The following is a 224,816-nucleotide window of genomic DNA, read 5'->3' as shown; positions in this document are numbered from 1 at the left end:
TGTCCGTGCCCTGGCCCGCCGCCTGCCGGACCATGAAGGTGGTCAGCAGGTCGGTGAACTCGACGGCCTTCGTCCGCACCTTGACCCGGTCGTGCAGGGCGTTCCACTCGTCCACCGGACCCTGGAGAGCCTTCTTGAGCTCGCCGCTCGCGTAGTGGGAGAGCAGGGTGAGCACGATCGGGTCGCCGGGCCGTCCGGTGCCTCGATGCGGGGCGGCGCAGCCGGCGGCGAGCAACGCCGAGGGAAGCCCGAGGGCGAAGTGACGCCGGCTCAGTGACGGTGTCACCGGGCGGCCTCCCGGCGCAGCACCCGGAACACCCGGGTCGTGGTGAATCCGCTCTTGCGGTAGAGGTGGCCCGCCGGGGACTGCGCGCCGGTCCACAGGAACCACGCGGAGTGCGCCCGCAGCGCCCGCATCCGCTCCAGGACGAGGTGCAGGAGGACCTCGCCGAGTCCGGTGCCGCGCATCTCCTCCAGCACGCCGATCGGGCCGAACCGCTCGTCCACCGAGTCGAAAGCGCCGTGCATCGCCCAGCCGACCATGCGGCCGCCGGGGTCGCGGGCCACGACGATCCGGTCGAGCGGTGTGCCCGCGGTCAGACACGCCCGGATCGTGCACGCCCAGTCCGGCCCGAAACGGCTTCCGGCGAGGGCGAGGAGGTCCACCAGGTCGTCGTCGGCCGGGGTGGCGAACCGGTAGCCCCGTGCGGTCAGTTGGTCCACCCGGAGCACGATGTCGTCCGGGAGGCGGTAGCCGGCCAGGACGCGGTCCATCGCCGCCGCCTCGTACAGGGTGCGAAAGCCGAGGGAGTCGAGAAGACCGGCCGCCTCCGGGTAGGCCTCGGCGTCCAGGCCGGGAAAGACGTAGTTCGGGGTGTAGGAGGAGAAGTCCACCCGGGTGCGGCCGTGACCGTGCAGCCAGTCGAGGGCCTCGGTCAGCAGCCGGCGGCCGAGGCCGCGCCCGCGGGCTTCCGGGGTGACGAAGAAGAACGGGATCCAGCCCTGCTCCGGCTCCAGGTCGGTGCCGGCCATCGGGGTCAGCCGGCGCACCGCGTAGGCGGCGCCGACGACCCGGTCGCCTACGACGGCGACCCGCAGCCCCTCCGGGTCGAAGTTGGGGTCGAGCAGCACCAGGGAGCGGAAGCGGTCGGTGGTGACGGGGTCGGCCGGCGCGCTCCGCCGCCACGCCGCCACGATCTGCGGTCCGTCGCCCGCGCGAAAGCCGCGGACACCGGCCCGGGTCGTCGCCGTGAGAGTCGTCGGATCGGTCATCGACGGGGGTCCTTCCGAGCGGTGCGGCGGAGATCGGGGAGCGAGCGGTCGGTCCGAAGGGGGCGGTGCGGAGGGTCTCAGGGGTAGAGCAGCGCGTCGTCGCCGGCCCAGCGGCAGGGCGGGGACGGTGGGCCGCACAGGGGCAGCGGGTCGTCGCCCGCGTCGACGGTGCGGCGCAGCCGGTCGGACCCCCACAGCAGGTCGACGAAGTGCCGGTGGCCGGTGCCCTCGGCGCCGCCGTCCGTGGTGTGCCAGGCGAAGTCGTCCGGGTAGAGCCGCCGTAGCGTGGCGAGCATCGCGACGGCGGTGCGTACGGGTGCGAACACCGCACGGTCGGTGATGTGGAGCTGGACCCCGCGCAGCTGCCGGCCGGCGTGTTTGTGGAAGGCCGGTACGAACCGCAGGTCACGGAAGTGCACGCCGGGCAGGGCGAGTTCGGCGAGCGCGGGGGCGAACCGGGCGTCGAGGTACGGGGCGCCGACGATCTCGAAGGGCTGGGTGGTGCCCCGCCCCTCCGAGAGGTTCGTGCCCTCGAAGAGGCAGGTGCCGGGGTACACGGCCGCGGTGGTGGGCGTCGGGATGTTGGGCGAGGGCGCGATCCAGGGCAGCCCGGTGGCGGCGGTGTCCATGGCGCGCCGCCAGCCGAGGGCCTCGATCACCGTCAAGTCGGCCGCGCGGCCCGCGGCTAGGGGCACGGCCGAGGCGTTCAGCCACCGGGCGAGTTCGCCGCAGGTGAGGCCGTGCCGTAGGGGGATGGCGGCGCGCCCGACGAAGCTGGCCCACGCGGGTTCGAGCGGCGGCCCCTCGCTGACGAGTCCACCGAGCGGATTGGGCCGGTCCGCGACCACGAACCGGATGCCGGTACGGGCCGCCGAGACCATCAGGTCGAACATGGTCCACACGTAGGTGTAGCAGCGGGCCCCGATGTCCTGCAGGTCGTGGACGAGGGCGTCGACACCGCTGTCGATCAGCAGCTTGTCCAGTCGCTCGCCGTCACGGCGGTAGGTGTCGTGGACCGGGAGGCCGGTGTCGGGGTCCGTCCGGGCGGGCTCGCTCTCGCCGGCCTGGCCGGTCCCGTGCAGTCCGTGTTCCGGACCGAACAGGGCGACCAGGGGCGCGCCGGCCGCGAGCAGCGCGGGTGCGGCCGGGCGCAGGCCGGGCAGGACGCCGGTGTGGTTGGTCACCAGCCCGAAGCGGCCGGGCCCGGCGAGTCCGGGTGCCGCGTGCAGTCGTGCGATCCCGGTCGTCACCGTCACGCGGTCGTCCGTGCTCATCCCTTGCCCGTCTGCCGGTGACACCTCTCGCAAGCAATGGTCAGGAATTTACTCTTATGCCGGGTAATTCCGGCCATGAATCGCCGACGGCTCACGCACCCCGGCGTCACCCGTTCCCGAGCGCCCACCATGTGATCAACCGCCTTCGCTGTTGTCGGAGAAGAGATAGTCCAGGGCTCACCGTCGGCCGTCGCCGGCCGACGGGTCGAGTGCTCCGGCGGCCTCGGCCAGGCCCAGCAGGGTGCCGCAGGAGCCCAGGCTGATCAGCAGGATCTTGGTCTTGGCGGTGAGGGTCCAGGTCCGCTCGTCGGCCGGTGCCCGGGCGTACCGGCGCCGGACCCGGCCCGCCATCCGGCTGCGGTTCCAAGGGTTCCAACCGCGTTATCCCCGCCCCCCAAGGTGCATCGCTGCGGGAGCGGCCGTTCGGGGAACCGATTGCCCCGATGGTGTGACGACACCGGTTCCACCGACTCCCGTGCACGTCAGGGACGTTGGAACAGGCATGGGCCTCAGCGACACCCCTTCCTTCGCCCAACTGTCCGACGCTTACTGGCTGGACAGCCCCCACCTGGGTGAACACGACTCCGATCCGGCACCGCCGGGCCCGCCGCCGTCCGCCGTATGGCGGACCGCGATGGTCGGGCTGTCGGCGCTCACCGTCGCGGTCGCGCTGGTGGTGGCGCTCGTGTGAGCCCTTGGCCGCCGGCCGGGCCGGACGCCACGACACGCCGACGGGTGTCGCCCGGACGTGGGATGTTTCCGTGTCGCCGCGGCATCCGGGTGCGGTGACGGTGTGTGATGGCGCCGGGCTCCGGTCCTTCCGCCGCCCTTGTCACTGTTGTCACCGTTCACGAAGGAACTCATGATGCGCCTGCTCCGTCCGCTCGCCGTCGCTCTCGGCGGGCTCGCCCTCACCGTCCTCACCATGGGTCCGGCGGCCGCCGCCCAAGGGACGTTCGTCTGGGTGGGGCCGAAGGGCAAGGCGTACGCCATCCAGAACCCGCCGGACCGCAAGTGCCTCGACATGGCGCAGGAGGCGCGCGGGCCGCAGAACGCCACGAAGAAGGCGCTCGTCGTCTACAGCAAGCCGAAGTGCAGGGGCACCACGCACCGGGTCGCCCCCGGCCACTCGGCGTCCGGCGGCGTCCACTTCGCCAGCGTGGTCTTCAACCCACGCTGAACCGTCGCCTCGCTCCCCTTCGGGCCGAGCGTGCGGGCCGCTGCCCGCACGCGGACCGGTGGCGCCGATCACCACCTCGTGATCGGCGCCACCGGTCCGCGTGCGGGCAGCGGCGCGGCCGTCAGCCGGACGGCATCCCGGCCCGCTCCGGCGGGGGTCCAGCCGCCGGTGGCGAGGCGGCCGGTGACACCGTGCCGAACACCGCGCAGACGGCGGCGGCCAGCAGGGCCGGCACGGTCACGGCGGCGCGGCCGGCGGCCGGGCACGCCGTCGACCGTCAACCGGAGCGAAGGTCCGAGCGGAACGGGTCATCGAACGCCACCACCCGATCGAGTGACGTCCGGTGCGCCGAACACCGGTACCGGACGTCACAGCGGTGCGCGGGCGACCGCCATGACGTAGGCGCCGAACAGCAGCGAGACCGCGGCGAGGGCACCGACGACGAGCACGGCCTGGGCGGGATGCTCCCGCCGGCTGCTGACCAGGCCACGGGCGAGCGGGATCAGCAGCGGGAAGGCGGGGAGCAGGAAGCGGGGCTTGGAGGAGAACGAACCCGAGCCGCCCACGACCACCAGGACCAGGACGCCCGCGAAGACCACCAGGGCCAGCGGGGCCCGGTCCAGGCACAGGAGGCAGAAGAGCAGGACCCCCGCGGCGACGATCACCAGGTCCGCCGCGTAGACGAAGCCGCCGCCGTGCAGGAGCAGGCCCTTGAGGAAGCGCAGCGAGCCCGCGCCGAAGTCGAAGCGGGAGCTCCAGGCGCGCTGCACCTCGAAGTAGCCGTTCAGCAGGCTGCCGGTGCGCTGCCCGACCCACAGCACGTAGCCGAGCCAGCCGAGCGGGGCGAGCAGGCATCCGGCCCACAGGGCGAGCGGGGCGCGGCCATGTCGTCGTACCGCCTCATGCGCCCCCGCGGCCAGGACGGCGGCCGCGACCGAGAAGCCGCTCGGACGGGACAGCCCGGCCAGCGCGGCCAGGCTGCCGGCCCACAGCCAGCGGCCCTTGAGGACGCAGTACAGGGACCAGGCCGCGAGGGCGGTGAAGAGGGACTCGGTGTAGGCGATGGTGAGTTCGACCGACTGGGGCAGCACGGCCCACAGGGTGACGAGCGCGATGGCCACGGCTCGGCCGTACAGGTGGTCGCCGATCCGGTGGATGCCCCACGCGGCCACGACGGCGGCGGTCCCGGCGACGGCCAGTGCGGCCTTGCCGGGGGTGAGGGGCAGGACCGTGGTCAGGGCGCGGACGAGGCCGGGGTACAGCGGGAAGAACGCCCAGTCGGTCTGCACGGCTCCCTTGCGGGTGATCTCGATGAGGTCGCCGTAGCCGTGGGTGGCGATGTGCAGGTACCAGCGGGCGTCCCAGGCGTGGGCGAGGTTCCTGACCAGCGGGCGTCCCATGGCGTGGTTCGCCGCCGCTACGGCGGCGACTCCGGCGAGGCGGACAGCCGTGAACAGGGCGAGGGCGGGCACCAGGCCGGACGGGGTGCGGCGGACGGGAGTGGAGTGGGCGGGACCGAGCTGTGCGGCGGGCTCGGGCCGAGGGACGGAGGACGTGCTCACGCTCCGACCTTGGGCAGCGGCCCGCGACGGCGCAACGCGACACGGAGGTTTCTTACGGTCTTCGGCACGGGTTCAGGACTTCGCGACCCGCATCACAGCCGGACCCCCTTGATCGATCATTCACCGGCCGGTTTACCATATGAGCGCCACCCAGCTCGATCGAGAGATTCAGGTCTGTGACTGTCAACGACGACTCGTTCACCAACTGGAAGAACCGCGAGGAGATCGCGGAGTCGATGATCCCGCTCATCGGGAAGCTGCACCGGGAGCGGGACGTGACGGTCCTCCTCCACAGCCGCTCCCTGGTGAACAAGTCGGTGGTCAGCATCCTCAAGACCCACCGCTTCGCCCGCCAGATCGACGGGGCCGAGCTCTCGGTCACCGAGACGATGCCGTTCCTGCGGGCGCTCACCACACTCGACCTCGGCCCGTCCCAGATCGACATCGGCATGCTCGCGGCCACCTACAAGGGTGACGACCGCGGCCTGACGGTCGAGGCGTTCACCGCGGAGGCGGTCGCCGGGGCCACCGGCGCCAACAAGATCGACCGCCGGGAGCCCCGGGACGTCGTCCTGTACGGCTTCGGCCGCATCGGCCGGCTGGTCGCCCGGCTGCTCATCGAGAAGGCCGGCTCGGGCAACGGCCTCCGGCTGCGGGCCATCGTGGTGCGGGGGGCGGGCGGCGAGGACATCGTCAAGCGTGCCTCGCTGCTGCGCCGCGACTCCATCCACGGCCAGTTCCACGGCACGATCACCGTGGACGAGGAGACCAGCACCATCCTCGCCAACGGCAACGAGATCAAGGTGATCTACGCCGACGACCCGAGCGCCGTGGACTACACGGAGTACGGCATCCGGGACGCGATCCTCATCGACAACACGGGCAAGTGGCGGGACCGCGAGGGCCTGTCGAAGCACCTGCGCCCCGGTATCGAGAAGGTCGTGCTGACCGCGCCGGGCAAGGGCGACGTCCCGAACATCGTGCACGGCGTCAACCACGACACCATCAAGCCGGACGAGCAGATCCTGTCCTGCGCGTCCTGCACCACCAACGCGATCGTGCCGCCACTGAAGGCCATGGCCGACGAGTACGGGGTGCTGCGCGGGCACGTGGAGACCGTGCACTCGTTCACCAACGACCAGAACCTGCTGGACAACTACCACAAGTCCGAGCGCAGGGGCCGGTCCGCGCCGCTCAACATGGTCATCACCGAGACGGGTGCCGCCTCCGCCGTGGCGAAGGCACTGCCGGACCTCAAGGCCCGGATCACCGGCAGCTCGATCCGGGTCCCGGTGCCGGACGTGTCGATCGCCATCCTCAACCTCCAGCTGGCCCGCGAGGCGTCCCGCGAGGAGGTCCTCGACTACCTCCGCGAGGTGTCGCTGACCTCACCGCTCAAGCGCCAGATCGACTTCATCACCGCCCCGGACGCGGTCTCCAGCGACTTCATCGGCTCGCGCCACGCGTCGATCGTCGACGCCGGAGCGCTGAAGGTGGAGGGCGACAACGCGATCCTCTACCTCTGGTACGACAACGAGTTCGGCTACTCCTGCCAGGTGGTCCGGGTCGTCCAGTACGTCTCCGGCGTCGAGTACCCGACCTTCCCGGCGACGGCGGCCTGACGCCCCTCCCCGCCTCCGGCCCGGCCCCTCCACGAGAGGGGGCCGGGCCGTCCGCACTCTTGACGCACAAGCGGTCCGACGGCAGTTTTTATCGATACAAACGTTCCAGCGGACATCGTTCTGTATATCGAACGTGCCAGTCGATCAGGAGTGCCCACGTGTCCACAGCCACCGCGATCATCAACCTCGACATCGAGGGCCCGACGATCAGCCGTCATCTCTACGGCCACTTCGCCGAACACCTCGGCCGCTGCGTCTACGGCGGCTTCTGGGTCGGTGAGGACTCCCCGGTCCCCAACGAGGGCGGCATCCGCCTCGACGTGGTGGCAGCCCTGCGTGCGCTCGACATCCCCAACCTGCGCTGGCCGGGCGGCTGCTTCGCCGACGAGTACCACTGGCAGGACGGCATCGGCCCGCGCGAGCAGCGCCCCCGGATGGTCAACACGCACTGGGGCAACGTCGAGGAGAACAACCACTTCGGCACCCACGAGTTCATGGCCCTGTGCGAACTCCTCGGCGCGGAGCCCTACATCAGCGGCAACGTTGGCTCGGGCACCGTCCGCGAGATGAGCGAGTGGGTCGAGTACCTCACCCGGGACGGCGACAGCCCGATGGTGCGGTTGCGCAAGGAGAACGGCCGGGAGGAGCCCTGGCGGGTGAAGTACTGGGGCATCGGCAACGAGACCTGGGGCTGCGGCGGCAACATGCGTGCCGAGTACTCCGCCGACCTGGCCCGCCAGTACGCCACGTACTGCCGCGACCACGGCGACAACAAGCTCTACCGGATCGCCTCGGGCGCCTCCGACGCCGACTACAAGTGGACCGAGACCCTGATGCAGCAGATCAGCTGCTTCGGCTGCGAGGCCACCCCGAAGACGTTCTTCCAGGGCGTCTCCGTCCACTACTACACGCTCTCCGGTCCCTGGGAGGCCAAGGGCAGCGCCACCGGCTTCGGCACGGACGACTACTACCGCACGATGGTGTCGGCCCACCGCATCGACCGCATCCTCACCGGCCACTCCACGGTCATGGACGTCTACGACCCGGGCCGCACCGTCGGCCTGGTCCTGGACGAGTGGGGCACCTGGTGGGACGTGGAGCCCGGCACCAACCCCGGGTTCCTGTTCCAGCAGAACACCCTGCGCGACGCGCTGGTGGCGAGCACCCACTTCGACATCTTCCACAAGCACGCGGCCCGCCTGCACATGGCCAACATCGCCCAGACCGTCAACGTGCTCCAGGCCATGCTTCTCACCGACGGCGACGCCCTCGTCCTGACCCCGACCTACCACGTCTTCGAGATGAACAAGGGCCACCAGGACGCCACCTCGCTGCCGGTGCACCTGCGCGCCGAGGGCGCCCGGCGCCGGGTCGGGGACGCGGAGCTGGAGACGGTGTCCGCCTCGGCCAGTGTCAAGGACGGCACGGTCCTGATCTCGCTGAGCAACCTGGACGCCGAGGAACCGGCCGAGGTCACTCTCGACCTGCGCGGCGGCACCCTCGGCGAGCCGGCCGCCCGGATCCTCACCGCCGACAAGCCCCAGGCCCACAACACCCCCGAGGCGTCTGCCGCCGTCTCCCCCCGGGCGTTCGACGGTGTGTCCGTGACCGCCGGCGGACTGCGGCTCACCCTCCCGCCCCACTCGTTCGTCACCGTCCAGGCTCCCCTGAACCAGCGCTGACCCGCAGGAGTGCGCACATGACCCGAACCGCACGTCCGCTGCCCGCCCGCCGGCTGCGCCCGCCCATGGGCTGGAACAGCTGGGACTGCTACGGCACCACCGTCACCGAGGAAGAGGTCCTGGCCAACGCCGTGTTCATGCGCGAGCACCTGCTCCCGCACGGCTGGGACACCGTCGTCGTCGACATCCAGTGGTACGAGCCCACCGCCCGCGCCCACGGCTACAACCCGGACGCCCCCCTCGTTCTCGACGGCCACGGCCGTCAGCTCCCCGCCCCCAACAGGTTCCCCTCCGCCGCGGGCGGGGCGGGGTTCGGGCCGCTGGCCGCCCGGGTGCACGCCATGGGCCTGCGGTTCGGACTGCACATCATGCGGGGCGTCCCGCGGCGCGCGGTCGAGGCCGCACTGCCCGTGCTCGGGACGGAGTTCACGGCCGCCGACGTGGCCGACACCGGCTCCGTGTGCCCCTGGAACTCCGACAACTACGGCCTGAACCACGACCATCCCGGCGCCCAGGCCTACTACGACTCCCAGGTCGCCCAGTTCGCCGCGTGGGGCGTGGACTTCGTCAAGGCCGACGACATGCTCTTCCCGTACCACGAGCGGGAGATCGCCGCCTATGCGCGGGCCGTCGAACGCAGTGGGCGGGCCATCGAGCTGAGCCTCTCCCCCGGCACCGACATGTCCCTCGCCCGCCTGGACCATCTGCGGGAGCACGCCACCATGTGGCGGGTCTGCGACGACCTGTGGGACCGCTGGGAGGACGTCGAGGCGCAGTTCGCCCGGATGGCCCGCTGGGCGCCCTGGCAGGGCCGGGCGGGCTGGGCGGACGCCGACATGCTGCCGCTCGGGCACATCGGGATCCGCGCCGAGCGCGGCGCGGACCGCCAGTCCGCCCTGACCCACCCCGAACAGGTCAGCCTCCTCACCCTCTGGCTGATCTCCCGCTCCCCGCTGATGATGGGCGGCGACCTGCCGACCTCGCCGCAGGACACCATCGCGCTGCTCACCAACGACGAGGCACTCGACGTGCTGTGGCACAGCACCGGCAACCAGGAGGTGCTGCGGGAGCGGGACCTGGTGCTGTGGACCGCCCGGGACACCGACGGGCACGCCCGGTACGCGGCGGTGTTCTCGCTGGCCGACGAGGAGCGGCGCTTCGAGGTGCCGCTGGGGTCGGTCGGAGCCACCCCCCGCGACCGGGTCCGGGAGCTGTGGACGCATACCGACACCGCCCACGACGGCCGGCAGCTGGCCGCCGTGCTGCCCGCCCACGGCGCCGCCCTCTATCGTCTTGCCGAGGACAGCCGGCGGGAGTGAGCGTGGCGACGATCCAGGACGTGGCGAGGGCCGCCGGGGTGTCGGCGATGACCGTCTCCAACGTGATCAACAAGCACCCCAACGTCCGCCCGGCCACCCGGGAACGCGTTCTGGAGGCGATGGACCGGCTCGGCTACCGGGTCAACGTGGCCGCCCGCAATCTGCGCAAGGGCCGGACCGGGACCATCGGACTGGCCGTCCCCGAGATCAACCGCCCCTACTACGGCCGGCTGGCCGCCTCGATCATCGCGGCGGCCGCCCGGCACGGCCTGCGGGTGAGCATCGAGCAGACGGGCGCCCGCCGGGAGAACGAGCTGGCGGCGCTCTCCCTGTCCCGCAACCGGCTCTACGACGGCCTCATCCTCAGCACGGCCGGCATGGGCCCGGCCGATGTCGGCGCGCTCGACGTCGATCATCCGGTGGTGATCCTCGGCGAGCGCATCTTCGGCGGGCCGGTCGACCATGTCGCCATGCCGAACGAGGCCGCCTCCGAGGCCGCGACACGCCATCTCGTGGAGCGGGGCTGCCGGCGGATCGCTCTGGTGTGCGGAGCGCTGGGCGGTGAGGTCGACGTGTCGAGCCTGCGGCACGCCGGGTACCTGCGGGCGCTCGCGGCAGCGGGGCTGCCGGCGGACCCGGAGCTGGTGGTGACCGCCGGGTCCCTCACCATGCGGGGGGCCGCCCGCGGCATCCGGGAGCGGATGGCGGACGGCCTCGGCTTCGACGGGGTGTTCTGTGTGACGGACACGGTGGCCATGGGCGTGCTGCGCGCCCTCGCCGACGCCGGGGTCCGGGTGCCGGACCAGGTCAAGGTGATCGGCTTCGACAACGTCGACGAGAGCGCCTTCCTCGTCCCCTCCCTGTCCACCGTCGACCCGGACCACGATCTGATGGCCGACCGCGCGGTCGCCCTGCTGGCGGCCCGCATCGACCGGGGTGGGCCGGGACCGGAGCGGGAGGAGTTCACCGGTCCGTTCCGGCTGGTGGTACGGGAGTCCACCGGTGGCTGATCCGGCGGTGCCGGTGCGCTGTCAGACCAGATGGGCGAAGACGACGAGGTTCTCGGTGTAGTCCTTGGCGTCGTGGTCGTAGTCGCCGGCGCAGGTGATCAGGCGTACCTCGGGGCGGCGGGTGTCCGCGTAGACGCGGTCGCTGGGGAAGTCGTCCTTGGCGAAGGTGTCGGCGTCGTCGACCACGAAGTCCGCGTCCGAGCCGTCGGCCCGGCTCACCGTGAACCGGTCGCCGCGTTCCAGTTCGTCCAGCCTGACGAAGACCGCCGGCCCCGTCATGGTGTCGACGTGGCCCGCGATGATCGCGGTGCCCGCCTCGCCGGGCGCCGCGCCCCTGGAGTACCAGCCGACGAGGTTGGTGTTGTCGGCCGGAGGGGGGGCCAGCTGGCCCGTGGAGCCCATGGTGAGGACGGTGAAGGGGGCGTCGACGGCGATCTTCGGGATGAGCAGGCGGGTCGGCGCGGACCGGGGAAGCACCTCGCCCGACCGGCGCGGATCGGCCGAGGGGGCGGCGTCGGTGCCCTCGGGCCGGCCGGTGCCGGTGGTGTCGGAGCCGCCCGGGTGTCCGCCGATCAGCGCCACGGCCAGGAGCATGACGGCGATGCCCCACACGGGCAGCCGTCCGCCGCGCGCGGGGCTGTCGGGGCCGTTCAGGTCGTCAGGGCCGCGGGGGTCGTCGGGGTTCGGGGTGGGGCCAGCTGCCATCGGAGGTCACCTTTCTGGGGCACGGCAGCGGGAGGGCGGGACACAGGGGTCGCGGTGCCGTCGGCGTGTGGAGCGCCGACGGCACCGCGGCCTCCGTATGCGTAGGCCCATCAGGACACGGGCCCGGTGACTCTCCTGCGCCGCAGCGCGTAGGCACCGGTGGCCGCTACGCCGAGCACGGCCAGTCCGCCGGCGGTGACGCCGGGCGTGGCGAGGCCCCCGCCACCGGTGTGCATGCCGCCGTGCGGCCGGTCGCTCTCCTCGTCGTCGCCCCACGACGAGCCGCCCTCGTCCTTCCCCTTGCCCCCCTGGTCCTGCTTGCCTCCCTGGTCCTGCTTGCCTCCCTGGTCTTCCTTGCCTCCCTGGTCCCCCTTGCCTCCCTGGCCGTCCTGACCCTTGTAGGTCTCGGGGTCGAACTTGCTGTCGTTGTTGCTGTAGGAAGAGTCGTCACGGCCTCCGTTGTCCCAGTCCCCCGCGACCGCGGCCTGGGCCGCGGGGGCGGAGAACGCGAGGGCCGCGGTGGCGGCCGTGGTCGCGAGGATCATGCGGGCAGAACGCATCTCGATGTCCTTCCGCCGCGGCCGGGCGCCGATACTCCATCAGCTGTAACGACCCGGCCCCGACATGAACCACCGTCAGCCAGCCCCGCGGCGCGCACCATCCAGGCCGCCCATCCGTGGTGACGACACGCCCAACACCGCCCGGCTGGGTCAATCCGGAACAAGGACACGCCGCCATTCGGGCGGTGATGGGCCCGCCGTCGGCGTGTCGCCGCGTGACGGGCCCGCCCCGGTGTCAGTAGCCGACGCGGAAGGTGGCGTCGGCCTGGTCCGTGCTCGTGGAGATGGGGTCGATGCGCAGCACGTAGTCGGAATGGCGGATGTAGCGCGTCGGGTAGTTGTACGAGCGGAACGAGGACCAGGAGGAGTCGGCGAGGCCGGCCGTCCGGTAGAACGTGGCGTCCTGGGCGAACGCCGTGGTGCTGTCGTTCTCGTCGAGCCGCAGCTGGTAGTCGTAGTGGCGCAGATAGCGGGTCGGGTAGTTCACCGACTGGAAGGACACGCCCGCGCTGTCGGCGAGACCGGGGACCAGTTTCCACATGCCGTCGGTGTACGGGTCGAAGGCGTACTCGTCGATCCGGCCGACGAAGTTGCTGTGCCGGACGTATCTGGCCGGGTAGTTGTAGGACTTCAGCCGGTTCCAGGCGGGGGTGCCCCACTTGGCGACGAGGTTGTTGTACTCGGTCGAGGTGATGGGCTGGATGCCGCAGTGCTTGGAGTTGAGCGGCTGGGTGTAGGTCTTCTGGTCGAGGGCGGTCCAGGTGCCGGCGGACAGGTCGCTGCTCTGCCAGGCGTAGAAGACGCCGTTGGGGCTCCAGGTGTCGCCCCAGAGGTACCAGGTCGAGCTGGAGGTGAGGGACTTGACCAATTCCGGGGCCTCGGTGCCGTTGTGCGAGACGGCCGTGCTGAACTCCGTGAAGCTGCCCGGGTCCAGTGAGGTGGAGCGGGCGCCGACGAGCGTCGAGTTCTTCTTGAAGTAGAGGTAGTTGACGCCGTTGACGCCGACGGCCAGGTCGCCGTCGATGACGTCGTAGCCGGGGTCGAAGAAGACCTGGGGGTCGCCGGCTGTGATGAAGTCGCCCGTGTAGTTGATCATGATGACGTTGTGGCCGCTGCTGTTGACGGCGGAGTAGATGACGCCGTACGTGCCGCGTCCGGCGTCCCAGAAGGCCTCGGGCGCCCAGGCGTGGGTGTCCATGTCGTGCAGCTTCATCCGCCGGTAGCCGGTGAAGGTACGCAGGTCGGTGGAGTCCCAGACGTGGATGTACTGGCTGACGTAGCTCCAGTCGGTGCCGTAGAGGTCGGTGGCGAGCACCACGAAGGTGCCGTCCTGCTTGCGCAGGATGAAGGGGTCGCGCAGGCCGAGGGAGCCCGCGGTGGGGGTGGCGACGGGGTCGTTCTGGTTGAGCGGGGTCCACTGCAGGCCGTCGGTGCTGACGGCCAGGTGCAGGCCGTAGTTGGCGGCGAGCATGTCCGGGGACTCGGTGAAGTAGCACATCACGTAGGCCGAGTTGGTGGCGGCGTGCGCGGACCCGGTACCCAGGGCGAGGGCGCCGGTGGCGGCGAGGGGGACGGTCGCGGCCGCACCGAGGAAGTGACGGCGGGACAGGGGGGTGCCGTTCATGTGCGCTCCAGACGAGGGGGGATGTCCGGGATTTCGGACACGGTTCGGAAAACCGATCAGAAACTAGAGGGACGCGTGGGGCGCGTCAATGCTTACGTAACAAGGGAGTTACTGGGAATTCGCTGTGCGCACGGGGAGCGTCAGGCGCGCGGGACGCAGTCCGGGAGCCGTGGCGGTGAGCGTGAGGCGGCCCGGTCGCCCGGCGGAGCGGAGAACGGCCAGGGCCCGTCCGTGCCAGGTGTGGCGGCGGGGCTGCTTGAAGCTGTCCACGTTGTGCGGGGTGCCGTCGGCCACGCCGTCGAAGCGCAGCTCGGCATGGCCGGTCGGCGGTGTGAAGTGCTTGCGGTACCAGCCGATGCCGCCCACGGTGTAGCCGGTCGAGCCGCCGTGCTGGCTGCGCGCGGTGTCGAACGGCCCGATCACCTGCGGGGCCGGGGGCTGGTCCGGGGCCGGGTCCTGGAGGACGAGCAGGGACGGGTCGCTGGTGGCGGCCCCGTCCGTGGAGGTGGCGCAGGGCAGGTCCTCGATGCTCCAGTCGTGCGGGAGGTCCTGCGGGCGCCAGGTGCTGTCGTCGTACGACGGTGCCCGCGCGCCGTCGGCGTCGCCGCGCAGGAAGAGCCAGCCCTCGTCGAAGGACCGCTCACGCGGGGCACCGCCCGCGCACGCGCTCGCGGCCGCCGGTGTCGAGAGCAGCCCGCTCTCCAGTGCCGTCGCCGCTGCCGCGGCCAGCCCGAGGGCCTGACGCCGGGTCACCCCGCCGTGCTGCTGCTCGCTCATCGTCGGTTTCCTCCGCATGTCGAGCGCGGGGCCGGGAATTCCCGTTCCTCGCCCCACGGACTCTCGTCCGGGATATCGAAAGCGGTGCGACCTGCTGTGCGGAGCTCAACGGCAGGGGACGGCCGGGCGCTGTCAACGACGCCTCCTCAGCCACTTCGCTCCCCACCGGAACACCACCGCACAGCCGCTCCGGCCCGCCCCCTGCCCCTTCCGCCTCCGCCGGCCGCCCCCAGGGGCCGGTGGCGCCCGGACCCGGTCCGGCAGTCCGCCGGAACGCGTCGGAATCCGTCGGAGCGGACCGCACATGCCCGCGCCGTCCGCTCGCACTCCTGGTCGGCGTCATGACCGGTGCGGTCGTCCACGCCACCCCTGCCGTGCCGGAGGGGGCGAGGTGACGGGGTGTCCACGCGATCGGCCGGCTTCGGGCGTCTCGCGCCGACGGGCGCCGACGGGTTCCGCGCGGCCGTTCCGGGACGCGGTGCGCGCCTCGCCGCGGACGGTGTGCCCGGGGCTCGTGATCGCGGCCGCCCGTACCCTGGTGGGCGTGGCCGGCGGCGGCGAGGGTCCGGGTGCGGTGGCCGCCCGGCTCACCGGGCGGCCGGTTTCCGGTGAGCGCGTGCGGTCGGGCGGGTTGGCCGAGGTGACGCTCGCGGGCGGTCCCGTGGTCATGGTCAAGCGCGGGGACGGCCTCGAAGCGGTGCGGGCCGAGGTGGCCGGGCTGCGCTGGCTGGCCGCCGCCCGAGCGGTACCGGTGCCGGAGGTGCTCGGGCACGACGAGCGGTGGATGGTGACCGAGCTGGTCCCCACCGGACGGCCGGACGCCGAGGCGGCGACGCGTTTCGGGCGGGCGCTGGCGGCTCTGCACGCGGCCGGCGCGCCGGCTTTCGGTGCCGCTCCGCCGGACGGTCCACGCGACGCCTGGATCGGTCTCGCCCCGATGCGCAACGAGTCCGGCACGGACTGGCCGCACTGGTACGCCGAGCACCGGGTGCTGCCGTATCTGCGCGAAGCCGTCGACCTGGGGGCGCTGCGGCCGGGCGAGGCCGTCGTGATCGAGCGGGTCTGTGAGCGGCTGCCGGAGCTCGCGGGGCCGCCCGAGCCGCCCGCCCGGCTGCACGGCGACCTGTGGAGCGGCAATGTCCTGTGGGGCGCCGACGGCAGGGTCCGGCTGATCGACCCGGCCGCGCACGGCGGGCACCGCGAGACCGACCTCGCGATGCTCCGCCTCTTCGGCTGCCCGCATCTGGACCGGATCGTGGAGAGCTATCAGGAGGCGGCTCCGCTGTCCGACGGCTGGGCCGGGCGAATCGGCCTGCACCAGCTGTTCCCGCTGCTGGTACATGCCGTGCTCTTCGGACGGAGCTATGCCGAACAGGCTTTGACGACATCCCGGAATTTCGCGGACATGTGACACCGTCATGCGCCGTACGGGAATGTGAAATCGGCCACGTACAAGAGCGATTCGCCGGTTCTCCCTTAACAAGCTCTTAATTCGGGCTGAGATTACGCAGAGTAAGGAAACCAACCACGCGTTCGAATCGTATAAGTGCATGGAAGAACGAAACAGGGAGAGACCATGCAACCGTTCGCGCTCAACTACGCACGCCCCGCAGTGCAGTTGGACGTCACCACTCCGTACGCGTATGACTCCGGACTGCAGTTGAACGTTCTCCACGATGGCCGGATCGCAGCCACCGATCACGCAACGCTCAGAGCCCTGGGGACCACGACCTCCACGGCGGGCTCCAAGACGCACTTCGACGACTGATCGCGGATCTTCACGATGACCGTGCTCATCCTGACCAGTGACGAGGACGTGACGGCGGACATGGTGGTCCTCCGGCTGCACGAGGCCCACGTGCCCGTCGTCCGCCTGGATCCTGCCGATCTGACCAGTGGTGTGGCCCTGTCGGGCGAGTATGTGCAGGGCGTCAGCCGCGGACATCTGTCCGTGAACGGGCGCCTGGTGAGCATGGACGGCCTGCGCTCCATATGGCTGCGCAGGCCGGGGGCCGCGGCCGCCCGGGCGGCACAGCCGTCCAGCTGGCTCACCGAGGAGTCCGAGCAGGCGCTGTACGGCATGCTGCGCGGGACCGAGGCGCGCTGGATGAACCATCCGGACGCGGCCCGCCGGGCCCGCCACAAGCCGTGGCAACTGCGGCTGGCGCAGCGCAGCGGGCTCGCCGTGCCCGCCACGCTGATCACCACGTTTCCGCAGGCGGCCCGGGAGTTCGCCGAGCGGTTCCCGGACCTCGTGGTCAAGCCGGTGTCGGGCGCGCATCCGCAGGAGCCCCCGCGGGCGGTGCCGACCAGCCGGGTGGCGCCGGACACCGACTTCGCGGCGGTGGCGTTCGGCCCGACGCTGTTGCAGCGGCGGGTCGCCAAGCGGGCCGACATCCGGCTGACGGTGGTCGGCGAGCGGCTGCTGGGCGCTCGTAAGCCGGTGAGCCCGGACGCCCACCCCGACGACGTGGACGTCCGGTTCGCGCCGTCGGACTCTCCCTGGCGGGAGACCGAGGTGCCGCCACGAGTCGCCGAGGCCGTCCGCACGTACATGAAGGACGCCGAGCTGGCTTACGGGGCCTTCGACTTCGCGGAGGACGCGGACGGCATCTGGTGGTTCCTGGAGTGCAACCAGTCGGGCCAGTTCGGGTTCGTGGAGATGGACACCGGCCAGCCGATCGCCGAGGCCATCGCCGGATGGCTGGCGCACGGCACCGACCGGTGCCGGTCGTACGCCGGCGGGGGGCGGAGTGCGACGCCTTGACGGGTTGGGCGACGATGTGGAGCCGGGTACGGAGAAAGGAACGGGAGATGCGCATCGCACTGCTGGGGACGGGGCCCTGGGCGCGGGCGGCGTACGCCCCCGCGCTGGCGGGGCACGGTTCGCTGGACTTCGTCGGGGTGTGGGGCCGCCGCCCCGAGGCCGCCGCGGAACTGGCCGGGGAGTACGGCGTCCGGGCCTACGACGACGTGGACGCGCTGTTCGGTGACGTGGAAGCGGTGGCCGTGGCGCTGCCGCCGGTCGTCCAGGCGGAACTGGCGGTGCGGGCCGCGGCGGCCGGCCGGCATCTGCTGCTGGACAAGCCGCTCGCGCTCGGCGTCGCCGAGGGGCGGGCGGTGGCGGAGGCGGCCGAGCGGGCCGGGATCGCCTCCGTGGTGTTCTTCACCACCCGGTTCCAGCAGGAGCCGGAGGCGTGGATCGGCGAACAGGCCGCCACGCAGGGATGGTTCACGGGCCGGGCGCACTGGCTGGGTTCCGTGTTCACCGGGGAGAGCCCGTTCGCCGACTCGCCATGGCGGCGGGAGAAGGGCGCGCTGTGGGACGTGGGTCCGCACGCCCTGTCCGTGCTGCTGCCGGTCCTGGGCGACGTCCGGCGGGTGGCGGCTGCGGTGCACGGCCCCGCGGACACCGTCCATCTCGTCCTCGACCACGCCGGCGGGGCGTCCAGCACGGTGACGCTCAGCCTCACCGCGCCCCCGGCGGCGGCCGGGGCCGATGTGGAGCTGCGGGGCGAGGCCGGGGTCACGCTCCTTCCGAGGAGTACGGAAGGAGCGGTCCCGGCGCTGACCCGGGCCGCCGACGCCCTGCTCACGGCCGCGCGCACGGGCCGGGCGCACGCGTGCGACGCGGCCTTCGGGCTACGGGTCACCGAGATCCTCGCGGAGGCGGAGACCTTGCTCGGCAAGGACGTCGCCCGGTCGGCCGCCCGACTGCTCGGCTAGTCCCCGTCGAACGGCTCGTCACTCCATCTGAACCAGGCCCGGTCCCCCTCGATGTGCAGCAGGAACTCGGGGACCGGGCCGTCCGGCGAGATCAGGGACACCTGGCGGCTGATCCGGTCCTGCACCTCTTCCCAGGCCTCCCAGTCCTCCTCCTGCGCCAGGACCAGCTCCCTGGCGAACAGGTCCCGGACGCCCGCGAAGCCGGGACCGGGGGCGAAGGTGCCGTGCAGCCAGGGGAAGTCGGCCTCGTCGACGACGATCTCGCCGATGGGCTCCAGCCCGCCGCGCACCTGCCACACGTCACCCTCGAACCCCATACCGGCTCCTCCCGTCAGCTGTCGATCACCGCGCTGTCAGCATGTCACCCGGCACTGACAGCGCCCGCCCAGAAGTTCACCCGCTCCCGGACGACCGGGTATCCGGCCCTGGCGAAGTGCGCGGCCATGGGCACGTTGCCCTGGTCGGTGGCGGCGGCGATGAACTCGGCGCCCTGTTCGACGAGGAAGTGCGTGCACTCCACGAGCAGGTCGTAGGCGTACCCGTGCCCGCGCTGCTCGGGCAGGACGCCGATGAACCCGACACAGGGCCCCGCCGGATTGTGCCCTGGGATGTGGATGCCGACCGGCTCGCCGTCGCGGGTACGGCCGATCTGCCACCACTCGCGGGGCGAGGGCATCCAGTGGAAGAAGTCCATCTCCTCCTGGGCCGCCTGGTCCACTCCGCCCTTCTCGATGGCGCGGCGGGCACGGGCGTCCAGGGTGTCGGAGTGGATGCGGCGCAGGGCGTCGAAGAACACCCGGTCGTCGGGTTCGGCGGTGAAGACGAGGCGGCCGGGCCGTTCGGGCAGGCCGCACCCGGGGGTCCAGCGGTAGTTGTAACGCTCCACCAGCAGTTCGAAGCCCGCTTTCCGGGCGGCTGTGAAGCGGGTCTCGGCGGCGGCGCGCAGGGCGGGGACGTCGCGCCAGCCGGTCGGCAGGTCGAGTTCGAGTTCCTCCACCTGCCAGGGCGCGCCGCGCAGCAGCTCGGCGCCGGCCTCTTCCTCGCCCTCGGCCACGTCGAGCCAGTTGATCACCAGGGGTTCGGTGGCATCGGGCGCACCCCACCAGGCGGCCCGGGCGACCACACGTCCGTCGCGCAGGGCGACCCGCTGCCACTCGGGACGGAACCGGGTGCGCTGGTGCTTCTCCCGCAGGCGCAGCGGGTCGGGCAGGGTGTCGAAGAGGTGGGCGGAGCTGTCGTCGAGCGTACGGATGACCGGATCGGTCACGGATTCCTCCGGGATGCGTGCTACGGGGAGCGCTCCCGGGTCAGCTCTGACCTGTCACGCCCGGGAAACGGGGAGGGAGCGCGGGATGGGTGTGATGTGCATCGCACTCGCCTCCTTCCGTCCGGTCTCGGGCGTGCACGCACACGCTAGGGGCCCCGGCACCGAGGCGTCCACCGCTTTTCCCGCGCGGCTTTCCAAGATCGAGACGTGTCGGCTGACCGAACACGGGCGTAGCTTGGGGGTGTGACTTCGGTGCGCGGCTGGTCGTCGCGTGGCTACCGGGACGGTCGTGGCTGGTTGCAGGGTGCGCCGCCGCCACGCTGGGTCCGGGTGCTGCCCGTCGCACTGCTCGCGGTCGTGACGGCGGCGACGCTGATCAGCCCCGACGGCCACGACTTCGGCTTCCTGCTCGGGGCGATCCCGCCGCTGGCCGTCCTCTCCTACGGCCCGCTGGCGACGGCCGTGCTCAGCTGCCTGGTGGTGCTCCTGCTCAACGTGCCCGCCACCCACCTGAACCATCCCGGCGACACCGACCTCCTCACGGTCACGTTCGTGGCGCTGCTGAGTGTCTTCGTGTCCTACGTGCGCAGTCACCGGGACGCCCAGCTGCTCACCGAGCGGGCGGTGGGCGAGGCGGTGCAGCGAGCGGTGCTGCCGCCGCTGCCGGAGCGGGTCGGCGCGGTGGGGTGCGCGGGGCTGTACCGGGCCGCGCAGCACGGCACGCTGGTCGGCGGGGACTTCTTCGACGTGCGCGACGGCCCGTACGGGGTCCGGGCGGTGATGGGGGACGTCCGGGGACACGGGCTGGCCGCCGTCGCCACGGTGGTGTCGCTGCTGGGGGCTTTCCGGGAGGCGGTCCTCGATCTGGAGGACCTGGAGTCGGTGGCGGCGCGGATGGACCGCAGGCTGACGGTGGACTCGGCCGACATCCCGAACACCGAGCTGTTCGCCACGGCCCTGCTGATGGAGTTCTCCGCCGATCTGCGGTCGGTGCGGATCGTGGCCTGCGGTCATCCGGCGCCCGTGCTGCTGCGGGACGGCCGGGCCCAGGAGCTGGCCGTCGCGTCCGGGGCCCCGCTGGGTCTCGGGCTGGTGGGGGCGGATCCGGCGAAGGAGGTCACAGTGGAGCTGGGGTCGCGTGACCGGCTGTTCCTCGCCTCGGACGGGGTCTGGGAGGCGCGCGACGGGGCCGGGGACTTCTATCCGCTCCCCGAGCGGCTCGCCGGGTTCGCCGGGGTGGACGCGGCGGCGCTCACCGAACTGGTGTGGGCGGACCTGGCCCGGCACTACGAGGTGCGTGACGACGCCACCATGCTCGTCCTGGCACCGGCCATCGGCTGAGCTACCGGCACCGCCGCCGGCCGACCGATCAGCCCACCTCCCACAGGAAGCGGTGGGTGTGGATGCCGAAGTACGGGAAGGGCCGTACCTCGCGTACCCCCTCGATCGGCCGGACCACGTCGTTGACGAAGTCGAGGAGGTCCTTCGGACCGGGCGTGACCACCTCGGCGAACAGGTCGAAGCCGCCCGAGGTGAACACCGAGTACACCACCTCGGGGTGCCCGGCGAGCGCGTCGGCGACCGCCCTGGGATCGCCGTCCACGCCGATGCCGAGCAGGGCCATCGCCTGGCCGCCCATGGCCATCGGGTCGGTGACGCCGACGACCTGCACGGTCCGGGAGTCCAGCAGGCGCTGCAGCCGCTGCCGGGCCGCCGAGGCGGAGAGGCCGACCTTCGGGCCCAGGTCGGCGTAGGCGATACGGCCGTCGGCCTGGAGCTCGCGCAGGATGGCCCGGTCGATGTCGTCCATGTGCACGCGTTCCCTCCCGTTCCTCGGATCCTCAGCCGGCCAGTTCGAGCAGGGCGGCGCCGAACACCGCGGTGTGGGTGTCGACGTCCTGCTCGGTGGTGTCGGGGCACATCAGAGCCATGTTGTGGAACGGAGTGAGGAGAATGCCCCGGTTGGCGAGGTAGAGGTGCAGGAAGTCCTCCAGCTCGGGGTCGGCGGCGGCCTCGGACTCGGTGCCCGTGCGCGGGGCCGGGGAGCTGAAGCGGTACTCGGTGCGGGCACCGAGGCGGCTGACCGACCAGGGCAGGCCGTACGCCTCGACGGCGTCCCGGACGCCGGTCTCGAACCGTGCCGAGAGCCGTGCCATGCGGTCGAAGGCCGCGTCGGTGAGCACGTGCTCCAAAGTGGCCCGGGTCGCCGCCACCGAGAGCGCGTTGCCGGCGAGGGTGCCGCCGACCCCGCCCATGTCCACCAGGTCCAGGTCGTCGCGGGCGAGGAGCCGCTCGGCGAGGTCGGCGGAGAGGCCGTAGGCGCCGGCCGGGATGCCGCCGCCGATGGCCTTGCCGATGGTCAGCAGGTCCGGCTCCAGATTCCAGGCGGCGGTGCAGCCGCCGGGGCCCGCCGAGAAGGTGTGCGTCTCGTCGTTGATCAGCAGCGTGCCGTACTGCCGGGTGAGGGCGCGCACGCCGTCCAGGTAGCCGGGTTCGGGCAGCACGATGCCGATGTTGGTGAGGGCTGGTTCCATGAGGACGGCCGCGACGTCGCCATGGGCGAGTTCGCGCTCCAGCTGGTCCAGGTCGTTGAACTCGGCCACCCGGCTGGTCAGGGTGACGTCGCAGGGCGCGCCCACGTTCCCGGGGCGGGGTGCTCCCTTGCCGTCGGGGCCGACGACGATGAGGGACTCGTCGACGCTGCCGTGGTAGCTGTAGCTGTTCACCAGGATCTTCGGGCGCCCGGTGACGGCGCGGGCGAGCCGGATCGCCCACCGGTTGGCGTCCGTCGCGGTGAGCGAGAAGCTCCAGCGGGCGAGTCCGAAGCGGCGGGTCAGCTCGGCGCCGACCCACTCCGCGTCCTCCGTCGGCAGCATCGCGGTGGCCCCGCCCAGCTCGGCGAACCGGCGCTGCACCGCCTCGGTCACGGCGGCCGGCGAGTGACCTGCCATGGCGCCGGTGTCGCCGAGGCAGAAGTCGATGTACGTGTGCCCGTCGACGTCGGTGACCCGGGCGCCGCGCGCGGTCGCCAGGTACCGGGGGAAGGCTCCGGCGGTCTTGTTCATCCAGGTCATCGGGACCCGGCCGAAGAGGTGTCCGGCGCCGGCATATGCGGCTCGGGAGCGGGGGTTGCCCCGCTCGGCCTCGGCGCTCTCGCGGGCCAGGAGGGCGTGCAGTCGGGTGCGGTCCATGGAGTACCCCTGGTCGGGAGCGGAGGTGGCGGAATGACGGGAGCGTACGACCGATACCGCCCTCGCAGCAAGGGCTGACAAGTGAATCGATTGCCGTGACGACTGATTCGAGCGTCGATCGTGGTGCGGACACGTTACCGAAAGGCCGGCAGGAAGGTCGCGGGAAGTCCGCCGCTCCGCACAACACCCGTACCGGCGCACAGTGTTCGAACATCCGCCCTGAAACGCCAGGGTCCGCCACCCCTTCCGCCAGTTAGAAATATCTACCAGCATGCATATGCCGGGTTGTCGCGCGGACGCGCCGAATGCCTGGTGTCGGTCGTTCCCTGCGTCCGATACAGGTGAGCGGAGATATCCCGGAGCGGTGCATGACGAACACGATGTGGATGCAGGGCGTGGAATGGCTCGCGGCGGCCTCGGCGGACCCCCGGACGTGCAAGTGGGAGTGGGACCACGGGGAGGGCGTCTCCCTGCTGGAGGCGGGCCGCTTCTGGGATGTGCTGAGCGTGCCGGACCGGCTCGGTCTGCTCACGCTGGACCTGCTGTGGCGGCCGTCCCTGCCGGTGCCCGGACCGACCCTGGTGGACACCGCGGCGCGCCGGGTCGGGTTCTTCCTGCCGCCCGATCCGGCCGGCGGCTGGATCGGGGCCGGGCTGCGGTACACGGGCAAGGGGGCGTGGGTCGCCGTACCACCGCCGTACCGGCCCGCGCGGTTCCTGGAGTGGCTGGTGCCGCCCGACGGCAGTGGCGCGTTGCACGCACCGGCCACGCTGGAGCTGGCGCTGCGGGAGGCCAACGGCACACTGGCGGTGCTGCGGCCGGCGTGCGAGGAGCAGTGAGGTCGTCCCCGGACGTGCGCCGGGGCGTGCGAGTGGTTCCGTCCATGCCGGGGCAACGCCCGGGACGCGCCGGTGGTACGCGCGGCCCGGCGCGCTCACCGGGTCGGGTGAATCCTCCCCCGATCGGGCCCGCCCGTCCTACCGGGACCGCAGCGGCGTTCCGGCGGCCCGCGGCCGACAGGCGGCGTCGGGGGCGCGCTCGTATCCTGTGAACTCAGGGTTCCGACGTCCGACCCCACCGCACGTTCGCTCCCACGTGCTTGGAGTCAGCCCATGCCGTACAGGTCCGCCATGCCGCGCCGGGGGGCCGCGATCGCCGTCGTGCTGGGGACACTCACCGTGCCCCTCGGCACGGCGCCCGCCTCCGCACCGGCCGCGTTCGCCGCGCCCTCGCCCACCCCGTCCCCCTCCGGCAGCCCGGACGTCCGCGCCATGACCCCGGCGGTGGCCCGCCGACTCGACGCGGTCGTGCAGCACGTCATGCGTGAGGCGGACGTGCCCGGCGTGACCGTCGGTGTGTGGACGCCCGGGCAGAGCGACTACGTTCGCTCGTTCGGGGTCGCGAACAAGGCGACCGGGCAGCAGATGTCTCCCGACCTGTACATGCGGATCGGCAGCGAGACCAAGACGTTCACCGTGACGGCGGTGCTGCAACTCGTCGACCAGGGCAGGGTCAGCCTGGACGACCCCGTGGGCAAGTACTTCGACGGCGTACCCAACGGCGACCGGATCACCTTGCGGGACTTGGCCGGGATGCGCAGCGGACTGTTCAACTACTCCGAGGACGACGGCTTCTTCAAGGCGCTGACCTCGGATCCGCAGCGCGCCTTCGCCCCGCGGCAGTTGCTCGCCTACGCCTTCAGGCACCCGGTGATGTTCCAGCCCGGGGAGAAGTTCTACTACTCCAACACCAACCTGATCCTGCTCGGCCTGCTCGTCGAGAAGGAGAGCGGGCAGCGGCTCGGCGACTACATCGAACAGCACGTCACGAGGCCGGCAGGCATGAGCCACACCCTGTTCCCGACCGGGAACGAGTTCCCCGCCCCGCGCGCGCAGGGCTACACGGACCAGACGGCGACCGGGAAGGTCGAGGAGACCGCCGGCTGGAACCCGTCCTGGGGCTGGGCGGCCGGCGCGATGATCTCGAACCTGGACGACCTGCACACGTGGGCCCGCACCGTGGCCACGGGCGTCTTCCCCGACGGCACGACCATGGTCGGCCCCGCCGTCCAGAAGCAACGGCTGACCACGCCTTCGACCGGCGCCAAGGGCGCCGGGTACGGTCTCGGCATCTTCGACGTCCAGGGCTGGATCGGGCACAACGGCTCACTGCCGGGCTACGAGTCCCTGACCGTCTACCTGCCGTCGACGCGGACGACCGTCGTGGTGCTGCTCAACACCGACATCAGCTACCACGGCGACATCGAGCCCAGCACCCTGTTCGGTCAGGCGATCACCCGGATCATCTCCCCGGACCACGTCTTCGACCTGCCGGTGCCGGCCTCCGCCACACGGTGACGACACGGCCGCGCGGCCTCAACTCGCCATCGCCCCATGGCATTTCCGACACTTGACACAGAAGCGAACAGTCGCCGGGCGGATTCGAAGTGATGTAACGATTCACCGTGCGGGGCCGGTCAATGACGGTGTGTACTGTGCTGCGAGCGCCACATGGGAGGGCCCCGGGCTCCCCCCTGCCCACTGCTGCCCTACTCCCCCCTGGAAACCGATTCCATGATCGAATTACCGGAACTGGTGGCCGGTGGTCTCGCCGCCGGAACGCTCTCCGCGCTCGCCCTCGGCGGCGGCCTGCTCAGGTCCCGGCGCCGGCAGGCGGCTCTGACGGCCGAGGTGACGGAGTTGCGCGCCCAGCTGGAGGGCGCCGAGGGCGCGTTCATCACCGAGGTCGAGCATCTCGCGGCCCGCCGGATACCCGCGGCCGCGGCCCAGCTCGCCCACCCGCACCTGCGGGTGCCCGGACCCGCCAGGCAGCACACACCCGGGACTCCCACCGGGATCGCGCTGGAGTACGTGCTCACGGCGCTGCGCGAGGAGCTGACGGCACAGCGCACCCGGATCGACGCGGCCGCGCAGGCCGGTCTCCGGGGTGCCACCCGGGAGATCCAGGCCGCCCTTTACCGGCTGCAGGACGCCCTGCGGGGGCTTCAACAGCGTTACGACGAACCGGAGTTGGCCCAGACGCTGTTCGCGCTGGACCACGAGAACGAGCAGTCGCTGCGGCGGGCGCAGGTCGCGGCCGTGGTGTGCGGGGCCTGGGTGGGACTGGCCCGCGAGGAGTCCCACGTGGTGGACGCCGTCACCGGCGGCCAGGCCCGGCTCTCGGGCTACCACCGGGTCCAGGTTCACAACCACCTGGAGCCGGGCACCGCCCTGGTGTCCCACGCCGTCGAGCCGGTCGCCATCATCGTCGCCGAACTCCTCGACAACGCGCTGCGCCACTCGGCACCGGACACCGACGTCGTGGTCAATCTGGAGCACGTCCACCACGGGGTGTGCGTGACCGTCGACGACGCGGGCCTCGGCATGACACAGGACGAACGGGCGCGTGGCCAGCGGCTGGTGGCGGGCAGCGACCCGATCCTGCTGACCGACCTCGGCGACCCGCCGCGCATGGGTCTGGCCGCGATCGGCCAGCTCACCCGCCAGTTCGACCTGAGCGTCGACGTCTCCTCCCCCTCGCCCTACGGCGGGGTGCGCGCGGTGCTGCGGGTGGACACCCATCTGCTCTGCCGCATCGACCCGGGCGAACGGCCCCCGTCGGCCAGCGCCCCGCGCTCGACCCGGGAACGCGCCGCGCGCAGGGAGCCGGTGCGCGAGAGGGGCGGGCGGGGGACGGCAGTCCACGAGACGGCGATCCGCGAGACCCTCGCGCGTGAGAGGCCCACGCGTGAGACAGCCGTGCCCGAGGCACCCGTGCCAAAGATCGCGTCGGCCGGGTCCGCGGTGCCTGCCTCGTCGGTGCCCGAGGCGCCCTACCCGTCCGGGCCTGAGGCCGAGCACGAGCACGAGCGCGTCCCCGCCCCCGCCCCCGCCCCCGGCCGCGAGGAGCAGGGCGACCTGGGCGGTCTGCCGCAGCGGCGGCGTCGTACCTCCGCCGCCGCCCCCGGCGTGCCACGGCCGCAGCCGGCCGCGCGCGGCCCCGAGGAGGCGGCCGCCGCGCTCGCGGCCCTGCAGTACGGCACCGCGGCGGCGCGGGCCCCCAAGCGGGCGAGCACGCCCGAACCCCACCGGACCGACGACGAAGGAGGAGCGGCCAGATGACCAGCCGCGATGCGGGCGAGACGGCATGGGTGCTGGACCCCGTCCTGCAGGTGCCGCATGTACTGGCCGCCGTCCTGCTCACCCGGGACGGCCTCGCGACCGGCTACACCGACGGTCTGTCCCAGGCGAGTGCCGAGCGGGTGGCCGCGATCACCAGTACCGTGCAGGGCGCCTGCCGGGCCGCGGCGGCCGCGTTCGCGGACCGGGACCGGGCCGAGGTACGGCAGGTGGTCATCGAGTCGGACCACGGGTACGTGCTGATCGTGCCGACCGACCACGGCACCTGTGTGGCGGCCTACGGCGACCCGGAGGTGCGCCTGGACCTGCTGGCGCACCGGGTGCACTCACAGGTGGCCCGGCTGGGTGAGAAGGCGATGGCGGCCGCGCCCAGAGGCTCCGACGGCGGCGCGCCGGCATGACCGGCCGCGGTGGCGGCCGTCCCCTGGTCCCCGCGTATCTGTCGACCGGCGGGGTGGCCCGCCCCAGCCGTCCCCACCTGGAACGGCTGACGGTGCTCACCCGTGACGGGACACCCCTGCCCGCCGGTCTCCCGGCCGCCGAACTGGCCCTCCTGGAGCTGCTGTCCGGCGGAGCGCTGACGGTGGTGGAGGCGGCGGCACTGCTGCGGCTTCCGTTCTCCGCCGCGCGGGTGCTGGCCGCCGACCTGGCCGACCGGGACCTGGTCCAGGCCCGCCCGCCGATCCCGCCCGCCGAACGGTTCGACCCCGACCTGCTGAAGAGAGTGGCCGATGGCCTCCGCGCCCTCAAGCACCAGTGACCTGCCCCGCGCGGGCGGCACCCATCTCCCCGACGGCGCCCGCGATCTGGTGAAGATCCTGGTCGCCGGGCCGTTCGGGGTGGGCAAGACGACCCTGATCGACTCGGTGTCGGAGATCCGCCCGCTGCACACCGAGGAACATCTCACCGAGGCCTCCGTCCCTGTGGACGATCTCGACGGGGTGCGGGAGAAGGAGACGACCACCGTCGCCATCGACTTCGGGCGGATCAGTCTGGCCGGCGGGATCGTGCTGTACCTGTTCGGGACACCGGGGCAGGACCGGTTCCGGACCCTGTGGGACGACATCTCCTACGGGGCGCTGGGTGCCCTGGTCCTCGTGGACAGCCGCCGCATCGACGCCTCCTTCGACGTGCTCGGCCTGGTCGAGGAGGCGGGGCTGCCGTACGCGGTCGCCTTCAACACGTTTCCCGACGCGCCGAGCCACCACACGGGCGAACAGTTGCGCGCCGCCCTGGATCTGGAGCCGGGCACCCCGATGGTGACCTGTGACGCCCGGGACGGGCACTCCTCGGTCGACGCACTGCTCGCCCTTGTCCAGCACCTGATCGACGACCGGCCGGCGGAGGCCCGATGAGCGCGCAGCAGTCCTTCACCGTCTCGGGTCCGGTGCGGCTGTGGGAGGACGGCTTCGCCCGCAACCCGCACGGCTACTACGCGGCCCTGCGCGCCCAGGGCCCGGTGGGCTGGGCGGAGCTCGCGCCGGGCACCCCCGCGTACGTCGTCACCGAGCGGCGCGCCGCCCTCGACGTGCTGCGGGACGTCGAGACCTTCTCGCACGACCCGCGGGGCTGGGAGGCGACCGTCCCCGAGGACTCCCCGCTGCTCGGCATGATGCGCTGGCGGCCCAACGCCCTGTTCTCGGACGCCGACGCGCACATCCGCTACCGGACCACCCTCATCGACGTGTTCGACCTGATCGAGCCGCACGATCTGCGCCAGTTGGTGCACCGGGCGGTCCGGCTGCTGGTCGACCGGTTCGGGCCCAAGGGCGAGGCGGACCTCGTCACCGACTTCACGCGGCCGCTGATGGCCCTGGTGTTCAACAACCTCTTCGGGCTGCCGGACAGTCAGGGCGACCGGCTCAACGAGGGCCTCCTGAAGATGATGGAGGGCGGCGCGCAGGCCGCCGAGGGCGAGGCGGACTTCGTCGGGTACGTGCTGCGGCTGATCGCCGCCAAGGTCGAGGAGCGCGGCGAGGACCTGCCGAGCATGCTTCTGGACCATCCCGCCGGGCTGACCCCGGAGGAGGTCACCTGGCAGGTGTTCCTCACCCTGGGCGCCGGGTACGAGCCGACCACCAACCTCGTCTCCAACGCGCTCTCCCGGATCCTCGGCAACCCGCTCTACTACTCCACGCTCACCAGCGGCGCCCGCCCGGTCATGGACGCGGTGGTCGAGGTGCTGCACCACGAGACCCCGCTGGCCAACTACGGCATCTACTACGCCCGTCGGCCCCTCTCCTTCCACGGGGCGTGGGTCAGGCCGGCGATCCCGGTGGTGGTCTCCTTCGGTGCCATGGGGCTGTTCGCCGAGCGGGAGGTCACCAGCGGCCGGCGCGCCGGGGACGCCTCGCACCTGTCGTGGGGCGCGGGACCGCACGCCTGCCCGGTCCGCCACCACGCGCTGCTCATCGCGACCGAGGCGATCGAACAGCTCACCCTGTGGCTGCCCGACCTCGACCCGGTCCTGCCCCGCGAGAAGCTCAGCTGGCGGCCCGGCCCGTTCCACCGCTCGCTGACGTCGCTGCCCGTCCGGTTCAGCCCCCGCTCCCCCGACCAGCCTGGAGAGTCGTCGTGACCGTCACCGACCGCATCGCTCTCGACCCGTTCGGCTCCGACATCCCGGCGGAGAGCGCGCGGTTGCGCGCCCTCGGTCCCGTCGTGCCCGTCGAACTGCCCGGCGGCATACCCGCCTGGGCGCCCACCGGCTACGACGTCCTCAAGGAACTCATCCTCGATCCCCAGGTCAGCAAGGACCCGCGCAAGCACTGGCGGCTCTGGCCGGAGATCGGCGAACACCCCTCGTGGGGCTGGGTGCTGGGCTGGATCGGCGTGGTCAACATGCTCTCCGCGTACGGCTCCGACCACACCCGGCTGCGCAAGCTGGTGGCGCCGAGCTTCACGCACCGGAGGACCGAGGCGATGCGGCCGCGCGTCACGGCGATCGCCGCGGAGCTGCTCGACCAGGTGGCGGTCGCGGGTGCCGACGGCACGGTGGTGGATCTGCGGGCCTCACTGGCGCAGCCGCTGCCCATGCGGATGATCTGCGAACTGTTCGGCGTGCCCGACGAGATGCGCGACGACACCGGTGCGCTGATCGCGGCCATCATGGACACCTCCGACCCGACCCCCGAGCACGCGGCGTTCGTACAGGAGCGGATCGGCACGGTTCTCGGCGGTCTCATCGCGTACAAGGTGGAGCATCCGGGCGACGACATGACGACGGAGCTGATCCGGGTCCGCGACGAGGACGGTGACCGGCTCAGCGACGAGGAGCTGCTGTACACGCTGCTGCTGGTGATCGGCGCCGGTTTCGAGACCACGGTCAACCTGATCGGCAACGCGGTCGTGGCACTGCTGACGGATCCGGCCCAGCTGGCGGCGGTGCGCGCCGGGACGGTCGGCTGGGACGCGGTGATCGACGAGACGCTGCGGGCGCATCCGTCGATCGCCTCGCTGCCGCTGCGGTTCGCGGTGAGCGACCTGAAGGTCGGGGACGTCACCGTGCCGGCCGGGGACGCGATCATCACGACGTACGCGGCGGCGGGCCTGGACCCGGCACGCTACGGGCCGGACGCGGCCTCGTTCGACGCCGCACGGGGGGCCGACGACCATCTGGCGTTCGGGATCGGGGTGCACCGCTGCATCGGCGCGCCGCTCGCCCGGGCGGAGGCGCTGGCCGCGCTGCCCGCGCTGTTCGACCGGTTCCCGGGGCTGCGGCTCGCGGTCGGGGAGGACGAGCTGCGGCAGGTCCCGTCGTTCATCGCGTTCGGCTGGCAGGAGATCCCGGTGCGCCTGGAGGCGTGACGGCGGTCGCGGGGGCGGCGACCGGTCCCCCGTTCCGGTCGTGCCCCCGCGCAACGTGAAGATACGTCCGGATCAGGTCGTTGGGTATCGCGCCGATGCCCGTTCGCGCAAGCCGAGGACTCACCCGTGCACAGGTGAGTCCGGTTGGCCCTGGTTCGCCCGGAGCAGGACGGGGGCGGTGAGGTCCCCGAGGGCCAGGTGGGCGAGGACGACCTCGTACAGGTCGGTGCCGGCGGCCAGCAACTGGCGTTCCAGGACGGGTTCGGCACCCCGCACGTGTTCACGCACGGTCTGGGCGTGCACCCCCAGATCGTGGGCGGCGCGTTCGGCGTTGCCGCCGGCGGCGATCCAGGCGCGCAGGGTGCCGCGCAGGTCGCGGCCGTCCCGGACCAGACGGTCCAGCAGGCCGTGCGCCCAGGCCCGCAGCGCCGGACTCGCCAGCAGGTCGCCCAGGCGGACACCGGACGGCCGCGGCACCGTTCCGGGGAGGTCCTCCGCGAGGGCGGCCTGGGTGTTGAGGGCCAGGTGGGCGGTGGCGCGCACGGTGAGGTCGGAGAAGTCGGCGCCCAGCAGTGTCTCGACCCGGTCCATGCGGGCGCGCACGGTGTTGCGGCTGACGCCGAGCACCTTGGCCGCGCTGACGGCGGTGAACTCCAGGCCGAGGCGGGTGGTGGCGAGGAGTTCCGCGCGGGTGTGGTGGGGCAGGGTGTCGAGCGGCCGCAGCACGGCGGTGGACCAGGCATGCAGCGCGGCGGGGTCCATCAGCCGTTCCGGGTGGGTGCGTTCGGCGTAGACGGCGGCCTGGTCGGGGCGGAAGCGGGCGACGGCGAGGGCGCTGACGGCCTGGCCGTAGGCGGTGGCCGTCTGGGCCAGGTTCTGCCGGACGCTGCCGCCGAGGAAGGTGCCGGGGCGGCCGTCGACGAGGGAGCGCAGCCGCTGTGCCGTCACGGGTGCGGGGCTGAGCACGATGACGTGGCCGTCCACGGCGGGGCAGCGCACGACGAGCGCCTGGCCACGGGTCATGTCCAGGCAGTCCTCGGCCAGTTCGTCGCGTTCCGCCGGGTTTCCCTCGACGATGTACACGCAGGCGCTGTCGGTGTCGAGCAGGCCGGGCCACAGGCCGGCGGCGACGCGGCGGGCGGAGACCGTGTCCTCGACCATGAGGAGTTGCAGGATGGCGAGGCGCAGGTCGGCGGTGGCCCGCCGGAGCCGGTGCCCGGCGGCCGTCAGTTCCCGCTCGCGCAGCAGGAGTTCGATGACGCCGGCGGTGTGCGTGACGATCTCGGCCGCGCGCCGGTCGAAGGGGGTCGCGCGGGCCACGGCGAGCAGTCCGGCGGCGGCCGGACGGGGGTCGGGGGCGCGGACCGCGACCAGCCTCAGGTGCCGGTCACCGTCCTGGACGGCGGCTGCGGAGATCCGTCCGGCGACCACGTCGGTCACGAGGCCGTCGTCGAGGGGTATCCCGGTCCCGGCGAGCAGGGTGCCGTCGGAGGCCTGGAGGCAGACGGTCGCCTGCACCGTGTCGGCGAGCCAGCCGACGACCCGGCGCGGGTCGCGGGCACCGGGACGCAGGTGGTCGAGGAGCCGCGCGGCCCAGCCGTCGCCCTGGGGTGCCGGGTCCTGCGGGCCCTGGTCCGCTCGGCCTGCCATCTCGCTCTGCCCCTCGTCCCTCGCGTCAGCCTCGGTCCACGGACGTTACCCGATGGAACGAGGCCAGGTCCCGGGCGCCGGCCCGGCTCCGCCGGCGGCCCTCGGGGGAAGGGCCGCCGGCGGAAAAGCCTCACCCGGGGCCGGGGGGAGGGCCTCGGGGTGGCTGATCCTTCGGGTGCCCAGGAATCCACCGGGTATGCGCACCGAATTCCGGCCCGCGCGCATCCCGGTACCGACCGGGTAGGACCCAAGCAGGCCCGGCGAGATCCGCTGCGGTCCGGCAGCGCCCCGAAGGGGCGCGGGGAACTGCGCGACCAGCCACGACGGCGCCGCAGACGGCAGACGGCAGACGGCATATCGTGACACTTCCAGCGAAGCGCCTGGTGACCGTCGGCCAGGTGCCCGGCTCGCTCGGCCGGAAGTCGCCGTACGGCATAAGCTCGGTGGATGGCGAAGTACTTCGACGTGCACCCCGACAACCCGCAGCCGCGCAGCATCTCGCAGATCGCCGACGCGATCCGCTCGGGGTCGCTCATCGCATACCCGACCGACTCCTGCTATGCGCTGGGCTGCCAACTCGGCAGCCGGGACGGCATCGACCGGATCCGCACGATCCGGCGTCTGGACGACCGGCACCACTTCACGCTGATGTGCCGTGACTTCGCACAGCTCGGCCAGTTCGTGCGCGTGGACAACGACGTGTTCCGGGCCGTGAAGGCGTCGACGCCCGGCAGCTACACCTTCATTCTGCCCGCGACCCGCGAGGTGCCGCGCAAGCTGCTGCACCCGAAGAAGAAGACCGTCGGCGTCCGCATCCCCGACCACGTGGTCACCCAGGCACTGCTCGAAGAACTGGGTGAGCCGCTGCTGTCCAGCACCCTGCTGCTGCCGGACGAGGAGGAGCCGCTGACCCAGGGCTGGGAGATCAAGGACCGGCTGGACCACCAGGTGGACGCGGTCGTGGACTCCGGGGAGTGCGGCACCGAGCCGACCACGGTCATCGACTTCTCCGGCGGCGAGGCGGAGATCGTCCGCCGGGGCGCCGGCGACGCCTCGCGCTTCGAATGAACTCGGGCTCCCCCGTCCACGGCCCCGCGAACTCCGCGTGCCACGATGATCGGGACATGCCGCGCCGGGTGTCCCCACCCCGACGCCGACTCCACAGAGAGGCACTTGCGCCATGACCGCCGTACAGGGAACCGACGTCGACATCACCACCGAGGACGGTGTCGCCGACGCCTACCTGGCCCACCCCGCCGACGGACTCCCGCACCCGGGCGTGCTCCTGTACCAGGACGCCTTCGGGATCCGCCCGCACCTGAAGTCGATGGCGGACCGGCTCGCCGGCGCGGGCTACACGGTCCTGCTCCCCAACGTCTTCTACCGCAGCGGCCGCACGCCGGTCATCGACCTTCCCGACTTCATCGACCCGTCGGTGGACCCGACGATCTGGCAGCGGATCATGCCGATCATGATGTCGCTGACGCCCGAGCTCAGTGACCGGGACTCGGCCGCCTACCTGAACTGGCTGGCCGACAGTCCGCTGGTGGCCGACGAGCCGGTCGGGATCACCGGGTACTGCATGGGCGCCCGGCTGGCCATGCGGACCGCAGCCGCGTTCCCTGACCGGGTCGCGGCCGTGGGTGGTTTCCACGGCGGCCGGATGGTCACCGACGACGCGGACAGCCTGCACCTGCTCGCCGACCGGGTCACCGCGGAGCTGTACTTCGGCTTCGCGGACCAGGACCAGTCGATGACCGAGGACCAGATCCACACCTTCCAGGAGGCGCTCGACGCCGCCGGGGTCCGCAACACGTGCGAGATCTACCGGGGCGCCGCGCACGGTTACACGCAGGCCGACACACCGTCCTACTCCGCCGAGGCCGACGAGCGCCACTGGGCGGCGCTGCTCGACCTGCTGAAGCGCACGTACGGCTGAGGCGACCGCCTCCCCGGCCGGTGCCGGCACGCACTTCGCCGGCGCCGGGGGAGGCCCAGGCACGCGTGCTTCGTCGCGGCGGCCGACGTCCGGGCCGGCTCGTCGGGCTGGGTGACCACGTCGCCCCGGGTACCGAGCACCGCGATGCCGGAACGAGATGGGCCGGCGGTCGACACGCTCGCGCGGGGCGTCGGCGGAATCAGGTCCTCGTGAGGGGGGAGGGTGGCTCCAGCAGGTTCTGGACCTGTGTGCCGAGGCAGCGCCCGAGGGTCTGGTAGGCGTTGAACTGCTCGTGGTCGAACCACTGGTCGCTGGTGCTGTCGTGGGGGAAGACCGGGTGGGCCGCCGCGTAGGAGAGCAGGTCGTAGGGCAGATCCCCGGTCAGTGTGGCGCGGGCGACGATGAGCGTTCCTTGCCTCCCGCTCCATGTGGTCCCACCGCTGTCGTCCTTGATCCGCAGGTTTCTGGGGTAGGTGATCGTGCCGGTGACGACGGCTGTCCTGGACAGCCGGGCGTTGACGGCCGACAGGACGCTGGGGGGCGCGAGTGGTTCGCCGCTGCCGGGGACGAGTGCTCCAGGGTTGTCCAGCGTGATGGTGACGCCGAGTTCCTCCCATGCCAGGGCGATCGCTTCGGCGAGGGTCGTGGCGAACGGCGGCGTGTCCCCGCTGGCGTCGATGCAGATCGCCGTGCGGACACCCTGGCGCAGGAGTTCGACCAGACCGAGGTTCTCGTAGTGGCCGCCGTCGGTGACGAGCAGCAGCCGGTCGTCCATCGGGTAGCGGCCGAAGACCTCCCGCAGCAGATAGGGCAGTCGGCGGATCGCAGGCGGGCGGGGCAGCTGCCAGGGGGCGTCCGGCTCCCACTGCCGGGCCAGCACGGACGGGTTGGGCAGCCAGCTGCCGAGGCGGGCGTTGGAGAGGGCCAGGAAGGTCTGGAAGGCACGCGCCTGGGCTCCCATCGCGGAGGCGAAGGCGGCACCGGAGATGGCGACGGCGGACTGGACGGTCAGGTCCCGGGCGATGTGCCGCTTGGTCCGCTCCTCCAGACAGGCCGTGCAGGCGTAGCCGACGTCGGGGCTGCCGACGTAGTCGCGGGAGAAGGTGAAGGACACGGCCCGCCGGCCGGGCGGTGTGCGGCTCGCACCCGAGAGGTTGGCCGCGGCGGCGAAGATGACCTGGGGAAAGCCGTCACGTTCACCGCCGTAGGTGCTGAGCCTGGTGGCCTCGGTGTCGAAGTCGTACGGCACGGCGACCTGGACGCCCTTTCGTCCCGGCGCGTCGGCACGGCGGACGGCGAAGCAGGAGGCGAGCCGCCGGCGGTAGAAGGGGTGCAGGCTCATCCAGGTCTGGTCGAGGCTGGAGCCGAGGACGAGCAGGATCGCGGGGGCGGCCGCCTGGGCCCAGTTCGGCCAGGTCCATCCGGTGGCCGTCGACCAGCCCAGCAGCAGCAGGAAGCCGGCCGCCAGCAGGGCGAGGACCGCCCAGACCAGCAGGTACTGGGTGAAGCCGTTGGGGACGGCGCGGGACAGACCCGGTCTGCCGCGCAGCAGGTCCGTGATCTTGGACAGGCCGCTGCGCAGGGTCTGGCGCCGCCGCCAGAGCGTGGTGACCACTGCGGCGACGTAGGCGATGAGGACCGTCGCGCCGACTCCGGCCCCGATGCGTGGGCGGCTGGCCCTGAGCTGAAGCTGGAGCTGGACGGCGCCCCAGGCCAGCAGGGGCACGAGGAGGACGGTGGTGGCCAGCGCCAGGGCGAGCACGACCAGCAGGCGGAAGGCTCGGGCGGCGATACGGCCGGGCCCTCCGTCGCGCGACCAGGTCGTGGCGAACAGCCAGATCAGCCAGGCGAGAGCGGCGGCGGCGAACAGCGCCAGGACGGTCCACACGGCCGGTGGCCGGAAGGGCGGACGGGGTGGCGGCGTGCAATGGGGCGGGCAGAGGTGGGTACCGGGGGCCGCCAGGTGGTGCAGGTCGGTGACCGGGACGAGGTGGTAGCCCCAGCTCAGTGCCAGGCCCAGGATGGCCGTGGTGGCACCCAGCAGGAAGAGGGAGGCGAGCAGACCGCGCAGCAGCACGCCGAGCGCGACCAGCCACTCCCTCGTGCCGTCGGCCACGTATTTGGAGTGGCGGCGCAGATGGTCCTCCTCGACCGAGCCTGGCTCGAAGACGGTCGTCGCGGACGGACCGGCGGGCCTGCCCTGGTCGTCGCAGAGCGCCAGCTGCATGGCGCCGACCGTGTAGCCACCGCCGGACACGGACACCAGGTAGCCGGCCTTGTTCAGGGTGGTGCGCAGGGACTGGAGGGCGCCCAGTGTCACGCACGCGGAGCGGATGCCGCCGCCGGAGACGCAGATCCCGATGTCCGCGTTCTCCCGTCCGGGGGCCGTCGTTCTCTCGTAGCGCCAGTGCGAGGGGGTCTCCTGCGCCGCCGCGTACAGGTCCTTCTCGGGGGCGATGCCCGGCCACGTCGGGCCGTCCGGTCCGACGACGACCGGCCACGCCGGCACAGCCGCCGGAGCGCCGTCCGAGTGGTGCCTGTCGCAGCGGTGGCTGTCGCAGTGGCGCCCGTTGCGGGTGCTCCCGGGAGCCGGATCCGCCCGCGGTCGGCGCCGTGCCCATCGCCACATGCCCGGCAGGGCTTGGCGTCCGGCTCGGGACAGAGCGGTCAGCCACAGGTAGCAGGCCAGGATCGTCAGGAGGGCGATCAGCCACTTGAGCGCCGCCAGGCCGGCTGCCACGGCGAACCAGCCGTCCCCGGCCTGTGCCCGGGCGGCCCCCAAACCGTGCTTGATCAGCCAGTTCTCCGCGACACCGCACAGTCCGCCGACGCCCGTCACGATCATCGCCAGCACGGCGACGCGCCGTCCGCGCTTGCTGGGGAAGGCGAAGTAGCTCAGCCAGAAGACCGCCAGGAGGCTGATCGTGCAGCACACGACGAGGGCGTAGTACGTCGTCAGCGCATGCTGGCACGCCGGAAGACGCCCCGCACAGATGGCGAAGGCCCGATCGGCGGAGCCCGCCAGTTGCAGCCGGGCCAGCCCCCGGGGCGCACCGGCCAGGAAGTACCACAGGCCAAGGGCCGCCGGCAGGGGAGCACCAAGTGCCCAGAGGAACGCCTCGGTTGCGGTGAGCTGACGGCCTGTCTCCTGCGTCGAGCGCATACGCGCCGCTCCTTGAGGGTGGGTCGTGCCGTGCGATCACGGTGGCAGGGGCTCGGCGCCCCGTACGGCCGTGGTCTCGTGGTCAGGAAGACCCGTCCGGCCCAGGGTCGTCGCTCGCTTCCCCGTCGGCCTGGGACGCGTCGTCGAACTCGCGCATGCGACGGTGAACCGCCTCGCGCAGGCTCTCACCGAGGGTCCCGGTCGGCGCGCCGGTGCCGGGCCCGGCATCGGAGGTGAGCTGGTCGATCAGGTCCTGCAGTTCGTCCGCACGGTCCTTGCCGGACTTCTTGTCGCTGGCCATGACGCACCCTCCGTCTCAGACGGCCTGCTGGTGGCGGGGCTGCTGTTCATTGTCCTACTCGCTGTCTTCCCAGGTGCCCTCGACGACGGGCTGGGTCTGCAGTTCCTCGATGCGGCTGCTCCACCGGTCGGCCCGGGCGGCGGTGCTCTGCTTCACCGCCGCGGTCAGCGCGCGGGCGGCGGCGAAGCGGTCCGACTGCGGGCCACTGGCAGCGATACGCGCGATGGTCTGGGTGCGGGAGTCGATGGCCGAGCGCAGGCTGCCGGCCCGGGCGGTCAGGCGGCCCAGGTCACGCAGCTCGGGCTGGGGGGTGTCGAACCAGACCTGCTGGAACCAGTGGTCGCTGACCGGGTCGTGCCAGCTGAGGTAGCCGCCGGGCAGGATCTTGCGGGGGCCGTCCAGCTTGCCGGTGAAGCTGTAGCGCACCCCTGGGGCGGCGACGGGATCGTAGAAGTGCGGGGTGAAGAAGTCCGACATCAGCAGGCCGTTGATGGTGTACCCGTTCTCCGGGGCCTCCGAGGGGTCGGCGACCTCGACCAGGAACTCCACCACGCCCTGCTCCGGTTCGGGGGACTGCCCCGCGACGAGTCGGTTGCCGCTCGGGTCGCCGAGCATCTCAAGCATTTCGTGGCTGGCGGTCAGTGACCAGCTGTCGCTGTACTCGATCAGGGAGAGCGGCTGCCCGTTGTGATCGAGGTGGACGCCGGCGGCGCCGGGCTGCTGGATATCGTCCTTGACGATCATGGGCCAGTAGCCGGGTGGCACGTCATGGAGGGTGTCGAAGGCGTCGACGGTGGCGTGGATCTTCCAGAGGGGCGCGAAGTCCCGCAGCGCCTGTTTCTGCAGGGCGGCGGCCACCCGGGTGAGCTGCGAGGCAGTGATGTGCTGGGTCTGCGACACCAGGGCGAGGTTGTGGATGAGCATGCCGGACTCCTGTTCTTGCCGGGTCAACAGCCGGACAGGCGTTCGCCGGGTCGGCGGGCGGGGTTGTCTCGCTGGTCGAGGACGGACCGGCGTGTGCCGTCACCGGTCGACGCCAGCTAACAGGCAGCATGCCGCCATGACACCGCACAACTACTGTGAGTCATCAACGATCGCCCGTATGGAGCAGGAGCCCGGCGGACATCCCTTCGACCGCGACCCACGTGGGGTCCGAACCCTGCCGGCCCGACAGGCGGCCGGGGAGCCGGGACACGCCCCGCCATTGACATGAACCCGCCGCACCGACACGCTGAGAGCGCTCTCAGACTGGTACGGACCAATGTTCGTACGACGACCCCGACCCCACACGGAGGTGGAGAGTGCGCACAGGACTCGCACGCCGGGCGCTGCCCCTGACGGCCGCGGCGGCTCTGATCGGCGGGGTGCTCACCCTGGGCACCCCGAACCCGGCCGACGCGGCGGTACCGGACACGATCCCGCTGAAGATAAGCAACAACTCCGGCCGCGGCGACCAGGTGTACGTCTACGACCTCGGCACCCAGCTCAGCACGGGACTGCAGGGCTACGCCGACGCCGACGGCACCTTCCACACCTGGCCGGCCGGCGGCACCCCGCCCACCCCGGCGCCGGACGCCTCGATCACCGGCCCCGCGGCAGGTCAGTCGAAGACGATCCGGATCCCGAAGTTCTCCGGCCGGATCTACTTCTCCTACGGTCGGAAGCTCGACTTCAGACTGACCACCGGCGGTCTGGTGCAGCCCGCGGTGCAGAACCCGAGCGACCCCAACCGCGACATCCTCTTCAACTGGTCCGAGTACACGCTCAACGACTCGGGGCTGTGGATCAACAGCACCCAGGTGGACATGTTCTCGGTGCCGTACGCGGTCGGGGTGCAGCGCTCCGACGGCAGCACGGCGAGCACCGGGCACCTCAAGTCGGGTGGCTACAACGGGTTCTTCAGCGCCCTGCGCGGGCAGCCCGGAGGCTGGGCGAACCTGGTCCAGACCCGCTCCGACGGCACCGTGCTCCGCGCGCTCTCTCCGCTGTACGGGGTGGAGACGGGGGCGTTGCCGTCGACCGTCATGGACGACTACGTCAACCGGGTCTGGGCGAAGTACGCGACGTCGACCCTGACCGTCACGCCGTTCGCCGACCAGCCGAACACCAAGTACTACGGCCGGGTCTCGGGGAACGTCCTGAACTTCACCAACTCCTCGGGCACGGTGGTGACGAGTTTCCAGAAGCCGGACGCGGGCAGCATCTTCGGCTGCCACAACCTGCTGGACGCGCCCAACGACAACGTGCGCGGGCCGATCTCACGCACCCTGTGCGCGGGTTTCAACCGGTCGACGCTGCTGACCGGTTCGGACCAGCCGGACACCAACCCCGCTGACTTCTACCAGGACACGGTCACCAACCACTACGCCCGCAAGATCCACGCGCAGATGGCTGACGGCAAGGCGTACGCCTTCGCCTTCGACGACGTCGGCAACCAGGAGTCGCTGGTCAATGACGGCAGTCCGCAGCAGGCGTACCTGACGCTGGACCCGCTGAGCTGACACACGCGAGCGTCCCGCACCCGGTTCTCGGGTGCGGGACGCTCAACTGCCCTGCGTCAGCCGGTCGTGACGGCGGTGTCGTCGACGACGAAGCTGGTCTGGAGCGAGGAGTCCTCGACACCGCTGAACTTCAGGGTGACGGTCGAGCCCGCGAACGAGCCGAGGCTGAAGGACTTCTGCACGTACCCGGTGGCCGCGTTGAGGTTGGAGTAGGTGGCCAGGGTGGTCGAACCGGCGGTGACCGTCAGCTTGTCGTACTGGGTGCTGGTGGTGGTCTCGGCCGTGTCGATGTGCAGGTAGAAGGTGAAGGTGGTGCTGGTGCAGGCGGCCGGGATCGTCACCGACTGGGAGAGCGTGTCGGTGTGGGTCGATCCGTAGCCGTCCAGCCAGGCCTTGTACGAGCCCGCGTGGGCGGCCTCGCTGCTGGAGTTGGTGATGACGCCGCTGCTCGCGGTCCAGGTGGTGTTGCCCGACTCGAAGCCGGCGTTGCCGAGCAGCTGCGAGGAGGTGCAACTGCCGCCGCCTCCGCTGGAGCTGACCGTCCAGGTGAAGGACGCGGTGCCGGTGGCGCCGGTCGAGTCGGTCACCGTGACGGTCGTGCTGTAGGTCCCCGCCGTGGTCGGCGTACCCGTTATCGCGCCGGTCGAGCTGTTGATCGACAGGCCGGTGGGCAGTCCGGTCGCCGCGTAGGTCAGCGAGCCGCTGTTGGTACTGCTCGCCGAGATCTGCAGGCTCACCGCGGTGCCGACGGTCGAGGACTGGCTGCCCGGACTGGTGACCGTGACGCCCGATGTGGGCACGGTGATGTGGCTGCCGACGTTGATGCCGGCGAAAGCGTTGCCGACCCCCGCGTACTGGGTGGAGCTCGTGCCGTAGAGCGCCGCGGCCGCGTTCAGGGCGGCGGTGCGGGCGGCGGAGTAGTTGGTGCTGGACGTCATGTACGTCGTCAGCGCCTTGTACCAGATCTGCAGGGCCGCGGCCCGGCCGATGCCGGCGACGGCGACGCCGTCGGAGGTGGTGCTGTTGTACGTGACGCCGTTGATGGTCTTGCTGCCGCTGCCCTCGGACAGCAGGTAGAACATGTGGTTCGCCGGGCCCGAGGAGTAGTGCACGTCGAGGTTGCCGACCCCGGAGTACCAGCTGTCCGCCGACGAGCCGTCCTTGCTCGGCTTGTCCATGTAACGCAGCGGCGTGCCGTCGCCGTTGATGTCGATCTTCTCGCCGATGAGGTAGTCACCGACGTCGGAGGAGTTGTTGGCGTAGAACTCCACGCCGGTGCCGAAGATGTCGGAGGTCGCCTCGTTCAACCCGCCAGACTCGCCGGTGTAGTCGAGGCCGGCGGTGTTCGACGTGACGCCGTGGCTCATCTCGTGGCCCGCCACGTCGAGCGAGGTCAGGGCGTGGGTGCCGCCCGAGCCGTCGCCGTAGGTCATGCAGAAGCAGTCGTCGTCCCAGAAGGCGTTGACGTAGCTGCTGCTGTAGTGGACCCGGGAGTAGGCGGCGACACCGTCGTTCTTGATGCCGCTGCGCCCGAAGGTGTTCTTGTAGAAGTCCCAGGTCATCTGGGCGCCGTAGGCCGCGTCGGCGCCGGCGGTCTGGGTGTTGGAGCCGGATCCGGTGCCCCAGACGTCGTCGGTGTCGGTCATCAGGGTGCCGGTGCCCGACGTGGCGTTGTTGAGGTTGTACGTCTTGTGGCCGCCGCGCGTGGTGTCGTACAGCTGGTACGTCGAACCCGACAGCGTGGTGTTCAGCGTGACCGTGCCGCTGTACTGGGTGTTGCCGGTGCCCGTCTGGACGGCCTGGTAGCGGTAGAGCTCCTTGCCGGTGGTGGCGTCCGTGACGACGTGCAGCTTGCTGGGCGTGCCGTCGTCCTGGAAGCCGCCGATCACGGTCTCCCAGGCGAGCTTCGGGGTGCCGCCGCCGGCCCAGATCACCTTGCGGGCGCTGTCGGCGGTGGGCTTCTGCGCGTCGAGGGCCTTGGCGGCCTTGAGCGCCTTGGTCCGGGCGGCGGACTTGCTGTAGGCCGCGCTGACCGTGGGGACCATGATGGTGTGCTTGTTGTTGAAGGTCGTGCTCACGGTTCCGGCCGCGAGGGAGGCGGGCGGGGTGTGCACGATCAGGTCGCCGCCGAGGACCGGCAGACCGGCATAGGTACGCTCGTAACGGGTGTGCACGGTGCCGTCGTTGTCCTTGACGACGTCCTTGACGACCAGTTTCTCCTTGGCGCCGAGGCCGATGGTGCGAGCGGTGGCGGCGGTCTTCTGCTGGGCGCTCTTGAGCAGTGCGGAATGCTGGGCGGGGGTGAGCTTGGCCTCCAGGCCGCCGGTGCGCACGGGACTGGGGTGGGGGGTGGCGGGCTTGGCGTTCGCCGGGACCGACTGGATGCCGACGGCGAGGAAGGCCGCGGTGGAGACCAGGGCGGCCCCTACCGTGGCCCGTCTGTGGGGAAGACGTCTCACTCGTACTCCTCCTGCTGCGGCCGCCGGGTCGCGGCCGGTGACAGACCGGGCAGACGGGTGTGCTGTCCGGGACGAGCTGAGCTGTGCGGGAACCGGGATCCCGGGGCCGGGGTGAGTGGCCCGTGATCCGGGGACACGCCAGGGAGAAAGCGTGTGCTGAGCGAGGATTCCAGATTTGACCCGCACATGTCAGCGAGGTCGAGGTCAGTCAAGGGTTTTCCCTATGGGCGGGGGCCGGGGCGCACCGGCGCTCAGCGGACCGGCCGGCGCACCATGAACACGTCCACCGGATCCTCGCTCTCGGCCAGGAAGCCGTGCCGCTCGTACAGCCGCCGGGCCGCGCTGCCTCGCAGGACGTTCAGCCGGACGGCCACGCCGTCGCGGTCGCAGCGCTCCAGCAACTCGCGCAGCACGGCCGAGCCGATGCCGATGCCCTGCGCGTGCGGGGCCAGATAGAAGTGCTCCAGCCACCGGATGTCCCCGGCCGGCCGCAGCGCCACACAGCCGGCGAAGTCACCACCCACCTCGATCACCCAGGTGTGGGCCGCGCCGAACCCGTCCCGCAGCAGCTGCCGGACCCGTCGCCCGTCGTACCGCCCGAGCCGCTCCAGGTCGTCCCGCATCACCACGGCACGCAGTTCGGCCACCGCCTCCACGTCCGCGTCCGACGCCGGCCGCATCTTCCAGTCCGCCATGATCGCCACGCTATCCGCCGCGGCCGGCCGCCAAGGCACCGGGGCGGGGCGACCGGTCCGGCCGATGAACCGCCGACGGTCACCCGCCGGGAGGCCGGGCCGGTCGCGGCCGTGCGCCGCACCGGTCACCGTGGGTCATCAGCCCGAGCCGTATCATGCTGACCGATTTATCCTGGTTCAGCCGGAGTGCGGCGACCTCGCACCCGCGGACCGGCCGTCGGCAGCTCCCACCCCACGGAAGGGGCTCACCCATGCGGGTCTTCATCGTCGGCACAGGGAACATGGCGGGAGGTATCGCCACCCGGGCCCTGGCGGGTGGCCACACGGTCCGGCTGATCGGCACGGATCCCGCCAAGGCCACCACGCTCGCCGACGCGCTGAGCGAGCGGACGCCGGGGGCGGACGTGGCGCCGGCCGTGCCGGACGCGGTCGGATCGGCGGACGTCGTGGTGCTGGCCGTACCGTTCGACGCGGCCAAGCAGGTCGTGACCGAGTACGGGGACCAGCTCGCCGGGAAGACCGTCGTCGACATCTCCAACCCGGTGGACTTCTCGACCTTCGACTCGCTCACGGTGCCCGCGGACAGTTCCGCCGCCCAGCAGCTCGCCGAGGCGGCCGCGCCGGGCACACACATGGTGAAGGCCTTCAACACCACGTTCGCGGGTTCGCTGGTCGCGGGCGAGGTGGGCGGGCTGCCGCTGGACGTGTTCATCGCCGGCGACAACGCGGCGGCCCGCGACCAGGTGGCCGAACTGGCCGCATCCGGCGGCCTCAACCCGGTGGTCGTCGGCGGACTGCGCCACGCCCGGGAGCTGGAGGGCATCCAGCTGCTGCACATGGCCCTGCAGACGCGGCCCGAGGGGCACGGCTGGATGAGCGCCATCAAGATCGTCGCCCCCTGAGCCCCGCCCGCGGTGCCCGCGCGGCAGCTGAAGTCCCGGTGACCCTCCGGCGCACGCTCCCGGCGCGTGGTGTCTTCTCCTCCACAACCGGTTCGGTATCCCCACCCAGCCGGCCCCGGTCGCCACCGGCAGGCGGGGCACCCCCATCGCCCCGCGCCCGGTCCGCAGGACCCGTACGGCACCGCCGCGAATCCCCACGAGGGGTGACCGCTCCCGACCGAACCCCCATGCCGCAGCGATCCGTTGATCGTTGTACGGTTCCCGCGTGGCTCACTCCTCACGCGAATCCGCAGAAGGCGCCGGCTGGGGCAACGCCGAGCGGGGCGCCTACCGCCGGCTGATGCCGGACCACGTCCAAAAAGTGTTCTGGTTCAACCCGAGGACCATGTGGGCCGCCCGCAACGGGGTGCTGGCGTCCTGGTTCGGCGACCCGACGGGCCGTACCCGCAGCCGCTGGGTGGCACAGCAGGCAGCCGTCGGAGCCCCCGCCGACAAGGTGATCCGGCGGCCTGAGGCGGACCGGTTCTCCTTCATGGTGATCGGCGACACCGGCGAGGGCGACGACTCGCAGTACGCCGTCGTGCCCGGGTTCCTGAAGGCCGGTCAGGACACCGCCTTCGCGGTGATCACGAGCGACGTGATCTATCCGGTCGGGGCCACCGACGACTACGGCACCAAGTTCTTCCGTCCGTACCAGGACTATCCGGCGCCGATCTACGCGATACCCGGCAACCACGACTGGTACGAGGACCTCGGCGCCTTCATGCGGGTCTTCTGCGACGACGCCCCACTGCTTCCGGCCGAGCCGAGGCCGCGCCCGCTCACCCGCGCCTGGTGGCGCACCCTGCTCTGGCACCGCCCGCGTCCGGCCGACGAGCAACTTCTGGCCGAGGCGCGGAAGTTGCGGTCCGCCCAGGAGCAGACGGCCGTACAGCCGGGACCGTACTGGGCCATCGACGCCGGGCCGGTCCGGATCGTCGGCATCGACACCGGTCTGCTCGGCACCATCGACGCCGAACAGGGCGCCTGGCTGCGGGAGGTGTCCCGGGGACCGCGTCCGAAGATCCTCGTCACCGGCTCCCCGCTGTACGTGGACGGCGAGCACCACCCGTGTCCGATCGAGGGCGGCGGCACGGTCGACGACATCGTCCGCGACCCGGCCCACCACTACGTGGCGGCGATCGGCGGCGACATCCACAACTACCAGCGCTACCCCGTCGAGGTCGCCGGCCGCACCATCCAGTACGTGGTCGCGGGCGGCGGCGGTGCCTTCATGCACGCCACCCACACAATCCCCCCGGTGTCGATCGCGAACGTCACCGAGGACGACTTCCGCTGCTATCCGCTGCGCGGCGACTCCCTCGCCTTCTACAGCCGGCTGTACGGCCGACGGCTGCGGCTCCCCCGCCTGTTCACCCTCACCGAGGCGGAGGCGACGGCCGTGATCGCCGAGCGCCTCGGCATCAGGCCCGGCCGTACGCCCGCCCCGGACGTCCGGGTCTCTCGCCGCGCCCGCCTGGTCGCGACGCTGCTGGGCGCCGGCAGCCGCCCGGACCGCGGCCCGCGTTTCCGGCTGCCCGTGAAGAAGATCTACACCCAGCTGTTCTCCCCGGGCTCGGTCACCTACAGCCCGCCCTTCTTCAAGTGCTTCCTGCGCCTCGACGTCAGCCCGGAGGCGGTACGGCTGCGCTGCTTCGCCGCCACCGGGAACCGCCCGCAGGAACTCGATCCGCCGATCGAGGACGAGATCACCATCCCCCTCGTCTGATCACACTCCCGCAATGTTCGGGTGCCACAATCGGGGCAGAACTGACGTACGACCGCTGGAGGACCCGTGCCGTCCGCCCCCCGCCCGCTGCGCAGACTGGGCTTCCTCACCATCGGCCTGTTCGACGGCGCGGATCCGGGCCGGGGGCACGAGTCCACGCTGGAGATCATCGAGCTGGGCGAGCGGCTGGGCTTCGACAGCGCCTGGGTGCGCCACCGGCACCTGCAGTACGGCATCTCGTCGCCGGTCGCCGTCCTCGCGGCGGCCTCGCAGCGCACCAGCCGTATCGAACTCGGCACCGCGGTGATCCCGCTGGGCTGGGAGAACCCGCTGCGGCTCGCCGAGGACCTGGCCACCGTCGACCTCCTGTCCGGCGGCCGGCTCAACCCCGGTGTGAGCGTGGGCCCGCCGATGCACTACGAGCAGGTCAGGGAGGCCCTCTACCCGGACACGGCCGACGCCGAGGACTTCAGCTATGAGCGGGTGCGCCGGCTCCTGGACTTCGTCCGGGGCAACCCGGCCACCGACTTCAGCGGGGTGGAGGGCTTCGAGGTGTTCTCGGACGTCGTCCAGCCGCACTCCCCCGGTCTCGGCCGGCGGCTCTGGTACGGCGGCGGCAGCCTCGGCTCGGCCCGCTGGGCGGGCGAGCACGGCATGAACTTCCTGACCAGCAGCGTCGTACGGGCCGGTGACCCGGCTGACGGCCACGACTTCGCCGAGATCCAGCTCTCGCACATCCGCGAGTTCCGGGCCCATCACCCGGACGGCGAGGCGGCCCGGGTCTCCCAGGGCCTGGTCGTCATCCCCACCGACTCCGCCACACCCGAGCAGCGCGCCAAGTACGAGGCGTACGCGGCCAAGCGGCTGCCCCGCACCACGAGCCCGCAGGGCCCGGCGCGGTTGCTGTTCGCACCGGACCTCGTCGGCACCTCGGCGGAGATCGTCGAGCAACTGCACGCGCACGCCGGGTTCCGCGAGGTCGACGAGGTGGCGTTCGCGCTGCCGTTCACGTTCGAGCACGAGGACTACGTCCAGATCCTCACGGACATGGCGGCGCAGCTGGGCCCGGCGCTCGGCTGGCGGCCGGGGTCCGCCGCCTGAGTCACCAGCGGCGCACCTCCGTGCCGGTCACCGGCTGTGACGGCTTGCCGTCCACGCCGACCGGCACCTCGCCGTGCAGCATCACCCGGTGCATGACACGCGGGAAGCCGAGGTGGGCGTTGTCGCCGGGCGCGAGGTGGATGGTGGCCCGGTTGTCCCAGAAGGCGACGCTGCCGGGCTGCCAGCGGAAGCGGACCGTGTACTCGGGCCGTACCGCCTGTTCGAGCAGCATCTCAAGGAGCGCGGCGCTCTCCGGGCGGGAGACGCCGGCGATCTGCTCGACGTAGTAGCCGTTGACGTACAGCACCCGCTCCCCGCTCTCCGGGTGGACGCGCACCAGCGGGTGCACCGAGGCCACCTGGTGGTCCAGCAGGTGCCGCAGGTAGGAGTCGTCGCCGGGACGGGACTGGTAGCCGACGCCGAGGCGGTGCTCGGCGCGCAGTCCGTCGACGAAGGCGCGCACGGGCGCGGAGAGCCCGGCGTAGGCGGCGGCCAGGTTGGCCCAGGTGGTGTCGCCGCCGTACGGCGGTACGGTCTCGGCGCGCAGGACGGTCGCGGCGGGCGGATCGATCCGGGCCCCGTGGTCGCAGTGCCAGCCGCGCAGCAGGGTGTGCCGGCGCCGCTGGAGCCACTCCTCGTGCTCCATCCCGAAGCGGCCGCCCAGCTCCAGCCGGTCGGCGGTGGTCTCCACCTCGGGGAAGCCGGCCGGCGAGGCACTGCCGCGCCGGCCGAGCACGACCGGTTCGCCGAAACGGCGGGCGAAGGCGACGTGCCCGGCGTGGTCGAGCCGCTGGTCCCGGAAGAAGACGACCTTCCAGCGCAGCACGGCCTCCCGGATCAGGGCGACCACGGCGTCGTCGAGCTCCCCGGTGAGGTCGACCCCGGTGATCTCGGCACCGATGTGCCCGGCGACGGGGTTCACCTCGACCGCCCGGGTTCCCGTCCTGTTTTCCGTCGTCATGTGTACTCCGCTGGTCGTCGGTACCGGCCAGTGGAGAGGTACCCCGGCGGGGGGCGCGGGGATGCACCGGGCGCTCCGGCATCCGGAGGCACGCGGCTGGCGATCGGGCGGATGGTCACGGACGATGATCACGAACTCTCTGGTGGAAGCGCTTCTGGTCCGCTGAGGCCCGCGAAGGAGAGACCCGTGCAAACCGTTGACACAGGCCGGCAGGTGGCCGCATGAGCCTTCGCAAGAACGCGCGGGACGCCTCGCGTCAGCGAGCCCAGAGGGCCCTGGCGCATGACGGATGGTCGCGCGCGAGCCTGGTGTCGGTCCTGCTGGTCCTCCTGCCGACGACCGCGGCGCTGGGCCATTTCGGTGTCGGTGACCTGACCAGCGCCTTCACCTTTCCCGGTCGCCTCACCGGTGCGGTGCTCCTCGTGGTCGCCTTCGTCTCGCTCCTGGGCGCCGCCGCGCTGGTGGACCACTCGCAGTTCCGGTCTTTCACCAACTCCGGCACGCTGGCCCTGATCGGTGCGTTCGCCGCCCTCGTGGCCAACGTGACACTCTTCTTCGAACTGCTGTACAACGCCGACTCGGTCCTCTGGAAGGTGTTCTTCGGCGCACTCGCGTCGGGCTCGGTATGGGCCGTCTTCGCCGTATGGCGGACATTGGCCGTGATTCCCGCTCCGAAGCGAGTGGCAACGGCAGTGCTCGTCACCACCGTCATCGCGGTGGGAAATTTCGGCTATCAGAATCTCTACCTGCCGTCCCAGCACGAGGTCAGGCCCGTCATCAGGCTGACCACGGGGACTCCGGTGCCGAGTCCAGATCGAAAAGCGTTCTCCGTGCCGGTCGACATCACCCTCGAAAACCACAGTGACCTGAGTTTCGACGTGCTCGGCACCGAATTCCATGCCATGGCGCAACGGGTGCCGCTGGCCGGGCAGGGCCGGCTCCGTGATCAATGGCGGACCACTGCCAAGCAGTGGACGAATTTCGAGGAGACGAATCCGCTGTCGCGCAGCGAGGTCTACCAACCAGGCGACCTGGTGGAGGCCCAGCCGTGGATGCGCTACGGAGGTTCGATCGACGCGAACGACACCGTCAACGCCCGAGTGGTCGTACAACTGCCCATGGATACGGCGTACGACCAGGTGGCTTTCTACGCCAGCGCACACCTCACGCGCAAGGACCGCGTGTCCCTCGACCACCTCAGGCCCGCCCCGGCTTTCATGAGCTGGGCCGGTGGACCTGTACCCGATTGGCTGAAGAGGAAGACGGGTTTTGATTCCCTCATCTATGAGTGCCCGCTTCGCGAGAACAACGCGATCGACGCGGAAACGAGAGATACCCGGCACATCACCGTCTACTGGAACTTCGGTGCCCACGGCGTCAATATCCTGGAATCCATCAGCAAGGAACACGGCAAGGACGAGTCCGACAGCGTGACAACGAGCCGGTACGGCATCCGCCTCGCCGAGACAGGGCCGGTGGAACTCAGCCTGTGGGACATCAAGAGCAAGCTGTGACCGGCACGACCGTGCCAGGTACTGGCGAACGGCGGTCGCCCAGCCTCTCCAGCCACACCACCAGCGCGAGCGAGCAGTTCACGCGGTCCCAGGAGTACGAGTCGCCCATCCCCCACTGCGCCTCCCGCACCGCCCGGCACAGCGTGTCGACGTCGAACATCTCCCCGACGAGTGGATGCCGCGCGGAGCGGCAGAGGTCGACGAGTTCGTCGCCGTGGCCCCGTAGGCCACGCACGTAGAGGTCGTTGAAGGGGATCTTGGCCGTTCGGCCGTGTATCCGGGGCGGGAGCAGGTCCGCCATGGCCTCACGCAGCACCGTCTTCGGGCGGCCCGCCCGGAACGCGGCTTCCGCGGACACGCGCCGCATCGTCGCGACCACCTCCGGGTCGAGGAAGGGGTGCGAGAGGAAGAACCCGTTCTGCTGTGCGTGGCGCCAGGACAACGGGTCCGGCGCGGCAAGGTAGTTGGCCGCGTCGTAGAGCGACTGCTCCGGCCGGCTCCCGAACACGAAGCGGCTCTCGGCGATGCTGGCCGCCCGGTAGCCGTGAGCCCGCGCGAATCCGGGGCGCAGCCAGGGCGGGCGGGTGAAGGGGCCGAGCCCCCCGAGTACGGTTCCGCGATGAACGAGCCTCGCGAACCGTTCGGCCGCGAGCGGAAGCGCCGGCCGCACCACGTGGGTGCCGACGATGTCACGGACACCCCGTTCGTTGGCTGCGGCCACGGCTCGTGCCTGCCGGGTCAGCTCCCGGAGTCTGCCGGAGCGGGCGAGCCGGTGCAGGTGCAGCGGGTTGGTGTCGACGACCGGATCGGCTCCGCAACCGGTCAGAAGGATGTCGCAGCCCAGGTCCCCCGCAACGGCATGCAGCCGTGTCCAGAACGGGGCGCGGAAGGCGTGCGCGTGCGGTTCGTCCGAGTCGCCCGCGTGGTGCTCGAAGTCATCGAAGTCGGCCACGTCGTCGGCCTCGACGATCACCGGGCGGGCCGCTGGTGCGAGCCGGCGGACCGCGTCGACGGCCTCTGTGAGATACGGCCGCTCCCCGGCCAGCTCTCCCCTGTCGAAGCGCCCGGCGAGCAGGATCAGGTCCGCGTCGGGGTCCGCGCCCTCGTCGAGCAGGCGCGCCGCGAGCAACGCGACGCTGGTGGAGTCGGTGCCGCCGGAGACGTGGCAGGCGGTCGTCCTGCCGAGGCGGCGCCCGACAGCCTGCTCCAGGGCTCGGCGCAGATCCTGCCCGGCCTCACCGGGACGGAGTACGTCGGGCGGCGCCGGGTCGCCGGCCCGACGGCCGCGGAGTACCGACCGCCCGCGCAGCCGCCCGCCGGCCGAAAGCTCCACCACCTCGCCGCCGAGGACACGGTGCACCCCGGCGAACGGGGTCAGCCGCGCATGCGGTTGGGCCATGTTCCCGGTCAGGTAGCGGCAGAAGTAACGGGGTTCCAGCTCCGTCGGGCGGCCCAGGCCGCGCGCCGCGGTGCTCACGGCGGTCACGCGGCCACCGGTCTCTCTGAAGAACAGCGGGATGCGTGCCTGTGCGTCCCGCATCAGCAGCACGCGGTCCCGGTAGATGAGGACAGCCGCGAAGTCGCCGGGCGGGAGCGGCGGTTCGGCTCCGGGACGGTCGAAGGCGCCGAGGAGAGCGCGAGCGCCTGCCAGGCGGTCCTGGACCGAGCCGACCCAGCCGACGACCGCCGCGGTGCCGGCCGGTGCGCAGACCGTCGTCACGAGTCCCTGTCGCACCATGGCGTCGGCGGTCCAGAGCCTCACCGCATCCCGGGGCCATTCGAGTCGGAGCGCTTCCATCTCACTGGTTTCCGCAGCCGATCGAGAGGACCGGCGTGAAGACGTGCCCCCGCGGGTCGGCGGCGGGAACGCACAGCCCGGCCGCTGACGTCCAGGCGTGCAGGGCGAACGGGTGCTCACGCACGCCGACATGGAGGGTGGCCTCGAAACCGCGCCGTCGCAGCAGGACGAACGCCGTCACGGCCTCCGCCTTGCAGTCGTCGTTGACGAACCAGCTTCCACGGCTGTGCGACTGGACCGCTTGTTTCAGCGTTGCCACGTCCTGTGCGGAAGGGACGTCCGCGCGAGCGTAGCCTGGGGCGGCCAGCGGCAGCAGCCGCAGGACGCGTCCGAAGCCCAGCGTGCGGATCAGCAGGTGGACGCCGCGCAGCCAGATCCCGATCTCACCGTCGCTGTACCCCTTTCGGCGCGCCGGCGCGCATCCGGCTCGGACGAGACCGGTGACGAGTTCCGCGCGTTCGTCGGCGTTGCCGTCGGCGAGCGTCTGCACGTCGGCCGTCGTCATGCCGAGAAAGCGCGTCCGTCTCCAGTCGGCGATGAGGGCCCCGCCGGACAGCCTGGTGACGCGGCAGTGCGGTGAAAGGATTCGCGTCATGGCCACGAGGGCATCGGTGTCCTCTTCCACCGCGTCTCCTCCCGTGTCACAGGTGCGGGTGCGTCAGGACTGGTATCCGTGACCGTCGTAGTCGCCCCCGCTGAAACCCCCGATCAGCCGGCCGTTCCCCAGCAGGACAAGGCCGTGCGGCATACGCCGCCGCAGGAATCGGATCAACATCGTCTACCTCCGGAGCCGGGTGGCAACGATCATGTCAAGGCTACTCCGCCCCCGACGCCTCGCAACCGTGGAGCCTGCCGACGCCCCAGCCGTGCTCGTGGCAGCGCGGGGCCACGAAAAAGGAGCGGTGCGGAACGGGTCGGTCAGGCCATGATCGGAGTACACCGTGCTGAAGGAGCCGCTCGTGCATGACACCGCCGACCTCGTCGCCGAGGCCTACGCACTGGGCCCCGGCCCGTGGACTCTGACGCCCGTCACGCGTGGCGCGCTGGGCCGCATCTGGAGGCTTTCGGGCGCGGACGGCTCCTCCTGGGCGGTGAAGGAACTCCTGTTCGGCGGCGACGAGGAGGACGTCGAGCGGGAGGCCTCGTTACGGCTCGCCGCGGAGCGCCTTGGCATCGCCTCCCCGCGTCTCCTCGCCGGCCGCGACGGCACGCACCTCACCCGCGTCGCCACCACCGCCGGCAGCTCCCCGGTGAAGGTGTACGACTGGATCGAGGGCACCACGGCGGACATCGCCGACCCCGGGATCCTGGACTGGTTCGGCCGGACCATGGCTCTGCTCCACCGAGCGGGCGAGGGCGCGACCGAGACACCGGACGGCTGGTACGAGCGGTGCCCCGAGGACGGGGACTGGAAGGCGCTGCACGAGAAGGTGGCCGCGGCCGGCCTGCCGTGGGCCGACGAACTGGGCAGGTTCATCGGCACCTCGGCGGTGGAACTGGCCCGCTGGGTCACCCCGTCCGACGCCGGGGACCGTGTGCTGTCACACCTCGATCTGCAGCCCCAGAACGTCCTGGTCGCTCCGACCGGGCCGGTCCTGCTCGACTGGGACAACGCCGGCCCCGCCTCCGCGGAACGGGAGTTCGCCCAGGCCCTGTACGTGTGGTCGGGCGGCAACCGGGTGGCCGAGGCCCTGGCCCGGCGCCTGGCCAGGGCCTACCGCCAGGCGGGCGGCCCTGCCAGGATCCACGGCCCGGAGTCCTTCTCCATGCTCTTCGCGACGTCGCTGAACTACATCCGTGTCCAGGCCGAGGCCGCCGTCGACCTGGGACTGCCGCCGGCACAGCGCGAGTTCTCGGCGGGCCAGGTCGTCGCCCGGCTGGCCGAGGTGCCGGACCTCGCGGCGGTGTCCCGGCTGGTCGCGGCCGTCAAGGACGAGTAGCCCGGTCTGCGAGGCTGGGGGTACGGCACAGTCGAGGGAAGGTCGCACCGTGATCAGCATTCCGGCGTACACGCTCAACGACGGGACGACGGTCCCCGCCACCGGCCTGGGCACCTGGCCGATGGACGACACGCAGGCCGAGCAGGCCGTTCGCCACGGGCTGGAGCTGGGGTACCGGCTGGTGGACACGGCGGTGAACTACCACAACGAGTCCGGGGTCGGCCGGGGTGTCGCGAGCAGCGGGGTGCCCCGCGAGGAGGTGGTGGTGACGACGAAGCTGCCGGGCCGCCACCACGGCTACGAGGAGACCCTCGCCTCCTTCGAGGAGTCCCGGCAGCGGCTGGGCGTGGAGTACGTGGACCTGTATCTGATCCACTGGCCCAATCCCCGGGTCGGCAGGTACGTCGACTCGTGGCAGGCGATGATCAAGCTGCGCGAGGACGGTCTGGTGCGCTCGATCGGCGTCTCCAACTTCACCGCGGAGCACCTCACCCGGCTGGAGAAGGAGACCGGCGTGCTGCCCGCCGTGAACCAGGTGGAACTGCATCCGCTGTTCCCGCAGGAGGAGCTGCGGGCCTTCCACGCGGAGAAGGGCATCGTCACCGAGAGCTGGAGCCCGCTCGGCCGGGACGTCCGGCTCCTCGACGACCCGGCGGTCGTGGCGGTCGCCGAGGCGCACGGCGTCACGTCCGCCCAGGCGGTGCTGCGCTGGCACGTGCAGCTCGGAGCGCTGCCCATTCCGAAGTCGGCGGACGCCGGACGGCAGCGCGCCAACCTGGACCTGTTCGGTTTCGAACTGGACGCCGCCCAGATGGCGGCGGTCTCCGGGCGGTCCCACCGGCGGCTGGGCGGCGACCCGGACCGCCACGAGGAGTTCTGAGCCGCGGCAGGCCGCAGGCCGGTCGGGAGGAGCTCCGCCGGGTACTCGGGGCGCACGGCCGAGGGAAGGAGCCATGGTGAGCAGCGACGACCGTTTGCGTACATACCGCGGCAAACGTGACTTCGAGCGGACCAGGGAGCCGTCGGGGCAGGCGCAGGCGGCCGGTGACCGGCTCCGGTTCGTGGTGCAGATCCATGACGCGCGCCGGATGCACTTCGACTTCCGGCTGCAGGTCGACGACGTCCTGAAGTCCTGGTCGATCCCGAAAGGCCCGTCCACCGACCCCGGGGACAAGCGGCTGGCCGTGCCGACCGAGGACCATCCGCTGGAGTACGAGAACTTCGAGGGCGTGATCCCGAAGGGCGAGTACGGCGGCGGCACCGTGATCGTCTGGGACCACGGCTGGTACGAGCCCCTCAGCCACGACCGCCGGGGGCGCCCGGTCGGCTTCGGGGAGTCGCTGGAGGGCGGGCATGCCACCTTCCGGCTGCACGGCTCCAAGCTGCACGGCGAGTACGCCCTGACCCGGTTCCGGGGCGGGGACGGCGACGACGCCTGGCTGCTGGTGAAGAAGGGGGCCGCGCGCTCGGACGGGCACGGCACGCCCGACCCCCGGCGGGCTCGTTCGGTGCGCTCCGGCCGGACCCTCGCCCAGGTCGCGGCGGACGCGAGCAAGGGGTGAGGGACGGCGCCCGGCCCTGACGACCGGCTGCCTCCCGCCCCCTCGGGCGGTTGCAGCAGCGGCTGGAGCCGACCCGGCGGGACGTCGAGCGCACCGGGGTCGCGGTGACCCACCACGTCTTCGACGTGCTCCGCCTGGAGGGCCGCGACACCCGTCAACTGCCGCTGCAGGTACGGGAGCCGCTGCCGCGGCGCACGCTCGCCCACCGGACGCCGGTGCGCCTCACCCCGCATCGCAACGCGGGCGGCGCGGAGTTGCTCGCCGACGCGTGCGCCCGCGGCTGGCAGGGGCTGATCGCCGGCGGGGCCGACGGGCCGTATGCGGCCTGCCGGTCCACGGACCGGCCGGAGCCGAAGTGCTCGCGCGGGCAGGAGTGGACAGTGGTCCGGGAGCGGGCCGACGAATGAGCCCCAGGGCCGCCTGCGCGCACGCGGATTGAGCCGTTCCTGCCCCGGTCCGCCCGGCGGGGGCCTATGTTCGCGAAGGTACTCGATCTTCGGTTCAGGAGGCCCCACCCATGCGCACCGCGCTCCGTACCGTCATGGCCGGGGCGGTGGCCGCCGGCACTCTGCTGACCTGCGGCACCGCCCACGCCACCCCCGCCGGACCCGGCGTGACCGGCAGGGTGATCAGCCAGACCACCATCGGCGACACGGACTACGTCCTGCGGGAGATCACCGTCCCGCCCGGCCAGACCACTGGCTGGCACTACCACGACGGCCCGGTCTACGGATACGTCCAGAAGGGCACCCTCAGCCACTTCCACTCCGACTGCGAGGAGGACGGCGTCTACCACCGGGGCGGCACGGTGTACGAGTCGGGCGGCCCCGGCGATGTGCACCTGGGCGCCAACCTCGGTGACACCGACCTGGTCCTGGACGTGCTGTACATCCTGCCGCACGGCTCCCCGTACTCCGAGTCGGTGCCGAACCCGGGCTGCGACTTCGAGTAGACCGGTGGTCGCCCCCTCACTCGTCGGCGACCGGCAACGGGCCTTCGGGCAGCGGCTGTTCGGCCCAGATGGTCTTGCCGCTGCCCGTCTGCCGGCTGCCCCAGCGCTGGGTGAGCTGGGCGACGAGCAGCAGGCCGCGGCCGCCCTCGTCGTAGGCGTGCGCCCGGCGCAGGTGCGGTGAGGTCGAACTGCCGTCGGCGACCTCGCAGATGAGTGCGCGGTCACGGATCAGCCGTAGCTGGATGGGCGGTTCGCCGTAGCGGATCGCGTTGGTGACGAGTTCGCTGACGACGAGTTCGGTGACGAATGCGGCCTCGTCCAGGCCCCAGGCGGTGAGCTGTTCGGTGGCCGCCTGCCGGAAGTGCGCCACCTCGGCCGGGTCGGGCGGCACGTCCCAGGTGGCGACCCGGTCGGCGCCGAGAGCGCGGGTGCGCACCAGCAGCAGGGCGACGTCGTCGGAGGGCTGGTCCGGCATGACGGCCTTGAGCACGTTGTCGCTGAGGGTCTCCAGGGAGTCGGCGGGCACGCTCAGGGCACGGCACATCTCCTCGGTGGCGCGGTCCACGTCCCGCTCCCGGTCCTCGACCAGGCCGTCCGTGTAGAAGGCGACGACAGCTCCCTCGGGCAGTTCGAGCTCCGCCGCCTCGAAGGGCAGCCCCCCGACGCCGAGCGGCGGACCCGCGGTCATCGGGATCAGCTCGGCCGCGCCGCCCGGCAGCACGACCGCCGGCGCCAGGTGGCCGGCGGCGGCCAGGCTGAGGCGCCGGGAGACCGGGTCGTAGACGGCGTACAGGCAGGTGGCGCCCAGCTCGGCGACCTCCTCGCCGGGAACGTCCGCGGCCAGGTGGGTGACCAGGTCGTCGAGGTGGGTGAGGAGCTCGTCGGGGGGCAGGTCCACGTCCGCGAGGGTGCGTACCGCCGTTCGCAGACGTCCCATGGTGGCGGAGGAACGGATGCCGTGGCCGACCACGTCGCCGACGACCAGGCCGACCCGGCTGCCGGAGAGCGGGATCACGTCGAACCAGTCGCCTCCGATGCCGGCCAGCGATCCGCTGGGCAGGTAGCGGTGGGCCACCTCGACGGCGGCCTGCCCGGGCAGGCCGCTGGGCAGCAGGCTGTGCTGGAGGGCGAGGGCGGTGGAGCGCTCGCGGGCGAAGCGGCGGGCGTTGTCGATGCAGACGGCGGCGCGGCTGGCGATTTCCTCGGCGAAGACGGTGTCGTCGAGGACGTAGTCGTCGGGGTGGCGCATGCGCACGCCCACGACGACGCCGAGCAGGACGCCCCGGGCCTGCAGGGGGACGGCGATCATGGAGTGGACGCCCTGGCGGTGGACGCGGCCCTCGGGCGAGAGGGTGTTGCGCTCCTCGACCCAGCGGCGGAACTCGGGCTCGCCGGCCTGGCCGACCACCGCCCGCAGCTCCCGCAGCGCCCGTGCCGGCGGTGACATCGCCGGGTGCACCTCGGCCTCGCCCAGGCGTATGGCTGCCTCGGGGGTGCCCTCGGTCGCGGAGCCGTGGGCGACCCGGCGCAGCGCGATGTCGCCCACCGGTACGGAGAGGGGCTCCTCGGCTCCCAGGACCCAGTCGAGGAGGTCGACGCTGGCGAAGTCGGCGTAGCGCGGGACGAGGAGTTCGACGAGTTCCTCGGCGGTGCGTACCACGTCCAGGGTGGTGCCGATGGAGGTGGCCGCCTCGTTGAGGAGGGTGAGCCGGAGGCGGGCCAGGTACTGCTCGGTGCTGTCGAAGGCGGCCAGGGCGACGGCGGTCAGCTCGCCGGCGGGGTCGCGCAGCGGCCACATCTCGATGCTCCAGGCGTGTTCGCGGTTCAGGGCCGGGGCGCCGGTGAAGCTCTCGTAGCGGACGGGCCGGCCGGTCTCGACGACCTGGCGCAGATGGCTCAGGAAGCCCTCGCTGTGCGGGGCATCGTCGACGGTGTCCAGGAAGAAACGGCCGAGCAGGGCCTCCTCGGGGACGCCCATGACGTGGCAGGCGGCGGCGTTGGAGCGGAGGTAGCGCTGGCGGATGTCGAAGACCGACATGGACATGGAGGCCTGCTGGAAGGCCTGGCCGGCCAGGGTGGGGTCGGCCTGCCAGGGCGGGTCGGCGGTGAGCACGTAGCCGGTGGACCCGCCGTCGGGGCCGAGGACCGGGCAGGCGGTCAGGGCGATCTCCGTGCGGCGTCCGTCGGAGCGGCGCAGCGTGACGGTCCCGGCGCGGGCGGCCAGCACCCGGGCGGGGACCGCCTCGGCGAGGAGGTCGGCGGCGGGCTTGCCCACGACCTCCTCCGCCCGGTGTCCGGTGAGCACCCGCGCGCCTTCGCTCCACCCCGTCACCCGGCCCAGGGCATCAATGATCGCCGTGGCAGCGACACGCTCCATACGCCCCAGGATGGGACCTATGTCCCAGCGCATCAAGCGCGGACCGGACCGTCCGCTCAGTCCTGGTGGGCCCGCAGAGCGGCCAGCGCCCGGTCGGCGTGGGTGTTCATGCGCAGCTCGCTGCGGACGACCTCCAGTACGGTGCGGTCCTGGGCGATCACGAAGGTGGCCCGCTTGGTCGGGGCGAGCGAGAAGCCCCGCTTCACGCCGAACAGCTCACGGACGGCGCCGTCCGCGTCGGAGAGGAGCGGCATGCCGAGCGTGTGCTTCCCGGAGAACTCCTGCTGGCGCTCCACGCTGTCCCCGCTGATCCCGACGGGCCGGGCGCCGGCGGCCGCGAACTCGGCGGCCAGGTCCCGGAAGTGGCAGGCCTCGGCGGTGCAGCCGGCCGACAGGGCGGCGGGGTAGAAGAACAGCACGACCGGCCCGTCGGCCAGCAGCTCCGTGAGGCTCCGCGTCGTACCGGTCTCGTCCTGGAGCGCGAAGTCCTCGACCTTGCTTCCGACCTCTACGGTTGCCGCCATCTATCGGCCCTCCTCGCCACGTGCGACTCCGCGCGCCCACAGCACCAGGGGTATCTGGAGCGGCAGGCGGGCGAGAGCCGCGGTCCTGAGCGGCTCGGGCCGCTTCTGCCAGTCGACGGCCATCTGCACGTTGGCCGGGAACACGCCCACGAAGAAGGCGGCGGCCGCCCCGGCCGTCACCGCGCGGGTGCGCGGCAGGGCGATCCCGGCCGCCAGCGCCAGCTCCACGGCCCCGCTGGCGTACGTCCATGCTCTCGGTGATCCCGGCAGCGCCCGGGGGATCGTGGCGTCGAACGACTTCGGCGCCGCGAAGTGCGAGACGCCGGCCGCGGCCAGCAGTCCGGCGAGCAGCAGGGGTGAACGTTCGGACCGGCTCACAAAGCCTCCTCTGACGACCTGCAGCCGGATATTACCGGGCGGTACCGCCCTTTCCCCCGCGGGGTCCTCCTCCAGGAGGCGCAGGCCACGGACCAGGGCCCGGCGGGCGGATCACGCCGCGGGGAAGTCGGCGGTGACTGTCGACACCAGCGAGTCCCTCGTCTGCGGCATGAGGCGTGCGAGCCGTGGATCAGGGGCGTCCAGGACGACGCCCCCACCAGTCGTGCCGGGACCTACGGGGAACACCCGGCCGGCAGTCGGCTCGCCCGCGCCGCCGGTGCCTCAGCCGGCCCGGTCGACCGAGGGCACCGTCCCGGCGGCCTCCTGGCCGGGTTCGTCCTCGACCGCGTGCGCCAGGAAGTCGTCGACCATGCGATGGAAGAGCGTGGCCAGCTCCCGCAGTTCCTCGGGCTTCCAGTCGTCCAGGGCCAGCTGCATGCCCCGCGCCCCGGCGTCCCGGACCCGCTCGACGGCCGCCCGGCCCGCGTCGGTGAGCTCGATCCGCTGGGCGCGCCGGTCGTCGGGGTCGGGGACGCGGGTGACGTAGCCCGACCTCTGGAGCTGCTGCACGGTACGGGTCACATGGGACGCCTCGACTCCGAGCCGCTGGGCCAGCTCCCCCGGGCGCAGCGGCTCGGAGTCGGCGACCTGGCGCAGCAGGGCCACCGCGGCGCGGTCCAGGGGCACGCCGGCGAGCGCCATCAGCCGCTCGTGCTGGCGGGCCCGGGTGCTCAGGTAGGTGATGCGCGTCAGGGCACGCTCGATCTCCACGACCTCCGGAGTGGCGGCGGGGACGGCTGGCAGCGGTTCTGTGGACATACCGGCCAGTTTACCATATCGTTGCGTAACTCAAGTAAGTTACTGCGTGGGTTTACCCACAGTACTGCGCGGGGCGTACGTGCCGGGGCCGGACTCCGTGTTCCCGCAGCGGCCCGCCGGCAAGGCCGCGCTGGTCACCGGCGCCCCCAGGAGGCGCGGCAGCCCCCAGGGCCGAGCCCCACGCGGGGCCGCGAGGGACGTCACTCCGTACGGCGGGCGGAACAGCGGCGGAAGCTGTCCGGTGAGCGCGCCGACGGTCGGCCCGGCCCCGGCCGGCGAGCCGGGGCATGTCGCGCTCGCGCAGCGGGCCACTGATCGCCCCGGGGCTTGACATCACGCTCGGAAAGCGGGTTATCGTCACCCGACGATCAGCAGGATTCCTGATGATCGATCCATCGCTCGGCGGGTTTCGCCGCACAGCGCATGCCCCTCCCGATCGGAGCCGTATGTCCCTCCTGGCCCGCCCTTCGGTCGCCGCGCTCGTCGCGAAGTCCATGCAACGGCTGACCCTGTTCGCGAGCAGGCGCCCGAGCGGCCCGGGCTCCGACGCCGCCTCGCACGCCCGGTTCCCGGAATTCCCCCGCGCCGTGCGGACGTTGACCATCCCGACGTCCGTCGCCCCGGCCCGCGCCACGGTGTACCTGCCGACGGCCGCGGACCCCGCTCCCCCGGTGCACGTCAACTTCCACGGCGGCGGCTACGTCATGTCGCTCACCGAACTCGACGATCCGCTCTGCCGGTTCCTGGCCGCCGAGGCAGGGGTGGTCGTGGTCAACGTGGACTATGTCGTCGCCCCGCAGCATCCCTTCCCTGCTCCGCCGCGCCAGGCCTACGAGGTGGTCCGCTGGATCGCCGACCACGCGGCCGAGCAGGGCTGGGACGGCACCCGGCTGACCGTCGGCGGGCAGAGCGCCGGCGGCGGCCTGGCGGCGGCGGTGGCCCGGCAGGCGCTCGCCGAGGACGGCCCCCCGATCGCTCTGCAGGTCCTCCACTATCCGCCGCTGGACCTGGCGACGAGCGCCTCAGGCAAGCGGGCCGCCGTCGCCAGGCCGGTGCTGCGGCCCTGGATGGCCGAGGTGTTCGACACGGCGTACGTCCCGGAGCCGGGGAACCGCGCCGACCCGCTGGTCTCCCCCGCCCACTCGTCCGACACGGCCGACCTGAGCGGCATCGCCCCGGCGCTGGTGATCACCGCCGAGTACGACCTGCTCAGGGCGGAGGGCGAACGGTATGCCGCACGGCTGGGGACCGTCGGGGCACTGGTCGAGCACCACGAGGTGGCGGGGGTGGATCACGGGTACGACGGCAAGGACGATGTGAGGGCGCGGGAGGTCTATGCGCTCATCGCACGCCATGTGCGGGAGGTTCGGGGGCGGGGCGCCTGAGAGCGCGGGGTGCAGTGCTGCCGCGGCGACCGGCCGTTGTCGGCGGCCGGTCGCGCCCATGCGACGGTAGCCGCACATTCGGCACAGCCCCGCGCCCCCTGGAGGGCGCGGGTGAACCGTCGCTCGCCCGGCTACCCTTCGAGTGACGGCGCGGTGACTCCCAACTGGTCGGCCCGCTCGGTGAGTTCGCGCCACACCTTCGCGGCGACCGGGATGCCCTTCGCCCCCCGTTCGTCGGCCACCGCCGCACTGCGCTCGCCCGGATAGAACACCCCGTCCGCGCCGTCCGCGACCGGCAGGCTCTTCAGTGTGCCCAGCGTGTCGTCGACCGCGCCGACGAAGGCCTCCGGGTCGCCGAAGGCGGCCGGGTCGATGGCGATGAGCAAGGCGTTCTGCCGGTGCTTGCGGTCGCCCGCGTGGAAGGACGCGAAGATCGGGGCGCCGACCAGGACACTGGTCAGGAGTTCGAAGGCGAGGGACATGCCGGAACCCTTCGCACCGCCCAGCGGCAGGGGCATGACGGCCAGTTCCGGGTCGGTCGTCGGCGTGCCGTCCTCCGTGGCGGCCGCGCCCTCGGGCAGCGGTGTGCCGCTCGCCCTGGCCTGGCGGATCTTGCCGAGGGCGATGGTGGCGGTGGCCATGTCCAGCAGCAGCGGGGCGTGTTCACGGGCGGGCACGGCGATGGCGAGCGGGCTGGTGGCGACGGCCGCGCCCTTGACGCCGGTGTAGCCCATGTTGGGCATGCCGGCCACGAACCCGAGCCCGACCAGGCCCTGTTCGGCGATCCGGGACACGTAATAGCCGATGGCGCCGGTGTGCACCGTGCGGCGGACGCCGACCGAGGCGATGCCGGTCTCGCGGGCCCGCCGTACCGCCTCGTCGGCGGCGGCGGTCAGGGCCACCGGGCCGGGGGCCCGGTCCGCGTCGAGGACGGCGGCGGCCGGAGCGGTCGACTCGGTCCTCATCTGGGGCTGCGCGTTGGCGACGCCCTTGGCGAGCAGGTCCAGGTAGGCGGGGACGCGGGCGGTGCCGTGCGAGTCGACGCCGCGCTGCGCGGCCCAGACGAACACGTCGGCGGTGGTGCGGGCGTGCGCGGCGCTCAGGCCGCCCTTTTCGAGAAGGGCGGCCGAGAACGCGCGCAGGTCGTCGGCGGGCACCAGGATCTTGGTGGGGGTGTTGGACATGGTGACGGTGTGTCTCCTGGCTAGCGGGTGACTAGGACGTCCACGACGGCGGTCGTGCCCTCGGCCACGGCCTTCAGGGCGCGTTCGAGGGCCGGTGCGAGCGCCTCCGACGTGTCGACGGTCTCGGTGTGCATGCCGAACGGCTCGGCGAAGGAGGCGAGCCGGGGCAGCCGGTGCAGATCGGTGCCGAGCCATTCGCCGGTCTCGGCGGCCGCGCCGTCGGGGTAGAACCGGCGGTGGTTGAGGTTCATCGACTTGTAGACACGGTTGTTGAACACCACGATCAGCAACGGCAGTTCGTACGCGTTCGAGGCGTCGTACGAGGGGATCACCGGGTTGTAGGTGAAGGCGCCGTCGCCGATGGTGAGGACCACCGGCCGTTCCTTCGCGGCGAGTTTGACGCCGAGGGCGACCGCGATGCCCTGGCCCAGTCCGCCCTGGACGTAGAAGTAGGAGTCCGGGTCGGCGGTCTGGACGTGACGCTTGACGACCCGGCTGTGGGTGATGGTCTCGTCGACGACGATCGCGTCCTGCCCGTGCAGCAGGGTGCGCAGGGTCGCGGCCACCAGCACCGGGTCGATGCCCTTGGCCTCGGCCGCCTTCGCCTCCGCCGCCGCGATCGCGGACCGCTCGGCGGCATGCCGCTCCTCCTGCGCCGCCCGGCGCACCTCGACCGCCCGCTCGTCGAGGTCCTTCGCCCGCTTGGTCAGCTGCCGCAGCGTGTTGGCGACGTTGCCCTCCAGGTACCGGTCGGCGAACAGCACCTGGTACACCACGTGCGGGCGCTGCGGGACCTCGTCGATCACCACGATCTTCGCCTTGGACGGGCGGCGCGAGGGCGGGTAGAAGGGGGCGCGGCAGTTGACGAGGAGGATCAGGTCGGCCGAGTCCATCCAGGGGCCGATGTCACTGCCCGCGTGCAGCGGGTGGGTGCGCGGGAAGTTGCCGCACACCGCCGAGTCCGGCTCCACGACCGGGATGTTCCAGGCCTCGGCGAAGGCGACGAGGGCCTCGAAGCCGCCCGCCTCGCGTCCCGCCGTCTCGGTGACGATCACCGGGTTGGCGGCCTCGCGGATCAGCTGCGCGACCGGGTCGACCTCCTCCGGCGAACTGTGCGTGGAGCCCGGCGGGACGACGGGCTTGGCCTCGCGGCCGTCCCACTCCTCCAGGAGGATCTCGAGGGGGATGTTCAGGTACGCCGGACCTGCCGGGGCCCGCCAGGCCAGTTCCGCCGCCCGGGTGATCATGGTGGGCAGCGTGTGCACGTCGGCGGCCTCGGTCGACCACTTGGTGAAGGGCTGGGCGATGCCGTGCGGGCCGCCCACGATCGACAGGTTGCGGTACCACTGGCCGCCCGGGTCGTGCCCGGGGGCGTCGCCGTACGTGGTCGACTCGGACGAGGCGACCACCATCGGCACGCCGGCCAGCAGCGCGCCGTGCACGGCCATCGAACCCTGGAGCAGGCCCGGTGCCGCGTGCAGCAGGACGCCCTGCGGGCGGCGCTCCACGAGCCCGTAGCCGGTGGCCATGCCCACCGCCACCGTCTCGTGGGTCAGGTCGAGGTACCGCGGGGCGGGCTCGCCGTCGCGGTGGCGGCGGGCCAGCGCCTCCCACACCGGGGCCCATTCGGACCCCGAGGAGCAGAAGACGTATTCGACGCCCGCCGCGTTGAAGGCGGAGACGACGGCGTCCCCGCCGTCGGTCCGTGGGTTGTTCGTCATCGCCGGTGTTTCCTCAGCCCTCGATCGGCCAGTTCAGGACCTCGGAGATACCGCGGCCCATGATCCATTCAAGCTCCTCGGGCGTGAAGTCCCAGTGCTTGGTGAACTGCTCGATCGTGTCGGTGTAGGTGATGCCGTGGCCGAGCAGCCGGGTGATGTCGGTGCCGTAGAAGCAGCGCTGCGGGCCCATCTTGTCGACCATCTCGCGCACGTACTTCTGGATGTTGTTGTTCGGGAAGGGCTGCGTGGAGTAGCCCGGCAGCGCCGAGACCTTGACGTAGATGTTCGGGTGGACGTGCAGGTCGGCGGTCTCCGAGACCCAGTAGCCGATCGCGTCGTCGACGCAGCGGGCCATGATGCCCATGTGGTCGATGATGATCTTCAGCTCGGGGTGCTTGGCGGCGATCTCGCCCAGCTCGCGCTTCCAGATCGGCGCGTGGACCATGGTCGGGATGCGCAGCTCCTCGGCGATCGGCCAGTACCAGTCGTTGGTGCCGTCGATCATCCAGTTGCGGTCCTGCGGCCGGTGGAAGGTGAGCCGGGTGCCCTTGACGTGCGGGTTCTGGGCGAAGTCCTTGAGCATGGCCTTGCCCTCTTCGGGCTTGTTCTGCGGGATGCGGGCCATGATGCCGAACCGGTCCGGGTGGGCCTCGCAGGCCTCCAGGGCGTAGTCGATGCGGTCGCCCTCCCAGGACGGCGGCAGGATGAGCGCCCGGTTCACGCCGGCCTCGTCCATCAGCTCCAGGGCCTCCTCGTAGGAGAAGGGGTCCTCGCGGTGGCCGTTGAGCCGGATCCGCTCACGGGCGCCGGGCACCCAGGGGCGCTCCGGGGTCTCTTCCTTCCAGATGTGGATCTGCGTGTCGACGACGAACATGGCGCGAACTCTTTCTCTCGAACGGAGCTTGGGGTGGTACGGAAGGAACGCTAGGCAAACCGCGAGCTCTTGCGGAGATCCCGGAGCGCAAGCTGTTGTTGCGCGAAACCGCGCTGTTCGCGGGGCAGATGGCCGCTGTTTCAGGCGTCGCCGAAGACGGCCGCGGTGATGTGTTCGGCGATCGCCATGGAGGCCGTGGCGGCCGGCGAGGGCGCGTTGCGTACGGCCGTGATCCGGCCGACCTGGTGGATGCGGAAGTCGTCGACGAGTGTGCCGTCGCGGTCCAGTGCCTGGGCGCGTACGCCCGCGCCGCCGCGCACCACGTCACGGACGCCGACTTCCGGGACGTACTGCCCTGCGTCCTTCATGAAGGCGGCGGTGGAGAAGGAGCCGCGGTACTCCTTGATGCCGGTACGCCAGTGCTGGGCGGCCATCTTCCAGGCGCCCGGATAGGCCGCGAGGGCCAGCAGGTCCCGGGGTGAGACCCTGGTGCGCCGGTACCCCTCCTTGGCGAGGGCCAGGACGGCGTTGGGGCCGACCTCCACCGAGCCGTCGACGCGCGGGGTGAAGTGCACGCCCAGGAAGGGGTAGCGGGGATCGGGCACGGGGTAGATCAGTCCGCGCACGAGATGCGCCCGGTCCGGCCTGAGCAGCATGTACTCGCCGCGGAAGGGGACGATCCGGGGTTCCTGCTTGTCCTGGGCGAGCCGGGCTACGGAGTCGGACTGCAGGCCGGCGCAGAGGATCAGCCGGTCCACGCGGACCCGGTCCTGTCCGGAGGCGACTTCGATGCCCGCGGGCACCGTGGTGATCGAGGTGACCGGGAAGCCGAGACGCACCTCCCCGCCCGAGTCCACCACGTCCTTCGCGAAGGCGCGGGCGACCGCCGGGTAGTCGGTGATCGCGGTGCGCGGGGAGTGCAGGGCCGCGATGCCTCCGGCGTGCGGCTCCAGCTCCCTGATCTCCTCCCGGGAGACCTTCCGCAGCTCGGGCACATGGTTGTTCTTCGCCCGCTCGTACAGGTTCTCCATCCGGCCGAGTTCGTCCTCGCGCACCGCCACGACCAGCTTGCCGATCTCGTCGTACGGCAGCCGCCGGTCCTGGCAGTACTCGCGCAGCAGGGACACGCCCCGCACGCACAGGTCGGCCTTGAGGCTGCCGGGCGTGTAGTAGATGCCCGCGTGCACCACGCCGGAGTTGTGGCCGGTCTGGTGCCGGGAGACCTCGGGCTCCTTCTCGAAGACCACGACCCGGGTGCCGGGGCGGCGCAGGACGATCTCGCGGGCCGTGGCCAGGCCCACGATGCCGGCGCCGACGACGCCGATCGTCTCGTCAGCCATGGGACCGCTCCGGGACACCGATGTTGACGGCCACCGTCTTGACACGCGTGGAGAACCTCAGGACTTCCTCGCCCTGCTCCTTGTAGCCCGTGCCGGAGTCGTGGAAGCCGCCGAACGGCAGATGGACGTCCCAGCCGGTGGTCGTCGTGTTGACCGCGACCTGCCCGCACTCGGCCTGGTCGGCGAAGTGGTACGCCGAGCTGAGGTCGCGGGTGAACACGGCGGCGGCGAGACCGAATGCGGAGTCGTTGACCGCCTCCACGGCCGCGGCGAAGCCGTCGACCGCGCGGACGGCGAGGACGGGGCCGAAGACCTCCTCCCGCCAGACGGCCATCTGCGGGGTGACGCCCGCGAGGACCGTGGGTTCCACGTAGCAGCCGTGGGGCCGTTCGCTGTCCGCCCGGCCTCCGGTGAGCACCGTCGCGCCCTGTTCCACCGCCCTGCCCAGGTCGGTGAGGACGCTGTCGCGCTGCTTCGGGCTCGACAGCGGGCACAGGGTGGTCGCCGGGTCGGTGCCGGGTCCGACGGTCAGCGCCCGGACCTCCGCGACCAGCAGCGCGACGAACTCGTCGTGCACCGGCTGCTCGACGATCACCCGGCTGGTGGCCGTGCAGCGCTGCCCGGCCTGGCCGAAGGAGGCGGCCACCACGGCCTTCGCGGCGGACGGCAGGTCGGCGTCGCGCAGCACCACGGAGGCGTTCTTGCCGCCGAGCTCGCCCTGGAAGCGGACGTTGCGGTCGGCGAGGCGGCGCCGGATGCGGTTGCCCACGGCGTTGGAGCCGGTGAAGGTGATGCCGACGATCCGGGGGTCGTCGAGGAGGGCCTCCTCGATCTCGGCGGTCCGGCCGGTGACGACGTTCAGGACGCCGGCGGGCAGGCCCGCGTCGTGCAGGGCGCGGGCGAAGTGGAGCCCCGACAACGGTGTCTCGGTGGCCGGCTTGAACACGGCCGCGTTGCCGGTGGCGAGCAGCGGGGCGAGCTTGCGGGCCGGGGTGATCAGCGGGTCGTTCCAGGGGCTGATCACCAGGATCACACCGATCGGCTCGCGCTGGGTGTGCGTGCGGTGGTTCGGGCGCACGTCGTGCAGGAGGGTGCCGTAGCCCTGGCGGGACAGGCCCGCGTAGTACTCCAGGAAGTCGGCGGCCTTCAGGGTCTCGCCGGTGGCCTCCGCAAGGGTCTTGCCGTTCTCGGCGGTGACGTCGGCGGCGATCTCCCCGGCCCGCTCCCGGATCAGCCGGGCCGCCTCGGTGAGGACACGGGCCCGCTCGAAGGGGCTGGTGCGCTTCCAGACGGCGAAGCCGCGCTCGGCGTGGTCATAGGCCCGGGTGACGTCCTTGGTGGACAGGGCCGGGACTCGGGCGAGGGGGGTGCGGACGTCGGCGGGGTCGTGGACGTCGATCCATTCGCCGGTCCTCACCCACTCCCCACCGGAGAGGGTTTCCAGAGTGCGCATGGAGATCACTTCCTTCGTCGTCCGCGATGCCGCCCGTGAGGGCCGTCTGCGACAACACACCATGTGAGAGGGGGTCCACCAGCCCCGCGGGGGCAGGCATTGGTTGCGCTGTGCGCGGGTCGTCGAGCGCATGATCCATGCTGGAATCGGGCGGGTCGGACACGTTCTGAGGAGAAAACGGATGGCATACACGGTCGTCGCCCACTATCGCTGCGCGCCCGCCGACGAGGGCGTGGTGCGGGCCGCGCTGCTGAAGGCGCGCCAGGCCACGCGGACGGAGCCCGCGAACCTGATGTACGAGGTGCATGTGGTGGAGGGCGAGCCGGGTGGGTTCCTGTTGTACGAGCGGTACGTCGACCGGGAGGGGTTCGAGGCGCACAAGGCGGCCGCGCACTTCCAGGAGGTCGTCGTGGGGGTGGTGTGGCCGTTGCTCGTGGAGCGCACGGTGACGTTCGCCGAGGTGATCTAGCGTCTGCCGGGTTTGTGCAGGTGAAGAGGGCTCGGGTGGACTGCGGTTGCTCGCGCAGTTCCCCGCGCCCCTCTCCGGGGCGCGGGGAACTGCGCGACCAGCCACGACGGTGCCGCGGTCGGCGGACGGCAGACCGCGGCACATGCGGCGGAACGCTCAGAACTCGTTGCCCCAGCAGTAGCGGGCGACGGTCTCGACCAGTACGAGCTTGCGGCGCTGTACATCCGCGGTCAGCAGTGGCCTCGACGCCACATCCGCGAAGCCCCGTGACGGGGACACCGCGCCGTCCTCCAGGTCCTTGAACTCGCCCACCGCGTCGATGCGGCCCATGACGATGTCGATGTCCTCCGACTCGGACGCGGTCGCGTCGACCACGCCCAGGCAGAAGTCCCTGTCGTCCGGCAGGGCCTTGACGAGGTCGAGTTCGGCCGGCGTGCCCTGGTCGAACGGGAGGATCCAGCGGTCGGCGCCGATGCCGGCGTACAGCTGCTCGGCGCGGGTCCGGTCCACCTGGGACGGGGCCGACCAGCCGGGTGCCAAGGCGATCCGGACACCCTCCGGACGCTCGTCCAGGCGCACCGCCAGGGCGTCGACGTCGAGCGCGTCCGCGAAGGACAGGGCGCCGGGGTCGGCCGGCTCGGTGCCCACCTGGGCGAGCAGGAGCGGGTTGTCGAGCTGGATCAGGCGGACACCCTTCGAGACCAGCAGCTCGATCTCGGCCCGGACGATCTCCGCGAGGGCCTCGCCCAGCTCCCGGGCCGAGGAGACGCCGAGACCCGGCTGGAAGGTGGTGGCGGCCAGGTAGGCCGGGGAGGGCAGGGTGGCCTTCGGGGCGATCACCGTCAGGCCGGCGAGCTTGGCGGCCCAGTCGGCGACCAGGGGGCCGTTGGCCTTGGGCAGCGCCTCGGCGACCCAGCGGACCAGGCCGTCCGGGCCCTCCTCGTCGGTACGGCGGAAGCCCGACACGCCGTCGAGGACGGCGCTGCGGAAGTCCTCACGCGGGAAGTCGCCGTCGGTGACGACGGTGGAGCGCAGCGCGCGCTGGTAGGCGACCGCCTCCCGGACCGCCGTGTCGACGGACTCCGGGTCGGCGGTGGACAGGCCCACCGGGCGGACCAGGCTGCCGTGGTGGTCGATGCGGTAGTTGAACGTGTCCGCCATGGTGTCAGTCCTTTCCGCCGGTGACGCCCCACGCGGCGAACTCCAGCTCGTAGCCGAGTTCCTTCAGGACCTCCTCGGCGATCCGCTGGTCCTCGTCCGCGGTGCCGCCCGCGATGCCGAGCCCGCCGATGATCTCGCCGTCCTTCTTGATGGTGACGCTGCCCTCGGCGGCCATGATCGGCAGAGCCGCGCCGGGGAGCTGGGAGAGCTGGGCGAAGAAGACGGGCTGGCTCTCCTGCCACTTCTTCAGCATGGGGCCGGGGCGCTGCATGACGGCGGCGGTGTAGGCCTTGGCGCGGGCGATGTCGGGGGTGAGCGGGCGGGCGCCGTCGGGGCGGCGGATGGCGATCGGGAAGCCGCCGGCGTCCACGACGGCGACGCTCACCGCCTTGCCGATCTCCCGGGCTCGTTGGTGGGCGGCGCCGATGATCTCCTCGGCGGCGGCCAGGGTGAGGCTGGTCATGCTGCTTCCTTCGGTGCGGTGAGGGTGCGGCGGAGCCGGGCGACGGCGGCGTTGTACTGCTCGGGCGCCTCCCAGTACATGGAGTGCGGGGCGTCCGGGACGATCTCCAGGTGCGAGCCGGTCAGCAGCTCGTGGGCGCGGGTGACGGTCTTGACGCTGAGGACGGCGTCCTTCTCTCCCGCGAGGAAGGCGACCCTGACGCCGGAGGCCCGGATCTCCTCCAGGGAGGGGCCGTCGGTGTCGAGGTTGCGCAGGTCCTGCATCTTGGCGACGTTGAACGTGCCCATCTGCTGGAAGAGGAAGGTCAGGTCGGCCCGTGTCTGCTGGAACGATTTAGTCAGCAGCCGGTCGATGACGGGCAGCTTCACGGCCTCCGCCCGGTCGGCGGCGGCCAGCTCCTTCAGCTCGGGGTGGCTGATGCCGCCGAGGGAGTGGCCGAGGACGACCGAGGAGACGCGTTCGGGGCGGAGCAGACCGGCGCGCAGGGCGGCGACGGAGCCGATGGACTGGCCGACCAGCATGGCGTCGGTGATGTCCTCGTGGTCGAGGACGGCGACCACGTCACCGGGGAAGTCCTGGCCGTCGAACTCGTCCATCGAGGAGTCGGACTTGCCGAACCCGCGCAGGTCCACGGTGATCACCGTGAACTCCTCGCGCAGTGCGGCCACTTGCTGCCACCAAGCGGCGTGGTGTCCGCCGCTGCCGTGCACGAACAGAATGGCCGGGCCGCTGCCGTGGCGCTCGTAATAGATGGATGTGCCGTCGGAGTCGGCGATGGACATGGGGTGAACTCCCGTAGTGGTGCGCTTAGTTGGGGCGGCGGCTGTGGTAGACGAGCTCGATCATGGTGTGGTCGGGATCGTGGATGTAGCAGAACTTGGACTGGTTCTCCGGGCGCTCGATCGGCCGGGTGTACCGGATGCCCAGCTCCTTGAGGTGGGCGAGGAACTCGTCCCAGTCGTCGACCTCGACGGCGAAGTGGTAGGGCGCCATGCGCTCCATCTCCTCCACCGGAGTGAAGTGCAGGTCGAAGTTGCCCCGGGTCATCAGCACCACGCGGGTGTTGGACTTGGGCTGGATCCGCTTCATCCCGAAGACCTTCGTGTACCAGGCGGCGGTCCGGTCCGGGTCGGTGGTGGGGAAGTTGACGTGGTGGATGTAACGCGGTTCCGCGCTCATGGGTGGTTCCCTTCCAGATGTACGGGGTTGGACAGCACGCCGATGCCGCTGATCTCGATGTCCACGGTGTCGCCGGGCTCCAGTTGGCAGGTGGACTCCGCGCCCATCCACAGCACGTCACCGGGGTGCAGGGTGATGTGCCGGGTGATCTCGACGATGTGGTCGAAGGGGTCGAAGACCATGTCCCCGGTGGGGAACTCGGCCCGGACCTCGCCGTTGACACGCAGTGTGGTCGTCTGGGCCAGCGCGTCGGCCTCGGTCTCGATCCACGGCCCCATCGGCTTGAACGTGTCGCTGTTCTTGCTCCGCCAGAACGTGCGGTCCTGGTGCTGCCAGGTGCGGGCGCTGACGTCGTTGCCGATGGTCCAGCCGAAGACCGACTTCCGGGCGTCCTCGTACGTCGCGTGCCGGACCGTGCGCCCGATGACGGCGACGAGCTCGGGCTCGGCCTCGAACCGTCCGGTCACCTCGGCCGGTCTGACGATCGGCGTACGGTGGCCGGTGAGCGCGTTGTTGGCCCGGTAGCCGACCTCGGGACGCTCGGGTGTCGCGGCGCCGGCGTGTTCGATGTGCCGGGGGTAGTTGTAGCCGACGGCGTAGAACACCCCCGGCACGACGGGCGGCAGCCAGACGGCCTCGGCCACGGGGACCGTGCCGAGAACGTCGGGTTCGCCGTCGATCGGGGAGCCGGAGAGGAGTTCGACGTCCGTCTCCCCGACCCGGCCCCAGACCGCCCGGCCGTCCACCGAGATGCGTGCGTACCTCATGGCGTCAGCAGGTGGGAGACGCGCTTGGTGACCAGGTAGGCGTCGAGGGCCTCGGGCCCGCCCTCGCGGCCGTAGCCGCTGTCCTTGACCCCGCCGGAGGGCGCTTCGTGGACCGAGCCGCCGCAGTGGTTGAGGGAGAGGATGCCTGCCTCCAGCCCGTCCGACAGCTTCTCGGCGGTCGCGGACGACCGGGTGAAGCCGTAGGCGGCCAGGCCGTACGGCAGCGAGTTGGCGACGGCCAGGGCGTCGTCGAGGCCGGCGAAGGGCACGATCGGCGCCAGCGGCCCGAACGGCTCCTCGGACAGCAGGTCCGCGTCCGCCGGTACGTCGGTGAGGACGGTCGGCGCGAAGAAGTACCCGGGGCGGTCGAGCCGTTCCCCACCCGTGAGCACCTTCGCGCCCTTGTCCACCGCATCCTTGACGAGCCGCTCGACCGACCGCAGCCGGCGCTCGTTGGCGAGGGGGCCCATGGTGGTGCCCTGGGCGAGACCGTCGCCGACGACGACCGAGTCGGCGGCCTTCACGAACTCGGCGGTGAACTCCTCGACGAGGGACTCGTGGACGAGGAAGCGGCTGGGCGAGGTGCACACCTGACCGGCGTTGAAGAACTTCGCCTGGGCGGCGCGACGGGCGGCCTGACCGGCATCGGCGTCGGCGCACACGATCACCGGGGCGTGGCCGCCCAGCTCCATCAGGGAGGGCTTCATGACCCTGCCGGCCTCGGCGGCGAGCAGCTTGCCGACCGGGACCGAGCCGGTGAAGGCGATCAGCCGGGTCACCGGGGAGGCGATGAGGTGCGCGGAGACCTCGGCCGGCTCCCCGAAGACCAGGTTGAGCACTCCGGCGGGCAGTCCCGCGTCCGCGTAGCACTCCACCAGGGCGGCGGCCGTCGCCGGGGTCTCCTCCGAGGCCTTGATGATCAGCGAGCAGCCGGCCGCGAGGGCGGAGGAGATCTTGCGGTTGGGGCCGCCGACCGGGAAGTTCCAGGGCACGAAGGCGGCGACGGGCCCGATGGGCTCGCGGCGGACCGTGAGGATCGTGCCGGGCACGGACGGGATGATGCGGCCGTAGGCGCGGCGGGCGTCCTCGGCGTGCCAGCGCAGGGTCTCGGCGGTGCGCCTGGCCTCGTTGGTGGACTCGGTGAGGGTCTTGCCCTGCTCCAGGGTCATCACCCGGCCGATCTGGGCGGCGCGCTCGGCTATCAGGTCGGCGGCGCGGTCCAGGATCGCGGAGCGCTTGGCGATCGAGGCCGTGCGCCACACCTTGAAGCCGTGCTCGGCGGCTTCGAGCGCGCGGTCGAGGTCGGCCGCGGTGGTGAGCGGGACCTCGCCGATCGGTTCCTCGGTGGCGGGGTTGACGACGGGGGCGGTCTGTCCGGAGCCGCCCTGGCACCATTCGCCCGCGATGTACATGCGGACGGCGGGGTAGCCGTTGTCGGTGGTCATGAAGGGGGTGTCCTCTCGGATTCAGGACGAGGCGGCGGGGGCTTCCTGGTCGCGGTTGGTGCGCAGGGCCCAGATGTGATGCGGCGGGGTCGTCTCGTGGACCCGGGTGCCGTACTTCTCGTCGGCCCGGTCCATGTCGGCCGCGTACTCGACGCGGCCGCCGCACGGGGCGTGCAGGAAGCGGAAGACGTTGGAACCGATGGTGTGCCGGCCGAGCCTGCGGGCCTCCCGCCAGCCCCGCTCGATCATGTGGTTGCCGCCCTCGATCACGTCGTCGAAGCCGGGCACCTCGTAGGCGATGTGGTTGACGCCCGCCTTGTCGGGGCGGTGGCACAGCAGCATGGTGTGCTGGTCGTCGTCGCCGGGGGCCTGCATGAACACGCCCATCGGCTCGACCACGTCGGTCGGGCGGAACCCGAGCCGGTCGGCATAGAAGCCGACGGCCTCCTCCCGGCCCTCCTTGGGGATGTTCAGGGCGACATGGCACATGCGCAGCGGGCGGACCCGGGTGATCGGTTCCAGGGCGGTGTTCCAGCGGGTGACGGTGCCGAGCGTGTTGGCCGGCCGGGGCGTGACGGGGGCCGGGGCGGGGCGGGCCAGGGTCAGGCCGACGCCGAAGCCGGTCTCGTCGACGGTGTGGTGGACACCGTCGGCGCTCTCGCGGACCTCGCGGTCCCGGCCCGCCTCCGCCACCAGCCGCTCCAGCTCCTGCGGTGTGTCGACGCCCCAGACGACCTCGCGCAGCGTCGGCCCGTTTTCGACGGGGGCCGGCAGCAGCGGCGACGGCAGGGTGTCGAGGTGGAGGGACTGGCCGGTGCGGGTCTCGAACACCGCGTGTTCGTCGGTCAGTTCCACCATGAACAGCCCGAAGTCGTCGAAGAACCGGACACATACGCCGAGGTCGTCGATGCCGTACGTGACCGATTCGATTCTCTGGATTCCCATGGATTCCTCGTTTCCGGGTCGCCTCGCGAGCGTAGGTTTCGGCTCGTGAGGGGCTCAATGGCCTGAGCTCTACGGAATGCGCAAGCGTTTCTTGCGGCTTGGGCCACACCGGCCGCGGGCCACTCGGGCACCGGGCCGCCCGGCCTACGACCGGATCGCGGGAATCGGGTTCTGCGCGAACCACTCGGCGAGGAAGTCCAGGAAGACGCTGATCTTGCGCGGGGTGTCCTGCCCCGGTCCGTAGATCGCGTAGAGCGGGCGGTCGGGTACGGCGAGATCGGGCAGCAGCACCTGGAGGGCGCCGGAGACGAGGTCGTCGTAGGCCGGGCGCTGGGGCAGCAGGGCGATGCCGCGGCCGTGCACCGCCGCCTTCTGCAGGGCGATGTAGGAGTTGGACGAGAACGCGATGTTGCGGATCTTGTGCAGGGTGCTCGCGTGCCCGTGGCCGATCCGCCAGACCGGGTCGTTGAGGTGGACCAGGCAGTCGTGGGCGGCCAGGTCGTTCGGGTGGTCGAGCGCGCCGCACCGCTCGATGTACTCCGCCGAGGCGCACAGCACGAACGGCAGTGAGGCGATCTTCTTCAGCCGGACGCTGGAGTCCCTGAGGTCCCGGGTGTGGAAGGCGACGTCGAATCCGCTGTCCAGGAAGTCGTAGGTGCGGTCCGACATCCCGCCGAGTTCGAACCGGACCTGGATCTTCGGATGCGCCGCCGAGAACGCGGCGATGGCGTCGCCGAGGTCGAGGCTGCCTATCCACTTGGGGCAGATGACGCTGAGGGTCCCCTCGGGCCGGTCGTGGCGCTGGGCGATGCCGGCGTCCTCCGCCTCTATCTCGTCCAGGATCCGGGCAGCGAACTCGGCGTAGCGCTGGCCGGGCTCGGTGAGGCTCACGGAGCGGGCGGTGCGGTTGACCAGACGTACGCCGATCTGCCGCTCCAGCTCCGCCACGTGCCGGGACACCAGGGAACCGGACGAGCCGAGTTTCTTGGCGGCTCCGCTGAAACTGCCGACCTGGGCGACGGTCACGAAGCTGTGCATGAGGAGCAAGCGGTCCATTTTCCCTCCGAACGCGCGTGCGGCTCGCTCGCGCTGGTCACCCACACAAATCGAATGTCGGCAATCCTGTCAACGGCTCTCGTCTTAAAAGACCGGCCGCGTTTCTCATGGTCAGACCCTGGATGGGGCTCCGTCCTGGGCGATCCGGCCGTAGCCGCGGATGTCCGGGAACGGGGGTTCCCGGTCGGCCTGGAGGTCGACCTGGAAGGTGTTCAGGCACATGCCGAGCATGGTGAAGTTGCCGAGGGCGCCGATCGTGTCGACCAGACCCTTGGGACCGAAGTGCGCCAGGGCGCGGGCGAAGGTCTCGTCGGTGACGAAATGCTCCTCCAGGATCTCCCGGCAGAACTGGTAGAACGCCTGGTCCGCCTCGTCCTCGAAGACCGCCTCGCGCTTCTCGGCGATGGCCTCGACGGCCGCCTCCGGGATACCGGCCTCGATCGCCTGGTGGACGTGGGCGTTCCAGGAGTACTGCGCGTCCCAGTTGCGGGCGGCCATCAGCAGGGTCAGTTCGCGCAGGTGCTTGGGGAGGCTGCAGTCGAAACGGGCGAAGGCGCCGAGCGACTCGGCGCGTTCGCACATCTCCGGGCTGTGCAGCCAGACCCGGAACGGGCCGCGGACGGCGCCGCGGCGGCCCGCGATCCGGGCGGCCAGCTCCTGCTGGCGGGGGTCCATGTCGTCTTCGCTGAGAACGGGGAGCCTCATGGGGCCGGTACCTGCCTTCTCTCTCCGGCTGCCGTGGATTGCCAGGTGACGCTACAGCCGCTTCGCAGCCGCTCACACCTCCCGGAGCGCAAGGTAAAACTGCACGCCAGGGGGCACCCCTTCGCGCGCATGCGGCCTAGCGTCGGTCGGCGTAGCGCGTACGTCGTAGTGGAGAGGAACCCCCCGATGACCACGATCATCAAGGCCGCGTCCGTACCCCTGCTGGACCGGGGCGGTGCGGTCGTGACGACACCGCTGATCACCACGCCGTCGGCGGGCGGGGAGAACCTCATCACCAGCGGGATGAGCGTCTACCCGGTCGGCTCCGGGGCGCCGTTGCACTCGCACAACTGCGACGAGCACGTGACCGTCCTTGAGGGCGAGGCGGAGGTGTGGGTGGACGGCGAGGTGACCCGGCTGGAGCGGTTCGACACCACCTATGTCCCGTCCCCCGTCCCTCACCTGTTCCGCAACGTCGGCGACACACCGCTGCGGATCCTGTGGGTGTACTCGTCGGGTTACGTCACGCGGACCTTCACGGCCACCGGGAAGACGGTCGAGCACCTGTCGGCGGAGGACCAGATGGGCTGAGCCGCGGTGTGCCCTGGGACGGCTGGGACGTCCCAGCCGTCCCAGGGCACGCGGGGACGACATGGTGACGGTCCGGCACGGAAACGCTCCGAGTCGTGATCACGCTTCGTGGTCACGAGCACGACAGCACGGAGGTTTCCATGTCCCGTCGGATCCTGAAGAACGGCCTGCTGGCCACGGTCGCGGTCTTCGCGTTCCTGCCCACGGCCGGGGCCGCCACCGCGAGCGCCGCCACCCCGGTCCCCGCGCCCCAGGGAATCGTGCAGTTCTACAACTACACCACCCTGCCCGCGCCGGCGGCCCACCGTCTCCACCACCGGCACTACGCCTACCGCACGGTGGGCCGGGTGGCCACGCACCGTGTCCGGCTCAACGTCCGCTCCGGCCCGAGCACCCGCTACCGGGTGGTGAGCCACCGCCGCCACAACCGGCTCGTCCCGCTGGCCTGCAAGACCTACGGCGGCTCGGTGCGCGGCAACCACACCTGGTACCGGCTCCCGCACCACAAGGGGTACGTCTCCGCCCACTACGTCCGGGTCGGCCGCGCCGTCCCGTGGTGCTGACGGGTTCGCACCGCCGTACTCCCTGACCGCCGAGGCCTGTTCGGGAACCCCGTGTTCTCGAACAGGCCTTCGGCATGCACCCCTCGATTCACCGTCTTCACACCTGTTCGCCGATTGCGGGCCCGGTCCCGGTGGGAAGCCATCCCGACAACAGGGGCGAAACGCCCATAGCGTAATGAAGTCGAGGCACGCAACATGCCGCACTCCGAGGGAGCGAGAACCACCCCACCGGACGAGTCGCCGGCGGCGAGGCTGCGCGAACTGAAGGAGCGTACGGGACTGAGCCTCGCGGCACTGGCCGCCCGCACCCCGTACAGCAAGTCCGCCTGGCACCGCTATCTCTCCGGCGACAAACGACCGCCGCGCCCGGCCGTGGAGGCCCTGGCCCGGCTCGCGGGCGCCGACCCGGCGGCCGTGCTGGCGCTGTGCGAGGCCGCCGAGGAGCCGCCGGCCGCCGAACCGGTCCCGGCCAGGCCACCGGTGGGACGGCGGTGGCGGCTGCCGTTGACCGCGCTCGCGCTGCTCGCCGTGGCCGGGGTGACGGCGGCGGCCGTGACCGTCTCGGACCGGCGCGGGACCCCCGGTGCGCAGCCGGTGTCGGCGGCACCGCGCTGTCACGGCCGGTCCTGCCAGGGCGAGTTGCCGGACGCGTCGGCGTGCGACCGGGACGCGCGGACCAAGAGCCGTGTCACCGGTGTCGCCTACGACGTCCGGCTGCGCTGGTCCCCCGCCTGCGGGACCGTCTGGTCCGAGGTGCGGCTGCACACACCGCACGCCCGGGAGGTCTCCGTCCGGGCCGGGCAGGACGTGCTGTCGGCGAGCTATCCCGCCGAGGACTCGGTCGGCTACACCAGCCCGATGCTCGCGGTGCGGGCGCCCCGGGGAGTGGAGGCGTGTGCGGAGGTAGGGGGGCAGCTGGCCTGCACCGGGCTGGAGGCGGAACCGGCCGGCGAGCAGTAGGAAGGCGCCGCGCCCGTGGAAGGAGCGCGGCGCCGGACCGGTCCGGAGCGACGACCGGTCAGTGGGCGGCGACCAGCTTCTCCTGGTCGCTGCTGGCCTGCGGCTGCCGGGCCGAGCGCAGGGCGGCGATGCCGATGAACACCATCGAGGAGACACCGGCCAGCGCGAAGGCGGTGAAGCCCCAGTCGCCGTTGCCCGCGGCGAGCAGCTGGCCGCCGAGCCAGGGGCCGAAGACGGCGCCGAAGCGGCCCATGCCGGAGGTCCAGCCGACGGCGGTGGCGCGGTTGCCGGGGGTGGAGCGGATGGAGACGGTCGCGTAGATCATCGTCTGGGCACTGTTCAGGAAGACGCCGGTGAGGAAGACGACCAGGGTGGTCACACCCATCGGCATGTGCACGCTGAGCAGGTAGACGCCGGCGGCGGTGAAGGCGAACCAGATCGCCGAGATGCGCGGCGCGCCGAACCGGTCGGCGGCCCGCCCCGCGACCAGCATGCCCACGATGCCGCCGAGGTTGAAGACGACGACGAAGGTGAGGGCGTTGGCGAGCTCGTAGCCCTCGGTGCGCATCAGGGTCGGCAGCCAGGTGGCGACGCCGTAGACCAGCAGCAGACCACCGAAGGAGGCCAGCCAGTAGAGCAGGGTCTGCAGCCACTCGCCGCCGCGGAACAGGTCGAGCAGGGCGTCCCAGCGGTCCGCGGCGGTCTTCCTGGCGGCGACGGCGGGCAGCTCGACCTCGTAGCGGCCGGCGAGGGCCCGGGCCTCCTCGGCGCGGCCCTTGGCGACCAGGAAGCTCAGCGACTCGGGCAGGAGCTTCAGCAGGACGGGGACGAAGAGCAGCGGGAGCACGCAGACCCAGAAGGCGGAGCGCCAGCCGAAGGGGTCCACCAGCCACTTGGCGACGTAGGCGGAGAGGATGCCGCCCGCGTGGTGGGCGGTCATCAGCACGCCGATGGTGATCGCGACCCGGCCGCCCTTGGCGTAGTCGGAGACCATGCTGATCGCGGTCGGCAGCAGCCCGCCGAGGCCGACGCCGGCCAGGGTCCGGCCGAGACCGAAGACCGCGAGGCTCCCGGAGACCGCGCAGATGCCCGAGGCGAGCGAGAACAGCGTGACGCAGGCGATCATCAGCTGCTTGCGGCCGATCCGGTCCGCGATCGTGCCCGCGGTCAGGGCGCCCACCAGCATGCCGAAGGTGGCGTAGGAGCCGAGGTCGCCGGCCTCGTCCGGGGTGATGCCGAAGGTCTTGGTCTCCAGCAGGTGGGGCAGCACCGATCCGTAGATGAACATGTCGAGGCCGTCGAAGAGCACGGCCAGCCAGCACAGACCGACGACCAGCAGGGCCAGTTTGCTGCCGCGAGCGGACAGGGCGGTTGAGGAGGACATCTTTGTTTTCCTCTCGTCCAGGATGCGTTCCCTGGAGGGGAAGCGGTAGAGGGGGTCGACGCGGCTCGTGCGGCTGACCCTTGGTGCGTAGACGCTAAGGATTGGCGGCAAAAACGTCAACACTTTTGTCAACAATCACAGCACCGATCCGGCCACCGATCCGGCCACCGATCCGGCCACCGATCCGGCCACCAGGGCGGCAGAGGGGGGTGGCCGACGCGCCGTGACGCGTCGGCCACCCCCCAGAGGCCACGAGAACCGGTTCAGCCGACCGGCGGCGTCCCGTGCGTGTGGAAGGACTCGATCGTCTTGAGCCCCCACGCCTGGCCCTTGGCCCGCTCGGCCTCGGTCCACGTCACGAGCGGCCAGTCGGGGGCCAGCACCAGCCGGGTGAGCGGGTTGCACAGCTCGATGCGGTTGCCGCCCGGCTCGTAGACGTACAGGAAGAACGTCTGCTGGATGGCGTGCTTGTGCGGGCCGGTCTCGATGAACACACCGGTGTCGATGGCGAGGTCGGCCGCGCGCAGGATGTCCTCGCGGGTGTCGGTCGCGAAGGCGATGTGGTGCAGCCGCCCGGTCGAACCCGTCCAGTCGGACGTGTACACGACGTCGTACGACTTGTGGGTGAAGGTCAGCCAGCGGGCCGCGATGGACCCGTTGTCGAGGCGGACCTGCTCGGTCGGCCGGGCCCCGAGGACCTGTTCCTGGAACTCGGCGTTGGCGAGCACGTCGGCGGCCAGGAAGTTGACGTGGTCCAGGCGGCGCACGCCGACGCCCCGGTTCGGCTTGGCCTGCGGCTGGTTCTTCAGCGCGGGCTTCAGTTCGTCCGGCGCCCGGTAGTGCTCGCTCTCCCAGTAGAGGGCGTGCTCGTGGCCGTCCGGGTCGGTGGTGACGTAGAGCTTGCCGAGGCCGGGCTCGTCCTCCACCCACTGGCCGGTGCCACCGGCGTCCTCGACCGCCTTGATACGGCGGTTCAGAGCCTCCTCGCTGGAGGTGCGCAGGGCCAGCCGGCCGAGGCCGGGCCGGTCGCGGGCGGTGAGGACCAGGCTGTGGTGCTCGTAGTCGTCGTACGTGCGCAGGTGGACCGTGTCGCCGTCCTGGCCGTTGACGGTCAGTCCGAGGTAGTCGGTGAAGAAGGCGACGCTGGCGTCCAGGTCCGGGGTGAACAGCTGGGCATGGCCGATATGGGCGATGTCACCGAGGGGCGGAGCCATGGCTGCCTCCTTGAGGGGGTGCGGGTGCGGTACCGGCGGACCGGGGGAAGACGGTGCCGTCGAAGATCTTGCGGGCGGTGCGGACGACCGCGGTGCGGCGGGCGGCCGGCGGGGAACCGTCGGATCCCGGGTCGACACTGGTGTCGATCTCCAGGAATCCGGTGGGGTGTTCGATGCGGATACGGTCGCCGCGCTCCGGGAGCCGGGCGATCCCCTCCCCCACGCTGCCGGGCAGCCTGAGCCCCGCGGCCACGCCGGCGGCGCCGAGGACGCCGATCGAGGTGTGGCAGCGGACGGGGATGAAGGTCCGGGTGGCGACCGCGCCGCCGTCGCGCGGTGGGGCGAGCAGGCTGAGCTTGGGCACGGTGGCCGTCTCGACGTCCCCGAGACCCATGAGTTTCCCCGCCGCCAGCCGGATCTCGTGGAGGCGGTCGGCGAGGGCCAGGTTCTCTTCCAGGTCCTTGGGCGACTCGTATCCGCTGACGCCGAGGTCGGCCGCCGCGACGAGGACGGTCGGCATCCCGTTGTCGACGCAGGTCACCGCCGTTGCGGCGACGGTGTCGCGGACGCTTCCGGTGGGCAGCAGCGGGCTCTGCCCGGCCGGGAACTCGATCACCACCGGCGCGGCCGTGCCGGGCACGCCGGAGATCTCGGCGTCCCCGGTGCAGTCGACACGCCCGCCCGGGGTGGGGAAGGTGGCGATGGCCCGTTCCCCCGTGTTGAGCATCCGGATACGTACCGCGGTCTCGCCGTCGCCGGGGGCCACGAGCCCTCGCTCCACGGCGAACGGGCCGACCCCGGCGAGGATGTTGCCGCAGTTCTGACGGTCGCTCACTTCCGGTCGGTCGACGGCGACCTGGAGGAAGAGGTAGTCGACGTCCGCCTCCGGGTCGTCCGACACCGAGACGACCGCCACCTTGCTGGTGAGGGGATGCGCCCCGCCCAGGCCGTCGATCTGGCGCGGGTCGGGGCTGCCCATCACCCGCAGCAGCAGGTCGTCGCGGGCGGCGGGGTCGGCGGGCAGGTCCTCGGCCAGGAAGTACGCACCCTTGGAGGTGCCGCCGCGCATCAGCATGCAGCGCACCTCCGTGGGCCCGGTCACGGGGTGTGCTCCTGGTACTCCTCGTACGTCCGGTACTCGACGCCGAGTCGCTGAAGGGTCTCCCGGAGCCCGTAGCGGTCGAGGCCCAGCTGGCCGTCGATGAACGCGGCGCGGGTCGCGGCCTCCTTGGCCTCGCGGGCCTCGGACTTCTCGGCCGTCTCGCGGACGCGCTCGCGCGGTACGACCACGACCCCGTCGTCGTCCGCGAGGATCACGTCACCCGGGTTGATCACCTGACCGTCGACGGCGATCGGCACGTTGACCGAGCCGCCGGTGGCCTTGACCGTGCCCTGTGAGGAGACCGCACGCGACCAGGCGGCGAAGCCCATGTCGCGCAGCTCCTGGGTGTCGCGGATGCCGGTGTTCAGGACGACACCGCGCACCCCGCGCTGCCGCAGCGCGGTCGCGAACAGCTCGCCGAAGAGCCCGTCGGTGCAGGGCGAGGTGGTGGTGACGACCAGGATGTCGCCCTCCCCGCACTGCTCGACGGCCGCGTGGATCATGAGGTTGTCGCCGGGCCAGCTGAGCACGGTGACGGCCGTCCCGGCGACCCGCACACCCTGCTGGATGGGCCGGATCTGCGGACCCAGCAGGCCGGTGCGGCCCATCGCCTCGCTCACGGTGGCCACCCCGAAGGCGGCCAGGGCGTCGACGTCCTTCAACTCGGCCTTCGGCGGCCCGGTGACGATCACGCCGCTCATGCCAGCTCCTTCGCGATCTGCGGGAACGGCCGCATGAACGCCTCGGCCATGGTGTTGTGCGCCAGGCCAAGGTTGGGGCCGGCGTTCCGCTTGAGCTGGACGCCCCGGCGGACGGCGAGATCGCTGTAGTAGGCCCACAGGTGCTGCTGGGCGCCGAGGCACTCCATCGCCTTGCGCTTGGTGTCCCAGACCTCGGTGATGTCGAGCAGGACCTCGGGCCGGAAGCCGCTCATCTCGGGCTGGTGCGGCTCGAAGTAGAAGACCGGCGGGGCGCCGATGATGTCGCCCTCGCCCGGGTACCCGATGGCCTGGGCGAGGATCCGGGCCTCCAGAGCCATCCGGTTGGCGGCCGGATGGTCGCCGTTGTACGGGTCCTCGACGGGGTGGGTGAGGACGACGTCGGGCTGCGTCTCGCGGTAGACGGCCACCAGCTGGTCGGTCAGCCCGGCGGTGGCGACCAGCGGGTAGTCGCCGGCGTCGAAGAAGCGGACCTCGGCGCCGAGTGCGGCGGCGGCCTTCTCCGCCTCCTCCCGGCGTATCGCCTTGATCTCCTCCAGGTTCCTGCCCTCGCGCCATGCCTTGGCGGACTCGCCGCGCTCACCGAAGGTCAGACACGCGATGGTGACCTTCTCGCCGCGGGACGCGGCCAGGGCGATGGCTCCGCCCGCCCGCCACACGAAGTCCCCGGCGTGCGCGGTGACGACCAGAGTGGATCGCGGTGGGGTGGCAGGCGCGTTGGCATGCGTCATTGAAAACTCTCCTTGGTGGACAGGTGTGCGCCCACCCACCCCGGGCGTCTCAGCCGCTCAGTGCGTCGATCACGCTCGTGAGGTGGGCGCGGACGGCCGCCTCGGCCGCCTGCGGATCCCTGGCCCTGATCGCCTCGATCATCGCCAGATGCTCATTCAGGGATTGCTGCGGACGCCCCGGGCGCAGCGCCAACTGGAAGCGGTGACGAACCAGTTGGGCGTTGAGCCGCTCCAGCAGTTCCACGGCGGTCTGCTGACCGGAGATCTCGCGGATCTTGTCGTGGAGTGTGTGGTTGAGCTCGGAGTAGGTCACCGGTTCGCCGGCGGCGACGGCCTTGGTCATGGCCGCTCCGAGGTCCGCGAGGCCGGTGAGCTGCTCGTCGCTGGCCGCGACGGCCGCCTTGGCCGCGCACAGTCCCTCCAGGACCATGCGGCACTCCGTGATCGCCACCGCTTCCTCCACGGTCACCACCCGCACCCGCGAGCCGCGGTTGCGGATCCGCTCGACCAGTCCCTGGGCCTCCAGATCGATCAGAGCCGCACGGATGCTGGCCCGCGTCACACCGAACTCCTCGGCGAGCTCGTTCTCCACCAGCCGCTGGGCCGGGGCCATCTCGCCGTGCAGGATCGCCTGCCGCAGCAGCGTGAACGCATGCTGCTTGGCCTGCTCTCCGGTGCTCGGACGGGCTTCTTTCGGCATCGTGCCCTCCCTGAGTGAGTGCCTGTCGAACGTAAATCTAGCCAAACAAGATTGTCAACAATTTTGTCTGCCGTATTGCCGGAGCAATCCGGCGGACCGTGGTGCTCAGCCCGCGCGGTACAGCTCACTGAGCAGTTCCAGAACGGCCTGCTGGGCGGGGTGCGGGTCGTCCCGCCACCAGGCCAGCCGGACGGTGACCGGCTCCGCGTCCCGGACCGGCCGGTAGACGATGCCGGGCCGCGGGTACTGGTTGGCGGTCGACTCGGCGGTCACGCCGACCACTCGGCCGGCCCCGATGGCGGTGAGCCAGTCGTCGGCGTCCTGCGTCTCCTGGACCACCGGCCGCGACTCCGCCGGCCACAGCTGGGGGGTGGTGGTGCCGGTGCGCCGGTCCACCAGGAGGATCCTGCCGGTGAGGTCGGCCAGGCGTACGGTCCGGCGCCGGGCCAGCGGATCGTCGGCGGCCAGCGCACACAGCCGCCGCTCCAGCCCGACGACGGCCGAGGCGAACCGCCGGTCCTCCAACGGCCTCCGCACGACCGCGAGGTCACAGGCCCCTTCACCGAGACCGGCGGAGGCCGTGTTCACCCGCACCAGGTGCAGCTCGGTCCCGGGGTGGGCGGCGGCCCAGCCGCGCTGGAAGGCCACGGTGTGCCGCCCCACGCCGACCAGGCGTACCCGATCCGCAACCGGGACGGCCCCGAGGCGGCCTCCTGGACCAGTCCGGCGACCTCGGCCAGCACGCGCCGGGCCCGCTCCACCACCCGCACCCCGGGCGCCGTCGGCGTGACCTCGCGCGAGATCCGCCGCAACAGCCGCACGCCCAGGGCCCGTTCGAGCCCGGCCAGGGTGCGGGAGACGACTGCCTGGGACACCCCCAGGGCGATCGCGGCGTCGGTGAAGGTGCCCTCGTCGACGATGGCGACGAGACAGCGCAGCTGCCGCAGCTCGACCTCGTTCATACGCACAGCGTATAGATCCCGGGCCGCATGCATTGTGCGCAACAGCCGGCGCGGCCGCCCGGGGCATCTGCTCGTGGGTTCCGTCGCGAAGCAGTCATCCGGGCGCCGCGGGCTCCCCCAGCCAGTAACCGAAACCCCGCCTGGTATGGATCAGGGCGGGGCCGCCCCGGTCGACCTTGCGCCTGAGCCGGGAGACGAGTTGCTCGATGGCGTTGTCGCCCCGGAACTCCCCCCAGACACAGCGGCTGATCTGCTCCTTGGACAGCACCTTCTCGGCGTTGGCAAGGAGGTGGCGCAGCAGTCGGTACTCGGCGGGCGTGAGGTCGAGGACCCGGTCGCCGCGGCGGGCCCGGCAGGTGCCGTCGTCCAGGGACAGGTCGGCATGGTCCAGCGTGCGGCCCCGGCGGCCACCGGGGCCCGCATCCCGGAGCAGGACCTCGACCCGGGCGAGGACCTCGGCGATCCGGAAGGGCTTGGTGACGCAGTCCCGCTCGCCGGCGCCGAGCTCGGGTACCAGCCGGGCCAGGGACGCGCAGTCGGCCAGCAGCAGGACCGGCGGCCGGTAGGCCGGTCGGAGGGGGCCCTGGGCGAGGCCGTCGAGGCCGGGCAGTTCGGTGTCGACCACGATCATGTCGAACCGGTGCTCGCCGAGCCGCCGCGCCACCTCGGCGCCACTGGCCGCCGCACCGGTCCGGTAGCCCGCCGACTCCAGTGTGGAGGTGAGGAGTTCGGCCGTGTCCCGGTCACCGACGGCGACCAGGAGGCGCTGCCCACTGCCACGAGCGAGCGCCGGGGGCGCGGAAGAGCTGCCGTCCATGGGGTGACCGTTCGTTCGGGGCTCGGGCAATTCGCTTGCTTGACTCAAGTAAGCCACATGTGCTTGCCTAACTCAAGTAATCGGGGTCGTCCTGAGCGGAGGCCGCCCCGAGGGTCTGCCCCCGGGCAGGCCTGCGCGCCGGGCCCCGTGGGGACGGGAACCGGCGCGGCCCTCGGACCGGACGCCGGCCCACTCCCCCCGGCCCGGCGGCCGGCCCGAGGGCGTTTCCCGGGCCGGACGGCCCGACGAACTCCACGGCACCACCAGAAAGCGAGAGCCACCCCATGGCCACGATGAAGTCCGTACAGACCGGTGGCGGCGGCAGGATCGAGGTCGTGGACGTCGAGCGTCCGGTGCCCGGTCCGAAGGACGTGCTCCTGAAGATCCGCGCGGGCGGCATCTGCGGCACGGACGTCACGTTCCTGCACATGGGCGGCATGCCCGCCCGAGCCCACCTGGGCGGCGAGCTGGTCCCGATCGCCCTGGGCCACGAGCCGGCCGGCGAGGTCGTCGAGGCCGGCGCCGAGGTCACGGGTCTGAAGGTGGGCGACCGCGTGGTGGTGAACCCGCAGGACGCGCCCACCGGGATCATCGGCTGCGGCGGCCGGTACGGCGCCCTCAGCGAGTACCTGCTGATCGAGAACGCCGAGGTCGGCCGGAGCGTCGCGGTGTTCCCGGACACCGTGCCGTTCGAGGTCGCCTCCCTCAACGAACCGATGGCGGTGTCCCGGCACGCGGTCAACCGCTCCGAGGCCGCGCCGGACGACAAGGTGGTCGTCTTCGGCGCCGGGCCGATCGGGCTGGGCGCGGCGATCTGGCTGAAGCTGCGGGGCGTACGGCACGTGGTCGTCGCCGACGTCATCCCGGCCCGGCTGGAGAAGGCACTGGCCGTGGGCGCGGACGCCGTGATCAACTCCGCGGAGGAGGACGTCACCGCGCGGCTGACCGAGCTGCACGGGCAGAGCGCCAACGCACTGGGCCAGCCCCGCCCCGGCACCGACGTCTTCATCGACGCGGCCGGCGCCCCTGCCGTCTTCAACACGGTGGTCGCCAACGCCCAGTGGCACGCCAGGCTGGTCATGGTCGCCGTCCAGAAGAAGGGCGAGATCGACCTCGGCGGCATGCTCCGCAGCGAGCTGACCCTGGTCGCCTCGCAGGGCTACCCGACGGAGATCTTCGAGGTCACCCCCGAACTGGTCGAGCACCACGAGCGGTTCGCGAAGCTGATCAGCCACCGTGTCCCGTTCGCCGACGTCCATCGCGCCTTCGAGCTGGCGCTGACTCCGGGCGCGGCCGAAAAGGTGGTCGTCACCTTTGACGCGTAGCCGAGACGGGCGCCAGCCACAGCCCGAGGAGCGCGTCGGTGAGCCCGGTGGCCGCGTCGCTCCAGGTGGCACGCGGGGTGGCGGTGCCCTCGGCGAGGGCGCGCTCCCGCTCGGCACAGGTGTGCAGGATCAGCGTCCGTGCCATCAGGCCGCGTTCGGCGCGGACCTCGGCGGGCAGTTCCGGCAGCCGCCGGTTCAGCGCGTCGACGGCCTGGCGCAGCGACGGCGAGGTCAGGGACTCCTCGACCATGATGTCGTAGAGGGCGGGGTCGGTCATGACCTGGGCGCAGAAGCGGGCGTACCAGGTCGGGCTGCCCAGGCTCGCGAGGTGTTCGGTGATCGGGCGGACCAGGCAGTCCACCCGGTCCCGGATGTCGTCGGAGTCGCCGGCCTCGGCCAGCAGGCGGACCCGGATCTCCTCGATCCGGTCGAAGTGCCGGGCGGCGACGGCGCGGACCAGGTCGGCCTTGGTGCCGAAGTGATAGCCGACGGCCGCGTTGTTGCCCTGGCCTGCGGCCTCGCTGACCTGGCGGTTGGAGACGGCGTACACGCCCTGTTCGGCGAAGAGCCGCTCCGCCGCGCCCAGGATGGCCTCCCGCGTCGCGCTGACCTGGTCCGCCCGCGCCGACCTGCCCGCCATGCCCACCACCGCTCCGGGACCTGCCGCCACCCGGACCGGCCGGTCCCGCGAGCCGTACCGGGGCCCCGCCCGAAGCGGCGAGGTCCAGCCGAAGAAGCCTACGCGGCAGGGCCGCTCAGTGCGGTAACACCTCACCAGTAAAGTAAATCAAGCGACTGACTTAAACAATCGCCAGTCGCTCCATGTCCTTCCTACGGAGGCCCAGTTCCATGTCCGAAGCCCCTGCCCAGTCCGCCGGGTCCACGAGAACGGCACAACCGAACCCGAACGCGGTGGTGGCGGTCCTGGCCCTGTCCGGTATCACCGTCTCGCTGATGCAGACCCTGGTGATCCCGATCGTCCCGGAGCTGCCGAAGTACCTCAACGCCTCCGCGTCCAACGCGGCCTGGGCGGTGACGGCGACGCTGCTGGCCGCCGCCGTGGCCACCCCGGTGGCCGGCCGTCTCGGTGACATGTTCGGCAAGCGGCTGATGCTGCTGGTCAGCCTGGTGCTGCTGGTGTCCGGCTCGGTGGTGGCCGCGCTGAGCGACTCGCTGGTCCCGATGATCGTCGGCCGGGCCCTGCAGGGTCTCGCGGCCGCCGTGGTCCCGCTGGGCATCAGCATCATGCGCGACGAGCTGCCGCCGGAGCGCCTCGCGGGCTCGACGGCCCTGATGAGTGCCTCGCTGGGCGTCGGTGGCGCGCTCGGCCTGCCGGCCGCGGCGTTCATCGCGGACCACTACGACTGGCATGTGCTGTTCTGGACCTCGGCCGCCCTCGGCGTCGTCGCGTTCGCGCTGGTCATGCTGCTGGTCCCGGAGTCCAAGGTGCGCTCGGGCGGCCGCTTCGACGCGGTCGGCGCGGTGGGCCTCGCGGTCGGCCTGATCTCGCTGCTGCTCGCCGTCTCCAAGGGCGCCGACTGGGGCTGGGCGAGCGGCACCACGCTCGGCCTGTTCGCGCTCTCGGTCGTCGTGCTGCTCGCCTGGGGCTTCTTCGAACTGCGCACCGTCCAGCCGCTGGTCGACCTGCGCACCACGGTCCGCCGTCAGGTGCTGTTCACCAACCTCGCCTCGATCGCGTTCGGCTTCTCGATGTTCGCGATGTCCCTGGTGCTCCCCCAGCTGCTCCAGCTGCCGACCCAGACGGGCTACGGCCTCGGCAAGTCGATGCTGACGGTCGGTCTGGTGATGGCCCCGCAGGGTCTGGTCATGATGGGCTTCGCGCCGCTCTCGGCCGCCATCACCAAGGCCAAGGGGCCGAAGATCACCCTGATGATCGGCGCGGTGATCGTCGCCGCGGGCTACGGCCTCAACATCGTGCTGATGTCCCAGGTCTGGCACCTGATCCTGGTCTCCTGCATCATCGGCGCCGGCGTCGGCTGCGCGTACGGCGCGATGCCCGCGCTGATCATGGGCGCGGTCCCGGCGTCGGAGACGGCCGCCGCGAACAGCCTCAACACGCTGATGCGGTCCATCGGCACGTCGGTGGCCAGCGCCGTCGCCGGTGTCATCCTGGCCCAGCTGACCATCAGCCTCGGCGGCACCACCCTGCCCTCCGAGAACGGTTTCAAGGTGGTCATGGCGATCGGTGCGGGCGCGGCCGTCCTGGCCTTCGTCCTCGCCTCCTTCCTGCCCGGCCGTCGCCCGGCGGACCCGGAACCCGCTTCGGCCCCGGCCGAGCCCGCGGCGCAGGCCGTGCGCTGAGCCGCGGACACGGACGATGAGCGGCGGTGGGCGGGCCGTGCCTTCGGTGGGCGGCCCGCCCGCCGTGTCACGGACCATGGTCACAGGGACCGACCGGAGCGACCGATGAGCACCCCCTGGCACCGCTACGCCGAGGAACACACCCGCACCGTCGACACCATGGCGGCGGTGCTGCTGTTCGCCGCGTTCCTGTTCGGCAGCGAGATCACCATGAGCGCCGAGGACCAGCCGCACGCCGTCGGGCTCACCATCGCCCTCGCCGCCGTCGGCTGCGGTTCCCTGCTCTGGCAGCGCGCCCGGCCGCGCACGGTCGTCGCGGTCAGCGCGGCGGCCACGGCGGCCGCCGCCGGGCTCGGGCATCTGCCCACCCCGCTGCTGCTGGGCGGGCTGATGCTGGCGCTGTACCGGCTGGCGGTCGACACCGACCGGACCACCGCCCGCCGCTTTTACTTCGGCGGGCTCGCCCTGGTGGTGGCCGTCGGGACGGCCTTCGACCCGGTGGGCATTCCCTGGCCGCTCAAGACGATCAGCCCGGCCGCCTGGCTGCTGCTTCCGGTCGTCGCCGGCAACGCGGTCCGGCTGCAGGGCGCGTATCTGGACGCCGTGCAGGCGCGGGCCGAGTACGCGGAGCGGAGCCGGGAGGAGGAAGCCCGGCACCGGGTCGCGGAGGAGCGGATGCGGATCGCGCGCGAGCTGCACGACGTGGTCGCCCACCATCTGGCGCTGGCCAACGCCCAGGCCGGGACGGCGGCCCACCTCTCGCGCACCCATCCCGACCAGGCGCACCGGATCCTCGGCGATCTCGCCGGTACGACCGCCGCCGCGCTGCGCGAGCTGAAGGCCACCGTGGGCCTGCTGCGGCAGACCTGCGACCCCGACCTGCCGCTGGCACCGAGCCCCGGTCTGGCCCGGCTGCCGGAGCTCACCGAGGCCTGCGAGTCCGCCGGGCTCACGGTGCACGTCAGCGTCGAGGGCACCCCGCGGCCGCTGACGGGGGGCGTCGACCTGACGGCGTACCGGATCGTGCAGGAGGCGCTGACCAACGTCACCAAACACGCCTCGGCCGAGGTCGCGTACGTCCGGATCGGCTGGGCCCGGGACCGGCTGACCCTCACCGTCACCGACGACGGCACCGCCGCCGCGCCGGCCGCGTCCGCCCCCGGACACGGATTCGGGCTGATCGGGATGCGCGAGCGGGCCCAGTCGGTCGGGGGCACCTTCGCCGCCGGGCACCGGGACGGGGGCGGCTACGAGGTCACCACCCGGCTGCCGCTCTACCCCAGCGCCACCGAACCGGAAGAACGAGGGACGCCATGACCATCCGCGTGCTGCTCGCCGACGACCAGGCCCTGCTGCGGGCCACCTTCCGGATCCTGATCGACTCCTGCGCCGACATGGAGGTGGTCGCCGAGGCCACCGACGGCGCCGAGGCGGTCGAGTGCGCCCGCGAGCACCGGCCCGACATCGTGCTGATGGACATCCGGATGCCCGGCACCGACGGGCTCGCCGCCACGGCCGCCGTCTGCGCGGACCCGGAGCTGTCCGGCGTGCGGGTGCTGATCCTGACCACCTTCGAGGTCGACGAGTACGTGGCACAGGCCCTGCGGGCGGGGGCCGTCGGCTTCCTCGGCAAGGACGTGACCGCCGAGGCGCTGCTGGCCGGGATCCGCACGGTGGCCGCCGGCGAGGCGCTGCTCTCCCCCACCGCGACCCGCACCCTGATCACCAGGTTCCTGGCCGCGCCCGCGCCGGGTGCCCGGCTCGCCGCCCCCGAGCAGCTGCGGGTGCTCACCGCGCGCGAACGCGAGGTCATGGCGCTGGCGGCCGAGGGCAGCTCCAACGAGGAGATCGCCGGGAAGCTGTTCGTCTCCCCGCTGACCGTACGCACTCACATCCACCGGGCGATGACCAAGCTGGACGCCCGGGACCGGGCCCAACTGGTGGTGATGGCCTACCAGTCGGGGCTGGTGCAGCCCCCGCCGCCGACGCCGGACGCCTGAGGCCTGTTCGGGGGAACCGGTGCCGCAAAGGGCGTGCGGCGGCCGTGACCGGTCCACATCTCCAGGGTGACCGCCCTGCCGCTGATCCCGCCCATGCTCGCCACCTCCGGCCGGCTGCCGCCCGCCGCGCAGGACACCCGCTGGGCCTATGAGACCAAGCAGGACGGCCAGCGGGTGGTCGTCTATCTGCCGGGCGACGGCAGCCTGCTCCTGCGCGCCCGTTCCGGCGAGGAGATCACCGCCGCCTATCCCGAACTGCGCCCGCTGGCGCAGGCGCTGGGCCGGACGCCCGCGGTCCTGGACGGCGAGGTGCTGGCCGTCGACGAACACGGCCGCGCCGACTTCCAGTTGCTGCAGAGCCGGATGGGCCTGGCCCACGCCCCGGCCCGGGCGGCCCGGATGGCGGCCCGGGTTCCGGTCCATCTCGTCCTGTTCGACGTGCTGCTCCTGACGGACCCGCTGCTCACCACGGCGTACGCGGACCGTCGGACCTGTCTGGAGTCGCTGTCCCTGGAAGGCGCGTACTGGTCGACGCCGCGGGCGGTCGTCGGGCACGGCGCCGAGGCGCTGCGGGCGACCCGGGAGCACGGCCTGGAGGGACTGGTCTGCAAACGCCTGGACTCGGTCTACGAGCCAGGGGTGCGGTCCCGCGCCTGGATCAAGATCCGGAACATGCGTGCCGAGGACGTGATCATCGGCGGCTGGCTGCCGGGAAAGGGGCGGCTGACCGGGCTCCCGGGTGCGGTGCTGGTCGGCCAGCGGTCCGCCGACGGGCGGCTGCGGTACGTCGGCGGGGTGGGCACCGGCTGGAGCGCGGCGGAGCGGACCGAACTGGCCGCGCTGCTGCGGGCCGCCGCGACCGGCTCGTGCCCCTTCGACCCGGTGCCGCCGGTCCCCGGCGCCCGCTGGGTGCTGCCCCGGCTGGTCGGCGAGGTCAGCTACAGCACCCGGACCCGGGCCGGGCTGCTGCGCCAGCCCTCCTGGCTCCGGCTGCGCCCGGACCTCGCGCCCGACGAGTCGGCCGCGGACCTGCCTCCGGGCCTGGGCTGACGGCCCGGGACGCCGTGCCGACAAGGTCGGCTCGACGGCCGTACGGACCGCGGTTCCGGCATACGGACACCCGAGCCGGCCCGAGGACACCGCCTGCCACGCCTGTCCCGGCCGGGCAAGGCCGTTCCGTATCGTGTTCGACCCCGGCGGCCCGTCCCGGCATGATGACGTGATGGATCTTGAGACGGAACGGCCGCCGGGCGCACGGCAGTTGTTCGAGGCGCTGTGCGCGCACGAGGGCCCCGGCGTGCGCGGTGCCGTCGTCGAGCCCTGGCTGGAGCGGTGCGGGAGCGCCTGCCGGGCCGAGATCACCGCGGCCCGGCATGCGGCCGTCCTCGCCGAGCCCGGCCGGGAGGCGCTCTGGGAGCTGTACGCGCTCAGCCGGGTCAGCGACATCCTGTTGCTCGCGTTCCAGCCGCCCGGACACCACCCCTGGACCGGGGCGGGCCTCACGATGGACGCGTACCTGGAGCTCCTCACGCGCCTCGGCATGGCGCCGTTCGAGGAGCCTTCGCTCTTCGACCCCCTTCTGCACGAGATCATGCAGGTCGAGCAGGCGGTCGATCCGGACGAGCCGATCACGGTCACCGGGTGGTGTGGCCCGGGCTGTGGCCGGGCCCGGTGGTCTTCGCGCGGGCCGGGGTCCGGGTGCGGGCGGGGGTACGGCACGCCGAGCGCGGGGTGGCCGACCGCGCCCCGCTGTACTGGGCCCACCGCAGACGCCACCGCCGTACCGTGGACCTGTCCCAGGGCTGGGGGTCCAACTCCCAGTGGCGTACGTCCTTCCGGGTCGATGTCCGGCTCGCGGGCGCGGACCGTCTCAACATCGCCGACGGTGACCAGCACGTCGACTCGGTGGCGGCCGACGAGGCCGGCGGGCTGCTCACCCCGGCCGAACGCCGCGAACTGCTGTGCCATCGCTGCCTGCTGCGGGCCCCGCTGAACCCGTCCGTGCCGAGCGCCGACGCCGGTCTGTTCCCCTTCGACTGGCGGCTGGAAGGGGCCGGTACCGGCTCGCCACCGTGAGCGGCGGCCGACAGGCTGTCGGAATCCACGGGCGGCGGGAAGGTCTATCGTGTCCCCATGTCCGTCCCCGAGTTGATCCGTATCGTCTCCCGTGACTCACCGATGGCGCTCGCTCAGGTGGCCCGGGTCCGGGCCGAGTTGGCGGCCCTGTGTCCGCAGGTGCGCACCGAGGTCGTACCGGTGAAGACCACCGGCGACAAGTGGCTCGGCGATCTCTCCAAGGTCGAGGGCAAGGGCGCGTTCACCAAGGAGGTGGACGCCGCGCTGCTGGCCGGTGAGGCGGATCTCGCCGTGCACTGCGTGAAGGACGTGCCGGCGGACCGGCCGCTGCCCGCCGGGACCGTGTTCGCGGCGTTCCTGAAGCGGGACGACATCCGCGACGCCCTCGTCCACCCGGACGGGCTGACCCTGGACCAACTGCCGCCGGGCACCCGGATCGGCACCTCGTCGGTCCGCCGGGTCGCCCAGCTGTCTGCCACCCACCCGCATCTGGAGTGCGTGCCCTTCCGGGGCAACGCCAACCGGCGCCTGGCCAAGCTCGCCGCCGGTGAGGCGGACGCGCTGCTGCTCGCGCTGGCGGGCCTGGAGCGGATCGGCCGTACGGACGTGATCAGCGAGGTGCTGGACCCGGAGACGATGATGCCGCCCATCGGCGCGGGCATCCTCGCCCTGCAGTGCCGGGAGGGCGACACGGACCTGATCGACGTGGTGAGCGGGCTCGGTGACCCGGCCACCCACCGGGAGGCCACCGCCGAGCGGATGTTCCTGCACGTGCTGCAGGGGCACTGCAACAGCCCGATCGCCGGCTACGCCCGGGTCGACGGCGGCGGTGAGCTGTCGCTGCGCGCCTGCGTGTTCACCCCGGACGGCAAGACGCGGCTGAACGCCCACGAATGGGCGGGCCGACTGGACCCGGCCACGCTCGGCACCTCGGTCGCCGTGGCCCTGCTCCGCCAGGGCGCCCGCGAGATCATCGACGGCATCCCCCACTAGGCACTCCGCTGGATGGGGCCGGGACGTGCCGTCGTTCGGCTGCGGCGCCGTGGGGGCTGGTCGCGGCCGCGTGGCGGTAGCCGCATATCGGATACGCCCCGCGCCCCTTCGGGGGCGCTGTCCACTCAGGGAGTGGTAGGGCCCGGCTCCGTCTGGTCCTTGAGGAAGGCGGTCACCTGGTGGGCCAGGCTGCCGGGGGCGGCGCCCTGGCAGGCCGTGGCGGTGGTCGACTCCAGTACGCCGATGCCGCCCGCCCACAGGCGGCGCTCCGTCCACTCCTCGTCGACCCGGAGCTGGACCTGGATGTCCACCTGGGTGAGGGCGGCCTCGGAGCCGGCGGCGTAGATGACGGCGGTGGCGCGGCGCAGCGGGTAGACGTCGAAGCCCTCGATGAACTGGGAGTTGCGCCAGTCGATGAAGGCGCCTTCCCCGTCGGGGCCGACCCGGACGTCGATCTGACCGTCCTCCAGTTGCACGCTGAAGTGGCCGGAGCCGCGGTTCTCGATGGTCACCCGGACACTGAAGTACGTCAGCCCGGCCGCGGCGTCGTCGCGGCCGCGCGGCGGCTCGGACTCCTCCAGGCGGTGGACGCGGACCCGCAGACCGGCATGCTCGTCGTACTCGTGCCAGTCCCCGACCACGTTCGGCTCGTACACAGTGCCCCTCTCGACCCCCGCTGTTTATCTGTGGGCTCAGCGCACTGTCAAATGAGCGGAATGCGCTGTGGCCAGGGGGTTCGCCCGCTTTGATCGCTGATCAAGCGTTGCGCAGCGGTTATCCCGCCCCGGGGGTCCGGGGCGGGTCGCGGGCGCGTGCCGCACATCACGTCGGCGTGCCTCCCGCCTGCCGCGGGATCAGCGGGCCAGACGGCCAAGCAGCGAGGAGGCCGCGGTGACACCGAGGGCGGCGGCGACCGCCAGCACCCCGAAGTCGAGGCCGAGGTGGGAGGGCGTGCCCAGCAGCAGGCCGCGCAGAGCGTCGACCTGGTAGCTCAGCGGGTTGATCTTGCTGACCACCTGCAGCCAGCCCGGCATGATCGCCACGGGGTAGAGGGCGTTGGAGCCGAAGAACAGCGGCATGGTGATCGCCTGCCCGATGCCCATCAGCCGGTCCCGGCTCAGGACGATGCCGGCGATGCTCATCGACAGGCAGGAGAAGAACGCGGAGGCGAGGACGACGGCGAGCCCGACCCCGAGCAGCTTCAGCGGGTTCCAGGTGAGGGAGACGCCGAGGATCGCGGCGATGACGATCACCACCACGGCCTGGATCAGGGACTTGACCCCGGCCGCGAAGGCCTTGCCGGTGATGAGGGCCGAGCGCGGGGTGGGGGTGACGAGGAGCTTGTTGAGGATGCCGGCGTCGCGCTCCCAGATGATCTGGATGCCGTAGAAGATGGCGATGAACATCGCGGACTGGGCGATGATGCCGGGCGCCAGGTAGTCGATGTAGGGGATGCCGCCGGTGGGTATCGCCCGGATCCGGGTGAAGGTCTGGCCGAAGATCAGCAGCCAGAGGGCGGGCTGGATCGCGCGGGTGTAGAGCTCGGTGCGGTCGTGGCGGAGCTTCTGCAGCTCGACCGCGCACATGGCGACGACCCGGGCGGGCAGCAGCCGCCAGCCGGAGCGCGGCTGGGGTGGGGTCAGCAGCAGGGACGTGCCCGTGCGCTCAGCCGACACGGTTCGCGGTGCGGCGGGTGCTTCGGACATCGCGGAAACCTCCTGACTGGTCGTCGAGGCCGCTGCCGGCCACGTCGCGGAAGACGTCTTCGAGGGTGGGCAGGGTGTCGGTGCCCTGCCGTTCGGCGAGGCCGCGCCTGAGTTCGGTGGGGGTGCCGAGGGCGCGGATCCGGCCGCGGTACATGAGGCCGACCCGGTCGCAGTGCTGGTCGGCCTCGTCCATGTAGTGGGTGGTGACCAGCACGGTCATGCCGGTGGCGGCCCGCACGGAGTTGATCTGGTCCCACACCCCGGTGCGGGCGATCGGGTCGAGGCCGATGGTCGGCTCGTCGAGGATCAGCAGCCGGGGCGCGCTGACCAGCGCCTGGGCCAGTTCGAGGCGGCGGACCATGCCACCGGAGTAGGTGCCGGCGAGCCGGTCGGCGGCATCGGCCAGGTCGACGGCCTCCAGCGCCTCGGCGACCCGCGCGGCCCGCTCGCGCCGGGGGACGTCGAAGACGCGGGCGAACAGCTCGACGTTCTCGCGGCCGGTGAGCCCGCTGTCGGCGGACAGCTGCTGCGGGACGTAGCCGAGCAGCCTGCGCACGGCCATCCGCTCCCGGCCGGTGTCGTGGCCGAAGACGCGGACCATCCCGGCGGGGACGGGCAGCAGGGTCGTGATGCACCGGATGGCGGTGGTCTTGCCGGCGCCGTTGGGGCCCAGCAGCCCGAAGACCTCGCCCTCGCCGACGCTCAGGTCGAGTCCGTCGACGGCCTTGGTGTCCCCGAAGGAGTAGGACAGCCCGGTGCAGGCGACTGCGATGGGGTCCGGGTCCGTTGTCATGATTCCTCGGCCTCCTCGTGCAGGGTGTCGGCCAGCCTGCGCAGCGCGGGAAGGGCCGCTCGCAGCGCCTCCCGGTCCGCCTCGGCCAGCCGGGCGACGTGGCCGGCGACGAGTTCCGCGCGGCGGCGGTGCCAGTCGGCGAGCCGTTTCTCGGCGTCCTCGGTGAGCAGCAGCCGGGCGGCCCGCCGGTCTGCCGGGTCGGTCTCCCGGCGCAGGTAGCCGTCCTTGACGAGCTGGTTGACCAGGGTCGACACCGAGTTGCTCGCCAGGTACAGCTCCTTGGCCGCGTCCGAGATGCCGATCCCGGGCCGGGACTCGACCAGCCGGAGCAACTCCACCTCTGCGCCGCGCAGCCGCGGCCGGGTGAGTCCGCGGCGCAGCCGGCGGCGGATCAGCCGCTGGATGCCGAGCAGCGCGTCGGCGAGTTCTTCCGGAAAGGTCTCCGATTCCACACCTGGAAGATTACCTCTGCTACAGAGGTATCTCCCTCAAGGGAAGGTCAAAGGGAGGAACCGGAGAGAGACTCGACAGATAAATGGAAGCTATCTCACCTTTTTATCCCAATTGTTTCGCTATGGGCTGTTCGGGGCATGTGCAGTTCAGTGCTTCGGACCGGAGGCACGTGCGTGGGAGCCGTCTTCCGCCTGCCGCCCCCGTGTCCTCCCCGGGTCCGAGCGCGCTCCTCCCACGGTGTCCGTCCACCAGCACCTCGCTGAGGGAGGTACGCGCGATGCGTGCCACGTGCAAACCAAAGTCCCATCCGCACGACGACGCCCCGGACACGGCCCAGGACTTCGTACGGCTGGCCGAACTGCCCGAGGGCCCGGCACGCCGGGCGCTCCGGGACCAGCTGGTCGAGCTGTGGCTGCCGATGGCCGAGCGGATCGCCGTACGGTTCCGCGGCCGCGGGGAGACCCTGGAGGACCTCTACCAGGTCGCCGCCCTGGGGCTGGTGAAGGCCGTCGACCACTACGACCCGGCACGCGGCCGGGCTTTCGAGGCCTACGCCGTGCCGACCATCACCGGCGAGATCAAACGCCACTTCCGCGACCACATGTGGACCCTGCACGTGCCGCGCCGGGTCCAGGAGCTGCGCAACCGGGTCCGGGTCGCCCTCAAGGAACTGGGCCAGACGACCCCGGGGCGCGCCCCCACCGTCGCCGAGATCGCCGCGCGGGCCCAGCTCACCGAGAGCGAGGTGCGGGCCGGGATGGAGGCCCTGGAGTGCTACTCGGCGCTGTCGCTGGACGCCGAGGTGCCCGGCGGCGACGGCTATGTGCTCGGCGACATCCTGGGCGGTCCGGACCCCGGTTACGACCTGATCGTCGACCGCACGGCCGCGGAACCCTGCCTCCAGGGCCTGCCTGAGCGCGACCGGCTCATCCTCTACCTGCGGTTCTTCCGCGGGATGACGCAGAGCCGGATCGCCGAGCAGCTCGGCATCTCGCAGATGCATGTGTCCCGCCTGCTCACCGCCTGTTTCGAGCGGCTGCGCGAGGAGCTGCTGGCCGAGGCCGGCTGAGCTCACCCGGTGGGCGGTGCGCAGGGGATCCGGGTCGGGCCGTACCGTTCGGGGCGTCCGTCAGCTCGGCACGGATCTGGGCGGGCATGTCGCCGGTGCGCCCCCGGACGAGGATCAGGTCCGCCACGTCGCGCAGTCTGATGTCGGTGCGCTGGGAGACCTCCCTCAGCACCTGCCGGCCCTCGTCGGGCCTCAGCCGGCCGAGCGCGACCACCATCCCGGCGGCCTGCTCCACCACGGCATGGGAGGTGCCGGCTTCCTTGAGCTGCTCGACCTCTTCGTGTCACTCGTATGGCCGTGCGGCACCGGGGTACTCGGCAGGCATTCCCACCGCTTCCGGTTGGAGACTGGTGGCAGGCCGGTCCCCCGCCGGCCCCGACACCAGGACGCGAGTGCCATGAACGACGACACGCCTCACCCCGGACCCGCGCAGAAGAAGCGATCGGTGCTCTCCACCCACTCGGTCTTCGGTGCCCCGTGCTGGGTGAGCCTGACCAGCCGCGACCTGCAGACGACCGAGGACTTCTACAGCGCGGTGCTCGGCTGGCGATGGCGCAGTGTCCGGCTCGGCGACCACTTCCGGTTCGCGCTGGCGGACGGGGTACCGGTGGCGGGCATCGCCGCGGTCGCCGCCATGTGGCAGATGGCGGTGGCCTGGACGCCGTACTTCGCCGTACCGGACGCGGACGAGGCGGTGTCCCGCGCCCGTGAACGCGGCGGCACCCCCGCGGTGGGGCCGCTGTCCTTCCCGCCCGGCCGGGCGGCGCTGATCGCCGACCGGGACGGCGCCGTCTTCGGGATCTGGGAGGGGGAACTGGTCTCCAACTGGGAGACCTGGCGGCGGGCCGCCCCGACCTTCATCCGCCTGCACACCCGCGACGCCTTCGACTCCGCGATGTTCTACGGCGAGGTCCTCGGCTGGGCCTCCGACAAGCCGGGCTGCTGCGAGGTCGAGTACGAGGGCGGCGAGGTCGTCCTGCGCAGCCGGGGCGATGCCGTGGCCCGCATCGACTCGGGGGCGGTGGAGGCGGCGCCCGATCCGTCGGTACGGCCGCACTGGCAGATCCACTTCGCGGTCGCCGACGTCACCGAGTGCGCGCGGGCCGCGGAGAAACACGGTGGCAGCGTGCTGAACGAGGAGGACACCGAGGCGATCCTGCGGGATCCGGACGGCGCACAGTTCACGGTGACGACGGCCCGCGGGGCGCGCTGAGCCGTTCGGTGGCGCCGCCACCGTTGTCGGGTGCGGGTGCCTGGGGGTTGGTCGCGCAGTTCCCCGCGCCCCTGCAGGGGCGCGGGGAACTGCGCGACCAACCACGACGGACCCGCACTCGCTTGCGGCCCGCGCTACCTCGACGGCCGCGTCAGCAGGATCAGGCTCCGGGCCTCGGCTCGCAGCCTCGTGCCCGCCTTGCGTTCGCGTTCGTCCGGTACCCCTTCCGGGTCGGCCGTGTCGATGAGGGTCGTCCAGCGCTCGCCGTAGGACTCGTCGGGCAGCCGGAAGTCGACCGGTTCCCAGTAGCCGTTGAGAAGCAGCAGGAACGAGTCGTCGACCAGGCGCCGCCCGTAGGGGTCGCGTTCGGCGATGGCGTCGCCGTTGAGGAAGACGCCGACCGAGTGCGCGTCGGCGCGCTGCCAGTCCCGGTCGGTCATCTCGCGGGCGTCGGGCAGCAGCCACACCAGGTCGGGCAGCGGCTGCCCGGGATGCACGGCGGTCTCGCCCCGGAAGAAGCGCCGCCGACGCAGCACGGGATGGGCGGCGCGCAGCCCGATGACGTACCGGGTGAAGTCGGCGAGCGTCCGCTGCTCCTCGGTCAGCTCCCAGTCGATCCAGGAGACTTCGTTGTCCTGGCAGTAGGCGTTGTTGTTGCCGCCCTGGGTGCGGCCGAGTTCGTCGCCGTGGCTGAGCATGGGGATGCCCTGGGACAGCAGCAGGGTGGCGAGGAAGTTGCGCTGCTGGCGGGCCCGCAGTTCGAGCACGGCCGGGTCGGTGGTCTCGCCCTCGGCCCCGCAGTTCCAGGACCGGTTGTGGCTCTCGCCGTCCCGGTTGCCCTCACCGTTGGCCTGGTTGTGCTTGTCGTTGTACGACACCAGGTCGCGCAGCGTGAAACCGTCGTGCGCGGTGACGAAGTTGAGGCTGGCCCGCGGCCGCCGCCTGCTGTGCTGGTACAGGTCGGAGGAGCCGGTGAGCCGGGAGGCGAACTCGCCCAGCGAGCCGGGCTCGGCCCGCCAGAAGTCCCGTACGGCGTCCCGGTACCTGCCGTTCCACTCCGACCACAGCGGCGGGAAGTTGCCGACCTGGTAGCCGCCCTCGCCCACGTCCCACGGCTCGGCGATGAGTTTGACCCTGCTGATCACCGGGTCCTGCTGGATCAGGTCGAAGAACGCCGAAAGGCGGTCCACCTCGTGGAACTGCCTCGCCAGCGTTGCCGCGAGGTCGAAGCGGAAGCCGTCGACGTGCATCTCCGTCACCCAGTACCGCAGCGAGTCCATGATCAGCTGCAGCACGTAGGGGTGCCGCATCAGCAGGCTGTTGCCGGTGCCGGTGGTGTCGTAGTAGTGCGCCCAGTCCCCGTCGACCAGCCGGTAGTAGGAGGCGTTGTCGATGCCCCGGAAGGACAGGGTGGGACCCATCTCGTTGCCCTCGGCGGTGTGGTTGTAGACCACGTCGAGGATCACTTCGAGCCCGGCCGCGTGCAGCGCCTTCACCATCGCCTTGAACTCGTTGACCTGCTGGCCCCGGCTGCCGAAGGCGCCGTAGGCGTTGTGCGGGGCGAAGTAGCCGATGGTGTTGTAGCCCCAGTAGTTGGACAGGCCCCGGTCCTTGAGCACCCCGTCCTGCACGAACTGGTGCACCGGCATCAGCTCGACCGCCGTGACCCCGAGCGAGGTCAGGTGGTCGAGGACCGCGGGGTGGGCGAGACCGGCGTAACTGCCTCGGAGACGTTCGGGTACCTCCGGATGGGTGAGGGTCAGGCCGCGGACATGGGCCTCGTAGATCACCGAGTCGGAGTACGGCCGCCGGGGCGGACGGTCGTCACCCCAGTCGAAGAAGGGGTCGGTGACCACGCCGAGCATGGAGTGCCCGGCGCTGTCGGCCGGGCACGGGCCGCCGGGGGTGCGCTCGTAGAGGGAGGCGTGGTTGTCGATCTGGCCGTCGATCGCCCGGGCGTAGGGATCCAGAAGCAGCTTCGCCGGATTGCACCGGTGGCCGAGTTCGGGGTTCCAGGGGCCGGTCACCCGGTAGCCGTAGCGCTGCCCCGGTCCGACGCCGGGCAGGTAGGCGTGCCAGACGAAGCCGTCGACCTCGGTCATCGGCACCGTCGTCCGGGTGCCCGCGTCGTTCGCCAGAACCAGGTCGACCCGCTCGGCGACCTCGCTGAACAGGGCGAAGTTGGTGCCCTGCCCGTCGAAGGAGGCCCCCAGCGGGTAGGGGTGCCCGCTCCACACGGGCACCCCCTTACGGGACTTCCTCGCCGTCACCGGGCGCCTTCCAGGACACCGTCCGCGGATGCGGCCAACTGGGCGACCGGAAGCTCGCGCGGCACCCGGAGGACCCGGCGCAGCCGGGGCGCCGGCCCGGTACGGACCAGCGGGACCCGCTCCCCGGACCGGGCCCGCTGCGAGAACCAGATGATCTTGCTGCCGGTCTCCGAGGCGCAGCAGCCCCAGCCGTCGCTGGTCGCGGCGAGGTGCGCCAGGCACGGGCGCAGGTCCTGGTCGGGCCGGAGGTCGCGGTCGTCGTCGCCGACGGCGGTGATGAGATGCTGCCCGTTCCACCACATCTCGATGGACGTGTGCTTGTCCGTCGCGTGCTGGTCGATGGCGGTCAGCAGCAGTTCGGCACCGCGGCAGACGGGTTCCACGAGGTTGTCGAGATCCCAGTAACGCAGATGGGCGGCCAGTATGCGGCTGACCTGTCCCACCCGTTCCGGGCTGACCTCCACGTCGAGGTGGTAGTAGCAGGGCACTGCGGTCTTCATTGTCGCTAGCTCCTCACCCGCGAAGCTCCCGCTCCCCCTCACCCGTTCCGGAAGTCGTTCCGGACGCGCAGCGTGAGCGCTGGTCGCTCCTGAGTCACCTTCACTGTGCGGGCGCTACGCCATTCGTGCAACACGAGAGACACATGAGGTGGTTGAAGATCCAACAAGACGCTCGGTCATCATCCATGCACCATGAGTGAAAGCCTCGATTCGCCGTAACGGCTCCGTGCCCTTCCCTGCCCGGACGCTCCCCCGACCCCGGGGACACGTGCCCATTCGAGAGCGTCGGAAGGAAAGACACGGCCATGCTGCTACCCGCGAAGGCCGAGGTGGCCCGGCAGCTGCGGCGCTACCGGGCGTGGGAGCGCGTCATGCTCGCCTCGCCGCAGGACCGCGAGGTGCGGTCCACCTTCGAGGACTCGGGCTACACGCTGTGCGTGCTGATGGGCAAGCGCTGCGCCCGGGAGGCGGTGGACGCGGCCGAGCGCTATCTGCGCACCAGCCTCGTCACCTACGTGCGAGAACAGCGGGAACAGAGCGGGCGGCCCCGGCTGACCGAGGCGGTCGGGCAGGGACCGCCCCCGGACCGGCGTTCTGCGAGGCAGTGATCCCGCAGGCGGACCCCGCGGGAGGACAACGGTCTTCCGGCACACTACGGACCGCGGAGCCGGGCCCCGGGCCCGGCTCCGCGCACGGCGGAGGTGAGACCCATGAAGGCGACTGAGGCCATCGGCCGCGTTCCGGTGCGTGACGTCCGGCCGGCCGTGGAGTGCGGCCGACGGCCGGCGAAGGCGGTGTCCGGTGAGACCTTCCAGGTCACCGCCACCGTCTTCCGGGAGGGTCATGACGCCGTCGGCGCCAATGTGGTGCTGTGCGATCCCGACGGCCGGCCCGGCCCCTGGACGCCGATGCGGGAACTGGTCGCCGGCACCGACCGCTGGGGCGCCGAGGTCACCCCGGACACGACGGGTCACTGGACGTATCACGTGGAGGCCTGGAGCGCCCCGCTCGTCACCTGGCGGCAGCACGCCCGGGTGAAGATCCCGGCGGGCATCGACACGGGCCTGGTCCTGGAGGAGGGCGCCGAGTTGTACGAGCGGGCGGCCGCCGGAGTCCCCGCAGGCCCGGACCGTGAGCGGGTGCTGGCCGCGGCCCGGGCTCTGGGCGACGACTCCCTCCCCGTGCACAGACGGCTCGCCAACGCCCTCGCTCCCGAGGTGGACGAGGTGCTGGCCCGCCATCCGCTGCGGGAGCTGGTGACCGTCTCCGAGCCGCTGCCGCTGCTCGTCGAGCGCGAACGGGCCCTGTACGGCTCCTGGTACGAGTTCTTCCCCCGCTCCGAGGGCACACCCGAACGGCCCCACGGCACGTTCCGGACAGCCGCCCGCCGCCTGCCGAAGATCGCCGAGATGGGCTTCGACGTCGTCTACCTCCCCCCGATCCACCCCATCGGCACCACCTTCCGCAAGGGCCGCAACAACACCCTGGACCCCGCACCGGACGACGTCGGGGTGCCCTGGGCGATCGGCTCACCCGAAGGCGGGCACGACGCCGTCCACCCGGACCTGGGCACGATCGAGGACTTCCAGTGGTTCGTGGCCGAGGCCGGCCGCCACGGCCTGGAGATCGCCCTGGACTTCGCACTGCAGTGCTCCCCCGACCACCCCTGGGTGCAGAAGCATCCCGACTGGTTCCACCACCGGCCCGACGGCACCATCGCCTACGCCGAGAACCCGCCCAAGAAGTACCAGGACATCTACCCCGTCGCCTTCGACGCCGACATGCCAGGGCTGATCGCCGAGACCGTCCGGGTGCTGCGGCACTGGATGGACTGCGGAGTACGGATCTTCCGCGTCGACAACCCGCACACCAAACCGGTGGTCTTCTGGGAACGGGTCATCGCGGACATCAACCGCACCGACCCCGACGTGATCTTCCTCGCCGAGGCCTTCACCCGCCCCGCGATGATGCGCACCCTCGCCCAGATCGGCTTCCAGCAGTCCTACACCTACTTCACCTGGCGCACCAGCAAACAGGAACTCACCGACTACCTCACCGAACTCTCCGGCGAGTCCGCCGCCTACATGCGGCCCAACTTCTTCGCCAACACCCCCGACATCCTGCACGCCTACCTCCAGCACGGCCACCGCCCCGCCTTCGAGGCCCGGGCCGTGCTCGCCGCCACCCTCTCCCCCACCTGGGGCATCTACAGCGGCTACGAACTCTGCGAGAACACCCCCCTCAAAGAAGGCAGCGAGGAATACCTCGACTCCGAGAAGTACCAGCTCAAACCCCGCGACTGGACCCTCGCCGACACCGACGGCATCGCACCCCTCATCACCCGCCTCAACACCGTCCGGCGCCGCCACCCCGCACTGCGGCACCTGCGCAACCTGCGCTTCCACCACACGGACAACGACTCCGTCATCGCGTACAGCAAGCGCACCGGGCCGGACACGGTCGTGGTGGTCGTCAACCTCGATCCGCACCACACCCAGGAGGCCACGGTCTCGTTGGACATGCCGCAACTCGGCCTGGACTGGAACGCCGTCCTGTCCGTGCAGGACGAACTCACGGGTGAGACCTACTCATGGGGCAGGACCAACTACGTGCGCCTCACCCCTGGCCGGACGCCGGCGCATGTACTCCAGGTAGGGCGGCCGACACCAGCGAACGGAGGGCCCAGCGCGTCATGACTGTCAACGAACCCGTCCCGGACACCTTCGAGGACACACCGGCGAAGGACCGGGACCCGGACTGGTTCAAACGCGCCGTCTTCTACGAGGTCCTGGTCCGCTCGTTCCAGGACAGCGACGGCGACGGCATCGGCGACCTCAAGGGCCTGACCGCCAAGCTCGACTATCTGCAGTGGCTCGGCGTCGACTGCCTCTGGCTGCCGCCCTTCTTCAAGTCCCCGCTCCGGGACGGCGGTTACGACGTCTCCGACTACACCGCCGTACTCCCCGAGTTCGGTGACCTCGCCGACTTCGTGGAGTTCGTCGACGCCGCCCACCAGCGCGGCATGCGCGTCATCATCGACTTCGTCGTCAACCACACCAGCGACCAGCACCCGTGGTTCCAGGAGTCCCGGAAGAACCCGGACGGGCCGTACGGGGACTTCTACATGTGGGCTGACGACGACAAGCAGTACCAGGACGCGCGGATCATCTTCGTCGACACCGAGGTCTCCAACTGGACCTACGACCCCGTGCGCGGCCAGTACTACTTCCACCGGTTCTTCTCGCACCAGCCCGACCTCAACTACGAGAACCCGGCGGTGCAGGAGGAGGTGCTGGCGGCGCTCCGGTTCTGGCTGGACCTGGGCATCGACGGCTTCCGGCTGGACGCGGTGCCGTATCTGTACGCGGAGGAAGGCACCAACTGCGAGAACCTGCCGCCCACCCACGAGTTCCTGCGGCGGGTGCGCCGCGAGATCGACGCCATGTTCCCGGACACCGTGCTGCTGGCGGAGGCGAACCAGTGGCCGGAGGACGTCGTCGACTACTTCGGCGACTACGAGAAGGGGGGCGACGAATGCCACATGGCGTTCCACTTCCCCGTCATGCCGCGGATCTTCATGGCCGTACGCCGGGAATCCCGCTACCCCGTCTCGGAGATCCTCGCCAAGACCCCCGCCATCCCCTCCGGCTGCCAGTGGGGCATCTTCCTGCGCAACCACGACGAACTGACCCTCGAAATGGTCACCGACGAGGAACGCGACTACATGTGGGCCGAGTACGCGAAAGACCCGCGTATGCGCGCCAACATCGGCATCCGCCGCCGCCTCGCCCCCCTCCTGGACAACGACCGCAACCAGATCGAGCTGTTCACCGCACTGCTGCTCTCCCTGCCCGGCTCGCCGATCCTCTACTACGGCGACGAGATCGGCATGGGCGACAACATCTGGCTCGGCGACCGGGACGCCGTCCGCACCCCCATGCAGTGGACCCCCGACCGCAACGCCGGATTCTCCTCCTGCGACCCCGGACGCCTCTACCTGCCGACCATCATGGACCCCGTCCACGGCTACCAGGTCACCAACGTCGAGGCCTCCATGTCCTCGCCGTCCTCCCTGCTGCACTGGACCCGCCGGATGATCGAGATCCGCAAGCAGAACCCCGCCTTCGGACTCGGCTCGTTCACGGAACTCCAGTCCTCCAACCCGGCGGTCCTCGCGTTCCTGCGGGAGTACGAGGACGACCTGGTCCTCTGCGTGCACAACTTCTCCCGGTTCGCGCAGCCCACCGAACTCGATCTGCGGGCCTACGACGGCCGGCATCCGGTCGAGCTGATCGGCTCGGTGCGCTTCCCCGCCATCGGTGAACTGCCGTATCTGCTCACCCTCGCGGGACACGGCTTCTACTGGTTCCGGCTCTCCCGAGTCGACTCCCGCATCGGCCGTCGGCGCTGAGCGTGCGGAGCCGAGGAAAGGACGCGTCACCATGACGAAGACCGTTGACCCGCCCGGGAGCACGACGGCAGGCCTGGACCGGCCGCTGGTCTCGCTGGGCGGCCTGCTGCGCGACTGGCTGCCCCGGCAGCGCTGGTTCGCGGGCAAGGACCGGCCCGTCACGGAGCTGTCCGTGCTGTCCCTGACCGAACTCTTCCCCGGCTGCCTGCACCTGCTGGTCCACGCGGACCACTCGCCCGGCGGGGGCGCCGCCCCGTCCGGGGACTGCTACCAGCTGCTGCTGGGCGTCCGCGAACACCGCGCGCCCAGGCTGGAGCGGGCCTACATAGGCCGGGCCGAGGAAGGCCCGCTGGCCGGGCTCGCGGTCTACGACGCCCTGCACGACCCGCGCGCCGCCGAACTGCTCCTGGAGCGGCTGCGGATACCCGGGACGGCGGGACCGCTGCGCTTCGAGACGGCTCCACAGGCCCGGATACCCGGCGGACTCGCGCCGCGGCTGCTGGACGCCGAGCAGTCCAACTCCTCCCTGGTGTACGGCGACTCCTACATCCTGAAGGTGTTCCGGCGCATCCAGCCCGGCGTCAACCCGGATCTGGAGGTGCCCGGCGCGCTGGCCGCGCAGGGCTGCGCGCGGGTGCCGGCGCCGGTGGCCTGGTTCCGCACCACCGAGCCGAGCCCGGCGACGCTCGGCGTGCTGCAGCCCTTCCTGCCGGACGCGGCCGACGGCTGGACCCTCGCCCTGCGCGCGCTCGCCGCCGGGGACGACTTCACCATCGAGGCGCACGAGCTGGGCCGGGCCACCGCCGATGTGCACCTCGCGCTCGCCGCCGCCTTCCCGTCCGCCGTCCACGACGACCACAGCCGCACGGCCGAGGCGATGTCGGCGCGGCTGCACGCGGCCGCGCACGCGGTGCCGGCGCTGCGGCCGTTCGTGTCCGGGCTGATGGGCGCCTTCGACACACTGGCCACCTGTGACGCCGGGCCGCTCGCCCAGCGGATCCACGGCGATCTCCATCTGGGGCAGGTGCTGCGGGCGGACCACGAATGGTTCGTCATCGACTTCGAGGGCGAGCCGTCCCGGCCGCTCGCCGAGCGGCGCAGCACCGAGTCGCCGGTGCGGGACGTCGCCGGGATGCTGCGGTCCTTCGACTACGCGGCCCGGCAGCGCCGCCCCTGGCGGCCGGAGTGGGCCCGCCGCTGCCGGGAGGCGTACTGCGCGGGTTACGCTGCCCGGGCCGGCTGGGACCCGCGCAAGAAGCACGCGCTGCTGCGCGCCCATGAGACGGACCGCGCGGTGTACGAGGTGGTGTACGAGGCCCGGCACCGGCCGGCCTGGCTTCCGGTTCCGATGGCCGCGATCGAGCGGCTCGCCCGCTGGAGAGGCTGACGTCATGGCACTGCGCGACTCCTCGCTCCCGGAGCCCTCCGGGCCCTCCCGGCCCACGGCCCCACCGCTGGACGCCGCCGACCGCGGCCGTCTGCTCGCGGGCGCCCACCACGATCCGCACGCCCTGCTCGGCGCCCGCCCGGTGGACGGGGGCACCCTCTTCAGGGCGCTGCGTCCGCACGCCCGGGCCGTGACCGTGCTGGCCGACGGGGTGCGCAGCCCTCTGGCCCCGGAGGGCGACGGGCTCTTCGCGGCCGTGCTGCCCTACGCCGAGGTCCCGCCGTACACGCTCCTCGTCGAGTACGAGGACGGGGAGCAGGAGGTCCACGACCCGTACCGCTTCCTGCCCGCGCTCGGTGAGTTCGACCTGCACCTGATCCGGGAGGGCCGGCACGAGCAGCTGTGGAAGGCGCTCGGGGCCGAACCGATGAGTCACCAGGGCGTGGCGGGGACCCGGTTCACGGTGTGGGCGCCGAACGCCCAGGGGGTCCGGGTGGCCGGGGACTTCACGTGCTGGGACGGCACGCAGTTCCCGATGCGTTCGCTCGGCGCGTCCGGGGTGTGGGAGGTGTTCCTGCCGGAGGTGGGCGAGGGCGCCCGGTACAAGTTCGAGATCACCTCCCGGTACGGCGGCCGGTTCCTCAAGGCGGACCCGATGGCCCGGCGGACGGAGGTACCGCCCGCGACCGCGTCGATCGTGACGGTGTCCCGGTACGAGTGGTCGGACGCGGAGTGGCTGGCGCACCGCGGTGACGTGCCGGTGCACGAGGCACCGTTCTCGGTGTACGAGGTGCATCTGCCGTCCTGGCGGCCGGGCCTGAGCTACCGCCGGCTGGCCGAGGAGCTCCCCGCGTACGTCAACGACCTGGGCTTCACGCACGTCGAGTTCATGCCGGTCGCCGAACACCCCTTCGGCGGCTCCTGGGGCTACCAGGTCACCGGCTTCTACGCGCCGACCTCCCGGCTCGGCACTCCCGACGACTTCAGGTACCTGGTCGACGCCCTGCACCGGGCGGGCATCGGCGTGATCATGGACTGGGTGCCGGCCCATTTCCCGAAGGACGACTGGGCGCTGGCCCGCTTCGACGGGGACCCGCTGTACGAGCCCGGGGACGAGCGGCGGGCCGAGCATCCGGACTGGGGGACCTACGAGTTCGACCTCGGCCGGGTGGAGGTGCGCAACTTCCTGGTCGCCAACGCCGTGTACTGGTGCGAGGAGTTCCACATCGACGGGCTGCGGGTGGACGCGGTCGCCTCGATGCTCTACCTCGACTACTCGCGGGACTCCGGGCAGTGGACGCCGAACGTGTTCGGCGGGCGTGAGGACCTGGACGCGGTGGCGTTCCTCCAGGAGATGAACGCGACCGTGTACCGGCGTGCGCCGGGCGTGGTAACCATCGCCGAGGAGTCCACCGCGTGGGACGGGGTGACCCGGCCGACCGACAGCGGCGGGCTGGGCTTCGGGCTGAAGTGGAACATGGGCTGGATGCACGACTCGCTGGAGTACATCCGGCACGAGCCCGTCCACCGCAAGTACCACCACCACGAGATGACCTTCTCGATGGTCTACGCGTACAGCGAGAACTACATCCTGCCCATCTCCCACGACGAAGTGGTCCACGGCAAGCGGTCTTTGGTGTCCAAGATGCCCGGCGACTGGTGGCAGCAGCGGGCCGGCCACCGCGCGTATCTGGCCTTCATGTGGGCCCATCCGGGCAAGCAACTGCTCTTCATGGGGCAGGAGTTCGCCCAGGGCGGTGAGTGGTCCCACGCCGACGGCCCCGACTGGTGGCTGCTCGACCCCGGCTACGGCGCCGAGGCCGATCACCGGGGTGTCCGGGATCTGGTCCGCGATCTCAACTCCGCCTACCGCCGCAACCCCGCCCTGTGGCAGCGCGACACCGATCCGTCGGGTTTCCAGTGGGTCGTGGGGGACGCGGCGGAGGACAACGTCTTCGCCTTCCTGAGGTTCGATGCCGAGGCCCGGCCGCTGCTGGCGGTCTCCAACCTCTCCCCCGTGGTCCGTCCCGGCTACCGGCTGAACGTGCCCAGAGGGACGCCCGTCTGGCAGGAGATCCTCAACACCGACAGTGCCCGGTACGGCGGCGGGGACGTCGTCAGCCGGGGGCCGCTGCTCGCCGACGACGGGGCTCTGCGGCTGACGCTGCCCCCGCTCGCCACGGTGTGGCTGGAGCCTGTCGGCCCGTAGCCCGTCGAGGGCGCCGGCACGTGTTTCCGCGGCCGGGGCCGGGCAGTCCGGGATGAAAGACCCCGCCGCGCCCGGTCGCGGCCCGGCCGGAGGGCGGTTCCCAGTGCTGCGCACCGTCGGAGTGGAGGAAGAACTCCTGCTGGTCCACCCGGACAGCGGGGAGCCCATGCCCTGGTCGGCCGCCGTCCTCGACCGCGCCGCCCAGGACGATCCCGGACAGGCCGTGTTCCAGATGGAGCTGTTCGGGCAGATGCTGGAGCTCGCCACCAGTCCGCAGCGGGACATGGCCGAGCTCGGCGCCGAGATCGCGCGGTGCCGCAAGGAGGCGGGCCGGCTGGCCGGTGAGATCGGGTGCGCGGTGGCCGCGATGGCGACCTGTCCCCTGCCGGTCGACCCGGCAGTCACCCGGCACGAACGCTACCGCTGGATGGCCGGGCGGTACGGCGCCGCGATGGCGGACTGGTTCGTCTGCGGCTGCCATGTGCACGTGTCGGTCGAGTCCGACGAGGAAGGGGTGGCCGTCCTCGACCGGCTCCGGCCCTGGCTTCCGGTGCTGCGCGCGCTCAGTGTCAACTCGCCGTACTGGCAGGGCCGGGACTCCGGTTACGCCAGCTTCCGCAGCCGGCTGTGGGCGCGCGGCCCGTCGGCGGGGCCGACCGAGCTGTTCGGCTCGCCCGAGCGGTACCGGCGGCGGGTCGCGGACATGGTGGCCAGCGGGGTCATCCTCGACACCGGGATGGTGTACTTCGACGCCCGGCTGTCCACGCGCTACCCCACGGTGGAGATCCGGGTGGCCGACGTGTGCCTGCGGGCGGACACCACCGTCCTCGTCGCCACGCTGATCCGTGCCCTGGTGGAGACGGCCGCGCGTGACTGGCGGGCCGGGCGGCCGCCGCTCGACCCCAGCGTGAGCATGCTCCGGCTGGCCTCCTGGCTGGCCGCCCGCGACGGCCTGGAGCATGACCTCCTCGACCCCGTGACCATGCGGCCCCGGCCCGCCCCCGACGTGGTGCGCGCGCTGCTGGCGCACGCCGCGGACGCGCTCGCCGACAGCGGGGACACGGCCGGCGCCGAGGAGGCCGTCGCACAGTTGCTGCACAGGGGCACCGGCGCCCGTGAGCAGCGGTCGTTCCTGGAGCGCACCGGGAGCCTGCGGGACGTCGTCGTGGAGTGCGTGCGCCGCACCCAGGGCTGAGCTGCGGCTGAGCTCCAGGGCTGAGCTTTGTCATCAGGGGGAAACGAGTTGACCGTTCCCGACACGAGCCGCACTCCCCTGGGCTAGATTCAACCCGCATCGACAACAATACTGATCGGGAGGGTAACCCTCCGTACATCCAGGAGCAGCGCATGCGCGACGACGCCCTCGCTCCGACGACCGCTTCGACCCTGACCGGCGGGCTCGCCGACAGCATTTTCGAGACGGCGGACCGGAACCCCACACTGCCGGTGCTGGCGCGCCGGCCCGAGGCCGCCGCGGGCTGGGAGGAGGTCTCCGCGGCCGAAGTGCGGGACGAAGTGGTCGACCTCGCCAAGGGGCTGGTCGCGTCGGGGATCTCGCCCGGGCACCGGGTGGCCGTGATGGCGCGGACGCGTTACGAGTGGACGGTGTTCGGCCTCGCGCTGTGGTCGGTGGGGGCGGAGGTCGTCCCGATCCATCCGACCTCCTCGCGGGACCAGGTCGAGTGGATCCTGCGGGACGCCGGCTGCGTGGCCGTCGTGGTCGAGGACGAGCAGGCGGTGATGACCGTCGGCACCGTGTGCGAGGGGCTGCCCCGGCTCAAGCACGTCTGGCAGCTGGACGCGGGGGCGCTGCCCGAGCTGGTGCAGAAGGGCGTGTTCGTCCCGCTGACCACGGTGGAGTCGCTGCGCCGGATCGTGATGCCGGACTCCACGGCGGCCATCACCTACACCTCCGGCACCTCGGGCCGCCCGCTGGGCTGTGCGCTGAGCCACCGCGGACTGGCCTACCCCTGCGACACCCTGCTGGCGGGCTGGGGACACACCGCGGCGCGCCCGGGCGAACAGGGCTCCGTCCTGGCCTTCCTGCCGTTCTCGCACGTGTACGGCCTGATGATCATGGTGATCTGCCTGCGCGGCGGGATCCTGATGGGTCACGAACCGGAGATGACCGAGGCCGCGCTCGCCGAGGCGCTGCGCACGTTCCGGCCGACCTATCTGTACGCCGTGCCGTCGGTGCTGGAAAAGGTGTACAAGACGTTCCTGCGCACCTCCCAGCAGCACGGCCGGGGCGCCATGTTCGAGCGGGCCGCGGAGACCGCCCGGGACTTCGCCGCGGCCCTGGAGCGGCAGCGGCTGGGCACCGGCGCGGGGCCCGGCTTCGACCTGCGGCTGCAGCACGCCCTGTACGAGCGGACGGTGTACCGCAAGCTGCGCGGGGCGCTCGGCGGGCGGGTCCTGCGGGCCACCTCCGGCGGCTCCTCGCTCAGCCGTGAACTCACACTGTTCTACGAGGGCATCGGCATGTACGTCCATGACGGCTACGGCCTCACCGAGTCCAGCGGCGGGATCACCATGCAGCCGCTGGGCCGGGAGAAGTCGGGCACGGTCGGCCAGGCTCTGCCGGGCACCCAGATCCAGGTGGCCGAGGACGGCGAGATCCTGGTGCGCGGGCCGTCGGTGTTCCAGGGGTACGTCGGTGACGACTACGCGACCCGGGCCGCGCTGCGCGGCGGCTGGCTGGCCACCGGGGACATCGGGCGGCTGGACTCCGGGGGCTATCTGACCATCACGGGCCGCAAGAAGGACATCATCATCACCAGCAGCGGCAAGAGTGTGGCCCCGGCCCCGCTGGAGCAGCGGCTGCGGATGCATCCGCTGGTGCACCAGGCCGTGGTCGTCGGCGACGACCGGCCCTGCGTGGGAGCGCTGATCACCCTGGACCCGGACTTCCTCGCGCACTGGCGGGGGGCGCTGGCGGTGCCGGGCGACTCGCCGGGGCGCGAGGCACGCGAGGAGAACGCGCTGCGCGAGGAGATCGCCCGCGCCATCGCGTCCGCCAACAGTGTGGTCTCCCGCGCCGAGTCGATCCGGGTCTACCGGGTGCTCCAGGAACCGTTCGCCCCGGGCAACGGCATGCTGACACCGTCGATGAAGCTGCGCCGGGACGCCATAGCGCGCCACTACGCGGCCGAGATCGACGCCATGTACCAGGCCCGCTCGCACGCGGTACGGCGGCCGGGACAGCCGGAGCCGGCCGACTGGGACGACTCGGACAACGTCTTCCGGTGAGCGGAGCACGCGTATCCGGCGCCATGGTGGGAACTCGCGGCGAAGAAGAAGAGACCAACGCGACGACGGCCACTGTGCGGGGCTGAAAGAGACGAGATGGGGACCGGACCACGACGGGACGACAGGCGATCCGCGGAGACCGACGGCTGCACGGTCTCCTTCCCGGGTCGGCTACGCGATGTGACCGGTGCCCGGCTCGCCGCCGACGGCTACCTCGCGGGCCTCGCCCGCAGCTCGCCGCCCACCGGCCCCGACTGCTGGAACGACATCCTGCTGGTCGTGACGGAGCTGGCCGCCAACGTCGTCCAGTACGCGCCGGGGCCCTTCGAACTGCGGATGCGGCGTACGTACGACGGCGTCCACGTCACGATGCACGACTCCAGCCAGGTGCGGCCCGAGCCGCGGCCCTTCCATCCGCAGGGGGGCGGGGGCGGCATCGGCTGGCATCTGCTGCACACCCTCTGCGACCAGGTCAGCGTGGTCCTCACCGACGACGGCAAGGACGTCCACGCCTTCCTGCCCTGGTGAGGGCCGGGTGCGGTCATTCGGGCCGGTGCGCGACGGCCCCGAACATCGTGACCGACATGTGCACCGCTCCCCGCTCGGCGGCCTCGGCGAGATCGGCGTACAGGGTGTCCCGCTGTTCCTCCGTGACGGCGCCGGTGCGCACCGCGGCCTCACCGAGCATGCGGATCAGCGGCCAGGCGACCGAGCGGTGGTCCTGGAGCAGGGCCTGCGAGCCGCGGTCGTCCACCACGAAGCCGGCGGCGCTCAGCTGGCCGACCAGCCGGCGCCCGGAGTAGGGGTTGGCGCCGCCCAGGGCGGTCGCGGTCAGCGCGCGCACCACCGCCGGGTCGCCGGGGTGCAGGAGGGTGGTCCCCCAGTCGGTGTCCAGCACCGCCACCCGGCCGCCGGGGCGCAGCACCCTGGCCATCTCGGCGATCGCCCGGTCGGGCTCGTGGAGGTGCTGAAGGACGCGCTCGCACCACACGACGTCCATCGAGCCGTCCGGCACCGGCAGCGCCTCCGCGTCTCCCTGCAGGTAGCGGGCCCGGCTGTCGGCGGACCGCTCCTCGGCGACCGCGCGCAGACTCGGGTTGACCTCGACGCCGATGGCGACGCCGTCCGGGCCGGCCGCCTCGGCCAGCACCCGGGTCTGCGAGCCGGTTCCGGAGCCGACGTCGAGGAGCCGTTCGCCGGGCCGTACCGCCAGCGCCTCCTCGGCCCAGGCGCGCAGCCGCCGTACGCCCGGATTGGCGTCCTGGGAGTCCAGGGCGGCCACCAGCGGGGACACGCGGTCGGGGTCGATGTGCCGCTTCTGGAAGCCCGTTCCGGGCTGGGTCTGCGCCATGGCGGGCACTCTACTGGCGTACGTGATCGCCGTGGGACGGCCTTCGACCGGACGCAAGTCCGCCGCTTATCTGTGCGACATCCGGTTTCTCCCGGCGGTCCAGGGGCATGCTGGAGCCCACGCGTTCGGCTGCCTGCCCCGCCCGGCTGGCGCAACGGCGTCGGGCACGGTGGGATCGATGTGTGCGAAGCAAGCGTTCCGGGGCACGCGAACGGCGTTGAGCCGGACGGCCTGGAGCAGCAGAAAGGGATGGACACCGTGACACGACCCAGGATCCTGGTGGTGGGCGCAGGCTTCGCCGGAGTGGGATGCGTGCGCCGCCTGGAGCGGAAACTCTCCCCCGACGAAGCCGATATCACCCTGGTGTCGCCGACTTCCTACCAGCTCTATCTGCCCTTGCTGCCGCAGGTCGCCTCGGGCGTGCTGACGCCCCAGTCGATCGCCGTCTCGCTGCGCCGCAGCAAGAGGTACCGCACCCGGATCCTCCCGGGCGGTGCGATCGGGGTGGACCTGAAGTCCAAGGTGTGCGTGGTGCGCACCATCACCGAGCAGCTCGTCAACGAGCGGTACGACTACATCGTGCTGGCCCCGGGCAGCGTCACCCGCACCTTCGACATTCCGGGCCTGACGGAGCACGCGTTCGGGATGAAGACTCTCGCCGAGGCCGCCTACATCCGCGACCACGTCATCTCCCAGCTCGACCTGGCCGACGCCAGCGACGACCCTGCCGAGCGCGCGGCGCGGCTGCAGTTCGTGGTGGTCGGCGGCGGCTACGCGGGCACCGAGACCGCGGCCTGTCTGCAGAAGCTCACGCACGCGGCACTGCACCGCTACCCGAACCTGGACCCGAAGCTGATCAAGTGGCACCTGATCGACATCGCCCCGAAGCTGATGCCGGAGCTCGGCGACAAGCTCGGCCGCAGCGCGCAGGAGGTGCTGCGCCGCCGCGGCATCGACGTCTCGCTGGGGGTGTCGATCGAGAAGGCGGGCCCCGAGGAGGTCACCTTCACCGACGGCCGTGTGGTGCCCACCCACACGCTGATCTGGACGGCGGGGGTGGTCGCCAGCCCGCTGATCGCCACCATGGGCGCGGAGACGGTCCGCGGACGCCTGGCGGTCACCGCCGAGATGGCCCTGCCGGGCCACGACGGGGTGTTCGCGCTCGGCGACGCCGCGGCCGTGCCGGACCAGGCGAAGGACGAGGCGGGCGCGGTCTGCCCGCCGACCGCGCAGCATGCCATGCGGCAGGGCAAGGTGGTCGCCGACAACGTCATCGCGGCCCTGCGGGGCCGGCCGCTCCAACCGTACGTGCACAAGGACCTGGGGCTGGTGGTGGACCTGGGCGGCAAGGACGCGGTCTCCAAGCCGCTGGGCATCGAACTGCGCGGTCTGCCCGCCCAGGCGGTGGCCCGCGGCTACCACTGGTCGGCGCTGCGCACCAACGTGGCCAAGACCCGGGTCGCGACCAACTGGCTGCTGAACGCGCTGGCCGGTGACGACTTCGTACGCACGGGTTTCCAGTCCCGCAGGCCCGCCCGGCTCAAGGACTTCGAGTACACCGACACCTATCTGACGCCGGAGCAGGTCCGGGCGCGCGCCGAGGGCCCCGAAGCCCCCGGTGCCGCCACGGCGTGACGCAGAGCGCGGCTCGGTGAGCGCGGCGGGGCGGTCGGCGGGGGCGGAGATCCGGGGGCGGCTCGCGGCGGCCGACCCCGGGCTGCTCCGTTTCACCGCCGGTCTGCGCACGGTCACCTCGATCGCGCTCACGCTCGCCGTGCTGGCGGCGCTGCGGTTCGACGTGTCCCATCTGGTGGCCGGGGCCATCACGGCGATGGTCGCCACCTTCGCGATCCGGGAGAAGGGGCGTCCGCAGCAGGCCGTCACGCTCGCTCTGGGCCTGCCGGTGGCGCTGGCCTCGATGTCGCTGGGCGCGCTGCTCAACGCGCGGGTGGTGACCGGCGACCTGTTCTTCGTGGCGCTCATCTTCGGCGCGGTCTACAGCCGCCGGTTCGGCGACCGGGGTACGGCGCTGGGGCTGATCGGCTTCCAGATCTACTTCGCCTCGCTGTTCGTGCACGCGACCGTGCCCGCGCTGCCTGGCCTGTATGTCACGATCACGGTGGCGTTCGGCTGCGCGGCCGTGGCGCGGTTCCTGGTGGTGCGGCAGACGGCCGCGGGCATCCTGGACCGGCTGCGGCGGGCCTTCCGGGTCCGGTTCGCCCAACTGGTCTCCGCACAGGCGGAGTTGCTCGACGCGGGGCCGGGCGAGCTGGACCGGGCGGTGGAGGAGGTCCGGGTCAGGACCGCCCGGCTGCACGAGACGGCCCTGCTGATCCAGGGGCGGCTGGCGGACGGTACGGCCGACGAGGCGGTGGCCAGGCTGGTGCAGCGCCGGATCGCGGACGCCGAGATCGCCGCCGAGCGGCTCGGGCTGCTGCTGCTCACCGCCCGCAGCGCCGAGCGGGCGGACACACTCACCCTGCATCTGCCGGGCGCCCCGCTGCCGTCGGCCGCCGTGGAACCGGTGCGGGACGAGGCGATGGAGCGGCTGCGGCTCGATCTGGAGGCGCTGCGGCTGCTGGTGCTGCGCCCGGCCGGGCCCGAGCGGGGAACCGCGCTGGCCCGGCTGCGCAACCGGCTGCTCGGCTACCGCGAGGGGGAGGACCTGCCGCCCGCCCCGGCCGCCGTCCAGGACGTGTTCCGGGGCATCGGCGAGGCCGCGCGCTCGGTGCTGGGGCTGCGGATCGCGCTGGACGGACCGCAGGACGAGTCCGACGACACTCCGGCCACCTCCCGGTCCCGGGAGGAACTGGACGCCGAGGACGCGGCCATCGAGAGCGCCGAGGAGGGCGAACGCGAGGCCGAGGAGGCGACCGGGCTGCGCCGGCCGACCACGCGGGCGGCGGTGCAGGTGGCGGTCGGCTCCTCGCTGGCCATCGTGGGCGGCGAGTTCCTGTCCGCCCAGCGCTGGTACTGGGCGGTGCTGACCTGCTGGATCGTGTTCATCAACACCGCGTCCACCGGCGAGATCCTGGTCAAGGGCTACCGGCGGCTGCTCGGCACGGTCCTCGGCGTGGTGGCCGGCATCCTGCTCGCGGGCCTGGTCGGGCACCACACCTGGACGGCGTTCGGGCTGGTGCTGCTGTTCATCTTCGCGATGTTCTACTCGGCACCGCTGTCGTACACGCTGATGTCGTTCTTCGTGACGGCGATGCTGGGTCTGCTGTACACGCTTCTCAACACCTACAGCCTGGACGTCCTGGTGCTGCGGGTGGCGGAGACGGCGCTCGGCGCGGTGTGCGGGGTGATCGCGGCCGCGGTGGTGCTGCCGGTGCACACGGACCGCCGCACCGACGAACTGCTGGCACAGACGCTGGACCGGCTGGCCGACGTCACCCGGGCCGCCGCCGACCAGTTGAGCGGGGCGCCGCCGGCCGACCTGGTGGAGAAGGCCCGTGACCTGGACCAGGCACTGGCCGACCTGGCGGCGGCCGTGCAGCCGCTGACCCATCCGATCACCCCGCTGCGCTCCCGCCGGGACACCGCGCGCTATGTGGTGGCACTCCTGGAGACGTGCGCCTACCACGCGCGGTCCCTCGCGGCGACGGCGGAGCTGCTGCCCACGCACCCGTCGATCGCGGCGGATCCCCGGCTGCGCGGGGCGGGGCAGCGGATCGTGCACAACATCGAGGCGATCGCCGCCCAGGTGGCCGGCCGGCGCCCCGTCCCCGAGATGGAGACCGGCCCCAGCATCGCGGCGATGCTGGAGCCGGGCACGCTGGGCGCCCCGCGCTACGGCCGGGTGACCGACCGGGTGCTGCGCCATCTGCAGCGCCTCGACGAGGCGGTGGTGGGCCTGGCCCGGCCGCTGGGGGTGCCGGTGCGGCCGCGCGCGGCCGCCTGAGCGGCGACACGGGGCGTCAGACGGACCGTCCCATGGCCTCGGCCCTGACCCGGGCGCAGCTGCGGCTGATCAGCCGGGAGACGTGCATCTGGGAGATCCCGAGCTGGTCGGCGATCCGGCTCTGCGTCATGTCCTCGAAGAACCGCATGTAGAGGATGGCCCGTTCCCGCTCCGGCAGCCGACGCAGCCCCTCCTTGGCCGCCTCCCGGTCGACGACGACGTCATAGGAGCCGTCGGACTCGCCCAGGGTGTCGGCGAGGCTGTAACCGTCCTCGCCCATGGAGAGTTCGGCGTCCAGGGACAGGGTGCTGAAGCTCTCCAGCGCCTCCAGGCCGGCGTTGACCTCGTCCTCGGTCAGCCCGGTGTGGGCGGCGATGGCCGCGGGGGTGGGTTCGGGGGATCCGGGGTGCTCGGTGAGTTCGCGGCGGGCCACCCGCACCCGGTTGCGCAGTTCCTGCACCCGGCGCGGTACGCGCAGCGCCCACATGCGGTCGCGGAAGTGCCGCTTGACCTCACCGGTGATGGTGGGCACCGCGTAACTCTCGAAGGCGCCGCGGGACGGGTCGTAGCGGTCGACGGCCTTGACCAGGCCGAGCGCGGCGACTTGGCGCAGGTCCTCCACGGACTCGCCGCGGTCGCGGAAGCGGCCTGCGATCCGGTGGGCCATGGGCAGCCAGGCTGCGACCAACTCGTCGCGCAGGGCGTCCCGCTCGGGGCCGTCGGCCAGCCCGGCGAGGCGGGCGAAGAGCACCGCCGTGTCGGGGGCGTCGTCGTGGGTGCGGCGGGGCGTCGGGGGGGTGGTGTGGTCGGGCGTGCGGGAACGGCTGGTCGACAAATCGGTGGGCATGCGGAATCGCTCCTGAACTGTGGGTTTCAGGGCGTCACCGGAACGTGGTCCCGGGACTGGGCCCGAACTTGCGGTGTCAGGGTCGCCGGGGGAGCACCACCCGGACCGCTCTGCGGGCCCGGGGGCTGCCGTACGACTGCTCCCACTGGCGCGCGCCTCCGGTCCGAAGCACGACACTCCGCCTGCCCCTTCGATCCCGGCGCAAACACCGTCCGGCCCGAAGGCTGCTCACAGGTTCAGTTCAGCGGTACGACGGCGGTGATCCGCTTGCCCCCGCAGGGCAGTCCGGCGACCTCCACGTCACGGGCCAGCCGGCAGACGATGGGCCAGCCCCGGCCGCCCGGCCGCCATCGGTGCCGTTCGTCCGCGGCCCGTTCGGCCACGGGCACCTCGTCGCTGCGGTCGCTGACCGACACCCGTACCGCGCAGCCCTCGACGTCGACGTCGAAGCCGGTGATGCCGCCGCCGTGCAGGATCGCGTTGGTGGCCAGTTCCGAGGTGACGAGCAGGGCGTCGTCGAGGGCGCCGGCGGTGCACGGCTGGGCCCGTCGGGCCACGGCACCGCGTACCGCACTGCGAGCGTCGGCCGGCCGCAGCGGCGGCCGACGGGATTCGAATGGTGCGACTGTTGACTCGGTCCGGTACTTGTCCTGCATCCTTTCGCTCCCTGGATGGTGGCCCGGTTGGTCGGCTGTGTCCCGTCCGTACGGGGCTCTTCTATGCGGCTGACCGGTCGGGGCGCCGCCAAACCAGTTCCAGGGCCGCGAGGGCTCCCCAAAGTGAAACAGGTCACGTAGCCTGTTCCCAGCTACGCGAAACGGCTCTGGATGGTTTACCGTTCACCCATAAGTGGTCGAGGAGTTGACATCAGGTCCTCCCCGCGCCACCTCTGACGGCCCTGGCTGGCCTCCCCCGTCCAGCCAGGGCTTTTTCATGCCCGGACGTTGTCCCGACGGCGATTCTCACCTTCTTCGAGGTGCCCGGCGGGACGGCAGCGGCTGAAATGGGCGTAGGGAAAGCACCCCGTACCCTCGCCGGCGAGGAGCCCCGAGCCATGACCAAAGCCATCAAACTGCTGACCGCCCTGCCGCAGGCGCAGCGCGAGCGCCTCATGGAACTGGCTCACGAGGTGTCCTTCCCCGAGGACATCAGGATCTTCGAGGCCGGCGGCACCGCGGACCGCTTCTGGGTGATCCGGTCGGGAGCCGTCAACCTGGACCAGGAGGTGACGTCCCGCAGACGGGTCACCGTCGCCAGTCTGGGCGCCGGCGACCTGCTCGGCTGGTCCTGGCTGTTCCCGCCGTACACCTGGGACTTCGGGGCGGTGGCCTTCAGCCAGGTACGGGCCTACGAGTACGACGCCGCGGCCGTGCTCGCGCTGTGCGTGGAGGACCCGCTGCTCGGCCTGTCGCTGGTGCGCACCGTCGCCGAGATCCTCGCCAGCCGCCTGGAGGTCACCCGCGGCAAGCTCCTCGACGCCTACGCCGGGCGGCGGCCCGTGTAGCCGGTCAGACGCGGTAGCGGCGCAGGGCCGGGACGGCCGCGGCCAGCGCCAGCATCACGGCCACCACCAGCAGTCCCCCACCCGCGACCGCCGCGCGCGGCCCGAAGACCGAGCCCGCGGTGCCGTGCAGCACGTCGGCCAGCCGCGGGCCGCCCGCGACCACCACGGTGAACACGCCCTGCATCCGGCCCCGCATCTCGTCGGTCGCGGCGGAGAGCAGGATCGCGCCGCGGAAGACCATCGAGACCATGTCGGCGACCCCGGCGGCGGCGAGGAAGGCGACGGCGATCCAGAGGTTGCGGCTCAGCCCGAACCCGGCGATGGCCGCGCCCCAGCCGACGACCGCGGCGATCACCATGAGGCCGTGCCGACGCGCCCGCGAGAAGGTGCCGGAGAAGAGCCCGCCGAGGACCGCTCCGATGGGGATCGCCGCGAACAGCAGGCCGAGCGCGAGCCCCTCGCCGTAGGAACCGTAGGTCTGGGCGGCGAGCTGCGGGAAGAGGGCGCGGGGCATACCGAAAACCATCGCGATGATGTCGGCGAGGAACGACAGCAGCAGCACCTTGTGCATGGAGATGTACCGGAAGCCCTCCGCGATCTCGCGCACCCCGGCGCGCCGCGCGGTCGCGCCCCCGAGCGGCGGCAGCGCGGGCAGCCGGTGGACCGCCCACACCGTCACGCACAGCGCCAGCGCGTCGATCAGGTACAGCTCGGGCAACCCGATCACGGGGATCAGGGCGCCGGCGAGCAGCGGGCCGACCACCTGTCCGGTCTGCATGACCGTGGAGCCGAGCGCGTTGGCGGCGGGCAGCTGCGCCTCGGGGACCAGCCGGGCGATGGAGGCGGTACGGGCGGGCGCGTTCAGCCCCCAGAAGGCCTGCTGCATCGCCAGCAGCACCATCAGCGCGGCCACGGACTTCATCCCGGTGGCCGCCTGGGCGAAGAACAGCAGCGAGGTGACGCCGATACCGGTGTTGGTGACCAGCAGCAGCTTGCGGCGGTCCATGGTGTCGGCCACCGCGCCGCCCCACAGCGCGAACACGATCAGCGGCAGCAGTCCGGCGAGGCTCGCCGCGCCGACCCAGGCGGACGAGCCGGTGATGTCGAAGATCTGCTTGGGCACGGCGACGGCGGTCAGCTGGCTGCCGACCGAGGTGACGATGGTCGACGTCCACAGCCGGCGGTAGGCCGGAACGCGCAGCGGGCGGGTGTCCATCGCCCAGCGGCGCCAGCCGCTCCGGGGCGCGGCCGCCGTGGTGTCGTCGGGGGTCTGTATGTCGGACTGGGTGCCGCTCTCGCTGGTGTCCACGGAGTTCCTGGTGTCCTGGTCTTCTCGATGCCCGGTACATCTTTCGGTTGCGGGTTCACTATCGCAGCAACTTCCGTGGCCGCCGAACCGGTTGTCTCAGGATGCGGCCGCTGTGGAGTCCGCGCGCCTCAGGATCCTGCCACGAGCATCAGGCCGAGCCCGAACATGGTCAGCGCCACCAGCCCGTCCAGCACCCGCCAGGCCGCCGGCCCGGCGAGGCAACGGCCGAGCAGCCGGGCGCCGAAGCCGAGCGCGGTGAACCAGCAGAGGCTGGCCAGGGCGGCGCCGAGGCCGAAGGTCCAGCGCAGGTCGCCGCGGTCGGCGGCGAGGGAGCCGAGCAGGAACACGGTGTCCAGATAGACGTGCGGGTTGAGCCAGGTCATGGCCAGGCAGGTGAGCACCGCCCGGCGCCGGGAGCCCGCCGCCTCACCGTCGGTGCGCAGCCCGCCGGTGCCGGGCCTCAGGACCCGGCGGGCGGCCAGGGCGCCGTAGCAGAGCAGGAAGGCACCGCCGATCAGCCCGACCGCCCGCACCGCACCCGGCCAGGCCACCACGATCGCGCCCACCCCGCCGACGCCGAGCGAGATGAGGACGGCGTCGGAGAGCGCGCAGATGCCGACGACCACGAGGACCGCGTCACGGCGGATGCCCTGGCGCAGCACGAAGGCGTTCTGGGCGCCGATGGCGACGATGAGCGAGAGGCCGCTGCCGAAGCCTGCGGCAGCGGCGGCGAGAGAGCTGGACATGCCCTCGACGCTACGGAAGCGATCACCGTGGGTACAGCTAAAGTTTTTTACGCACCATTAGCACAGCTGAAGGAAGGAGTGGATCGGTGGAGCTTCCGCTCGACCAGGTGCGGACGCTGCTGGCAGTGGTGGACGAGGGCACGTTCGACGCGGCGGCCGCGGCCCTGCACGTGACGCCGTCGGCGGTCAGCCAGCGGGTGAAGGCGCTGGAGCAGCGCACGGGCCGGGTGCTGCTCCAGCGCACCAAGCCGGTACGGCCGACGGAGTCGGGCGAGGTGCTGGTCCGGTTCGCCCGGCAACTGGCGCGGCTGGAGCGGGACGCGCGCGGCGAGCTCGGCATGAGCGGCACCGGGGAGCCGGCCCGGGTGCCGGTCGCGGTCAACGCGGACTCGCTGGCGACGTGGTTCCTGGGGGCGCTGACCGGGCTGCCGGGGGTCTGTGTCGAACTGCGGCGCGAGGACGAGGACCACACGGCGGCGCTGCTGCGGGAGGGACTGGTGATGGCCGCGGTGACCTCGTCGCCGGACGCGGTGCCGGGGTGTTCGGTGCGGGCGCTGGGGCGGATGCGGTACCTGCCGGTGGCGGCGCCGGAGTTCGCGGCGGCGCGTCTTGCGGGGGTGCTGCCGGATGTGCTCGCCGAGGCGCCGGTGATCGTGTTCGACCGGGTGGACGACTTCCAGGACGGGTTCGTACGACGGCTGGGCGGTGCGGGCGCGAGTGCGCTGCGGCACCACGTGCCCACGTCGGAGGGGTTCGTGGATGCGGTGACGGCGGGGCTGGGGTGGGGGATGGTGCCGGAGGCGCAGGCGGAGCCGCGGTTGCGGGAGGGCCGGCTGGTGCGGGTCGGCGGGCGAGAACTGTGGGTTGACGCGCCGTTGTACTGGCAGCAGTGGAAGTTGGATTCGCCGGCTCTGGGGGCGGTGGCGGAGGCGGTGGTGCGTGCGGCGGGGGGTGCGTTGCGCCAACCGTGAGGGGGCTGCGGGTGGTCGCGCGGGCGCGGATCGGTGGGGACTTCCCGCGCCCACGCGGCGGAGCCGCATACCAAATGCAGTCCCACGCCCTGAAGGGCCGCTTCAGGACAGGGGCGTTCACAAGGACCGTTCTGCGCTGTCCAGGAGCATGTCCAGGGCCGTGGGATAGGCGCTCGTCACCATGCGCTCGGCCAGTAGCCGCGACGCCTCCGCGATGCGTGGGTGGGTGGTGGGTTGCAGGCGGGCCAGGGCGCCCCCGCTACTCGACCTCGCTCTCTGTCCGCGAAGGAGATTCCCGCATGCGTGTACTGCTCGTGGGTGCCGGTGGTGTGGGCACCGCCGTCACCCGGATCGCGGCCCGGCGGCCGTTCTTCGACTTGATGGTGGTCGCCGACTACGACCCGGCACGCGCCGAGGCGGCGGTGGCGGCCGTCGGTGACGACCGGTTCCGCGCCGAGCGCGTCGACGCCGGTGACGAGGCGGCCGTGGCCGCGCTGCTGGCCCGGCACGGCTGCGACGTGCTGCTCAACGCCACCGACCCGCGCTTCGTGATGCCCCTGTTCCGGGCCGCCCGTACGGCGGGGGCCGGCTACCTCGACATGGCGATGTCGCTGTCCCGGCCGCATCCCGAGCGACCCCACGAGGAGTGCGGGGTCAAGCTCGGCGACGAGCAGTTCGCGCTGGCCGGGGAGTGGGCCGAGGCGGGGGCGCTGGCGCTGGTCGGGATGGGGGTGGAGCCCGGGCTGTCGGACGTGTTCGCGCGGTACGCGGCCGACGAGCTCTTCGACGAGATCGAGGAGATCGGCATCCGCGACGGCGCGAACCTGACCGTGGACGGCTACGACTTCGCGCCCTCCTTCAGTATCTGGACCACCATCGAGGAGTGCCTCAACCCGCCCGTCGTCTACGAGCGGGGGCGCGGCTGGTTCACCACCGCGCCGTTCAGCGAGCCCGAGGTGTTCGACTTCCCCGAGGGCATCGGGCCGGTGGAGTGCGTGAACGTCGAGCACGAGGAGGTGCTGCTGGTGCCGCGCTGGGTGGACGCGCGGCGGGTCACCTTCAAGTACGGGCTGGGCCGGGAGTTCATCGAGACGCTCAAGACGCTGCACCTGCTGGGGCTGGACAGCACCGCCCCGGTGGCCGTGCCCGGTGCCGAAGGACCGGTATCGGTCTCGCCCCGGGACGTGGTCGCCGCCGCGCTGCCCGACCCGGCGACGCTGGGCGACCGCATGCGCGGCAAGACGTGCGCGGGCACCTGGGTGCGCGGGACCAGGGACGGGGAACCGCGGGAGGTGTATCTCTACCACGTAGTGGACAACGAGTGGTCCATGGCGGAGTACGGTTGTCAGGCCGTGGTGTGGCAGACGGCCCTCAACCCGGTCGTCGCCCTCGAACTCCTGGCCACCGGCGCGTGGTCGGGCTCGGGCGTCCTCGGCCCGGAGGCGTTCCCGGCCCGCCCGTTCCTGGACCTGCTGACCGAATACGGCTCCCCCTGGGGACTGCGCGAGCGGTGACGCCCGCAAATCCCGCGGGACTTGGCCGTTTCAGCCGTGCCAGGACCGGTGACCCGGTTCCGAGCAACATACACACCCACGGCAGAATCGACTTGGATCGCAGGTGACTTCGATGGACGACTGGCGAGACCACGCCGAGTGCCGCTACGAGGACCCGGACCTCTTCTTCCCGATCGGCACCACCGGCCCGTCGCTGCATCAGACGCGGCGCGCGAAGGCCGTCTGCGAGCGCTGCCCGGTGCGGGAGGCCTGCCTGCGCTGGGCGATGGAGACGGGGCAGGCCGTCGGCGTCTGGGGCGGCACGACCGAGGCGGAACGCCGGCTGCTGACCCGGCGCCGGCAGCGGGCGGAGCGCCGGTTCAGCTGACCTCGGCCGGGGCCGGCGCGGCCGGCAGCCGCAGGGTGAACTCGGCGCCCTTGCCGGGTTCGCTGCGCGCCTCCGCGGTGCCGTCGTGGGCGGCGAGCAGATGGCGCACGATCGGCAGGCCGAGACCGCTGCCTCCGGTACGGCGGCTGCGGGACTTCTCGGCGCGCCAGAACCGCTCGAAGACGTGCGGGAGATCGTCGGCGGCGATGCCCTGGCCGGTGTCGGTGACGGTGAGGACGACGACGTCGCCGTCGTGGCGGGCGGACAGGGTCACCGTGCCCTCGGCAGGGGTGTGCCGGATCGCGTTGGAGACCAGGTTGCCGAGGGCCTGCCGCATCCGCACCGGGTCGGCGTCGAGCCAGGCGGTGCCGTCGGCGTCGGTCAGCAGGGTGACCCCGGCCGCGTCGGCGGCGACCCCGTGGGCGGCGGCGACCTGCTCGATCAGGTCGGCGGCGCGCACCGGTTCGCGGTGCACGCGCAGGGTGCCGGCGTCGGCCGCGGCCAGGTCCTGGAGGTCGTCGATGATCCGCTGCAGGACCAGCGCCTCCTCGTGCAGGGAGGCCAGCAGGGCCGGGGCGGGGTCCACGAGGCCGTCCCGGGTGACCTCCAGCCAGCCGCGGATGTTGGTGAGGGGGCTGCGCAGTTCGTGGGCGATGTCGCTGACCATCGCCTTGCGCTGCTCCTCAAGGCGTTCCCGGCGTTCGGTGAGGTCGTTGAACGCCTCGGCCAGCAGCCCGGTCTCGTCCCGGGTGCGCACCGGTGCCCGGACGTGCAGTTCGGGCGGCTGCCGGACGGCGGCGGTGAGCTCCCGCAGCGGTCGTACCAGACGCGTGGCGACGACGACGGTGACGGCCACGGTGACGGCGAGGACCAGGCCGGCCGCGCCGACGATCCTGGCCTTGTTGGCCGGGGACATGTCGAAGCGGGGTGCGGTCTGGTCGCCGATGCCGAGGAAGAGTTCGGCGGCCGGGGCGACGTACGGTTCGAGCTGGGTACGCCGCGCGTTGGTGACACAGTTCTTCGCGGCCTGGTCCGGCTTCCGCTGGATCCCCTTCTCCGTGACCAGGAACCCGCCCGAGACCGGGTCGCGTCCCGTGGTGTCGTAGGTGAGGGTGAGCACTTTGCCGAGGTCGAGGCCCTTGGCCTGGAGGCAGGGGCGGGCCAGGGACGTCAGCGCGTCGAGGGCCTTGTTCTCGGTGGGGGTCGGGTTGTCGAGCGCGTCGACCGTCTCGCCGGTCGACTCGCCGTAGACGTTGCCGCACCCGACCTTGAGTTCCAGGGGAGCGCCCCGCGCGTCGTCGACGACGACGTGCGGCCGTCCGCTCGGGGTGTGCTGGAGGGTGGTCCCGATGCCCACGCGGTCGAAGCACTCCTGTTCCTTCTTCGCGACGGTGTCCAGCTTCTCGCGCTCCGCCGCGGTGAGCCGGAACGGCCCGACCGCGCGCGGGTCGATGCCGCTGAGCTGGGCCCCGAACTCGGTGTAGGTGTCGGTGTGCAGGGGGTCCACGGCAGCGGCGGGCCGCGGCGGCAGCGGCGTGTCGTGGGGTGCCGAGTCGGCGATCAGCGTGCGGTCGGCGGTGGTCAGCGCGATCCTGCGCCCGGTCTTCGCGGCCAGCGCGCGGACGGTGGCCTGCACCCCGGCCCAGTCGGGGTGGTCCGCCGCGTACCCGCTGAGCTGGGCGAGGATCTTGTTGTCGGCGGCGAGGTCCTGTCCCTGCTCCTCCTCCAGCGCGCTGGTGGTGGTCGTCACGGCGAGCCAGGCGGTGGCGGCCACGGAGCAGACGGCGATCAGCACCGAGGTGAACAGCAGCCGGACCAGCAGCCGTCTGCGCCACGGTATCCGGGGCTTCACGGCCGGCCGCCGCTCAGCTTGTAGCCGACCCCGAACACGGTCACCAGCCGTACCGGCCGACGGGGATCGGCCTCGATCTTCCGGCGCAGGTTCATCACATGGACGTCGACGGCCCGTTCGGTGGAGGACCGGTCGAAGCCGCGGGTGCACTGCAGCAACTGCCGCCGGGTGAAGACCCGGTCGGGTTCCCCGGCCATGGCGAGCAGGATCTGGAACTCGGCCGGGGTCACCTCCACCGGCTCCCCGTCGCAGTGCACCGTGTGCCGCACCGGATCGACACCGATCCCGGCGGCGGTCACGGCCGGCTCCTCCTCGCGGACGGCGGCGGCCCGTCCGCTGCGCCGCAGGATCGTCCGGATCCGGGCCATCAGCTCACGCGGGCTGTACGGCTTGGTCATGTAGTCGTCGGCGCCCAGCTCCAGGCCGAGCAGCACGTCGTCCTCGTCGGACCGGGCGGTGAGCATCAGCACCGGGATCTCCGGGTCGCCGCCGCGCAGCACCCGGCAGACGCCGAAGCCGTCGATCACCGGGAGCATCAGGTCGAGGACGACCAGGTCGGGCCCGAGCCGCCGGGCCGCGTCCAGCGCCGCGGCCCCGTCATGGACCACGATCGCGGTATGCCCCTCGGCGAGCAGTGATCTCCGGATCAGCTCGGCCTGCATCTCGTCGTCCTCGGCAACCAGCACATGTGCGCACACAGGTTCGGATCCTAAGCGGAGTTCCGGCCGGCTACCGGGCGAGCCAGCCGGCGTGCCCCATCACGACCACCGGATGCCGGTCCGGGTCGAGGGTGCGCAGCAGCTCCTTCATGTGCGCCTTGGCGACGCTCACACAGGCGTGCGTCGGACCGCCGTGGTCGACGTGCAGCCAGACACCACCACCGCGGCTCGCGCCCATCGGCCGGGTCCAGTCGAGCGGTGAAGTCCCCGGCTTGCGGTTGTAGTTGACGGCGATCACGTAGTCGAAGGAACCCTCCAGCGGCTCGCCCTCGAACCCGGTGCCGGGCGAGGTGAAACCGTAGGACCGGTGGTACGGCAGCCTGCTCCCGGGGTCGGCGAGCAGGCCCCCGGCGTCGGTCAGCCCGTACACCCCGACGGGCGAGCGCAGGTCCCCGGCCATGTGGTGCTCGCTCCAGCCGTCCTTGCCGTTGTGCGCGGGCCAACTGGCGCCGGGCTGCCAGACGTTGTCGTCGCGTTCGTAGAGGACGACGGTGGAGAGCGGCGAGTTTTCGCCCCGCCCGCTGGCGACGACCACCTGCTCCGCCCGCTCGGGTATCGCGGCCGTCGTCCTGGGCCCGAGGCCCGGTATGCCCGAGGGCTGCGGGCTGTTCGCGGGTGTGGGGGAAGCCGTCACCGGCGACGCCGGCCGGTCGTCCTGCGACCGGCTCGGCGCGGCCTCGGCGCCACCCCCGCACCCGGAGAGCAGGAGGGGGGAGGCGGAGAGGAGGGCGACAGCTGTTCTGCGATGGATCATGAGATCGACTCTGGCGCAGACTTGTAAGGAACTGGTCAGCTTCTCATCCCCGTTGACTGGAGCGCCCCGTCAGGGGCGCGGGGAACTGCGCGACAAGCGCCCACCGGCCCGCACCCGGACCACTGCTACGGCTTGCCCTTCTTGTACAACCACGTCTGGAACAACGAACCGAGATCCTTCCCCGACTGCCCTTCCGCGAGCTTCACAAACTCCGCGGTGGTCCCGTGCCCGTACCGGTACTGCGACGCCCATGCCCGCAGGATCCGGAAGAACACCGGATCCCCGACGGCCTTGCGCAGCTCGTGCAGCGCCATCGCGCCCCGCGCGTAGACCGGCGTGCCGAAGATGTTCTTCCCGCTGCCCGGATCCCCCGGCGGGTACGCCCACAACTCGTTGCTCGCCGGCTGCGCGTACAGCGCGTCGAAGGTCTTCTGCGCGCTGTCGCCGCCGTGCTGCTCGCTGTACAGCCACTCGGCGTAGGTGGCGAAGCCCTCGTTCAGCCAGATGTCCTTCCAGGCGGTGAGGGAGACGGAGTCGCCGAACCACTGGTGGGCGTTCTCGTGCACGAGCGTGCTGAGATCGGGCGCCGAGTCGTAGATCGGCCGGCCCTGTGTCTCCAGCGCGTACCCGACGTCCGGCGCGTGGTCGACGATCGACCCGGCGGAGCGGAACGGATACGGCCCGAACAGCTTGCTCTCCCATTCCAGCACCGACGGCAGCTTCTTCAGCACCGCCGCCGACGCGCTCGCCTCGCGCGGGTCGACCGCGTTGTACACCTTGATCCCGTCCCGGGTGGTGTACTGCTGCACCTGGAACTTGCCGACGGTGGCGGTCGCGAGGTACGCGGCCATCGGCTCGCTCTGCCGCCACCGGAACGTGGTGCGGCCCCCGGACGTGTGCTGTCCGAGGAGGACGCCGTTGGCGACGGCGGTGCGGCCCTTGGGAACGGTGATCGTGAAGTCGTACGACGACTTGTCCTTGGGGTGGCTGTTCCCCGGGAACCAGGTCATCGCGCCCTGCGGCTCCCCGGCGACGAACGCGCCGTCGTCGGTGCGGATCCAGCCGTCGGCCGAGCCGTCGGGGTCGGTGACCTGCTTGGGTGTGCCGCCGTACACCACCGTGACCCGGAAGTCCCGGCCCTTCGCCGGCGCACGCGACGGCGTGACGACGAGTTCCTGTCCGCTGCGGCTGAAACGCGCGGTTCGGCCGTCGACGGTCACCCGGGTGACCGTCAGGCCGCTGAGGTCGAGGTCGAAGCGGGTCAGCTTCTCGGTGGCGCGGGCGGTGAGGACCGCCTTGCCGTCGAGGTGCCGGGAGGATGTGTCGTAGCGCAGCGTCAGATCGTAGTGGCTGACGTGGTAGCCGCCGTTGCCGCTGAGCGGGAAGTACGGGTCGCCCGCGCCCGCGGCGCCGATCGTGCTCGCCGAGGCCGGTCCGGCGGCGGCGAGCAGGGCCGCCACGGCGACCGGGACGGTGGCGAGGACGGCCTCGCGGCGAAGGACTGCGGTACGTCTGCTTGCGCCCTGCACATGAGCTCCCTGGGGGGTGGCCGATGATCAACGGCCCTACAGCCTAGGCGCGCGGGTGTTCCATTTTCCCCCTCATTCTGGTCAAGCTGCGCCGCGTCGGCAGCCCGTGGCGCTCTATGAGTCGCCCGAGCCGGAGGACGGGGTGCGGCGCGTCCTGGTGGACCGTCTGTGGCCGCGCGGGGTGTCCAAGGAGGACGCGCACGTGGACGAGTGGCCCAAGGGGCTGACGCCGTCGGACGAGCTGCGCCGCTGGTTCCACGGCGGCGGGTCGTACGCGGAGTTCACCCGTCGTTACGAGGCGGAGCTGGCCGCTCCCGAGGCCGCCGAACTCCTCGACGGCCTGCGGAAGTCGGTGCACAAGGGCCGGGTGACCCTGCTCACCGCGTCCAAGACCCCGGACGAGAGCCACGCCACCGTGCTGGCGCGGCTCCTGGCCGGCTAGGCGGTCTGCTCGGCCGCCGCGCGGCCCGCCGCCCGGCCCGAGAACAGGCAGCCGCCGAGGAAGGTGCCCTCCAGCGCGTTGTAGCCGTGCACGCCACCGCCGCCGAAGCCGGCCACCTCGCCGGCCGCGTAGAGCCCGCCGATCGGCTGCCCGGCGGAGCCGAGGGCGCGGGAGTCCAGGTCGGTCTGGATGCCGCCGAGGGTCTTGCGGGTCAGGACGTGCAGCTTGACGCCGATCAGCGGCCCGGCGGCCGGGTCGAGGATGCGGTGCGGGGTGGCGACCCGGCCCAGGCGGTCGCCTATGTAGCGGCGGGCGTTGTGGATGCCCTGGACCTGGGAGTCCTTGCTGTAGGAGTTGTTGATCTGCAGGTCGCGGGCGACGATCTGGCGGCGTACCTCGGCCGCGTCCAGGAGCGCCTTGTCGGTGAGCCCGTTCATCTTCTCGACGAGCTGCTCCAGGGAGTTCGCCGTGACGAAGTCCGCGCCGTTGTCGAGGAAGGCCTGCACCGGGCCGGGCGCCCCCTTGCCGAGCAGCCGGTCGCGGAGCACGGCCTTGCGGTCCTTGGCCGTGATGTCGGGGTTCTGCTCGGAGCCGGAGAGCGCGAACTCCTTCTCTACGATCTTCCGGGTCAGGACGAACCAGGAGTGGTCGTGGCCGGCGATGTCCTCGGTGGTGCGCAGGTACTTGAGGGTGTTGAGGGTGTCGTAGCCCGGCAGGCAGGGGTCGGGCAGGCGGCGGCCCAGGGCGTCGAGCCAGATCGAGGACGGGCCGGGCAGGATGCGGATGCCGTGGCCGGGCCAGACGGAGTTCCAGTTCTGGATGCCCTCGGTGTAGTGCCACATGCGGTCGCGGTTGACCAGGCGGACGCCGGCCTCCGCGCTGATGTCGAGCATGCGGCCGTCCACGTAGGCGGGGACGCCGGTGACCATCTCGGCGGGGGGCGTGCCGAGGCGCTCGGGCCAGTAGCGGCGGACGATGTCGTGGTTGGCGCCGATGCCACCGCTGGTGACGACGACGGCCTGGGCGGTGAGTTCGAAGTCGCCGGCCCGGTCGCGGTTGGAGGCGACGCCGCGCGGCGAGTCGTCGGGGGCCAGGACGGTGCCGCGTACGCCCCGCACCTCGCCGTCCTCGATGACGAGTTCGTCGACCTGGTGACGGTGGTGGAAGGTGAGCAGTCCGTCGCGGGCGGCCTGCTTGGCGTACCGGGCGAAGGGTTCGACCACGCCGGTGCCGGTGCCCCAGGCCACGTGGAAGCGGGGAACGGAGTTGCCGTGCCCGTGGGCGCGCAGGTCGCCGCGCTCGGCCCAGCCGACGGTGGGCAGCAGGCTGATGCCGTGGCTCTGCAGCCAGGGCCGCTTCTCCCCGGCCGCGAACTCGACATAGGCCCGCGCCCAGCGCACCGCCCAGGAGTCCTCGTCGTCCTTCCGGTCGAACTGGGCGCTGCCCTGCCAGTCGCTCCAGGCGAGGTCGAGGGAGTCCTTGATGCCGAGGCGGCGCTGCTCGGGCGAGTCGACGAGGAAGAGCCCGCCGAAGGACCAGAACGCCTGGCCGCCGAGGTTGGCGGCGTTCTCCTGGTCGACCAGGGCGACGCGCCTGCCCCTGCTGGTGAGTTCGTGCGCGGCGACCAGGCCGGCGAGGCCTGCTCCGACGACGATGACGTCCGCGTCCATGGCGACGCCTTTCTTATCCGAATCGGGTGCTGCCGTCGGTCAGCAGCGCGGTGAGCAGTTGCTGGAGCCAGGCACGGGCCCGGTCCACGTCCTTGTCGAGCAGGAGCTGGACGGTGACTCCGTCGTACGCGGCGACCACCGCATGGGCCGCGCCCTCGACATCGCCGAGCACGGCGGGGATCGGGGTGTGGCCGCGAGCCCGGACGAGCCGGTCGGCGATGGCCTGGCGGAGCCGGGCGCGGTGGCCGAGGAGGAGTTCGGCGACGGCCGGGTCCCGGGCGGCGTGCACCAGGAAGTCGGTCTTCACCAGCAGCCAGTCCACATCCAGGAGCAGCACGTCGGTGACCCGGTCCACGGAGGCCGGGACGTCCAGGCCGGGTCCGTCGCCGGCGAGCGCGTCGGCGACCTGCTGGGCGATGAGGTCGGCGCGCTCCCGGTAGAGGGCGAAGAACAGCTCGTCGAGGGTGGCGAAGTTGGAGTAGAAGGCGCCCCGGCTGAACCCGGCCGCCTCGCAGACCTCCTCGATGGAGACCCGCCCGAAGCCCTTGGCGGCGAACACGGTGAACGCGGCGTCGAGCAGCCGGGCACGGGTCCGCACCCGCCGCCGGGTCACGCGCTGGGGTGTGCGGCCGTTCTCTGTCATGCGCCCGACCTCCGTTCGATACACGAATGTATCGGATGCATTGGTGTATCGAAAGAGGCCGCCGCGCCCCTGCCGGAGATCAAATAGGAACAGATTTTCGATTACCGAGTACGATGGATTCATGGCCACGCACCTCCAGGGCTCCCTGTTCGACCAGACCGACGAGCTGCGGCTCGGCGGCCTCGACCGCATCGGCAGGACCGAGCTGGGCTCCGGCGCCTGGATCGACATGCTCCCCGGCTGGCTGAGCGGTGCCGACGCGCTGTTCGAAAAGCTGGCGGCGGAGGTCCCCTGGCATGCCGAGCGCCGCACGATGTACGACCACGTCGTGGACGTGCCGCGCCTGCTCGCTCACTACGGCGAAGGCGACCCGCTCCCGCACCCCGTCCTGACCGAGGCCCGCGAGGCGCTCACCCGGCACTACGCCGCCGAGCTGGGCGAGCCGTTCGCCACGGCCGGGCTCTGCTACTACCGCGACGGCCGGGACAGCGTCGCCTGGCACGGCGACCGGATCGGCCGGGGTGCGCGGGAGGACACCATGGTCGCGATCCTCTCCGTGGGCGCGCCCCGTGACCTGCTGCTGCGCCCGCTGCGCGGCGGACCCTCGGTCCGGCGCCCGCTCGGCCACGGCGACCTGATCGTGATGGGCGGCTCCTGCCAGCGGACCTGGGAGCACTGCGTACCGAAGACGACGCGTGCCGCCGGGCCGCGGATCAGCATCCAGTTCAGGCCACGCGGGGTGCGGTGACCTGGACCTCGGCAAGGGCCGGGCCACCGCATGTGGTTGGCTGTCCTCCGTTTCGATCTGCACGAACGGGCGAGCCGGAGTGATCATGCGGGCAGAGGTACACGAAGTCGGCAAGGGTGCCTATCTGGTGCACGGGCAGCACACCAACTGGGTGATCCTCAAGGACGGCGACGCCGTCACGCTGGTGGACACCGGCTACCCGGGCGACCGGCAGGGTCTGCTCGGCTCCCTCGCGGAGGTGGGCGGCTCGCCGGAGTCGGTCGTGGCCGTGCTGATCACGCACGCGCACAACGACCACCTCGGCTCGGCCGAGTACCTGCGTGCGGCCCACGGCACGCCGGTCTATCTGCACGAGACCGAAGTACCGCACGCCCGGCGGGAGTTCCTCCAGCAGGTGACCGTGGGCGAGGTGGTGAAGAACGCCTGGCGGCCGGGCGTGGTGCCGTGGCTGGTGCACGTGCTGCGGGCCGGCGGCACCGAGCAGCACCCGGTCAAGGCCCCCGAGGCGTTCCCGGTGGCCGACGGCCCGCTCGACCTGCCGGGCCGCCCGGTCCCGGTGCACACCCCCGGACACACCGACGGACACACCGTCTACCACGTGCCCGACGCCGGACTCGTGATCTCCGGGGACGCCCTCGTCAGCGGGCACCGCACCTCGCGGATCCAGGGCCCGCAGCTGCTGCCCGACATGTTCCACCACGAGCGGGCCCGGGCCCTCGCCTCGCTGGAACTGATCGGCGCGCTCGACGGCGACGCGCTGCTGCCCGGACACGGGCCGCTGCACCGCGGTCCGGTGCGGGCGGCCGCCGAGCGGGCCCGGGAGCTGGCCTCGTAACCCTCTGGCCTTAAGGTTCGCCCCATGGCCTTGCAGATCAGCGCCACCAACCCGGAGCACCCCGCGCTCCTGCTCGAACTCCCCTGGGACGTCCCGCTGGAGGAGTGGCCCGAGGAGTACCTCGTGCCACTCCCCCGGGGCATCTCCCGGCACGTGGTGCGCTACGCCCGGGCCGGCGACGAGGTCCTCGCGGTGAAGGAGCTGGCGGAGCGCCCGGCGCTGCGCGAGTACGAGCTGCTGCGTGACCTGGACCGGATCGGCATCCCCGCCGTCGACCCGCTCGCCGTGATCACCGGCCGCCTCGACGCGGACGGCGAACCACTGGAGTCGGTGCTGGTCACCCGGCACCTCGGCGGCTCGATGCCGTACCGTTCGATGTTCGAGACGACCATGCGGCCGGCCACCATGCACCGCCTCATGGACGCCCTGGCGGTGCTGCTGGTACGCCTGCACCTGGCCGGGTTCGCGTGGGGCGACTGCTCGCTGTCCAACACGCTCTTCCGGCGGGACGCGGGCGCGTACGCGGCGTACCTGGTGGACGCCGAGACCGGCGACCTGCACACGCAGCTGAGCAACGGGCAGCGGGAGTACGACCTCGATCTGGCCCGGGTGAACATCAGCGGAGAGCTGCTGGACCTGGAGGCGTCGGGGGCGCTGCACCCGTCGCTGGACCCGATCGAGTTCGGGTTCGAGATCTGCACCCGCTACGGCGAGCTGTGGGAGGAGCTGACCCGGACCTCGGTGTACCCGGCGGGCAAGTACCACTACATCGAGCGCCGGATCCGGCGCCTCAACGACCTCGGTTTCGACGTGGCCGAGATGCAGATCGAGCACTCCTCCAACGGCGACACGGTCACCTTCGTGCCGAAGGTCGTCGACGCCGGCCACCACCAGCGCCAGTTGCTGCGGCTGACCGGCCTGGACGCCGAGGAGAACCAGGCACGGCGGCTGCTCAACGACCTGGAGAGCTGGATGGCCACCCAGGACGACTACGCCCCGGGAGATCCCCTCGCGGCCCGCCCCGAGGTGCTGGCCCACCGGTGGGTGCGGGACGTCTTCCGCCCCACCGTGCGGGCCGTGCCACTGGAGCTGCGCGGCTCCATGGACCCGGCGGAGATCTACCACGAGCTGCTGGAGCACCGCTGGTACCTGTCCGAGCGGGCACAGCACGACATAGGCCTCGGCAGCGCGGTCGATGACTACATCGAGAACGTGCTGCCCAAGGCGCGGGAGACCCTGGAGCCGGTCACCCCGGAGTGAACCCCGAGGCGGGTCACTCGTGCGGGACGACGGCCACCGGGCAGTCGGCGTGGTGCAGCACCCCGTGCGCCACCGAGCCGATGCGGGCCCCGACCGCCGTGCGGTGGGCGCGCCGCCCGACGACCATCAGCTGGGCGGGTCCGGCCGCCGAGAGCAGCACCTGCCCCGCGCTGCCCATCTCCACGTGCTCGGCGACCGGCACGTCCGGGAACCGCTCGCGCAGCGGCCGTACCGCCTCGGACAGCGCCTCCTTCTCGAAGGGCTCCATCCCTCCGGACTCGTCGAGGAGCTTCAGCGAGCCCGGGCTGTAGGCGAAGACCGGCGGCAGGGTCCAGGCCCGCACCACCCGGACCGTCGCGCCACGGGCCGCCGCCGTCTCGAACGCGAACTCCAGCGCGGCCGCGCTGTCCTGCGCGCCGCCCTGCTGGCCCACGACGACCTCCCGCCCGGCAGCCTCGGCCACGGGCCGGTCCCCGGCACGCACCAGGACGACCGGCCGGGCGGCCTCGGCGATCACCTCCTGGCCGACGGAACCCAGCAGGAACCCGACGACCCGCCCGTGCCCGCGCGACCCCAGCGCCAGCAGCTCGGCCCCGGCCGCCGCGTCGACCAGTACCTCGACCGGGCCGCCCTCCACGACGTCGACGCTCACCGCGAGCTCCGGGTACCGCCCGGTGACGGTCCGCACCGACTCGGTGACCCCGCCGGACACCCACCCTCGCTGGGTCTCCCGGTCACCGCCGACCGCCTCGTGCGCCTCGTACCGCCAGGCATGGACGACCCGCAGCGGCAGCCCCCGGCGCACCGCCTCGCGGGCCGCCCAGTCGAGAGCGGCGAGGCTCTCCTCCGTTCCGTCGACCCCTGCCGTGATCGGGCGTGTCATGCACCGGCCTCCTCGTCGGTTCCGTGTCCGCGTGATCAGTCTTCCGCACTCACGGGTGCCCGCTGTGCACCGCCGTACAAGAGCGAAGGCAGGCGATCGAACATACGATGGGCGGGAATCGGTACGGTGGCCGCTCCTCCCGGGGGCCCACCGTCCCGTGGCACCAACGGCTCGGGGTGGGAGACGTATGGCACAGGCTGCCGACGCAGCACGGACCGTCATCATGACCGTGGACGACGACCCGGGAGTCTCCCGTGCCGTCGCCCGGGACCTGCGGCGCCGTTACGGGGCGTCGTACCGGATCGTGCGCGCCGAGTCCGGGGAGTCGGCGCTGGACGCGCTGCGGGAGCTGAAACTGCGCGGCGACCTGGTGGCCGTGATCCTGGCCGACTACCGGATGCCGCAGATGAACGGCATCGAGTTCCTGGAACAGGCCCTGGACGTGTATCCCGGCGCGCGGCGGGTGCTGCTGACCGCGTACGCGGACACCAACGCGGCGATCGACGCGATCAACGTCGTCGATCTGGACCACTACCTGCTCAAGCCCTGGGATCCCCCGGAGGAGAAGCTCTACCCGGTCCTCGACGACCTGCTCGACGCCTGGCGGGCCAGCGACTACAAGCCGGTGCCGGCCACCAAGGTCGTCGGGCACCGCTGGTCGGCCCGCTCCTCGGACGTCCGGGAGTTCCTGGCCCGCAACCAGGTGCCGTACCGCTGGTACTCGGTGGAGGAGCCGGAGGGCCGGCGGCTGCTGGCCGCGGCCGAGGCCGACGGGGACCGGCTGCCGGTGGTGATCACACCCGACGGCACGCCGCTGGTGGAGCCGGAGGCCCCGGAACTGGCCGCGCACGTGGGGCTCGCGACCACGCCGACGGCGGACTTCTACGACCTGGTGGTGATCGGCGGCGGCCCGGCCGGGCTCGGCGCGGCCGTGTACGGGGCGTCGGAGGGGCTGCGGACCGTGCTCGTGGAGCGGTCGGCGACCGGCGGGCAGGCCGGGCAGAGCTCGCGGATCGAGAACTACCTGGGCTTCCCCGACGGCGTGTCGGGCGCCCAGCTGACCGACCGGGCCCGGCGGCAGGCCGCCAAGTTCGGCGCCGAGATCCTGACGGCCCGCGAGGTGACGGCACTTGAGGTCAACGGGGCCGCACGGGTGGTGCGGTTCGCGGACGGCTCGGCGGTCGCGGCGCACAGCGTGATCCTGGCGACCGGTGTGCAGTACCGGCAGCTGGAGGCCGCGGGCTGTCTCGACCTGACCGGCTGCGGGGTGTTCTACGGTTCCGCGCTCACCGAGGCGACCTCCTGCCAGGGCCAGGACGTGTACATCGTCGGCGGCGCCAACTCGGCGGGCCAGGCGGCGATGTACCTGTCCCGGTTCGCCAAGTCGGTGACCCTGCTGGTGCGCGGCGCCGATCTGTCGGCCTCGATGTCGTACTACCTGATCCAGCAGATCGACGAGGCCCCGAACATCTCCGTGCGCAGTCACACGGTGGTGGACGCGGCGCACGGCACCGAGCGGCTGGAGCAGCTGACCCTGCGCCATGTCGGGAGCGGGGACCGGGAACAGGTCGACGCCCAGTGGATGTTCGTGTTCATCGGGGCGGCGCCGCTGACCGACTGGCTGGGCGACACGGTGCTGCGCGACGGGCGCGGGTTCATCCTGGCCGGACCGGACCTGACCGTCGACGGACGGCCGCCGGCGGGCTGGGAGCTGGACCGGCCGCCGTACCACCTGGAGACCAGCATTCCCGGCGTGTTCGTGGCGGGCGACGCACGCGCCGAGTCCGCCAAGCGTGTCGCGTCCGCCGTCGGAGAGGGAGCCATGGCGGTCATGCTCGTCCACCGGTATCTGGAGCAGTCATGAGCGGGCAGTTGATGCCGTGCAGCCCGAAGGAGATCGGCGCGCTGTTCCTCTTCGAGAAGCTGGAACCGGCGCAGCTCGGGCGGCTGTGCGCGGCGGGCCGGGTGGAGCTGTTCCAGCCGGGTCCCGTCTACACCGAGGGTGAACCCGCCACCTGCTTCTACGTGATGGTCGAGGGCACGGTGGTGCTCTCCCGGCGGGTCGCCGGCGACGACGTCGAGGTCACCCGGACCTCGCAGGCCGGCGTGTACGCGGGCGCGATGCAGGCCTACCTCGGGGACCGGGTGCGGCAGGCGTACAACAACTCGATGCGGGTGACCGAGCCGACGCGGTTCTTCGTGCTGCCGGCCGACACGTTCGCGGACATCATGCAGGACTGGTTCCCGATGGCCGTGCACCTGCTGGAGGGTCTGTTCTTCGGTTCGAAGAACACCCAGGCGGCGATCGGGCAACGGGAACGGCTGCTGGCACTGGGCTCGTTGTCCGCCGGGCTCACCCATGAGCTCAACAACCCGGCCGCGGCGGCCGTGCGGGCCACCTCCACGCTGCGCGAGCGGGTGGCGAAGATGCGGCACAAGCTCGGGCTGATCGCCTCGGGGCCGTTCTCCCGTGAGCAGTTGGCGGGTCTGATCGAGATCCAGGAGCGCACGGCGGAACGGGTCGGCAAGGCGCCGTCGCTCAGCCCGATGGAGGCCTCCGACCGCGAGGACGCGCTCACCGACTGGCTGGAGGACCACGGCATCGACCAGGGCTGGGAGCTCGCGCCGACCTTCGTGCAGGCCGGGCTCGACGCCGACTGGCTGGAGCAGGTCGCCGCCGCCGTCGACGAGGAGATCCTGCCGAACGCGGTCGGCTGGCTCAACTACACCATCGAGACCGAGCTGTTGATGAACGAGATCGAGGACTCGACCACCCGCGTCTCGAACCTCGTCGACGCGGCCAAGCAGTACAGCCAGCTGGACCGGGCGCCGTACCGGGTGGTGGACGTGCACGAACTCCTCGACAGCACGCTGCTGATGCTGTCCGGGAAGATCGGGCGGGGCATCCAGGTGGTCAAGGAGTACGACCGTACGGTCCCGCCCGTCCCCGCCTACCCCGCCGAGCTCAACCAGGTGTGGACCAACCTCATCGACAACGCGGTCTGCGCGATGAAGGACGGTGACGGCGGCGGGCAGGGCACGCTGACCGTGCGGACCGCGCTCGACCACGAGCAGTTGCTGGTCGAGTTCCGGGACACCGGCACCGGGATCGCGCCGGAGATCAAGGACCGGATCTTCGACCCCTTCTTCACGACCAAGCCCGTGGGGCAGGGCACGGGGCTCGGTCTGGACATCTCGTGGCGGATCGTCGTGAACAAGCACCACGGCAGCATGCGGGTGGAGTCGGAGCCCGGTGACACCCGGTTCCAGGTGCTGCTGCCGCTGACCGCCGAGGTGCCTGAGGAACCCGAGACAGTTGTGGAGGCAGTATGAGTGGCGAAACCTCGATCGACCCGGACGTCCCGCCGAGCGGCGCCGGGTGTGTGGAGTGCGACGCGGCGGGGGGCTGGTGGTTCCATCTGCGGCGGTGTGCGCAGTGCGGGCACATCGGGTGCTGCGACGACTCGCCCGCGAAGCACGCGACGGCGCACTTCCGTTCCACCGGGCATCCGGTGATACGCAGTTACGAGCCGGGCGAGGGGTGGTTCTGGAACTTCGAGACGGAGGAGTTGTTCGAGGCCGGGCCGGAGTTGGCGCCGCCGGTGAGTCATCCTGCGGAGCAGTCGGTGCCGGGTCCTGCGGAGCGGGTGCCGGAGGACTGGGCTCGCGTTCTGCGGGGCTGAGCGCCTGAGGGGCGGGGGGGTCTGTGGTGAGGGCGGCTGCGGGTGCGTCGTGGCCTGTCGCGCCCCGCGGCGGAGCCGCAAACCAGTGCAGCCCCGCGCCCCTTGGGGGTTTCGCCTCTCGCCACTTGCGAGGATGAGGGCGTGTCGCAGAGATCTTTTGGCCGCCCTCTGATCGGGCGGGACGAGGAACTGGGCCGCCTCGGCGGAGTGCTCGAGCGTGCCCGGAACGGGCGTGGGCAAGCCCTGCTGGTCGCGGGGGACGCGGGGGTCGGTAAGACCCGGCTGCTTGATGAAGTCGCGGCTCGGGCGGCCGAAGGCGGGACCACCGTCGTCGTCGGGCACTGTGTCGATCTCGGGGATGTGGGGCTGCCCTATCTGCCCTTCACCGAGATCCTCGGGGTTCTGGCAGGTGATGAGCGGTTCTCGGCGGTTCTCGCCGCCCATCCGGCTGTGGACCGCCTCCTCGGCGCCGCCCCGGACTCCGCCCGCGACGCCGACGCCCGGCTGCGGCTCTTCGAAGGGGTGGCCGGGCTGTTCGCGGACCTCGCCGCGAGCGCTCCGCTGCTGCTGATCCTGGAGGATCTGCACTGGGCCGACCAGTCGTCCCGGGATCTGCTGCGGTTTCTGCTGAGCCGGGGGGTACTGCCGCGGCGGCTCGCCGTGCTGGCCTCCTACCGGGCCGACGATCTGCACCGACGGCATCCGCTGCGGCCGCTGCTCGCCGAGTTGGTGCGGCTGCCCGGTGTGGAGCGGCTGGAGGTGCGGCCGCTGGCGGATGCCGAGGTGGCGCGGCTGGTGCGGGTGCTGGAGGAACGGCCGCTGTCGGAGGCGACCGTGCGGGACATCGTCGAGCGGGCCGAGGGCAACGCCTTCTACACGGAGGAGCTGGTGGCCGCCGCCGAAGCGGACGGGATACCGGCCGGGCTCGCCGATCTCCTGCTGATCCGGGTCGAGCAGTTGTCGGAGACGGCCCAGCAGGTGCTGCGGACGGCGGCGGTGGCCGGGCGCCGGGTCGCGCACGATCTGCTTCGGGACGCCGTAGGACTGCCGGAGGAGGAGCTGGAGGCCGCCGTGCGGGAGGCCCTGGGGCGGCAGTTGCTCGTCGCCGGGGACGGGGACACCTACGCCTTCCGGCACGCCCTCGCGCGCGAGGCCGTCTACGGCGATCTGCTGCCCGGGCAGCGGGCGCGGCTGCACGGCACGTACGCCAGGCTGCTGGCCGCCCGCGGAGGCGGGGCCCGGACGGCGGCCGAGCGTGCGCACCACTACCGGGAGAGCCACGATCTGCCCGAGGCGCTGGCCGCGTCGGTGGAGGCCGCCGCTCACGCCCAGCGGATGGGTGCCCCGGCGGAGGAGCTGCGGCATCTGGAGGCGGCCCTGGACCTGTGGCCGGCCGTGCCGTGCGAGGCGCGGCCCTCGGGCGAGGGGCTGGACCCGGTGACCTTGACGCTGCGGGCGTCGGCGGCGGCCGCGCACTCCGGGGACGCGCACCGGGCGGTGTCCCTGACCCGGGCCGCGCTGGCCGGGACCGGCCGGGACGCGGATCCCGAACTCGCCGCCCGGGTGCGCTACACGCTCGCCGGGAACCTCATGACCGTGGACAACCTCGCCGCCGCGTTCGCCTACAGCAGCGAGGCGCTCGCGATGATCCCCGCCGAACCGCCGTCCCGGACCTGGGTGTGGGCGGCGGCCACCCACGTCATGGCGGCCCGTCAGGTCGGGGACGACGCCACCGCGCTGCGGGTCGCGCGGCAGGCTCTGGAGGTCGCCGAGCGGCTCGGCGCCACCGCCGCCCGGGCCGACCTGCTGATCTCCCTGGCCCGGCTGGAGGGCGGTGGCCGCCGCACCCGGCAGGGGCGGGAACGGCTCCGGGAAGCGCGGGAGCTGGCCCGGTCGGCCGGGGACACGCCGGTCGAGATGCGGGCGCTGTTCAGCCTCGCCATCGGCTGCTTCGAGTCGGGTGAACTGAGGGAGTGCCTGCCGTGGCTCACCGAGGGGCTCGACCGGGCCCGGCGGTCGGGGCTGCTGTCCTCGCCGTACGCCCTGGAGATGCGGTATCTGCGCCTGCTGGTGCTCTACACACTGGGGCAGTGGGACGAGTGTGTGCGGCGGGCCGGCGGGGAGGAGCCCGCGCCCGGATACACCGTGGGGCCCGTCCTGTACATCGCGCTGGCCCGGGGCGAGCCGGATGTGGTGACGCGCGCCGGGGAGCTGCTCGGGGAGCCGTTCGACTGGATGGGCCATCTCGTCGGGGGGATCGTGCTGACCGACGCGGCCGCGCTGCGGGGTGATCCGGAGGAGGCCGTGGCACGGGCGCGGGACGCGGTCGCGGCGCTCACCGACGAGTCGGGGCGGCCGCCGGACGTGTCGGTGCGGCTGGCCGCGCTGGCGCTGGCGGCGGTCGCGGACCGCGCGGCGGCCGAACGGCGCGGCGGGCAGGGCGCGGACCGCTGGGGCGGTGTCGCCGGTGAACTGGTGGAGCTGGCCCGGACGACGGCCGCGCGACAGGGTCCGGAGGGTCAGGCCTGGCTGGCGCGTGCGGAGGCCGAGTGGATGCGCGCCGTGTCCGGGTCGGACTCGGCGGCCTGGGAGAAGGCGGTGGCCGCGTTCGCGTACGGCGATGTGTACGAGGCGGCCCGGGTACGGCTGCGGTACGCGCAGGCGCTGGCGGCCGACGGGCGGCGTGCGGAGGCCGAGGCGCAGGCGCGGGCGGCCCGGGAGACGGCGGTGGCGCTGGGGACCGCGCCGCTGCTGGAGCGCTCGGACGCGCTGCTGCGCGGGTCGGCGGAGCAGTCCGTCTCGCCGCTGACCGCACGCGAGCAGGACGTGCTGCGGCTGCTGGCGCTGGGCCGCAGCAACCGGCAGATCGGCGAGGAGCTGTTCATCACCGGCAAGACGGCGAGCGTGCACGTCTCCAACATCCTGGCCAAGCTGGGCGCCGCGAGCCGTACGGAGGCGGTGGCGATCGCCTACCGGGAACGTCTGATCACCCCCGAGCCGACGGCGCAGGGGTGATCGGACGGGGTGGTTCAGTGGTCGCAGTCGAGGCTCGCCAGGTCGACGGAGTCGGCCATGGCCTGCATTCCCTTGTCGTCGGGGTGGATGTGGTCGCCGCCGTCGAGGAACGGCAGCATCCGCGCCTGGTCGTAGGGGCTGCGCAGGATCCGGTCGAAGTCGGCGATCCCGTCGAACTCCCCGCTGGTGCGGATGTACTGGTTGACCTGCCGGCGTACGGCCTCACCCGCCGGATCCCACTCCGGCCAGCCCTCGAACGGCCCGACGGTCGAGGCGACGACGCACTTCCCGGCCGCGTGCGCCCGCCGGACGATCTCCTGGTAGCCGGCGATCAGGTCGGCCGCGGTGACCCCGGTGTGGGCCTTGATGTCGTTGACCCCTTCGAAGAGGAAGACGGTACGCACGCCCGGCTGGCTGAGGACGTCGCGGTCCAGCCGGTTGAGGGCCGCCTGCCCGGCGCCGTCGGCGAGGACCTTGTTGCCGGAGATCCCCTCGTCTGCCACGCCCTTGACCTCGGTGTCCGCCTTCTGCAGCCGGCGGGCGAGGTAGTCGGGCCAGCGGCGGTTCTGGTCGCTGGTGGACGCCCAGCCGTCGGTGATGGAGTCGCCGAGTGCCACCACCGCGCCGGTGTCCGGGTTCTTCGGCCGTACGGAGACGGAGTCCAGGTACCACCAGGAGCCGGTGGTGCCGGTCCAGTTGGCGGCGCTCTCCTCCGCGGTGTGGTCGCCCTGGGCGACGTAGGAGGTCTGCATGGCCATCCCGTGGCCGGTGGCGGGGCCGGCCGCGTCGGGACTGTGCAGGCTGACGACCAGGTTGCTGCCGGCGGGCAGGTTGCCGGGCAGCGGGTCGCTCCACGCGGTGGCGCCGGCCGGCACGGTGACCGTTCGGGCGCCGTCGAAGGTGAGCCGCTTGTTGCTGCCGGGCTTCAGGGCGGCGCCCTGGCTCTGCAGGCCCGCGTAGACGCTGTCCAGGGTCAGCGGCCGGTCGCCGAAGGCGTTGGAGAGGCGTACCCGCAGGCAGCTGCCGGCGGCGCTGGTGTGCACGACCAGCCGGTAGCCGCGGTCGGCGGTGCCCTGTCCCAGCTGGTCGGCACTGGCCCCCCAGGTGACGACGTCGTGCCGGGAGGACGGCTGGGGCGAGGGCTCCCACGCCGGGGCCGCCCCGGCGGGCCCGGTCTGGCAGGCGACGGCGGCCAGCAGGACGGCGGCGAGGCCGAGGAGGCGCGCGAACCGGCCGGTCATCGCGCGAGGTCCTTCAGCGTGACGGACGCGCCGGGCTTGAGCGTGATCGTCCGTGCCGTGCCGCCGTGGGCGACGGTGGTCGTACGGCCGCCGACGCTGCGGATCCGGGCCTGGGTGGGCTTGCCGTCCCGCCAGCTCAGGTCGACGACGAAGCCGCCGCGCGCGCCCGCCCCGGTGACCTTGCCGGCGGCGGCCCAGGCGTCGGGCAGGGCCGGCAGCAGCTCCAGGTGGCCCGGGCGGGAGTACAGCAGCATCTCCAGGATCGCGGCCGGGGTGCCGAAGTTGGCGTCGATCTGGAAGATGCCCCGGCCCTGTTCGACCTCGTAGATGTCGAACAGGTTGGGCGAGGTGCCGTTGCTGCCGTTGCTGGACGGGCGGAGGTTGCGGACGACGAGCTGGTAGGCCTTGTCGGCGTCCTTCAGGCGGGACCAGCACAGGGCGCGCCAGGCGTTGGCCCAGCCGAAGCTGTCCATGCCGCGGGCGGTGAGCAGGGCGGTGGCGCCCTTGACGATGTCGGCCGGGGTGGAGCCGTCGGGGCGGATCCGGTCGCCGGGGAAGAGGTTGATCAGCGGCGAGAGGTGGCGGTGGGTGGTCTCGCCGAGGTTGTCCGGGGACATCCACTCCTCCAGCCAGCCGGTCCTGGGGCTCACCACCGGCAGGTAGAGGCGGTCACGCAGCTTGCCGATGGTGCCCGCGTATCCAGCATCCCTCCGGAGTTCGGCGGCCGCAGTCCGGAAGTTCCCGAACAGCGTCCACACCTGCTCCTGGGCGTAGGTGATGCCCTTGGCGTCAAGCGGTCCCTGTTCCGGCGACCAGTCGCTGTCCGCGATCAGCACCTCCTTCCCGTCGTCCAGGGTAGTGGTGAGCAGCCGCGCCTCCCAGAACTCGCAGGCGCCCTTGAGGAGGGGGTAGATCTTCTCCAGGTGGCTGCGGGACCGGGTGAACTCGTAGTGCTCCCAGAGGCTCTGACACAGCCAGGCGTTGCCCGCCGGGTGCCACCACCAGCCGCCTCCGCCGAAGGGGTTGGTGGAGATGGCGACGGTCCAGCCGGCCGCCTTGCCGCGGGAGTTGCGGTAGCGGTTGCGGGAGTCCTGGAAGAGCCGCCGGGTGAGGTCCGTCCAGGACGGGAGCTGGTCGACGCAGTAGTCGGTGAAGGCGTCGAAGCACTGGGAAAGGCCCAGCCGGTCGGACATCCAGTAGTTCATCTGGATGTTGATGTCGGTGTGGTAGTCGCCCATCCAGTCCGGGTCGTTGCCGTCCAACCAGAGGCCCTGGAGGCCCATCGGCAGGCTGCCGCGTGATCCGGCGATCATCAGATAGCGGCCGAACTGGGCGTAGGCGGCCTCAAGTTCGGGGTCGGGATCGCCGGTGTCGGCGCGGGCCCGGACACGCGCCCAGGTGTCCAGTTCGCGCTGGTTGGCCGTCGACGTACCGAGGGAGAGGTCGAACTGGCCGAACAGCGCCCGGTGATCCGCCGCGTGGGTGCGCAGCAGGGAGTCCGCGGAGTGCAGGGCGGCGGCCTTCACCTTGGTGCGGGCCAGCGCCACCGGGTCGACGGAGGGGTCGCGGTAGTGGGCCGCGGCGTCCGGCGCGTAGTCGGTACCGCCGCTGAGTACGACCGTCAGCTCGCGGCAGTCGGTGAACCCGATGTGCGAGCCGTTCACCCGCACGCTGCCGCCGCTGCCGTACGCCTGGACGGCGGCACCGTACTTGAGCCCGTTGGGGAAGGAGCCGGCGAAGGACTCGGCCGTGCCGCCGGTCTCCCCGTGGGTGCCCTCCAGGGTGATGGTGCCGGTGTAACGCCCGCCGCCGTCCTGGCCGAAGTGCAGCACGATCACGTCGTCGGGACGGCTGGCGAACACCTCGCGCCGGTAGGTCACTCCGGAGCGGACGTAGGACGCGGTCACCACGCCGTTGTCGAGGTCGAGAGTGCGGCGGTAGTCGGAGACCGCGCCCAGGTCGTGGTCGGGTATCTCGACGGTGAGCCGGGCGAGGAGGGTCAGGGAGCCGAAGTCGGCCCGGCCGTAGGGGAACTGACCGTCGGAGTCGAGGGTGTCGTTGAGCCCGCCGGTCCACAGGGTCGCGTCGGTGACCAGGAGGAGCTCACGCCCGGGGTCGTTGCTCGCGAGAGCGCCGAGCCGGCCGTTGCCGACGGGCAGCCCCTGCGTGATCATCGACCCGTCGTCGGCCGGCTCCTGCCACCAGAGCTGGTGGCGGGGGGTGGCAAGCGGTTCGGTGGAGCGCCGGGGAGCGGCGGAGGCGCTGAAGGAGGGCAGCCCGGCGAGGGCTCCGGTGGCAGCCGCGAGGGCCAGGAAGTTGCGTCTACTCGGTTGGTTGTCCATGGGCTTCCAATCCAACGTCCGTGAGGAGGACGCCCCCTTGGGGGCGCGGGGAACTGCGCGACCAGCCCCCACCGGCCGGCACAGTTCCCGACAACCCGACTACCTCGGCGACTTGGGAACGTCGATCCGGTCGACGTCCGGCGCGTAGCCCGAGCCACTGTCGAAGCTGATCGTGTTGGCACCGGCCTTCAGGGTCACCGGCACACTCACGGTCGAAACCGTCCCCCAGTCCCCGGTGGACGGGAACTTGTGACTGGTGCCGCCCCCGGAGTCGGCCGCGATCGTGGCCGACCGCGCGTCACCGCTGATGTACGCGACCTTCACCAGGTACGTACCCGCCTTGTCGACGACAACGTTGTTGAAGGTCAGCTTGCCGCCCTGGTACAGGTTCCCGACCTTCTTCTGCCCGGAGCAGGCGTCGCACCCGGCCACCGAGGCGTTGCCGCTCAGCGTGTTGCCGCTCGCTTCGGCCTCGTACCCGGTGTACGCCGGCGCGCTGCCTTTCGGGGTCACGGTGAACAGCCGCGAGCCGTGGGCCGGCAGCGCCTCGGTGATCTTGTTCTGGTGGCTGCCGAGGTTCTCGTGGTTCCACAGGTCCCGCACCGACGCCTTGCCGGTGAATCCCAGCGCCGTCCAGTCGGCCGTGACCGCAGAGGGCGAGTCCGCGAGGTTGAACAGCGCGACCGTGTAGGTGCCGTCGGCGTTCTTCGCGGCCCAGACCTGCTGCGGGTCCGACGGGGTGACCGGCCGGGCCGGCGGGTTGTCGCTCTGGTCGACGGCGATGACCTCGCGGTTGGTCAGCAGGGAGACGCCGTAGTCGTCGAGCCTGGTGAGGTCGTCGCCGGTGAACAGGGGCGACTTGGCGACGGCCCAGAGCGTGGCGTAGCTCTGCCGTTCGGCCTTGGTGAGGCCGTCCATCGCGCCGTTGCCGACGTCGAGGGAGTCGAGGTCGTTCCAGCCGCCGGGGCCCGCCACGTCGGTCCAGGCCGGGGTGTCGTCCCAGCGGTCGTCGACGGAGTTCTCCCAGCTGACGAGGGTGTTGCAGTAGCACTCGACGTCGGTGTCGATGCGCCAGCCGTTGGTGTACTTCTGCCAGTCGGCGGCGTGCCCGAAGTCCAGGGACCAGGAGGCTTCCAGGTGGATCGGGCGGCCGGTGGCGGTGATCGCCCTGTGCCAGGCGGCGACGTCGGCGATGTTGTCGTACTGGTCACCGCTCTTGCCGGAGCCGGGTCCGACGCCGTCCAGCTTCAGGAAGTCGTAGCCCCAGCCGGCGATCAACTGGGCCTGGGAGTCTATGTACTTCTGTGCGCACGGCTTGTCGAAGTCGAGCTTGTACGAGCTGTCCCAGCCGTTGGTGGTGCGCAGGTCGTCGTAGACGATGTCGGCGGTGGTGCAGCCCTCGGCGTTCCAGATCGGTGTCCTGCCGTCGCCGTACGCGCCCTTCTCCAGACCGGCCGGGAGGTAGATGCCGGCCTTGAGGCCCTTGGCGTGGATGTGGTCGGCGACGGCCTTCATGCCGCTGGGGAAGCGGGCGGGGTCGGCCTTCTGGCGGCCGTACTGGTCGTACCCCTGCTTCCAGTTCCAGTCCATCCACCAGCCGGCGTCGATGTTGACGTAGTCGTAGCCGTACTTCTTCAGCTTGCTCGCCATGGCGTCGGTCTGCTTGAGGACGTTCGCCTCGGTGAGGTAGCTGTAGTCGCCCTGGTCGTTCAGGCCCGGGTACTTGGACGACTGCATGCTCCAGCTCGACCACCCCATGTACGGCTTGGCGGCGATCTGCTCGGGCGTCTGGGCCTGTGCGGCGGGCACGGTGGCCGCGAAGGCGGCCGTCATCGCCAGCACGAGGACGGTTCTCAGCCCGCGTACGGGCAGGGCGGATGTCGAAGGTGACCGCATGGGCCCTCCAGGGTTCGGGGTCTCGGGCGGCTCAGCCCTTGCCCGTCGGTGTGGGAGAAGAGGTGATGAAGGACTGGATCGCGGCGGCCGCGGCCCCGCGCGCCCACTCCTCGAAGGGGAGCGGGCGGGTCTGTACGTCGCACCGCGCGGCGGAGCCGAAGGCGGCCGCGGTGAACGAGTCGAGGATCTGCTCGGCGAAGAGGTCGTAGGCGGCGAGCCCCTCGCCGGAGATGATCACGCGTTCGGGGCCGAAGAGGTTGGCCACGGTCGCGATGCCCCGGCCGATGGCCCCGCCGGCTCGGGCGTACACCTCGCGCGCGCCGGGCACGCCCTCGTGGGCGAGGGCCACCGCCGCCGCGGGGTCGGCGACCTGGCGGCCGGTCACCTCCCGCATGCGGGCGACGATCGCGGCGTCCCCGGCGATCGCCTCCACGCAACCGCGGTTGCCGCAGTGGCAGAGGGGTCCGGCCGGGTCGATGGCCACGTGCCCGATCTCCCCCGCCACCCCGTGCGCCCCCGACACCACCCGGCCGTGGACCACCAGGCCGCAGCCGATGCCGGCGCCGACGGTGACGACGGCGAAGTCGGAGAGCCCGACGCCGGCGCCGAACCACTGCTCGGCGACGGTCAGGGCGCGTACGTCGTTGTCGACGACGACCGGCAGTCCGGTGGTCATCGCGGCGAGTTCGGCGAGGGGCACGTCCCGCCAGTCGAGGAAGGGCGAGTAGCGCACGACCCCTTCGGCGCGGTCCACGTCGCCGGAGACGGCGATGCCGAGGCCGAGGACGGGGGCGCCGAAGTCCTCGGCGGCGGTGCGCAGTTCGAGGGTCAGCTCGGCGACGGAGGTCAGGACGGCCTTGGCCGCGCGGTCCGTGACGGGCAGCCGGCGGGCCAGCAGGATCCGGCAGCACAGGTCGGTGAGGACCGCGATGACCTCGTCGCCGGTGACCTTGACCCCGATGAACAGCGCGCGTCCGCCGTCGACCCGCACCAGGTTGGCGGGGCGTCCGAGGGCGGGCCGGGCCTCGCCGTCGGCGTCCTCCGCCAGGTACCCGGCCGCCAGCAGCGGCCGGACGGCCTTGGTCACGGCCGCCGGGGACAGGCCGGTCCGGCGGGCCACCTCCAGCCGGGTGAGGGGGCCGTGGGACAGGACCGTGGTGAAGATCTGCGAGACGGCCGGCGTGTGGGCCGGGAACGACTCGGCACGGGAGGTGGAGCGCATGGCCGGGAACTTAGGTGGCTTATTTTCCGCTGTCAATAAAAGAAACAGGAATCACCTGAAGGTTGACTGTGAGGCTGCAATGGCCTTCAAATGGCGGATGAGACGGGGGCGTTGGCCCGTGTTCCACAAGCGCGACCGATCCGGGTGCCCGGCCCCCCGGCAGGGCACCCGGGTCGGTGTGGGGCGCCCCTCAGTGACGGGCGGCCGGCGTGTCGGCCTCGGTGACGTTGACCGCGGCCCAGGCCTGGTCGACCGTGCGGTACTCGACTCCGCTCGCGCCGTAGAGGTCCTTGGCCGCCTTCAGCGTCGCGATGCGCGCGTCGTGGAAGTCGGTCGAGGAGACCATGTACCGGGTCAGGGCACGGTAGAAGATCGCCGTGGCCCTGGCGCGGCCGATACCGGTGACGGTGGACCCGTCGTAGGTCGGCGAGTCGTAGGTGGTGGCGCCGATCGTCTTGCGGCCACTGCCCTCGGCGAGCAGGTAGAAGGCGTGCGAGGAGACACCGGAGCCGGCGTGCACCTCGGCGTCCGCCACCTCGGGCGACCAGTAGTCGACCGTGCCTTCGAGGCGGTCGAGCGAGGGGTGGTCGAGGCGGCGCAGGAACTTCTGGCGCAGGCCCAGCTTCTCGCCCAGCAGGTAGTTCGGCGGGTTCTTCTGGTTGTGGGCGAAGAACTCCACGCCGGAACCGAAGATGTCGGCCAGCGACTCGTTCAGCGCGCCCGGTTCGCCGAACTGGTTGCCGTCGTTGTCGACGCGCGTCGGTTCGAGCTTGGCGGTGGCGTCCACCACGCCGTGGGTCAGCTCGTGGCCGGTGACGTCGAGGACGACCAGCGGCTTCTTGATCTCGTCGCCGTCCCCGTCGCCGTACAGCATGCAACCGCAGTCCGAGTCCCAGAAGGCGTTGCCGACCTTGTTGCCCCAGTGGACCATGGCGCGGGCGGGCTTGGAGTTGTCGGCTATGCCCTTGCGGCCGAAGGTCTTCTTGTAGAAGTCCAGCGTCTCGGTGATGCCGTACTGGGCGTCGGCGGCGGCGCTGCCCCGGCTGCTGGTGGTGCCGTTGCCCCAGCTGTCGGTGGTGCTGGTGAACCTGGCGCCCTGGCCGAAGCTCTCGGTCTCCCTGCCCTTGGCGTCCCGGGTCTCGGTGCCGTAGCGGGTGAGGTCCTTGAGCAGGAAGCTCTTGCGGGCGGTCCGCGTGGTGGTGAGCGGCACCTTGCCGACGAAGAGGGACCTGCCAAAGCCGTGGGCGGTCACCGGGTAGTGGACGGCGGCGGAGCCGGACGCGCCGGCGAGGGCCTGGGCCTGCGCGCCGAGGCCGGTGGCCGGGTCGAGGGTCTCGCCGCGGTCGCGGAGGGTGTCCAGCAGCTTGGGTGAGAGGAACTCGTCGCTGTCCGGTTTGCTGCTGCGCACCTTGCCGGTGAGGGCGTCGACGACGACCGTGCTGGAGCCGTTCGCGCCGTCGACCGTCACCTGGTAGGCGAGGGCGGCGGCGCCGTCCCGGGCGTCCACCACGAGCCGGGCGGTGCCTGCGTCGCCACCGGCGGCCGCGGCCGCCTTCTCCGCGGCCTCCTGTGCGGTCAGCTTCGCCTCGGTGGCGGCGGGCCTGACGGTGTGGTCGGCCGCGCGGGTGACACCGGTGTAGGCCAACCGGCGGGAAAGATGGACGACGAGGTCACCGCCGAGGACCGGCATGCCCTGGTGGGTGCGGTCGAAGCGGACATGGCGCGCCCCTTCGGGGTCGATCATCACGTCCTGCGGCCGGAGCTCGTCGCCCGCGCCGACACCGGTCGCCGAGGCGTGCGCGAAGGCCGCGGTCCGGGCCGCCGCCACCACCTGCGCGGCTGTCGTGGCGGAGGCCGCGGCCGACTGCCGTACCCCCGTCGCGGGACCGGCGAAGGCCGTACCGGCCAGGCCCGTGGCGGCCGTCGTCACGGCGACGGCGACCGCCACGCTGCGTATGTGCGTGCTACGCACTGATCAGGGTTCCTTCGTTCGAAGACGGCCGGGGTCACCAACCGCCTTGCGGCAGAGCGCCGTTGGGCGCCAAGGGGGCTGGTCGGGCCCCGGGCCGCCACCCTTCCGGATGAATCATGTCCATGTAAAGCGCAATTCGTCGCTTTTCCTGCTTTTCATGGCAATACTTGGCGAATCCCCACCGCACGGTGATCAGGGAGTGACCAACTGTGCGCCGGCTGTGGAGATGTGACGGGGTGCGAGAGGGTTCCCCGAACCGTATGTGACTCATCTCGCACCGAGGACGGCACGGAGAGGAGCAGGTCCGAATGGTCTCGGCAATGGTGTGCAGAAGCGCGGTGCTCGGGGCGGTGACGCTGTCACTGTTCGCGGTCCCGGCCCAGGCGGCGCCCCTGAAGACGGCGGCGAAGGCGCGGGCGGCCGCCGCCCTGCCGGCGCCCGACGCGGCGGGGCTGGCCGCCGTGCTGCGCTCGGTCGTGGCGAAGGGCGCGCCCGGCGCGATGGCCCGCATCGACGACGGCACGCAGGTCTACCGGTCCGCGCAGGGCATCGCCGACCGCACCAGCCGGCGGGCCCTCACCACCGCCGACCGCTTCCGGGTGGGCAGTGTCACCAAGACGTTCTCCGCGGTGGTCCTGCTGCAGCTGGTGGACGAGCACAGGCTCGCCCTGGACGCACCGGTCAACCGCTACCTGCCGGGCCTGCTGCCGGACGACCGCATCACCGTCCGGCACGTGCTGAGCCACCGCAGCGGTCTGTACGACTACACCAACGACATGTTCGCCAGCAGCCTGTCCGGCTTCGAGGCCGTGCGCGACAAGGTCTTCACCTACCGCCAGCTGGTGGACATGTCCCTGAAGAAGCCGCGCACCAACGCGCCGGGCGCCGCCTACTCGTACTCCAACACCAACTTCGTGGTCGCCGGCATGCTGATCGAGAAGCTCACCGGGCACAGCGTGCGCACGGAGTACGAGAACCGCATCTTCAAGCCGCTGAAGCTCGACGACACCTTCTACGTGCACCCGGACACGAAGATCCCGGGGCAGCACGCCAACGGCTACCTGACCGCGGACCGGGCCGGCGACCAGCCCGTCGACGCCACGAACCAGACGGTCTCCTGGGCGCAGAGCGCGGGCGCGATCATCTCCAGCGCCCGCGACCTCGACACCTTCTACTCGGCGCTGGTGCGCGGCAAGCTGACGTCGGCCGCCCGCCTCGCCGAGATGGAGCGCTTCACCCGCGTCAACTCCACCACCTCCTACGGCCTCGGGCTGCGCCGCCGCGACCTGTCCTGCGGGATCTCGGTGTACGGCCACACGGGCGCCGTCCAGGGGTACTACACGTACGCCTTCACCACCAAGGACGGCAAGCGCAGCATCACCGCGCTCGCCAACGCCTCCAACAGCTACGACGTGCTCAACACCCTGGCGGCCACCCTGGAGCCGGCGTTCTGCGGCAAGCAGAAGTCCACGCGCGGCGCGGCCCTGCCGATCGAGCGGGAGGACGTGGCCCCGGCCGCGCCCCGGGAGCAGTAGCGCCCCGCCTCGGGGGAACCTCGCGCCCGGGCCGGACGTTCAACCGGCGACTCCCCACCGGGCGCGACGTTCGGCCCCCGACCGCGTAGAGGCGGCGCGATGAGCGAGCTGGTCCCCGGGGGCAATCTGCCCCTTCCGGGCGGCGCGCTGACACTGCGGGTGCCCGGCCCCTTCGACGTGTCGGCGCTGATCACCGGCGAGAGCGGCAAGGTCGGCGGGGACGCCGACTTCGTCTTCTACAACCAGCCGGACGCGCCCGGCGTCCGGCTGCGCGGTGACACCCTGACCGTCGAGCCGGACCTGCTGCGGGCCGGCGCCCAGCGCGTCACCCTCACGGTCACCGCCGCCGAGCCCGGCACCCCGCTCGGCCGGCTGCCTGCGGCCACCCTGCACGTGACCGACCGGCTGGGCCGTACGGTGGCCCGCTTCGCGCCGCCGCGCCCGCAGACGGAGACCCTGCTGCTGCTCTCCGAGATATACCGCCGGGGCACCGACTGGAAGCTGCGCGCGATCGGCCAGGGGTACGCGGACGGACTGGCCGGGCTCGCCCGGGACTTCGGTGTCGACGTGGTCGAGGACCGGCAGCCGTCCGCCGGCTTCCGCGCCACGATCCCGACCCAGCGCACGGCGGCCTCGCCGGCCCGCCCCTCGGTGGCCTCGCTCCCCGATCCGGACGGCCTGCTGGGCCTGGTCAACTCCGCCCGCGCCCGGGCCGGCCGACCGCCGGTGGCCCCGGACGCCCGGCTCACCTCCGCCGCCCGCGCCCACGCCACCGCGATGGCCGACGCCGGCCGGCTGTCCGGCGAGAGCCGCGACGGCGTCTCCGTCCACCAGCGGATCAGCGGCGCCGGATTCGCCTATGTGACGGTGGGCGAACACCTCGTCTCGGGTCCCCGCACCCCGGCCGAGTTCCTCGACTACTGCCTGCGCACCGAGGACGCCCGGCGCACCCTGCTCGACCCGGCGTTCACGCATGCCGGACTGGCCCACGCCCGCGGCCCGCGGGACGGCGACACCTACTGGACCGCCCTGTGGGCCAGACCCCTCACCCAGGCCGAACTGAGCCGCACCCAGGCCGAAGTCGTCGACCTCACCAACGCGGAGCGCACCCGGGCCGGGCTGCGGCCGCTCGCGGTGGATCCGCAACTGGCGGCGGCCGCGCAGGCGTACAGCACGGACATGGCGACCCGCGACTTCTACTCGCACACCTCCCCCGAGGGCACCCAGCCCTGGGACCGGGCCGCCGCCGCGGGCTCGCGGCGGCGCACCATCGGCGAGAACATCGCCTGCGGGCAGCGTTCCGCGGCCGAGGTGGTGGACGGCTGGATGAACAGCCCGGGCCACCGGGCGAACATCCTCAAACGGGACTTCACCCACATAGGCATCGGGTTCGCGGGCGGCGGCCGGGCCGGCACCTACTGGACCCAGCTGTTCGGTGCCTGAACCGGTACGGTCCGTGATCTTGGCGGAACGGGTCCGTCCGGGACACCATGCCCGGCATGAAGGGTGATCTCTTTTCAAGTCAGCACATGGTGGTGCCCGCGGTCGAGCCGGGCATGACGGTCGAGAACGCGAAGTGCGTCAAGTACGCGGTCAACGGCGAGATGTACGCCCGCCAGGGCGCGATGATCGCGCACCGCGGCGCGCTGAAGTTCGAGCGCAAGGGCCAGGGCGTGGGCGGCATGCTCAAGCGCGCGGTCACCGGCGAGGGGCTGCCGTTGATGTCGGTGCAGGGGCAGGGCGAGGCCTGGTTCGCCCACGAGGCGCAGAACTGTTTCATAGTGGAGGTGGAACCGGGCGACCAGTTCACGGTGAACGGCCGCAACGTCCTGTGTTTCGACGCCACTCTGGCGTACGAGATCAAGACGGTGAAGGGGTCCGGCATCGCCGGCGGCGGCCTGTTCAACAGCGTGTTCTCCGGGCACGGCAAGCTCGGTCTGATCTGTGACGGCAACCCGCTGGTGATCCCGGTCTCGCCGCAGGCCCCGGTGTACGTCGACACGGACGCGGTGGTGGGCTGGACGGCGCAGCTGCAGACCTCTCTGCACCGCTCGCAGTCCATCGGGTCGATGCTGCGCGGCGGTTCGGGCGAGGCGGTCCAGCTGATGCTCCAGGGCGACGGGTACGTCGTGGTGCGGCCCAGCGAGCTGACCCCGCAGAAGGCACAGCAGCACTGACCCCCGACATCCTGGTCCACCTGTCCCGGCCGCCATGGCCGGGGCGGGTTGACCAGGGCGGCCCAAAAGGGGCGGGTTGACCGGCGCGGTCCGGCCGGGTCAGGGTGCGAGCGGCGCGGAGATCCGCCCCGCGCCGGAAAGGTGAACCGCCTTGAACGGCATCATCGGCATCTCGGACATCGAAGCCGCGGCCCGGATCATCGCCGGGCACGTCGTACGCACCCCGACCGTGCCCAGCCCCGGCCTGTCGGAGCTGCTCGGCGCCCCGGTCACCGTCAAGCTCGAACTCCTCCAGCGCACCGGCTCCTTCAAGGCGCGCGGTGCCACGGCGAAGCTGCTGTCGCTGAGCGAGGCCGAGCGGGCGGCCGGCGTGGTGGCGGTCAGCGGCGGCAACCACGGCATCGCCCTCGCGGTGATGGCCGCGGCCCTCGATGTGAAGGCGACGGTGGTGATGCCACGGACGGCGCCCGCACGGTCGATCGGGCTGGTCGAGGCGGCCGGGGCGACGGTGCGGCTCACCGACGGCATGGACACGGCGTTCGAACTGGTGGCACGAGTGCGGGACGAGGGACTCACGCTGGTCCACCCCTTCGACGATCCGGTCGTGATCGCCGGACAGGGCACGGTGGGCCTGGAACTCGCCGAGGACGCCGCCGACCTCACCGACGTGGTCGTCAGCATCGGCGGCGGGGGCCTGATCGCGGGGGTCGCGGCCGCCCTGCGCGCCCGCCGCCCGGAGGTACGGGTGTGGGGCGTGGAGACGGCGGGCGCGCAGGCCATGTCCGAGGCGCTCGCGGCCGGCGGTCCGCTGCCGGTCGCGGTGTCGTCGATCGTGACGACGCTGAGCGCGCCGTCCGTGTCCCGGCTGACGTACGAGCACGCGGCGGCGCTGGTGGAAGAGGTACTGGTGGTGCCGGACCGGGAGGCCGTGCGGGGCAGTCTGGAGTTCGCCGAGCATGCCAAGGTGTGGACCGAGCCGGCCGCCGGCTGTCTGCTGCCCGCGGCCCGGCAGGTGCGCGAGCGGATCGGCGACAAGGCCCGGATCGGGCTTGTGGTCTGCGGGGGCAATGTGACCCACCAGGAGATCGCGGAGTGGACCGAGCGCTTCGGACTGGGCTGACCAGCGGACCGCAGCCGGGCTTTTACCGTCGGTTACCCGCAGGTCGAGGCCCGGTCATTCACTGTTTTCCCCAAGTTCCCGCCCGGCATGGCCAGTTGAATAGAAGGCAAGAACGGTCCCCGAGTTGCAGATTCTTTGAACAAACCCGGCCACGTCCCGCGTACCTCTGGTTAATGACGAGGCAGGGGTTTCAGCGAGGGATGACGATGGTCAAGGCGCATGTCTCCGCACAAGAGTTGGTCGCCGGAAGGTACCGGCTCCTCGAAGTCGCCGACCGCGAGCCGAACCGCATCAGCTGGTACGCGGAGGACGTGCAGGCCGAACGACCACGCCTGGTGACCCAGATCGCGTTCCCGGAGCCGCCCACCGAGGACACCGTGCGCCGGAGCACCGCTCGTATCCTGCGCTCCTCCGAGGTGATGAGCGCGCTGCGGCCCGGGCGGGTCGCCATGGTGATCGACGCCTTCGAGGAGGCGGGCGCGCTGTGGACGGTCACGGAGCTGATCGACGGCACACCGCTCAGTCAGCTGCTCGCGCAGCAGCCCACGTTCAGCTACGTCCGGGCCGCGCGCATCGGCCTCGAAGTCCTCGACGTGCTGGAGGCCGCGCATGCCGACGGCTACACACACGGCGAGCTCAGTCCCGGCCAGATCTTCGTCCGGGACCGGGGCCCGGTGGTCGTCACCGGGTTCGGCCTGGCCGGTGCGACGCTGTCGCCCCGGGTGACCTCGCCGTCGTACGCCTCGCCGGAGCAGGCGCGGGACGAGCGCATCGGGCCCGCCGCCGACCTGTGGGCGCTCGGCGCGATCCTCTACACGATGGTCGAGGGGCGGCCGCCGTTCCGCGACCGGGGCAAGGCGGAAGCCACCCTGAAGGGCGTGGACCGGCTGCCGTTGCGCACCCCGCTGCGGGCCGGCCCGCTCACCCAGGTGGTGCAGGGGCTGCTGCGGAAGAACTCCCGGGAGCGGCTGAGCCGGCCGGTGGTGCGTCAGTCGCTGACACGTGTCCTGGAGGAGGATCCCGACGCGGTCGTCGAGACCGCCCCCGTCTCCCGGCTGCGTGGTGCCTATGTGGCAGCCCGGGCCTCCGGGTGGAGCAGAACCACCATGATCGGCGGGACCGCGCTGGCCGTGGTGACCGTGTCGGTCGCGGTGCTGGCCGCGACGCAGGGCCTGCCGGGCGCCTCCTCGGCGGGCTCGGCCCCGACCGCCTCCGCCACCGCAGGCGCCCCGGCCAACCGCACGGACGGCCACGACCCCAGCCCCTCCCCCTCGCAGAAGACGTCCTCCTCCCCCACCACGACGCCCTCCGCCTCGCCTTCGGCCACGGCTTCGGCGGGTGCCCTGCCGGCCGGTTTCCACCGCTACACCGCCCCGGAGGGATTCTCCGTGGCCCTCCCGAAGGGCTGGAAGCGCCTCGACACCCAGCGGGACGACGTCGCCTACCGTGTCACCTTCGGTCCGGGCGGCGACGACCCGCGGACCCTGGCCGTCACCTACAGCACCCAGGCGGGCCCGGACCCGGTCGCGATCTGGCGGGACGACGTGGAGCCGAGTCTGGAGAAGCTGGACGGCTACCGGCGGATCGGCGAGATCGAGGCCACCACCTACCAGGGCCACAGGGCGGCGGACATGGAATGGCTCGCCGGGACCGGCGCGGACCGGGTGCACACCTTCGGCCGCGGCTTCCTGCTCGGCGGCGGCCGCAGCTTCTCGCTGCGCATCACGGCACCCGCCGCCGCCTGGGACGACGCCGCCGACGAACTCGCCAGGAAGACCTTCCTTGCGACGTTCCGCGGTTCCGCCGGCTGATCCGTTTTCCCTCCGGCCACCGGGGGACTCGGCGCCTATGGTGCAAATCGGATACACGATGATGACCGAGCAGGCCGGTCCACGTGACCTCGTGGACCATCTGGTGAGGGCCGAGGAGGCGGGCTTCGACTTCTCGGTGGCCTCGGACCACTACTTCCCGTGGTTGCGCGCGCAGGGTCACTCGCCGTACGTGTGGAGTGTGCTCGGTGCGGCCGCCCAGGCCACCTCGCGGATCCCGCTGATGACCTATGTGACGTGTCCGACGTTCCGCTACCACCCGGCGATCGTGGCCCAGAAGGCGGCGACCGTGCAGCTGCTGTCCGAGGGCCGGTTCCGGCTCGGCCTCGGCGCGGGAGAGAACCTCAACGAACACGTGGTGGGCGGCGGCTGGCCGTCGGTGGACGTACGGCACGAGATGCTGGAAGAGGCGGTGGAGATCATCAGGGCGTTGTTCGCGGGCGGCCATGTCAACCACCGCGGCGCCCACTTCGACGTGGAGTCCGCCCGGCTGTGGGACCTCCCCGACGAGCCGCCGCCGATCGGTGTCGCGGTCTCCGGCGAACAGTCCTGCAAGCTCGCCGGGCACCTCGCCGACCTGGCCATCGCCACCGAGCCGAAGGCGTCCCTCCTCGACGCGTTCGACCGGCACGGCGGTGCGGGCAAGCCCCGGGTCGGCCAGCTGCCGGTGTGCTGGGACCCCGACCGGGACTCGGCGGTGAAGCGGGCGCACGCCCAGTTCCGCTGGTTCGGCAGCGGCTGGAAGGTGAACTCCGAACTCCCGCACCCGGACTCCTTCGAAGCCGCGACCCAGTTCGTCACCCGGGACGACGTGGCCGCTTCCATCCCCTGCGGGGACGACCCGGACGACTTCGTCGAGGCCGTACGGCCGTACGCCGAGGCCGGGTTCGGGGAGATCGCCCTGGTGCAGATCGGCGGCGAGTCGCAGCCGGAGTACCTGGACTGGTCCCGCAAGACCCTGCTGCCTGCGCTGCGCGACGCGCTCGGCTGATCTTCGACGGCGCGGCAAACCCTGGCCAATGGGTCGATATAGGCTGCCCGTCGGTACCCATGCAGTCCGGCAGCCTTCAGGAGTGTCCTCCGTGACCCTAGCGATCGATCCGTCCGAGACGTCCAGCGCGTCCCCGGCCCCCCTCTCCGACCTGGTGGCGCGGGACGCCCGCGAGTTCGGCGCCTATGTGCGGACCGGCGGCTGGACGTTCGGGCTGATGGTGGCCCGCAGCGTGCGGCCGGGAGGACAGGGCGCGGACGAGACGCCGAAGGTCTCGGCGAAGGAGTTCGCCGAGCTGGCAGGCTGCTCCGCGGAGCGCGTCATGCGCTACTACAAGGCCTGGGACAAGGCCGCCGACGACGGTCTGGTGCCGCACTTCGAGGCCCTCGCGCCCGGGCAGGAGGTGGAACTCCCGGACTCCGAGGTCTGGTTGAGCTACTACGTCGCGCGCAGCAGCGCCGGCTCCGAGCGCGGTACCGCCATCGCGGAGGCCGCCGAGGCCGAGGGCATCCGGCCCACCAAGGCGCTCGAGGTCGCCGAGAACCCCACCGCCTTGCGCGCCGCGATCCTCGCCGACCCCTCCACCGCCCGCGCCGCCCGCTCGGCCCTCCTCGACCGCATCAAGGAGGACCCGGACCTGCAGACCGTGCTCGCCCGGGACGTGGTCCGCACGGCCGACCTGAAGAAGGCCGTCGCCACCGAGAGCCGCTCGGCGGACCGCATCGGCTACGTCCGCCAGATCGCCGAGTCCGGCCAGATCAAGACCCCGGCCGGGCAGACCGTGGACGCGCCGGCCGAGTTGCGCCAGGAGGCCGAGCGCCATCTGTCCCTCCTCGACGAACTTGACGAGGAGGAGGACACCGGCGAGTGGGCGACCGAGGCCTACGACACCATGAAGAACCTGGTCGTGGAGGCGGTGGAGGCCGACCCCGAACTGCGGGTCCAGGAGCGGCGCACCAGGTTCTACAGCAGCCTGCAGAAGGCGACCAAGGCGTTCGAGGAGCTGACCTTCGACGACGCCCAGGACTTCTACGAGGCCGACATGGTCGAGCGCCTGGAGGACCTCCAGCAGGCCATCGGCTCCTGCCTTGCCGCACTGCGCGGCGCGAAGGAGGCGTAGGTCTCGCAGGGCAATTCCGCTCGGGATTGAGCGTTTTTCCCGTGAGAGGGGTACTAGAGGTCACCCAGCCGACCGTTCTCGGAGGCCACTCAAGTGAACCCCATCGTGCACAGGACCCTGGTCGTACAGCTCCGGACGGAAGGGACGGGCCGGTGTCCGGTCCTCGCCCATCTGTCGTACGACGCCGGTGACCCGTTCGCCGTCACCGCGGTGTTCACCCTGGACGGCAGGGTGCTCGCCCGGTGGCGGCTGGACCGCGAGATGCTCAACGACGGGCTGAGAGAGCCGGTCGGGGTCGGGGACGTCCGGCTGCGTCCCGTACGGCAGGGGCGCTGGAGGGAAGTGCGCATGGATTTCCTCGGTGACCCGCTGCCCGGCGGCAGCCGCCACCACGCGGTGGTGTTCGCCTGGGCGCCCGCGCTCGCGTCGTTCCTGAGCGACACGTACCTCGCGGTGCCGCCCGGCCGCGAAGAGGTCCCGGTGGACGACGTACTCGCGGAGATCTTCGCCACCGGCTGAGTAGCCGTACTCATGTCGGCGTCCGGGCGCCGCGGCCACGATGGGGCTTCCACGACAAGGAGTCCGCCATGACCGCAGTGCGCCCCGCCCCGAGTCCCGTTCCGCACCGAGTGCCACGCCGTGTCCCGCCGGCCCTGCTCGCCGGGGTGGTGGTGGCCGGCATGGCGCTCTCGGCGTGGGGCGCGCGGGACCGTGCGACCTGGTTCCTGGAGACCGTGTGGGTGCTGGTGGGGCTGCCGCTGGTGGTGCTGACCTGGCGGCGCTTCCCGCTGACGGGCCTGCTGGCCGGACTCCTCGCGGCGCACGCGCTGGTGCTCGCCGTCGGCGGCCACTACACCTACGCCGAGGTGCCGGTCGGTGACTGGGTGCGCGACACGTTCGGCCTGTCCCGCAATCCGTACGACCGGTTCGGCCACCTGATGCAGGGCTTCGTGCCGGCGATCCTGGTCCGGGAGCTGCTCGTCCGCACCTCCCCGCTGCGCGGCAGCCGCTGGCTGGCTCCGCTGACGGTGTGCGCCTGCCTCGCCTTCAGCGCCTTCTTCGAGCTGCTGGAGTGGCTGGCGGCCGAGATCGGCGGGCACGGCGCGGACGCCTTCCTGGCCACCCAGGGCGATGTGTGGGACACCCAGTGGGACATGTTCTGCGCACTGATCGGGGCGACGGTGTCCCTGCTGGTGCTGAGCGGGGTGCACGACCGGCAGCTGCGGGCACTGGAGGCGGCGCAGCGGGGCGTGTGACGCGGCTCAGCGGGTGATGTGGCGGTGCCGGGACCACAGGGGCAGGCCGTACCAGCACCCCAGATACCAGACGACGACGGCTGCCACCACCCAGGTCACGGCGCTCCCGCCGGTGGCGACCCGGAGGATCAGCACCAGGGAGGCGGTCGTGGTGGTCAGCAGCAGGAACAGGCCGATCGAGGTCAGCCGGGACGCCAGCCGCACCGCCTCCGGCTTCACCCTCCGGCCGGCGACCAGCCGGTGCAGGGAGACCGGGCCGATGAGGGCGCCCGTGGCGGACGCGCCCAGGATGACGGTGACGACGTAGATCGTCTTGTCCGTGGAGGAGAGCGCGGCGTACTTCTGCTGGAAGACCACGGTGAGCAGGAAGCCGAACAGGATCTGCACACCGGTCTGGGCGACGCGCACTTCCTGGATGAGATCCGTCCACATCCGGTCGGCGCGCTCCTCCGCCGTCTCGTCTCGGCCGGTCCGCCTCTCCTGGTCGGTCATGGAGTGCGTGTAACCCCCGGACCGGTCCTTCAAACGGCGCGGGCCGGGAGCGGCACGCCTCCGCTCCCGGCCGGTACCGGTGCTACCAGCGGCTCTCCACCTGGTCCTTGATCCGGCGGTCGTACAGCTCGCGGATCGCGGCGACCGTCTCCCCCGACAGCTCCGGGAGCTTGGCGGCGGCCGCGTTGGCGCGGGCCTGCTCCGGGTTGCGGGCGCCCGGGATCACCGTGGTCACACCGGGCTGGTCGATGATCCAGCGCAGGGCGAGCTGGGCCGGGGTGTACCCCTCCGGGGCAAGGGCGGCGAACTCGGCGGCGGCCTCGACGCCCGTCGCGTAGTCCACGCCGGAGAAGGTCTCGCCCTGGTCGAAGGCCTCGCCGTGCCGGTTGTAGGTGCGGTGGTCGTCGGCCGCGAAGACGGTGTCCTTGGTGTACTTGCCGGACAGCAGCCCGGAGGCGAGCGGCACGCGCGCGATGATGCCGACGCCGGCCTCCTGAGCCGCCGGGACCACTTCGTACAGGGGCTTCATGCGGAACGGGTTCAGGATGATCTGCACGCTGGCCACGCCCGGGCGGCCGATCGCGGTGAGCGCCTCCGCGCAGGTCTCGACGCTGACGCCGTAGGCCGCGACGCGCTCCTCCTCGACCAGGGTGTCGAGGGCGTCGTACACCGCGTCGGACGAGTAGACGGGGGTGGGCGGGCAGTGCAGCTGCACCAGGTCCAGGCGGTCCACGCCGAGGTTGCGGCGGGACCGGTCGTTCCACGCGCGGAAGTGGTCCAGGACGTAGTTCTCCGGGATCTGCTCGACCCGGCGGCCCATCTTGGTGGCCACCAGCACATGCAGGTCCGGCCTGCCGCGCAGGAACGTGGCGATGGTCTGCTCGCTGCGCCCGTCGCCGTAGACGTCGGCGGTGTCGAAGAAGGTCACCCCCGACTCCGCGGCCGTCTCCAGAACCGCGAGCGCCTCCTTGTCGTCCACCTCGCCCCAGTCGGCGCCGAGCTGCCATGTGCCCAGGCCGACCACCGATGCCCACTGTCCCGACCTGCCGATTACGCGTTCGTCCATGGCGCCAGTCTGTCATCCGCCACCGACAACGCTGTCAGGGGCCGGTTCGGCCCCGTCCACCTGTGAATCGTTCACTCACACGGGTGATTGTGGTGGACGGAAACGGGGGGTGTGTCAATCCGGCCCCTAGCGTGTCGGCGTGATGGATCGTTCACCGAACAACTTCCCGTCCCCGGACGGCTGGAGCCGTCGGGGTTTCCTGCGGTCCGCCGCCGCGCTGGCCGCCGTACCGGTGCTGCTGGCCGCCGATCCGGCCGTGGCCGCCGCCGAGCTGCCGGGCTTTCCGGCGGAGGTCGCGGCGTACCGTTCCGCGTATCGCAACTGGGTCGGCGAGATCACCGCGGACGGGCTGTGGGCGTGCGCCCCGGCCGACGCCGGCCAGGTGCTCGCGGTCGTCGACTGGGCCTGGCGCAACGGCCGGCGGGTGCGCGCGCGTGGCTCCGCGCACGGCTGGTCCCCGTTGACGATCACCGAGGGGACGGGGGCCGACGACCCGGTCCTGCTCGTCGACACCTCGACCCACCTCACGGGGCTCTCCCTGGAGTCCGGTTCGGCGGTCCGGGCCGGGACCGGGGTCACCCTGGAGGCGCTGCTCACCTTCCTGGAAGACCACGGCCTCGGGCTCACCGCGGCGCCCGCGCCGGGCGATCTGACGCTGGGCGGCGCGCTGGCGATCGACGCGCACGGCACCGCCGTACCGGCCGACGGCGAGGAGCCGCTGCCCGGCCGCACCTACGGCTCGCTGAGCAACCTGGTGCTGTCGCTGACGGCGGTGGTGTGGGACGAGAGCGCCGGAGCGTACGTCCTGCGGACGTTCCGGCGCGACGAGGCGGACTGCGCGGCGCTGCTGACGCATCTGGGCCGCGCGCTGGTCACCGAGGTCGTGCTGCGGGTGGGCGCGAACAGCAGTCTGCGGTGCGTCAGCCGGACCGACGTCCCGGCCGCCGAACTGTTCGCGGCGCCCGGTTCCGGCGGCCGGACCCTGGACGGCTTCCTGCGGCGGTCCGGGCGGGTCGAGGCGATCTGGTTCGCCTTCACCGAGTACCCGTGGCTCAAGGAGTGGAGCGTCGCGCCGGCCAGGCCGCTCACCTCACGGCATGTCACCTCCCCCTACAACTACCCCTTCTCCGACAACGTGCCGACCGTGGTCGCCGACCTGGTGGGTCGGATGACGTCCGACGCGGCCTGGTACCTGGCGCCGGTGCTGGGGAACGCGCAACTGGATGCGGCGGCGCTCGGGTTGACGGCGACGCTGTCCTCGGACATCTGGGGGCCGTCGAAGAACACGCTGCTGTACATCAGGCCGACCACGCTGCGGGTCGGCGCGAACGGGTACGCGGTGCTGACGGAGCGGGCCGACGTGCAGCGGGTGGTGCACGAGTTCACCTCGTTCTACCGGGAACGGCTCACCGCCTACGCGGCGTCGGGCCGGTTCCCGGTGAACGGGTCGGTGGAGATCCGGGTGACGGGGCTGGACGAGGCGTCCGATGTGGGAATGGCGGGGGCCCAGGTGCCGTTGCTGTCGGCCGTGCGGCCTCGCGAAGGGGCCGACACCGCTGTGTGGCTGGATGTGCTGACGCTGCCCGGGACGCCCCATGCGGAAACGTTCTTGCGGGAGTTGGAGGAGTTCTTGTTCAAGAGGTTCGAGGGGACCCGGGTCGAGTGGTCCAAGGGATGGGGTTATACGGAGGATGCGGTGTGGAGCGACGAGGAGGTGCTCGGCACGACGATCCCGGCCTCGTTCGGGAACCCGGTGTGGGATACAGCGGTGGAGACGCTGGACCGGCTCGACCCGCACCGCGTGTTCGGGAACGGGTTCCTGGACGGGATGCTCGTGCGTCGTTGAGATGCACGTGACGGAGAGACGGGGCACCGGTCTCGCTCGTACCGGCGTCTCATCAGGCCTCCCCCAGCAACTCCAGCAGCACTGCGGCCTTCTGGCCGTCCGGGAGCCGGCGTTCGCCACGGCACGCAGAGCACCGACCACCTCGGGCCGGAAGTCCCTGCGCAGGTCGAGAAGAGCGGAGAGCAGGCCCTGGGCATCACCGCCTCCTGGCTTCTCCGTCAACGCATCCGCCGCCACCGCCGCCGGCCACGACGGCGGCCGGCGGCAACGTGCCCATGCACCGCAGCCACCGCGCTCTCCAGCGAACAGCCCGCCTCGGCGAGCCGGGCCGCCGTCACCCACAGGGGAACGATCCGGCCGTCCGCGGCCGACGCGGCGAGCGCCGCGTCGCCCAACTCCAGACTGCAGGTGTGCAGCAGCATCGACTTCCCGGTCCCGGGCTTTCCACGGCGCTGAGCAGCTGGCGGACGTACACATCGGCAAGCCGCCGTGGCCGCCGGTCCTGCCGAAAGCGGTACGGCGACTCCGTTGCCGCGTCCCGCTGCCGTGCCAGGGTCTTCCGTACCGTCGCCGCCAGCCAGTGCGCGGAGTCCGGTGCCGCACGCTCCCGGACCATGCGCACCGGCCGTGGTGCCGTCTCCACCATGTGCTCGGCCCGGACGGCAAGGAATTCCTGGTCGTCCAGGCCGGTCGGCTCCGTGCCGGAGCCGTACAGCGTCCCCCGTTGCCTCCAGCGCGGTCTCGGCCCGTTCGCTGCGCAGTGCTCGCAGCGCTTCCGCGAGCCCGATCTCCCTCGTGCCTCCCCCTTGAGATCCCTCGTCCGGTGGTAGGAGCGAACGATCCCGGCATACCCTCCCTTCACGTCATCCGATCCGTTGGCACAGTTGAACGAGTCAAGGTCCGAGGAGTCGGCGTTGGGGCCGCGGGTCCACCCGCCGAATCCCTGGCGAGCCTCAGTGCCGTCTGGTCTCGGACCGGGAACCCAGGTCAGAAGTAGTGCCCCTCTTCCAAATCGGCGATCAGGCCCGGCTGTTCCGGTTTCCAGCCAGCGGCTGGAGCAGGTGCTGGGGGCGCGGCTCTTCGACCGCACCCCGCAGGGCACCCGGCTCACCGAGGCAGGCGAGGTGTTCCTGCCGCGGGCCAGGGCGTTGCTGCAGGCCGCGGCCGTCACCCGGGCCGCCGCCGAGCCCAGCCGGATCACCGTCGGACACATCGACGGGATCTACGTCACCCCGGCCGTGCGCGATCTGCGCCGCCGCTTCCCGGACGCCGACGTGCGGACCCTGCACCTCGCCTGGAACGAGTCGCGCGAGGCCCTGCTGACGGGGCGGGTGGACGCGGTCGTCACCCGTCTGCCGCTGCGCACCGACGGGCCGCGGGTGGCGGTCCGCTACGACGAGCCGCGGGTCCTGGTGGTCCCGCTGGACCACCGGCTGGCCGGCAAGGAGTCGGTCACGCTCGACGACATCGCCGACGAGCCGCTGCCCCGGGGGACGGATCCGCTCTGGAACGCGTTCTGGCGGATCGATCCCCGCCCGGACGGCAGCCCGGCGCCCGACGGTCCGCTGATCGGCGCGGTGGAGGACAAGTTCGAGCACGTCGCCGCCGGGCAGGCCGTGGCGATCGTGCCCCGGGTGCCCGGCGTGACCGTCCGCCCCGACCTGACCGCGGTTCCGCTGCACGGCGTCGAGCCGAGCCACGTGGGCCTGGCCACCCGCGCCGGGGACGACCACCGGCTGTCGGCCGCCTTCCGCAGGTCCGCCGAGGCGCTGCTGACGGGCCCGGAGCCGGTTCAGGGTGTCAACTGAGCCTGGACGGCGGGGCCGTAGCGGTCGGCGATGTCGCCGATGTCGACCGCCGCGCAGTCGCGCAGCCGGGGGCCGCGGGCGATGCCGTACATCACGCCCAGGCCGATGAGCTGGGCGACGGCGAGTTCGGCCCGCAGGCCGGAGTCGGGGCCGGTGAGCCGGGCGGCGAGGGCGTCGACCACATGGGCGCGGAAGTTGGCGCGCAGGACGTCTCCGTGGTCGCCGTGCAGGGGCGCGAAGGCGATCCGCAGCAGCGGGTCGGCGCCGCGGTCGCGCTGGCTCTCCAGGACGTGCCGGACCATGTGGCTGCCGAGGTCGTCCAGGGGGGCGTCCAGCAGGGCGGCGGCGTCGGTGTCGAAGGACATGACGCGGGCGAACAGGCTCTCCTTGTTGCCGAAGTACTTGAGGACCAAGGGCGCGCTGACCCCGGCGCGTTCGGCGACGTCCTTGAGGGTGATGTCGGCGTGCGCGTGCCGGGCGAGGAGGTGGCGGGCGGCCCTGAGGATGGCCGCCTTGGTGGCCTCCGCGTCCCGGCGGGACGGGGCGGGCGCCGGGGCGGAGGGGGTGCCGGGTGGGGTGCTCACGGTGCTCATGCTCCCTCCAGCGCGTCGTCCCTCGCACTCTCGGCACGGCCCTCCGGGCGGGGGGCTCCGCCGGGAACCTTGTCGCCGGGGATGCAGAGGGCGGCGGCACTGGCCGCGAGAGCGACGGCGCCGGCCATCGCGAAGGCCAGCAGGTAGCCGTGGAGCGTGGCGATCGGGGCGCCGCCGACCAGGCTGGTGTGGTGGGTGAGGACGGCGGCCACGGCGGCACTGGAGGTCGCCTGGCCGATGGTGCGCATGAGGACGTTGACGCCGTTGGCGGAGGCGGTCTGGCCCGCCGGGACGGCCCGCAGGATCAGGGTGGGCAGCGCGGAGTAGGCGAGGGTGGTGCCGGTGGCGACGACGGTGGCGCCCAGGATGATCATCCAGAGGTCGCGGCTGTCGGCGATGCGGACCACGTATCCGCAGGCGATCACCGCCGCGCCCAGGGCCAGGGTGACGCGGGGGCCGCGGGAGGCGGAGATCCGGGCGGAGACCGGCGAGAACAGCAGCATGGTCACGCCGCCGGGGAGCAGGCACAGGCCGGTGGCCACGATCGACAGGCCGAGGCCGTATCCGGTGGCCTTCGGCGCCTGCACCAGCTGGGCGGTGACGAGGGAGTTGGCGTAGAAGGCGAACCCGGTCAGCAGCGCGGCGACATGGGAGAGGCCGACCCGGGGCCGGGTCACCAGGTGCAGGTCGACCAGGGGCTGCGCGGTCCGAAGCTGCTGCCACCACCACAGGGCCAGCACGAGGAGGGCGGCGCCGAACAGTCCGAGGACGCGCGGGCTGCCCCAGCCCCACTGGCCGCCCTGGGAGACCCCGAGCAGTAGCGAGGTCAGCCCGACGGCCAGCCCGAGGGCGCCGAGGACGTCGAACCGGCCGGACTCGCGTACCGGCGACTCCCGGACCGCCCACCAGACGGCCGCGACGCCCAGCGCGCCGAGGAAGCTGGTCAGCCAGAACATGGTGTGCCAGTCGTAGTACTGCACGATCAGCGCGGCCAGCGGCAGGCCTAGGGCGGCTCCGATGCCGACGGTGGAGCTCATCAGCGCCACCGCCGATCCCCGGCGCTCGGGCGGGAGTTCATCGCGCAGGATGCTGATCGAGAGCGGTACGACGGAGGCGGCGGCGCCCTGCAGGGCGCGGGCGGCGATGAGCACGGCGATGTCCGACGACAGGGCGCACAGCACGGAGCCCACGGTCATCAGCGCGAGCGCCCCGGTGAGCACCCGGCGCTTGCCGTACATGTCGCCGGCCCGGCCGAGCACCGGGGTCAGGACGGCTCCGGCGAGCAGGGTCGCGGTGACCGTCCAGGAGACGGCGCCGGCCGAGGAGTGGGTGAGCCGGGGCAGGTCCGGCAGGAGCGGGACGACCACCGTCTGCATGACGGCCATGAGGATCCCGCCGAAGGCCAGCACCGGGATGGTCAGCCGCTCCCGCAGCGGTGGCGGTGCGGCGGCCGGACCCGGGTGGCCGGATATCGGGGCGGGCTGGTCCATCGGCACTCCTGCGGCGGCGCGAAGAAAGAGGTGAATACGAATTCACCTTATCGAGTGAATGACCTTTCACCCAAACACTCCGCGGCCGTACGGCACCTACGACCGGGCATGCAGGGCGCGTGCCGCCCGGGGCCCGAGCCACCGCTTGAACCTGCGCAGCGCCTCCAGCCGCCCCGCCGCCTTGTCGAGGCCGTAGTAGAGCTGCGGCGGGACATAGGGCAGCAGGGGCGAGTGCCGCTGGCCGAGCAGGGCGAACATGCGGTGCGGGGGCAGGCCGATGTAGCGGGGCAGGTTCTCGTACCACTGGGCGCTCAGACGCGCGGCGCTCTGGGCGGAGACCAGTTCGGCCCTGCGCCGCCGTTCGTAGCCGGCGAGCGCCTGCGGCAGGGCGGTGTGCTCGCGCAGGGCGTCGGCGAGGCACATCGCGTCCTCCAGGGCGAGGGTGGTGCCGGCGCCGATGGAGTAGTGGGTGGTGTGGGCGGCGTCGCCGAGCAGGACGAGGTTGCCGTGGTGCCAGGTGCGGTTGGTGAGGGTGCGGAAGGCGGGCCAGGCCGCCGCGGAGCCGCCGATCAGCGGACGACCGTCGAGGACGGCGGCGAACAGCTTCTCCAGCAGGGCCAGTTGGTCGGCGTAGCCCATCGCGTCCAGGCCGAGGCCGGCGAGGGTGTCCGGGGCACACTCGATGACGCAGGTGCTGTGCTCGGCGTCGTACGGGTAGCCGTAGCACCAGACCCAGCCGTGCTCGGTCTCGACGAAGGCGAAGGTGAAGGAGTCGAAGACCTGGGTCGTGCCGAGCCACAGGTAGCGGTTGCGGCCCTCGGTGGCCTCGGCACCGAAGTGGTCGGCGTGGTGGGCGCGCAGAGTGCTGTGGATGCCGTCGGCGGCGACCACCAGGTCGGCCTCGGGGAGGTTTTCGGGAGTGATCTCGTCCTCGAACTCCAGCCGCACGCCGAGGGCTCGGGCGCGTTCGGCGAGGATCTCCAGGAGGCGGTGGCGGCCGATGCCGTGGCCCGCGTCGCCGGGCTGCCGGGTCACCTGGTCGCGGACGTGGGCGACGCCCTGGGTCCAGCGCACCGAGCTCTCCTCGATGGCCCGCGCCGACTCGGGGTCGTACGTGTGGAGCCGGTCGAGCAGGGCCCGCCAGTAGGTCACGCCCCAGCCGTAGGTGGAGCCCTCGGCGTTGCGTTCATGGACGGTGATGTCGTGGGACGGGTTCTGCCGCTTGAGCAGGATCGCGAGATACAGGCCGGCGGGCCCGCCTCCGACGCAGACGACCTTCACGCACACACCCCTGGGATTCACCGAACGTGGCCAACTGGCACCGGAGGGTAGCAGCGCGCGGACGCCCGGCCGGGCTTTCGAATCGCGCCAGTCTGTCGCCGTGAGCCACGCCACCCGGACGGCGGACGGCCGCGAAAGATCACCGGGAAGTCGCGCACCCGAGCAAGGAATTCCCCCTTCCGGGCTCGGCAGGACCACCGGCACGACAAGATCATCTTTGTTCAACCTTGTATGACATGTAGTCAATTGTCCTGATCGCAGCCAACCCGATCCGGGCGATTTCTTCCGCTCCGGAACCGGCGGATAGGCATACGGGGGTCATCACCCACACCCGCCACAGGAGCATCCGTATGCCCTACCTCACCCGCCGTCGCGCCCTCACCGCGGCGGCCGCCCTCACCGCCGCAGCCGGTGCCCAGCCCCTCCTCGCACCCGGCGCCTCGGCGGCCGTCCACTCGCACGAGGGATCACTCGAACCCTTCGACGAGATCTACAAGGGCCGCCGGATACAGGGCCGACCGTCCGCCGTGGACGGCATGGACGGCATGCATGCAGCGGGCGGTCACCATCACGGACACGGCGCCGGATACGCGGTGTTCGTGGACGGGGTCGAGCTGCACGTGATGCGGAACGCCGACGGCAGCTGGATCAGCGTGGTCAGTCACTACGACCCGGTCGCCACCCCGCACGCCGCCGCCCGGGCCGCGGTCGACGAGCTGCAGGGCGCCGCGCTGCTGCCCTTCCCCGCCAACTGACCGCCCGTACAAGGAGTTTCCCGCACATGACCGTACGCAAGAACCAGGCCGGTCTGACCGCCGACGAGAAGCGGCGGTTCGTCGCCGCCGTCATCGAGCTGAAGCGCGACGGGCGTTACGACGACTTCGTGCGCACGCACAACGCCTTCATCATGTCCGACACCGACGACTCGGAGCGCACCGGCCACCGTTCGCCGTCGTTCCTGCCCTGGCACCGCAGATTCCTGCTCGACTTCGAGCAGGCCCTGCAGTCGGTGGACTCCTCCGTCGCGCTCCCCTACTGGGACTGGAGCGCCGACCGGACCGTCCGCGCCGCGCTGTGGGCACCGGACTTCCTGGGCGGCACCGGGCGCAGCTCGGACGGACGGGTGACGGAGGGGCCGTTCGCCGCGGCAGGCGGTAACTGGCCGGTCAACGTCCGCGTGGACGGCCGTACTTATCTGCGCAGATCGCTCGGGACGAGCGTGCGCGAGCTGCCGACCCGGGCCGAGGTCGACTCGGTGCTGTCCGTCGCGACGTACGACATGGCGCCCTGGAACAGCGCCTCGGACGGCTTCCGCAACCATCTGGAGGGCTGGCGCGGGGTCAACCTGCACAACAGGGTCCACGTCTGGGTCGGCGGGCAGATGGCCACCGGGGTCTCCCCCAACGACCCGGTGTTCTGGCTGCACCACGCCTTCGTCGACAAGCTGTGGGCCCGGTGGCAGCGCAGGCACCCGGAGGCGGTCTACCTGCCGGGCGGCGGGACACCGGACGTGGTGGACCTGGACGAGACGATGAAGCCGTGGAACGACGTGCGGCCGGCGGATCTGCTCGACCACACGAGGTTCTACACGTTCGACACCCTGGAGGCCTGATCGGGCCTCGGCATCAGGCCTCGGCCGTACGGCACTCCGGGTGGCCCCAGCCCTGCGCGTTCTTGGCGATCTGCTCCCCGGCCGCGTAGGAGCGGCCGCACAGGCAGCGGCCGGGGAACTTCGCCTTGATCGTGCGGGACGAAGAGCCGCCCGCCGCGCTCTTGCGGGGTGCCGCCTTGCGGCGCGGGGCAGCGGCGGAGGCGGCGGACACCGGGGACGGCGGCGGTACCGGGGAGCCGAGGGCGCTGCCCGCGGCCTCCTGGACCGTGGCCGCCTGGCTGGCCGCGCGGTCGGCGAAGTCGTTCAGCGGGTCGCCGTCGACCTGGTGGGCGGGGACGTACCGGAAGTCGACCGTGCGGCCGTCGAGGAGTTCGTCGATGCGGACGACCAGGTCCTGGTTGGCGACCGGCTTGCCCGCGGAGGTCTTCCAGCCGTTGCGCTTCCAGCCGGGCAGCCAGGTGGTGACGGCTTTCATCGCGTACTGCGAGTCCATCCGCACCTCAAGCTGGACGTCGGGGTCGACCGCCGACAGCAGCCGCTCCAGGGCCGTCAGTTCGGCCACGTTGTTGGTGGCCCTGCCGAGCGGCCCGGCCTCCCAGCGGGCCGGCGTCGCCGCGTCGTCGGACACCACCCAGGCCCAGCCGGCCGGTCCCGGGTTTCCCTTAGAAGCCCCGTCGCACGCGGCCACCACTCGTTCACGCATGGGCCCGATCATGCCACGGCCGGGCGGGGTGCCCGGCCGGCGCCCGGGATCCGCCCTGGTCAGAGCTCCGTGCCGGCGGGCATCTCGCCTTCGGTGGTCGTGACGTCGATCACCGAGAAGTTCGCGCCCTGCGGATCGGTGAGCGCCGCCATCCGTCCGAAGGGGCTGGTCATCGGCCCGAACCGGAGCGCCGCGCCGAGCTTCGTCGCCTTGACGACGGCCTCGTCGCAATCAGCGACGGTGAAGTACACGTTCACGTAGGACGGCACCTCGGGCGGGAAGTCGTCGGTCATCCGCATCCGGCCGAGGACGGGCTGCTCACGCAGGCTGAACGTGCGGAAGTCGACGTTGCCGTCCTCGATCTGCCTGACCGTGTACGGGAAGACGGACGCGAGGAAGGGGTCGGTCCTCTCGGGCTCGCGGGTGAAGACCTCCGCCCAGCAGTAGGCGCCGGGCACGGCCGTGGCCTCGAAGCCCTCGTGGACCCCGCCCTGCCAGATCCCGAACACCGCGCCGCCGGGCTCGCGGGCCAGGCACATCGTGCCGAACTCGCCGACCCGCATCGGGTCCATCAGCACCTCGCCGCCGTTCGCCCGGATCCGCTCGGCGGCGGCCGCGGCGTCCGGGGAGGCGAGGTAGAGGCACCACTGCGACTGCCCCTCCTGGCCGGGCATGGGGGGTACGACGGCGGCCACGGCCTTGCCGTTCGCGTAGGCCTGGGTGTAGTTGCCGTACTCCGAGGACGACGCGCCGAAGGTCCAGCCGAGGACCTCGCCGTAGAAGCTCTTGGCCCCCTCCAGGTCGCTGAACATCGCGTCGGCCCAACAGGGGGTTCCTTCAGGTTGTACCGCCATGGCCGCGGCCCTTCCGATCGAGCGGGTACTCCCGGTTCCTCACGCTAGCCACCGGGCGGTGGCCCCGCGCGCCGAACGCCGGACTCCGGCGGAGACTGGGAAGGGGGCCGGCGGCCTTCGGCGGACGGGGCGCGGTATGACGGACGTGATGCGGGCGTGGTCGGTGGAGCGGCCCGGACCGGTCGAGGCGGATCCGCTGCGGCTGGTCGAGCGGCCGGTGCCGGTGCCCGGCGCGGACGGACTGCTGGTCCGGGTGCGGGCCTGCGGGGTGTGCCGCACCGATCTGCATGTCACCGAGGGTGATCTGCCGGTGCGGCGGCCCGGGGTGACTCCGGGGCACGAGGTGGTCGGCGTGGTCGCGGGGCTGGGCGCCGGGGTGGCGGACTTCACGGTCGGCGACCGGGTCGGGGTCGCCTGGCTGCGGCATACGGACGGGGAGTGCGCGTACTGTCTGCGGGGCGCCGAGAACCTGTGCCCGCGTTCGGAGTACACCGGCTGGGACGCCGACGGCGGTTACGCGCAGTACACGACGGTGCCGGCCGCTTTCGCCTACCGGCTGCCCGGTGCCCTCGCCGACGTCGCACTCGCGCCGCTGCTGTGCGCAGGGATCATCGGCTACCGCGCGCTGCGCCGGGCGTCGCTGCCGCCGGGCGGGCGGCTCGGCCTGTACGGCTTCGGGGGCAGCGCCCATCTGTGCGCGCAGGTGGCGCTCGCCCGGGGCGCGCGGGTGCACGTGCTCACCCGGGGTGCCGAGGCGCGGCGGCTGGCCGTGGAGCTGGGCGCGGCCTCGGCTCGGGACGCCTACGAGCCGCCGCCGGAGCCGCTGGACAGCGCGATCCTCTTCGCGCCGGTCGGCGACCTGGTGCCGGTCGCGCTGCGCGCCCTGGACCGGGGCGGGGTGCTGGCGGTCGCCGGCATCCACCTCAGCGACGTGCCGTCGCTCAAGTACGAGCGCGAACTGTTCTACGAGCGGGAGTTGCGCAGCGTCACCTCCAACACCCGTGCCGACGGGCGGGAGTTCCTCGCCCTCGCCGAGCGGCACGGCGTACACGCGACCACTCACACCTACCCGCTGTCCGAGGCCCCGCGGGCGCTGCGGGACCTGAAGGCCGGGCGCTTCGACGGGGCCGCGGTGCTGGTGAACGACCTTTCCTGACCTCAACCCCCGCGTGGCCCGGGCACCAGAGCGGGCGACCGGCGCGCGTTCCGGAAACGCAACCCTTTCCACCCCGAACTCCAGGTTTGCGCACCTAAGGCACGCAACCGCCCCTTTCACGCCGTACCCGTAGATCACCAAGGCTGTTTGGCTTGTCCTTGCGCACCACCACCTCGCACACCACCGACCTTCCGGGTCACCGTTGTTCACCTCTTGACTGGAGGGAATGTGTCCACACCGGACAGCGTCATCGGTTCCGCCGTCGACGAGCCCGAGCCGGATCCGGCCACCGACGGGCAGCTCACGAGCCTGAGCACCCGGGCGGCACGCCAGCTCGCCACGACCACCAAGTCCGAACCGCAGATGCAGGCCATCACCTCCCGATGGCTGCTGAAGACGCTGCCCTGGTTGGACGTCAAGGGCGGCACCTACCGGGTCAACCGGCGCCTCCAACTGCGCACCGGGCGAGGCCGGGTGAGCTTCGAGCAGAACGGCGGGGACGACATCCGGGTCATCCCGCAGACCCTCACCGAACTGCCGATCCTGCGAGGCTACGACGACCTGGACGCGCTCACCCAGATCGCCGGCCGGTTCCAGCCCCGCGAGGTCCGCGCCGGGCAGGTGCTGTTCGAGGCGGGGCAGCCGGTCACCGAGACCTACCTGGTGGTGCACGGCCGGTTCACTCGGTACGCGGCCGGCAAGTACGGCGAGGAGGAGGTCGTCGGAGTCGTCACCGACGGCGACCAGATGGGCGACGAGGCGGTCGGCCAGACCGATCCGCTCTGGCTCACCTCGGTCCGGGCCGAGACGGCGGGCGTGGTCCTGGCGCTGCCCTGGGCGGTCGCCGAGGAGATCATGGACCGGGTGCCGTCGCTCGGCGCCCATCTGCAGGCCTATGTCGACCGGCAGCGGCTGCCGATGAACCGCAAGGGTGAGGCCGAGGTGCCGGTGCAGGCCGGCCACACCGGCGAGCCGACCCTCCAGGGCGGCTTCGTGGACTACGAACTCGCCCCGCGCGAGTACGAGTTGTCGCTCACCCAGACCGTGCTGCGGGTGCACTCCCGGGTCGCCGACCTCTACAACCACCCGATGGACCAGACCCAGCAGCAGCTGCGCCTCACGGTCGAGGAGATCCGCGAGCGCCAGGAATGGGAGATGGTCAACAACCGGGAGTTCGGGCTCCTTCACAACATCGACTACGGTCAGCGGATCAGCTCCTTCACCGGTCCGCCGACCCCGGACGACATGGACGAGCTGATCTCCATGCGCCGCAAGACCAAGGTGATCCTGGCGCACCCCAAGGCGATCGCGGCCTTCTTCCGGCAGTGCAACCGGCGCGGCCTCGTGCCCCCTTCCACCAACGTCGACGGGCACGAGATCCCGGCCTGGCGCGGGGTCCCGATCTATCCGTGCAGCAAGATCCCGATCAGCGACGACCACACCAGCAGCATCATCGCGCTGCGCACCGGCGAGGCCGACCAGGGGGTCATCGGCCTCCACCAGACCGGTATCCCCGAGGAGTTCCAGCCCGGCCTGAACGTCCGCTTCATGGGCGTCAACGAGCAGGCCGTCATCAACTACCTGGTCACCGCCTACTACTCGCTCGCCATCCTGGTCCCCGACGCGGCCGGGATCCTGGAGAACGTCCAGCTCGGCCGCACCGCCGACTGACGGCCTGGAGCACATCCATGAGCACAACCACCACCTCCTATGCCCTGCCGGGGCCGCCGAACATCGCGGAGCGGCTGCGCCCGGCCCGCCGCACCGGGGCGGTCCCGGGACTGCGCTACCGGCCGGCCGTGGCCGCCGATCCGGAGAAGGCCGCCGAACTCGACCGCCGGCTGGAGGCCTGGGCCCGCGAGCTGGACCTGTTCCCCGCGGCCTGGAAGGGGGACTTCTCCGGCTTCCAGTTCGGCCGGGCCGTCGTCCTCCAGCATCCGGGCGGCCTCGACCTGGACCGGCTCACCGCCGCCGGCAAGCTGCTGCTCGCCGAGAACATCGTGGACTCCTGCTACTGCGAGGAGGACGAGGGGCGGGGCGGATCCCGGCGCGGCCTCGGCGGCCCGCTGATCATCGCCCAGTCGGCGCTCGACCCCTACCACGGCATCCCGGAGCTGGAGGAGGAGTGGCGCGAGGGCATCCGGGCCGACGGTCCGCTGCGGTCCTACCACTTCGCCCTCACGGACTTCGCGGCCTTCGCCACACCTAGCCAGACCGACCGGTTCGTGCACGACATCGCCCGGCTGCACCTCGGGTACCTGGGCGAGGCCGCGTGGATGGAGACCGGGTACGTGCCGCGGGTCTGGGAGTACCTGGTGATGCGGCAGTTCAACAACTTCCGGCCCTGTCTGTCGATCGTCGACGCGGTGGACGGCTACGAACTGCCCGAACAGCTCTACGCCCGCCCGGAGATCCAGCGGATCACGGCCCTGGCCTGCAACGCCACCACGATCGTCAACGACCTGTACTCCTTCACCAAGGAGCTGGCGAGCGACCCGGACCACCTGAACCTGCCCCAGGTGGTGGCCGCCAACGACCGGCGTGGGCTGAAGGCGGCCTATCTGAAGTCCGTGGACATCCACAACCGGATCATGGACGCGTTCGAGGAGGAGTCGGCCGCTCTGGCCGCCGGCTCGCCGCTGATCGCGCGCTACGCCGAGGGGCTGGCCGCCTGGGTCTCCGGCAACCACGAGTGGCACGCCACCAACACCAACCGCTACCACCTGCCCGACTACTGGTAGCCACCGAGCCAGTCCGAAGCACCGTCAGAGACACGTCGAGGAGAACCTGTTGACCACCGCCCCTGTCGCTCGGAAGACCACCACGTCAGCCCCGGTGCCGACCCAGTCCAGGTACCAGAACAGCGTCGCGGAGTACTGGAACGCCGAGGAGAACCCGGTCAACCTCGAACTCGGAAAGATCGACGACCTGTACCACCACCACTACGGCATCGGTGAGGCCGACTGGTCGGTGCTCGACGAGACCGACCCGGCGCTGCGCAAGGAGCGCGTCACCGGTGAGCTGCACCGCCTGGAGCACGCCCAGGCCGAGCTGCTCGCCTCCCACCTCGGCGCCCTCACGCCGGCCGACCGGGTCTTCGACGCGGGCTGCGGCCGCGGCGGCGGCAGCATCGTGGCGAACCTGCGCTACGGCTGCCGCTCCGACGGCGTGACCATCTCCGCCAAGCAGGCCGACTTCGCCAACGAGATGGCCCGCAAACGGGAGGTCGGCGACAAGGTCCGCTACCACCACCGGAACATGCTGGACACCGGCTTCGAAACAGGTGCCTACGCGGCCTCGTGGAACAACGAGTCCACGATGTACGTCGAGCTGGAACTGCTGTTCGCCGAGCACGCCCGGCTGCTGCGCCGCGGCGGCCGCTATGTGACCATCACCGGCTGCTACAACAACGCCTACGGGCAGGCGTCCCGCGAGGTGTCGCTGATCAACGCGCACTACATCTGCGACATCCACCCGAGGTCGGAGTACTTCCGGGCGATGGCCGCCAACCGGCTGGTGCCGGTGCACGTGGAGGACCTCACCGAGGCGACGATCCCGTACTGGGAACTGCGCAAGCAGGCCGACCACCTGGTGACGGGGATCGAGGACGCGTTCCTCACCGCGTACAAGAACGGCAGCTTCCAGTACCTGCTGATCGTGGCCGACCGGGTCTGATCCGGCAGAGCGCGGGCGAGGGGCGGTGCCCGGTTCCGGGGGCACCGCCCCTCGTCGGCGCCCGGGTCACTCGCCGGCGTAGGCCTTCCTGAGCGCGGCGATGTCCAGCTTGCCCATGGAGTACATGGCCTGCGTGGTGCGTGCGGCCTTCTCCGCGTCGGCGTCGCCGATCATCTCGATCAGCCCCTCCGGGATGACCTGCCAGGACACGCCGTACCGGTCCTTGAGCCAGCCGCAGGGGCCGGGCTCGCCGCCGTTCTCGGTGAGCCTGCTCCAGTAGTGGTCGACCTCCTCCTGGCCGGCGCAGTAGATCTGGAAGGAGACCGCCTCGCTGAACCTGTACTGCGGGCCGCCGTTGAGGGCGACGAACTTCTGCCCGTTGGCCGTGAATTCGACGGCCAGCACGGAGCCCGCCTCCCCCGGCCCGGCCTCGTTGTACCGGCCGACCCGCCCGATGCTGGAGTTCTTGAAGATCGACACGTAGTAGTGGGCGGCCTCCTCGGCCTGTCCGTCGAACCAGAGACACGTGGTGAATCCATCGGTGGCCATGGCACCTCCTGGGAGCGGGAACGCTGTCATCTGTACCGACCGGCGGTCACCGGGAAACTCATCGGTCGCCCGTCGGACGTCCGCGGCACCGCCAGGCGGCCAGGGCTTCGAAAAACGCTGGCCCCGGGGGCGCGCACTCGGCATTCTGCCTGCGTGGACGCATCGGAATTCAGGGTGAGCGACCCGCGGCTGCGGGACATCTTCGATCAGGACGCCGAACGGTACGAACGGGCTCGGCCCCGCTACCCCGCCTCGCTGATCGAGGATCTGGTCCGGGTCACGGGGGCCGGGCCGGGTGTCCGGGTCCTGGAGATCGCCCCGGGCACCGGCAAGCTCACCGTGGATCTGGCGGGGTCCGGCTGTTCGATCACCGCCGTGGAGATCGGTCCGAGCATGGCCGCCGTGGCCCGCCGGCACCTTGCGGCCTTCCCGGAGGTGGAGGTGGTGGTCGCGGCCTTCGAAGAGTGGGGGCTGCCGCCGGAGCCGTTCGACGCGGTGGTGTGCGCGACCGCCTTCCACTGGCTCGACCCGGACGTCCGGATGCCGAAGGCCGCCCGGGCGCTGCGCCCGGGCGGGCTGTTCGGTGTCGTCGCCACCCATCATGTGGCGGGCGGCACCGAGGACTTCTTCGCCGAGGTCCAGGAGTGCTACGAGCGCTGGGATCCGGCCACCCCGCCAGGGCTGCGGCAGACCCGCGAGTCGGACCTCGCGACCGACCTGACCGAGTTCACCGGCTCCCCCCACTTCACCGGCGTCGCCGTACGCGGCCACGCCCAGGAGATCACGTACACCACCGATCAGTACCTGGACGTGCTGCTCACCTACTCGAACCACCGCGCGCTCCCGGAAACCGCCCGGAACGGGCTGCTCGCGGGCATCCGGGAACTGATCGACTCCCGGTACGACGGTGTCGTCACCAAGCGGTACTGGCACGAGCTGATCACGGCCGTGCGCGTCGAGGCGTAGCGGTCCCGGCCACGGACCGTGACCGGCTCTTTTCCGCCACTGCGGGAAACGGGACGCATGCGTCGCGTCACTCCGGGTACCCGGGCTTCAGAGGCACGCATGAGACGTCCGGTTCCGGGTACCCGAGGGCAGGGCGTCACCTGGACAGGGCCGGGCGATCCCGGCCGAAGAGGCAGCGCCGAACGTGAGTGACCTGGGAGAGGACATGAACACCGCCGGGATCCGGTCGGAAGCAGTGAACACCGCTCACCCCGCCGAAGCGTGGACGCCGGAGGGGGCACTGCCAGGAATCGAGGACCCGAGGACCGTCGCCCCGCGCGACGCACGCGAGCTGTCCCGTCAGTTCTTCCAGCGCCTCAGCGAGCTGGAGGAAGGCACAGCCGAGTACCAGTACGCCCGCAACACGCTCATCGAGATGAACATGTCGCTGGTGCGGTTCGCGGCCGGACGGTTCCGCAACCGGGGCGACGACATGGAGGACATCGTCCAGACCGGGATGATCGGCCTGATCAAGGCCATCGACCGGTTCGAGCTGGCACGCGAGGTCGAGTTCACCTCCTTCGCGCTGCCGTACATCGTGGGCGAGATCAAGCGCTTCTTCCGTGACACCACCTGGGCGGTGCACGTACCGCGCCGGCTCCAGGAGCTGCGCGTGGAGCTGGCGAAGGCGCGCGAGGAGCTCTCCAGCCGCCTGGACCGGGAACCGACGGTCGCCGAGCTCGCCACGCTCATGAACCTCTCCGAGGACGAGGTGGTCGAGGGCCAGCTGGCCTCCAACGGCTACAACTCCTCCTCCCTCGACGCCGCGCTGACCGGGGACGGCCCGGAGGACGGCGAGGCGGTGCTGGCCGACTTCATCGGGGTCGAGGAGGAGGGGCTGCGGCTCGTGGAGGACTTCCAGTCGCTGGCCCCGCTCATGGCCGAGCTGAGCGAACGCGACCGGGAGATCATCCATCTCCGGTTCGTGGAGGAGGCCACCCAGGCGGAGATCGGCGAGCGGCTGGGCTGCTCCCAGATGCATGTCTCCCGCCTGATCAAGCGGATCATCACACGGCTGCGTCAGGGGATGCTGGGCGAACTCGGCTGCGCCTGACGGCGGGATCCGGGGCGTTGCCTCGCACCGGCGTGTGGGGCAACGCCCGTGGTGGCTCACCGACGGCTCACCGGGGACGGCTCACTGGGTGATGGCTTCCTGCGGGAACCGCACCAGTGCGCGCACCCGCTTGCCGACCGGAACCCGTTCGACGCTCACCTCCGCGGCCAGGGCGTGGACGATCTCCAGTCCGTGCCGCCCGATCCGCTCGGGATCCTTGGGGAAGCGCCGGGGCAGCGCGACGCTGCTGTCGTACACACAGACCACGACCGCGCTGTCCGTGCCCTCCAGTTCGAGGATGTACGGGCCGTTGCTGTGCCGGTCCGCGTTGGTGACCAGCTCGCTCACCACGAGGAGCAGCTCGCCGTCGGCCCGCGGGTCGATCAGGGCACACCACTCGGTCCTGAGTTGGTCCAGGAAGCGGGCCGCGAAGTCGCGCGCCTCGGCGATACAGCCGGGCTCACCGGTGTAGTGCGCCGCTCGTCTCAGCGGCTCCACGGGTACGTCGAAGCCAGTCGGTATCACTGCCCCGCCCAGGTTTTCGATCATGCGTCTGTCTCCAGGAGGCCGGCCCGGCCGGTCACGGTTGCATCCATCCTCGTACCCCGAGTGCGGTCCGCCAGTCCCCGGGAGTGTTCGCCGATCGCGCACACAGCACGTCGCGCTGGTCACACCGCCGGTGAAGCGGGGGCACGACGGCCGCTGGTGGTGGCTGGCCTGGGTGGCCGCGGTGCTGCTGCCGGCGGCCGCGTTCCTGATGGCGGCCCGCTCCCCGGCCCGGATCCGCGCCTGACAGCGCGCCCTGCATCTGGCGGTCGCACTCGCGCTGACGATGCTGCGCTGTGCCTGGCCGGCCGGATCTCCGCCCACTCGACCCACACGGACCAGCCGTTGGCGCAGCCGATGTGCGCCCAGTCGCCGAGCCGTTCCACGAGCCGCACCGGCGGCAGGGCGTCGAGGGGCACGGTGGGCCGGGCCGGATCGGGGGCCTCCCAGGCGGGCATGCCGTCGCCGGGGACGACATGGGTGGGCCGGAACCCTGGCGTGGTGGTCATCGGTCGCCTACTTCCGCGTCACAGCGGGTTCGTGCCGGCGCAGCAGCCGGGAGAGGACCCAGCCGAAGACGGCCGACAGCACCACCAGCACGACCATGTTGCGCAGCCACACGCCCGCCGAGTGCCGGAAGAAGGGGTCGGCGGTGAGGGTGCCGGGCACGATCCTGTGCAGTTCCACGGTGCCGGCCATGGCGCCGAGCGCCCAGCGCGAGGGCACCAGCCAGGCGAACTGTTCGAGGCCGGGGACGCCGTCCAGTCTCAGGAGGGTGCCGCAGAAGACGACCTGGACGACGGTGAGCAGCACCAGCAGCGGTATCGTCATCTCCTCCTCGCGGACCAGCGCGGAGATCAGCAGGCCGAGCATCATCGCGGTGAAGGAGAGCACGGCCACGGCGACGGTGATCTCCAGCAGGGGCGGCATCAGCACCCCGTGACCGCCGGGGGCGTTGAGGTCCACGCCGGCCAGGCCCACCTGGGTGAGCACGATCGCCTGGAGCACCGTGATGGTGCCGAGAACGACCACCTTGGACATCACGTACGCCGATCTGGGCAGGCCGACGGCTCTCTCCCGCTGGTAGACGACCCGTTCCTTGACCAGCTCGCGCACGGCGTTGGCCGCGCCGGTCAGCACCCCGCCCACGCACAGGGTGAGCAGGGCGTTGGTCGCGGTGTCGAAGGTGAGCTTGTCGCCTGCGACGGCCCGGGCCGTCGCGCCCATCACGAAGGGCAGCCCGATCATGATCGCGAGGAAGGTGCGGTCGGCGGCGAGTACGGCCGTGCAGCGGCGCACCAGGGTGGAGAACTGGGCGCCCCAGCTGCGCGGCCCGGGCGGCGGGGCCGCGGCCACCGGCCCGGAGCGCGGTACCGCCGGCTGCACGCTGGAGTTCACGATGTACTTCCGGTGGAACGACGAGGCGCGGTACTCCCCCGCCCAGTCCCGGCCGGTGTCCCGTTCCAACGCCTCGAAGGCCTCGGGCCACTCGTCGAACCCGAAGAAGCCGAGGGCGTCGCCGGGCGGTCCGAAGTAGGCGGTCCGGCCGCCGGGCGCGAGGACCAGCAGCCGGTCGCACACGTCGAGGCTGAGGACGCTGTGGGTGACGACGATGACGGTACGGCCGTCGTCGGCGAGGCCGCGCAGCATGTTCATCACCGAGCGGTCCATCCCGGCGTCGAGTCCGGAGGTCGGCTCGTCGAGGAAGAGCAGGGACGGCTTGGTCAGCAGCTCCAGGGCGACGCTGACCCGCTTGCGCTGTCCGCCGGAGAGGCTGTGCACGGGCTGTTCGGCGCGCTGTTCGAGCCCCAGTTCCCGGATGACCTCGTCGACCCGCTGCCGGCGCTCGGCCTTCGCGGTGTCCTCGGGGAAACGCAGTTCGGCGGCGAAGGTGAGGGCGCTGCGGACGGTCAGCCCTACGTGCAGGATGTCGTCCTGCGGGACCAGGCCGATGCGCTGACGCAGTTCGGCGTAGTCGCGGTAGAGGTCGCGGCCGTCGTAGAGGACGGTGCCGTGCTCGGCGGGGCGCCGGCCGGTCAGGGCGCCGAGCAGGGTGGACCGGCCGGCGCCGCTCGGTCCGACCACGGCGAGCAGGCACTTCTCGCCCACCGGGAAGGAGACGTGGTCGAGCAGGACCTTGCGGCCATGGTCGACGGCGGCGGTGAGGTCCTGGACGTCGAGGGAGACCTCGCCGGTGTCGACGTACTCCTGGAGCCGGCCGTCGACCAGGCAGAACGCGGAATGGCCGATGCCGACGACGTCCCGGGGGCCGAGCAGGGCGCGGGTGACGGCGCGGCCGTTGAGGTAGGTGCCGTTGTGGCTGTCGAGGTCGACGATCTCGTGGCTGCCGTCGGGGTGGGTGCGCAGTTCGGCGTGGTGGCGGGAGACGATCAGGTCGTCGACGACCACGTCGTTGTCGGTGGCGCGGCCGATGCGGACCGTGCGGGCCGGGAGCCGCCGCACCGAGGACGGCTGCCGGAAGGTGCCGGTCCGGCTGGGCATGGAGACGACGGACGGGCGGTCCGGGGCGGGCGGCGGGCGGCCGCTCAGGACGGCGGACGGCCCGTCGGCGGGGCTGCCGAAGCAGATCACCGTGCCCGGTCCGACCTCCCACTCCCGGATGCGGCGGCCGTCGGCATAGGTGCCGTTGGTGCTCTGCTCGTCCTCCAGCGTCCAGTGGCCCTCGACGGGCCGCAGCACCGCGTGGTGCCATGAGACCCGGGCATCGTCGATGACGATGTCGCTCAACGGGTCCCGCCCGACGTGGTAGTCACGGCCCGGGCTCATCACCGTGGATCCCTTGTCGGTCTCCAGGACGAGTTCGGGCGCCGTCGAGGCGTCCGGCCGCTCCACCATGGCCAGAATTCTACCGATCTGACCCCTTGTGTGTCTGGTCAGGGGTCCCCGGGTGGCGGCTGTCGCAGCTCAGGCGACGGGGACGACGAGGGCCGGGACGGTGCGCTGCATCCGGAGGGCGTCGATGGACTCGGCGAGCAGTTCGTACTCCGTGGTGTCGTCCTGGAGGGCGATCCGCACCAGCCGCCCGTCGGCCAACTCGTCGGCGACCAGCTCCTGTCGGGCCACGTCGGCGCACCAGGCGCGGAGCAGGCCGGGTACGTCGGAGACGGTCCCGGCGACCGGGACGAGCGCCCCCTGCGGGAATTTCGGGTTCTCGGGTAAGGGGTCGAGCCGTTCGGCGATCCAGGAGGCCCGGTCCCGTAACCACCACAGCGCCAGTGCCAGGGTCGGCGCACGGTAGGTGCCGAGCGGGACGCCGATGCGTTGCCCGCCGCACATGCCGTATGCCGTGACATGGCACAGGAATTCGTCGTGCACGATCACTCCCCCGTAGCTCGCCGGTGTGCCGTCGCGGCCGGGTTTCCGTGCGGCTCCTGTGCGGTGAAGTGCTCCTGACATTCGAGTATGTTCACTTTCGAAACACTGTCACCACACCTTTCCGGCCAGTCTCTTGGCATATTCCCACTGCCAATTGGCCGAAATGCGCGAGCTGTACCGGCGGGTCTTCATCACCCGAAGAGTGATCGGCCCGGCACGCGGCCCGGGACATGGTTCTCCAGGCGGATCACCGCAAGCCGCGATCAACCTCCTGACCAGCAATGACGGCCTCGATGGAGGCTGATTCCCGCGGTCCGCGAACACCGACCGTCACCAGACCGCCGCCGCCCGCCGCGTCGAGGCCCGGAGCGCCCCCGAGCCCGGGGCGCCCGGCAGGGCGCCGAGGCCCGGCCCCGGAGGAGAGCCGCACCGACGCTCCCTCCAGAGGGGTGACCCCGGCGGATGTCACCGGACATGCCCAGATCACGGCCGTGATCGCGGCGGCGAACCAGCGGTTTTCCTGCTTCGCGTCCCGTCCACCGGGGGTCCTCGAAGGCAGCCACGGCACGGCTCGCTTCGGCCGGGAGCCGGCGATCCAGGCGGACGGTTCGGCTCCGGTGGCCGGTTATGACGTGTTCACGCTTAGTGAGGACGGCCGGATCCCCCGGTCCCGGGCTTTCCGGACCGCCATGAGTACGACGCGCATCTGGACGTGGAGTGCACCGCCGCTGCGCCGCAGCCCCGCCAGAGCCGGCTGGACCTACGTGGTCCGGCCCGAGTCCGCCGCGTTCTTCGGTACCCGCGGCCTCGTGCGGATCCGCGGGACGGTCGACGGGCGCCCCTTCCGGAGTTCCTTCATGGCCCTGCGCGACGGTACGTACAAGCTCCCCGTGCGGGCCGACGTCCGCAGGGCGAACGGAAAGGGTGAGGGGGACACGGTCGGAGTCCACCTCACCCGACGCGTCACCGGTTGATGATCGCGTCGATCCGAGCCAGCTCCTCCGCGTCGAAGTCGAGGTTCGCGGTGGCGCCGACGCAGTCCTCGACCTGCTGCGGGCTGCTCGCGCCGATCAGCGCCGAGGTCACCCGGCCGCCGCGCAGCACCCAGGACAGGGCGAGCTGGGCCAGGGTCTGGCCGCGCCCCTTGGCGACCTCGTCGAGGTCGCGCAGCTGGGCGACCAGGTCCTCGGTGACCGCGTCCGAGTTCAGGAAGGGGCTGTCGCTCGCGGCCCGCGAGCCCTCGGGGATGCCGTCGAGGTAGCGGCCGGTGAGCAGGCCCTGCTCCAGCGGGGAGAAGACGATGGAGCCGACCTGGAGCTCGTCGAGCGCGTCCAGGACGCCCTCGGTCTCCGGGCGGCGGTCCAGCATCGAGTAGCGCGGCTGGTGGATGAGGAGCGGGGTGCCGAGGTCGCCCAGGATCCGGGCGGCCTCACGGGTCTGCTCCGCCGAGTAGTTGGAGATGCCGACGTAGAGCGCCTTGCCCTGCTGGACCGCGGAGTGCAGGGCACCCATCGTCTCCTCCAGGGGAGTCTCCGGGTCCGGGCGGTGCGAGTAGAAGATGTCGACGTGGTCCAGGCCCATCCGGGTCAGGGACTGGTCCAGCGAGGACAGCAGGTACTTGCGTGAACCCCACTCGCCGTACGGGCCCGGCCACATCAGGTAGCCCGCCTTGGTGGAGATGACCAGCTCGTCGCGGTAGCCCGCGAAGTCCGCCTTGAGGGCCTCGCCGAACGCGGACTCGGCGGCGCCGGGCGGCGGCCCGTAGTTGTTCGCCAGGTCGAAGTGGGTCACGCCGAGGTCGAAGGCGCGGCGCAGGATGGCGCGCTGGGTCGTCACGGGCCGGTCGGGCCCGAAGTTGTGCCACAGGCCGAGCGACAGCGCGGGGAGCTTCAGGCCGCTGCGGCCGCTGCGGCGGTACGGCATGTCGGCGTAGCGGTCGGGGTGTGCGGTGTACAACGCGACTCCAGAGGGGTTGGCACAGGATCTACCGATCCCACTCTTTCCCGAGCCGCGGGCAGTGGTCCAACAGGAGAATGCGATGGAATTGTGCGGCTAGTCTTCTCAATCATGGAACTGCGCCACCTCCAGCATTTCGTCGCCGTCGCCGAGGACCAGCACTTCACCCGGGCCGCCGAACGGCTGATGGTGTCCCAGTCCGGTCTGTCGGCGTCGATCCGCGCCCTGGAGCGGGAGCTGCGGGCGCCGCTGTTCGTGCGGACGACCCGCCGGGTGACGCTGACCGAGGCCGGCCGGGCGCTGCTCGGCGAGGCCGAGCGGATCCTCGCCCAGGTGCGCTCCGCGCACGAGGCGGTGGCGGCGGTACAGGGTGTGCTGCGCGGGACGCTGGCGCTGGGCACCGAGCAGTGCATCGCGGGGGTGCATGTGGCGGGGCTGCTCGCCGCGTTCCGGCGCCGCCACCCCGACGTGGAGATCCGGCTGCGGCAGGCCGGCTCGGGCGCGCTCGCCGAGGAGGTGGCGGCGGGCCGGCTGGACCTGGCCTTCGCCTACCGCACCCAGGACGACACCGACCAGCTGCGCTCGGTGTCCCTGACCGGCGAGCCGATGACCGTGCTGTGCCATCCCAGCCACCGGCTGGCCACGGCCGGCGCGGCCGTGACGCCGGAGGACCTCGGCGGCGAGGTGTTCGTCGACTTCCACCCCGACTGGGGCCCGCGCCGCACGACCGACGCGGCCTTCGCCTCGGCGGGCGTGCGGCGGACGGTCGCGCTGGAGGTCAACGACGTGCACAGCCTCCTCGACCTGGTCGACGAGAATCTCGGCGTCGCCGTCGTCCCCCGCCACTTCCGCCACAAGCGGCCCACGCTGACCGCGCTCCCGCTCAAGGACACGGACGAGACCGCGTACGAGACGGTGGCCCTGCTGCCGCCCGAGACGGCCACCAGCCCGGCGGCCCGGGCACTGATCACCCTTCTCGAAACGGGGGGCCTGGCAACACCCCCGGACGGGTCCTGCCCCTCCTGACCCCGGCCTCCCGTCGGCGCAGACTCGTGAACGACCACGACGACGGGGAGTACGGAGATGGCGGAACACACACGGCGTACGGTGCTGCGCTCGGCGGCGGGCATCGCGGTGGCGGGCGCGCTGACGGGAGCGGCGATCCGGCCGGCAGCGGCGGCAGCGGCCACAGATCCGACGGATCGTCAGTACCCCTTCCTGAAGGGCGCGTTCGCCCCGGTCACCGAGGAGCTCACGGCGTTCGACCTGCCGGTCACCGGCCGTGTCCCGCGCGAGCTGAACGGCCGCTACCTGCGCAACGGCCCGAACGTCCTCGGCCTGGAGGATCCCCGCGCCCACCACTGGATGCTGGGCGAGGGCATGGTGCACGGGGTACGGCTGCGCGACGGACGCGCCGAGTGGTACCGCAACCGCTGGGTGCGCTCGTCCCAGGTGGCCGCGAAACTCGGGGAGTCCTGTCGGGGTCCGGTCCCGCCCGACGACTTCGCCTGCAACACCCACGTCGTGCCCTACCGGGGACGGATCCTCGCGCTCCAGGAGAGCGGCCCGCTGCCGTACGAGCTCGACGGCGACCTCGGCACCGTCGGCACCTACGACTTCCGGGGCACCCTGGAGGGCGCCTTCACCGCGCACACCAAGTACGACGCGGAAGCGGACGAGTTGCACGCGATCGCCTACTACCCGGCCTGGGACCATGTCCGGCACCTGGTCGTGGACCCGAGCGGACGGCTCGCCCGCACCACCCGGATCCCGGTCCGGGACGCGCCGATGATGCACGACTTCGCGCTCACCGAGAGGCACGTGGTCGTCTTCGACATCCCGGTCACCTTCGACCCGGCGGCCGCCGAGAGCGGCGCCGCGGTGCCGTACGTCTGGAACCGTGAACACCCGGCGCGGGTGGGCGTGATGCCCCGGTCCGGGGGTGCGGTCAGGTGGTTCGGCATCGACCCGGTCTTCTACTCGCACACCCTCAACGCGTACGACGAGGGCGCGTCCGTGGTGATCGACCTGACGACGTATCCGGCGCCGTTCGACGTCGCGAGCCGCACCACCGACGGACCGCACGCGGTGGGCACCGCGAAGCTGGAGCGCTGGACCGTCGACCTGCGCCAGGGGCGGGTCAGCAGGCGCACGCTCGACGACCGGCCGCAGGAATTCCCGCGTGTCAACGAGGAGCTGGTCTCCCGCCGGCACCGCTACGGCTACTCGGCGGCGGCCGCCGAGATGTCCGTCGCCTATCTGGCCGGCGGCGGCAGTCCACCGGATCGCGCCTTCTCCGACGCCCTGTTCAAGCACGACCTCGCCCGCGGCACGGCCGAGGTGCACCGGCTGCCGAGGGGCGCGGCCGCGGGCGAGGCGGTGTTCGTGCCGAGCGAACGCGGCGGGCGGGAGGACGACGGATACGCGATCGCCTACGTCCACAATCCCGACCGCGGCGCCGCCGACCTGCTGATCCTCGCCGCGCAGGACTTCACGGGCGAGCCGCTGGCCCGGGTGCACCTGCCGGGCCGGGTACCGCTGGGCTTTCACGGAAGCTGGATTCCGGACGCATGACGACCGTCGATGAGCGATCGTGGTCGTATGCATGCAAGGGACATCCTCATCGACGGCTTCGGCCGCATCCAGGAAGAAGTCCACGCCGCCCTCGACGGCCTCGACCCCGACCTGCTCAACCGGCGCCCGGCGCCCGGCGCCAACTCCATCACCTGGCTGGTCTGGCACCTCACCCGGATCCAGGACGACCACGTCGCCGACGCCTTCGACCTCGACCAGGTGTGGCCGGCCCAGGGCTGGGAGAAGCGCTTCGGCCTCGACCTGCCGCCCCGTGACCACGGCTACGGCCACACGCCGGCCGACGTCGCCAAGGTCACCGTGGACTCCGCCGACCTGCTGACCGGCTATTACGACGCGGTGCACGAGCAGACCCTGGGGGTGCTGCGCGAGCTTCCCGCGAAGGACCTCGAACGGATCGTGGACACCCGCTTCGATCCGCCGGTCACGCTGGGCGTACGGCTGGTGAGCGTCCTGTCCGACGACCTTCAGCACATCGGGCAGGCCGCCTACCTGCGGGGGCTGGTTCAGAGCGCGGAGGCGTAGCCCGGCAGCACGACGTCCTCGATGAGGGCCTTGCGCTCGTCGAACGGGATGAACGCGCTCTTCAGGGCGTTCACCGTGACCGTGCGCAGGTCCTCCACCGTCCAGTTCGCCTCCTCGGCCAGCAGGGACATCTCCCGGGTCATCGTCGTCCCCGACACCAGCCGGTTGTCGGTGTTGAGGGTGACCCGGAAGCCCAGCTCCTTCAGCGCGGTGATCGGGTGCTCGGCGATCGAGGCCGCGCAGCCGGTCTGGAGGTTGGAGGTGGGGCACATCTCCAGGGCGATCCGGCGGTCGCGCACCCAGCTCGCGAGCCGGCCGAGCTTGCCGTCCACGATGTCCTCGGTGATCCGCACGCCGTGCCCGATGCGCTGGGCGCCGCACGCCTGTACCGCCTGGTGGATGCTGGGCAGGCCGAACGCCTCACCGGCGTGGATGGTGAAGGGCACGCTCTCGCCGCGCAGCAGCTCGAAGGCGTCGAGGTGGTCGGCGGCCGGGAAGCCGTCCTCGGCGCCGGCGATGTCGAAGCCGACGACCCCGGCGTCCCGGTAGGTGACGGCCAGCTCCGCGGCCTCGCGCACCCGGTCGAACATCCGCATCCCGCACAGCAGCGTGCCCACGCGGACGGGCGTGCCGGCGGCGGCGGCCTTCGCCATACCGGCGGCGAGCCCCTCCTGCACGCTCTCCACGACCTCGTTCAGGGTGAGCCCGCCCTTGACGTTCAGCTCCGGCGCGTAGCGCACCTCGCCGTACACCACACCGTCGGCGGCCAGGTCGAGGACGTACTCCTCGGCGACGCGCCGCAGCCCCTCCTTGGTCTGCATCACCGCGAGGGTGTGCTCGAAGGTGGCTATGTAGCGGACCAGGTCGCCGGAGTTGGCGGCCTCGAAGTACCAGGCGGCCAGCCCGTCCGGGTCGGTGGTGGGCAGGGTGTGACCGACCTCGGCCGCGAGCTCGACGAGGGTGGCGGGGCGCAGCCCGCCGTCGAGGTGGTCGTGCAGGACGGCCTTGGGAAGGCGACGGATCACATCTTCGTCTACGCGCGTAGCAGTCATGGTGGAGCTGTCCTCGGCAGGTGGTTCGCAGTGGTGGGTCAGACGGCGGGCTGGAGCAGGTCCCAGCGGTTTCCGTAGAGGTCCTGGAAGACGGCGACGCTGCCGTACGGCTCGTGCCGCGGCTCCTCCAGGAAGGTCACGCCGGCCGCGGTCATCCGGGCGTGGTCACGGGCGAAGTCGTCGGTGTGCAGGAAGAACCCGACCCGGCCGCCCGTCTGGTCGCCGACCCGGGCACGCTGGCCCTCGTCCTTGGCGCGGGCGAGCAGCAGCCCGGTGCCGTTGCCCTCCGTGCCGGGTTCCACGACGACCCAGCGGGAGCCGTCGGGCCGCGGCGCGTCCTCGACGACCCGGAACCCGAGGGCCTCGGTGTAGAAGCGGATCGCCTCGTCGTAGTCGCCGACGACAAGGGTGACCAGGGCGACGCGTCGCATGGGGACCTTTCGGTGGGGCTGGTTAGCGGGAGAGGTTATACGTAAAACTCCCGAGATGCCAGCCGCGCTTTTCCCACGGGCGGCTTTTACGGAGTGCGCCGACCGGGAGCTCCCCGACAGGGGCGCGGGGCCGTGTCGATGTGCGGCTGCCGCCGCGTGGGCGCGACCAGCCACAACCGGCCCGCACCCGAGAACCGGCCGCCTCCTACCGGTCCGCTTCCCCTTGCGCCACCTCCACCCGATGATGGAAGTCGATCATCCCGGTCGCGGAGGCGACACACGACAACCCGGCGCACCCGGCCAGCAGCACCGCGACCCACGCCCCGGCCCGTCGCCGGCCACGCGGGGCCGCCAGCAGCGCCTGCACCCGCTGCGGCACCGGCCCGGACGCCGCACCCGACACGAACGCCGGCCGTTCGGCGCCCTCACCCTGTCCTGCCAGCGCCGCCCGGGCGATGGCACGGGCCGTCAGCCGCCGGTCCCCCACCGCACTCGCCGCGGCCTCGTCGGCGGCCCGCTCGACGGTCAGGCGTACGACGCCCCGGACCCGCCGCAGCGCCGGATGACAGTGCGCCGCGAGCTCCGCCGCGGCGAGGAAGAAGTGGTGGCCGCCCCTGTTGTGCGCCCGCTCGTGGGCGAACAGCGCCTCCCGCTCGGCCCCGTCGAGGCTGCGCAGCATTCCGGTGGTGACGACGATCCGGTGCGGGCGTCCGGGAAGCGCGTAGGCGTCCGGGCACGGCGAGTCGACCACGCACAGGTCGCCCGCGGCGGGTCCCCGCCCCGCCTCCGTGCGGGCCGCACGGAAGGCGCGCGCCTGCCGCAGCACCGACCGCACGAGGGTCCAGGCGCACACCGCGAGACCGCCGATCGAGAGCGCCGCCAGCGGCAGCACGAAGCCGTCGGAGGCGGTGTGCAGGGGCCGGACCAGCTCACCGAGCGCGGCGAAGAACGGCAGTTTGAGCAGCCCGGTGAGGAAGAACGCGCCGAGCGCGGACAGGGAACAGCCCGCGAGGGCGACGGCCGAGGCGGTGATCGCCCAGAGCGCGGTGACGGGCGCCAGCCGTTCGAGGGCCCGCCGGGCGAGTGCCGGCAGGGCGAACGGCACCAGCAGGGGCAGGATCAGCAGCGCGGTCATGACGCACCCGGTTGCTCGCCGGATTCGAGCAGGGTCCTGAGAACGCGCTCGTCGTCGGGGCTGAGCTGGGCGACGAAGCGGGCGAGCACGGTCTCCCGGTCGCTGTCCCGGTCGAGTTCGGTGTGCATGCGCTTCGCGGTCAGGCCCTGTGCGTCCTGGACGGGGACGTAGGCGTAGCCGCGCCCCTGGCGGTGCCGTTCGACCACGCCCTTGTCGTGCAGCCGGGTCAGGATCGTCGTCACCGTCGTGCGGGCCAGGTCGGTGCCGAGGCTCCGCTGCACCTGCCCGGGGGTCTGGGGCGCACCGGCGGCCCAGAGGGCCGCCATGACGCTCGCCTCCAGTTCGCCGGCGGGCCGGCGTTCGTCCTTCCCGTCGGCCATGGAAGGTCCTCGCTCCTTCTTCGTCCTCGGTCCGCAGACCGTCTACGGCAGTGTAGTCAGCCCGGTGCGGCCGTCGCCCGTGCCCATTATGCGAGGGGCCGCCGTCGCCGGCCGGGGAATCCTCAGGCTGGGCGCGGTAGCGCAGCGGCCATGAAGGTCACGAAAACGGCCCGTTCCTCCGAGCAGCGCAAGCACGACGTGCTCTCCCTCCTGGACCGGGAGACGGACGTCTGGGTGGCCACGGCGGACGGCGCCGGGCTGCCGGGTGTCGCCCCACTCCGGTTCGTCCGGCACGCGGACACGGTGGGGCTGCGTCCGGCGCGCGGGCAGCCCGTCGTACGCCTTCTTCCGGATCCGGCCGTACGTGGTGCACGCCGGGCACGAGGGAGCACGAGCTGCGCGGCCGGCGTGTGATGCGGGACGAGGTGTGGGCGGTCCGAGCCGGACCGTCAACCGGCCGCGTTGTGGAGGGCGTCGAGCCGGGTCAGCTCGTCCTCGGTGAGCCGGATGGCGCCGGCCGCCACGTTCTCGGCCAGGTGGTCGGGGTTGCCGGTGCCCGGGATGGCGAGGACGTGCGGGCCCTGGTGCAGGGTCCAGGCGAGGCGGATCTGGGCCGGGGTGGCGTCGTGGGCCCGGGCGACGGCGAGGACTTCGTCGTCGTGGTTCCGGGTGGCGCCGTGTGCCCCGGCGTCGCCCGCGACGGCGAAGAACGGCACGAAGCCGATGCCCCGTTCGCCGCAGACGCGGACCAGTTCGTCGGTGGCCGGGTTCGTGGCGTCGAGCCCCCAGCGGTTCTGCACGCACACCACGGGGGCGATGGCCAGCGCCTCGTCGAGATGGCGCACCTCGACGTCGGAGACGCCGAGGTGCCGGATCAGCCCGGCCTCGCGCAGTTCGGCGAGGGCGCCGAAGTGCTCGGCGATCGAGTCCTGGCGCATCCGGCGGAGGTTGACGACGTCGAGGTGGTCGCGGCCGAGCTGGCGCAGGTTCTCCTCGACGTGCCCGCGCAGTTGGTCGGGCCGGGCGGAGGTGACCCACTCCCCCGAGTAGTCGCGGTAGGGGCCCACCTTGGTGACGATGACCAGGTCGTCGGGGTACGGCGACAGGGCGGTGTTGATGAGTTCGTTGGCCGAGCGCAGGGCCGAGAAGTAGAAGGCCGCCGTGTCGATGTGGTTCACGCCGAGCTCTATGGCCTTGCGCAGGACCGCGATCGAGCGGTCGCGGTCGCTCGGGGTGCCGTGGTGGAAGGCGGCGCTGCCCGTCAGCCGCATCGCGCCGAAGCCGAGGCGGTGGACGGGCAGGTCGCCGAGTTTCCAGGTGCCGGATCCGTCAGCGGTGGTCGTGTCGAAGGTCATCGACGGAGTCTGGCACACGGTCCTGACGACCGGGTCGGCAAGAGAGGTTGCGGCCCGGAGGGTGGTGGGATGGTCAGCCGAGGGGCTTGGCGAGGACCGCCTTGCGGTGGCTGAACGTCTCGATGGAGTAGCGGCCGTGGTAGCTGCCCGTGCCGCTCTCCCCCACCCCGCCGAACGGGAGGTCGGAGACGGTGAGATGGGCGAGCGGAAGGCCGTGGCCGAGGCCGCCGGAGGAGGTCTCGGCGGCGATCCGGTCCCGGGTGTCGTCGGACTCGCTGAACACGTAGAGCGCGAGTGGTTTGTCGCGGTCGTTGATGAAGCCGATCGCGCTGTCCAGGTCCGGGACGGTGACGATGGGCAGGATCGGGCCGAAGATCTCCTCCCGCATCACGGGGGAGGCGGGGGCGACGTCGGCGAGCACCGTGGGCGCGATGTACTTGAGGGCCCGGTCGGTGTCGCCGCCGACGGCCACCCGGCCCGAGCCGAGCAGTGCGCTGAGCCGGTCGAAGTGGCGCTCGTTGATGATCCGGCCGTACTCGCCGGACTCCTTGGGCTCGCTGCCGAACCGCCCCTGGACGGCCTTGGCCAGGGCGGGCTCCAGGGCCACGGCCGTCTCCGGGTCGGTCAGGACGTAGTCGGGTGCCACACAGGTCTGCCCGGCGTTGAGGAACTTGCCTCGTGCCAGCCGCTCCGCGACGACAGTGAGGTCGGTGTCGCGGTCGACGAACGCCGGGGACTTGCCGCCGAGTTCGAGGGTGACCGGGGTGAGGTGCTCGGCGGCGGCGCGCATCACGACACGGCCGACCACTGCGTTGCCGGTGTAGAAGATGTGGTCGAAGCGCTCGGCGAGCAGGGCGGTGGTCTCCGGGACACCGCCCTCGACGACGGCGACGGCCTCGGTGCCGAGGTAGGCCGGGAGCAGCCGGGCCAGTGCGGCCGAGGTCGCGGGGGCCAGCTCGCTGGGCTTGGCGACGACGGCGTTGCCGGCGGCGAGGGCGCCGGCGACGGGGGTGAGCAGCAGCTGGGCCGGGTAGTTCCAGGGGGCGATGACGAGGACGACACCAAGAGGGTCGTACTGCGTCCAGGCGGTCGTGTCGTCGCCGAGGTGCTTCGGGACCGGCGCGGGCTCGGGGCGCAGCCACTCGTCGAGGTGGTCGAGGGTGTGGTCGATCTCCCGGACGGTGAAGTCGATCTCCGAGCCGTAGGCCTCGCGGGCGCTCTTTCCCAGGTCCGCGTGGAGGGCGGCGGCGATGTCCTCACCGCGTTCCGTGAGCATGGCGCGCAGCCGGCGGAGCCGGCCGGTGCGCCACTCGACGGGCTTGGTGCGGCCGGTGCGGAAGGTGGCGCGCAGCCGGGCCACGATGTCGGCGGGCTGCTCGGGGGTGGGCTGATTCACGGATGCCTCGCTGGTGGTGCGCACGGGCCTCGGGCCCGGCTACGGGTCATGGACATTCAGATGTACTTTGCAACCATTCAGCGTCAGAAGTAAATTCCGGCGGCCCGGAAATCCCGTGATTGACATAGATCACACCTGGTCAGCCAGTGAGTTCGGTCCGTCGACGCGCGAGGTGTGCCCGTTCGGGCAGGCTGTCGGTGAGCGCGACGGCCGCGTCGTACTCCGCCACCGCCTCGGTCCGGCGGCCGAGCCGGCGCAGCAGGTCGGCGCGGACGGCGTGCAGCACGTGGTATCCGGGCAGGTCGAGCGCGTCGACCAGCTCCAGCGCCGCCGCCGGGCCCACGACCTCGGCGACCGCGACCGCCCGGTTCAGCGCGACGACCGGGCTCGCGGCGACGGCCATGAGCTGGTCGTACAGCCGCAGGATCTGCCCCCAGTCGGTGTCCTCGGCGGTGGGCGCGTCGCTGTGCACGGCGTTGATCGCGGCCTGGATCTGATAGGGCCCGGGCCGGTTGCGGCGCAGGCACCGCCGAACGAGGTCCTGCCCCTGTGCGATCAGCTCACGGTCCCACAGCCCGCGGTCCTGCTCGGGCAGCGGCACCGACTCGCCCTCCCGCGGCTCCCGCGCGGGCCGCCGGGCCTCGACGAGCAGCATCAGCGCGAGCAGCCCGGCGACCTCGGGCTCGTCCGGCATCAGCTCGTACAGCAGCCGCCCCAGGCGCACGGCTTCGGCGCACAGTGCGGGATCACCGCCGTAGCCCTCGTTGAAGACGAGGTAGACGACGGCCAGTACCCCGTTCAGCCGGTCGGGAAGGTCGGCGTCCCTCGGCACCCGGTAGGGGATCCCGGCGTCGCGGATCTTCGCCTTGGCGCGTACCAGGCGCTGGGCCAGGGTGGGCTCGGGGACCAGGAAGGCGCGGGCGATCCGGGCCGTGCCGAGGCCGCAGAGCAGGCGCAGGGTCAGGGCGACCCGGGACTGCAGGGCGAGCGCGGGGTGGCAGCAGGTGAAGATCAGCCGGAGCCGTTCGTCGCGCACGGGTCCCTCCTCGGCCGGTGGCTCGGGCGCGTACAGCCGGGCGGCCTCGGCGTGCCGGGCGTCCCGGGAGGACTCGCGGCGCAGCCGGTCGAGCGCCCGGTTGCGCGCGGTGGTGAAGATCCAGCCGGCCGGGCTCGGCGGCACCCCGGTGCCGGGCCACCTGTCGAGCGCGGTGGCGAAGGCGTCCTGGACCGCTTCCTCGGCGAGGTCGATGTCGCCGAGGAAGCGGACCAGGACCGAGACCGCGCGCCCGTACTCGGCGCGGAAGACGGCCTCGACATCGGCGGCGTCCGCCATCAGTGCTGGTCCACGAAGGGCCGTACCTCGATGGGGAGGGTGGTGGCCAGAGCGGCCTTGCGACCCCACTCCAGGGCGGCGTCGAGGTCCTCGGCGCGGATCAGGCAGAGCCCGCCGAGGTACTCCTTGCCCTCGGCGAAGGGCCCGTCGGTGATCAGTACGTCACCGTCCGCGGGCCGCAGCATCGTGGCCGTCTCCGGCCCGTGCAGCCCGCCCGCGAAGACCCAGGCGCCGGCCGCGCGCAGCTCGTCGTTGAACGCCTCGACATCGCGCATGATCGCGGCGAGCGCGTCGGGCGGGGGCGGGGTCGCACCGGCGGGCTGGACCACGCTGAGCAGGTAGTGCCTCATGATGTTCTCCTCGGTCGTCGTGGGTGTTCTCGCCTTCTACACGAACGGCAGGCCCCCGGATCGACACCGCACACCGGGAAGCCGAAAGAATCTTCTCCATGACCATCGCCGCGCATCCGCTCCTCACCCGCGCCCGGGAACTCGCCGACGGCCTGCTCTCCCCCGCCGCCGAGCGCGTCGACCGGGAGGGCGTCCCGGCGAGCCACATCGAGGCGGTCAAGCGCTCAGGACTGCTGGGGGTGAGCGCGCCGGTGGAGTACGGCGGCTCGGCGGCGCCCGTGGCCGTCGTACGCGAGACGGCGGAGATCCTGGCCGGGGCGTGCTGCTCGACCTGGTTCGTGCAGACGCAGCACCACACGCCGGTGCTGACTCTGGCCAGAACCGCCCTGCCGGTGCGTGAACGCCTGTTGGGCCCGCTGGCACGCGGTGAGCTGCTGTCGGGAGTGGCCTACGCGCATCTGCGGTCGCACCCGCGGGTCCCCGTACGGGCACGGCGGGCCGCGGACGGATGGCGCTTCTCCGGCACCGTGCCCTGGTACACCGGCTGGGGGCTGAACGACATGCTGCTGCTGGCCGGGGTCACCGAGGACGACGAGGCCCTGTTCGCCTTCGTCGAGGCCCGGGAGCAGCCGGGCCTGCGGCCCTCGGAGCCGATGCGCCTGGCGGCGCTCACCGCGTCCCGGACGGTCTCCCTGGACCTGGACGGCCTGCGCGTCCCTGAGGAGGCGGTCGCGCTCCGGGTGCCGTTCGAGGAGTGGGCGGCGGCGGACCGCCCGAAGACCCGCAACGCCAGTCCGGCGGTCTTCGGGATCGCGGAGGCGGCGCTGAAGCTGGTGGAGGAGGAGTACGCGGCTCCCGTGCGGGCGCGTCTCGGTGAGGTCCGCCGCCGGGCCTACGAGCTCGCCGACCATCCTCTCCCCGGCGAGCACACAGAGGAACGGCTGGCGTTGCGGGCGGAGGCGTTCACGCTGCTGCGCACGGCCACGGCGGCGGCCGTGGTGGCGGGTGGCGGCCGGGCGATGTCGCTGGACCACCGCGCCCAACGCCTGGCCAGGGAGGGCCTGTTCCTGCTGGTCCAGGGCCAGACCGGCGAATCACGCACGGCACATCTCAAGCGCCTCGCGGAGCGGCACCCGGCCGGTGGCTGACGGGAGCGCCAGGAACAGGGGCGTTGCGTATCGCACAGAGTGATGCGTCAAGTAGAACTTGACCTCTTGACCCGCCGGCCGTCTTGGCTGGACCATGTTGCGTATCACTCATATCGTTGCGCAGTGCGCATCCTGGAGGGTGTCATGTCTCCCCGACCGCAGCCCGGCCGCGAGTTCGTCCTCACCCTTTCGTGCCCCGACCGGGCCGGTCTGGTCCACGCCGTCACCGGCTTCCTGGTCGGCCACGGCGGCAACATCCTGGAGAGTCAGCAGTTCGACGACCGGCTGCAGGACCGCTTCTTCATGCGGGTGCACTTCGACGTCCCGGACGGCGCCGTCTCGCTGGCGGAGCTGCGCACGGGTTTCGTCCCGGTGGCCGAAGAGCACCGGATCACCTGGCGGCTGAACGACGCGTCGACCCCGACCCGCACCCTCATCATGGTGTCGAAGTTCGGCCACTGCCTGAACGACCTGCTCTTCCGCAGGTCCACGGGCGCGCTCAACATCGAGATCCCGGCGATCGTCTCCAACCACCGCGACTTCGAGCCGCTGGCCCGCACCTACGGCATCCCCTTCCATCACCTCCCGGTGACACCCGACACCAAGGCGGAGGCGGAGGCCCGGCTGCTGCGTCTCGTCGGCGAGCTGGACGTCGACCTGGTGGTACTCGCCCGGTACATGCAGATCCTCTCCGACGACCTGTGCAAGCAGCTCGACGGCCGGGCCATCAACATCCACCACTCCTTCCTGCCGAGCTTCAAGGGAGCGCGGCCCTACGTCCAGGCGCACCAGCGCGGCGTCAAGCTCGTCGGCGCCACCGCGCACTATGTGACGCCCGATCTGGACGAGGGCCCCATCATCGAGCAGGACGTCGTCCGGGTGAGCCACTCGCACGCCCCGGACGAACTGGTCGCGCTGGGCCGTGACGTGGAGGCCCAGGTGCTCGCCCGTGCCGTGCGGTGGCACAGCGAGAGCCGGGTGCTGGTCAACGGCCGCTGCACGGTCGTCTTCCGCTGACAGCCGACAACAGACAGCAGGACGCCGCGCTGGGAGAAGAGGACCGGGTAGGCGAGTTCCTCCTCCAGGCCCTCCCAGAGTTGCAGCGCGTGTTCGTAGACGCCGGCGCTCTCGTCCCAGCGGCAGTCGGAGCGGATGACCGTGGTGTTGCGGGCCATGTTGCCGCCCGCGAGCAAGCCCTTCTCCAGGACCGCCACATTGGTGATGCCGGGTTCTTCGCCAGGTAGTGGGCGGTGGCGAGGCCGTGTCCGCCGCCGCCGACGACGATGACGTCGTACGACCGCCTGGGCTCGGGTGTGTTGAGCATCTTGCCGCTGTAGTTGATGCGCATGCCGTGGGTGAGGTGGCCGCCGTGCGCCAGGTCGAGGCCGAGGACCGTGTCGCCGGGCTGGAGGAGGGCGAAGAAGACGGCGGCGTCGGCCTGGGCGCCCGAGTGCGGCCGGTGGCGAACCCGGCCCCGAAGAGGGACTTGACCTGTTCGATCGCCGGCCGCTCGATGACGTCGACGTGTTCGCAGCCGCCGTACTGCGGCGGCCGGGATCGCCCTCGGCGTTCTTGATCGTCGCGACCGAACCCTGCGCCTCCCTCACGGCGGTGGGCGCGAAGTTCTCGGAGGCGATCATCTCCAGGGTGGACCGCTGCCGGTGCAGTTCGGCACGGAGCGCGGCATGAACCTCGGGGTCGAGCTCGGCCAGGGGCGTGTCCAGCGCGTTCCTATGGGTTTCGTGATCCTTTCAACGACCTTGGCGAGGCGCCCCGTAAGGGGGAACTGCGCGAACAGCCACGACGAGCCCGCACCCGAACGACGGCACAGCTCGAACACCTCACCCGCGGAGACGAGCCATCGCCGGGTCGAACAACGGCTCCTCGGCCACCACCGCCGCCACCCGCTGGTCGAAGTACCCGATCTGGACGCCGGTCCCGGGCACCGCCAGCTCCGCCGGCAACCAGGCGTACGCGATCCCCTTGCCGATCGTGTAGCCGTAGGCCGCGCTGGTCACGTAGCCCACCGCACGCTCACCGTCGTACACCGGCTCCTTGCCCATGACGACGGCCCGCGGGTCGTCCACGGTGAGGCAGCTCAGCCGGCGCCGCACATCCGCCTTGCGCCGTTCCAGCGCGGCCTTGCCCACGAAGTCGCCCTTGTCGAGCTTGACGGCGAAGCCGACGCCGGCCTCGTAGGGGTCGTGCTCGTAGGTCATGTCGGTGCCGAAGGAGCGGTAGCCCTTCTCCAGGCGCAGGCTGTTGAAGGCGCCGCGGCCGGCGATGACGCCGCCGAGCGGCTGGGCCGCCTGCCAGAGGGTGTCCCAGAGTTTCGCGCCCTGGTCGGCGGTCGTGTACAGCTCCCAGCCGAGTTCGCCGACGTACGACAGCCGCATCGCGGTGACGGGCACCGAGCCGATGTAGGCGCGCTTGGCACGGAAGTACTTGAGGCCCTCGTTGGAGAAGTCCTCGTCGGTCAGGGGCTGCAGGACCTCGCGGGCCAGCGGGCCCCACAGGCCGACGCAGCAGGTGCCGGGAGTGATGTCGCGGACCTGGACCGTGCCTTCGGCGGGCAGGTGGCGGGTGAACCAGTCGAGGTCCAGGTTGCCGTTGGCGCCGACCTGGAAGAGGTCGCGGGCGAGGCGGGCCACGGTGATGTCGCTGCGGATGCCGCCGTCGTGGTCGAGGAGCAGGGTGTACGTCACCGAGCCGACGGACTTGGCGACCTTGCCGGTGACCAGGCTCTCCAGGAAGCCGGCGGCGCCGGGGCCGCTCACCTCCAGGCGCTTGAGGGCGGTCATGTCGTACATCGCGACGGTCTCGCGGGTGGCCTGGGCCTCGGCGCCGACGATCGGCGACCAGTAGCGGGCGGCCCATTCGTTGGGGGTGGGGATCGCGCGGCCCTCGACCAGGCCCGCGTTCGCCTCGTACCACTGGGGGCGCTCCCAGCCGTTCGCCTCCAGGAAGAACGCGCCGTGTTCCTGCTGGCGGGCGTGGAAGGGGCTGGTGCGGATCGGGCGCGGCTTCCCGCTCGGCTGGAGGGGGTGGAGGATGTCGTACACCTCGACGAAGTTCTGGCAGTCGCGGGCCAGGACGTACTCGGGCGAGAGCTGGTGCGGCTCGAAGCGGTTGACGTCGCACTCGTGGAGGTCGAACGAGGAGCAGTGGCCGTCCACCAGCCATTCGGCGACCGCGCGGCCGACGCCCGCGGAGTGGGTGACCCAGACGGCCTCGGCGACCCAGAAGCCCTTGACGTCGGGGGACTCGCCGAGCAGCGGGTAGCCGTCGGTGGTGAAGGAGAACAGGCCGTTGATGCCTTCCTCGACCTTGGCCTCACGGGTGGCGGGAAGGAGGGACCGGGTCTCGGTCCAGGCGTCCGCGAAGTCCTCCTCGGTGAACTTCATGACGGACGGCATCTGGTCGGCCTCGTCGACGGAGAGGATGTCGTCGGCGGAGACGGGCATGGGGCGGTGGCCGTAGTAGCCGATGCCGATGCCGTCGAAGCGGTCGCGGTAGTAGAGGTCGGCGTCCTGGTGGCGCAGGATCGGGCGGACGGCCTCCTCGGTCTGGCCGGCCAGCGCCGGGACCGGGCCGGTCCAGGCGAGCTGGTGGGCGAGCGGGGTGAGGGGCAGGTTCATGCCGACCATGCGGGCGATCCTCGGGCCCCAGATGCCGGCGCAGCAGACGACGATGTCGGCGGGGATCTCGCCCTGGTCGGTCAGCACGCCGGTGACGGCACCCTCGCTCTGCCGTACGTCGAGGACCTCGTGGCGGGCGAGGAAGCGCACTCCCCGTTCGGTGGCCCGGCGGATCTGGGCCTCGACGGCGAGGACCGCCTTGGCGAGGCCGTCGGTGGGGACGAGGAGGCCGCCGAGGACCCGGTCGGGGTTGACCAGCGGGTGCTGCTCGACACACTCCTCGGGGGTGAGGATCCGCGCCTCGATGCCCCAGGCGGTGATCCAGCCGTGGCGGCGGTGGAGCTCGGTGAGGCGCTCGGGGGTGGTGGCCACTTCGAGGCCGCCGACCTGGAGGAAGCAGGGCCGCCCGTCGACATCGAGGGAGCAGAACTTCTCGACGGTGTAGCGGGCCAGCTCCGTCATGGTCTTCGAGGGGTTGGTCTGGAAGACCAGGCCCGGGGCGTGCGACGAGGAGCCGCCGGTGGCCGGGAGGGGGCCCTGGTCGACCACGGTCACCTCGGTCCAGCCGCGTGCGGAGAGCTCGTCCGCGAGGGCCGCTCCCACGACGCCCGCTCCGATGATGACCACTCGGGGTCCCGCCATCGCCCAACCTCCGAACTTGAGACCGGTGCAGTTGCTTTGTACGCAACGTGATTCAGGCTGCGCAACTCAATGTGCCCGTCTGCGAGGAGGGGTGTCAAGGGGGTGGCGGCCCCGCGGAACAGCCCGTGCCACGGCCCGCGGGACGGTCCTCGCAACAGCCCGGGGAACGGCAACGCCCGGCGGGCGGCGCGCACAGCTGCGCACCGCCCGCCGGGCGTCCCGGAACGACTCTCCTCGCGGCCCTCGCTACTTCAGCCAGGCCTTGACCTTGTCGGGGTTGGCGTCGACCCACTTCTTGGCCGCCGCGTCGTCCGACAGCTTGTCCACCGCGATGTACTTGGCCACGGTGTTCTGGTCGTCGTTGGTCCAGTGGAAGTTCTTCACCAGGTCGTACGCCGGGCTGCCCGACTTGGCGAAGCTCGCGCTGACGATCTTGTCCAGGTCGTAGACGGGGTAGTCGCAGGCGACCTTCGCCGCGTCGGCGTCGCAGCCCGTCGTGTACTTGGGCAGGTTCACCTTGACCAGCGGCACCTCGGACAGGAACCACTGCGGTTCGTAGAAGTAGCCGATCAGCCACTGCTTGTTCTTCTCGGCCGTTCTGAAGGCCTGGATGAGCGCGGTCTCGCTGCCCGCGTACACCACCTTGAAGTTCAGCTTCAGGTTCTTGACCAGGGCGGCGTCGTTGGTGACGTACGAGGGGTCGCCGTCGAGAAGCTGGCCCTTGCCGCCGGACTCGGAGGTCTTGAAGTTGGCGGCGTACTTGTCGAGGTTCTGCCAGTTGGTGATGTCCGGGTGCGCCTTGGCCAGCCACGGCGGCACGAACCAGCCGATGACGCCCTTGTTCCCGGTCGAGCCGGCCTCGACGGCCGTCTTCTGCCCGGTGATGTACTTCTTCTTCAGATCGTCGTGGCCCCAGTTCTCCAGGACGGCGTCGACCTCGCCGGTCCCGAAGCCCTGCCAGGCGATCTCCTCCTTCAGGTCCTTCTTGTCGACCGTGCAGCCGAGGTTGTGCTGTGCGACGTAGGCGACGACCGCCGCGTCCGCCTCGTAGCCCACCCAGGGGTTGACGGCCAGGTTGAAGGTCCCGCACTTGCCGCCCGAGGACGTCGAGCCGGCGGAACTGCTGCCGCCGACCTTCGCTCCGCCGCAGGCCGTGAGGGTGAGGCCGAGGACGGCCAGGCCGGCCGCGCCGGCTCGCCAGTGTTGTGCCATGGTGTCGGTACTCCTTATGCCCTGGTGCGACGTGCCGCAGCCTGAGTGATCCGGTCGAACATGACTCCGAGCAGTACGATCGCCAGCCCTGCCGCCAGCCCCTTGCCGTACAGCTCGCCCTGCGAGAAACCGGCCACGACGTCGTAGCCGAGGGCGCCCGCCCCTACCAGGCCGCCCAACACAACCATCGACAGCACGTAGATCAGGCCCTGGTTGGTCGCGAGGGTCAGGGCGCTGCGTGCCATCGGCAGCTGGACCTTGGTGATGATCTGCCAGGTGTTGCACCCGGCCGAGGTGGCCGCCTCCACGGTGGACTCGGACACGTTCCGCACCCCGTCCGCGATGATCTTGATCGCGACCGGTGCCGCGTAGACGACGCCCGCGATGATCGCCGTGAAGCGCGTCGCCCCGAAGAGCGCCAGGAACGGCACGAGATAGACGAACGGGGGCATGACCTGCGCGGCGTCCAGGGTGGGCCGGATCAGCCGGTCCACCAGCGTGCTGCGGCCCATCCACACGCCGAAGACGACGCCGCCCAGCATCGTCAGGACAGTGGCCACGGCGGTCGAGGCGAGGGTCGTCATGCTGTCCGACCAGAGTCCGGTGCCGACCAGGAGTCCGACACACACGGCCGCCGTGGCCCCGGCCCGCCAGCCGCCGAGGACCGCGCCGAGCGCGACCAGGACGGCACCGACCAGCCACCACGGAGAGTCGGTGAGGAGCGTCTGGAACGGGTTGAGCAGGCCGTTGGTGAGGGCGTCCCGCAGGGCGTTGGTGAGGCCGAAGAGATGGTCCTGCAGCCAGGTGGTCGCGGTGTCGGCGCCGCTCGCGAGGTGGCTTCCGACGGTGCCGTCGCCGGGGAACTCGGCCGCCCAGACGTAGGTGTGGGAGAGGTAGACCAGGACGACGGCGGCGACCCCGCCCGCTCCGAGCAGTGGGCGGCGCCACTTCAGGAACCGCCCGTCCGCGCGGCGGGTCTCGGTGCGCGCGGCGGCGGCCGTGGTGACCCGGTCGAGCACGATGGCCATGACGACGATGGCGAGACCGGCGTTGAAGGCGGTACCGACGTCGAGGGACTGGAGGGCCTGCATGACGGTCTTGCCGAGGCCGGGCGCGTCGATCAGGGCGGCGATGGTGACCATGGCCAGGGCGGCCATGATGGTCTGGTTGACGCCCATGACGACCGTGCGCTTCGACATCGGCAGCAGCACCTTCACCAGTTGCTGCGTGCGGGTGGCGCCCAGCGAGTCGGCCGCCTCGACGGTGGTCTCGGGGACGGAGCGGATGGCGTGCGCGGTGATGCGGATGGCGGGCGGGGCCGCGTAGATCACCGTGGTGATGACGGCGGAGGCGCCGCCGATGAGGAAGATCAGGGTCAGCGGGGCGAGGTAGACGAAGGTCGGCATCGTCTGCATGAAGTCCAGGAAGGGCGTCACGATCCGGTTGACCCGGTCGGAGAGCCCCGCCCACACGCCGAGCGGGATGCCGATGAGCAGGGCCACCAGGACCGCCGACAGGGTCAGCGCCAGGGTGTCCATGCTCTCCTGCCACAGGCCCTGGAGCCCGAAGAAGGTGAACCCGGCGACGGCCAGCAGGGCGACCCGCCAGTTGCCCACGGCCCAGGAGACGTAACCGGCGATGCCGACGACGCCGAGCCAGCCGATCTGCGGGACCGGGCGGCCGTCGGCGGGCTGGGAGATCAGCGACTGGACGAAGGTGACCAGGTTGTCGATGGCCAGCCGGATCTCGTTGAAGAAGTAGAGGAAGAGCGGGTTGGAGTTGCGGTTGGCGCCGATGCTGTCGTTGACGTCGTTCAGCCAGCGGTGCAGACCGGTGAGGTCGGCGGCGGCCAGGGTCAGCGTCTGCCGGCCCCGGAACGCGGCGAAGAGCATCAGCCAGACGACCAGGATCGCCGCCACCACTATCGGGCGGCCGACCTTCTTGCGTATGGTCGCGACCGGTACGGTCGCGTCGGCGACGGCGGCCATCAGGCGCCGCCGTCCTGCCCGGCGACCACGGCGAGGATCTCCTCGTCGCCGACGATGCCCAGTAGCTTGCCGTTCTCGACGACCTTGACCGGCTTGTCGGCGGCGAGCACCGCGCGGGTCGCCTCGCGTACGACGACGTCCGGGCCCAACTCGGGCCCGTCCAGGGCGTCGTCGGGCTCGGCGGGCCGCATGATCCAGCGGAGGGTGAGGACGTCGCCGCGCGGCACGTCCTTGACGAAGTCGCGTACGTAGTCGTCCGCCGGGGCGCCGACGAGTTCGTCGCCGGTGCCGCACTGGACCGTCTTGCCGTCCCGCATGATCAGGATGCGGTCGCCGAGCTTGAGGGCCTCGGAGAGGTCGTGGGTGATGAAGACCATGGTCTTGCCGACCTCGTGGTGCAGCCGGATGACCTCGCTCTGCATGTCGCGGCGGATCAGCGGGTCGAGGGCGGAGAACGGTTCGTCGAAGAAGAGGACGTCGGGGTCGCCGGCCAGTGCCCTGGCCAGGCCCACGCGCTGCTGCATACCGCCGGAGAGCTGGTCGGGGTAGGAGTTCTCGTAGCCGGCGAGGCCCACCAGCTCGACGGTCTCCATCGCGCGTTTCATGCGGTCGGCCTTGCCCATGCCCCGGATCTCCAGGCCGAACGCCACGTTGTCCACGACCTTGCGGTGCGGCAGCAGGCCGAAGTGCTGGAAGACCATGGAGAACTTGCTGCGCCGCAGCTCCCGCAGCCGCCGGGGGTCGGCGCCCCGGATGTCCTCGCCCTCGAAGACGATCTCGCCGGCGGTGGGTTCGATGAGCCGGGTCAGACATCGCACCAGGGTGGACTTGCCGGAGCCGGACAGGCCCATGACGACGAAGACCTCGCCGGGCGACACCTCGAAGTTCACGTCCCGCACGGCGGCGGTGCAGCCGGTGCGGTCCATCAGCTCGCGGCGGGTGAGCCCGCAGAGCTCCTCGGAGCCCGGCACCTCGTCGGCCTTCGGCCCGAACACCTTCCACAGCCGGCGCACGGAGATGACCGGGGTGCGGTCCTGAGGGTCCTGGGACGTGTCGCGCCGCTGCGACACCTCGGTCGGGGCTGGGGTCATGGTGGGACCTCTCTTCGGCGTCAGCCGCGGAACCAGTGCTGCGGCCGGGGTTGGATGTTCTGCCAGACGTGCTTGGGCTCTCGGTACTCGTCCAGGCCGGTCGGTCCCAGCTCGCGGCCCACGCCCGAGTGCCCGAAGCCACCCCATTCCGCCTGCGGCACATAGGGGTGGTAGTCGTTGATCCACACGGTTCCGTGGCGCAGCCTGCGGGCGACCCGCTGGGCCCTGCCCGCGTCCTGTGTCCAGACGGCTCCGGCGAGGCCGTACTCCGTGTCGTTGGCGATGCGGACGGCGTCGTCCTCGTCCTGGAAGCGTTCGACGGTGAGCACGGGCCCGAAGGACTCCTCGTGCACCACGCGCATGTCCTGCCGGCACTCGTCGAGGACGGTGGGCGGGTAGTAGAAGCCGTTCGCCAGTGCGGGGTCGTCGGGGCGGGCGCCGCCGCAGCGCAGTACTGCGCCCTCGGCGATCCCGGCTTCGACGTACGCCTCGACCTTCTCGCGGTGCTGTGCGGAGATCAGCGCGCCGGTCTCGGCCTCGGGGTCGAAGGGGCCGCCGAGGCGGATCAGGCGGGCGCGGCGGACGACCTCGTCGACGAAGGCGTCGTGGACCGTGTCCTCGACGATCAGCCGGGCGCCGGCCGAGCAGACCTGCCCGGAGTGCAGGAAGACGGCGGTGAGCGCGAAGTCGACGGCCGTGTCGAAGTCGGCGTCGGCGAAGACCACGTTCGGGTTCTTGCCGCCGAGTTCGAGGGCGACCTTCTTCACCGTGGCGGCGGCGGTGGCCATGATGTGCCGGCCGGTGTGCAGTCCGCCGGTGAAGGAGACCAGGTCGACGGCCGGGTGGTCGGCCAGCGGCGCGCCTGCCTCGGCGCCGGCGCCCAGCACCAGGTTGGCGGCACCGGCCGGGAGTCCGGCCTCCTCCAGGGCCTTCATCAGCAGGATGGCGGTGGAGGGGGTCAGCTCGCTGGGCTTGAGGACGACCGTGTTGCCGGCGAGCAGGGCCGGGGCGACCTTCCAGGAGGCTTGCAGCAGGGGGTAGTTCCACGGGGTGATCAGCCCGCAGACGCCGACGGGTTCGTAGGTGACCCTGCTGAGCGCGTCGTCGCGGCCGGTGTCGACCACGCGGCCGGCGCTGGTGCCGGCGACACCGCCGTAGTAGCGGAGGCAGGAGACGACGTCGGCGATGTCGTACTCGCTCTCCACCAGACGCTTACCGGTGTCCAGGGACTCGGCGCGGGCGAATTCCTTGGCGTCGCGCTCGATGATGTCGGCGGTGCGCAGCAGCAGCGCGCCGCGCTCGCGCTCGGGGGTGTGCGGCCAGGGGCCTTCGTCGAACGCGCGCCGGGCCGCGGTGATCGCGGCCTCCGTGTCGGGGCGGGTCGCCTCGGAGACCGTCGCCACGAGGGTGCCGTCCGCCGGACAGCGGATCTCGCGGTGGCCGCCGGCCACCGCCGCGCGCCATTTCCCATCCACATACAGATCTGCCACGGCCGCGCCCTTCGAGCCCGAATTCGTTGCGCATTGTGCATTGGATTGCTTTTGGTGGAACACCCTGACCGAATGTACTGACAGCCGTCAAGGGCTTCGCGTATCCCGATTCGGCCGCGAAAACGGCGCCCTCGGGACGGCTCAGCCGCCCAGCCGGTCCAGCGGCGCCCGGCGCCACCGCTCCGTCTCGGCGACCTGGTTGAAGGTGAACAGATGGAGACCCGCCACGCCCGCGGACGGCGCGGCGAACCGCAGGAACCAGGAGGCGTGCCCGGCGAGGAAGCGGCCGGACTCCCCCACGCCGATCTTCGTGGCCATGGCCAGCAGCCTGGCCCGCTGGACGGGCCCGGCGACGCCGACGTACACGGGCAGGGTGACGTCACGGCGCCGGAGGCGGGTGAGCCAGTCGCCGAGCACGCGGGCGTCGAAGCAGAGGTTGCTGACGATACAGGCGGCGTGCGCCCGCTTGTCCCACATCGCCTGGACGGTGAGGTCGTCGTGGACGAGGGGATGGCTCTCCGGACAGCCGGTGATCCCGGTCTCCGTGAAAGGTCCCCCCCTCTCGGTCACCCGGCGCAGCACCGGCAGCGCTCCCTCGTACGGCCCGGCGGGCGGATCGGCGTCGCCCGCCGGGCCGAAGAGGTCGTCGACGCCGGCCGCGCGCGGGCGTTCGGTGACGTCCTTCAGGTGGGTGTCGTCCCGTAGCAGTCGTGCGGGCACGTGCGGGACGACCCGGTAGCCGTGCGCCGTCAGCCGCTCGGTGAGGGCGAGGGTCGGCTCCAGGCCCCGGACCGGCGATGCCGTGACCGTGGCCACGACCTCGCGGGGCACATGGGCGAGGACCTTCTCCTCGGTCGCCCGCGCCGGCAGCACCTCGTAGCGGACGCGGGCGAGCAGCGCGCGCAGCGCCTCGGCGCCCATGGCGGCCTACCCGGCCTGCTTCTGGGCGTCGCGGAGCCGGTAGTAGACGGCCTTCGACGGTGGCAGCGGTTCCTTGCCGAGGATGAGGTCGGCCGCCTTCTCGGCGATCATCATCACCGGGGCGTAGATATTGCCGTTGGTGACGTACGGCATCACCGAGGCGTCCACCACCCGCAGGCCCTCCACGCCGTGCACCCGCATGCTCACCGGGTCGACGACGGACATCTCGTCGGTGCCCATCTTGCAGGTGCAGGACGGATGCAGGGCGGTCTCGCCGTCCTTGGCGACCCAGTCGAGGATCTCCTCGTCGGTCGCCACGGACGGTCCGGGCGAGATCTCCCCGTCGTTGTAGGGGGCCATTGCGGGCTGGTTGAGGAGGTTGCGGGCGACCCTGATCGCCTCGACCCACTCGCGGCGGTCCTGCTCGGTGGAGAGGTAGTTGAAGCGCAGGGCCGGGTGTTCGCGCGGGTCCTTGCTCCGGATCTTCACCGAGCCGAGAGCGTCGGAGTACATGGGGCCGACATGGACCTGATACCCGTGGCCGCCGGCGGGCACCGAACCGTCGTAGCGGACCGCGATGGGCAGGAAGTGGAACATCAGGTTGGGGTAGTCCACCTCCTCGTTGCTGCGGCAGAAGCCGCCGGCCTCGAAGTGGTTCGTCGCGGCCGGGCCCTTGCGGAAGAGCCACTGCAGGCCGATGAGGGGGGCCCGCCACTTCGCCAGATACGGCTGTACGGAGACGGGCTGCTTGCAGGCGTACTGGATGTACACCTCCAGGTGGTCCTGGAGGTTCTCGCCGACACCGGGCAGGTCGTGGACGACGTCGATGCCGAGGGCGCTCAGCTCCTTCGCGTTGCCGACGCCGGAGAGCTGGAGCAGCTGCGGGGAGTTGATCGCGCCGCCGCAGAGGACGACCTCCTTGGCCCGGACCTGCTGAGGGGCGCCCTTGCCGCGCTGGAACTCGACGCCGACCGCCTTCTTGCCCTCGAAGAGGACCCGGGTGACGAGGGCGCGGGTCTTCACGGTGAGGTTGGGGCGCTTCCTGGCGGGCTTGAGGTACGCCTTCGACGCGGACAGGCGGCGGCCGCGGTGGACGTTGCGGTCGAACTTGGCGAAGCCCTCCTGGCGGTAGCCGTTGACGTCGTCGGTGGGCGGGTGTCCGGCCTCCTCGGTGGCCTGGAGGAAGGCCGAGAAGAGCGGGTTGGTGGCCGGGCCGCGCTCCAGGACCAGCGGGCCGTCGTGGCCGCGGAACTCGTCGTCCGGGTCGGCGGCCAGGCAGTTCTCCATCCGGCGGAAGTACGGCAGGCAGTGGGCGTAGTCCCAGCTCTCCATCCCGGGGTCGGCGGCCCAGCGCTCGTAGTCCATCGGGTTGCCGCGCTGGAAGATCATGCCGTTGATGCTGCTGGAGCCGCCGAGCACCTTGCCGCGGGCGTGGTAGATCCGGCGGCCGCCCATGTGGGGCTCGGGCTCGGACTCGTACTTCCAGTCGTAGAAGCGGCTGCCGATGGGGTAGGTCAGTGCCGCCGGCATGTGGATGAAGACGTCCCACGGGTAGTCCGGGCGGCCTGCCTCCAGGACGAGCACCCGGTTGCCGGGGTCGGCCGAGAGCCGATTCGCCAGTGCGCTGCCGGCCGAGCCGCCGCCGACGATGACGAAGTCGTACTGCAAGGGAGCCATGGTGCCTCGTCTCGCTCGCGCCGTCGATTGCGCGGCATGCTAGTACGGGTATCGCTATACGCACCAGGTTGCGAACAACGCAACTTGTAAGATCTTTGTTCACATCGCGTTACTTGGAGGGCGTTGTTTACTGCGCGTATAGTTTCGCTATGAGCAACTTCAGTCCGGATACCGAAACGAACGGCTCATCTTCTGGTGGCGTGCAGTCCGTCGACCGCGCCATCAGCGTCCTGGAGATCCTGGCCCAGCGCGGCGAGGCGGGGGTGAGCGAGGTGGCCGCCGAGATCGATGTTCACAAGTCGACCGCGTTCCGGCTGCTGGGCGCCCTGGAGGCGCGCGGTCTCGTGGAGCAGTCGGGCGAGCGGGGCAAGTACTCGCTCGGCTTCGGCATCGTACGCCTGGCCGGGGCGGTGACGGGACGCATCGACCTCACCCAGCAGGGCCGGGCGGTGTGCGAGCGGCTGGCCGACGAGATCGGCGAGACGGTCAACATCGCGGTGATGCAGGAGCACTACGCGATCAACCTCTACCAGGTGCGCGGCACGGCCGCCGTCACCGCGCACAACTGGGTGGGTCAGCTGACCCCGCTGCACGCCACCTCCAGCGGCAAGATCATGCTCGCTCACCGGCCGGCCGCGGAGCGCACCGCGCTGGTCGCGGACGGGGGTCTGAAGAAGCTGACCCCGCACACCATCTCCTCCAAGGCGAAGCTGGAGAAGAACCTCGCCGAGGCCCGGGAGCGCGGCTACGCGTGGACGCTGGAGGAACTGGAGATCGGGCTGCACGCCATGGCCGCGCCGATCCGGGACCGGGAGGGAGCGGTCATCGCGTCGATCAGCGCGTCCGGGCCGTCCTACCGGTTCACCGAGGAGCGCATGCACGAGCTGGCCCCGGTGCTGGTCAAGGGTGCGGAGGAGATCAGCCACCGCATGGGCTACCTGGGCTGAGCGCCCGCACGACGGCCGTCAAACAGCCCGCGTCCGCGCGGCTGCGGGCCGGTGGGGGCTGGTCGCGCAGTTCCTCCCCCAGCCTTCGGCCGGGGTACCCCCGGCGCCCCTTTCGGGGCGCAGCGGCACCGTGCCGGCGCCGTGAGCGCGCGGGCCACGGGCGTCACTCCGGCTGCCGGGTGCCGAGCCGTTCGTGGACCCAGTCGTGGAAGGCGCCGATGTGGTGCTCGCTGGGGACCAGCACCCCGCCCTTGGCGTACAGCCGCGAGCTCATGCCGGGCTGCGTGCGTTCGCAGGCCTCGAAGTCCTGGCGGTTGACCCGGTCGAACAGCTCCACGGACCGGCTGACGTCCTTGCCGCTCGCCACGACGTCGGGGAGATAGAGCCAGTCGCACTCGACGACGGTGCGGTCGACGGCCACCGGGTACATCCGGTGGAATATCACATGGTCCGGCACCAGGTTGATGAACACCTGCGGTTTGACGGTGATCGCGTAGTACCGCCGGTCCTGGTCCGCCGAGACCCCGGGGATGCGGTCGAGCCCCTCGGAGCCGTCGACGGTGAAGCCCTGGACGTCCGCGCCGAACTCGGCACCGTGGCCCACGTAGTACTGGGCCGCGTAGCCGTCGGCGAACTCGGGCAGCACCTCGGTGAGTTCGGGGTGGATGGTGGCGCAGTGGTAGCACTCCATGAAGTTCTCGATGATGAGCTTCCAGTTCGCCTTGACGTCGTAGACGATCCGTCTGCCCACCGAGAGGTCCTCGACGCCGTAGCGCTCGATCGACTCGACGTCCCCGAGCCGCTCGACCGCCGCCCCGATCACGTCCTCCTCGAAGGACGGCGGGTTCTCCGCCAGGCACACCCACACATAGCCGAGCCATTCCCGGACGGCCACGCCCACCAGGCCGTACTCGGTGCGCCCGACGTCCGGCATCCTGGTGAGGTTGGGGGCGGCGACCAGCTTGCCGTCCAGGTCGTAGGTCCAGGCGTGGTACGGGCACTGGAACGCCCGTCTGACCTCGCCCGTCTCCTCGGTGCGGAGCTTCGCCCCGCGGTGCCGGCAGACATTGAAGTAGGCGCGGATCGACTGGTCCCGGGCCCGGGTGACGAGGATGCTCTCGCGGCCCACGTCGACGGTGCGGAAGGCGCCGGGCTTCGGCAGGTCCGCGGCGCGGGCCACGCAGAACCACATCGTCTCGAAGATGCGCTCCTGCTCCTGGGCGAAGATCCCGGGATCGGTGTAGGCGGAGCCGGGGAGGGTGGCGATCAGGCTGTCCGGCAGGCTGGTCGAGGTCACGGTGCACTCCTCGGAGGACGTCGTGGATCGGTGGGGTGACGCGGGCGCCGGGTCAGGACGCGGCGGTGCCGAACTGCTTGCGGGCGCGGGTGAACAGCCGCGGCTGGTTCATCCCGAGCACGGCGACCTGCCGGCCCGCCCGCCGGTACACGGCGAGGAAGCTGCGGTCGTCGGTCGAGCCCTCCTCGACGGTCACGCTGTCGGCCCCGGCGGCGTGACCGACGAACTGGATCCTGACGCCGTACTGGTCGGACCAGAAGTACGGCGGCCGGGGCGCCCCCGGTTCCCGGGCGCCATGGGCGAGCAGCGTGGCGACGGCGGTGTCCGGCCGTTCCAGCGCGCCGGTCCAGTGCTCGACCCTGCGGTGGCCGCCGGTGTACGGGTCGTACCAGTTGGCGCAGTCGCCGACCGCGACCACGCCGGCCACGCTGGTGCGCCCGTCGGCGCCGCACTTCACTCCGTTGTCGAGCGCGATGCCGGAGCCCTCCAGCCACTCGACGCACGGGCGGGCCCCGACCCCGACGACCACGGTGTCGGCGGGCACGCTGCGGCCGTCTTCGAGGAGCACGGCCGCCACCTGGCGCTCGCCGCTCAGCCCCTTGACGCCGACCCCGCACAGCAGCCGTACCCCGTGGTCGGCGTGGAGGGCGGAGACGACGGCGCCCATGGACTCGCCGAGCGGTCCGGCCAGCGGGGTCGGGGCCGCCTCGACCACGGTGACGTCCAGGCCGAGCGCGTACGCCGTGGAGGCGACCTCGGCGCCGACGAACCCGCCGCCGATCACCACGAGCCGGCCGCCCCGGGCGAGGTCGTCCTTCAGGGCGCGGGCGTCGTCGAGGGTGCGCAGCGCATGGACCCCGGCGAGGCCCTCGGTGCCGGGCAGGGTGCGGGCGGCGGCGCCGGTCGCGATGACCACGCCGTCGGCGCGGACCTCCCGGCCGTCGGCCAGCCGGACCGTCCGGGCGGTGCGGTCGAGCCCGGTGGCCCGGGTCCCGAGCAGCCACTCGGCGCCGAGGTCCTCGTGGTCGCGCTCCAGCGCCAGGTCCGCCTCGCCGACGGTGCCGGCCAGGAACTCCTTGGACAACGGCGGCCTGTCGTACGGACGGTGGGGCTCGTCGCCGACGACGACCAGCCGGCCGTCGTACCCCCGCTGCCGCAGTGAGCGCGCGGCCGACAGTCCGGCCAGCGAGGCGCCCACCACGGCGACCGTCCTCACGCCGCGCCGCCGGCGAGGCGGGCGGAGACGCACGGCGGCAGGTTGGGCGCGTCCGCGGACAGCCGGACGTAGACCGTTCCGTCCTCCACGACGACCTCGTGGGTGCGGACCGGGAGCTTGGCCGGGGGTGCGTCCACGGCGCCGGTCCTGAGGTCGAACTTGGAGGCGTGCAGGGGGCATTCCACCTCGCAGCCCTCCAGCCAGCCGTCGGCGAGCGAGGCGTCCTGGTGGGTGCAGGTGTCGTCGATGGCGAAGAGCTCTCCGTCGTCGGTGTGGAACACCGAGACGGGCGGTTCGATGTCGAGCCGGTGGGCCTCGCCTCGCGGCAGATCCGCGAGACGGCACGCGGGAATCATCATGACACCTCGGTGCGTATAGCGAAACGGATTGCGATGAGCGCAACGCCAGTCTGCGGGCCGCCGCGAAGCGTTGTCAAGGAGTTCACGGGCCGGTTTACCCCGGTCGCGACAGCGGTTGTCCGGGCGCGCCGAAGCCCCCTTGAAAGCACGCGTGACCAGGGCGAACAGGCGTCATGCGAAGTGCGGGTACGGCCCTGCCCCGGCACGTCACCGGGGCAGGGCCGCTTCGTCGGCGGGTGGTCAGGAACGGCGGTCGCCGGTCACAGCAGCACCACCGAGCGCAGCACGTCACCGTGGTGCATGCGCTCGAAGGCCTTCTCGACCTCGTCCAGGGCGATGGTCTCGGTGACGAACGCGTCCAGGTCGAGACGGCCCTGGAGGTGGAGATCGATGAGCATGGGGAAGTCGCGGGAGGGCAGACAGTCCCCGTACCAGGACGACTTGAGGGCTCCGCCGCGGCCGAAGACGTCCAGCAGCGGCAGCTCCAGCTTCATCTCCGGGGTCGGTACGCCGACCAGCACCACGGTGCCGGCGAGGTCGCGGGCGTAGAAGGCCTGCCGGTAGGTCTCCGGGCGGCCCACCGCCTCGATGACGACGTCGGCGCCGAATCCGCCGGTCAGTTCGCGCACCGCCTCGACGGCGTCGGTCTCCCTGGAGTTGACCGTGTGGGTGGCGCCGAGCCTGCGGGCCGTGTCCAGCTTGCGGTCGTCGATGTCGACGGCGATGATCCGCGCCGCGCCGGCCAGGTCCGAGCCGAGGACGGCGGCCGCGCCGACACCTCCGCAGCCGATCACGGCGACGCTGTCACCGCGGCCGACGTTGCCGGTGTTGAGGGCGGCGCCGATGCCCGCCATCACGCCGCAGCCCAGCAGCCCGGCGACCGCCGCCGACGCGCGCCGGTCGACCTTGGTGCACTGCCCGGCCGCCACCAGCGTCTTCTCGGCGAAGGCGCCGATCCCGAGGGCGGGCGAGAGTTCGGTGCCGTCGGTCAGGGTCATCCGCTGCCTGGCGTTGTGCGTGTCGAAGCAGTACCAGGGCCGCCCGCGCTGACAGGCCCGGCACTGCCCGCAGACGGCACGCCAGTTGAGGATCACGAAGTCGCCGGGCGCCACGTCGGTGACCCCGTCGCCGACCGCCTCGACGACCCCCGCCGCCTCGTGCCCCAGCAGGAACGGGAAGTCGTCGCTGATCCCGCCCTCGCGGTAGTGCAGATCGGTGTGGCAGACCCCGCAGGCCTCGATCCTGACCAGCGCCTCCCCCGGACCGGGGTCGGGCACGACGATGGTCTCCAGGCTGACAGGGGCGCCCTTGCTCCGCGCGACGACGGCACGGACCTGCTGAGACATGGCCACTCCTCGGCTGACAGAGGTGGCGAGATGTTGCCCTATGCGGCACGCATCTCGTGTTTCGCAACACAGCATCGCGGAGCCCGCAGCGCGGGGTCAAGGATCCGTCGGCAGGCCCGCGCCGGGCCGCGCCCGGGCCGCCGTTGCGTGCGCAAGGGCCGTCATCGCATGCGCAGGTATCATCTATTGGGCAATCACCACAAACCAGCACATGCCGATTCCGGCACGGATGTGCCCGAGGTGAGGATGCACGACATCACCTTCGACGCCCGCGACGAGCTCCCGGAGCCCGGGGGCGAGGCCGAGGTCCTGCTGGACGCTCAGGGCCGGGTCGCGGCCTGGGGCCCCGGCGCCGAGGAACTGCTCGGACACCCGGCGCGGGCGGTGCTCGGCCGGCGTGCGGACGAGCTGCTCCACGACCCCGCCGACGCCGCGCGGGTCGTCCGCCGCTGGGAGGAAGGGGTCCGCCAGGGTCCGCTGGTGCTGCGGCGGTACGGCGGGGGACCGGTCGAGGTCCAGGTCTGGGCGCGCTCCCTCACCGCCGCCGACGGCGCGCACCAGTGGCTCGTACAGGGGACCGGCGCGGAGACGTACCGTACGTACGCGTTCGGCCGTGCCCTGTTGCGGGGGCTGTTCACCGACATCCCCTTCCACATCGACCTCTTCGACACGCGGCTGCGGTTCATCGCCCAGAACCTCGCGAAACGGCGCGCCGGGGTTTTCCAGGCGACCGCGTACTCGGGGCACACCATGCGCGAGATGGCCCCGCCGGGTCTGCTGGACTTCGACGCCTTGGAGGAGCGGCAGCGGCGGGTCCTGGAGACGGGCGAGGCGCTGCTCGACACCGAGGTGGTCGGCCATCCCGTACCCGGCTCGCCGCACGACTACGTGTGGTCGGAGTCCATCCTGCCGCTCAGGGACCCGTCCGGGACGGTGATCGCGCTGGCCCATGTGGTGTCCGACGTGACCCAGCGGGTCCGCTCGCGGGAGCGGCTGGTCCTGGCCAACGAGGCAGGCACCCGGATCGGGACCACCCTGGATCTGTGGCAGACGGCCCGGGAGCTCACCGAGGTCGCGGTGCCGTGGTTCGCCGACACCTGCCACGTCGACCTCCTGGACTCCGTCTTCTCCGACAGGGACGACAGGGCGCCCGCCGACGACGCACGGCCGGGCCACCCGGTGCTCCGCCGGGCCGCCTGCGGCGGAGCACCGGCCGAGGACACGGGTGCCGACGGCGTCCGGACGGTGCGGGTGGGCGAGCTCGACACGGCGGCGACGGCGCCCGGCTCGCCGTTCCTGGACGCCCTGGCGAAGGGCGCGTCCGTCCTCCTCGCGGACGAGGAGCCGCGCCCCGGCACCGGCGGCGCGGATCCCCGGCGGGCTCCGGGCGCCGGCCCGGACGTCCACTCCTGGCTGCTCGTCCCCCTGCTCGCCCAGGGCGTCGCCCTCGGCACCGCCGTCTTCATGCGCTCGCGCAGTCCTCGCCGCTTCGAGCCCGAGGACGTGCAGCTCGCCGAGCAGATCGTGACCCGCACCGCGGTGTGCGTCGACAACGCCAGCCGCTATCACCGGGAGCGGACGACGGCCCGGACCCTGCGGCGGAGTCTGCTCCCCCAGTGGCTGCCGTCGCCGTCGGCGGTGCGCACGGCGTCCCGCTATCTGCCGGCCAGTGAGCACACCGGCCTGGGCGGGGACTGGTTCGACGTGATCCCGCTGTCCGGGGCGCGGGTGGCGCTCGTGGTGGGCGACGTGGTCGGGCACGGTCTGCAGTCGGCGGTGACCATGGGCCGCCTGCGCGGCGCCGTCCGCACCCTCGCGGACCTCGACCTGTCCCCCGTGGAGCTCCTCGCCCACCTGGACGACCAGATGAACCGCTTCCTCGACGAGCGCGGCGACGAGGTGTCCCTGGTGACCGGGGCGACCTGCCTGTATGCCGTGTACGACCCGGTGACCCGGCTGTGCCAGCTGGCGCGCGCCGGTCATCCGCCCCCGGCGGTCGTCTCGGCGGACGGCGCCGTCGACTTCGTGGACCTGCCCGGCGGCCCGCCGCTGGGCCTGGGCGGCGTCGTGTTCGACGAGCGCGAGATCGCCCTGGACGACGGGGACCTGCTGGTCCTCTACACCGACGGGCTGCTGGAGTCACGTGCGCAGGACTTCGAGACCGGGCTGCGCCGGATGCGCGCCACCCTCTCCCGCACCCCGGCGTCGGCCGCACCGCAGGAGGTGTGCGACACCCTGGTCCGCGAGTTGCTGCCGCCCGGCCACCAGGACGACGTGGCCGTCCTGGTGGCCCGGATGAGCGGGCTGGCCCCGGACTCGCATGTCACCTGGGAGATCGAGGCGCGGGACAGGATGGTCGGCCGGGCCCGGGAGCTGACTGCGCGGCAGCTGGCACGGTGGGGGCTGGCGGAGGAGTCGTTCACCACCGAGCTGATCGTCAGCGAGCTGGTGACGAACGCGCTGCGGTACGGCGGTGCGCCGATCACGCTGCGCCTGATCCGGGACCGGACACTGATCTGTGAGGTCTCCGACGGCAGCAGCACCTCACCGCATGTGCGGCGCGCCCAGGACACCGACGAGGGCGGACGCGGTCTCTATCTCATCACCCGGCTCGCGCAGAGCTGGGGGACGCGGTACGGCGCTCGGGGCAAGACCATCTGGGCCGAACAGTCACTTCCCGGCTGAGGCGCGCACCGCGGAGGAAGGCCGGTCGTCGTCCGAGCCGGGTACGACGACCAGGAAGGCGTCCGTGCTCAGGTCCATCACCACGGTCGCCCGCCCGCCCTCGGCGCGGCACCTCGCCGCGTACTCCTCGGCCGGCCACGAGCCCCGGGGAGCCCCGGCGGGAAATCGCTCCAGCACCTTCGCGCCCATAGCGGTCCTGCACCTCCCGTAGTCGGTTTTCGCCTTGCCGTGCGGCTGCCCCGGATCGACGCGGACATGCCGGAAACGCCGGACCGACACGGCCGGTCCCGCCGTGCGGGCGCGGGGAAGTGGGAGCGTGGGGCCTTCGCAGCCTGCCTGCCCCCTTGCCGCTCCGGAGCCGCCTCATGAACGTCTCGGTCGTCCTGTTCACCGCCGACCTGCGCCTGCACGACCATCCGCCGCTGCGGGCGGCCCTGGAAGCTTCGGACGAGGTCGTGCCGCTGTTCGTGCGGGACAGCGCGGTGGACCGGGCCGGTTTCGCCGTGCCGAACCGGCTGGCGTTCCTCGCCGACTGCCTGCGCGACCTGGACGCGGGGCTGCGTGAGCGCGGCGGCCGGCTGGTGACGCGTTCGGGTGACCTCGTCGAGGAGGTGTGCAAGGTGGCGGGCGAGACGGACGCCGACGCGGTGCATCTGGCCGCCGACGTCAGCGGGCACGCCCAGCGCCGGGAGGAGCGGCTGCGCCGCGCCCTGGCGGCGGACGGCCGGCGGCTGCACGTCCACGACGCGGTGACCTCGGCGGTTCCGGCCGGCGCGGTGACCCCGGCGGGTTCGGACCACTACGCGGTGTTCACGCCGTACTTCCGGCAGTGGTCGCGGCAGTCGCTGCGGGAGGTGGTGACCCCACCGCGCCGGGTCCCGGTCCCGGACGGGGTCGGCTCCGAGCCGCCGCCGGGCCGCGACGGGCTCTCCGGCGTGTCGGCGGGCCTGGCCCCCGGTGGCGAGGCGGCGGGCCGCAGGCGGCTCGCGGCCTGGCTGCGGACGGGCATCGGGGCGTACGAGGACCGCCACGACGACCTGGCCGGCGACGCGACCTCGCGGCTCTCGCCGCATCTGCACTTCGGATCGCTCTCCCCCGTCGAGCTGGTCCAGCGGGCCCGGAAGTCGGGCGGCCCGGGCGCCGAGGCGTTCGTGCGGCAGCTTGCGTGGCGGGACTTCCACCGGCAGGTGCTGGCCGCGCGGCCGGCCGTGTCGACGGCCGACTACCGCACGCGGAGCGACCGTTGGCGCTCGGGGCGCGCTGCCGACGAGGATGCCGAGGCGTGGCGTGCGGGGCGCACCGGCTGTCCGGTCGTCGACGCGGCGATGCGCCAACTGCGCCACGAGGGCTGGATGCACAACCGGGGCCGGCTGCTGACGGCGAGTTACCTGGCCAAGACGCTGTACGTGGACTGGCGCGTGGGCGCCCGGCACTTCCTTGAACTGCTGGTCGACGGGGACGTGGCGAACAACCAGCTCAACTGGCAGTGGGTGGCGGGCACCGGCACGGACACCCGCCCCAACCGGGTTCTCAATCCGGTGACCCAGGCCAGGCGTTACGACCCCGACGGCGCGTACGTCCGGCGCTGGGTCCCGGAGCTGGCCGGGCTGCCGGGGGCGAAGGTGCACGAGCCGTGGAAGCTGGGCGGCCCCGAGCGGGCGGCGCTCGACTACCCGGAGCCGATCGTCGACCTGGCGGAGGGACTCGCCCGGTTCCGGCGGGCCCGGGAGCGCGGCTGAGAACACCCGAGAGCATCCGAGAGCTACACATAAAGAAGAAATAAGAGCAGAATGCCATCTAGCGGCGTTTACCGTACGCACCAGACGCGGTCAGGCCTGCAAGTCAAAGGAGACGAGTCATGGCCAACGTCTCGCACGGCAGAAGTGACATAACCAGCCACCCCGATGTCTCCGAGATGCGGGAGCGCTACGCCCGCATGCTCGGCGGCCGTGATGTGGCGCTCGTGGACGGACCGGTGTTCCTGCTCGGCCTGTACTGCGCGGCGTCCCCGTGGATCCTCCACTACACGGCGAGCCAGCCCGCCCTCGTGACCCACAACCTGATCATGGGCATAGCGATAGGTCTGCTGGCACTGGGCTTCACCAGGGCGCCGGAGCGCATGTACGGCCTGAGCTGGGCCATGTGCGCCATGGGCATCTGGATGATCATCGCCCCCTGGGTGGTCGGCACCAGCCCCGACAAGGGCGTCATCATCAACAACGTCATCATCGGCGCACTGGCCCTCTGCCTCGGGCTGGTCTGCGCCGCTTCGGCGGCCAGGCGGACGCCCATGACCTAGGGCACACCCAGCATCCCCTGGAAGGGAGGACGCGGGGCCGGTCCGATGACGGCGGACCGGCCCCGCCGCGCGCCCACTCAGCGGCCGGGGACCAGCCAGGGCTCCTGCGGAAGCGGGCTGCCGGTCTCGATGAGGGACTTCAGGTTGGACAGTACGGCCGGCCAGCCGGACGAGATGGCCTGCAGTTCACCCTCGTCGTTGAGATCCTCGTGGGTGACGGTGAGCTTGACGATGTCGGCGTGCGGCCGGATGTCGAAGGTGACCCGGGAGTGCCGGCCGCGGTCACCCTCGTCCGCGGGCGCGGCCCAGGTGGTGACCAGGCGGGTCGGACGGTCGCTCTCGACGACGGTACCGACCACGTCGGCGATGCCGGAGCCGTCGGTGCGGACGTGCTCCCAGCGCGAGCCCGGCCGCCAGTCGGAGACGTTGGAGTGCCCCCAGTAGACGGCGGTCAGGTCGGCGTCGGTGAGGGCGTCCCACACCTTCTCCGGGGTGCCGGCGATGTAGGTGACGTAGACATAGCTGGGCTGGTCGCTCATGGCTTCCTCGGCTCGTCGCTTCAGGTCGCCGAGCGCGCGCAGGCGCGGGCGCTCGAACTTGTCGATCCACCGCTCCTGGATCTCGTGGAGCGGCACCGGGTTGAGGTAGTGCAGCTTCTCCCGCCCCCGCCGCACGGTGCTGATCAGGTTGGCGGCCTCCAGCACGGCCAGGTGCTGGGTCACCGACTGCCGGGTCATCGCGATGCGCCCGCACAGCTCACCCAGGGTCTGGCCGTTCTGCTCGTGCAGCCGGTCGAGCAGCCGCCTGCGGGTGTCGTCGGCGAGCGCCTTGAAGACCTGGTCCGTCCCGCTGTCGTCCTCTGATCGCACACTCGACGTTATGCAGGCGATTACCTGCATGTCAATGCCGGTCGCCCGCGTCGTGCCGGCGGGGAGCCGTGTCGAACGAGATCCACCCGTCCGGCGGCAGCTCCGGCAGGCCCGGCACCGGCCGGGATTCCTCCCGCCAGGCGTCGCCCGCGATCTCGGTCGCGACCCGCCGCCAGAAGGCGACGGCGCCCGGGTTCTCGTACTGGAAGGCGATCTCCCAGCGGCCCGGGTGGCGGGTGAGGACCTCGCGGACGGCGGTCAGCCCGATGCCGGTGCGACGCGCGCCGCGGGCCACGAAGAAGCTGTTGAGCACCCGCACCGGCGCGTCCAGCGCCCGGACGAACGCGAAGCCGGCCGGGTGCCCGCCCCGCACGAAGAGGTAGGCAGCCCAGCCGGGCGAGGAGAAGGCGTCCTCGACGCGCTCGCTGCGGAACGAACCGTCGGGCCTCGGCAGGAGTCCGCGGAACTCGGACAGGTCGTGGCGGAACATCAGCCACAGACGATCGACGACGGGGCGGTCCCCGGGGACGGCAGGGCGGACGACGACGTCCGCCTCGGTGGGTTCGGTCATGAAAAAAGCCTCACCCGGCGGGAGTTGCCCGCGCCGGATGAGGCTGACGTGTACATGGGATGTTACACCACGGCCGGCTCCTGGGGCGTCAGATACTCCTCGCTGATCTCCTTCGCCCCGAACGGCCACACCTTCTCCAGCCGGGCCCAGATCAGGAACGCCACGCAGCCGAGGGCGAGCCAGGCCAGGGACCACTCGATGGGGTGGCGGCCCGGGGAGTTCTTGTCCGCGTAGCCGTAGATCACGCACCAGCCGGCGAAGGCGACGATGCTCGGCAGCGGGTAGAGCCACATGCGGTACGGCCGCTTCAGCGCCGGCTGCCGACGGCGCAGCACCGTGAGCGCCACGATCTGGGCGAGCGCCTGGACGATCACCATCACGGTGGTGAGCAGCTGGATCAGGGTCGCCAGGTCGGTGTGACGGCCGATCAGGAAACCGATCGCGGTGATCACACCCATGGTGGCCAGGCCCAGCATCGGGAACCGGTGCTTGGGGTGCAGCTTCTCGTAGGGGCGGAAGAAGACGCGGTCGCGGGCGGCGTCGTAGGGCACCCGGGAGCCGCCGAGCAGGCCGGTGAAGACCGAGGCGAAGGCCGTGACCAGGATCAGCACGGTCACCGTGTCGGCGGCGCCCTTGCCCCAGGTCTTCTCCAGGACCGCCGAGGCGACCGAGGTCGAGGCGACGTCGTGCGGGTTCGTCATGCGGTGCCAGTCGA

General features: G+C 71.8%; 203 protein-coding genes and 7 pseudogenes (2 of these 210 cut by a window edge). 97 read left to right on the top strand and 113 right to left on the bottom strand.

Annotated features, from left to right (window positions below; genetic code table 11):
- The 4 genes from OHB00_RS48685 to OHB00_RS48670 all read right to left on the bottom strand — a co-directional run.
- Positions 1-286, bottom strand: the start of a protein-coding gene (locus OHB00_RS48685; protein ID WP_406445173.1) for an ABC transporter substrate-binding protein. 1,016 nt of this gene lie to the left of the window's left edge; only the first 286 of its 1,302 coding nucleotides appear in the window; the start codon lies at positions 284-286; the stop codon falls past the left edge of the window.
- A complete protein-coding gene (locus OHB00_RS48680; RefSeq protein WP_406445172.1) occupies positions 283-1,272 on the bottom strand; it encodes a GNAT family N-acetyltransferase in 990 nt (329 codons plus the stop codon). The genes OHB00_RS48685 and OHB00_RS48680 overlap by 4 nt, the downstream gene beginning before the upstream one ends.
- 77 nt (positions 1,273-1,349) lie before the next feature.
- Positions 1,350-2,546 carry an exo-beta-N-acetylmuramidase NamZ domain-containing protein gene (locus OHB00_RS48675; protein WP_406445170.1) on the bottom strand — a complete coding sequence of 399 codons (1,197 nt, stop codon included), beginning with the start codon at positions 2,544-2,546 and terminating at the stop codon, positions 1,350-1,352.
- 177 nt (positions 2,547-2,723) lie between these two features.
- On the bottom strand, positions 2,724-2,897 hold the full coding sequence (locus OHB00_RS48670; RefSeq protein ID WP_406445168.1) for a hypothetical protein: 174 nt from the start codon (positions 2,895-2,897) through the stop codon (positions 2,724-2,726).
- A 151-nt stretch (positions 2,898-3,048) separates the two neighbouring features.
- Between OHB00_RS48670 and OHB00_RS48665 the strand changes: the two genes are divergently transcribed.
- A complete protein-coding gene (locus OHB00_RS48665; protein ID WP_406445167.1) occupies positions 3,049-3,237 on the top strand; it encodes a hypothetical protein in 189 nt (62 codons plus the stop codon).
- Positions 3,238-3,411: 174 nt separating this feature from the next.
- The gene (locus OHB00_RS48660; protein WP_406445166.1) at positions 3,412-3,726 is read left to right on the top strand and encodes a hypothetical protein; all 315 of its coding nucleotides are present in this window, start codon (positions 3,412-3,414) and stop codon (positions 3,724-3,726) included.
- 368 nt (positions 3,727-4,094) lie between these two features.
- Here the strand turns inward: OHB00_RS48660 and OHB00_RS48655 are convergent, their stop codons facing one another.
- Positions 4,095-5,288, bottom strand: a complete 1,194-nt coding sequence (locus OHB00_RS48655) for a hypothetical protein (RefSeq protein ID WP_406445164.1) — start codon at positions 5,286-5,288, stop codon at positions 4,095-4,097.
- Positions 5,289-5,464: 176 nt separating this feature from the next.
- Here OHB00_RS48655 and OHB00_RS48650 point away from each other — a divergent pair, with 176 nt between their 5' ends.
- The 4 genes from OHB00_RS48650 (at position 5,465) to OHB00_RS48635 (ending at position 10,921) form a co-directional block, all read left to right on the top strand.
- Positions 5,465-6,910, top strand: coding sequence for a glyceraldehyde-3-phosphate dehydrogenase (locus OHB00_RS48650; RefSeq protein WP_406445162.1), 1,446 nt, complete (start codon positions 5,465-5,467; stop codon positions 6,908-6,910).
- 158 nt (positions 6,911-7,068) lie between these two features.
- Positions 7,069-8,592, top strand: coding sequence for an alpha-N-arabinofuranosidase (locus OHB00_RS48645; RefSeq protein WP_406445160.1), 1,524 nt, complete (start codon positions 7,069-7,071; stop codon positions 8,590-8,592).
- Between the two features lie 17 nt (positions 8,593-8,609).
- Positions 8,610-9,911 carry an alpha-galactosidase gene (locus OHB00_RS48640; protein WP_406445159.1) on the top strand — a complete coding sequence of 434 codons (1,302 nt, stop codon included), beginning with the start codon at positions 8,610-8,612 and terminating at the stop codon, positions 9,909-9,911.
- Positions 9,912-9,913: 2 nt separating this feature from the next.
- Entirely contained in the window at positions 9,914-10,921 is a 1,008-nt protein-coding gene (locus tag OHB00_RS48635) for a LacI family DNA-binding transcriptional regulator (RefSeq protein ID WP_406445157.1), read from the top strand.
- 21 nt (positions 10,922-10,942) lie between these two features.
- Here the strand turns inward: OHB00_RS48635 and OHB00_RS48630 are convergent, their stop codons facing one another.
- The 4 genes from OHB00_RS48630 to OHB00_RS48615 all read right to left on the bottom strand — a co-directional run bounded on the left by OHB00_RS48630 (position 10,943) and on the right by OHB00_RS48615 (position 14,587).
- The gene (locus OHB00_RS48630) at positions 10,943-11,626 is read right to left on the bottom strand and encodes a class F sortase (RefSeq protein WP_406445155.1); all 684 of its coding nucleotides are present in this window, start codon (positions 11,624-11,626) and stop codon (positions 10,943-10,945) included.
- A 110-nt stretch (positions 11,627-11,736) separates the two neighbouring features.
- Positions 11,737-12,186, bottom strand: a complete 450-nt coding sequence (locus OHB00_RS48625) for a hypothetical protein (protein WP_406445154.1) — start codon at positions 12,184-12,186, stop codon at positions 11,737-11,739.
- A 235-nt stretch (positions 12,187-12,421) separates the two neighbouring features.
- Entirely contained in the window at positions 12,422-13,810 is a 1,389-nt protein-coding gene (locus OHB00_RS48620) for a glycoside hydrolase family 43 protein (RefSeq protein ID WP_406445152.1), read from the bottom strand.
- A gap of 108 nt (positions 13,811-13,918) precedes the next feature.
- Complete coding sequence (locus tag OHB00_RS48615; protein WP_406445150.1) at positions 13,919-14,587, bottom strand: hypothetical protein; 669 nt, start codon at positions 14,585-14,587, stop codon at positions 13,919-13,921.
- Positions 14,588-15,161: 574 nt separating this feature from the next.
- On the opposite strand from OHB00_RS48615, the gene OHB00_RS48610 reads away from it, so the two are divergent.
- The 4 genes from OHB00_RS48610 (at position 15,162) to OHB00_RS48595 (ending at position 18,313) form a co-directional block, all read left to right on the top strand.
- Positions 15,162-15,998 (top strand): fructosamine kinase family protein, encoded by an 837-nt coding sequence (locus OHB00_RS48610; protein ID WP_406446329.1) that lies wholly within the window; start codon positions 15,162-15,164, stop codon positions 15,996-15,998.
- A gap of 165 nt (positions 15,999-16,163) precedes the next feature.
- Positions 16,164-16,355 carry a putative ATP-grasp-modified RiPP gene (gene tgmA, locus OHB00_RS48605; RefSeq protein WP_089102565.1) on the top strand — a complete coding sequence of 64 codons (192 nt, stop codon included), beginning with the start codon at positions 16,164-16,166 and terminating at the stop codon, positions 16,353-16,355.
- Positions 16,356-16,370: 15 nt separating this feature from the next.
- Complete coding sequence (gene tgmB, locus OHB00_RS48600; protein ID WP_406445147.1) at positions 16,371-17,354, top strand: ATP-grasp ribosomal peptide maturase; 984 nt, start codon at positions 16,371-16,373, stop codon at positions 17,352-17,354.
- A 47-nt stretch (positions 17,355-17,401) separates the two neighbouring features.
- Positions 17,402-18,313 (top strand): Gfo/Idh/MocA family protein, encoded by a 912-nt coding sequence (locus tag OHB00_RS48595; protein WP_406445146.1) that lies wholly within the window; start codon positions 17,402-17,404, stop codon positions 18,311-18,313.
- Here the strand turns inward: OHB00_RS48595 and OHB00_RS48590 are convergent.
- Positions 18,310-18,630, bottom strand: coding sequence for a hypothetical protein (locus tag OHB00_RS48590; protein WP_406445144.1), 321 nt, complete (start codon positions 18,628-18,630; stop codon positions 18,310-18,312). The two genes, OHB00_RS48595 and OHB00_RS48590, sit on opposite strands and share 4 nt — an antisense overlap.
- Before the next feature lie 44 nt (positions 18,631-18,674).
- Positions 18,675-19,580, bottom strand: a complete 906-nt coding sequence (locus OHB00_RS48585) for a GNAT family N-acetyltransferase (RefSeq protein WP_406445142.1) — start codon at positions 19,578-19,580, stop codon at positions 18,675-18,677.
- A gap of 243 nt (positions 19,581-19,823) precedes the next feature.
- Here OHB00_RS48585 and OHB00_RS48580 point away from each other — a divergent pair, with 243 nt between their 5' ends.
- Positions 19,824-20,921 carry a PP2C family protein-serine/threonine phosphatase gene (locus tag OHB00_RS48580; protein WP_406445140.1) on the top strand — a complete coding sequence of 366 codons (1,098 nt, stop codon included), beginning with the start codon at positions 19,824-19,826 and terminating at the stop codon, positions 20,919-20,921.
- A 28-nt stretch (positions 20,922-20,949) separates the two neighbouring features.
- Here OHB00_RS48580 and OHB00_RS48575 read toward each other — a convergent pair whose 3' ends face one another.
- Both OHB00_RS48575 and OHB00_RS48570 read right to left on the bottom strand, forming a co-directional pair.
- On the bottom strand, positions 20,950-21,390 hold the full coding sequence (locus OHB00_RS48575) for an Lrp/AsnC family transcriptional regulator (RefSeq protein WP_403067493.1): 441 nt from the start codon (positions 21,388-21,390) through the stop codon (positions 20,950-20,952).
- Positions 21,391-21,421: 31 nt separating this feature from the next.
- Positions 21,422-22,771 (bottom strand): transaminase, encoded by a 1,350-nt coding sequence (locus OHB00_RS48570; protein WP_406445139.1) that lies wholly within the window; start codon positions 22,769-22,771, stop codon positions 21,422-21,424.
- 368 nt (positions 22,772-23,139) lie between these two features.
- On the opposite strand from OHB00_RS48570, the gene OHB00_RS48565 reads away from it, so the two are divergent.
- From OHB00_RS48565 to OHB00_RS48530, 8 genes are all read left to right on the top strand, one after another.
- The gene (locus tag OHB00_RS48565; RefSeq protein ID WP_406445137.1) at positions 23,140-23,610 is read left to right on the top strand and encodes a hypothetical protein; all 471 of its coding nucleotides are present in this window, start codon (positions 23,140-23,142) and stop codon (positions 23,608-23,610) included.
- Positions 23,611-23,883: 273 nt separating this feature from the next.
- Positions 23,884-25,128, top strand: coding sequence for a serine hydrolase domain-containing protein (locus OHB00_RS48560; RefSeq protein WP_406445136.1), 1,245 nt, complete (start codon positions 23,884-23,886; stop codon positions 25,126-25,128).
- 216 nt (positions 25,129-25,344) lie between these two features.
- On the top strand, positions 25,345-26,892 hold the full coding sequence (locus OHB00_RS48555) for an ATP-binding protein (protein ID WP_406445134.1): 1,548 nt from the start codon (positions 25,345-25,347) through the stop codon (positions 26,890-26,892).
- On the top strand, positions 26,889-27,311 hold the full coding sequence (locus tag OHB00_RS48550) for a roadblock/LC7 domain-containing protein (RefSeq protein WP_406445132.1): 423 nt from the start codon (positions 26,889-26,891) through the stop codon (positions 27,309-27,311). Before OHB00_RS48555 ends, OHB00_RS48550 begins: the two co-directional genes overlap by 4 nt.
- On the top strand, positions 27,308-27,670 hold the full coding sequence (locus OHB00_RS48545) for a DUF742 domain-containing protein (RefSeq protein WP_406445131.1): 363 nt from the start codon (positions 27,308-27,310) through the stop codon (positions 27,668-27,670). The genes OHB00_RS48550 and OHB00_RS48545 overlap by 4 nt, the downstream gene beginning before the upstream one ends.
- The gene (locus tag OHB00_RS48540; protein WP_406445129.1) at positions 27,642-28,265 is read left to right on the top strand and encodes a GTP-binding protein; all 624 of its coding nucleotides are present in this window, start codon (positions 27,642-27,644) and stop codon (positions 28,263-28,265) included. Before OHB00_RS48545 ends, OHB00_RS48540 begins: the two co-directional genes overlap by 29 nt.
- Positions 28,262-29,488, top strand: a complete 1,227-nt coding sequence (locus tag OHB00_RS48535) for a cytochrome P450 (protein WP_406445127.1) — start codon at positions 28,262-28,264, stop codon at positions 29,486-29,488. Before OHB00_RS48540 ends, OHB00_RS48535 begins: the two co-directional genes overlap by 4 nt.
- Positions 29,485-30,717 carry a cytochrome P450 gene (locus tag OHB00_RS48530; RefSeq protein WP_406445125.1) on the top strand — a complete coding sequence of 411 codons (1,233 nt, stop codon included), beginning with the start codon at positions 29,485-29,487 and terminating at the stop codon, positions 30,715-30,717. The genes OHB00_RS48535 and OHB00_RS48530 overlap by 4 nt, the downstream gene beginning before the upstream one ends.
- Before the next feature lie 120 nt (positions 30,718-30,837).
- Here OHB00_RS48530 and OHB00_RS48525 read toward each other — a convergent pair whose 3' ends face one another.
- Positions 30,838-32,367 carry a helix-turn-helix domain-containing protein gene (locus OHB00_RS48525; RefSeq protein WP_406445124.1) on the bottom strand — a complete coding sequence of 510 codons (1,530 nt, stop codon included), beginning with the start codon at positions 32,365-32,367 and terminating at the stop codon, positions 30,838-30,840.
- Positions 32,368-32,814: 447 nt separating this feature from the next.
- On the opposite strand from OHB00_RS48525, the gene OHB00_RS48520 reads away from it, so the two are divergent.
- Both OHB00_RS48520 and OHB00_RS48515 read left to right on the top strand, forming a co-directional pair.
- Entirely contained in the window at positions 32,815-33,435 is a 621-nt protein-coding gene (locus tag OHB00_RS48520) for an L-threonylcarbamoyladenylate synthase (RefSeq protein ID WP_406445122.1), read from the top strand.
- Positions 33,436-33,547: 112 nt separating this feature from the next.
- The gene (locus OHB00_RS48515) at positions 33,548-34,306 is read left to right on the top strand and encodes a dienelactone hydrolase family protein (RefSeq protein ID WP_406445120.1); all 759 of its coding nucleotides are present in this window, start codon (positions 33,548-33,550) and stop codon (positions 34,304-34,306) included.
- 199 nt (positions 34,307-34,505) lie between these two features.
- Here OHB00_RS48515 and OHB00_RS48510 read toward each other — a convergent pair whose 3' ends face one another.
- From OHB00_RS48510 to OHB00_RS48500, 3 genes are all read right to left on the bottom strand, one after another.
- Positions 34,506-37,469: a hypothetical protein gene (locus tag OHB00_RS48510; RefSeq protein WP_406445118.1), complete on the bottom strand. Its 2,964-nt coding sequence runs from the start codon at positions 37,467-37,469 to the stop codon at positions 34,506-34,508.
- 82 nt (positions 37,470-37,551) lie between these two features.
- Positions 37,552-37,770: a hypothetical protein gene (locus OHB00_RS48505; protein WP_406445116.1), complete on the bottom strand. Its 219-nt coding sequence runs from the start codon at positions 37,768-37,770 to the stop codon at positions 37,552-37,554.
- A 54-nt stretch (positions 37,771-37,824) separates the two neighbouring features.
- Positions 37,825-38,694: a hypothetical protein gene (locus tag OHB00_RS48500; RefSeq protein ID WP_406445114.1), complete on the bottom strand. Its 870-nt coding sequence runs from the start codon at positions 38,692-38,694 to the stop codon at positions 37,825-37,827.
- Positions 38,695-39,071: 377 nt separating this feature from the next.
- Between OHB00_RS48500 and OHB00_RS48495 the strand changes: the two genes are divergently transcribed.
- A complete protein-coding gene (locus OHB00_RS48495; protein ID WP_406445112.1) occupies positions 39,072-40,271 on the top strand; it encodes a glycoside hydrolase family 64 protein in 1,200 nt (399 codons plus the stop codon).
- Positions 40,272-40,327: 56 nt separating this feature from the next.
- Here OHB00_RS48495 and OHB00_RS48490 read toward each other — a convergent pair whose 3' ends face one another.
- Entirely contained in the window at positions 40,328-42,730 is a 2,403-nt protein-coding gene (locus OHB00_RS48490) for a M4 family metallopeptidase (protein WP_406445110.1), read from the bottom strand.
- 251 nt (positions 42,731-42,981) lie between these two features.
- Complete coding sequence (locus OHB00_RS48485; RefSeq protein ID WP_406445107.1) at positions 42,982-43,425, bottom strand: GNAT family N-acetyltransferase; 444 nt, start codon at positions 43,423-43,425, stop codon at positions 42,982-42,984.
- 251 nt (positions 43,426-43,676) lie between these two features.
- Here OHB00_RS48485 and OHB00_RS48480 point away from each other — a divergent pair, with 251 nt between their 5' ends.
- The 3 genes from OHB00_RS48480 (at position 43,677) to OHB00_RS48470 (ending at position 47,196) form a co-directional block, all read left to right on the top strand.
- Complete coding sequence (locus OHB00_RS48480; protein WP_406445105.1) at positions 43,677-44,327, top strand: NADPH-dependent F420 reductase; 651 nt, start codon at positions 43,677-43,679, stop codon at positions 44,325-44,327.
- Positions 44,328-44,592: 265 nt separating this feature from the next.
- On the top strand, positions 44,593-46,095 hold the full coding sequence (locus OHB00_RS48475; protein WP_406445103.1) for a metallophosphoesterase family protein: 1,503 nt from the start codon (positions 44,593-44,595) through the stop codon (positions 46,093-46,095).
- 66 nt (positions 46,096-46,161) lie between these two features.
- Positions 46,162-47,196 (top strand): LLM class flavin-dependent oxidoreductase, encoded by a 1,035-nt coding sequence (locus tag OHB00_RS48470; protein WP_406445101.1) that lies wholly within the window; start codon positions 46,162-46,164, stop codon positions 47,194-47,196.
- 1 nt (position 47,197) lies between these two features.
- On the opposite strand, the gene OHB00_RS48465 is transcribed toward OHB00_RS48470, so the two are convergent.
- Positions 47,198-48,157, bottom strand: coding sequence for a TauD/TfdA dioxygenase family protein (locus OHB00_RS48465; RefSeq protein WP_406445099.1), 960 nt, complete (start codon positions 48,155-48,157; stop codon positions 47,198-47,200).
- 221 nt (positions 48,158-48,378) lie between these two features.
- Here OHB00_RS48465 and OHB00_RS48460 point away from each other — a divergent pair, with 221 nt between their 5' ends.
- Positions 48,379-49,671: a hypothetical protein gene (locus tag OHB00_RS48460; protein ID WP_406445097.1), complete on the top strand. Its 1,293-nt coding sequence runs from the start codon at positions 48,379-48,381 to the stop codon at positions 49,669-49,671.
- Here the strand turns inward: OHB00_RS48460 and OHB00_RS48455 are convergent.
- Together OHB00_RS48455 and OHB00_RS48450 are read right to left on the bottom strand one after the other, a co-directional pair.
- Positions 49,655-51,469 (bottom strand): asparagine synthase-related protein, encoded by a 1,815-nt coding sequence (locus OHB00_RS48455; RefSeq protein ID WP_406445095.1) that lies wholly within the window; start codon positions 51,467-51,469, stop codon positions 49,655-49,657. The genes OHB00_RS48460 and OHB00_RS48455 overlap by 17 nt on opposite strands.
- Position 51,470: 1 nt before the next feature.
- Positions 51,471-52,064, bottom strand: a complete 594-nt coding sequence (locus tag OHB00_RS48450) for a lasso peptide biosynthesis B2 protein (RefSeq protein WP_406445093.1) — start codon at positions 52,062-52,064, stop codon at positions 51,471-51,473.
- Between the two features lie 364 nt (positions 52,065-52,428).
- Between OHB00_RS48450 and OHB00_RS48445 the strand changes: the two genes are divergently transcribed.
- From OHB00_RS48445 to OHB00_RS48425, 5 genes are all read left to right on the top strand, one after another.
- Positions 52,429-53,409 (top strand): phosphotransferase enzyme family protein, encoded by a 981-nt coding sequence (locus OHB00_RS48445; protein ID WP_406445091.1) that lies wholly within the window; start codon positions 52,429-52,431, stop codon positions 53,407-53,409.
- A gap of 49 nt (positions 53,410-53,458) precedes the next feature.
- The gene (locus tag OHB00_RS48440; protein ID WP_406445089.1) at positions 53,459-54,289 is read left to right on the top strand and encodes an aldo/keto reductase; all 831 of its coding nucleotides are present in this window, start codon (positions 53,459-53,461) and stop codon (positions 54,287-54,289) included.
- Positions 54,290-54,365: 76 nt separating this feature from the next.
- Positions 54,366-54,971 carry a DNA polymerase ligase N-terminal domain-containing protein gene (locus OHB00_RS48435; protein WP_406446327.1) on the top strand — a complete coding sequence of 202 codons (606 nt, stop codon included), beginning with the start codon at positions 54,366-54,368 and terminating at the stop codon, positions 54,969-54,971.
- A gap of 50 nt (positions 54,972-55,021) precedes the next feature.
- Complete coding sequence (locus OHB00_RS48430) at positions 55,022-55,378, top strand: hypothetical protein (RefSeq protein WP_406445087.1); 357 nt, start codon at positions 55,022-55,024, stop codon at positions 55,376-55,378.
- A gap of 110 nt (positions 55,379-55,488) precedes the next feature.
- A complete protein-coding gene (locus tag OHB00_RS48425) occupies positions 55,489-55,923 on the top strand; it encodes a cupin domain-containing protein (RefSeq protein ID WP_406445085.1) in 435 nt (144 codons plus the stop codon).
- 16 nt (positions 55,924-55,939) lie between these two features.
- Here OHB00_RS48425 and OHB00_RS48420 read toward each other — a convergent pair whose 3' ends face one another.
- The 4 genes from OHB00_RS48420 to OHB00_RS48405 all read right to left on the bottom strand — a co-directional run bounded on the left by OHB00_RS48420 (position 55,940) and on the right by OHB00_RS48405 (position 60,021).
- Positions 55,940-58,300, bottom strand: a complete 2,361-nt coding sequence (locus OHB00_RS48420; RefSeq protein ID WP_406445083.1) for a SpoIIE family protein phosphatase — start codon at positions 58,298-58,300, stop codon at positions 55,940-55,942.
- Between the two features lie 56 nt (positions 58,301-58,356).
- On the bottom strand, positions 58,357-58,824 hold the full coding sequence (locus tag OHB00_RS48415) for a peroxiredoxin (RefSeq protein WP_406445081.1): 468 nt from the start codon (positions 58,822-58,824) through the stop codon (positions 58,357-58,359).
- Positions 58,825-59,202: a DoxX family protein gene (locus OHB00_RS48410; protein WP_406445079.1), complete on the bottom strand. Its 378-nt coding sequence runs from the start codon at positions 59,200-59,202 to the stop codon at positions 58,825-58,827.
- A 282-nt stretch (positions 59,203-59,484) separates the two neighbouring features.
- Positions 59,485-60,021 carry a MarR family winged helix-turn-helix transcriptional regulator gene (locus tag OHB00_RS48405; RefSeq protein WP_406445077.1) on the bottom strand — a complete coding sequence of 179 codons (537 nt, stop codon included), beginning with the start codon at positions 60,019-60,021 and terminating at the stop codon, positions 59,485-59,487.
- Between the two features lie 446 nt (positions 60,022-60,467).
- On the opposite strand from OHB00_RS48405, the gene OHB00_RS48400 reads away from it, so the two are divergent.
- Entirely contained in the window at positions 60,468-61,406 is a 939-nt protein-coding gene (locus OHB00_RS48400; protein WP_406445075.1) for an alpha/beta hydrolase fold domain-containing protein, read from the top strand.
- 131 nt (positions 61,407-61,537) lie between these two features.
- Here the strand turns inward: OHB00_RS48400 and OHB00_RS48395 are convergent, their stop codons facing one another.
- The 5 genes from OHB00_RS48395 to OHB00_RS48375 form a co-directional block, all read right to left on the bottom strand.
- A complete protein-coding gene (locus OHB00_RS48395; RefSeq protein WP_406445073.1) occupies positions 61,538-62,590 on the bottom strand; it encodes an Ldh family oxidoreductase in 1,053 nt (350 codons plus the stop codon).
- Between the two features lie 20 nt (positions 62,591-62,610).
- A complete protein-coding gene (locus OHB00_RS48390) occupies positions 62,611-64,311 on the bottom strand; it encodes a thiamine pyrophosphate-dependent enzyme (RefSeq protein ID WP_406445071.1) in 1,701 nt (566 codons plus the stop codon).
- A gap of 13 nt (positions 64,312-64,324) precedes the next feature.
- The gene (locus OHB00_RS48385) at positions 64,325-65,185 is read right to left on the bottom strand and encodes an amidohydrolase family protein (protein ID WP_406445069.1); all 861 of its coding nucleotides are present in this window, start codon (positions 65,183-65,185) and stop codon (positions 64,325-64,327) included.
- 140 nt (positions 65,186-65,325) lie between these two features.
- Positions 65,326-66,525, bottom strand: coding sequence for an L-2-hydroxyglutarate oxidase (gene lhgO, locus OHB00_RS48380; protein ID WP_406445068.1), 1,200 nt, complete (start codon positions 66,523-66,525; stop codon positions 65,326-65,328).
- The gene (locus OHB00_RS48375; RefSeq protein ID WP_406445066.1) at positions 66,518-67,978 is read right to left on the bottom strand and encodes an aldehyde dehydrogenase family protein; all 1,461 of its coding nucleotides are present in this window, start codon (positions 67,976-67,978) and stop codon (positions 66,518-66,520) included. The genes lhgO and OHB00_RS48375 overlap by 8 nt, the downstream gene beginning before the upstream one ends.
- Before the next feature lie 181 nt (positions 67,979-68,159).
- Between OHB00_RS48375 and OHB00_RS48370 the strand changes: the two genes are divergently transcribed.
- The gene (locus tag OHB00_RS48370; protein ID WP_406445064.1) at positions 68,160-68,447 is read left to right on the top strand and encodes a putative quinol monooxygenase; all 288 of its coding nucleotides are present in this window, start codon (positions 68,160-68,162) and stop codon (positions 68,445-68,447) included.
- Between the two features lie 156 nt (positions 68,448-68,603).
- Here the strand turns inward: OHB00_RS48370 and OHB00_RS48365 are convergent, their stop codons facing one another.
- From OHB00_RS48365 to OHB00_RS48325, 9 genes are all read right to left on the bottom strand, one after another.
- Positions 68,604-69,608, bottom strand: a complete 1,005-nt coding sequence (locus OHB00_RS48365; RefSeq protein ID WP_406445063.1) for a methionine synthase II (cobalamin-independent)-like protein — start codon at positions 69,606-69,608, stop codon at positions 68,604-68,606.
- A 4-nt stretch (positions 69,609-69,612) separates the two neighbouring features.
- The gene (locus OHB00_RS48360; protein WP_406445061.1) at positions 69,613-70,071 is read right to left on the bottom strand and encodes a heme-binding protein; all 459 of its coding nucleotides are present in this window, start codon (positions 70,069-70,071) and stop codon (positions 69,613-69,615) included.
- Positions 70,068-70,853: an alpha/beta fold hydrolase gene (locus OHB00_RS48355; RefSeq protein WP_406445059.1), complete on the bottom strand. Its 786-nt coding sequence runs from the start codon at positions 70,851-70,853 to the stop codon at positions 70,068-70,070. Before OHB00_RS48355 ends, OHB00_RS48360 begins: the two co-directional genes overlap by 4 nt.
- Positions 70,854-70,878: 25 nt before the next feature.
- Positions 70,879-71,250 carry a VOC family protein gene (locus OHB00_RS48350; protein ID WP_406445057.1) on the bottom strand — a complete coding sequence of 124 codons (372 nt, stop codon included), beginning with the start codon at positions 71,248-71,250 and terminating at the stop codon, positions 70,879-70,881.
- The gene (locus OHB00_RS48345; RefSeq protein WP_406445055.1) at positions 71,247-72,017 is read right to left on the bottom strand and encodes a fumarylacetoacetate hydrolase family protein; all 771 of its coding nucleotides are present in this window, start codon (positions 72,015-72,017) and stop codon (positions 71,247-71,249) included. Before OHB00_RS48345 ends, OHB00_RS48350 begins: the two co-directional genes overlap by 4 nt.
- Positions 72,014-73,462, bottom strand: a complete 1,449-nt coding sequence (locus tag OHB00_RS48340; RefSeq protein ID WP_406445053.1) for an NAD-dependent succinate-semialdehyde dehydrogenase — start codon at positions 73,460-73,462, stop codon at positions 72,014-72,016. The genes OHB00_RS48345 and OHB00_RS48340 overlap by 4 nt, the downstream gene beginning before the upstream one ends.
- Positions 73,463-73,483: 21 nt before the next feature.
- Positions 73,484-74,407, bottom strand: coding sequence for a VOC family protein (locus OHB00_RS48335; protein ID WP_406445051.1), 924 nt, complete (start codon positions 74,405-74,407; stop codon positions 73,484-73,486).
- Between the two features lie 144 nt (positions 74,408-74,551).
- Positions 74,552-75,463 (bottom strand): LysR family transcriptional regulator, encoded by a 912-nt coding sequence (locus tag OHB00_RS48330; RefSeq protein WP_406445050.1) that lies wholly within the window; start codon positions 75,461-75,463, stop codon positions 74,552-74,554.
- A 111-nt stretch (positions 75,464-75,574) separates the two neighbouring features.
- Entirely contained in the window at positions 75,575-76,138 is a 564-nt protein-coding gene (locus OHB00_RS48325) for a carboxymuconolactone decarboxylase family protein (RefSeq protein WP_406446325.1), read from the bottom strand.
- Between the two features lie 216 nt (positions 76,139-76,354).
- On the opposite strand from OHB00_RS48325, the gene OHB00_RS48320 reads away from it, so the two are divergent.
- The 3 genes from OHB00_RS48320 to OHB00_RS48310 all read left to right on the top strand — a co-directional run bounded on the left by OHB00_RS48320 (position 76,355) and on the right by OHB00_RS48310 (position 78,282).
- Positions 76,355-76,759 carry a cupin domain-containing protein gene (locus tag OHB00_RS48320; RefSeq protein WP_181806096.1) on the top strand — a complete coding sequence of 135 codons (405 nt, stop codon included), beginning with the start codon at positions 76,355-76,357 and terminating at the stop codon, positions 76,757-76,759.
- Between the two features lie 140 nt (positions 76,760-76,899).
- Positions 76,900-77,322 (top strand): SH3 domain-containing protein, encoded by a 423-nt coding sequence (locus OHB00_RS48315; RefSeq protein WP_406445048.1) that lies wholly within the window; start codon positions 76,900-76,902, stop codon positions 77,320-77,322.
- A 195-nt stretch (positions 77,323-77,517) separates the two neighbouring features.
- Entirely contained in the window at positions 77,518-78,282 is a 765-nt protein-coding gene (locus tag OHB00_RS48310; RefSeq protein ID WP_406445047.1) for a DUF2690 domain-containing protein, read from the top strand.
- A 58-nt stretch (positions 78,283-78,340) separates the two neighbouring features.
- On the opposite strand, the gene OHB00_RS48305 is transcribed toward OHB00_RS48310, so the two are convergent.
- From OHB00_RS48305 to OHB00_RS48270, 8 genes and pseudogenes are all read right to left on the bottom strand, one after another.
- Entirely contained in the window at positions 78,341-79,666 is a 1,326-nt protein-coding gene (locus OHB00_RS48305) for an MFS transporter (RefSeq protein ID WP_406445045.1), read from the bottom strand.
- A gap of 263 nt (positions 79,667-79,929) precedes the next feature.
- The gene (locus OHB00_RS48300) at positions 79,930-80,880 is read right to left on the bottom strand and encodes a catechol 2,3-dioxygenase (RefSeq protein ID WP_406445044.1); all 951 of its coding nucleotides are present in this window, start codon (positions 80,878-80,880) and stop codon (positions 79,930-79,932) included.
- Positions 80,861-81,982 carry a 4-oxalomesaconate tautomerase gene (locus tag OHB00_RS48295; RefSeq protein WP_406445043.1) on the bottom strand — a complete coding sequence of 374 codons (1,122 nt, stop codon included), beginning with the start codon at positions 81,980-81,982 and terminating at the stop codon, positions 80,861-80,863. The genes OHB00_RS48300 and OHB00_RS48295 overlap by 20 nt, the downstream gene beginning before the upstream one ends.
- Positions 81,979-82,683: a 4-carboxy-4-hydroxy-2-oxoadipate aldolase/oxaloacetate decarboxylase gene (locus OHB00_RS48290; RefSeq protein WP_406445041.1), complete on the bottom strand. Its 705-nt coding sequence runs from the start codon at positions 82,681-82,683 to the stop codon at positions 81,979-81,981. Before OHB00_RS48290 ends, OHB00_RS48295 begins: the two co-directional genes overlap by 4 nt.
- A complete protein-coding gene (locus OHB00_RS48285) occupies positions 82,680-83,432 on the bottom strand; it encodes a PIG-L deacetylase family protein (RefSeq protein ID WP_406445040.1) in 753 nt (250 codons plus the stop codon). Before OHB00_RS48285 ends, OHB00_RS48290 begins: the two co-directional genes overlap by 4 nt.
- Positions 83,433-83,481: 49 nt before the next feature.
- Entirely contained in the window at positions 83,482-84,132 is a 651-nt protein-coding gene (locus OHB00_RS48280; protein ID WP_406445038.1) for a GntR family transcriptional regulator, read from the bottom strand.
- Between the two features lie 105 nt (positions 84,133-84,237).
- Positions 84,238-85,094 (bottom strand): annotated as a pseudogene (locus OHB00_RS48275) (LysR family transcriptional regulator).
- Positions 85,095-85,188: 94 nt separating this feature from the next.
- Positions 85,189-85,911, bottom strand: coding sequence for a response regulator transcription factor (locus OHB00_RS48270; RefSeq protein ID WP_406445037.1), 723 nt, complete (start codon positions 85,909-85,911; stop codon positions 85,189-85,191).
- 284 nt (positions 85,912-86,195) lie between these two features.
- On the opposite strand from OHB00_RS48270, the gene OHB00_RS48265 reads away from it, so the two are divergent.
- On the top strand, positions 86,196-87,236 hold the full coding sequence (locus OHB00_RS48265; protein WP_406445035.1) for a zinc-binding dehydrogenase: 1,041 nt from the start codon (positions 86,196-86,198) through the stop codon (positions 87,234-87,236).
- Here the strand turns inward: OHB00_RS48265 and OHB00_RS48260 are convergent.
- Positions 87,220-87,876 carry a TetR/AcrR family transcriptional regulator gene (locus OHB00_RS48260; RefSeq protein ID WP_406445034.1) on the bottom strand — a complete coding sequence of 219 codons (657 nt, stop codon included), beginning with the start codon at positions 87,874-87,876 and terminating at the stop codon, positions 87,220-87,222. The genes OHB00_RS48265 and OHB00_RS48260 overlap by 17 nt on opposite strands.
- Before the next feature lie 209 nt (positions 87,877-88,085).
- Here OHB00_RS48260 and OHB00_RS48255 point away from each other — a divergent pair, with 209 nt between their 5' ends.
- From OHB00_RS48255 to hemC, 6 genes are all read left to right on the top strand, one after another.
- Positions 88,086-89,558 (top strand): MFS transporter, encoded by a 1,473-nt coding sequence (locus OHB00_RS48255; RefSeq protein WP_406445032.1) that lies wholly within the window; start codon positions 88,086-88,088, stop codon positions 89,556-89,558.
- Positions 89,559-89,663: 105 nt separating this feature from the next.
- The gene (locus OHB00_RS48250; protein ID WP_406445031.1) at positions 89,664-90,875 is read left to right on the top strand and encodes a sensor histidine kinase; all 1,212 of its coding nucleotides are present in this window, start codon (positions 89,664-89,666) and stop codon (positions 90,873-90,875) included.
- The gene (locus OHB00_RS48245) at positions 90,872-91,558 is read left to right on the top strand and encodes a response regulator (RefSeq protein ID WP_406445029.1); all 687 of its coding nucleotides are present in this window, start codon (positions 90,872-90,874) and stop codon (positions 91,556-91,558) included. Before OHB00_RS48250 ends, OHB00_RS48245 begins: the two co-directional genes overlap by 4 nt.
- A gap of 93 nt (positions 91,559-91,651) precedes the next feature.
- A complete protein-coding gene (locus tag OHB00_RS48240; protein WP_406446323.1) occupies positions 91,652-92,608 on the top strand; it encodes an ATP-dependent DNA ligase in 957 nt (318 codons plus the stop codon).
- 591 nt (positions 92,609-93,199) lie between these two features.
- Positions 93,200-93,634 (top strand): hypothetical protein, encoded by a 435-nt coding sequence (locus tag OHB00_RS48235; RefSeq protein WP_406445027.1) that lies wholly within the window; start codon positions 93,200-93,202, stop codon positions 93,632-93,634.
- A gap of 57 nt (positions 93,635-93,691) precedes the next feature.
- Positions 93,692-94,627, top strand: coding sequence for a hydroxymethylbilane synthase (gene hemC / locus OHB00_RS48230; RefSeq protein WP_406445025.1), 936 nt, complete (start codon positions 93,692-93,694; stop codon positions 94,625-94,627).
- A gap of 125 nt (positions 94,628-94,752) precedes the next feature.
- Here the strand turns inward: hemC and OHB00_RS48225 are convergent, their stop codons facing one another.
- The 4 genes from OHB00_RS48225 to OHB00_RS48210 form a co-directional block, all read right to left on the bottom strand.
- The gene (locus tag OHB00_RS48225; RefSeq protein ID WP_406445023.1) at positions 94,753-95,283 is read right to left on the bottom strand and encodes a hypothetical protein; all 531 of its coding nucleotides are present in this window, start codon (positions 95,281-95,283) and stop codon (positions 94,753-94,755) included.
- A gap of 198 nt (positions 95,284-95,481) precedes the next feature.
- Complete coding sequence (locus OHB00_RS48220; protein WP_406445022.1) at positions 95,482-96,333, bottom strand: ABC transporter permease; 852 nt, start codon at positions 96,331-96,333, stop codon at positions 95,482-95,484.
- Positions 96,293-97,126: an ABC transporter ATP-binding protein gene (locus OHB00_RS48215; RefSeq protein ID WP_406445020.1), complete on the bottom strand. Its 834-nt coding sequence runs from the start codon at positions 97,124-97,126 to the stop codon at positions 96,293-96,295. The genes OHB00_RS48220 and OHB00_RS48215 overlap by 41 nt, the downstream gene beginning before the upstream one ends.
- The gene (locus OHB00_RS48210; RefSeq protein WP_406445018.1) at positions 97,123-97,578 is read right to left on the bottom strand and encodes a MarR family winged helix-turn-helix transcriptional regulator; all 456 of its coding nucleotides are present in this window, start codon (positions 97,576-97,578) and stop codon (positions 97,123-97,125) included. The genes OHB00_RS48215 and OHB00_RS48210 overlap by 4 nt, the downstream gene beginning before the upstream one ends.
- Before the next feature lie 278 nt (positions 97,579-97,856).
- Here OHB00_RS48210 and OHB00_RS48205 point away from each other — a divergent pair, with 278 nt between their 5' ends.
- Positions 97,857-98,648, top strand: coding sequence for an RNA polymerase sigma factor SigF (locus tag OHB00_RS48205; RefSeq protein WP_406445016.1), 792 nt, complete (start codon positions 97,857-97,859; stop codon positions 98,646-98,648).
- Positions 98,649-98,650: 2 nt separating this feature from the next.
- Here OHB00_RS48205 and OHB00_RS48200 read toward each other — a convergent pair.
- Positions 98,651-98,886, bottom strand: a pseudogene (locus OHB00_RS48200) (ANTAR domain-containing protein).
- A gap of 159 nt (positions 98,887-99,045) precedes the next feature.
- Here OHB00_RS48200 and OHB00_RS48195 point away from each other — a divergent pair.
- Positions 99,046-99,861 carry a VOC family protein gene (locus tag OHB00_RS48195; protein ID WP_406445015.1) on the top strand — a complete coding sequence of 272 codons (816 nt, stop codon included), beginning with the start codon at positions 99,046-99,048 and terminating at the stop codon, positions 99,859-99,861.
- A gap of 134 nt (positions 99,862-99,995) precedes the next feature.
- Here the strand turns inward: OHB00_RS48195 and glgX are convergent, their stop codons facing one another.
- Together glgX and OHB00_RS48185 are read right to left on the bottom strand one after the other, a co-directional pair.
- Positions 99,996-102,104, bottom strand: coding sequence for a glycogen debranching protein GlgX (gene glgX / locus OHB00_RS48190; protein WP_406446321.1), 2,109 nt, complete (start codon positions 102,102-102,104; stop codon positions 99,996-99,998).
- 23 nt (positions 102,105-102,127) lie between these two features.
- Positions 102,128-102,631, bottom strand: a complete 504-nt coding sequence (locus OHB00_RS48185; protein WP_406445013.1) for a pep a2 — start codon at positions 102,629-102,631, stop codon at positions 102,128-102,130.
- 305 nt (positions 102,632-102,936) lie between these two features.
- Here OHB00_RS48185 and OHB00_RS48180 point away from each other — a divergent pair, with 305 nt between their 5' ends.
- From OHB00_RS48180 to OHB00_RS48145, 8 genes are all read left to right on the top strand, one after another.
- Positions 102,937-103,239: a DUF5133 domain-containing protein gene (locus OHB00_RS48180; protein WP_406445011.1), complete on the top strand. Its 303-nt coding sequence runs from the start codon at positions 102,937-102,939 to the stop codon at positions 103,237-103,239.
- Positions 103,240-103,341: 102 nt separating this feature from the next.
- Complete coding sequence (locus tag OHB00_RS48175; RefSeq protein WP_406445009.1) at positions 103,342-105,327, top strand: maltotransferase domain-containing protein; 1,986 nt, start codon at positions 103,342-103,344, stop codon at positions 105,325-105,327.
- Positions 105,324-107,042: a maltose alpha-D-glucosyltransferase gene (gene treS / locus OHB00_RS48170; RefSeq protein ID WP_406445008.1), complete on the top strand. Its 1,719-nt coding sequence runs from the start codon at positions 105,324-105,326 to the stop codon at positions 107,040-107,042. Before OHB00_RS48175 ends, treS begins: the two co-directional genes overlap by 4 nt.
- A 31-nt stretch (positions 107,043-107,073) precedes the next feature.
- Positions 107,074-108,429 carry a maltokinase N-terminal cap-like domain-containing protein gene (locus OHB00_RS48165; protein WP_406445006.1) on the top strand — a complete coding sequence of 452 codons (1,356 nt, stop codon included), beginning with the start codon at positions 107,074-107,076 and terminating at the stop codon, positions 108,427-108,429.
- Positions 108,430-108,433: 4 nt separating this feature from the next.
- The gene (gene glgB / locus OHB00_RS48160) at positions 108,434-110,638 is read left to right on the top strand and encodes a 1,4-alpha-glucan branching enzyme (protein WP_406445004.1); all 2,205 of its coding nucleotides are present in this window, start codon (positions 108,434-108,436) and stop codon (positions 110,636-110,638) included.
- A 106-nt stretch (positions 110,639-110,744) separates the two neighbouring features.
- Positions 110,745-111,833, top strand: coding sequence for a glutamate--cysteine ligase (locus tag OHB00_RS48155; protein WP_406446319.1), 1,089 nt, complete (start codon positions 110,745-110,747; stop codon positions 111,831-111,833).
- A 152-nt stretch (positions 111,834-111,985) separates the two neighbouring features.
- The gene (locus OHB00_RS48150; RefSeq protein ID WP_406445002.1) at positions 111,986-113,887 is read left to right on the top strand and encodes an AMP-dependent synthetase/ligase; all 1,902 of its coding nucleotides are present in this window, start codon (positions 111,986-111,988) and stop codon (positions 113,885-113,887) included.
- Positions 113,888-113,983: 96 nt separating this feature from the next.
- The gene (locus OHB00_RS48145; RefSeq protein WP_406445000.1) at positions 113,984-114,415 is read left to right on the top strand and encodes an ATP-binding protein; all 432 of its coding nucleotides are present in this window, start codon (positions 113,984-113,986) and stop codon (positions 114,413-114,415) included.
- Between the two features lie 13 nt (positions 114,416-114,428).
- Here OHB00_RS48145 and OHB00_RS48140 read toward each other — a convergent pair whose 3' ends face one another.
- Positions 114,429-115,238: a methyltransferase domain-containing protein gene (locus OHB00_RS48140; RefSeq protein WP_406444998.1), complete on the bottom strand. Its 810-nt coding sequence runs from the start codon at positions 115,236-115,238 to the stop codon at positions 114,429-114,431.
- 249 nt (positions 115,239-115,487) lie between these two features.
- Here OHB00_RS48140 and OHB00_RS48135 point away from each other — a divergent pair, with 249 nt between their 5' ends.
- Together OHB00_RS48135 and OHB00_RS48130 are read left to right on the top strand one after the other, a co-directional pair.
- Entirely contained in the window at positions 115,488-116,873 is a 1,386-nt protein-coding gene (locus OHB00_RS48135) for an NAD(P)/FAD-dependent oxidoreductase (RefSeq protein WP_406444996.1), read from the top strand.
- Positions 116,874-116,889: 16 nt separating this feature from the next.
- Entirely contained in the window at positions 116,890-119,142 is a 2,253-nt protein-coding gene (locus OHB00_RS48130; RefSeq protein ID WP_406444994.1) for an FUSC family protein, read from the top strand.
- A 16-nt stretch (positions 119,143-119,158) separates the two neighbouring features.
- Here the strand turns inward: OHB00_RS48130 and OHB00_RS48125 are convergent, their stop codons facing one another.
- On the bottom strand, positions 119,159-119,989 hold the full coding sequence (locus tag OHB00_RS48125; protein ID WP_406444992.1) for a SigB/SigF/SigG family RNA polymerase sigma factor: 831 nt from the start codon (positions 119,987-119,989) through the stop codon (positions 119,159-119,161).
- A gap of 236 nt (positions 119,990-120,225) precedes the next feature.
- Positions 120,226-120,645 (bottom strand): ATP-binding protein, encoded by a 420-nt coding sequence (locus tag OHB00_RS48120; RefSeq protein ID WP_406444991.1) that lies wholly within the window; start codon positions 120,643-120,645, stop codon positions 120,226-120,228.
- Positions 120,646-121,043: 398 nt separating this feature from the next.
- Between OHB00_RS48120 and OHB00_RS48115 the strand changes: the two genes are divergently transcribed.
- Positions 121,044-121,493: a cyclic nucleotide-binding domain-containing protein gene (locus tag OHB00_RS48115; RefSeq protein WP_406444989.1), complete on the top strand. Its 450-nt coding sequence runs from the start codon at positions 121,044-121,046 to the stop codon at positions 121,491-121,493.
- A 4-nt stretch (positions 121,494-121,497) separates the two neighbouring features.
- Here the strand turns inward: OHB00_RS48115 and OHB00_RS48110 are convergent, their stop codons facing one another.
- Both OHB00_RS48110 and OHB00_RS48105 read right to left on the bottom strand, forming a co-directional pair.
- Positions 121,498-122,802 (bottom strand): MFS transporter, encoded by a 1,305-nt coding sequence (locus OHB00_RS48110; protein ID WP_406444987.1) that lies wholly within the window; start codon positions 122,800-122,802, stop codon positions 121,498-121,500.
- A 128-nt stretch (positions 122,803-122,930) separates the two neighbouring features.
- Positions 122,931-123,548, bottom strand: a complete 618-nt coding sequence (locus tag OHB00_RS48105; protein WP_406444985.1) for a LysE/ArgO family amino acid transporter — start codon at positions 123,546-123,548, stop codon at positions 122,931-122,933.
- An 86-nt stretch (positions 123,549-123,634) separates the two neighbouring features.
- Here OHB00_RS48105 and OHB00_RS48100 point away from each other — a divergent pair, with 86 nt between their 5' ends.
- Positions 123,635-124,519, top strand: coding sequence for a LysR family transcriptional regulator ArgP (locus OHB00_RS48100; RefSeq protein WP_406444984.1), 885 nt, complete (start codon positions 123,635-123,637; stop codon positions 124,517-124,519).
- A gap of 117 nt (positions 124,520-124,636) precedes the next feature.
- Here OHB00_RS48100 and OHB00_RS48095 read toward each other — a convergent pair.
- Positions 124,637-124,765 (bottom strand): annotated as a pseudogene (locus OHB00_RS48095) (TetR/AcrR family transcriptional regulator); the annotation flags it as partial.
- Between the two features lie 53 nt (positions 124,766-124,818).
- Between OHB00_RS48095 and OHB00_RS48090 the strand changes: the two are divergent.
- Both OHB00_RS48090 and OHB00_RS48085 read left to right on the top strand, forming a co-directional pair.
- Positions 124,819-126,033 (top strand): saccharopine dehydrogenase family protein, encoded by a 1,215-nt coding sequence (locus tag OHB00_RS48090; protein ID WP_406444983.1) that lies wholly within the window; start codon positions 124,819-124,821, stop codon positions 126,031-126,033.
- Positions 126,034-126,145: 112 nt separating this feature from the next.
- Positions 126,146-126,400, top strand: a complete 255-nt coding sequence (locus OHB00_RS48085) for a WhiB family transcriptional regulator (protein ID WP_406444982.1) — start codon at positions 126,146-126,148, stop codon at positions 126,398-126,400.
- Here OHB00_RS48085 and OHB00_RS48080 read toward each other — a convergent pair.
- The 4 genes from OHB00_RS48080 to OHB00_RS48065 form a co-directional block, all read right to left on the bottom strand.
- Positions 126,393-128,252: an ATP-binding protein gene (locus OHB00_RS48080; RefSeq protein WP_406444980.1), complete on the bottom strand. Its 1,860-nt coding sequence runs from the start codon at positions 128,250-128,252 to the stop codon at positions 126,393-126,395. The two genes, OHB00_RS48085 and OHB00_RS48080, sit on opposite strands and share 8 nt — an antisense overlap.
- On the bottom strand, positions 128,249-128,950 hold the full coding sequence (locus OHB00_RS48075; protein ID WP_406444979.1) for a response regulator transcription factor: 702 nt from the start codon (positions 128,948-128,950) through the stop codon (positions 128,249-128,251). Before OHB00_RS48075 ends, OHB00_RS48080 begins: the two co-directional genes overlap by 4 nt.
- Positions 128,951-128,981: 31 nt before the next feature.
- The gene (locus OHB00_RS48070) at positions 128,982-129,725 is read right to left on the bottom strand and encodes a hypothetical protein (RefSeq protein WP_406444977.1); all 744 of its coding nucleotides are present in this window, start codon (positions 129,723-129,725) and stop codon (positions 128,982-128,984) included.
- A 125-nt stretch (positions 129,726-129,850) separates the two neighbouring features.
- Entirely contained in the window at positions 129,851-131,254 is a 1,404-nt protein-coding gene (locus OHB00_RS48065; protein WP_406444975.1) for a M1 family metallopeptidase, read from the bottom strand.
- Positions 131,255-131,360: 106 nt separating this feature from the next.
- Between OHB00_RS48065 and OHB00_RS48060 the strand changes: the two genes are divergently transcribed.
- Positions 131,361-131,696, top strand: a complete 336-nt coding sequence (locus tag OHB00_RS48060) for a DUF488 domain-containing protein (RefSeq protein ID WP_406444973.1) — start codon at positions 131,361-131,363, stop codon at positions 131,694-131,696.
- Here OHB00_RS48060 and OHB00_RS48055 read toward each other — a convergent pair.
- Positions 131,693-133,366 carry an FAD-binding dehydrogenase gene (locus OHB00_RS48055; RefSeq protein ID WP_406444971.1) on the bottom strand — a complete coding sequence of 558 codons (1,674 nt, stop codon included), beginning with the start codon at positions 133,364-133,366 and terminating at the stop codon, positions 131,693-131,695. The genes OHB00_RS48060 and OHB00_RS48055 overlap by 4 nt on opposite strands.
- A 13-nt stretch (positions 133,367-133,379) precedes the next feature.
- Positions 133,380-134,009: a TetR/AcrR family transcriptional regulator gene (locus OHB00_RS48050; protein WP_406444970.1), complete on the bottom strand. Its 630-nt coding sequence runs from the start codon at positions 134,007-134,009 to the stop codon at positions 133,380-133,382.
- A 121-nt stretch (positions 134,010-134,130) separates the two neighbouring features.
- On the opposite strand from OHB00_RS48050, the gene OHB00_RS48045 reads away from it, so the two are divergent.
- The 3 genes from OHB00_RS48045 (at position 134,131) to OHB00_RS48035 (ending at position 136,852) form a co-directional block, all read left to right on the top strand.
- Positions 134,131-134,757, top strand: a complete 627-nt coding sequence (locus OHB00_RS48045) for an alpha-ketoglutarate-dependent dioxygenase AlkB (RefSeq protein ID WP_406444968.1) — start codon at positions 134,131-134,133, stop codon at positions 134,755-134,757.
- 85 nt (positions 134,758-134,842) lie between these two features.
- Positions 134,843-135,592 (top strand): MBL fold metallo-hydrolase, encoded by a 750-nt coding sequence (locus tag OHB00_RS48040; RefSeq protein ID WP_406444966.1) that lies wholly within the window; start codon positions 134,843-134,845, stop codon positions 135,590-135,592.
- A gap of 24 nt (positions 135,593-135,616) precedes the next feature.
- On the top strand, positions 135,617-136,852 hold the full coding sequence (locus OHB00_RS48035) for a DUF4032 domain-containing protein (protein ID WP_406444965.1): 1,236 nt from the start codon (positions 135,617-135,619) through the stop codon (positions 136,850-136,852).
- A gap of 13 nt (positions 136,853-136,865) precedes the next feature.
- Here OHB00_RS48035 and OHB00_RS48030 read toward each other — a convergent pair whose 3' ends face one another.
- Positions 136,866-137,735: a universal stress protein gene (locus tag OHB00_RS48030; RefSeq protein ID WP_406444963.1), complete on the bottom strand. Its 870-nt coding sequence runs from the start codon at positions 137,733-137,735 to the stop codon at positions 136,866-136,868.
- 187 nt (positions 137,736-137,922) lie between these two features.
- Between OHB00_RS48030 and OHB00_RS48025 the strand changes: the two genes are divergently transcribed.
- From OHB00_RS48025 to OHB00_RS48010, 4 genes are all read left to right on the top strand, one after another.
- Positions 137,923-139,599 (top strand): FAD-dependent oxidoreductase, encoded by a 1,677-nt coding sequence (locus tag OHB00_RS48025; protein ID WP_406444961.1) that lies wholly within the window; start codon positions 137,923-137,925, stop codon positions 139,597-139,599.
- Entirely contained in the window at positions 139,596-141,068 is a 1,473-nt protein-coding gene (locus OHB00_RS48020) for an ATP-binding protein (protein WP_406444959.1), read from the top strand. Before OHB00_RS48025 ends, OHB00_RS48020 begins: the two co-directional genes overlap by 4 nt.
- Positions 141,065-141,418 carry a UBP-type zinc finger domain-containing protein gene (locus OHB00_RS48015; RefSeq protein WP_406444957.1) on the top strand — a complete coding sequence of 118 codons (354 nt, stop codon included), beginning with the start codon at positions 141,065-141,067 and terminating at the stop codon, positions 141,416-141,418. Before OHB00_RS48020 ends, OHB00_RS48015 begins: the two co-directional genes overlap by 4 nt.
- A 141-nt stretch (positions 141,419-141,559) precedes the next feature.
- Positions 141,560-144,433: an AAA family ATPase gene (locus OHB00_RS48010; RefSeq protein ID WP_406444955.1), complete on the top strand. Its 2,874-nt coding sequence runs from the start codon at positions 141,560-141,562 to the stop codon at positions 144,431-144,433.
- 14 nt (positions 144,434-144,447) lie between these two features.
- On the opposite strand, the gene OHB00_RS48005 is transcribed toward OHB00_RS48010, so the two are convergent.
- The 5 genes from OHB00_RS48005 to OHB00_RS47985 all read right to left on the bottom strand — a co-directional run bounded on the left by OHB00_RS48005 (position 144,448) and on the right by OHB00_RS47985 (position 153,106).
- Positions 144,448-145,674, bottom strand: a complete 1,227-nt coding sequence (locus OHB00_RS48005; RefSeq protein ID WP_406444953.1) for an SGNH/GDSL hydrolase family protein — start codon at positions 145,672-145,674, stop codon at positions 144,448-144,450.
- Entirely contained in the window at positions 145,671-148,016 is a 2,346-nt protein-coding gene (locus OHB00_RS48000) for a glycosyl hydrolase family 95 catalytic domain-containing protein (RefSeq protein WP_406444951.1), read from the bottom strand. The genes OHB00_RS48005 and OHB00_RS48000 overlap by 4 nt, the downstream gene beginning before the upstream one ends.
- A gap of 99 nt (positions 148,017-148,115) precedes the next feature.
- Positions 148,116-149,912, bottom strand: coding sequence for an alpha-galactosidase D (locus OHB00_RS47995; RefSeq protein ID WP_406444949.1), 1,797 nt, complete (start codon positions 149,910-149,912; stop codon positions 148,116-148,118).
- Between the two features lie 31 nt (positions 149,913-149,943).
- Positions 149,944-151,134, bottom strand: coding sequence for an ROK family protein (locus OHB00_RS47990; protein WP_406444947.1), 1,191 nt, complete (start codon positions 151,132-151,134; stop codon positions 149,944-149,946).
- Between the two features lie 190 nt (positions 151,135-151,324).
- The gene (locus tag OHB00_RS47985; RefSeq protein WP_406444945.1) at positions 151,325-153,106 is read right to left on the bottom strand and encodes a M4 family metallopeptidase; all 1,782 of its coding nucleotides are present in this window, start codon (positions 153,104-153,106) and stop codon (positions 151,325-151,327) included.
- Between the two features lie 308 nt (positions 153,107-153,414).
- On the opposite strand from OHB00_RS47985, the gene OHB00_RS47980 reads away from it, so the two are divergent.
- From OHB00_RS47980 to OHB00_RS47940, 9 genes are all read left to right on the top strand, one after another.
- Entirely contained in the window at positions 153,415-154,641 is a 1,227-nt protein-coding gene (locus OHB00_RS47980) for a serine hydrolase domain-containing protein (protein ID WP_406444944.1), read from the top strand.
- Between the two features lie 99 nt (positions 154,642-154,740).
- Positions 154,741-156,084: a CAP domain-containing protein gene (locus OHB00_RS47975; protein WP_406444943.1), complete on the top strand. Its 1,344-nt coding sequence runs from the start codon at positions 154,741-154,743 to the stop codon at positions 156,082-156,084.
- 56 nt (positions 156,085-156,140) lie between these two features.
- Positions 156,141-156,818 (top strand): AIM24 family protein, encoded by a 678-nt coding sequence (locus OHB00_RS47970; RefSeq protein WP_406444941.1) that lies wholly within the window; start codon positions 156,141-156,143, stop codon positions 156,816-156,818.
- A gap of 160 nt (positions 156,819-156,978) precedes the next feature.
- The gene (locus OHB00_RS47965) at positions 156,979-157,938 is read left to right on the top strand and encodes a threonine/serine dehydratase (RefSeq protein WP_406446317.1); all 960 of its coding nucleotides are present in this window, start codon (positions 156,979-156,981) and stop codon (positions 157,936-157,938) included.
- Between the two features lie 200 nt (positions 157,939-158,138).
- Complete coding sequence (locus OHB00_RS47960; protein ID WP_406444940.1) at positions 158,139-159,749, top strand: serine/threonine protein kinase; 1,611 nt, start codon at positions 158,139-158,141, stop codon at positions 159,747-159,749.
- Between the two features lie 37 nt (positions 159,750-159,786).
- Positions 159,787-160,758, top strand: coding sequence for an LLM class F420-dependent oxidoreductase (locus OHB00_RS47955; protein ID WP_406444938.1), 972 nt, complete (start codon positions 159,787-159,789; stop codon positions 160,756-160,758).
- A 91-nt stretch (positions 160,759-160,849) separates the two neighbouring features.
- Complete coding sequence (locus OHB00_RS47950) at positions 160,850-161,878, top strand: hypothetical protein (RefSeq protein ID WP_406444936.1); 1,029 nt, start codon at positions 160,850-160,852, stop codon at positions 161,876-161,878.
- Positions 161,879-161,971: 93 nt separating this feature from the next.
- Positions 161,972-162,397, top strand: a complete 426-nt coding sequence (locus OHB00_RS47945) for an SsgA family sporulation/cell division regulator (RefSeq protein ID WP_406444934.1) — start codon at positions 161,972-161,974, stop codon at positions 162,395-162,397.
- 68 nt (positions 162,398-162,465) lie between these two features.
- A complete protein-coding gene (locus OHB00_RS47940) occupies positions 162,466-163,134 on the top strand; it encodes a DUF2238 domain-containing protein (RefSeq protein WP_406444932.1) in 669 nt (222 codons plus the stop codon).
- A gap of 6 nt (positions 163,135-163,140) precedes the next feature.
- Here the strand turns inward: OHB00_RS47940 and OHB00_RS47935 are convergent, their stop codons facing one another.
- Both OHB00_RS47935 and OHB00_RS47930 read right to left on the bottom strand, forming a co-directional pair.
- A complete protein-coding gene (locus OHB00_RS47935) occupies positions 163,141-163,626 on the bottom strand; it encodes a DUF6328 family protein (protein WP_406444931.1) in 486 nt (161 codons plus the stop codon).
- An 82-nt stretch (positions 163,627-163,708) separates the two neighbouring features.
- Entirely contained in the window at positions 163,709-164,692 is a 984-nt protein-coding gene (locus OHB00_RS47930) for an aldo/keto reductase (protein WP_406444930.1), read from the bottom strand.
- 142 nt (positions 164,693-164,834) lie between these two features.
- On the opposite strand from OHB00_RS47930, the gene OHB00_RS47925 reads away from it, so the two are divergent.
- Positions 164,835-166,538 (top strand): cholesterol oxidase substrate-binding domain-containing protein, encoded by a 1,704-nt coding sequence (locus OHB00_RS47925; protein WP_406444928.1) that lies wholly within the window; start codon positions 164,835-164,837, stop codon positions 166,536-166,538.
- 218 nt (positions 166,539-166,756) lie between these two features.
- Here the strand turns inward: OHB00_RS47925 and OHB00_RS47920 are convergent, their stop codons facing one another.
- Positions 166,757-166,960, bottom strand: a complete 204-nt coding sequence (locus tag OHB00_RS47920) for a hypothetical protein (RefSeq protein ID WP_406444926.1) — start codon at positions 166,958-166,960, stop codon at positions 166,757-166,759.
- A 624-nt stretch (positions 166,961-167,584) separates the two neighbouring features.
- Here OHB00_RS47920 and OHB00_RS47915 point away from each other — a divergent pair.
- A pseudogene (locus tag OHB00_RS47915) lies at positions 167,585-168,346 on the top strand (LysR family transcriptional regulator); the annotation flags it as partial.
- Here the strand turns inward: OHB00_RS47915 and OHB00_RS47910 are convergent.
- From OHB00_RS47910 to OHB00_RS47900, 3 genes are all read right to left on the bottom strand, one after another.
- Positions 168,331-168,939 (bottom strand): TetR family transcriptional regulator, encoded by a 609-nt coding sequence (locus OHB00_RS47910; protein WP_406444924.1) that lies wholly within the window; start codon positions 168,937-168,939, stop codon positions 168,331-168,333. The pseudogene OHB00_RS47915 and the gene OHB00_RS47910 sit on opposite strands and share 16 nt — an antisense overlap.
- Positions 168,936-170,429: an MFS transporter gene (locus OHB00_RS47905; protein WP_406444922.1), complete on the bottom strand. Its 1,494-nt coding sequence runs from the start codon at positions 170,427-170,429 to the stop codon at positions 168,936-168,938. The genes OHB00_RS47910 and OHB00_RS47905 overlap by 4 nt, the downstream gene beginning before the upstream one ends.
- Positions 170,430-170,525: 96 nt before the next feature.
- On the bottom strand, positions 170,526-171,716 hold the full coding sequence (locus OHB00_RS47900) for an FAD-dependent monooxygenase (RefSeq protein WP_406446315.1): 1,191 nt from the start codon (positions 171,714-171,716) through the stop codon (positions 170,526-170,528).
- Positions 171,717-172,060: 344 nt separating this feature from the next.
- On the opposite strand from OHB00_RS47900, the gene OHB00_RS47895 reads away from it, so the two are divergent.
- Positions 172,061-172,465, top strand: coding sequence for a tyrosinase cofactor (locus OHB00_RS47895; protein ID WP_406444920.1), 405 nt, complete (start codon positions 172,061-172,063; stop codon positions 172,463-172,465).
- A 26-nt stretch (positions 172,466-172,491) separates the two neighbouring features.
- Complete coding sequence (locus OHB00_RS47890; protein ID WP_406444918.1) at positions 172,492-173,322, top strand: tyrosinase family protein; 831 nt, start codon at positions 172,492-172,494, stop codon at positions 173,320-173,322.
- Between the two features lie 13 nt (positions 173,323-173,335).
- Here OHB00_RS47890 and OHB00_RS47885 read toward each other — a convergent pair whose 3' ends face one another.
- Together OHB00_RS47885 and OHB00_RS47880 are read right to left on the bottom strand one after the other, a co-directional pair.
- Positions 173,336-174,037, bottom strand: coding sequence for a ribonuclease H (locus OHB00_RS47885; RefSeq protein WP_406444916.1), 702 nt, complete (start codon positions 174,035-174,037; stop codon positions 173,336-173,338).
- A 47-nt stretch (positions 174,038-174,084) separates the two neighbouring features.
- Positions 174,085-174,879, bottom strand: a complete 795-nt coding sequence (locus tag OHB00_RS47880) for a VOC family protein (RefSeq protein WP_406444914.1) — start codon at positions 174,877-174,879, stop codon at positions 174,085-174,087.
- 148 nt (positions 174,880-175,027) lie between these two features.
- Here OHB00_RS47880 and OHB00_RS47875 point away from each other — a divergent pair, with 148 nt between their 5' ends.
- The 4 genes from OHB00_RS47875 (at position 175,028) to OHB00_RS47860 (ending at position 179,710) form a co-directional block, all read left to right on the top strand.
- On the top strand, positions 175,028-176,035 hold the full coding sequence (locus OHB00_RS47875; protein ID WP_406446313.1) for a zinc-binding alcohol dehydrogenase family protein: 1,008 nt from the start codon (positions 175,028-175,030) through the stop codon (positions 176,033-176,035).
- Between the two features lie 228 nt (positions 176,036-176,263).
- Positions 176,264-177,706, top strand: coding sequence for a family 2B encapsulin nanocompartment shell protein (locus OHB00_RS47870; RefSeq protein WP_406444912.1), 1,443 nt, complete (start codon positions 176,264-176,266; stop codon positions 177,704-177,706).
- Between the two features lie 17 nt (positions 177,707-177,723).
- Positions 177,724-178,776, top strand: coding sequence for a family 2 encapsulin nanocompartment cargo protein terpene cyclase (locus OHB00_RS47865; protein ID WP_406444910.1), 1,053 nt, complete (start codon positions 177,724-177,726; stop codon positions 178,774-178,776).
- A 49-nt stretch (positions 178,777-178,825) separates the two neighbouring features.
- A complete protein-coding gene (locus OHB00_RS47860) occupies positions 178,826-179,710 on the top strand; it encodes a geranyl diphosphate 2-C-methyltransferase (protein ID WP_406444908.1) in 885 nt (294 codons plus the stop codon).
- Between the two features lie 66 nt (positions 179,711-179,776).
- Here the strand turns inward: OHB00_RS47860 and OHB00_RS47855 are convergent, their stop codons facing one another.
- Complete coding sequence (locus OHB00_RS47855; RefSeq protein ID WP_406444906.1) at positions 179,777-180,259, bottom strand: VOC family protein; 483 nt, start codon at positions 180,257-180,259, stop codon at positions 179,777-179,779.
- 153 nt (positions 180,260-180,412) lie between these two features.
- On the opposite strand from OHB00_RS47855, the gene OHB00_RS47850 reads away from it, so the two are divergent.
- Together OHB00_RS47850 and OHB00_RS47845 are read left to right on the top strand one after the other, a co-directional pair.
- A complete protein-coding gene (locus OHB00_RS47850) occupies positions 180,413-181,225 on the top strand; it encodes a class I SAM-dependent methyltransferase (RefSeq protein WP_406444905.1) in 813 nt (270 codons plus the stop codon).
- Between the two features lie 205 nt (positions 181,226-181,430).
- Positions 181,431-182,318, top strand: coding sequence for an RNA polymerase sigma factor SigF (locus OHB00_RS47845; protein WP_406446310.1), 888 nt, complete (start codon positions 181,431-181,433; stop codon positions 182,316-182,318).
- 81 nt (positions 182,319-182,399) lie between these two features.
- Here the strand turns inward: OHB00_RS47845 and OHB00_RS47840 are convergent, their stop codons facing one another.
- From OHB00_RS47840 to OHB00_RS47825, 4 genes and pseudogenes are all read right to left on the bottom strand, one after another.
- Complete coding sequence (locus OHB00_RS47840; RefSeq protein ID WP_406444903.1) at positions 182,400-182,867, bottom strand: ATP-binding protein; 468 nt, start codon at positions 182,865-182,867, stop codon at positions 182,400-182,402.
- A gap of 322 nt (positions 182,868-183,189) precedes the next feature.
- Positions 183,190-183,373, bottom strand: a pseudogene (locus OHB00_RS47835) (hypothetical protein); the annotation flags it as partial.
- 7 nt (positions 183,374-183,380) lie between these two features.
- Positions 183,381-185,720, bottom strand: coding sequence for an FHA domain-containing protein (locus tag OHB00_RS47830; protein WP_406444901.1), 2,340 nt, complete (start codon positions 185,718-185,720; stop codon positions 183,381-183,383).
- A 69-nt stretch (positions 185,721-185,789) separates the two neighbouring features.
- Positions 185,790-186,200 (bottom strand): hypothetical protein, encoded by a 411-nt coding sequence (locus tag OHB00_RS47825; protein WP_406444899.1) that lies wholly within the window; start codon positions 186,198-186,200, stop codon positions 185,790-185,792.
- 689 nt (positions 186,201-186,889) lie between these two features.
- Here OHB00_RS47825 and OHB00_RS47820 point away from each other — a divergent pair.
- Positions 186,890-187,174: a DUF1905 domain-containing protein gene (locus OHB00_RS47820; protein WP_406444898.1), complete on the top strand. Its 285-nt coding sequence runs from the start codon at positions 186,890-186,892 to the stop codon at positions 187,172-187,174.
- Here OHB00_RS47820 and mgrA read toward each other — a convergent pair.
- On the bottom strand, positions 187,164-188,156 hold the full coding sequence (gene mgrA, locus OHB00_RS47815; RefSeq protein ID WP_406444896.1) for an L-glyceraldehyde 3-phosphate reductase: 993 nt from the start codon (positions 188,154-188,156) through the stop codon (positions 187,164-187,166). The genes OHB00_RS47820 and mgrA overlap by 11 nt on opposite strands.
- Positions 188,157-188,267: 111 nt before the next feature.
- Here mgrA and OHB00_RS47810 point away from each other — a divergent pair, with 111 nt between their 5' ends.
- The 3 genes from OHB00_RS47810 to OHB00_RS47800 are packed head-to-tail and all read left to right on the top strand — an operon-like array spanning position 188,268 to position 191,273.
- Complete coding sequence (locus OHB00_RS47810; protein WP_406444894.1) at positions 188,268-189,182, top strand: LysR substrate-binding domain-containing protein; 915 nt, start codon at positions 188,268-188,270, stop codon at positions 189,180-189,182.
- A 57-nt stretch (positions 189,183-189,239) separates the two neighbouring features.
- Positions 189,240-190,730, top strand: coding sequence for a carotenoid oxygenase family protein (locus tag OHB00_RS47805; protein ID WP_406444892.1), 1,491 nt, complete (start codon positions 189,240-189,242; stop codon positions 190,728-190,730).
- A 27-nt stretch (positions 190,731-190,757) separates the two neighbouring features.
- A complete protein-coding gene (locus tag OHB00_RS47800) occupies positions 190,758-191,273 on the top strand; it encodes a DinB family protein (RefSeq protein ID WP_406444890.1) in 516 nt (171 codons plus the stop codon).
- On the opposite strand, the gene OHB00_RS47795 is transcribed toward OHB00_RS47800, so the two are convergent.
- The 4 genes from OHB00_RS47795 to OHB00_RS47780 form a co-directional block, all read right to left on the bottom strand.
- Positions 191,255-192,325: an adenosine deaminase gene (locus OHB00_RS47795; RefSeq protein ID WP_406444888.1), complete on the bottom strand. Its 1,071-nt coding sequence runs from the start codon at positions 192,323-192,325 to the stop codon at positions 191,255-191,257. The two genes, OHB00_RS47800 and OHB00_RS47795, sit on opposite strands and share 19 nt — an antisense overlap.
- Positions 192,326-192,363: 38 nt before the next feature.
- Positions 192,364-192,756 carry a VOC family protein gene (locus tag OHB00_RS47790; protein ID WP_406444886.1) on the bottom strand — a complete coding sequence of 131 codons (393 nt, stop codon included), beginning with the start codon at positions 192,754-192,756 and terminating at the stop codon, positions 192,364-192,366.
- 205 nt (positions 192,757-192,961) lie between these two features.
- The gene (locus tag OHB00_RS47785) at positions 192,962-193,891 is read right to left on the bottom strand and encodes a M48 family metalloprotease (RefSeq protein WP_406444884.1); all 930 of its coding nucleotides are present in this window, start codon (positions 193,889-193,891) and stop codon (positions 192,962-192,964) included.
- Positions 193,888-194,271: a BlaI/MecI/CopY family transcriptional regulator gene (locus OHB00_RS47780; RefSeq protein WP_406444882.1), complete on the bottom strand. Its 384-nt coding sequence runs from the start codon at positions 194,269-194,271 to the stop codon at positions 193,888-193,890. The genes OHB00_RS47785 and OHB00_RS47780 overlap by 4 nt, the downstream gene beginning before the upstream one ends.
- 150 nt (positions 194,272-194,421) lie before the next feature.
- Between OHB00_RS47780 and OHB00_RS47775 the strand changes: the two genes are divergently transcribed.
- Entirely contained in the window at positions 194,422-194,685 is a 264-nt protein-coding gene (locus tag OHB00_RS47775; RefSeq protein ID WP_406444880.1) for a hypothetical protein, read from the top strand.
- A gap of 35 nt (positions 194,686-194,720) precedes the next feature.
- On the opposite strand, the gene OHB00_RS47770 is transcribed toward OHB00_RS47775, so the two are convergent.
- From OHB00_RS47770 to OHB00_RS47755, 4 genes are all read right to left on the bottom strand, one after another.
- Complete coding sequence (locus OHB00_RS47770) at positions 194,721-195,626, bottom strand: oxidoreductase (protein ID WP_406444878.1); 906 nt, start codon at positions 195,624-195,626, stop codon at positions 194,721-194,723.
- A gap of 73 nt (positions 195,627-195,699) precedes the next feature.
- Positions 195,700-197,046, bottom strand: coding sequence for an aldehyde dehydrogenase family protein (locus tag OHB00_RS47765; RefSeq protein ID WP_406444877.1), 1,347 nt, complete (start codon positions 197,044-197,046; stop codon positions 195,700-195,702).
- Positions 197,047-197,161: 115 nt separating this feature from the next.
- A complete protein-coding gene (locus OHB00_RS47760) occupies positions 197,162-198,355 on the bottom strand; it encodes an RNA polymerase sigma factor (RefSeq protein WP_406444875.1) in 1,194 nt (397 codons plus the stop codon).
- Positions 198,355-198,705: a YciI family protein gene (locus OHB00_RS47755; RefSeq protein WP_406444873.1), complete on the bottom strand. Its 351-nt coding sequence runs from the start codon at positions 198,703-198,705 to the stop codon at positions 198,355-198,357. Before OHB00_RS47755 ends, OHB00_RS47760 begins: the two co-directional genes overlap by 1 nt.
- Positions 198,706-198,803: 98 nt before the next feature.
- Between OHB00_RS47755 and OHB00_RS47750 the strand changes: the two genes are divergently transcribed.
- Positions 198,804-199,853 (top strand): acyl-CoA dehydrogenase family protein, encoded by a 1,050-nt coding sequence (locus OHB00_RS47750; RefSeq protein WP_406444871.1) that lies wholly within the window; start codon positions 198,804-198,806, stop codon positions 199,851-199,853.
- 144 nt (positions 199,854-199,997) lie between these two features.
- Complete coding sequence (gene purU / locus OHB00_RS47745; protein WP_406444870.1) at positions 199,998-200,870, top strand: formyltetrahydrofolate deformylase; 873 nt, start codon at positions 199,998-200,000, stop codon at positions 200,868-200,870.
- Between the two features lie 71 nt (positions 200,871-200,941).
- On the opposite strand, the pseudogene OHB00_RS47740 reads toward purU, so the two are convergent.
- The 9 genes and pseudogenes from OHB00_RS47740 to betA form a co-directional block, all read right to left on the bottom strand.
- A pseudogene (locus OHB00_RS47740) lies at positions 200,942-201,019 on the bottom strand (hypothetical protein); the annotation flags it as partial.
- 149 nt (positions 201,020-201,168) lie between these two features.
- A pseudogene (locus tag OHB00_RS47735) lies at positions 201,169-201,577 on the bottom strand (serine hydroxymethyltransferase); the annotation flags it as partial.
- Positions 201,578-201,694: 117 nt separating this feature from the next.
- Positions 201,695-204,133: an FAD-dependent oxidoreductase gene (locus tag OHB00_RS47730; RefSeq protein WP_406444868.1), complete on the bottom strand. Its 2,439-nt coding sequence runs from the start codon at positions 204,131-204,133 to the stop codon at positions 201,695-201,697.
- A 246-nt stretch (positions 204,134-204,379) separates the two neighbouring features.
- Entirely contained in the window at positions 204,380-205,345 is a 966-nt protein-coding gene (locus tag OHB00_RS47725) for an ABC transporter substrate-binding protein (protein WP_406444866.1), read from the bottom strand.
- A 14-nt stretch (positions 205,346-205,359) separates the two neighbouring features.
- A complete protein-coding gene (locus tag OHB00_RS47720; protein ID WP_406444864.1) occupies positions 205,360-207,333 on the bottom strand; it encodes an ABC transporter permease in 1,974 nt (657 codons plus the stop codon).
- Positions 207,333-208,424: a glycine betaine/L-proline ABC transporter ATP-binding protein gene (locus tag OHB00_RS47715; protein ID WP_406444862.1), complete on the bottom strand. Its 1,092-nt coding sequence runs from the start codon at positions 208,422-208,424 to the stop codon at positions 207,333-207,335. Before OHB00_RS47715 ends, OHB00_RS47720 begins: the two co-directional genes overlap by 1 nt.
- A gap of 20 nt (positions 208,425-208,444) precedes the next feature.
- Entirely contained in the window at positions 208,445-209,914 is a 1,470-nt protein-coding gene (locus OHB00_RS47710) for an aldehyde dehydrogenase family protein (protein WP_406444861.1), read from the bottom strand.
- Positions 209,915-210,055: 141 nt separating this feature from the next.
- Positions 210,056-210,835 (bottom strand): 5,10-methylenetetrahydrofolate reductase, encoded by a 780-nt coding sequence (locus OHB00_RS47705; protein WP_406444860.1) that lies wholly within the window; start codon positions 210,833-210,835, stop codon positions 210,056-210,058.
- Between the two features lie 6 nt (positions 210,836-210,841).
- Positions 210,842-212,512, bottom strand: coding sequence for a choline dehydrogenase (gene betA, locus OHB00_RS47700; protein ID WP_406444858.1), 1,671 nt, complete (start codon positions 212,510-212,512; stop codon positions 210,842-210,844).
- Positions 212,513-212,661: 149 nt separating this feature from the next.
- Here betA and OHB00_RS47695 point away from each other — a divergent pair, with 149 nt between their 5' ends.
- Positions 212,662-213,459, top strand: a complete 798-nt coding sequence (locus OHB00_RS47695) for an IclR family transcriptional regulator (RefSeq protein ID WP_406444856.1) — start codon at positions 212,662-212,664, stop codon at positions 213,457-213,459.
- A 163-nt stretch (positions 213,460-213,622) separates the two neighbouring features.
- Here the strand turns inward: OHB00_RS47695 and OHB00_RS47690 are convergent, their stop codons facing one another.
- The 4 genes from OHB00_RS47690 to OHB00_RS47675 form a co-directional block, all read right to left on the bottom strand.
- Positions 213,623-214,756, bottom strand: coding sequence for an aromatic ring-hydroxylating dioxygenase subunit alpha (locus OHB00_RS47690; protein WP_406444854.1), 1,134 nt, complete (start codon positions 214,754-214,756; stop codon positions 213,623-213,625).
- 52 nt (positions 214,757-214,808) lie between these two features.
- Positions 214,809-215,972 (bottom strand): NAD(P)/FAD-dependent oxidoreductase, encoded by a 1,164-nt coding sequence (locus OHB00_RS47685; protein ID WP_406444852.1) that lies wholly within the window; start codon positions 215,970-215,972, stop codon positions 214,809-214,811.
- Positions 215,969-216,331, bottom strand: a complete 363-nt coding sequence (locus OHB00_RS47680; protein WP_406444850.1) for a bifunctional 3-phenylpropionate/cinnamic acid dioxygenase ferredoxin subunit — start codon at positions 216,329-216,331, stop codon at positions 215,969-215,971. Before OHB00_RS47680 ends, OHB00_RS47685 begins: the two co-directional genes overlap by 4 nt.
- Positions 216,332-216,591: 260 nt before the next feature.
- Complete coding sequence (locus OHB00_RS47675; RefSeq protein ID WP_406444848.1) at positions 216,592-217,677, bottom strand: S-(hydroxymethyl)mycothiol dehydrogenase; 1,086 nt, start codon at positions 217,675-217,677, stop codon at positions 216,592-216,594.
- A gap of 246 nt (positions 217,678-217,923) precedes the next feature.
- Between OHB00_RS47675 and OHB00_RS47670 the strand changes: the two genes are divergently transcribed.
- The gene (locus OHB00_RS47670) at positions 217,924-220,362 is read left to right on the top strand and encodes a SpoIIE family protein phosphatase (RefSeq protein WP_406444846.1); all 2,439 of its coding nucleotides are present in this window, start codon (positions 217,924-217,926) and stop codon (positions 220,360-220,362) included.
- On the opposite strand, the gene OHB00_RS47665 is transcribed toward OHB00_RS47670, so the two are convergent.
- Positions 220,348-220,551, bottom strand: coding sequence for a hypothetical protein (locus OHB00_RS47665; protein WP_406444844.1), 204 nt, complete (start codon positions 220,549-220,551; stop codon positions 220,348-220,350). The genes OHB00_RS47670 and OHB00_RS47665 overlap by 15 nt on opposite strands.
- 176 nt (positions 220,552-220,727) lie before the next feature.
- Here OHB00_RS47665 and OHB00_RS47660 point away from each other — a divergent pair, with 176 nt between their 5' ends.
- Complete coding sequence (locus OHB00_RS47660; protein ID WP_406444843.1) at positions 220,728-222,101, top strand: cryptochrome/photolyase family protein; 1,374 nt, start codon at positions 220,728-220,730, stop codon at positions 222,099-222,101.
- A 119-nt stretch (positions 222,102-222,220) separates the two neighbouring features.
- A complete protein-coding gene (locus OHB00_RS47655) occupies positions 222,221-222,661 on the top strand; it encodes an SPW repeat protein (RefSeq protein WP_406444842.1) in 441 nt (146 codons plus the stop codon).
- Positions 222,662-222,738: 77 nt separating this feature from the next.
- Here OHB00_RS47655 and OHB00_RS47650 read toward each other — a convergent pair whose 3' ends face one another.
- From OHB00_RS47650 to OHB00_RS47640, 3 genes are all read right to left on the bottom strand, one after another.
- Entirely contained in the window at positions 222,739-223,530 is a 792-nt protein-coding gene (locus OHB00_RS47650) for an ArsR/SmtB family transcription factor (RefSeq protein ID WP_406444840.1), read from the bottom strand.
- A 31-nt stretch (positions 223,531-223,561) separates the two neighbouring features.
- On the bottom strand, positions 223,562-224,101 hold the full coding sequence (locus OHB00_RS47645) for a GNAT family N-acetyltransferase (RefSeq protein WP_406444838.1): 540 nt from the start codon (positions 224,099-224,101) through the stop codon (positions 223,562-223,564).
- Between the two features lie 62 nt (positions 224,102-224,163).
- Positions 224,164-224,816, bottom strand: partial view of an APC family permease gene (locus OHB00_RS47640; RefSeq protein WP_406444836.1) — the 3' end only. The gene runs 817 nt beyond the window's last position; the window shows 653 of its 1,470 coding nt (coding positions 818-1,470); its start codon lies off the right edge, out of view; its stop codon occupies positions 224,164-224,166.

The organism is Streptomyces sp. NBC_00631, from assembly GCF_045206895.1.
Classification (GTDB): Bacteria; Actinomycetota; Actinomycetes; order Streptomycetales; family Streptomycetaceae; genus Streptomyces.
This window is presented reverse-complemented; position numbering and strand designations above follow the sequence as displayed.

What these genes read in the sequence shown, in the direction of transcription:
- OHB00_RS48680 (WP_406445172.1), bottom strand. Translation starts at nt 1,272, where the DNA reads ATGACCGATCCGACGACTCTCACGGCGACGACCCGGGCCGGTGTCCGC.
- OHB00_RS48675 (WP_406445170.1), bottom strand. Translation starts at nt 2,546, where the DNA reads ATGAGCACGGACGACCGCGTGACGGTGACGACCGGGATCGCACGACTG.
- OHB00_RS48670 (WP_406445168.1), bottom strand. Translation starts at nt 2,897, where the DNA reads ATGGCGGGCCGGGTCCGGCGCCGGTACGCCCGGGCACCGGCCGACGAG.
- OHB00_RS48665 (WP_406445167.1), top strand. Translation starts at nt 3,049, where the DNA reads ATGGGCCTCAGCGACACCCCTTCCTTCGCCCAACTGTCCGACGCTTAC.
- OHB00_RS48660 (WP_406445166.1), top strand. Translation starts at nt 3,412, where the DNA reads ATGCGCCTGCTCCGTCCGCTCGCCGTCGCTCTCGGCGGGCTCGCCCTC.
- OHB00_RS48640 (WP_406445159.1), top strand. Translation starts at nt 8,610, where the DNA reads ATGACCCGAACCGCACGTCCGCTGCCCGCCCGCCGGCTGCGCCCGCCC.
- OHB00_RS48630 (WP_406445155.1), bottom strand. Translation starts at nt 11,626, where the DNA reads ATGGCAGCTGGCCCCACCCCGAACCCCGACGACCCCCGCGGCCCTGAC.
- OHB00_RS48625 (WP_406445154.1), bottom strand. Translation starts at nt 12,186, where the DNA reads ATGCGTTCTGCCCGCATGATCCTCGCGACCACGGCCGCCACCGCGGCC.
- OHB00_RS48620 (WP_406445152.1), bottom strand. Translation starts at nt 13,810, where the DNA reads ATGAACGGCACCCCCCTGTCCCGCCGTCACTTCCTCGGTGCGGCCGCG.
- OHB00_RS48615 (WP_406445150.1), bottom strand. Translation starts at nt 14,587, where the DNA reads ATGAGCGAGCAGCAGCACGGCGGGGTGACCCGGCGTCAGGCCCTCGGG.
- tgmA (WP_089102565.1), top strand. Translation starts at nt 16,164, where the DNA reads ATGCAACCGTTCGCGCTCAACTACGCACGCCCCGCAGTGCAGTTGGAC.
- tgmB (WP_406445147.1), top strand. Translation starts at nt 16,371, where the DNA reads ATGACCGTGCTCATCCTGACCAGTGACGAGGACGTGACGGCGGACATG.
- OHB00_RS48595 (WP_406445146.1), top strand. Translation starts at nt 17,402, where the DNA reads ATGCGCATCGCACTGCTGGGGACGGGGCCCTGGGCGCGGGCGGCGTAC.
- OHB00_RS48590 (WP_406445144.1), bottom strand. Translation starts at nt 18,630, where the DNA reads ATGGGGTTCGAGGGTGACGTGTGGCAGGTGCGCGGCGGGCTGGAGCCC.
- OHB00_RS48575 (WP_403067493.1), bottom strand. Translation starts at nt 21,390, where the DNA reads ATGGACGACATCGACCGGGCCATCCTGCGCGAGCTCCAGGCCGACGGC.
- OHB00_RS48570 (WP_406445139.1), bottom strand. Translation starts at nt 22,771, where the DNA reads ATGGACCGCACCCGACTGCACGCCCTCCTGGCCCGCGAGAGCGCCGAG.
- OHB00_RS48565 (WP_406445137.1), top strand. Translation starts at nt 23,140, where the DNA reads ATGACGAACACGATGTGGATGCAGGGCGTGGAATGGCTCGCGGCGGCC.
- OHB00_RS48560 (WP_406445136.1), top strand. Translation starts at nt 23,884, where the DNA reads ATGCCGTACAGGTCCGCCATGCCGCGCCGGGGGGCCGCGATCGCCGTC.
- OHB00_RS48555 (WP_406445134.1), top strand. Translation starts at nt 25,345, where the DNA reads ATGATCGAATTACCGGAACTGGTGGCCGGTGGTCTCGCCGCCGGAACG.
- OHB00_RS48550 (WP_406445132.1), top strand. Translation starts at nt 26,889, where the DNA reads ATGACCAGCCGCGATGCGGGCGAGACGGCATGGGTGCTGGACCCCGTC.
- OHB00_RS48545 (WP_406445131.1), top strand. Translation starts at nt 27,308, where the DNA reads ATGACCGGCCGCGGTGGCGGCCGTCCCCTGGTCCCCGCGTATCTGTCG.
- OHB00_RS48540 (WP_406445129.1), top strand. Translation starts at nt 27,642, where the DNA reads ATGGCCTCCGCGCCCTCAAGCACCAGTGACCTGCCCCGCGCGGGCGGC.
- OHB00_RS48535 (WP_406445127.1), top strand. Translation starts at nt 28,262, where the DNA reads ATGAGCGCGCAGCAGTCCTTCACCGTCTCGGGTCCGGTGCGGCTGTGG.
- OHB00_RS48525 (WP_406445124.1), bottom strand. Translation starts at nt 32,367, where the DNA reads ATGGCAGGCCGAGCGGACCAGGGCCCGCAGGACCCGGCACCCCAGGGC.
- OHB00_RS48520 (WP_406445122.1), top strand. Translation starts at nt 32,815, where the DNA reads ATGGCGAAGTACTTCGACGTGCACCCCGACAACCCGCAGCCGCGCAGC.
- OHB00_RS48515 (WP_406445120.1), top strand. Translation starts at nt 33,548, where the DNA reads ATGACCGCCGTACAGGGAACCGACGTCGACATCACCACCGAGGACGGT.
- OHB00_RS48510 (WP_406445118.1), bottom strand. Translation starts at nt 37,469, where the DNA reads ATGCGCTCGACGCAGGAGACAGGCCGTCAGCTCACCGCAACCGAGGCG.
- OHB00_RS48505 (WP_406445116.1), bottom strand. Translation starts at nt 37,770, where the DNA reads ATGGCCAGCGACAAGAAGTCCGGCAAGGACCGTGCGGACGAACTGCAG.
- OHB00_RS48500 (WP_406445114.1), bottom strand. Translation starts at nt 38,694, where the DNA reads ATGCTCATCCACAACCTCGCCCTGGTGTCGCAGACCCAGCACATCACT.
- OHB00_RS48485 (WP_406445107.1), bottom strand. Translation starts at nt 43,425, where the DNA reads ATGGCGGACTGGAAGATGCGGCCGGCGTCGGACGCGGACGTGGAGGCG.
- OHB00_RS48480 (WP_406445105.1), top strand. Translation starts at nt 43,677, where the DNA reads ATGCGGGTCTTCATCGTCGGCACAGGGAACATGGCGGGAGGTATCGCC.
- OHB00_RS48465 (WP_406445099.1), bottom strand. Translation starts at nt 48,157, where the DNA reads ATGACGACGGAAAACAGGACGGGAACCCGGGCGGTCGAGGTGAACCCC.
- OHB00_RS48460 (WP_406445097.1), top strand. Translation starts at nt 48,379, where the DNA reads ATGAGCCTTCGCAAGAACGCGCGGGACGCCTCGCGTCAGCGAGCCCAG.
- OHB00_RS48455 (WP_406445095.1), bottom strand. Translation starts at nt 51,469, where the DNA reads ATGGAAGCGCTCCGACTCGAATGGCCCCGGGATGCGGTGAGGCTCTGG.
- OHB00_RS48450 (WP_406445093.1), bottom strand. Translation starts at nt 52,064, where the DNA reads ATGACGCGAATCCTTTCACCGCACTGCCGCGTCACCAGGCTGTCCGGC.
- OHB00_RS48425 (WP_406445085.1), top strand. Translation starts at nt 55,489, where the DNA reads ATGCGCACCGCGCTCCGTACCGTCATGGCCGGGGCGGTGGCCGCCGGC.
- OHB00_RS48420 (WP_406445083.1), bottom strand. Translation starts at nt 58,300, where the DNA reads ATGGAGCGTGTCGCTGCCACGGCGATCATTGATGCCCTGGGCCGGGTG.
- OHB00_RS48415 (WP_406445081.1), bottom strand. Translation starts at nt 58,824, where the DNA reads ATGGCGGCAACCGTAGAGGTCGGAAGCAAGGTCGAGGACTTCGCGCTC.
- OHB00_RS48405 (WP_406445077.1), bottom strand. Translation starts at nt 60,021, where the DNA reads ATGTCCACAGAACCGCTGCCAGCCGTCCCCGCCGCCACTCCGGAGGTC.
- OHB00_RS48400 (WP_406445075.1), top strand. Translation starts at nt 60,468, where the DNA reads ATGTCCCTCCTGGCCCGCCCTTCGGTCGCCGCGCTCGTCGCGAAGTCC.
- OHB00_RS48395 (WP_406445073.1), bottom strand. Translation starts at nt 62,590, where the DNA reads ATGTCCAACACCCCCACCAAGATCCTGGTGCCCGCCGACGACCTGCGC.
- OHB00_RS48390 (WP_406445071.1), bottom strand. Translation starts at nt 64,311, where the DNA reads ATGACGAACAACCCACGGACCGACGGCGGGGACGCCGTCGTCTCCGCC.
- OHB00_RS48385 (WP_406445069.1), bottom strand. Translation starts at nt 65,185, where the DNA reads ATGTTCGTCGTCGACACGCAGATCCACATCTGGAAGGAAGAGACCCCG.
- lhgO (WP_406445068.1), bottom strand. Translation starts at nt 66,525, where the DNA reads ATGGCTGACGAGACGATCGGCGTCGTCGGCGCCGGCATCGTGGGCCTG.
- OHB00_RS48375 (WP_406445066.1), bottom strand. Translation starts at nt 67,978, where the DNA reads ATGCGCACTCTGGAAACCCTCTCCGGTGGGGAGTGGGTGAGGACCGGC.
- OHB00_RS48370 (WP_406445064.1), top strand. Translation starts at nt 68,160, where the DNA reads ATGGCATACACGGTCGTCGCCCACTATCGCTGCGCGCCCGCCGACGAG.
- OHB00_RS48365 (WP_406445063.1), bottom strand. Translation starts at nt 69,608, where the DNA reads ATGGCGGACACGTTCAACTACCGCATCGACCACCACGGCAGCCTGGTC.
- OHB00_RS48360 (WP_406445061.1), bottom strand. Translation starts at nt 70,071, where the DNA reads ATGACCAGCCTCACCCTGGCCGCCGCCGAGGAGATCATCGGCGCCGCC.
- OHB00_RS48355 (WP_406445059.1), bottom strand. Translation starts at nt 70,853, where the DNA reads ATGTCCATCGCCGACTCCGACGGCACATCCATCTATTACGAGCGCCAC.
- OHB00_RS48350 (WP_406445057.1), bottom strand. Translation starts at nt 71,250, where the DNA reads ATGAGCGCGGAACCGCGTTACATCCACCACGTCAACTTCCCCACCACC.
- OHB00_RS48345 (WP_406445055.1), bottom strand. Translation starts at nt 72,017, where the DNA reads ATGAGGTACGCACGCATCTCGGTGGACGGCCGGGCGGTCTGGGGCCGG.
- OHB00_RS48340 (WP_406445053.1), bottom strand. Translation starts at nt 73,462, where the DNA reads ATGACCACCGACAACGGCTACCCCGCCGTCCGCATGTACATCGCGGGC.
- OHB00_RS48335 (WP_406445051.1), bottom strand. Translation starts at nt 74,407, where the DNA reads ATGGGAATCCAGAGAATCGAATCGGTCACGTACGGCATCGACGACCTC.
- OHB00_RS48330 (WP_406445050.1), bottom strand. Translation starts at nt 75,463, where the DNA reads ATGGACCGCTTGCTCCTCATGCACAGCTTCGTGACCGTCGCCCAGGTC.
- OHB00_RS48325 (WP_406446325.1), bottom strand. Translation starts at nt 76,138, where the DNA reads ATGGACCCCCGCCAGCAGGAGCTGGCCGCCCGGATCGCGGGCCGCCGC.
- OHB00_RS48320 (WP_181806096.1), top strand. Translation starts at nt 76,355, where the DNA reads ATGACCACGATCATCAAGGCCGCGTCCGTACCCCTGCTGGACCGGGGC.
- OHB00_RS48315 (WP_406445048.1), top strand. Translation starts at nt 76,900, where the DNA reads ATGTCCCGTCGGATCCTGAAGAACGGCCTGCTGGCCACGGTCGCGGTC.
- OHB00_RS48310 (WP_406445047.1), top strand. Translation starts at nt 77,518, where the DNA reads ATGCCGCACTCCGAGGGAGCGAGAACCACCCCACCGGACGAGTCGCCG.
- OHB00_RS48305 (WP_406445045.1), bottom strand. Translation starts at nt 79,666, where the DNA reads ATGTCCTCCTCAACCGCCCTGTCCGCTCGCGGCAGCAAACTGGCCCTG.
- OHB00_RS48300 (WP_406445044.1), bottom strand. Translation starts at nt 80,880, where the DNA reads ATGGCTCCGCCCCTCGGTGACATCGCCCATATCGGCCATGCCCAGCTG.
- OHB00_RS48290 (WP_406445041.1), bottom strand. Translation starts at nt 82,683, where the DNA reads ATGAGCGGCGTGATCGTCACCGGGCCGCCGAAGGCCGAGTTGAAGGAC.
- OHB00_RS48285 (WP_406445040.1), bottom strand. Translation starts at nt 83,432, where the DNA reads ATGACGCATGCCAACGCGCCTGCCACCCCACCGCGATCCACTCTGGTC.
- OHB00_RS48280 (WP_406445038.1), bottom strand. Translation starts at nt 84,132, where the DNA reads ATGCCGAAAGAAGCCCGTCCGAGCACCGGAGAGCAGGCCAAGCAGCAT.
- OHB00_RS48270 (WP_406445037.1), bottom strand. Translation starts at nt 85,911, where the DNA reads ATGGACGGCAGCTCTTCCGCGCCCCCGGCGCTCGCTCGTGGCAGTGGG.
- OHB00_RS48265 (WP_406445035.1), top strand. Translation starts at nt 86,196, where the DNA reads ATGGCCACGATGAAGTCCGTACAGACCGGTGGCGGCGGCAGGATCGAG.
- OHB00_RS48260 (WP_406445034.1), bottom strand. Translation starts at nt 87,876, where the DNA reads ATGGCGGGCAGGTCGGCGCGGGCGGACCAGGTCAGCGCGACGCGGGAG.
- OHB00_RS48255 (WP_406445032.1), top strand. Translation starts at nt 88,086, where the DNA reads ATGTCCGAAGCCCCTGCCCAGTCCGCCGGGTCCACGAGAACGGCACAA.
- OHB00_RS48250 (WP_406445031.1), top strand. Translation starts at nt 89,664, where the DNA reads ATGAGCACCCCCTGGCACCGCTACGCCGAGGAACACACCCGCACCGTC.
- OHB00_RS48245 (WP_406445029.1), top strand. Translation starts at nt 90,872, where the DNA reads ATGACCATCCGCGTGCTGCTCGCCGACGACCAGGCCCTGCTGCGGGCC.
- OHB00_RS48240 (WP_406446323.1), top strand. Translation starts at nt 91,652, where the DNA reads ATGCTCGCCACCTCCGGCCGGCTGCCGCCCGCCGCGCAGGACACCCGC.
- hemC (WP_406445025.1), top strand. Translation starts at nt 93,692, where the DNA reads ATGTCCGTCCCCGAGTTGATCCGTATCGTCTCCCGTGACTCACCGATG.
- OHB00_RS48220 (WP_406445022.1), bottom strand. Translation starts at nt 96,333, where the DNA reads ATGTCCGAAGCACCCGCCGCACCGCGAACCGTGTCGGCTGAGCGCACG.
- OHB00_RS48215 (WP_406445020.1), bottom strand. Translation starts at nt 97,126, where the DNA reads ATGACAACGGACCCGGACCCCATCGCAGTCGCCTGCACCGGGCTGTCC.
- OHB00_RS48205 (WP_406445016.1), top strand. Translation starts at nt 97,857, where the DNA reads ATGCGTGCCACGTGCAAACCAAAGTCCCATCCGCACGACGACGCCCCG.
- OHB00_RS48195 (WP_406445015.1), top strand. Translation starts at nt 99,046, where the DNA reads ATGAACGACGACACGCCTCACCCCGGACCCGCGCAGAAGAAGCGATCG.
- OHB00_RS48185 (WP_406445013.1), bottom strand. Translation starts at nt 102,631, where the DNA reads ATGAAGACCGCAGTGCCCTGCTACTACCACCTCGACGTGGAGGTCAGC.
- OHB00_RS48180 (WP_406445011.1), top strand. Translation starts at nt 102,937, where the DNA reads ATGCTGCTACCCGCGAAGGCCGAGGTGGCCCGGCAGCTGCGGCGCTAC.
- OHB00_RS48175 (WP_406445009.1), top strand. Translation starts at nt 103,342, where the DNA reads ATGAAGGCGACTGAGGCCATCGGCCGCGTTCCGGTGCGTGACGTCCGG.
- treS (WP_406445008.1), top strand. Translation starts at nt 105,324, where the DNA reads ATGACTGTCAACGAACCCGTCCCGGACACCTTCGAGGACACACCGGCG.
- OHB00_RS48165 (WP_406445006.1), top strand. Translation starts at nt 107,074, where the DNA reads ATGACGAAGACCGTTGACCCGCCCGGGAGCACGACGGCAGGCCTGGAC.
- glgB (WP_406445004.1), top strand. Translation starts at nt 108,434, where the DNA reads ATGGCACTGCGCGACTCCTCGCTCCCGGAGCCCTCCGGGCCCTCCCGG.
- OHB00_RS48150 (WP_406445002.1), top strand. Translation starts at nt 111,986, where the DNA reads ATGCGCGACGACGCCCTCGCTCCGACGACCGCTTCGACCCTGACCGGC.
- OHB00_RS48145 (WP_406445000.1), top strand. Translation starts at nt 113,984, where the DNA reads ATGGGGACCGGACCACGACGGGACGACAGGCGATCCGCGGAGACCGAC.
- OHB00_RS48140 (WP_406444998.1), bottom strand. Translation starts at nt 115,238, where the DNA reads ATGGCGCAGACCCAGCCCGGAACGGGCTTCCAGAAGCGGCACATCGAC.
- OHB00_RS48135 (WP_406444996.1), top strand. Translation starts at nt 115,488, where the DNA reads ATGGACACCGTGACACGACCCAGGATCCTGGTGGTGGGCGCAGGCTTC.
- OHB00_RS48125 (WP_406444992.1), bottom strand. Translation starts at nt 119,989, where the DNA reads ATGCCCACCGATTTGTCGACCAGCCGTTCCCGCACGCCCGACCACACC.
- OHB00_RS48120 (WP_406444991.1), bottom strand. Translation starts at nt 120,645, where the DNA reads ATGCAGGACAAGTACCGGACCGAGTCAACAGTCGCACCATTCGAATCC.
- OHB00_RS48115 (WP_406444989.1), top strand. Translation starts at nt 121,044, where the DNA reads ATGACCAAAGCCATCAAACTGCTGACCGCCCTGCCGCAGGCGCAGCGC.
- OHB00_RS48105 (WP_406444985.1), bottom strand. Translation starts at nt 123,548, where the DNA reads ATGTCCAGCTCTCTCGCCGCCGCTGCCGCAGGCTTCGGCAGCGGCCTC.
- OHB00_RS48090 (WP_406444983.1), top strand. Translation starts at nt 124,819, where the DNA reads ATGCGTGTACTGCTCGTGGGTGCCGGTGGTGTGGGCACCGCCGTCACC.
- OHB00_RS48085 (WP_406444982.1), top strand. Translation starts at nt 126,146, where the DNA reads ATGGACGACTGGCGAGACCACGCCGAGTGCCGCTACGAGGACCCGGAC.
- OHB00_RS48070 (WP_406444977.1), bottom strand. Translation starts at nt 129,725, where the DNA reads ATGATCCATCGCAGAACAGCTGTCGCCCTCCTCTCCGCCTCCCCCCTC.
- OHB00_RS48055 (WP_406444971.1), bottom strand. Translation starts at nt 133,366, where the DNA reads ATGGACGCGGACGTCATCGTCGTCGGAGCAGGCCTCGCCGGCCTGGTC.
- OHB00_RS48050 (WP_406444970.1), bottom strand. Translation starts at nt 134,009, where the DNA reads ATGACAGAGAACGGCCGCACACCCCAGCGCGTGACCCGGCGGCGGGTG.
- OHB00_RS48045 (WP_406444968.1), top strand. Translation starts at nt 134,131, where the DNA reads ATGGCCACGCACCTCCAGGGCTCCCTGTTCGACCAGACCGACGAGCTG.
- OHB00_RS48040 (WP_406444966.1), top strand. Translation starts at nt 134,843, where the DNA reads ATGCGGGCAGAGGTACACGAAGTCGGCAAGGGTGCCTATCTGGTGCAC.
- OHB00_RS48035 (WP_406444965.1), top strand. Translation starts at nt 135,617, where the DNA reads ATGGCCTTGCAGATCAGCGCCACCAACCCGGAGCACCCCGCGCTCCTG.
- OHB00_RS48030 (WP_406444963.1), bottom strand. Translation starts at nt 137,735, where the DNA reads ATGACACGCCCGATCACGGCAGGGGTCGACGGAACGGAGGAGAGCCTC.
- OHB00_RS48025 (WP_406444961.1), top strand. Translation starts at nt 137,923, where the DNA reads ATGGCACAGGCTGCCGACGCAGCACGGACCGTCATCATGACCGTGGAC.
- OHB00_RS48020 (WP_406444959.1), top strand. Translation starts at nt 139,596, where the DNA reads ATGAGCGGGCAGTTGATGCCGTGCAGCCCGAAGGAGATCGGCGCGCTG.
- OHB00_RS48015 (WP_406444957.1), top strand. Translation starts at nt 141,065, where the DNA reads ATGAGTGGCGAAACCTCGATCGACCCGGACGTCCCGCCGAGCGGCGCC.
- OHB00_RS48005 (WP_406444953.1), bottom strand. Translation starts at nt 145,674, where the DNA reads ATGACCGGCCGGTTCGCGCGCCTCCTCGGCCTCGCCGCCGTCCTGCTG.
- OHB00_RS48000 (WP_406444951.1), bottom strand. Translation starts at nt 148,016, where the DNA reads ATGGACAACCAACCGAGTAGACGCAACTTCCTGGCCCTCGCGGCTGCC.
- OHB00_RS47995 (WP_406444949.1), bottom strand. Translation starts at nt 149,912, where the DNA reads ATGCGGTCACCTTCGACATCCGCCCTGCCCGTACGCGGGCTGAGAACC.
- OHB00_RS47990 (WP_406444947.1), bottom strand. Translation starts at nt 151,134, where the DNA reads ATGCGCTCCACCTCCCGTGCCGAGTCGTTCCCGGCCCACACGCCGGCC.
- OHB00_RS47980 (WP_406444944.1), top strand. Translation starts at nt 153,415, where the DNA reads ATGGTCTCGGCAATGGTGTGCAGAAGCGCGGTGCTCGGGGCGGTGACG.
- OHB00_RS47975 (WP_406444943.1), top strand. Translation starts at nt 154,741, where the DNA reads ATGAGCGAGCTGGTCCCCGGGGGCAATCTGCCCCTTCCGGGCGGCGCG.
- OHB00_RS47970 (WP_406444941.1), top strand. Translation starts at nt 156,141, where the DNA reads ATGAAGGGTGATCTCTTTTCAAGTCAGCACATGGTGGTGCCCGCGGTC.
- OHB00_RS47960 (WP_406444940.1), top strand. Translation starts at nt 158,139, where the DNA reads ATGACGATGGTCAAGGCGCATGTCTCCGCACAAGAGTTGGTCGCCGGA.
- OHB00_RS47955 (WP_406444938.1), top strand. Translation starts at nt 159,787, where the DNA reads ATGGTGCAAATCGGATACACGATGATGACCGAGCAGGCCGGTCCACGT.
- OHB00_RS47940 (WP_406444932.1), top strand. Translation starts at nt 162,466, where the DNA reads ATGACCGCAGTGCGCCCCGCCCCGAGTCCCGTTCCGCACCGAGTGCCA.
- OHB00_RS47935 (WP_406444931.1), bottom strand. Translation starts at nt 163,626, where the DNA reads ATGACCGACCAGGAGAGGCGGACCGGCCGAGACGAGACGGCGGAGGAG.
- OHB00_RS47930 (WP_406444930.1), bottom strand. Translation starts at nt 164,692, where the DNA reads ATGGACGAACGCGTAATCGGCAGGTCGGGACAGTGGGCATCGGTGGTC.
- OHB00_RS47925 (WP_406444928.1), top strand. Translation starts at nt 164,835, where the DNA reads ATGGATCGTTCACCGAACAACTTCCCGTCCCCGGACGGCTGGAGCCGT.
- OHB00_RS47920 (WP_406444926.1), bottom strand. Translation starts at nt 166,960, where the DNA reads ATGCTGCTGCACACCTGCAGTCTGGAGTTGGGCGACGCGGCGCTCGCC.
- OHB00_RS47910 (WP_406444924.1), bottom strand. Translation starts at nt 168,939, where the DNA reads ATGAGCACCGTGAGCACCCCACCCGGCACCCCCTCCGCCCCGGCGCCC.
- OHB00_RS47905 (WP_406444922.1), bottom strand. Translation starts at nt 170,429, where the DNA reads ATGGACCAGCCCGCCCCGATATCCGGCCACCCGGGTCCGGCCGCCGCA.
- OHB00_RS47895 (WP_406444920.1), top strand. Translation starts at nt 172,061, where the DNA reads ATGCCCTACCTCACCCGCCGTCGCGCCCTCACCGCGGCGGCCGCCCTC.
- OHB00_RS47890 (WP_406444918.1), top strand. Translation starts at nt 172,492, where the DNA reads ATGACCGTACGCAAGAACCAGGCCGGTCTGACCGCCGACGAGAAGCGG.
- OHB00_RS47885 (WP_406444916.1), bottom strand. Translation starts at nt 174,037, where the DNA reads ATGATCGGGCCCATGCGTGAACGAGTGGTGGCCGCGTGCGACGGGGCT.
- OHB00_RS47880 (WP_406444914.1), bottom strand. Translation starts at nt 174,879, where the DNA reads ATGGCGGTACAACCTGAAGGAACCCCCTGTTGGGCCGACGCGATGTTC.
- OHB00_RS47875 (WP_406446313.1), top strand. Translation starts at nt 175,028, where the DNA reads ATGCGGGCGTGGTCGGTGGAGCGGCCCGGACCGGTCGAGGCGGATCCG.
- OHB00_RS47865 (WP_406444910.1), top strand. Translation starts at nt 177,724, where the DNA reads ATGAGCACAACCACCACCTCCTATGCCCTGCCGGGGCCGCCGAACATC.
- OHB00_RS47855 (WP_406444906.1), bottom strand. Translation starts at nt 180,259, where the DNA reads ATGGCCACCGATGGATTCACCACGTGTCTCTGGTTCGACGGACAGGCC.
- OHB00_RS47845 (WP_406446310.1), top strand. Translation starts at nt 181,431, where the DNA reads ATGAACACCGCCGGGATCCGGTCGGAAGCAGTGAACACCGCTCACCCC.
- OHB00_RS47840 (WP_406444903.1), bottom strand. Translation starts at nt 182,867, where the DNA reads ATGATCGAAAACCTGGGCGGGGCAGTGATACCGACTGGCTTCGACGTA.
- OHB00_RS47830 (WP_406444901.1), bottom strand. Translation starts at nt 185,720, where the DNA reads ATGGTGGAGCGGCCGGACGCCTCGACGGCGCCCGAACTCGTCCTGGAG.
- OHB00_RS47820 (WP_406444898.1), top strand. Translation starts at nt 186,890, where the DNA reads ATGAGTACGACGCGCATCTGGACGTGGAGTGCACCGCCGCTGCGCCGC.
- OHB00_RS47810 (WP_406444894.1), top strand. Translation starts at nt 188,268, where the DNA reads ATGGAACTGCGCCACCTCCAGCATTTCGTCGCCGTCGCCGAGGACCAG.
- OHB00_RS47805 (WP_406444892.1), top strand. Translation starts at nt 189,240, where the DNA reads ATGGCGGAACACACACGGCGTACGGTGCTGCGCTCGGCGGCGGGCATC.
- OHB00_RS47800 (WP_406444890.1), top strand. Translation starts at nt 190,758, where the DNA reads ATGCATGCAAGGGACATCCTCATCGACGGCTTCGGCCGCATCCAGGAA.
- OHB00_RS47795 (WP_406444888.1), bottom strand. Translation starts at nt 192,325, where the DNA reads ATGACTGCTACGCGCGTAGACGAAGATGTGATCCGTCGCCTTCCCAAG.
- OHB00_RS47790 (WP_406444886.1), bottom strand. Translation starts at nt 192,756, where the DNA reads ATGCGACGCGTCGCCCTGGTCACCCTTGTCGTCGGCGACTACGACGAG.
- OHB00_RS47785 (WP_406444884.1), bottom strand. Translation starts at nt 193,891, where the DNA reads ATGACCGCGCTGCTGATCCTGCCCCTGCTGGTGCCGTTCGCCCTGCCG.
- OHB00_RS47780 (WP_406444882.1), bottom strand. Translation starts at nt 194,271, where the DNA reads ATGGCCGACGGGAAGGACGAACGCCGGCCCGCCGGCGAACTGGAGGCG.
- OHB00_RS47775 (WP_406444880.1), top strand. Translation starts at nt 194,422, where the DNA reads ATGAAGGTCACGAAAACGGCCCGTTCCTCCGAGCAGCGCAAGCACGAC.
- OHB00_RS47770 (WP_406444878.1), bottom strand. Translation starts at nt 195,626, where the DNA reads ATGACCTTCGACACGACCACCGCTGACGGATCCGGCACCTGGAAACTC.
- OHB00_RS47760 (WP_406444875.1), bottom strand. Translation starts at nt 198,355, where the DNA reads ATGGCGGACGCCGCCGATGTCGAGGCCGTCTTCCGCGCCGAGTACGGG.
- OHB00_RS47755 (WP_406444873.1), bottom strand. Translation starts at nt 198,705, where the DNA reads ATGAGGCACTACCTGCTCAGCGTGGTCCAGCCCGCCGGTGCGACCCCG.
- OHB00_RS47750 (WP_406444871.1), top strand. Translation starts at nt 198,804, where the DNA reads ATGACCATCGCCGCGCATCCGCTCCTCACCCGCGCCCGGGAACTCGCC.
- purU (WP_406444870.1), top strand. Translation starts at nt 199,998, where the DNA reads ATGTCTCCCCGACCGCAGCCCGGCCGCGAGTTCGTCCTCACCCTTTCG.
- OHB00_RS47730 (WP_406444868.1), bottom strand. Translation starts at nt 204,133, where the DNA reads ATGGCGGGACCCCGAGTGGTCATCATCGGAGCGGGCGTCGTGGGAGCG.
- OHB00_RS47725 (WP_406444866.1), bottom strand. Translation starts at nt 205,345, where the DNA reads ATGGCACAACACTGGCGAGCCGGCGCGGCCGGCCTGGCCGTCCTCGGC.
- OHB00_RS47720 (WP_406444864.1), bottom strand. Translation starts at nt 207,333, where the DNA reads ATGGCCGCCGTCGCCGACGCGACCGTACCGGTCGCGACCATACGCAAG.
- OHB00_RS47715 (WP_406444862.1), bottom strand. Translation starts at nt 208,424, where the DNA reads ATGACCCCAGCCCCGACCGAGGTGTCGCAGCGGCGCGACACGTCCCAG.
- OHB00_RS47705 (WP_406444860.1), bottom strand. Translation starts at nt 210,835, where the DNA reads ATGGGCGCCGAGGCGCTGCGCGCGCTGCTCGCCCGCGTCCGCTACGAG.
- betA (WP_406444858.1), bottom strand. Translation starts at nt 212,512, where the DNA reads ATGGCTCCCTTGCAGTACGACTTCGTCATCGTCGGCGGCGGCTCGGCC.
- OHB00_RS47695 (WP_406444856.1), top strand. Translation starts at nt 212,662, where the DNA reads ATGAGCAACTTCAGTCCGGATACCGAAACGAACGGCTCATCTTCTGGT.
- OHB00_RS47680 (WP_406444850.1), bottom strand. Translation starts at nt 216,331, where the DNA reads ATGATGATTCCCGCGTGCCGTCTCGCGGATCTGCCGCGAGGCGAGGCC.
- OHB00_RS47675 (WP_406444848.1), bottom strand. Translation starts at nt 217,677, where the DNA reads ATGTCTCAGCAGGTCCGTGCCGTCGTCGCGCGGAGCAAGGGCGCCCCT.
- OHB00_RS47670 (WP_406444846.1), top strand. Translation starts at nt 217,924, where the DNA reads ATGCACGACATCACCTTCGACGCCCGCGACGAGCTCCCGGAGCCCGGG.
- OHB00_RS47665 (WP_406444844.1), bottom strand. Translation starts at nt 220,551, where the DNA reads ATGGGCGCGAAGGTGCTGGAGCGATTTCCCGCCGGGGCTCCCCGGGGC.
- OHB00_RS47660 (WP_406444843.1), top strand. Translation starts at nt 220,728, where the DNA reads ATGAACGTCTCGGTCGTCCTGTTCACCGCCGACCTGCGCCTGCACGAC.
- OHB00_RS47655 (WP_406444842.1), top strand. Translation starts at nt 222,221, where the DNA reads ATGGCCAACGTCTCGCACGGCAGAAGTGACATAACCAGCCACCCCGAT.
- OHB00_RS47645 (WP_406444838.1), bottom strand. Translation starts at nt 224,101, where the DNA reads ATGACCGAACCCACCGAGGCGGACGTCGTCGTCCGCCCTGCCGTCCCC.